This window comes from Paenibacillus xylanilyticus (assembly GCF_047246825.1).
GTDB lineage: Bacteria > Bacillota > Bacilli > Paenibacillales > Paenibacillaceae > Paenibacillus > Paenibacillus xylanilyticus_B.
This window is the reverse complement of sequence record NZ_JBFOLB010000002.1, coordinates 620697-851382: the sequence shown is the minus strand read 5'-3', so window position 1 is coordinate 851382 and position 230686 is coordinate 620697. Positions and strand designations below refer to the sequence as shown.

Below are 230686 nucleotides of genomic sequence, written 5' to 3'. Positions count from 1 at the left end.
GAGCCTGCTCCAACGATAATGACGTCATAGTATTGTGTGATAAGAGCTCCTCCTCTCGCGGATATTTTTAGGCTTAAATAGCTTACATGATAATGTAGACTTGAAAACCGGTTAGGTCAAGAGGCAACTTATAGAGGATGGCATTGCAATAAGAGAAACTTTGGTATAAGAATATAACTTACCGTGCGTTTCATAACAAAAGCCGGTCACTCCACACTGGAGCACCGGCTTTTGCATATGTGATTAAGCGTAGTAAAATAAATCAGCGGACGAACCAGCTGAGCGGCTCTGGTGAAGCGTTTGCCGTATCCCGAAGATCATGGACCTTGACATTGCTGCCGTAGATCATGGAATCACTGCTCAGACGATAGGAAGGGAAGCTGTTTTCCGATTGCAGACGCAGGTTGGACTCGAAGTAGATCTGCTGCTGTTTGTTGATGAGAAAAGGAAGCGTACCGGACTCAATCGGAATGTCGTCGCTATCCGGTTCGTTAACGATCAGGAGGACCGCAGTGCCGTCGCATCCGCATCCATCGGTGTCATAAAACAGCTTTAAATAGCCTGGCCGATCTCCCAGCATCGCGTTAAGTCTTGATTCTGCCAGCGGGCTGACCTGAATGATCATAACGTCGTTCACACTCCTCTAATCACCTTATGAATTCGCTTACAATCTAATATATGGGCGAGTGTTGTAAAATAGAAGGGGAATCGACGACAAAATAAAGGAAATTAACGAGAAATTGTGTCATGTATAAGCTAACAAGCTTGTGAGCCATACATAAACGCTAATGACATCTTACAGTGTGATTTAACGAGAACACGAACATGTTTTGTCAGCGAAGGAGGCAGATTTGCATGAAAATCACCAAGCTGAATGAAGAACCCATCGAACGATTCAATTATCTGAATGCCATACCCGGGGGAGACGTGGCCGAAGCACAGCTGCCCATTTACCATGGCACGGTTTCCGGTCTGCCGGAGGGCGTGGATGCGCTTATTGTGGCGTCGGATTTGCAGGGCATCATACCTGTCCCCCGGGAGAATGGACATCAGAAAACCACCGATATGACGACTGGTACTGAACCAGGCATGGATCGTTTGCTTGGTGAAATGTTGCCTGCCCATGTCCGGTTGCTGCTGGAGGTGGAATGGCCGGAGATTGATCCAGGACGTGTGGGTGTGTTATTGTGTGGCGACCTGTATGCCCGGCGCGGCAAAAGAGGAGCAAGCGGCAATCCGGTTCCCGTCTGGCTTGCCTTCCGGGAAGCCTTCGGCTGGGTTGCCGGGATAGACGGCAACCATGACCTTACCGATGTAGCAGGCGCTCATCGGTTGCAAAGCGGCGAGGGCATCCACTACATGGATGTCCCAGCCGTGATTGGCGCAGGCCCACCGGGTGGTCCTGTGCCACGGGGCGCCGTCCAGTCACAGCTACTGCGCATCGCTGGCCTGGGCGGCATCATCGGCAGGCCGGACAAGCCCAACCGGCTGCCGGAGAAGCACTACCTGCAATCCGTGAACAAGCTGCTGAAGCAGCAGCCGGATTGCTTGCTGTTGCACCAGAGCCCGGGCATTCCCGAGCATGGGCTCATGGGTGAACCGCTGATCCGGCAGGCCCTCGAGGCAGGGCCGGAGACGGTTGTTTTTTGCGGGCATACCCACTGGGATACGCCCCTTGTGCAGCTGAAGAACGGCACACAGATCGTAAATGCCGACAGCAAGCTGTTTATTTTGACACGCTATATAAGTTGAACTAAACAATTACACAATAACGGAGAGGACAGAACCAATCTGTAGAAGCGGAGCGTTCGCCTTTATCCCCGGATTTTCCCCTTATATATAGGGAATCAGAAAAATCTGGGGATAACAGCGATCGGAAGATGGTTCTGACCGCACAGTGATCCAGTGTAAAATGATTCGCTCACCTGAATGAAACCCATTTCATCCCCCATCCTTATCTGGTATGATAAGCAGGAAAATTAGAGACAAAGGAAGGTTCCTTTTATGACACCGATCACCATTTATGACATCGCCAAAGAAGCGAATGTATCTGTAGCGACCGTCTCCCGGGTGCTCAATGATACGGCACCCGTACGTGCAAGCACGAGAGAGAAGATCATGTCGATTATTGAAAAGCACCAGTTTCAGCCCAATGCGCAGGCGCGCAGTCTAATCAAGAAAGAGACGGGCACGATTGCCATCATCCTTCCCGACATTACCAATCCGTTCTTCCCGGAAGTGTTCTGGGGCGCCGAGAATGAGGCACGCGGATTGGGGTACACGTTCTTTCTGTGCAATACGGCGGGAGACTACAACCGGGAGTCCGAGTACCTGTCCATTTTGCGGGAGAAACGGGTTGACGGCATTATTTTTCTCGGCGGAAGGATCAACATGCAGCACTGTCCGGATGACATGGCACAGGAATTGATCGATATGGGCAAACGCATGCCAATTGTACTGGTCAATGGCAATATTCCCAAAGGAGGTTTCCACCGGGTCTACACGGATGAAGCGGCAGGTGCTGTACTGGCTGTTGAACATCTGCTGGAACTGGGGCATCGGGATATCGCTTTTGTGGGCGGATTGAGAGAATTGTCCACGACCATGGTCAAGGTGAAGGCCGTGCAGAAAAAACTGCGGGAGCATGGGCTTGAAATTCCGAAGGACCGCCAGCTGCTCGGCAGTTTCTCCATCGATGACGGCAAACGGGAGATGACCAAGCTGCTGGAGCAGGACAACCCTCCGACAGGAGTGATCTGCGTGAACGATTACACGGCCATTGGTGCCATTAAGGCGACGATTGAGCATGGCTTGTCGATTCCGGAGGATATTTCCATCGTTGGATTCGATGATACGCCGCTGGCCAGTGCAGTTATTCCGGAACTGACGACCGTGTCCCAGAACACGTATCAGCTCGGCAAGCTGGCGGTGGACAAGCTGCATGAGCTGATTAATCAGGGACAGGCGAAGAAGCAGACCGTATTGCAACCGGAGCTGATCATCCGTCAGAGCACAGGGCAAGCGAAGCGATAAAGGGACGGACATCTGGAAAAGAAAGCGTTGACATTCCCTCGGAAGGTGAAATATAATGAGTCCGTAAATGAAACCCCTTTCATGAAGTGGAACGGGTTTTAGTTTTAAGCTTTATGAAACCCATTTCATGAAATGGGTTTCAGTGTGGTCATCCATTCATTTATCGAGGGGGCGTACCGTATGAGAAGAAGTTTAAAGGTCATTTCGTTAGTAATGTTGGTTATGGTCATGGTTCTGACAGCTTGCAGCAGCGGAGACAGCGGCGATTCGGCCGGTGGAGCCGGCGGCAAGGTTGATCTGAGCATGACGATCTGGGGCTCGGAGGATGAGAAGAAGATTTACCAGGAGAGACTCGACATTGTGAAACAAACCTATCCCGATATTAATGTGAAGCTCAACGTGGTTGCCGGAGATTATGACCAGAAGGTACAAACCATGATCGCGGGCGGAACTGCACCCGACATCATGATGATTGCCGAGAACTATCAGGCGTACGCCTCCAAAAATCAGATTATCCCGCTGGATGAGATGATCCAGGCAAACAATGTCAACATGTCGGAGCGTTATTCCGATGACATCGCGAACCTCATGAAGTACGACGGCAAACAGTTCGGTATGCCGGACCGCGCAGGTGCGATGGTGCTCTTTTATAACAAGGATCTGTTCGACAAGGCTGGTGTGGAATACCCAACCAAGGATTGGACTCAGGAAGACCTGCTCGAAGCAGCCAAGAAGCTGACGGTGAAGGAGAATGGCAAGACGGTTCAATGGGGGTACTACCCGGGAAGCTGGTGGCCGCAATGGATGCAGCTGATCTACCAGAATGGCGGCTCGCTGTTTGACGAGAGCGGCAAGCCAACCTTCAATACTGAGCCGGTACGCAATGCGCTACAATTCATGAATGACCTGATCTTCACGCACGGTGCAGGACCGACGCCTACGGAGATTGCCGACATGGGCAATATCGGCGCAGACCCGCTGTTCGCTCAAGGCAAAATCGCGATGGAGACCACAGGATTCTGGAATATCGGCTCACTTGCCAAGGTGGAAGGCATCAACTGGGATATCTCCCCGGTATGGGGTGAGACGAACGCGTTCTTCAACGGCTTCACCATTACGAATGCGTCCAAACACAAGGAGGAAGCGTTCAAGATCATTGAAGCACTGACGACGCCTGAGGCACAGATGCCGATGATCAAGGCAGGACAGGATGCACCGGCCACGAAGGCGGGACTGTCCAGCGATGAATTCCTGAATGCCGAATACGGCGGCAAGAAGATCAACATGGCTGCTTTCAGCGAATCGACCATTTATGCCGAACCGTTTAACCCGCAATGGAACGAAATGATGAAACTGATCAACGACAAGCTGGGTGTGTACTTCAACAACAAGGCCTCACTGGATGATACGGTAACCGAAATTCAGAGTGGACTGGAACGACTCTACAAATAGCATGGACAGGGGGACAGATGGAGCGCAGCACATGAACTTGTGCGAATCTCCATCTGCTCTCTACGTCATGGGGAGGGCTTAACGTGAGAAAAAAAGACGGGAAATGGTTTTATCTCTTCATCTCGCCTTGGCTGATCGGTTTCCTGGGGCTTACCCTGGGTCCGATCCTGTTTTCCATCTATATGAGCTTCACCAATTGGGATCTGTTCCAGACCCCGGAATTTATCGGTATCGACAACTACAAAACGCTGCTCACCGATGATCCACTGTTCTGGAAGTCCGTGGGCAATACGTTCTTCTATGCCTTGATTTCCATTCCGCTGGGCATGTCGATATCCCTCTGGATTGCCTATTATTTGAACAAAAAAATCAAGGGCATTACCTTTTTTCGCATATTGTTCTATCTGCCCTCGGTCGTTCCGGTCGTAGCAAGCTCGCTGCTTTTTATTCATTTGCTGGCACCGACCGAAGGGTTGATCAACAAGGCTCTGTCGATCTTCGGCATTCCAGGTCCTGCCTGGCTGCTCGATCCCAACTGGGTCAAACCTGCATTGATTCTCATGTCCCTCTGGGGAGTTGGGGGTGGCGTGGTACTGCTGCTGGCGGGTATGAAAGGCATTCCCCAGGAGCTGTACGAGGCTGCTGCCATTGACGGGGCGAAGAGCACGCAGTCCTTCTTCCATATTACTTTCCCGATGCTCACACCCGTCATTTTCTTCAACCTGGTCACCGGGATGATCGGGGCGCTGCAGACGTTTGCGCAGGTGTTCATTGTTACAGCAGGCGGACCTGACAATGCGAGCCAGATGGTCGTTCCCTACCTGTTCCAGAATGCTTTCCAGTTCTACAAAATGGGCTACGCCTCAGCCATAGCCTGGGTGCTGTTCATTATCATCATGGCGCTCACCCTGGTCGTGTTTCGTTCATCGGCACTATGGGTGCACTACGAGGAGGGAAAAGCCAATGAGTAATCCATCCACTGCGGAAAAAACGATATCCTACATTTTTCTGATTCTGGTCGGGGTGCTGCTTGCTTCGCCCTTCCTGTACATGATCTCGATCGCGCTGGCGAGTGACGCTACCACGGTAAAATCGGCCTTTACATTCGTGCCCATGGAGTTTCAATGGTCGAACTTCTACACGATCTTCACCAACAACAATCTGGGTACCTATCTCAAAAATTCAATCATCATTACCGTATTCACCATCGTGGGATCGGTATTGTCGGCTTCAGTAGTTTCTTACGGCTTCGCCCGTATTAAGGCCAAAGGCAGCCGGTTTCTGTTTATCGTCCTGCTGAGCACGATGATGATTCCAGGTGAGGTCACGATGGTGCCGCAGTTCATCATTTTCCGTCATCTGGACTGGATCAATACATTCTATCCGCTCATCGTACCGAGCTTCTTTGCGGGAGCGTTCAACGTATTCCTGATCCGCCAGTTCGTGATGAGCATTCCGAAGTCGCTGGATGAAGCAGCGATGATCGATGGCATGGGACATCCGGGAATTTACTGGAAGATCATCATGCCGCTGACGTATCCCATTTTGGCGGCCATCGCCATATTCTCGTTTTCCTATAACTGGGGGAACTTCATGGGACCACTCATTTACATCAATGATCCGGAGAAAATGCCGCTTGCGCTCGGTGTTCAGCTCCTGACCACGGTAGGTGGCGGACAGATGCCGCCATGGAACTTGGTCATGATTGCCTCCCTGTTCCTGACCATCCCGATGGTTCTGGTCTATCTGTTTGGACAGCGTTATGTCTATGAAGCCAACATTAGCGGAGGCAGCAGCGGAATCAAGTAACGGGAGGTGCGTACAGTGATTGAACCGATCGTGAATCAAGGTGAATGTCATCAACGTGCATGGAGAAAGGGCTGTATCAACCATGGCGGATAACAAACGACGCAGCAGCCGCAAACGGAGCTATATCCTGATGGGTGTAGCCCTGATCGCGCTTCTGGCGGGAGGAGGAATGATCATGAATCATTTTACTAATGAACAGTCCAGGCCGCTTGCATTTGAGGGTGAACCGGTACGCTTGCAGCTCGAGCAGTCCTATGACCATTTTGAAGGCTGGGGAACCTCGCTTGCTTGGTGGGCCAACGATCTGGGGGGGTGGAAGGATCAGGCTAAGGTCGATGAAGTCATGGATCTCGTGTTTGATGCGGAAAAGGGGCTGGGACTGAATATCGTTCGCTACAATATCGGCGGAGAGGAAAACCCGGAGATGAAGGCACTTCGCCCCGGCGGAGATGTTCCCGGCTTCCAGCCTGAACCCGGCGAGTGGGACTGGGAGGCGGACGCAGGGCAGCGGGCTGTACTGCAGGGATCGCTGGAACGCGGAGTGAACATTGCTGAAGCGTTCTCCAACTCGCCACCCTATTGGATGACGATCAGCGGATCGGTCACGGGTGCCGTAGATGGCGGGAACAATCTGCGTGAGGATCAGTACGATGCCTTTGCCGATTATTTGACCGAAGTGGTGAAGCATTACCGGGATGAATGGGGCATTACGTTCCGGACGCTTGATCCGCTGAATGAACCTTCCTCGGATTGGTGGAAGAAAGGCAACATGCAGGAGGGCAGCCATTTTACCAACGACAAGCAGGCCGAGATCATTAAGAAGGTGGCTGCATCGCTGAAGAGCAAGGGATTGGATGGTACGGTTATCAGTGCTGCGGACGACAACAGCATTGACGAGACGGTGCACAATTTCAGCATCTATGATCAGGACACGCTGGATGTGATCGCCCAGATCAATACGCACTCTTATAATGGAAGCAAAATGGAGGAGCTGCGCACGCTGGCTGAGCGCCATGGCAAGAAACTGTGGATGTCCGAGTATGGTACAGGAGGCAGTGAACCGCACAATCATGAGGACATGACGTCGGTACAGGAGCTGGCCGAGCGGATCATGTTTGATCTGAAAATCATGCAGCCTTCGGCCTGGGTCTATTGGCAGGCGGTTGAAGATGAAGGCGCGAATAACAACTGGGGCTTCATTCACGCCAATTTTAACGGGGAAGAGAAGTATGAGATGACCAAACAGTATTACGGCATGGCCCAGTTCACCAAGTTCATTCGTCCGGGCGCGAAGATGATTCCGACCGATGATGGCCGCACGCTGGCCGCCTATGACGCAGAGCGTCAGAGACTGGTGCTTGTCATCCGCAATGAGCTGTCTGCCGGGAAAAAGGCGTTTGAGCTGCAGTCTTTTGATTACGCGAATTCATCCAAGGCACAGGTCTACCAAACCTCACCGGACCGAAATATGGAACAGCTTGATGACGTTCCGGTGTATGCCAATGGATTGGAAGTGTCTGTGGCAGACAATTCCGTAACAACGGTTGTTCTGGAAGACGTAACGTTGAAAGCCGGTAAATAGATGGAACAGGCGCATATGGACTCACTTGGCTAAGAATAAACGAATGACATATGAACTCAAACACAAAAGAAGGAGGGGAAAACGCTTTGACAGAGAAACCATCCCTTTTGCTTCATGAGCAGGAGAAGAGTGTAGAACCTGGGGCTGAAAACAAGATTTATTCAGAGCTTACTTACGATCAGTACAGCTTCATGTGGAATGGACAACGTGTATTTCTGAACAGTGCAACGATTCATTACTTCCGGATGCCGAGGGAAGAGTGGCGGAAGGTGCTGGTTAAGGCCAAGCTGGCCGGCATGAACTGTATTGATACCTATTTTGCCTGGAACGTACATGAGCCTGAGGAAGGTCAATGGGCATTTGATGGGGATCGCGATTGCGGAGCCTTCCTGGATCTGTGTGCAGAACTGGGCATGTGGGTCATCGCACGTCCAGGCCCGTTTATCTGTGCGGAATGGGATTTTGGCGGATTCCCTTACTGGCTGGAAACAAAGCCGAATGTAAAATTCCGTGAAAACAACGAAACCTATCTGCACTATGTGGATCTGTATTTTGACCGGATCGTACCGATCATTCGCGAGCGCCAGGTTTCCGACGGAGGCAGCGTTATTCTCGTCCAGGTCGAGAACGAATACGGGTATCTGATGGATGACGCCGCAGCAAGCGATCATATGAATGTGCTTAGGGATGGGCTTCTGCGCCGCGGGATCGACGTTCCGCTTATCACCTGTGTAGGTGGGGCAGAGGGCACGATTGAAGGGGCTAACTTCTGGTCGGGCGCTGACGGGCATTATGCGAAGCTTCGTGCGAAACAGCCGGATACCCCGAAGATGGTTACGGAATTCTGGACAGGATGGTTTGAGAACTGGGGCGGGCCATCTGCCATTCAGAAAACAGCGCCATTGCTGGAAAAACGATTGATGGAGATTCTCCGTGCCGGGTATACCGGAATCAGCCATTACATGTTTTATGGCGGGACCAATTTCGGTGGATATGGCGGAAGAACCGTGGGCAGCAGCGATATATTTATGGTCACTTCCTATGACTATGATGCGCCGCTGAACGAATACGGGCGTGTAACACCTAAGTATGCCGTAACCAAGAAGTGGTCTTATTTCGTGAATACTTTCGGATCATTTCTGATGGAGAGCGAAGAGGTTCCAAAAGCAGAGATTAACGTACGCCTTCCGGCGGGCGTTTCCTTAAGAGGCAGGCGTGCTGGTAACCAGAATGTTTGGTTTTTGGAGAGTCTTCGAGATGAACGGGAGACGCTGTCCATTACGCTTGAAGAAGGACGGACGCTTCCTGTTGTCCTGAACCCGGGTCAGATTGTTCCCGTTTTCGACCGGATCCGAATCGCGGACGATGTCTTTCTGACCAGTGGCGCACTGATTACGGGCAATGAGATCGTGAATGGAGAACGGACATTGTTCGTTGTAGGAGACACGGGACAGCGTTCGGTTGTTGAACTGGAGGCACCCTCACTTCGAGTTATAAGCAGCAGCATGCAGCTGCTTCTTGATCATGATCCGGTAAGCGATGTTCGGCGTCTCGATCTGTTCCATTTCCGGGAACCAGGAACGGTTCGTCTGGAGGCGGGCGGCGTTCCTCTCCGCATCATGGTGCTGGACAGTAAAGCGATGGATCGCACCTGGAGAATCGAAGGTACGAAACAGGAGCAGCTGCGTTATGCCATTGGGTTTGATGAGGTTGACCTGTTACCATCCGGTCAGGTAAAGGGCATGATCTCCGATCCGGATCGCACGATTCTGCTGCTCGGTGGCTGGACCGATGGTGAACAGTCGCTGACTGGACGCGACCTTATTGATCGGGATGCAGTGGCTGAGTACAGCCGCGCGGAGGAAACAGGTGCTCACAAGTCGGTGACAGGAACTCACCAGCTTCAGCTGACCATGCCGCCAATGCCTCCGAAGTTGTCCGATTCCCCGGACGTATCGCGTGTAACGTTGGAAGCGGAAGGGCGATCGTCAAGCGGACAGCCGGAGCACTTTGCGCAATATGGACAGGATTACGGATATCTGCTCTATGAATGCGACTTCCACAGTGATACGAGCGGTTCGAGCCATCTCATTCTGCCGGCTCTTCAGGATACGGCAAGAATATATGTAAATGGTGTGGAACAGGCACTGGTGAGGCAGGTTGGTGCAGCGGGTGTGAGAGTGAGGACTTCCGAAGGAACGAACAGACTGCAGATCCTGGTCCAGCATATGGGCCGACTGAATTTCTCGCCGTTTCTGGGAGAGAGCAAAGGATTAGCTGGGTCTGTGTATCTTGGCGGTTCGGTTCAGGATATCCGGCGAGACTGGCAAGCAGCAGCTGGGATGGTTCATCTGGATGAGGGGAATTATCTGGAGGGAAACCCGTTGCTGAGCAGGAGCTTTACACTGGATGACATGGACCGTGCCATTCTGGTTGGAGCAGTAAGCAAGGGACTGCGAATCAATGGCATCGATGTACCCATGGAAGGATACCAGGATTGGTTTTCATTCCATACGGTGGATTTATCACCTTATGTGAAACCGGGCGAGGTCAATACACTGGAGATGCCTTATAGCAAAGCCCCATTGAATCGTCTTGAGCTTATCTTGTATCGAAATGAAGATGAACTGACCAATTGGCGCATGGCAGGCAGCGAAGCTATACTTCCACAGCAGTGGGGAACACAGACACCCGATCCATCGAACAAATCAGGTAATCACGAGGCCAATGCGCTTATTGCCCATCATGGTGGCAATGGTACTGCCAATCCTGTGGTTGATCGTTCATACGGTCAGCCCGTGTGGTACCGCTGGCGTTTCTCCCGTCCCATTGTTTCGGAATTTTACGAAGTGAATCTGATGCTTCGCCTTACCGGAATGAGCAAGGGAGCCCTTCATCTGAATGGGCATCATCTGGGACGCTATTGGCAGATTGGCCCGCAGGAGGATTACAAAATCCCCGTATCCTGGCTGCAGGAGGAAAATGAACTGCTCGTATTTGATGAGGAAGGTTGCGCACCTGATCGAATCCGGCTTCTGTATGATGATCCGTCCCGTTATCCATGGTTTGTGATCGATTAGAATGGCCAGCACGTATGGATAGGAACAGTTAAACGTGTTCAGCAAGGCTCCTTTCTGATTAGTACGGTGATTGCTCTTTATCATCTGCTAGGCAAGAAAGGAGTCTTTTTTTAGAATATTTTGGTACAATGGCATGGAAGACACCTGCCCATATACTTGAAGACAAGGTTCATGACAGTCCATCATAAAGGAGACGATCCATGAGTACCCCGTTTGCATTTGACGAATTCCCTATACTTAAGACCGAGCGTTTTAACCTGCGAGAAGCGGAAGAACAGGATGCCCCCGATATTTTGGCATTATACTCCGATGAAACGGTTGTTGAGTTTATGCCGTTTACGCCTTTTGAGACTGTAGATGATGCGATGGATGAGATGCGTTGGTATGCGAAGATTTTCAGGGAGCAGTCCGGTTTGCGCTGGATGATTGAAGATGTGGGGTCCGGTAAGGTCGTTGGTACCTGTGGGTTCCTCAATAGAGAAGATATACATAACCGAGCAGAGATCGGATACGACCTGCATCCCGATTACTGGGGTAAGGGGGTCATGACCGAGGTCGCCCATGCCGTGCTGTATTTTGGCTTCGTGAACATGCAATTGAACAAAATCGAAGCGAAAGTGGAACCGCAGAATGAGGCTTCGATCCGTTTGCTGCACAAGCTGGGCTTTCAACAGGAAGGGCTGCTGCGGCAGCATGAGTTTGAAAAAGGAAGATACATCGATCTTGCTCTGTTCTCCAAGTTAAAAAGCGACCTATAGGCATGCTGACACCGTAAGGAATCCCAAAGGCAAAAGGCCGCGGTTCCTGCGGCCGAATGAAGACCGGACCATGTTCCGGTCTTTTTCATTCTTATTTTCCTCTCATAGAAGCGGTGTATTATCCATATCTGACCCGGCAGATCGTCCATGGCAGGAATGGAGTGCCTTGGATATAATCGGAGATTACAGCAGCATCCACAAGGAGGAATCACATTGAAACAAGTTATGAATCAGGATGGGATGAGCCCCGGGGTGATTTTGCCAGGAACATCTGAATATAAAGTACGTGCTGAGCAGAGCGGACGCGAATATCGGATCAAAGTTTTTGTTCCGGATAGTGCGCCGCCCGCCAGCGGATATCCCGTGATCTATTTGCTCGATGCCAACGCGGTGTTTGGCACCATGGTGGAGGCCATGCGGGTACAATCCGCCCGTTCGGACAAATCGGGAGTGGTCCCGGCAGTGATTGTCGGGATCGGTTACGCAGCCCGTCAGCCTTTTCCGCCAGAAAGACATTACGATCTCATGATGCCCGTTTCGGAAGCGGATCTGCCTAGAAGACCAGATGGTGCAAGCTGGCCGGAGCATGGCGGAGCAGAAGCGTTCATGCATTTTATCGAGGAACAGTTGAAGCCGGAGGTGGAGGGGATGTACTCCATTGACCGCAGCAGACAATCCATCGTAGGGCACTCCCTCGGCGGGTTGTTTGTATTGCAGATGCTGCTGGGCAATCCGGGAACGTTTCGTCATTACATTGCAGGCAGCCCGTCCATCCACTGGAATTCTTCATGGATTGCACAGCAGAGAGAATCATGGGTCTCCCGAGTGGAGAATTGCGGGGCAGAAATGCACGTGTTGCTCGCGGCAGGGGAACAGGAAGGAAGCCACCCGAGCGGTGTAGTGGAACGATCCAGGGAGTTTGCGCACTGGTTGAACGCTACAGGACTCGAAGGCCTGAGCGCTGAGTTTAGTTGTTTTGAAGATGAAGGTCATATTTCGGTGCTGCCGATATTGATGAGCAGGGCAATAAGGTTTGCCTCAAGGGGATAAATCGTGCGACATCCTGGGGAAATTTGATATACTAGACAGAGTGAATGAGAATGGTTATCAAATGGAGGCAGGAAAATAGATGATTTCCCAAAACTTTAACAAGGAGCGCCTGGTTGGTTCCGAACATCCGCTCGATCGTCTGACCTTAAAATTACGGGATATTGAGAAGATCAAATCCACTACCGGATGGGTTCTTCCCCAGCAGCATACTTCCTCTTATATATTGGTCATGGTTACAGGTGGCGAAGCTTTATTAACACTGGATCACAGTTCCGTGAATATCAGGGCACAAGGCGTGTATTCGTGTGTGCCTGAATCGACGTTTGGCTTGGCCTCTTTTGGGGAGGAAGGTGCTGAAGTAACATTAGTACGCTTCGATCTGTATGAGGAGGTCCAGGGTGACTCAGGTACATTGAGGCTCATTAAGGATACTCCTTTGTTTCAATCAGGCAGGGAACTGGCCGCGGCTTCCACTCTTCAGCTGGCATTTCATTGTGAAGAATTGAATAACCTGTGGCACAGCGGCAAAGCCATGGGCCGTTTTCATGCTCATCTTGAATTCCTGCAATTTCTGGTTCACGTTACAGAGGCTCACGCACCACTTAAGGAAGATTCTCAAATGTTAATTCAGCGAACCAAAGAATATATTGATGAACATTCCAATGAAAATCTGACGGTGGAATTTCTCGCAGGCATGGCAGGGCTGAGCCCCAAATATTATGTGGACTTGTTCAAGCGAAGATATGGAATGAGTACCACGGATTACATATCAGGACTTCGGATCAACCGGGCGAAGCAATTTATGGCCGGCACCGATCTTCGTCTGAGGGATATCGCCCATCAGGTCGGGTATCAGGATGAGTTCTACTTCAGTCGCAAATTCAAAAAACTAGTAGGCGTATCCCCGTCGGTATACATGAACAGCCGCCGCCGCAAAATCGCAGCCTATCATATTGGCGTGACCGGACATTTGCTGGCGCTGAACATGATTCCGTATGCGGCCCCGCTGCATCCGAAGTGGACAGCCTATTATTATCGCATGTACAGCAAGGACATTCCGGTGCACCTTAGCGCCTATCGGCTTGATCTGGAATGGGAATCCAAAATTCAGGCTCTGCGGGAGCATCAACCCGAACTGATCATCAGCTATGATCAACTGCGGCCTGAGGAGAGAAAGCAGCTTGAAGAGATTGCACCTGTGCAATATATAGCATCTTCGGAACACTCCTGGCGGTCACAGCTGCAGACGCTGGCTGCGCATGTTGGAGCAGAACAGGATGCCCGGAGCTGGCTGAAAAGCTATGACCTCAAAGTCCAGCAGGCCAAGGCGAAGGTTCAGCAGGCAATCGGAAACGGAACAGCCGTCGTTGTACGTTTGCTGAAACAGCAGTTTACAAGGTATAGTTCACATTCCATGTCAGACGTATTCTATGGTGATCTGGAGGTCAGACCTGCCTATTCCAGTCCGCACGGAACCGTATACAACGAACCCATTAGCATGGAACAGCTCAGCGAAATGAAGACCGATTGTATTTTCCTGATGGTGTGTCAGGAGAGTGAAACGTTATCTGTATGGGAGGATGTGCAAAAAACAGCTCTATGGCAAAATATCAAGGCGGTGCAGAATAATCGTCTGTATATCATAACGGCGGACCCCTGGCTCGAAAATTCCCCTGTAGCCAATGAACGGATTCTGGATGACATGATAAATAGGTTTCGGTAAATAATCCATAGGGATTCAGGACAGAGTCCATGGCTCTGTTTGTCATTCTTGTTTATCATTCAATAATGATTATTATTCTCAATTAGAGAATTGGACTATTGAAGGGGGAGCACTAGAGATGAAGAAAAAGTTGGGGTTATTGCTGGCGTTGATCTGTATGCTGACGGTTCTGGCAGCATGCGGTAATAAAGAGGAAGCGGCGGGAGGAACGGAAACTTCGGCGCAGACTGAAAGTACGGCAACCACTGGTGAAACGGATGCAACCCAGGCAGCAGAAGGAACACGAACCATTCAATATCTGGATCAGGAATATACCGTTCCAACCGATGTGAAACGGATCGTAATTACCGGCTCCATGGAAGCCATGGAAGATGCACTGGTACTGGATGTACATCCTGTAGGTGCAATCACCTTCGGCGGGGAATTCCCGGAGATGTATAGCTCCATTACGGATCAAGCTGAGTCCATCGGACAGAAGATTGAGCCAAACTTCGAAACCATTTTGTCGTTGAAACCGGATATTATCCTGGGGTCCACCAAATTCAAGCCTGAAGTGGCCGAGCAATTGAGCAAAATTGCCCCATTCATTCAGGTATCTCACATTGCGACGAACTGGGAAGCGAACCTGAATTTGCTGGCAGAGCTGACAGGCAAGCAGGATCTCGCGAAGAAGGAGATTGAACAATACAGAGCGGCCCTGACAACGGCACAGGCAGAACTTGGCGATACACTGAAAAACAAAAAGGTTGTGGCCGTTCGAATCCGTAACGGACAGATGTATGTATATCCCGAGTCGGTCTTTGTGAATCCGATTCTGTACAATGACCTTGGATTCCAGGTCCCTGCCGAGATTCAGGCAGCAAAAGCACAGGAAGCGATCTCCGTGGAGAAATTTGCTGAGATGAATCCGGATGTAGTGTTTATCCAATTTGAAGCTACGGAGAATGCGGACACGCCAAATGCACTGGAAGATCTGAAGAATAACCCAATTCTGCAGAAAACGACAGCTCTGCAAAATAATCATGCGTTTGTGAATGTGATTGATCCGCTTGCCGAAGGAGGCCCGGCGTGGAGCCGAATTCATTTCCTGGAGGCCGCTGTTGAGCAGCTCACCAAATAATTAGAGCAAGGCGTGTATAATCCATGCAAAAAAGAAGAATGAATCCGGCGGTGCTGTTTGCATCAGCACCCCTGATTATAGCAGCCACCATTCTGGCCTCCATTCTGTATGGAGCCAAAAATATTGATGTTTCCACGGTCACAGCAGCGATCTTTCAATTTGACACGAACAGCATCGATCATCAGATCATTGTGTCTTCACGACTTCCACGCGTGATCGGAGCTCTGCTGATCGGAGCTTTTCTGGCGGTATCCGGTGCTCTCATGCAGGGGATGACAAGAAATTATCTTGCATCCCCTTCCATTATGGGGGTATCGGACGGATCGGTCGTCGTCATCACACTATGCATGGTATTTATGCCGGATACGTCTGCCCTAGGGCTTATTTTTTATTCCCTGGCGGGATCCGCTTTGGGGGCAGGACTCGTATTTTTCATTGCCTGGCTGCTGCCCGGCGGGATGTCGCCTGTGCGGCTTGCCATTTTGGGTACCATTATTGGCACGTTTCTTGGCGGTTTGTCCCAGGCAGTGGCAACGTATTATCAGGTATCCCAGACCATCAGTTTCTGGTATAACGCCAGACTGCATCAGATGGACCCAACCATGATGAAGCTGGTTATTCCCTTTGCCGTGGTGGGATTGGCACTTGCGCTGATCCTCTCGAAGTCCGTTACCATTCTGTCCATGGGGGATGATGTGGCGACAAGCCTGGGGCAGCGGACCGCATGGGTCAAAGCATTATCCATTCTGAGTGTTGTTATCTTAACGGGGATTTCCGTGGCTTTGGCCGGGAAAATTGCATTTGTCGGATTGTTGATTCCGCACATCACGCGTTTTTTCTTCGGCGTGGATTATCGCTGGGTTGTTCCTTGTTCCGCCATTCTGGGCGGCATCTTTCTTGCCTGGTGCGATATTCTGAGCCGATTTATCAATTCCCCATTTGAAACACCGATCGGAGTCGTTACCGCATTGTTTGGCGTTCCTTTTTTTCTCTACCTGATCAAGACCAAAGGAGGGGGAAAACATGCCTGAACGGAAGCGGGGAAGATTATGGACCGTCATATTCGTATGTGCGGCAATCATCGCAGCCGCAGTGTATATCAGTCTGACGAACGGTACGTTCGACATATCGGTCATGGATGTGATCAAAACCTTATTGCGACTGGACCCTGTTCATGAACATGACCTGGTTATCTTTGACTTCAGGCTGCCGCGGATCGTGATCGCTCTGCTTCTTGGGTTGGGACTCGGGATTGCCGGGGCCGTCATTCAGGGTATTGCACGCAATCCGCTGGCTGACCCAGGCATGCTCGGGATCAATGCGGGTGCGGGAACGGCCATGGTGCTGTTTATGCTCCTGTTCCAAGGAACCATAACAGGTACTGGATGGTTGTCCATCATGGCTATGCCGCTGTTTGGGCTGGTTGGAGGACTAGTGGCAGTTACTCTTATTCTGTGGTTTGCGCAAGAGAGGGGACAGCTGGATTCACAGCGTCTAATCCTGGTGGGGATCGCCATTGGTTCAGGCTTCAGTGCGATTACGCTCTATCTTTCCCTGAAAATGAACCCGAATGATTTTGAGATGGCCACCGTCTGGTTGACCGGAAGTATCTATAATGCCAACTGGCGTTTCATTGTGGCCATGATTCCGTGGCTGGTCCTGCTTATTCCACTACTTTGGCTGAAATCCCGTGTGCTCGACGTGATGCAGTTGGAGGAAGCCAGCAGTCAGGGGCTCGGCGTGGATGTTCATAGGGAGAGAAAGGTACTCCTCCTGGGCAGTGTCGGATTGGTCAGTGCCTGTGTCGCAGTATCCGGCAGTATCGGTTTTGTTGGACTCATTGCTCCCCACATTGCCAGACGACTGGTAGGCCTTCATTATAAGCGGGTCATTCCGGTATCTGGTTTGGTGGGAATGGCCATGGTGGTTGTGGGTGATCTGATTGGGAAAACCATCTTTGCCCCGGCAGAGCTGCCTGTAGGAATTGTGATCTCCATTATTGGTGTCCCTTATTTTATATTTTTGCTGCTCAAAAAACGGATGTGATCAACCGGATTCTGTATTGGAGGAGAGGAACCGAGCATGAGTAAATGGATACATGAGTCAATAGACGGTTGGACGCTCCACATTCTTCTTCCACCCTCCTACGCAGAAGGAGGTCGTTATCCTGTTGTATATATCCAGGATGGGGGAGCAGTAGCCAAGGCCTGCAGCAATCTCCTGGACCATTATTTTCGATCAGGGTGGCTGCCGGAGATGATTCTGGTTGGCATTGAACCCCACAATCGGAACGATGATTATACACCTTGGCCTGCGCCTGCGCTTACGGCTTCATTCTCGTCTTTTGGCGGGCATGGCAGAGCGTATCTGGATACGGTCACAACGTATCTGAAACCTTATGTGGATTCCACATATCGTACACTTGCAGATCAAGCGAGCACAGGGATCGTGGGGTGTTCACTTGGGGGCTTGATCTCTCTGTATGCAGCCATCGAGTTCCCGCACGTATTTGGCAAAGTCGGCGCGTTGTCCGCTTCCATGTGGTACGAAGGCTTCCTGGACTACCTGACAGAACAAACCTGGTCTGAACGGAGTGACCTGAAGCTGTATATGTATGTAGGCAGCCTGGAAGGTGTATACAAACAGAACGTTCAGGCTCATATGCTTGACCATACGCGTGCAGCGTGCAGGATGATCCTGGCGAAGGGATACCCTGCCGATTGTTTGAACTACGTGGAAGAAGAGGGCGGAACACATGACATGCTGTTCTTTGCCAAACATTTTCCCGAAGCGTTACAGTGGCTGTTTACCTAGTTGGCGACTTGATCTGAACGTACTTAATCATCATTTTCAGGCCATCCACCTTGTCCTCCTGAATTGGCCCATGCTATATTGGTGAGATGTGAGGAGATGAGGATATGAAGCTGGTGTCCTGGAATGTGAATGGGTTAAGGGCATGTGTGACCAAAGGATTCATGGATTATTATCAGGAAAGTCAGGCAGATATTTTTTGTGTGCAGGAGACCAAACTGCAGGCAGGCCAGATTGAGATGGATCTCGGGGAAGATGTGTATCAATACTGGAACTATGCCATCAAAAAAGGATATTCCGGTACAGCCGTATTTACCCGGATCAAGCCGTTATCCGTCCGTTACGGGATGGAGGAAGACAGCGAACCGGAAGGCCGGATGATTACGCTCGAATTTGATCGCTTTTATCTGGTGAATGTATATACGCCCAATGCGAAGCGGGATCTGACTCGTCTTCCGTATCGATTGGAGTGGGAAGACCGCTTCCTGAAGTATGTTTTGCAGCTTGAGCAGACCAAGCCGGTCATCGTCTGTGGTGACCTGAACGTGGCACATCAGGAGATTGATCTGAAGAATCCGAAGCCTAATATGGGCAACTCGGGATTTACACTGGAAGAGCGCGGGAAGATGACCGAGCTGCTGGCTGCAGGATATGTGGACAGTTTCCGGCATCTGTACCCGGATCGCACAGACATATACAGCTGGTGGTCTTATATGCCCAAGGTACGAGAGCGGAATGTGGGCTGGCGCATTGATTATTTTCTCGTGTCCAACCAACTGGCACCGCAAGTCGAAGATGCGCATATCGACTGCCATGTGATGGGCAGTGATCACTGCCCAGTCGGCCTGACGCTGCAACTGTAACTGGCGCAGAACAGGCTGAATCTAGATTAAGTGTAGAACCGCAAGTTTCCGGGTATCGGAAATTGGCGGTTTTTTTTGTATGCTTGGGCTGTCTGTCTCCTCTAAAAGGTGCAGACAGCCCCTTCTCCGTCGCGGGGTAGGGGGACTGAACTGGACTTTGGTTGGGGGAAGAACTGGACTCTGGATTGTTCCGGTTACTACAGAACTTGGGTAGGATTGAAGAATACATATAGGATCGTTTAGCGCGACATAGAAGATGAGATTAGGTGTAAGGGGTAGAGAAACGATGAATAAGGGTTTACGGAGAGGACTGAAAGTATTGGGCGGGCTAATGCTGGCGACGGGCCTGCTGCTGCTTACAGGTACGGCTTATGAGGCATATCAGTCTACACAGGATATGAAGTCATATACGCCGCCTGGCAAGCTGTATGAAGTGAGTGGGCGCAATATGCATCTCTACACCGCAGGAAAGGGAACATCGACGGTTGTAATGGCATCAGGTTGGGGAACGCCGAATCCCTATGTGGATTTCAGTCCACTGTATGACAGACTGAAATCCCACGTAAAGATTGCAGTGTATGACCGATTCGGTTATGGATACAGCGACTATACGGAGCGGCCGCGTGATATCGATACGATTGTGGAGGAAGTTCATGAACTGCTGCGCAAATCCGGTCAGCGCCCGCCTTACATTATGGTGGGTCACTCTCTGGGATCGCTGGAGACGGTTCGGTTTGCACAAATGTATCCGGATGAAGTGGCAGGCATGGTCATGATCGATGGAGGCAGTCCTGAATATTACAGTACGGTGGAGATGGATACGCCGGAATGGTATTTTGATTCAGCAAGGTTCCTGGTGAAAACAGGTATTGCGCGTACATTGCTGCATTCGGATCGAATGATGGCAACGCTGGTCATAGACCCGGAGCTGGTTGCTGAACGGATGAAAAAAGCTGCCACCATCTCCACGCTGAAGCATGCGTACAATGACAACGTGATGGATGAGATTCGGCGTTCCAAGATCAACGCAGCCCGTGTGCTGGGGAACAAAGAGGAGTTCTCTTTTCCTCTGACGATCCTGACGGTCGGTTCAGATCAACCCAGTGAGGGAAGCCGGGCATGGGAGGCAGATCAAGCAAATTTTGCCTCATGGTCCAAACAGGGTAACCAGCAAATTGTCCCTCACGCCCAGCATTATATTCATAACAGTCAACCGGATGTCGTAGCCGGTGCCATTCTGAAGATGGCTATGGCACCCGGCAGCCAATGAAAAACATGACACCGGAAACATACGGCGAACAGGAGGCAGGATGGATGAGTAAATTGGGAATCATAACGAAGTTCGCTTCCTTGCTCCTGGCGAGCTGTCTACTCTCTTTCTTGATTTTAACCCTATCCTTCCTGTGCTTCACGTCCAGGGTGGATGCAGCACCTGTTACGCTTTTTGCTGAACAGTCGGATTATATAAAACATGCGCTCCATTCATTTTTCTAAATCCGAAATAGGGATGAACGGCTCTTGCCTTGCATGAAAGCAGCTGGTTGCTGCTATTCTTGTGAGGTATTTTTAGTTTCGACTGGAAACCTGACAAGTTACATGGTATGTTATAAGTTTATACTAGAGTAGTATGCAACTATAGAAGAAGACAGGAGAGGATCGAACATGATTAAAGTTGGTATCGTAGGTTACGGAAATCTAGGTAAAGGCGTGGAGAAAGCCATTGTGCAAAACCCGGATTTGGAGCTCGTTGCTGTATTTACACGGCGTAATCCGGAGCAGATGGTTGCAGAAGGTACAGAAGTTCGTTTCGAGCACATCTCTGCTGCTGAGCAATACATAGGCAAGATTGATGTCATGATTCTGTGCGGCGGTTCGGCAACGGATCTTCCGGAGCAGACACCGGCCATTGCCAAGTTGTTCAATACGGTGGACAGCTTCGATACACATGCCAAAATCCCTGAATTCTACGCGGAAGTTAACGCTGCGGCAGAGCAAGGTGGTCACGTAAGTGTCATCTCCACGGGCTGGGACCCAGGTTTGTTCTCCATGAACCGACTGCTCGCCCAATCGATCCTGCCAGAGGGTAAAGAGTACACATTCTGGGGTAAAGGGGTCAGCCAAGGTCACTCTGACGCGATCCGCCGCGTTCCGGGCGTGAAAGCAGGGGTTCAATATACCGTACCTGTGGAAGAAGTCATCAACCGAATTCGTGCAGGAGAGACACCGGAATTGTCCACACGCGAGAAGCATCTGCGTCAATGTTTTGTGGTGGCTGAAGAAGGTGCCAATCAGGATGAAATTCGTGAAACGATTGTATCCATGCCGAACTATTTTGCAGATTACGATACAACAGTAACATTCATTACCGAAGAGCAGCTCAAGTCGGAACATGAAGGTATGCCGCACGGTGGATTTGTTATTCGCAGTGGTGTTACGGGTACAGGGCAAAAGCAAATCGTGGAGTTTGGTTTGAAGCTCGACAGTAACCCTGAATTTACAGCAAGCGTACTGGTGGCTTATGCTCGAGCTGCACAGCGTTTGAGCTTGGAAGGACATAAGGGTGCCAAGACGGTATTTGATATCCCACTCGGTCACCTGTCCCCGAAATCCGCTGAGGAACTTCGCCGCGATCTTCTGTAATATTCAAACGACAATCATTCATATATCGTAATAAAAATAAGCAGCCCGTCCTTCGTTAAACGAGGGACGGGCTGCTTGCTGTGCACCCCTGCATGGAGGCAGCTTGATTTTTCTTACGACCAGTGCTCAGGTACGTTAAGATGGGCAGGCAGTTTCGTACGAGCATTGCCCTTGGCTGCATTAAGCTGGGATTGGGTCAGAAAAATACTTCCGGTCAGATTTGCTCCGCCCAGATCCGCATCACGCAAATCGGCCCCAATCAGATCGGCATATCTTAAGTCGGCATTGCGCAGGTCACAAGCAATCATTAACGCGCCTCGAAAGCTGGCTCCCCGAAGGTCGGCTCCTCTCAGATTGGCTCCCAGGAAGTCTCTTCCTTTCAGTTTCTTGCTCTTGGACTTTCCTTGTTCATGATTCTTGGATGGCGCATGCGCACGAACTATTTCACTGGCCTGTAACAGCAGTTCGTTCACGACCGCCCGATGAGCGGGAATATCCAGACGCAAGATGGCGGAAGGCTCCAGATCAGTAAGGCGCTCCGTCTCCTGATATAAGCCACGAAGAGCTTCGTGAAGAGAAGTAGCCTCCGGCCGCATGAGCATTTCATTCATATAACTGAGCAGCTCATGAAGTTGTCTCATGACAGGCAGACAATCGAACATTTCAGATGCGCTTTCCGGATGATCCCGCCAATCTCTGCCTGCATAGGTCACTTGGGACAGCTTCTGCCCTGCACCAAAGCAATCATAAACGGTGCAGCCTTTGAAGCCCTTTTGCCGGAGCTGTGTATGAATGCCGCAGCGATTGTCTGTACGCAGGTTGGGACAGGGGGTGCCGCTGGATTTGTCAAAAGCGAAGTCAGATGATTTGCCATAGGGCAAGGCAACACAGCACAGGCCAAAACATTGCTCACAGTCTGTGTTTAGATGTGGGCTCATTGTGCTGCCGAAGGGATGATTAGACAATGTATACACTTCCTTTAATAAATGAAAAAACTGGCTATAGAATGTCAGTATCACTTTACCATTACACTGGAATTTGATCAATTCCTATAAAGAGTCATAAGGAAGGCTGAATAGGCAGCATAAATAGGAACCGGCATTGATATGATACATAGAGATAAAAAATAATTTGCAAACTTTATGTAAGTTACTTGACTAAATAAATTAAATCACTTATCATCAATACTAAGCTAATCAACTAAACGGATGCAGGATGGTGTAAAAATGGGATTTATGGATAAGTTATTTGGAAAAACTAGCAACAACACACAAGAGGAGGAAATAATCATGTCGAAATTGAACATTGGGATTATTCTTGGGAGCACACGTGAAGGGCGGTTAAGTCCGCAGGTCGGAGAATGGGTGAAACAGATTGCAGATGCTCGTGGAGATGCCAACTACGAAATCGTGGATATTGCTGATTACAAGCTGCCGTTATTGGGCGAAGCCGATGCAGCAGAACAGGCTACTGCTTGGAACACGAAGCTTGCAAGCCTGGACGGATTCGTGTTTATCGTGCAGGAATATAATCACAGCATCTCGGCATCGCTCAAGAATGCATTGGACTATGCCCGGGAGGCATGGAACGATAAAGCTGCAGGGATTGTCAGCTATGGTTCGGTAGGCGGTGCACGTGCTGCAGAACATCTGCGCGGCATTCTCGGAGAACTGTCGGTTGCGGACGTGCGTGTCCATCCGGCATTGTCACTGTTTACCGATTTTGATAACGGAACGTTCAAACCGGCTGATCTGCATTTGACCAACCTGAACGGCATGTTGAATCAAGTGTTGTCTTGGAGCGGAGCGTTGAAAACCGTTCGTTCATAAGCCATAATGTCTTTTGAGTAGCCGCCATTTAGGCGGCTTTTTTGCGTTAGTAAGGACAAAGACCACATTGTATCTACATGTTCTGTTGAACTTTAATACGTCTCGCTTCAGTTAAAAGAAAAAGAAGAAAAGGGCAGCTCTCCTCATGGAGAACTGCCCTTCATCAATATAGTTAAGATTAATTGTGATGTACACACTCTTCGAGTGGAACGGCCCGATTTCTTGAAGTTAAACTACGCCTTGAGCGAGCATGGCATCGGCGACTTTCAAGAACCCTGCAATGTTGGCTCCCGCCACGAGATTGCCTGTGCAGCCATATTGATCCGCTGCTTCTACACAGCTTGTGTAGATGTTCCGCATGATCTCGTGCAGCTTCGCGTCCACTTCTTCAAATGACCAGGACAGCCGCATGCTGTTCTGGGACATTTCAAGGGCGGACACCGCTACTCCACCTGCATTGGCCGCTTTAGCCGGACCGAACAGAACGCCTTCTTTTAAGAAAAGTTCGATTGCAGCCAGTGTGGAAGGCATGTTGGCTCCTTCACCGATGGCTTTGACTCCGTTTTGCACGAGCAGCGCTGCAGACTGTTCATCAATCTCATTTTGCGTTGCACAAGGCAGCGCGATATCACATGGGATGGACCAGATGCCGGCACAGCCCTCCGTATACACCGCATGTGGGTGTTCTTTGACATACTCGCTGATCCGCAGACGATCCACTTCTTTTAATCTTTTTACGGTTTCCAGGTTGATTCCTTCCGCGTCATATATGTATCCTCCCGAGTCACTGCAAGCAACGACCCTGGCACCAAGCTCCTGAGCTTTTTGAATGGCATAGATTGATACATTGCCTGAACCGGAGACAACAACCGTGCTGTCCTGGAAGCTCAAGCCTTTGGATTTCAGCATCTCGTTCACGAAGTACACACAGCCGAATCCGGTGGCTTCCTTGCGTGCAAGACTTCCGCCGTACAGCAGGCCTTTACCGGTCAATACAGCTGCATCATGTCCGCTACTAATGCGTTTGTATTGTCCGAACATGTAACCGATTTCCCGTGCCCCTACACCAATATCGCCTGCAGGTACATCGGTATCTGAACCGATGTATTTATACAGCTCAGTCATGAAGCTTTGCGTGAAACGCATCACTTCCAGATCGGATTTCCCTTTGGGATCGAAGTCGGAACCGCCTTTACCGCCGCCGATCGGCAGTCCGGTCAACGCATTTTTAAAAATTTGCTCGAAGCCCAGGAACTTGACGATCCCCGAATACACGGAAGGGTGGAAGCGAAGTCCGCCCTTGTAAGGGCCGATGGCGCTATTGAACTGTACACGGAATCCGCGGTTCACCTGAACCTTGCCCTGATCATCCACCCAAGGTACACGGAACGTAATGACACGTTCTGGCTCAACCAGCTGTTCGAGCAAGCTGTTGTTCATATATTTGGGATGAGCTTCAATGACAGGAATGAGTGAGTCCAGAATCTCTTTTACAGCCTGATGGAATTCATGTTCTTGCGGATTTCTGGCGATAACCGATTCATAAACGGAATGAACATATTCTGCAGCAGTAACTTGAGTTGATTCTTGAGTTATAGTGGACACTTTTTCGATGCACTCCTTTATTGTGTTAAAGTCTGTCGATGGGTATTTGCATAAATTGCATAAAAGTTTGTAGTTAAATATACAGGAAAGAAAATAAAAATACGAGATGAAAACCCATAAAATGTTTTTTATGACGTTATTAAAATGTTCTATAGATCTATCATACAGTGTAAAGATTTGATTTTAATAATTGGATAATATAACTAATTTGGAATTTAAAACGGGAAGTTAGCTGAATACACTGGATTAAAAAATTAGTTTTGGTAAGATGGTATGAAGGCCCCGTTTTTCGGGGTTTTTATCTAAATGAAGGAGGAAAATAGAATGATGAACAGAAACATGCGAATCAACGTGGAGAACAAAGCATGTATTGGAGGTGAGATCTATTATGAACCATAGGTCATCCCTTCACAATTGCAGAGAAATGCTGGTGAAACAGCTGATTACATTGGGTGAAGAGAAAAGGACATTTCTCGACGCCTATTTCGACGTGCGTGAACCCGAACGAATGCAGATGGACAAATTATTGTCCGTATACACCGAGTATCTTCAAAAGCTGCTGCTTGGACCCGATGAACTTCTTCATTCGGTCGTCCTGATCGGGAGCGAGATTCGCTTCGATTATATTGATTTTCATACGTCGGATACATTTATGATTGTCATGCCTGACGACGCAGATCCGGATACTGGGCGAATCTCCTTTCTCTCACCTGTAGGACGCCAATTATTACTTGCCAGCAAGGGGGAAATGAGGTCGGTTACGATACCGGCGGGTTCCATGAGAGTACGCATAACGGAGATTGTATGGAAAAGTACGTCCTTAAACGGGATGTCTTCAGGGGGTGTGGATCATGCACTTTAAAGAGACGGATTTACCGGGAATTGGACGCAAGTATTGGCTGCATACCCGCAGCGGCGAGCATTTGGTCATTGTGATTCATAATGATGAGCGGCGTGATCTGTTTCATATGGAATCCGGAGATGTGCCCGGAGAACTGGGAGATATGGTGTCTCTTGTGACCCTGGATGATGAAGAGGCTCGAGCGGTAGCTGCCATCGTGGGTGGCATAACATACAAACCCAAGTTCCAGGATGAACGGGAAGTCATGCTGGAAGGCCTGCTTATCGAATGGCTGCGAATAGAACCTCATTCCAAGAGTGTTGGAATGACAATTGGAGAATTGGATATTCGTCAAGCGACAGGGGCTGTCATTCTGGCAGTGGTGGAGAAGAACAGGGAAAAGCAGTTTAATCCTGGCCCGAATTATGCTTTTGCCTCAGGGTCTACCATTGTTGTTGCAGGTGAGCGGGACCAGATTAGACAATTAAAACGGTTGTTGTCCGATGGACGGCTCTAGCCTATGGATATGCTCATATTCGAAGTGGGAATTGCTGTTGCGCTGATTACACTTACGGGGCTAATATCTGCACGATTACGATTTTCGGTCATTCCCTTCTATATTCTGATTGGGATGGCTGTTGGACCGCATGCACCACAGATCGGCATTGTGGATTTGCGTTTTATCGAAAGCTCGGCATTTATTGAATTTATGGGCAGGCTCGGCATTTTATTTCTTCTATTCTATCTTGGACTTGAATTCTCGGTCTCCCGGTTGCTGAAATCCGGCAAAGCCATTCTGACCGGAGGCATGTTCTATGTTGGACTTAATTTTGCATCCGGTCTGCTGCTGGGCTGGTTTATGGAACTGCCGTTAAAAGAGACGCTGGTGGTGTGCGGCATCATGACCAGTTCTTCTACAGCGATTGTGGCGAAAGTACTCGTTGACCTGAAGCGCACGGCGAATCCCGAAACGGAGATTATTATGGGCATGATCATGTTTGACGACCTGTTTATTGCCATCCATATTTCGATCCTGACGGGACTCGTTCTTAGCGGGGCGACTTCATTCCTCAGCGTACTGCTGGTATCCTTGTCTGCCATGCTGTTTATTGTGCTGTTTCTGATCATAGGCCGGAAAAGCATCAAGTATATTGACAAGGCGCTAAACATCAAATCATCGGAACTGTTCCTGCTTACGGTGATGACGCTGCTCTTTTTGGTGGCTGGTTTCTCAGAAACACTGCATGTTGCCGAGGCCATCGGTGCGTTAATGATGGGACTGGTACTGGGTGAATCGAGACACGCGAGCCGAATTGAGCATCAGGTGATGCCGTTCAAGGATTTTTTTGGTGCCATCTTCTTTTTCAGCTTTGGGCTGACCATTGAACCCTCCTCCCTTGGGGGTGCAGTGGGTATGACGATCATAGCGGTCATCCTGACCATCGCCAGCAATTATGGGGCGGGGATGATTGCAGGCAGAATGTCCGGAATGACGCCCAAAGCTTCACTCAAGGTGGGATTCACCCTGGTTTCCCGAGGGGAGTTCTCGATCATCATGGCGAACATTGGTAAGGCAGGGGGACTAATGGTTTCAATCCAGTCTTTTGCCGTGCTCTACGTGTTGATTCTGGCGGTGCTGGGTCCCATTCTGACAAAGGAAGCGCCGTGGATATATGGGCAATATGAGCGACTGAGGAACCGATTACGAAGGAAAGAGACAGGGTAGGATGGATTCTGGAAGCAGCGTCACACCACAGAGAGAACTTCATCTCACGGGTGTGGCGCTTTTTTTGTTTCTTTTGCTCTAGGGAAGATGAATTTGAATATTCTCTATATGCACGGCGACACCGCCGATCTGAACCTGGGTGATTTCGTTGGAACTGCAAAGCGATATTCTGCCCTGGATTTTAGAAGGTCGGTTCATCGTGTACCCTTGTTTGATCATAAACGTCTGATCATGTGGAGCTGGAAGCTGTTGATACTTATGCAGGTAACACAGCAATGCCCCATTGGATGTACCCGTTGCGCTCTCTTCCGGGATGTCGTATAGAGGGGCAAAGTTCCGACATTCTGCCAAAGCTGCATTGTCCTGCGCTCCAATCGCAAACACGTGGTAGCCTACCACTTGATGAGCTTTGCTGATGTCGGCAATATGCCGAAGGTCAGGGTTAATGGCTGCCAAAACATCAGGATGCCTAACCGGAATTAATATATCGCGCAGCCCGGTAGACACGATCTGAACAGGCAGTTCGGGGTGTAGATCCTGCAATGGAATCTGCAGGGAGTCTGCGATGTCCTGCCGGTTAACCAACTCTCCGAACTGGGGAAGCGTCTGGGACAGATAGACCTCACCGCTTTTCTCAACGGTTACTTCAAGAATTCCTGCCAGTGTATCAAGCGTATATATACCCACGTCGACCATCTGCTCGGCCTTCATCAGATAGAATAGCGCCACCGTCGCATGTCCACATAAGTCAACTTCATGGTTTGGGGTAAAGAAACGTACTTTGTAATCGGCAAAATCCGAGGGCATAACGAATGCCGTTTCGGAAAATCCGACTTGTCTGGCAATCTCCTGCATCTGCGCTGCGGACAAATACTCTGCTTGTAGAACGACCCCAGCGGGGTTACCTCCCTCTGCTATATCAGAAAATGCGTGTAAGGTGATGACCTCAATTTCCATTTTGTTTTCCCTCGCTTGTCAGTTAGTTCATGAAGAATGAGAATGATTCATTATACCATGCTTGATGGCCAAATTAATGAAACGAAGCCGATCAACAATTGTTGATCTAAGGTCAAGTGAAGGGCCGCACAGGGTAATGAAGAGGGAGAGCACAGCGCGATAATCCAATGGGAAGGCGGGATTTCTAATGAAAGCTATTGTTATTGATCAGTTTGGTGGAGCGGAACAATTGAAGGAACAGGAGGTGCCCAAGCCGACTTGTGGGATCAACCAGGTCGTTATCCGGATTCATGCAACATCGGTGAACCCGGTCGACTTCAAAGTCAGACAAGGGCATATGGAAGAAGCGGCTGACTCATTCCCGTTGATCTTAGGAGGAGATGCTGCAGGTATTGTGTCGGAGGTCGGTTCCAATGTCACGCAGTTCAGGGAGGGAGACCGGGTATTTGCCCGTCCCCGCAGCTTCGGAACGTATGCAGAATATGTGGCAGTAGATGCTGACATTGTATCCCGCATTCCGGACAACCTGAGCTATGAGGAGGCGGCAGCCATTCCACTTGCGGGCATGACAGCCTGGCAGGCACTTATTGATCATGGGCATCTCGCAAAGGGACAAAAGGTATTGATTCACGCCGGAGCCGGCGGTGTAGGGACTTACGCGATACAGATTGCCAAATATATTGGCGCTGAAGTGGCGGCCACGGCGAGTGAGTCGAATGAGGAGCTGCTTGGCTCCCTGGGCGTGGATCATTTTATCAATTATAAAAAGGAAGACTTCTCGGAAGTGCTCTCCGGGTATGATGTGGTGCTGGACACGATGGGCGGCGATATTCAGCGCAGCAGCTTCAAGGTATTGAAGCCTGGCGGGCATCTGGTATCCCTGGTGGAACAGCCGGATGAGAATCTCGCGAAGGAAGCAGGAGTAACCGCCAATGTATTCATGATGGAACCCAAAGGGGACCAGTTGGATCAATTGGCTAAGCTAGCTTCAGAGGGCAAACTCAAACCTATTATTGACGAGACGTATATCTTAAGTGAACAGGGACTTCGGGAAGCGCATGAAAAGAGCGAAACGCATCATACACGCGGGAAGCTTGTCATCCGTGCGCAATAATGTCAACTCGCAAATAACAGTTCTATTATACTAAAACTCGGAGTCTGAAATGTTGGCCATCTTCCGTTCGGGAAGGTGGCTTTTTCATTGTTGGTGGCCAGGACAGTACTGCATTCCCATATGTAGGGGATTAAGATATAATAGTAGAAATTTATTCCATTCTGCGTATGAGGTGATCCAATTGTCCAATGAACTCATTCAAGCCATTCAACTGTTAAAAGAGAAAAAATGGGTTGACCTGACCCATACCTTTGGGCCGGAGTCTCCGCACTTCTCTGCTTTTGATGCAGCCCAGTTTGATACGTTGTTTAATCATGATCAAGGTTTCTTTGCTCAGAGCTTCAAATTCCCCGGTCAATATGGCACGCATCTGGATGCACCGATTCACTTTGTCCGTGACACGCGTTATTTGGATGAACTGGGGCTGAAGGAACTAGTGCTGCCGCTTGTGGTTATTGACCAGTCTGCCGCCGTGGCGAGCAATCCGGATTTTACGCTGGATGTCGAACATATTCTGGCATTTGAGAAGGAACATGGGGTTATTGAAGAAGGCAGTTTCGTGGCACTTCGTACAGATTGGAGCAAACGCTGGCCCAGTCATGAAAAGTTTGACAACAAGGATGCGGAAGGCAACAGCCATGCACCCGGTTGGTCGGTTAGTGCACTGATGTTTTTGTTTGAGGAGCGCAAAATCAAGGCGATTGGCCATGAAACCTTCGATACCGATTCGGCTGTGGACTATCAAAAAAATGGCGCACTTCTGGCAGAATATTATGTTCTTGCTCAGGATACATATCAGGTAGAACTGTTGACCAATCTGGACCAGGTGCCAGCAAAAGGGGCGGTCATTTTCAATATTGTACCCAAGGCTGAGAAGGCTTCCGGGTTTCCGGTTAGATCCTTTGCCATTTTGCCCTGAATCGGTAGATTCCAGGTGAGTCGAGTTCTATTAAAGTAAATGACTATTAAACTTCAGACACTATTGATCTAAATTAGTTTTCGTATGTAAACGTATGGGAGGCATGTTCTGCCTCCTTTTTTATGTCTTACTTTTGATCCCGGTGGGGATCCTGATTGAATCTTTGTGAGATTTTCTTCTCCGCTTTCTTCCGCCGAATCCAGCGCTTAAGTATGTTCTGTTGTTTTCTTTCTTCAAGTGTTTCTTTCATGCCTTGAATCATGAATTCGGATCTTCGTCTATCATCCCGACTAATCTCGCGTAATTCCTTGATAAATTTGTCGTCCATATCTGCCTCTCGCTCATTCAGGATAACTTTATTATACCGAACGTACGTTCTTTTATCAAGTTTTACCATTAGCCATTTATCCGGGGGCAGATTTTGTGAAGAATAGCACAGGATGAGGTTCCTTCCATATGTGAAAATGGAATAGAAAATTCAACGACATCTGTATACTTGTCTGGAGGGTGAGGTATGGAAGCAGGTGAAGAGCGAATCAGGCGTGAACAGAGTCTGGGCATATTATTATGGATGCTCATTATATTGCAAGGGTTTTTGGGCATTGGTGCGATCGTTGGAGGGGGAGTCCTTATTATCGATCCATCAGGAAATCTCATCAATTTACCAAATTCGTTGTTGGAGCATTCCCCATTTGGCAATTTTTTGATCCCGGGAATCATACTATTGTTAGTTCTTGGTATAATGCCGATCGTGGTTGCTATTTCGCTTATTGCTCACTCTCATTGGGGAGTAGGGGAAAAACTTAACCTCTATCCGGATCGATATTGGGCATGGACGTTCTCCTTGTACACAGGATTCGCACTACATATCTGGATTATGGTTCAGGTGTACTGGATACAGATTGTGTCAGTCATTCATCTGCTCTATTTTTCATGGGCGCTTGCGATTCAGGTCGTTACTCTACTGCCTGGCGTGCAGCGAAGATATTCCAGATAGACGACTCGATTAAAATAAACCTTCAACGTATGAAACGGCTGCCATCAAGATCATTAAAAGATCTTAGTGGCAGCCGTTCATGTTTACTTTTACTTGGATGCGTTGTAATTGCTTAAGAACTCTTTTACTTTCGCAGGATCAGACTTCAATTCATTGCCGGTCTGAACGATCGGACTTACCGTTGAGTAGGCTTTGAGTTTGTTGTTCTTATAGAACTGCAAAATTTCATCCTGATTGATGGAGTACAGCACAGCTTTTCTCAGATCACTGCTCTTCGCCACATCCCTATTCTTGGTGTTAAATAGCAGATAGGAAACGGCGTTGCTCGGAATACTTTGCAGCTTCAGCTTGCTGTCACTTTCAATGATGTCATACTTCGTTTCAGGTACCCCGTAATACAAATGAATTTCACTGCTGCGAAGGGCAGACAGCGCACTGTCGGCATCCGCGATAAAGCGCACGTTTACCTGTGAAATTTTCGGTGCATATTCGGATCCTTTGCGGTATCCGGGATTTTGATAGAATACGCCCTCATAGTCATTTTTGTAAGCCAGAATGTACGGACCGCTTGCGTACAGTGTGTTGTTGTACGAAGCACCTTCTGTCACCGTGTTCTGGTCACCGTAAGGAATATCTTTGTTTACGTCAAAAGAAGCCACGTCATAGGTGTTGATGCTCTCTACCTGTTTTTTGGATACAATCCCGGCAGACTGGTGAGCCAAATAGTTCAGAACTTGAGGGAAAGGCTCCGTTGTGGTCAGTTTTACGACCTGATATTTTCCTGCACTGTTATCCGCTTTTGTTTTGTCGGAGACCAGTTCGGTGATTTTGGAATCGAGTCCTTGCTCCAGTGCGTCTTTGATGGTTCCGTTGCCGCCGGATGTCTGGATGGATTCCAGAGCACTGAGGTCGGTTACCAGCTCTGCTTCTTTGATATGCTCGTGAAGGCTGTATGTCCGGTGATCCGGAACGGAGTCTTTATTTTTGGCCCGATCGAGAGAGAAGATGACATCGTCAGCACCAACGCGCTCCCCGGTATCTACTGCCTTTTTGTTTTCAATTTTGGCAAAGTTGATGTCGTCTCTGAGGATGAAATAATATTCCGAATTTCCTTCAGCAATGCTGAAATTGTGGGAAAGTGACCCATCAGCTGTCAGCTGATCATCATCCGTCAGGTTCACGAGACGCACATACATGTTGGTGTTCAACTGGTTGATGGAACCGTCGTTTCCTTTGATCGGGTCAAGGGAAGTCAGTACAGACGCGCTTTGAGTCAAAATCAGCGGATCTTTTTTATTTTTGGAACTATCCTTGAATTCAATCGGTTCCCAAGCCATGGCGCGGGATTTGGACAGGCGTACCGTATCCGGGTTCAGGATGTCCTGATTCACCGCCTGACTCTTCAGGGAAATGTACAATGGAGCGATATAGGCTTGATCCGTTACCAGGCGATCCTCCAATTGTTTGTATGTATCCTTGTATTCTTCGGGTGTTTGGGTAGCAGCCTGGTCAATCAGTTTGTCGATTTCCTCATCCGCCAGAATGCTGTAGTCACCACCCGTTTTGAAAAGGGAACGAACCGCATAGTCCGGGTTACCGGTTACGGTTGTCCAGCTGGAGAGAGCAATATCATAGTTGCCGGCATCCTGTTGGGATTTGTAGCTGCCGTAATCCGGCTGCAGATTCAGCTTCACATTGAAGCCGTTTTTGGTCAGCTGGTCGCGGATAATGTTAACGTCATTTTCGGAAGAGCTCTGGGCGAGCAGTTCAATGTCAACTGGAGCCTGATTCTGAGCGTTCTCTGCTGGCGAAGTCGGGGCCGTTTCCGATTGGGATTCGGACTTGGTCTTCACGCTGCAACCGGAGATCACGATGACGAGAATGAGCAGCAATGAGATCAATGAACGTTTTTTCATGGTATTACCTCCTGATAAGTTTTGATTCAAAATCAAATGAATTAGTCGAATCAATACGATTAAGCCTTTTCCAGTTTCGGATCGAGTGCGTCGCGCAGACCGTCACCGAGAAAGTTGAATGACAGAACAAGCAAGATAATTGCCAGACCTGGATAAATGGCCAGATAAGAGTGCGTTTCCAGATACGTGCTGCCCAGCTTGAGAATGTTGCCCCATTCCGGGATATGTGGTTCAACACCGAGTCCCAGGTAGCTCAGGCTGCTGGTAGCAATGACCGCTCCGCCGATGGTAAGCGTGGATTTGATGATCATTGGAGCAAGCGAATTTGGAATGATGTGTTTGAAGATGATGGAACGATTGTTATAACCGAGAGCGCGCGCAGCCTCCACGAATTCAAAAGTAGAAACATACAGGACACTGGCTCTCATGGTACGTGCATAGGTCGGAATGGATCCCAGACTGAGTGCCAGAATCAGATTGACCGTATTGGCACCAAACGCAGCAATGATGGCAATGGCCAGCAGGATGCCGGGAATGGCATAGAGGACATCGAGCAGCCGCATGATGATATTATCCGTGTGTCTTCCATAGAATCCGGAAAAGGCCCCAAGAACTCCACCGATGATCACGGGAATAATGGTCGACAGACAGCCTACGATCAGCGAGATGCGGGCCCCAAATACGATTCTGGAGAACAGGCATCGCCCGAAATCATCCGTCCCCAAGGGATAAGCCAGAGATGGCGGCTGAAGCAAGGCGGAATAGTTGTTTTCAACCGCCATGCTGTAATCAAAGGTGAAGAAGCTGCAGATCGAGATGGAAAACAGGAAGATGATAAAAAACATACCGGACATCGCTGTTACGTTGGGAGCCAGTCGGTCCCACAGGTCGTTCCAGAAGTTTGATTTTTGCTTCCCTTGTCTCCGGTAGCGTCCGATGATGGAAATGCCGAGCAGCAGTGCAAATACGTTTCCTGTGACCGAAGTCAGAATCAGTAGAATGCTTACTGCAATCATCCAGCGTGGAATGATCGAAGCTGTAGTATATTGAGCAACAATGATCAATACAACCAGGTCAATGACCAGAATCAGTAGCAGTGCTGCCATGGCTGGAAAAAAAGTATCGGAAACGTAAGGTTTAAACATATTGAGTGCCGAAACGCCAATAACGAACAGCTGCGTCAGCAGCATATACACCGCAAAGGTATACTCCACTTGTTTTGTTTTCTTGATCAGGTGAAACGCCGCTGTGACGATAAATATGTTACCCGAGCAAATGGCCAGCAGCTGAATCCAGGCCAGTCTGCGGGTTGATGTTGAAATATGTCCGTGCCGGATCAAGTCCTTTCGGATGAGCAGCATCAGGACACTCTGAATGATGGTGAAAAACAGGTAGATGAACAGTGCAGTCAGCAGAAAAGATCTGAACTCCTGACGGCCCAGGTCATAACTGTTGAACAGCAGCAATACCGTCAATAAGAGAGAAGTGACCCATGCGAAACTGGCTTGGCTGTATTCTGGTGAAGATTTAAGCCGGAAACGCGCTTCTTGTGTTAAGGAACCCGATTTTGTCATAGTGCACCTGCTTTAATATTGTTTCATCTTGGAACGTACTCTCGGATCGATAAAGGCATACAACAGATCAACAATTACGTTAATGATGGAAATGGTAATCGCTGTATACACTACTCCGCCCATGATACTCGGAATATCAGGAATAAACTGTTTATCTACAATGTAACTGCCGAGTCCGCTAATATTGAACACTTTCTCCGTTACGGCAGCTCCGCCGAGCATACCTCCAAATTGCAATCCAACTACGGTTACGATGGGAATCAAGGCATTGCGTACCGCGTGTTTCAGCAGTACATTTCGTTCACTCAACCCTTTGGCGCGAGCCGTCATCACGTAATCCTCATGAATGACCTCCAGTGTGGAAGAACGGGTCATCCGGGCCACTGCTGCCGTTAATCCCGTTCCCAGAACAATGGTTGGCATAATGATGGACAGCCAGTTCTGAGGATTAAATGTCGCGGGAAGCCACTGCATTTTGATCGAAAAGTTCAGGATGAAAATCAGTCCCTGCCAGAAGTTCGGAATCGACAATCCGATCAGGGCGATAAACATGAATGTGTAATCAAACAGCGAATTGGGCTTGATCGCCGAAATGATCCCGATCGGAAGTGCGATGACAAGGGCGAGCAGCAGGGAGATCACTGCCAGCGTCAGTGTAATCGGAAACTTTCTGGCAATGGTCGCTGTCACATCTTCATTTCCCGAAAAAGACTTGCCCAGGTCAAACAGTGCAATTCCCTTAATATTATTCCATAGCTGAACGAGATAGGGCTGATCCAGGCCGTATACATGATTAAAGGCTGCAATCTGCTCCTGTGTTGCCGTCTCTCCGAGAATGTTCGCTGCCGGGTTGAACGGGGACAGGTATAAGATGGTGAATACCAGTGTAGCTACACCAAGAATGACGAAAATCGTCATCAGTATTCTTTCGAATATGTACTTTAAATAAGGATTGCCATAGACCAACAGAATGAAATACATCAGACAGCCCGGAATAATAGACAGGGCGAAAAACCAAGGTTTGTCTAATAGTGAATGGAACGTATCGGCCATGGTCAGGCGCTGTTCTCCTCGTTCCTGCAGTCTGCGTGACGTCCGTTCATTCAATTCTTTCCGATAGGTCTCTTCCAGCCATTCCTCTGCCTTACGCTTGAATTCAATTTCACTGACCTGCTGCTGGAAGAAGCGATGTTTGCGCCTCAGCTGTTCTTCTACTATTGTTCGAAGCTTATCCCGGTAAGAAGAGGCAAGCATCTCCTGTTCTACCACTCGCTCGGCAGATTGCCAGCCATCCTTTTGGCGTCTGGATTGCCACACGAGGAGCACGACCAGATTGATTGGCAGCCCCAGAATAAACAGAACATATCGATAGGAGGGATGAAGCAGCATTTTGCCATAAATATAACTTACATTCTGTACAAGCCGTGACATTTTGCTGCCTGCTGCAAGATTCAAACCAAGCAAACCTCCCTTCATTCAGGTTTAAATTGCATTATTCCGATTGATATAGTATATATTATTTAGGGTCTAGTTAATTGTCAAGGTATTAATTGTATACATATGAAAGACGCGTGAAATTATGGGAGAAAGCAGGTGTTTACATGCAACCTTTGCTGAAGGTAAGTGATTTGTCCGTCTCTTTTCATTCCGGAGAGAGTGAATTTCAGGCGGTACGTGAGGTCAGTTTTGAAGTTCGAAAAGGGGAGACGCTTGGAATTGTTGGAGAGTCAGGGAGCGGCAAAAGCGTAACTGCCCGTTCCATAATGAGGCTGCTTGCTTCCCCTCCATCTCAGATGAAGAAGGGCGAAATCCTGTTTCGCGGGGTCAATCTGGCGAATAAAACGCAAAAAGAGATGGAAAGCATCCGCGGACGTGACATCGGCATGATCTTTCAGGATCCCATGAGCTCTCTTAATCCGACCATTAAAGTTGGGAAACAAATCTCCGAGAGCCTGATCAAGCATCAGAAGCTGTCCCGCAGGGAAGCGAAGAAACAGGCAATCGCCATGCTTGAACTGGTCGGCATATCGCAGAGCGAGGCACGTTATAATCAGTATCCGCACGAGTTCTCGGGAGGCATGCGTCAGCGGGTCATGATTGCCATTGCGCTTGCTTGCCGTCCTGAGCTGCTTATTGCGGATGAACCAACGACTGCTCTGGACGTGACCATTCAGGCTCAAATTTTGAATCTGATGAAAGACATGCAGGCACGGCTGGGCACGTCCATCATCCTGATTACACATGATCTGGGGGTCGTGGCCGGAATGTGTGACCGCGTCGTTGTCATGAAAGAGGGACAGATTGTGGAATCCGGGACAACGGCCGAGATCTTCGCGAGTCCGAAACACGAATATACGTCCAGGCTCTTGAACGCCTTGCCGCGACTGGATGAGAAGAAGAAACCCAAACCGGTTTCATTGGTCCATAGGGACCTGAAGGAAGATCAGCCCTTGCTTGAGGTGAAATCCCTGAGGCAGTATTTTAATCTGGGGAAAGGCAATACATTGAAGGCTGTGAATGATATCAGCTTTTATATTCGGCAAGGCGAGACACTGGGAGTCGTAGGGGAGTCCGGCAGCGGCAAATCCACGACAGGGCGTGCCATTTTGAGACTGCATGAGCCTACAGGTGGGGATGTTTTATTTAAAGGTGTACCGCTGAATCGGCTGTCTGCCTCGGAAATGAAAACGATGAGACGGCATATGCAGATCATCTTCCAGGACCCCTATGCTTCGCTGAATCCGAAATTGAGAATTATGGACATTATCGGTGAAGCCCTTGATATTCACCAGCTGACCAAGAGTGCATCGGAAAGAGAGAAGCGTGTGGAAGAGCTGCTGGAGATGGTAGGTCTCGACCCTTCACATGCCTTACGCTACCCTCATGAGTTCTCCGGCGGTCAGAGACAAAGGATTGGCATTGCCCGGGCACTGGCTGTGGAACCCGAGTTCATTGTTTGCGATGAGCCGCTGTCTGCACTCGATGTGTCCATTCAGGCACAGATTGTACAACTGCTTGAGGAACTGCAGCAGCGCCTTGGTCTGACCTACCTCTTTATTGCACACGACCTGTCCATGGTCAAACATATCAGTGATCGTGTCGCTGTGATGTACAACGGCAAAATTGTGGAGCTTGCTGAAAGTGAAGAGCTGTATTCCAATCCGCAGCATGCCTATACGAAGTCACTGCTTTCTGCAATCCCGGTACCTGATCCGGCCGTGGAAGCGAAGAAAAAACGGAATGTAATAGAAGAGAGCAGCAGGGAATACCCTGCAGACCGGTACAATCTGGAGCATTCGAAGTGGGTCGAGGTTACGGAAGGGCACTGGGTTGCCGTTTCCGGATAGAACTAAAACGGCGGGTGTCGAAAAAAGAACCCCGGCAGTGATCTCTGTAAGATCAACTGCTCGGGGTTCAATCATGTGATGTGTTCTTTAGCTTAAACGAACTTCTTCTTATTTAAATTGTACGGATTTCTTAATGTTGTCAATTTCGGCTTTGCTTGCATCATCCAAATAAGTGAAGATGAAGTTGAATGCATAACCGTCAATAATGGTGCTGTAGTAATCTTGCGTGATGGTCGTACCGTCACCAGCATCCATCGTGATTTGCATGACATCCATCTCTTTTCCGCCGATGGTTTCGGTTGAGATTTCTTTATAATCATAAGGGAACTGGCTGTCGACCATGAATTTCTTGGTTGCTTCCAGATAGTCTTTGCCTGTACGAATACCCTGCAGCAGGCTGACTTTTTCGGCAATCGCCATAGCGGAAGGACCAACTTCCTGACCACCCAGTGGCAATTCGGAAGCCATCAACAGGTTTAATGTTTTGGCTTGGGACAGTTCAAGCTGTTTTTTCTTCGTATCGTCATCGCCGGCAATGGCATCAGAAGAAGCACTTGTCAGCTCGTTCATTCCTGCTGCATCCTGGAACTCCCATTCTTCAGGGAATTTCAAGGATACGCCGAAATAGTCATTGGTGTAAGAACCTTTTTCGGTTGTACCCAGTTCAACATTTTGGGAATTATCTTCTTCATCCGTTGCTGGTTCTGTAGACGCTTCCGTGTTTTCTGTATCTTCAGTCTTCGTTGCATCCGTGTCCGCAGCGGCTGCAGTTTCTGTCTTGGTGGTATCTTCCGTTTGAGCGGTGTTATCTGCCTTGTCACCGCAAGCGGCTGCAACCAGCATAACCATGATTAACATTGCAAATAGTGATGTTCTTTTTGTGATAGACATAAAACCCTCCTGAAATAAATGTGTGTGTTCTCTCTCTGTAATGTTGCGTACAATAAAATTGTAGCACAAACGTTCTTCTTTACCACCTATAGGAAACTATAGGGGTACCTCTATAAATAAGACAATCGGCTCGCAATTGAAACAGCTTCTGTGCTTGACTGCACACCTAGTTTGTTGAAAATGACTTTCTTGTGATGATTCACGGTACATTCTTTGATTTTCAGTTTCAAAGCAATGGCCTTTACGGTTAATCCACTCGAGATCATCTCGAGGATGGTTAACTGGCGCTCGGTGAACTCCACGGATGGTTTCTGAGAAGGAGCTGCGCACATCAGGCTCTGGTAGCTGTTCTGCATATGGGCAGGAATAAGCTTGGCAATGGCAATCAATTCGCTCTGCATGTCCGCGTTAATGGTGGATACGTCAAGATACCCGGAATGATTGAGTCCGACAGATAGGGGAGTGGCGTAACAATGCCATTGTTGAAAAAGCGGGCTCTCATGCTGCTCCGGTGGCAGCAATACCGGTTCATTCTTCTCCATCGTTGCCGATATGGCATTGATCCCGCAGCTCTGTGCAGTGAAGACCATGCCAGGACGTATCGGGGATTGCTTCACTTCATCTTCCAGATCACAGCTGTAATCCATGGCGAGCAGCACGCCATCTGCATCCGTAAGCAGAAACAGATAGGTGCTGGACAGATTCTCCCGGATGTCTGAGAGACTCCGCTGGAAGGCGCTGATTAGAAAATGATTGATTTTGCGCAATCTTTCCAGGCTGGTTCTGGATATGTATTTAATATGTGCGATGCCGGGTTTAGGTGTCCTGATATCGGACCAATGTTCCAGCAAGGCAGATGTACTGACAGACATGGTGTTACCTCCTTACGATTAACCAATCGTTTCTACGACTTGACCTTCCTGGTCGGTAATTTCGGTTCGGACAATTCGGAAAAGCATGCCGGGAAGTGATGGAATTTCAAACGTCATTTCCGAAGGTTTCAGATTTGCTGCAAGTTCGTTGACCGCCTGCGGATTGACTGTTACGGTAACTTGAGTTTCTTCCTCATGAAAAGAAGCGTTTTCCCCGGCCTCGAAGGTGATGTTTACACCTGAACCGATGAGTGATAAAGGAGCACCTTTTGCAATACGGCTGCGCAGTATTTTCCCGATCAGAACAGCCTGTTTGGCTCCAAACTGAAGCTCGGCGGGCACATTTTTTTGCAGCAGTCTTTTGCGGGAGGGTGTCCAAGCCAGTTGTTGTATGAATAAAAATGCCGTGCTGGAGCCTTCAACCTCAATTCCACGCTGTACCGCCTGTGCCACCGAAGGAATATCCACATAGGAGTTACGCATGAGATCCGTAACATATTTGGGCATAAATGCTTCGCATGCACGAAGGAATCCACGTGTGTTCCACGTCTGCATCATTTCCATTTCCCGACCGGTAATACCAACCATTTGAATGAAATCCACTGTACCATTAGGGGTGGACAGCTGTTCCAGGTCTGGATCTTCCATGAAGGAAAGGGCAGTTAGCAGCGTATCTGAGCCCAGACAGATCGGTCCATTGGCATCCAGGTAGTCACCTGCGCGAAATACGTTTCCACTATTAAAGACATAACGCCCCATATTCTGTAACAAGTTAAGGGCCCATGCGGGCGGTTCGGTTTCATCTTCTGTTCGGGTCAGACGAAATGTCAGTTCGAATCCATATCCGCTGTGCGCCGGATCATTGGTTTCTTTGTCATACAGCTCGGAAAAACCGTACGTAACAAAGTGCCAGTGAGGCGTTGGGTGTTCCACTTTATAGGCACTGATTCCATCCAGAGGGTCAGGTCCTCCGAGTGCATAAGGGATGGCCGTACCATAATGTTTGGGTTCCTGCTCCCCGTAAAGTTCACTAAATGCTGTATCAATTGCATCCCAGCCGGCTGTGCTTGCTTCATCAGTCATAATGGGTTCCTCCTTCACTATCCAATCTCCCAAAAAACATTTAAAATTAAGTTTACCTTTCTCTGGTATCGTTTCAAGCGGCTTTAGGCTGAATTATGTCAGATAGGACTTCGGGGTATTAAACCGCATTTCAGGGAGGTAATTTACATGAGTATGAAAGATATCTTTCTTGCCGAATTCAGGCAGGAGAGTTGGGACTCATTTGTTGTTAGCTTTGCAGATCGCTTGTTGCAGGTTGATCCGAAACTGGTGGAAAGTGCGAGGCAGCAGGGAATTCCGGCAGATATAAGCCACGTACTTCTATGCGAAATGGGGGAGTATGCACTGGACTGGATGAGCAAAAAGGTACCAGCTTTAGGCGACCAAAGTCCTGCAAGCTTTCTGGGTCTCGCAGATGGCGGAAATGCATTAAGGGCAGCCATTATGCGCATGCCGCGTTGAAGTTCTTCTATTATAATAAGCCTGTTGCGTACTAAAGTTGATTTTGAAAAACAGATATGTTACGCTTACATCACTAGAGGAAAACAATAGAATAATCAATACATCGTTTGATGGATTGTTACTGCGAAGACAGGCAAAACCTAAACTGATGGTGAAATGAAGGCTCCTTTTTTGGGCGCTATTTTACCTTGAGTTTAGGTTTTTCTTGTTTTCTGGCCTGTTTTGGGTCCATGGATCAGGAACAACCTCAACGAGATTTACTGATTATCGTGTGGGTTTGCTCGAAATAGGACATTCTATCTTTCTGACTTGTCATTACCAAATAAATTGTTGAAAAGAGGTTGTTGTTCATGACTACGGCAAAAAAAGGATTCCCCGAAAACTTCCTGTGGGGTGGGGCTACAGCTGCCAACCAATTGGAAGGTGCATTCGATGAGGATGGCAAAGGACTCTCCACGGCAGATATGATTGCCCATGTTCCAAAAGAGAAGCGTACTGGTGGACATGCCATGGAAATCTCCTCTTCCCGGATCGAAGAAATTCTGTCAGGCAAAATCGAAGAGCGTTTCCCGAAACGTTTTGGTATCGATTTCTATCATCGTTTCAAGGAAGACATCGCTCTGTTTGCCGAAATGGGCTTCAAAGTATTCCGCCTGTCCATTCACTGGGCACGCATTTTCCCGAACGGTTACGATCAGGAGCCGAACGAAGCAGGTCTGAAATTCTATGACGAAGTCTTCGACGAACTGTTGAAATACGGCATTGAGCCGCTGGTTACCTTGTCTCACTACGAGACTCCGCTCGGTCTGACACAGAAATACAATGGCTGGGCTGGCCGTGAAGTCATTCAGCACTATGTGAGATATGCAGAGACGGTATTCAACCGTTATAAAAACAAAGTGAAATACTGGCTGACTTTTAATGAAATCAACGTAATGCTGTTCAGCCCGTACACTGGCGGCGGCATTCTGATCGATAAAGTGGACAACCAACTGCAAACGACCTATCAAGCATTGCATCACCAATTTGTAGCAAGTGCCATGGTAACGAAGCTTGCGCATGAGATTATTCCTGGTTCCCAAGTGGGCTGTATGCTCGCCCGCATGGAGACGTATCCGGCGACTTGTAACCCGGTAGATGTTCGTCTGGCTCAACACGAGAATCAGATTAACCTGTTCTTCACAGACATGCATGCTCGTGGTAAATACCCGAACTACATGGCCCGTTATTTCGAAGAGAATAACGTTGTAATTCACAAGGAGCCGGGTGATGACGAAATCCTGCTCAACAACACCGTGGATTTCATCTCCTTCAGTTACTACATGTCTGTGACCAAATCTGCTTCTGCTGACTTGGAAGAAACAACAGGGAACCTGACTGGCGGCGTGAAAAACCCTTATCTCGAAGCCTCCGACTGGGGTTGGGAGATCGACCCAATCGGATTGCGCGTAACGCTGAACAACTTCTGGGATCGTTATCAAAAACCACTTTTCATCGTTGAAAATGGACTTGGAGCTTATGACAAGGTAGAGGAAGATGGTTCTATCCATGACTCTTACCGTGTGGATTACCTGAAAAAACACATTGAGCAAATGAAGGAAGCGATCAAGGACGGTGTGGATCTGATCGGATTCACGGCTTGGGGCCCAATTGACCTCGTGAGCATGTCCACTTCCGAAATGTCCAAACGTTATGGCTTCATCTATGTGGATCTGGATGACGAAGGTAATGGAACGCTTGAACGTTCGAAAAAAGATTCATTTGACTGGTACAAAAACGTAATCGCAAGCAATGGTGAGCAGCTGTAATACGGCCTGGTTCGGATAGCGTGAACGCTTTTGACAAAGAATGAAAAGATGACGATAAGAGAGGAATGATTGATATGACAACACCATTTCCGAAGGACTTCCTATGGGGCGGCGCAGTAGCCGCCAACCAGCTTGAAGGAGCTTATAATACGGACGGCAAGGGCTTGTCTGTTCAAGATGTAATGCCGCACGGGATTACAACACCACGAACAGAAGGACCTACGGAAGATAACTTGAAACTGATCGGGATCGATTTCTACAACCGTTACAAAGAAGATGTAAAACTGTTTGCCGAAATGGGCTTCAAAGTTTTCCGTACATCGATTGCCTGGTCCCGGATTTTCCCTAAAGGGGATGAGCTTGAGCCGAACGAGAAAGGTCTGCAATTCTACGATGACCTGTTCGATGAATGTCACAAATACGGGATTGAACCGCTCGTGACGATCTCTCATTATGAGACGCCGCTGCATCTGTCCAAAACGTATGACGGCTGGGTTAACCGTAAAATGATCGAGTTTTACGAGCGTTATGTAACGGTCCTGTTTAATCGCTTCAAAGGTAAAGTGAAATACTGGTTGACCTTTAATGAAATCAACTCCATTTTGGAGGAGCCATTCATGAGCGGCGGGATCTACACGCCGAAAGACCAGTTGTCCAAGCAGGATCTGTATCAGGCAATTCACCATGAGTTGGTAGCAAGTGCACTCGCTGTCAAACTGGGGCATGAAATTATGCCGGAAGCCAAAATCGGCTGTATGGTGCTGAGCATGCCTACGTATCCGCTGACTCCTAATCCGGATGATGTGGTTGCAGCGATGCATGCAGAACAGCGCAATGATATTTTTGCCGATATCCACGCACGTGGTTATTATCCAAAATACATTAATCGTTATTTCAAAGCGAACAATATCAATATCAAGTTTGAAGACGGCGATGCAGAAATTCTGAAGCATACGGTAGACTTTATCTCGTTCAGTTACTATGTAAGTCTCTGTGAGACAGCTGATCCGGAGAAACGCGTCGAAGGCAAAGGGAACCTGTTTGCAGGTGTACAAAACCCTTACCTGAAAGCGAGCGAATGGGGCTGGCAGATTGACCCGCAAGGTCTGCGTGTAACGCTAAATAAATACTGGGATCGATATCAAAAACCTTTGTTTATCGTCGAGAACGGACTGGGTGCTGTGGATGAGTTGATCACAGACGAGAACGGCAACAAAACGGTGAACGACGATTACCGTATTCAATATCTGAATGATCACCTGGTGCAGGTTGGTGAAGCGCTTAAAGATGGTGTGGAAGTTATGGGATACACTTCATGGGGCTGTATCGATCTGGTCAGCGCATCAACTGCAGAGATGAAGAAACGCTACGGGTTTATCTACGTGGATCGCAACAACGACGGAACTGGTTCTCTGGATCGATACAAGAAAAAATCATTCCATTGGTACAAAGAAGTCATTAGTACAAATGGTGCAAGTTTGAAAGGCATTAACGAATAATAGTGGTTCTAAAGGCATGGTTGACAAGCATCTTCTTATGTCATAATTTGTCACATTAACCGCTTTCACAAAAACATTGTCATATGGATGATTATATGGTAAGATGGGCCTAAGGCTAATGAATAACTGGATTGTTACTGTTCAATCAGGCAAAACCAGAAGCAGGGCATATTTCGTGACCTGCTTTGGTTTTGCCTTTTACTACTTTGACGGTGCAAGGTGATGTGAAGAAATGAAAATTGAGAAGGTGCTGAACAACAACGTAGTTACCGTGATTGATCCGGGTGGGAACGAACTGGTCGTCATGGGACGAGGAATTGCCTTCAAAAAGCATGCTGGTGAATCGATAGACGAAAGTCTCATCGAAAAAATATTCTCATTGGAAAGTAAGGAAGTATCGCAGAAACTGAAAACGCTTCTGTCCGATATTCCAGTTGAATATGTTGAATGCTCGGATGAGATTATTCGTTATGCTGAGACGGTGTTAGGTGAGAAGTTGCATGAGAGCATCTATATTTCACTAACGGATCATATTCATTTTGCCATTGATCGACATCGTCAAGGATTGCAGATCCGTAACGCACTGTTTTGGGAGATCAAGCGCATGTACCGCAAGGAATATGCGATTGGGCTGAAGGCACTTCAGATTATTGAAGAAACACTGGGAGTACTGCTCCCCGAAGACGAATGCGCATTCATTGCCATGCACCTGGTCAACGCTCAGATGAACGGTGAAATGCGAGAAACCATCAGCATTACCAATATTGTCAAGGATATACTCAACATCGTACGACGCAGTTTCGTTATTGAGCTGGATGAGGATTCGCTGAGCTATTATCGATTCTTAACCCATCTGAAGTTCTTTGCTCAACGTGTGCTGCAAGGTACAGCCATTGAAGACAAGGAAGAAGATAATCCGCTTCATGACCTGGTGAGTAAGCAATACCCTGAAGCATATGCTTGTGCAGTCAAGATTAATGATTACACGCGGAAGATCTATAATCGGGTCTTGTCCAAGGAAGAAATACTGTATCTCACGATTCACATTGAACGTGTCGTCAGAAATGAACAACCAATCGAATAAATTTGGGATTGTTACTTCGAAAAAGGCAAAACCTAAACGTTGAATAATGATAAGCTTAAACTGCTTTGTCATTATTCAGTGTTTAGGTTTTTTTTTAATCTTCATTACACATTAAAGGAGCAAAACACAATGGATAAACAACAATTGTCCAAAGATATTTTGAAGCTGGTCGGTGGGGAAGAGAACATTGATCAAGTCACACACTGTATGACCAGACTCCGATTTAACCTAAATGACAATGCAAAAGCAGATAAAGCAACATTGAAAAATATACCGGGCGTTATGGGTGTCATGGAGAATGGTGGTCAATTCCAGGTCATTATCGGAAACGATGTGCCTGTTGTGTATAACGCGCTTGTGGGCAACATGTCCAAAGCTCCAACATCAGAATCGGCAGGAGCTTCTACTGGAGAGAAGAAAAAGAGAAATCCGATAAGTGCTCTGTTTGACTTTATCTCGGGTATATTTACCCCAATTCTGCCTGCGATTACTGGCGCGGGGATGATTAAAGGAATTATCGCTATTCTGGTTGCTGTGGGATGGATGTCTGATACCAGCTCCACGTATACTATTTTGTCCGCTATTGGTGACGGTGCATTTTACTTCCTGCCAATCATTTTGGCGATTAGTGCTTCCCGCAAACTGGGCAGCAACATGTATATTGGCGCAGCATTAGCTGCTGGTATCATGCATCCAACGATTACAGCACTGCTGGAACCAGGCAACAGCTCGTTTGCTGGTATTCCAGTCGTAGCAGCAACATATTCTTCTACGGTTATCCCAATCGTAATTGCAATATGGATTTCATCGTATGTAGAGAAAGCAGTTGACCGTGTAACACATGCTTCTTTGAAGCTTTTGGTGGTACCAACCGTAACATTGTTGATTATGGTTCCGTTGACGCTGATTGCAATCGGACCTCTGGGCTCCATTATTGGTAACGGATTGTCAGGTGGTATTTCATGGTTGTTTGACAATGTATCAATTCTGGCAAGTATCTTGATTGGTGGTACAATGTCACTGTTGATCATTACAGGTATGCACTATGCATTGCTCCCAATTATTGTTGCATCGATGACATCGCTTGGATATGACTTTATTATCCCATTAATGTTTGCGGCTAACTGGGCACAAGCGGGTAGCGCATTCGGTGTAGCTTTGAGAGCAAAAAACGGACAAACGAAGTCCCTTGGATACTCTACCGGTTTAACAGCAGTTATGGGTATTACTGAACCTGCAATGTACGGGATCAACATGAAATTCAAAAAGCCGTTTATCGCAGCCCTCCTAGGGGGAGCTATCGGCGGTGCGTTTATGGGAATCTTCCAGGTTAAAGCTTTTGTAATGACAGGTCTGGTGGGTTTGCCAAGCATTGCAGCCTATATCAGTCCATCTATCAGTACATTGATCTATGCGATTGTCGGTGGTGCGCTTGCGCTCGTGGCAGCAGCAGTGATTACGTATATTCTTGGATTCCAGGAAGAAGCATCACCAAAAGCAGCTGAAGCTCCGGCTCAACCGGCTGCTGAAGTAAATAACACTGCACCTGCAGCAATTGAAACAGAAGAAGCAAAAGCACAAGATCAAGAAGTATTCAGCCCGATTACAGGTGAAGTAAAACCACTGAGCGAAGTACCGGACCCTGCGTTTGCAGAAGAAATTATGGGAAAAGGATTTGCGATTCAGCCGACCGAGGGGCGTGTCGTTTCTCCGATCAACGGAACCGTATTCTCCTTATCCAAGAGTGGACATGCCATTGGTCTGGTTAGTGACAACGGCGCAGAGATGCTGATTCATATCGGTATTGATACCGTGAAGCTGAAAGGCCAATTCTTCTCACCTAAAGTTCAGGCAGGCACGAAAGTTGCTGTTGGTGATGTGCTGATGGAATTCGACCGCTTGGAAATTGAAAAAGCCGGTTACACAACCATTACGCCAGTCATTATCACAAACATGCATCAATATGAGTCAATCGTACCTGCAGGTCGTACTTCGATTAAAGAGCAAGAGCTGCTCTACACGGCAAAAGCTTAAACGATATGAAAAGCAGCAGCGTTTCCGGAAGCACCGGAAACGCTGCTGCTTTTTTTGTTATACACCACTGCAATGTCTATCAGTTACTTTTCTGTAGTCCAAGTCGGTTTGTTGGTGCTTCTATGGGAGCATCTCCCTTACCAATTGCACGAATTGCTGGGCCGGCTTGGACAGGTACCTATGATGAAGCCAGACGAGCGCCGAACCTACGGTGGAGTGTGGGTCCAGAATCCGATAGACATAAAGTGATTGTTCGTGATGAAGCTGCAGCACCGTACCCGGCACGATGGAATTCGCGAACCCGAGCCGGACCAGCTCTAGCAGCATGGCAACATCCGAGCATTCACCCATAATTGAAGGTTTCACCTGATGTTCACGGAACTTCTCGAGAATCAGTTCAAACATGCCGAGTCCTTCCGTGCTCGGGAGCAAGAGTGGGACTTGTGCCAACTGACCAAAGTAAGTTCCACCTTCGCTTGCGGTCTTCAGCGGTTCTGAAGATATGTAGTAGAGCGGCTCCTGCGGCAGATGAAGCACTTCATAGTGTTCCGTTTTTACCGGCATGCGCACGCAGGCTAGTTCAATGAATCCATCATCGAGCAGATGACATAGCTGTGATGATTCATTCTGTTGAATTTTGTAGGTCACTTGGGGATGGCTTGTGCGAAACTGCTGGAGTGCCTTCGGGATCAGACTATCGGAAATGGTGTTCATGCCCAGGGATAGTTTGCCCCGAATTCCGTAACGGAAACTCTGCATCTCCATAACGGCTTCCTCCATATACTTGGTCAACGTGACGGCATAGTCATAGAAGCTGCGGCCCGCTTGAGTCAGTTCCATCGTGCGTCCTTTGCGTTCGAATAGTGCTATGCCTAGCTCCTCTTCCATCAGTTTTAACTGCTGACTGAGTGGAGGTTGGGCCATGTGCAGCCTTCGGGCAGCAGCTGTAATTTGTTTTTCCTCGGCAATGGCAATAAAGTAGCGGCATTGTTTGATATCCACGTGTTTTCACCCTCGCTGCAAAAGTATATGTATTTCGTATGGCAAGCCAACAAAACATGTATTTTTAATATACTATCATCCTATGTTACCATACATTAGATTTGCACACCTAGTTAACAAAACTCGATCTCTAAATGAACTGTGCTCATGAGAAAGACGATGAATTGGAGGATGAGGCACGTTGGCGTTGGCTAAAACGATACATGCCGCTGCTGAAGCTGGGCATACAGATGAAGTTATACGGTTTATTACACAAGGCGCCGGATTGAATGAACGGGATGCGCTTGGGCGGACACCGCTGATGGCTGCGGTGCATGGCAATAAGGTGCAGACTGTGAGCATGTTAATCGATGCCGGAGCCGATATTAACCTTCAGGATGGGCGATTGGATAATCCGTTGTTATATGCCAGTGCCGAGGGCCTCGGAGAGATTGTTAAGTTGGCCATTGCAGCGGGGGCAGATACAAAATTAACAAACCGTTTTGGCGGAACAGCACTTATTCCTGCTGCGGATCTGGGTCATGTAGACATTGTGGAGCTCCTGCTGACAAGTACCGATGTGGACGTGAATCATATCAACAATCTGGGCTGGACAGCTCTGCTGGAGGCCGTCATTTTGGGGGACGGTGGTGCCAGGCATCAGCAGATCGTAGCATTGCTGTTGCAGTATGGTGCTGATGCCGAGATTCCCGATCGGGATGGAATTACACCGCTTATGCATGCCAAACGAAATCGATATATCGAAATGGAACGGCTACTATCGAAGGATTGAATGAAGGTGGTTCATTCCATATGAAAGCGCGAAAGGAAATAAACTATTCATGAACAGACATCAAGAGCATTTTATATCAAAATATATGAGTCAAACATCCTCGCTTGTTTTGGCAGGTATTCAGTGGTTCTTCTTCTTGTTTACCAATACTGTAGTAGTACCCTTATCCATCGGACATAATTTTCAGCTGTCTCCGGATGCTATCGCTGCATCGATGCAGCACGCATTTCTGCTTACTGGAGCCGTGTGCATTCTGCAGGCTTTCTTTGGACACCGCTATGTGGTAATGGACGGCCCTTCCGGTCTGTGGTGGGGTTTAACCCTCAGTCTTACTGTTTCAGCATCTTCCGCCGGCATGAGTCTGGAGCGAATTGGGGGAGGGCTTGCTGCTGGTTTTCTGTTAGCCGGTTTGACCATGATGGTCCTTGGCAGATTGGGTGCAGCCCATGTGCTGCAGAAGCTGTTTACACCCATGGTCAAGAGTGCAATGCTATTTCTCATGACGATCCAGCTGACCATGAATTTCTTCAAGGGTATGGTGGGCTATACTGAATTTGGTACATTTAACCTGCCGGTAGCCGCATTATCGGTTGCTATAGCGTTTCTGGTCGCCTTGATCCAGCTGAAGGGCAGGGGCAAACTGGGCAATTACTCCATTCTCATTGGCATTGTGTCAGGATGGATTGCCTACAGTTTTGTGTTTCCAGGTCAACACGCAGGGATATCGAGTGATTCTGGCGGGAGTTTGTTTTCGCTGTTTCCATGGGGGGCACCGACGTGGGAGCCGGGGATTGTCATTACGGCGTTCTTTGTCGGATTGGTCAATATGACGAATTCAATCACAACATTAAGCACGGTGGAAAAAATATACGGAACACAGACGACAGACCAACAATATAAACGCTCCTATATGCTTACAGGATTGTTTAGCATGCTATCCGCATGTGTGGGTGTACTGCCATTTGGTCTATTCGCTTCGTCAATCGGTTTTCTGGAAAGTACACGTATTTTGAAACGTACTGCCTTTATTATTGGGGCAGGCATGTTATGTATTTTGGGGCTAACCTCTTCAGTCACTGCCTTTTTTGCGCAAATACCACCAAGTGTAGGCAGTGCCGTATTGTTTGTAGCCTACTTGCAAATGTTCGGTACAGCACTCAGAACCATTGAAGGGACAACGTTTAATTCCAAAACGATATACCGCGTAGCTCTGCCTGTTCTAACCGGGGTTGCCGTAATGAACATCCCTGCCGAAGCGTTTCAGGCATTGCCCATTTACCTCATTCCCATTATTAGCAATGGACTCGTTATCGGTGTTCTTGTCTCACTGATTCTGGAAAAAAGCGTGAACTGGTCCAAAATGGAGAATGCCTCCACCGCGAATAAAGCCGCTACTTCACCATGATCTTTCCCTGTCCGGCAAGCATGCGCATCTCTCTGGACAGGCGATCATGATTGCCATCCGGAATTTCAAGCTGCACGCCGTAATGCCATGTTTCGTTCTCCTCTTTGCCCCAGCGCAGCGTTCCTTCCAGATATAAGGGATCTTCAAAAAGAAGCAGATTCATTCCGATCCGGATTTCATTGGACTCGACATGCAGGCTTAGCGGAAACGAAAGCTGGCATCCGGATCGGCTGATATCGATCAATTCGGCCTGAATGGGTTTGTGTGGTGCAGATACGCCGTTAATGCTGATGATGTAAATTTCAAACGTAATGGGTTCCTTCAATGTATAACGAAATGGTTCTCTTCTAAGGTTGATTGACATAGTTTCCTCCACAAAGTTCAAAAAATTCATGTTATGGTTATATCGTCAATTTGCACCCGAAAATGAAGAGATACAGCCTGTTTACGTGGAGGGAACCGTCATAATCTCAGATAAACGTGAACCCTATGCTTGCACTGGCAGACCGGGGATCATAGCTGGAATAGATCGCTCCCCATGGAAAGCTGTATTCTATGTATGGATAGGGTTTGGAGCGTACAATTTGAGGTGTACCAGAAATCTGCTGCTTCAGCCATTCATCATGGGCCGCCTTGCGCTTCATCTCACCTGCCTCGGTCCATTCATCCCACGAAGAGGGAAATTCGCTGCCGTCCATTGCCAGACTGGCATGAACTAGTCGGGACTGATAGAAACACAAGGCGAGGTAATATGTTTTGCCACCCGAAGAAGCGACTGATTTGAATCTGTACCACGTATATCCCGTAGTGAGCGTTTGAACTTCTGTGCTTTTCTCCTTATAAAAAAGACTTGCCTTCAATTCCTCCTCCGTGAGACCGGAATACAATTTTAGACTATCGTCAACCTGAATGACGCCGCTTTCCCATCCATCCATATTACAATCCCTCATTCATTGCATTTTTCATAAGTATAGCATAAACAGAAATAGCCCATGGGTTCCTTTAACCCCGCTTCCCGGCTTGATATAATGGTTGGATATGGTTCTGATTCCTTACCTGGATCAGATGGGAAGGAGCGGGTGAACGTGCGTCAATTGTCTTCTGAGTTAAAGAAAGAACTTAATCAGCTGGGAACAGGAACTGTTCAGGAAACGGTGCAGCAACTTCGTCAGATTGGCCAGTCTGGAGTTTATGCCGCGATTCCGGTCATGTTACGAATGATGGATCATGAGTGTGCCGACATTCGTCGGGCAGCAGAGCAGGCGGTTACCCGTTTGCTTGCGGTATGTCCCGTATCCGAATTGGTTTGGCTGAATGAACATGTGCGGGAATGGCGTCCATCTCCTGTTGATCGGAAGCGAGTAGTGGAACGTGAGATGCATACGATGGATCAGGCCAGTACAATCCGTTTATCCATGTTGACGATGCACTGGAGCGGATACATAAGAGAGGCTGCAGTTAAAAGGATGATTCGGGAAGGCGAGTCCTATAGCTTTGCTTATTTGCTGCTTCGGTTGAATGATTGGGTGCCCGAAATTCGCAATCTGGCCAGAGCTGCACTCGAACGAAAACAGACGCCAGAATATGCCAAGCTGTGGATGGAACATATCATGCTTGTGGAGCGACTTCGGATCTGTTGCCGGGATTCATTCGAGTCTTTCATTGAATCCGTGCATCACCTGCTGCGACAGAAGGAATGCCGATATGTCCTTCATACGGCACGGGTATCCCTGGAGCCCGGCATCCGCCGATTGGCTTTTCATATCTCGATGGAAGCAGAAGGAACGGATACGGAGATGCTTATGGAGCAGGCGCTGCGTGATGAGGATCCTTCCATACGGCGCTGGGCAGCACAGCGAGTGGATCGCATGTTGTCCGGTCAGAAGCTGAGAGAGGTCCTTCTTCGCATGCAGATGGACAGCGTGCCTTCGATCCGCCGGGAAAGTCTGGATGTGCTTGCCACGATGTATCCCGCTGATGCGAGGGAGATTATAATGGACCGGCTTCTGGATTCGAACCTGTCTGTACGAGATACAGCACGGAGGCATGCCAAACCTTGGATGAAGGTGAATTATGCGGAGTGGTATCTTGACGCGATATGGAGCGAAGGGCAAGACCATCTTGCTGCTGCCCTTGCCGGTCTTGGCGAGACGGGGGAAAAGGCAGACGCTGAGGTCCTGTTTGAATATGCTCAGCATCCATCCGTTGCAGTACGGAAAGCAGTTATACGCGGGTTGATGCGGCTGGACGCTATATCTTATGGAAACCATTTTGTATGTTCGCTAAGGAGCCCTCAACCAGGCATCTCCCGGGAAGCCTGCAGGGCACTCATGCGCCATCCATATCTCATTAAGCCTGATGAAGCCGCTGTTCTATTGTCAGGAGCAGATGACCTGCCTCATGTCATTCGTAATGTGCTGCGCATCATCTCTGCCATGGGCAGATGGACTCAACTCGGATTGCTGCTGCAACAGCTCCCAACAGCCAGGCAGGAATGGGTGAAACGCACAATCCAGCGACAATTGCACAACTGGGCCCAATTCCCGAATCGCAGCTACGGGGGCAGAATGTCCACGGCTGAACGGGAACGTCTTCATACGCAGCTGTCGTTATGCAGCCAGGAATTAAACAGCGATCTGGTGCAGCGCTTGGAGTGGCTGATACAATAAATGATTACGATCAGAGAGGAAGATGAAGGATGCGTGGGACATTTCAATTTGTTACGGATACGGCAACGCTGTGTCTGTATGATCTGGCTTCGTTAAAACACCGTGTGGAAGAACCGTCGGACTGGTGGTCCCTTCCGGAAGATGAACTGGCTGAGGTGAACGCAGGTCATTGTCTCTTTTTCAATCTGGGAGCGGATGGATTGTATGAGGTAACGTGGAGTGTGGATATCTCGGACACAGCTAACGAAGTGCAAGAAACACAAGGAGTGCAGGTGTTTTATCTGCAAGTTCCCTCCGGCAATGTATTTCTGGGAGCGGCCGAGGACGTCAGTGGCGGAGATCTGGAGCCGGATGAGTCATGCGATGGGATAACCTTGCCGCTGCAGCCCGGAAACTATGCGTGCTTGGTCTCTAGAGAAGGCAATCACATTTCGATGTCTATAAAACCAAGTGCCCAGGGCCATAACATACTGGATAGTCTGATCCGTGTTTAGAATTTTTTATGAATGGTACAGGAATGGGTAAGTCCTAAAAGAACAGTAGACAGTATATCAGGAGGGTTTCACATGCTGAATTGGAATTTCACGTCGATAACGAATTCAGATACACTGCATCAACACATGCGCGTGCTTGCTGCATTGGATATCATCATGTCAGAGGGAGAGTGGCTTCGCGTACACCGTTATGAAGCTGAGCTGCAGCCTGGTGTGGCATGGGGGAGCATCGATAATGGGGCAGGTGATCACCTGCATGTGTTGTTTAGTGAGTCGGGTACGTTAATCAAGGGATTTGACCATGAATCTCCTTTAAGCCCCCACGCTCGTGAGGATGGAGAAGTCTACCCAGGCATGTATGACGAAGTACCGGAAGCATTGTTGACTATTTTGCGGGATCATGAGGAAGCGTTGGAACTGGAGGATGTTACCTTTTGTGTTTGGCAGGAAGGAAATGACCCACAATGGAAAGCGGGAAGCTGGATTCAGCAAGCGTTAGTGGAGGAAGGCGAAGACGATGCCACAGGCGGTGCAGATTTTTTGCTGGGCTATATTGAGGAGACGCCAGAAGCATTCGCCGAATGGGCAGAAGGATATTATGACACACAGGAATTGTCCTTGTCTGCTTTAACTGAAGTATATGAGGGGAAACCAGTGACAGCCAGTCTGATCAGGGAGCTATGTCCCGAGCGTGATACAGAAGCAGCGCTGAATGAGTTGCATCAACGTGGATACGTTGTGGAACGAAGTTAACAGAGTAGGGAAGGAGCGATCGGTCATGTAAAGCAGCAGCTGGAACGCATACGCGAGAAGTTGAAAAGCCTTCAAAGCCTGGACCCGGATATGAACTTATTTGGCGCAGGCCTGCTGCGTATTAGTGATTTTGGCTGCGGTATTTCCATGAATCTGGTTTTGAATGGACCATGCAGTGAGAAATTTGGACTGATGATCGGGCGAATCGAAACGGTATTTATCCGGATCACTACTGGGGGACTACGGAACGTCTGCTTTTTTGGATTGGTATGAGTTATGGCTGGATCGCTCAATTAATGAATAGCGTGAACAAGAGACATTAGATGACGTATGAATTGAATTGTGACGAAGGCATTTTGAAAGCTCCTTCTGGTTTAAACAATACCCTATTTATGGACAGTGCTAAAGAATAGTTATATTGCTTGAAGAAGAGGAGATTCAAGATGGTGAAAAAAATGAGCTGGATTGCGTTGTTCTCCGTGCTAATTTTATACTTCTTATCGTTTTACTCATTATATTCCAATATGAATAATCAATGGTTAATCGTTCCGCCTGCCTATGTGATGCTCGTTTTTTCTATGTTCGCTCTTGCTCTAGCCATCCTTGGTTTTAAAGATCGATCGAACAACTTTGCGAAGCTAAGAAGCTGGATATCGGTGATTCTCTCTTCGGTCCTCATTTTCTTACTTCTAGTTGTTGTGTCATTTACTGCGATATTCTCCGGATCAAAAGTATTACTCGAGACGACACATTCGCCAGATCAGCACTATACACTAAAATTCTATAAAACGGATGCGGGTGCAATGGGGACATTCGGCATTGTCGGGGAATTACAGGGACCGCTTTGGTTTCGAAAAGTTGTGTATTCGGAGCGGAGGGTAGATCAAGTCGACTTGGAATGGAGCGATAACCACACCGTTGTCATTAATGACCACCAAGTGAATTTATTGCTAGAGGAAACTTGGATTCCACAATAATACGCATTGACAATAACTAACTTTCTCGGAACCCCTTTGTAACTCAATGTAGAACAGTGATAACCATCTAGGGTGTGTGAAAATTACCGATTCGACATTACATAAAAAAATAGGGTTTATAAAAACTACGATGATCTGAAAATGACATTGTAATAAAGAACAATATGGTTTGATGAATGATCTCTGTTTTGAACAGGGGTCATTCTTTTTATCGTTTAACTCAAAATATCTCCTGGCAACCTTGAGCATTATTCAGCGTGTTTTAATTTGTTTATCAATCGAGCTCTTTAGATGCAAGAAAATAATAAAAACCGTTTGGTGCATTCACCCGTCTTAAACCACAGAAAGAGAGAGAAGGAGGGATGCGGGGTGGAGACCAAAGCCGAGATGAAGAAGATCATGTTCGTACAAACCGAAGACGAGACGTTGTTTGTGCAGTCCATTATGGAGCATCAGGATACGCTGATTTCCATTGCCTACAGTTATCTGCGTAACCGTCATGATGCTCTGGAAGCTGTGCAGGAGATGACATGCCGGGCCTGGACGAAGCGTCGGACTTTGAAAAATGAGAAGGCGTTCAAGTCATGGATCATTCGGATTCTGATCTATGTCTGTATTGACGAACAGAGACGCCGCAAGCGAACCACACCGCTGTCTAATGATGGTTTGAAGGAAGTGTTTGCAGAGGTCGCAGTTGCAGGCCTGGATGATAACCGGATTGCCATGTGGGGATTCTTGCAGAAAATAAAACCAAAATATCGCCATGTATTACTGCTGAAATATTATAACGACATGACACTGAGCGACATAGCCTCGATTCTCGGGAAACCCGAAGGAACCATTAAAACCTGGCAGCACAAGGGGCTGGAGCAGTTACGCAAGCTGATGAAAAACAGGGGGGATTGGCATGAAAACTAGTCCGGAGGAAAAGGCACTTCTTGCAGACGCATACCAAGTTGAAATGGAGAAACAGTATTTGAATCCGGCGGATACGGCATTTGCCATCCAGCGAGGGCTTGCAAAAGCAAGAGCGAGGCGAACGACAAGTGGTGTCCAGATCAAATGGCTTACTGCTGTGCTCATAACGGTAATTGCTGCAGGATGGTTCATGTTCGGGCCATACCGGGGGATCGTTCCCCCACAGACAACAGCTGTTGAACCCATTCAGGATTGGGGAGTTCTGGAGCCTTTCCGGAAACTAGCTGAGACGGATATAGATAAAAAGACAATAGAATCCGCAATAAATAACGGTTATTTTCAGCTTGTAAACCGTACCGTTAGAACGGGAGTATATCAATTGAACATTGATGCAGTTATGGCAGATGAGAATCGGATCATCGTGTTATATACAGCGAGAACAGATGATTCCCAAGAGATTTATAATGTTAACAGTGCTCGAATTACGGATGGAGTAACCCATCGTAAGTTGGATAATGGCAATGCCGGGGGAATGCAAGTGGATAACGGAAAGCACGCCCTGCATGGCCGTGAAACGATAGATCTCGACCGATCCAACCCACTACCGGAGAAACTATTGCTGGATTTCCAGATCGCCTCGGTTGACCCTGGTAAATTGGAAGATCCCGAGATCGGGACCAAAATTTCCGAAATGCGTTATTCGGATCGTCTAAAAATGACCCTTGACCTGGACCCAAAATTCTCGGTTCCCAAAACGGAAGTCTTAGAACTGAATAAGCTATTCACAGTTGGTGGATATGAAGTGATGTTATCTGAAGTAGAAATATCACCTCTTGTGACTCGTGTCAGATTCATTTATGAACCTAGCGAAAAGATTGATTATGAAACCAAACTTTCCATCTACGATGCAGTTAGCCCTATTAAAATTGTATCTACAACCAAGGATGGAAGGCAGACAGAGCTATCCTCGGTAGGAGGAATTGGCACCGAAGACGGCATGATTCATTCGTTCAGCAGCAACCTGCTGGATGATCCGCAATCGTTGGTATTAAAGCTGCGTGCACCAGGCAAAGTGTACAATGATCTTCAAGAAGCAGAGCGCAATATGATCGAGTTGAAAATTAAATAGGGTTGTGAACACCGTGATTCACTTGAATTAACCTGATGAGCCTGTATGTACGTCAAAGCGTATAAGCAGGCTTTTTCTCGTTTGTCAATATAATATGGAAGCGTATTATTTTGCTGCTCCGTATAAATTTTAAATTTAGAATACCGATATACATAATGTAGCGCTTATTTCATGTTTATGAAGTTAATTTGTACTATGCTAAGACACGGGGGATTTGCGGATTGCATATAAGCAGGACCATAGACCAATGGAATGTAGTACAGAGTTGCCCTACAAAACCACATTTAACCTAGATAAAGGACGGGGAACGGATGAATCGGTATGATGAAATTATTTGGAAAAGGAACAAGCTGATCAATATCATTTTGTGGATTATAGTTGCTGTTGGTCTGGGCATGATCTTTCTGCTTCCTAAGCTGCTTGTTTCCAGTGGCATAGCCATTTTGTTTGCGGGTTGGGTTACATATGCTAATGTGAAACGAAAACACATTCACTTAATTCCTTGGCTGATCACACTGATCATTACAATATGTGGGGTCTACATTGGTTGGGGTGCTGTCAATTTCTCACTAAGTTTGGTCTTAACTGCAATACTGCTGCTGTATCCGAACAAAAAGTTTTTTATGATTGGATTTTTTATATCACTCGCAAATAGTGTCCTCCAGTTATTTGTTATAAATACAGAAAATACGATTGATTTCATTGGGAACATTGTTAATGTGGGCATGTTTGCCCTTACCGGAGCGATCCTGATGATGGTCTCCCATTTGAATCAAAGACTCTTCCGGGAAAGCGAAGTACGCTGGCAAGAAGTGGAGAGCTCCAAAGAGAGAGTGGAAACCATGCTGGAACGGGTCAAAGAAGCTGTGGAGGGCTTGTCCCGATACACGGATCAACTGAAGCAAAAAGTAGAGGCAACTGGTTCCATTACTAATGAGGTGACGCTCGGATTCAGTGAAGTGGCCAAAGGCGTTGAGTTCCAGGCAACCAGTGTAGCCGAAATCTCGGAGTCCCTCTCCTTGTCAGATCATCATATCCGCGATGTTGCTTCCTATTCGTCTCAAATGAAAGAACTGTCCGCCAGTATGGCAAGCAGCACGGAAACGGGAAGTGCCCAGATGGACCATCTGAATGTACAGATGCAGGAACTCTATGAGACGATCGATACAACAGCTGGTGACATGAGAAAATTCAACGAGGAAAGTGAGTCCATGTCTCTGATGCTGAACAGTATCTCGGATATCGCCAACCAGACCAATTTGCTTGCACTTAATGCTGCGATCGAGGCTGCTCGTGCAGGAGAACATGGACGTGGATTTGCAGTCGTGTCGGAGGAAGTTCGTAAGCTGGCGGAGCATTCAGGCCAATCGGCAAGTGACATAGCTGCCATTTTGACCCGGTTAAAAGGGCAAACACAAGGGCTGACGGATCGCTTCGAACGCATTCGCCTTGCCCTGCAAGAAGGAAGAGATAGCGTGCAGACGGCAGAAGTCGTTTTCCGTACCATTAATAGCAATTCTCAAGAAGTGCTGAACCAGGCAACGGATATTGAGAGCAGTTCAGCTACGATGAAGGAATCCTCCACAAAAGTGGTGAATGAGGTTTCCGAGATTTCAAGTGTGACTCAGCAATCCAGTGCCGCTACGGAAGAGATTCTTGCCAGTATGGAGGAGCAGCGCAATCTGACTCAGAAGATGGTAGACAGCTTTGGCGAGCTGGAGCAATTGATTTTGAACCTGAATGAGCTGGTGTCGGATCATCAGATGTCCTCTTCTACAAGCGAAGAGAAAGCAGCTAATCGTCCATCACCAGGTGTGGTGCCGATGGATACACTGTCGGCCTAGTGTCCAGAAGACCTTTATAAGAAATGCTTGCTAAAGCCCATCCGTACATGTTCATCGTGCTGGATGGGCTTTTTTTTAATCGCCTGCGCTGTAACTTGAACCCGAGGTATATCTCCTTTACAGTGTATTGTAGTGTATGAAGTACTTGGAGGAGGAGAATCAATGAACTGGTTGGAGATAAGCAAGTCCAAAGACATGGAACAGGCCTGTGCTGCAGTAAACAGCTTGGATATCAATGAGCGGGATGAACGCGGTCGTACACCGCTTATGCTTTTTTTGACGTATCGCATGCCTGCCAAAGCCATAAAATGTCTATTGGATAAGCATCCAGATCTGGAAGCGGAGGACAAGCTTGGGGATACCGGGCTAAAAAAGCCGTGAAATTCAAACAGCTGGAAGCGATCCAGCTCTTGATCGAATACGGCGTGAAGCTGGATTCTCCCCAAGGAATTCAGGCCAGTGCCTGGAATGCAGCGAGACGAGACCCTGCTATAGCGGATATGCTGCTCGGCACCAAAGGATCAGTTAGACTTCAGCTGACCGAGGAGGAGCAAGCAGTGGTGGATGAGATTTTATACGAGGAATCCTCTGCGAAGGCAGCTGCGAAGATCCGCGGGCTGGATTCGGCCGTGCTTCTGCATGCCGTCGTGAACGGATACAACTGGGATGACAGTCCCGAGCCCATGCTGGCTGCATGTGAGCATCCTGCTTGTGCAGAAATCACGCTGCTGGACATGGTGGATCTGCTGGATGCCGATTATTGGCTGGAGATGGAGGAAGATGAGGTCAACAGGAGCGAGGACGGACCGGGTTATCGAAGGCTTGCTGAGCTACTAAGAGTGCAGTGTCCTATTAGTTGAAGCAAGATAAAGATCAATGTCCCCTGGGAGGAAAAGCTTATTTTGGCTGTTTTGAGTGGAAGAAACGGAAAACAGTAATCCCCCCGAATGAATTGAAGAATGCAAAACAAAAGCATGTTCTGGACGCAACTAGAGATGCCTTTTTTGTATAGGCTAAAAAATGGTGTTTCTAGACATGCACCTAGTCTGTCTCAATATTTATCGGTCCATGTTGGGACTGGAAAAAATGCAAAGAGGACTGAATTGTCTCGTCTTCAATGGAGGAAACTTGAGTAAGGTTGAATTCCAGCAGCCTGAATAAATAACCATTGCTGTCTTCTGCGTAATAGCCGACACCTTCCTGATGAAATCCGTCCTTCGATGTCGTCACATACAATGCTGTTCGGTGGTCATCCCCCTCCGATCCGACATCATTCCATTCGTCAAAAGCCATAGGCTCATAGACTGTGAAACCTTGTTCATCTGCCCAGTTGGCCTGATCGGGGAAGTAGGTTCCAATGTTGTTTATAGCACAGCCCTGGCAGGCCCAAGCATTATCCGAATAATGCAGGGTCTCTTCTGTATTATCTGGATTCGTCAGCGTGAGCCCATATGAACCGTTCGCACCCACGGTTCCCGAAGCTTTCCAGCCAGCTGGTGCTAATAACAGGTAACCGCCTGGTATGTCTGGTCGATACACCAGCACTGCTTGCAGCTTGTCTTTCAGATCCGGGGAGAGTTCGTAACTTATCTCTGGGATTCGAGGAGGAGCAGATCTGATATAGCTTCTATCGCTGTCAATGCTGAGCTGTGCTTCCGACAATTGCAGAGGCAATTCAATCTTACTGCCATCCATTCCTGGGAAAACGATTGTTTCACCCGTCGATTGAACAGGTGCTGAATCCTGTGGAATACCTCCTTGCACAGGTGTCGGTGCATAACTATTTCCCAGGGTGCTAAACCCGACATAAATTCCACATGTAAGAAGGGACACGGCAGCGATTGCAGCGAACCATCCTATTCTGCGACGGGGCTTGGCTGATAGGCGATGTTCCACATTTTTTTTCATTTCTGGAGTGAGGTGATTATTCTTAAATGTCTTCTGCCTCATTTGTTCCTCCCATTCGGTATTGAGATACCATGTGTAATCGGCCAGTTCTTCCATGGAAAGGTAGGAATGAACGGCCAGAAACAGAATCTTACTTACTTTAGTGGTAACTGAAGTACCGTTCGCCTGACGTTAGTGGTGAGCAATTTTCATATCACCAAGAGTGGATTACTCCGACTTGGCGGCCACTTGATCGGTTGTTGAACATGTGGGCTTGCCACTGATGCACCGTGTCACTCTTGATCATCCATGCTCGGCGAGCTGTACCTCGAAGCCGTCCGGGTCGGCGATGTAAATGAAGCGCAGGTGAGGATTGGGCTGAACGGGGCCGCGTACAATAGGAATCTCCAGCGCTGCCAGCTGTTCCATGGTTTCCTCCAGCGAGCTTACCTCGTAGCCGATGGACACGCCAGCTTCTTTTTTTAGAACGGATTCGCTGCCCTCAATCAGTTCCAGCATGGTTTCATTTTCAGTGCCAAGCATGGCGATTTGCCGTCCACGGCTTTCGAATTGGCGCTGAATTGGAAGCCCGAGCATACCATGGTAGAACCCGAGTGAGGCTTCCAAATCGCGTACCCGAAGCGTGATCCAGTTTAGTTTGATCAACATGGGTGAATCTCTCCTTTTTTGTCTCCTATTATCAATGTCATGTTCATTATACGATAAGCAAGGAAGGGAACCTACTCCTGTAAGAAAACAACAAAATAGCCGCCGAAACAATCGGCAGCCAAATGGTTTAATCCTTGGTAAATTTTCTGTAAAAGCTCCTGTGCTCTCGTATTATGGCGCTTTGGTTACAGGCGGGATGCCGAATTACTGAATCAGATCCACTGCCCCTTGTGGTACAAAGGCTTCGACGCCGTTATATACGATCACGCCTTCCAGCTCAGTCTTTTTGCCGTTAACCAGTGCGATATTTTTATAGATTTGCAGTTCCAGCTTGGTGCTGCCTTTCGTTACCAGAATCTTCGGATTTTTGGTGTCCTTCAGATCCAGCTTGTAAGTTGCTCCTTTGGCTGTAAATGCTTTTTTAGCAGGAACAAACAATTGTTTGCTCACGCTGTCCAGATCCAGGTCCAGTACGCGTGCCATGTATTTAGCCACATCCGTGTTGTCGATCACGCCGAATGGACGGTCATTGTTCGGAGCATACGTATACAGCACCACATCTCCGCCTGTGTGACCACCTGTTGTCCAGCCGATGCCTGCACGTTTGCTGATCATTGGCCCGATCGCGTAGTTAAGGCTGCCTGGTTCGGCTGCTTTGATCGTTGCGATCTCTTCCGAAGTCAAGTCAGAAATGCCATAGTATTGTTTCATGACTGCTTTGATGTTGGTGCGTTTGGCATTCAGCTTCGCTTCCACGCCTTCACCTGTCAGCTTGGCCTTTTTCAAAGGTCCAATAAATGTGGACAATGGTTCTTTGTCATAGGTGCCAGTTGTTGCGTTGTTACCAATGGTAAGTCCGCCGTTACCATGGTCGGTTACAGCCACAACAGCGGTCTCTCCATCTGCTTTGGCAAAATCCATCGCTGCTTTTACAGCATCATCAAATGCCAGTACATCACTGATAATTCCAATCGGATCGTTGGCATGGGCCGCCCAGTCCACCTTACTGCCTTCTACCATCAGGAAGAAGCCGTCTTCGTCTTTGGACAGGACTTCAATGGCTTTGGATGTCATTTCAGCAAGGCTTGGCTGTTTCGCAGGATCGCGATCCATGTCATAGGACATGCTCGCAGGTGCGAACATTCCCCACAGCTTGCCGGAGTCCGAAGCTTTCATTGCGGCCGGAGTTGTTACGTAATCGTAACCGAGTGCCTTGATGGAAGAGACCAGATTCTCGCCATCCTTGCGGCCCGCTGGCTCCAGGTAGCGGCTTCCGCCGCCCAGAACAACATCCATACCGTTATATACTTGCTGTTTGCTGAGAGCATCGTAATTTTTGCGGTCCGGATAGTGAGCGGAGAAGTCAGCCGGTGTAGCGTGCATGATTTCGGAGGTAGCGATAATGCCGGTTGCCTTACCTGCCAGTTGGGATGCTTCCAGAACGGAAGCGATCGGTTTTTTTTCATCTCCAGGAGCGATAGCCTTTTGTCCAGGCATGGTTGCCTTGTCTGGCAGTACGCCAACATATCCTGTATGTGATTTATAACCAGTAGCGAAGGCCGTTCCCGCAGGAGCCGAGTCCGCAATCGGAGCATCCGCGGAGTGTGTGCGAACCATACCGCTAGCCATGGAATCCAAAGTCAGGGAAGACCCTTTGTACCAGCGAGCAAGTGCAGTCGCATCGTTAGCCATGCCGTCCGGGATCAGGATAATGACATTTTTGATTGGTGATGCTGATGCAGATGTAGCAGTGTCTTCCACAGCCCACGCGGCACTGCTTCCTCCCAGCGTAGCTGTAACAACTGTTGTAACCGCGAGCATCATTTTGGCGGCACGGGCATTAAACCGGTTTAACATGAATGCATCCTCCTAAAATATATGTATAGTTTCGCGTATCTAAATCCCAGTGTATACAACAATTGCTAAACGAAAGTAAGAAGTGGATTAACTAAATGTAAAATTTACGATTAAATTGTATAATCAAAAATGAGAGAATGTTAGCCCTTTTGGACGAAGGATTCTGAATTCCATAAGGACTCCCAGTGGCTGTGGGAAACTGAAAGAGTTGAGGGAGGAGTGAAGGATATGATCGACATTATTGCGCTTCGCAGAGAGCTGCATCAATATCCCGAACTGGGATTCACTGAATTTCGCACCGCTACCAAAGTCGTGCAGATGTTAACGACGTTAGGTTACCGTGTCACGTATGGAAAAGATGCCATTGATGACATGTCCCGGCGGGGACTGCCCAAACCGGAAGTGCTGGAGGATGCCTACCAGCGAGCGATCCGCGAGGGGGCAGATCCGGCCATAGTGGAGCACATGCGTGGCGGATATACGGCTGTTGTAGCAGAACTGGACGGTATGCGGGAGGGTCCAACGACCGCATTTCGCTTCGATATGGATGCCCTGCCGATTCGTGAAAGTGTGTTGGACAAGCATATGCCACAAGTCGGACAGTTCCGATCAACCCATGAAGGAATCATGCATGCGTGCGCACATGATGGGCATACCAGTATCGGTCTTGCGCTGGCAGAACGGTTAAGTGACCGACAGTTTGCGGGGAAAGTCCGGCTGCTGTTCCAGCCTGCCGAAGAGGGAGTGCGTGGTGCGTATGCCATGGTGGAAAAAGGCATGCTTGAACAGGTAGACCGCCTGTTCTGTATGCATCTGGGTACCGACGTGCCGTCCGGTCATGTCAAAGGGGCATCCGCCGGTTTCCTGGCAACGACCAAGCTGGAAGCACACTTTACAGGAGTATCCTCGCATGCGGGAGCTTCCCCTGAGGAAGGCCGAAATGCGCTGCTCGGTGCTGCAACAGCCATGCTCAATATTCATGCACTGCCGCGATTCAGTACAGCCGATACTCGGATTAATGTTGGAATCCTGGAAGGCGGGACCGGTGCGAACATCATCGCTGAAAACGCTCGCATGGTGATCGAGACGCGTTCCACCAATGAAGAAACGAATCTTGAACTGGAGCGGCGGGTACGTCAGATTCTGGAACACAGTGCAGCCATGCATGAATTAAGTGTTATGATTGAGATTGTAGGTGGAGCCATTCCCATCCGATGCGATATGGAACTGGCAGAGCTTGCCGTGAAGGAGGCAGAGGGCATTTCCGGAATTCGCCATGCTGAAGCGATCTCGGATGGCGCTGCCCTGGGAAGTGAGGATGCCAGCTATATGATCAAACGTGTACAGGAGCAGGGCGGTCTTGCTACGTACATGATTGTAGGCAGCGATCTGCCTGCACCCCATCACCATCCGGAATTCGATATTGATGAAGCAGTCCTCGTTCCGGCGGTGGAATGGCTGGAGCGATTGGCTCGTAACTTTAATGACGAAGAATATGTCGGTTAGCATGATTCCTTATATAAACGCAGATAGCAAGAAAAGGACAAGAGAGCACCAATGCTCTCCTGTCCTTTTTAAGTTCATGATCATGATGCCCAGTTCCATGTGCAGTTGCCTGCAGAGAACCTGAATTACTTTTTCTCAAAAAAGCTAAGCGTTCCCGTGCTCTCATCCGCACTTACAAATACGCTGCGTCCGTTAACCCGGTGAATGCCTTCCGGTGACTCACCAGCTGTCGGAATCAGGCCCAGATAGGCCGGATTTACCGGGTCGGCAAGATCGAAGAACAAAATGGCATCGGCCCGTTCGGAAGCCACGGCAGCGTAAGTTGTACCGTCCACGGTGGATACCGTCAGATTCTCGACTTCACTGCCTTTGTTGGGACTGCGATCATCCGGGTACAAACCTGCCTTGGCGGTCGCTTCGTCAATGAGGTTTTGGCTGTCATACACACGCTTGCCCTGCAGATCCCAGACTGCGATATTGCGTCCGCCTGCTTTGACGCCATCGTCGAATTCATCTTTGCCCAAGTCGCCTTCATTGGCAGTCAGCAGGTACTTGCCATCAGCAGAGAAAGCAATACCATCTGGTTCATAGCGAGCTTTCAGGCTTTCAGTGAACTGAACGATCCCATCATCTTTCAGATCCGCTTGATGTGAAGTCGTACCAAGGGAGAACATGGAGCTGATCTGCTTTGTTTCCAGATCAATGATGGCAATGACGTTGTTCTCCTGCAATGTAACAGCCGCTGTTTTGCTGTCCGGGCTTATAGCCACATACTCCGGCTGCGGATCATGCGGATAGCTTGCACCGTTCACATCTTCCAGGGATACAGGCAGGTTGGTTACCTCTCCTTCAAGTACGTTTCCGCCGGCAAAAGAAACAATCATGATGCTGCCTGGACGTTTTGCATTGGGGTAATCAATCTCATCCGCAGCTTTATTAAGCTCTTCATCCTCAATGGCAATCACAGCGTGTAATCCATCCGGGGATAATGCGATGGAGTCTGGTCCAATGCCAAGTTCGTAGGTCTTCACTGTTTTATAGGTTGTAAGGTCAACAATCGCCAGCAATCCCTTGTTCGCTTCAGTATCTGTATCACCTGTACGAATAACGGCAAGGCCGTATTTGCCATCCTTGGATACGGTTACGCTGGTAACCTCCGCTTTGGCAGAGAGGTCATGGAAGCTAATGATTTTCAGAACGTTAACGTTATTCAGATCAGCAATATCCAGAACGGAAATGCTGCCATTGTCGGCCTCGGTTACAAGCAAACGCTGACCATCCGGAGTGGAAGCAGCAATTTCAGCTTTGCCACTTGGCATCTGGAAAGCCGCTGTCTGTTCAAAACCGGTTTTATTTTGGGTCAGAATCACTTGATCCGTAATCAACTTCAATGTTTGTGGAGAAACATAAGTTGTTCCTTTGGTCACATAACTTTTGCTGTCCAGTGGAGTTTGCACACCGTTAATGGTAGCTGTGGCTTTTCCCACCGGAAGTTGCACCCGGATCTCTCCCAACTGGATGTCCGCACTTCGGGTGCTGCTATCCCATGTAATGGTTCCCTGCATATTTTGGATGGCTGTTCGCAGTACGATATGATCATTCGCAGATTCCGTAGTGCTGGCCGCATTGACCATCGATGTATAGCTGGTTGCCCCTGCGCCAAGTATGGCAGTCATGGACAAAACGGCGAGCCATTGATTTCTCTTTTTCACAGTTCCAGATCCCCTTTACCGTTTCATGGTTGATGTATGTATAATTGTTTCAGTATAGGGTCGAATTGTTAAGCTGAAGTAAGCGAAGCAGGGCGTTTGTGTAAAACATGTGGGCCATCCAAGCTCCAATGCAAAAAAAGCCTATGGCAGAGATATGCTCTGTCAATAGGCTATGCTGTGTAATGGTTCCGTAGCAATCGGAACGTTACTCTGGATTAGAACCAACGGCTCAGGTCCGGATAACCGGTGGTTGCCCAAGCCCCATCCACGATCAGGCTGGAACCGGACACATATCCTGCATCCTCACTTGCGAGGAACAGGGCAGGTCCCGTCATTTCTTTCGGCTGTGCCGCGCGCTTCATTGGAATCCGCTCCATATAGGCTTCTTTGATATCTGCATTGGAGAGCAGTTCCGCAGTTAGCGGGGTATCGATGAGGCCGGGAAGAATGGCATTCACGCGGATACCGTTACGAGCCATTTCAAGTGCTCCGTTCTTGGTGAGCATTTCGACGCCAGCTTTGGCAGAGGCATAGGCCGATCCGGCATACATGGGTACCTGAGAGTTGAGGGAAGCCACGTTTACAATGGCTCCGCCACCATGTTTAGCCATCTCAATGGCTTCATGTTTCATGCTCAGGAAGACACCTTTCATACACAAATCCACGGTAAAGTCCCAATCTTTCTCAGAGAGCTCAGTAATTACGCCTGCACGTGAGGCGCCTGCCACATTAAAGGCCAGATCGACTTTTCCGAATTGTTTGACTGCCGCACCGACCATTTCCTCCACATCATTTTCAACGGTCACATTGGCTTTAACGCCGATAAAACGTTCCCCGAGTTCACCCTGGATGGTTTCCAGACGCTCCATATTCAAATCAGCGGCAAGTACAGAAGCGCCTTCTTGGACAAGTCGTCTCGCAATGGCATAACCGATACCGGATGCCGCACCTGTAACAATCGCCACTTTACCTGCAAATCGATTTTCATATGTATTCATATGTAACACTCCTTCGTCTTATAAGAATAATGATTTCGCTTACATTCATCTTCAATTCAAAGTATACTTAATTTTATAGTTCATGTATATTTAACAAAAATACACTTGACTTAAAAAAAATTAATGCAAGAGGATAGAGGTTACTATGAATCTGGAACAAATGGTTTATGTGCTTGAAGTCGAAAAGACAAAATCCATTACGATCGCTGCATCGTCCTTGTCGGTTACACAATCCACCATCAGTCAGGCGATAACTCGTCTGGAGCATGAGCTGGGCATGCAGTTATTCAGCCGTTCCCGTAATGGTGCATATCTTCTGGAACACGCCAAGCCCATTTTGGACAAAATGAGATCTGTCGTGGATACGGTGCAAACCATCAAGGAGGATGCCCAGTATATCGGGGAATCGATCCATGGAGAGCTGCGATTGTCTGCCATACCTGGAGGAGTTCCGGGCATTATACCTACCATTGCGAGTATGAAAAAACGGTATCCGGACCTGAAATTTGAGCTATCCGAAAGTGCTGCGCGCAATATTATCAAAGATGTACGTCACAAACAGGTCGATCTCGGCCTAATCGCCTTGTACAGAGATGATATGGAGCAGCATCTGGAAGGACTTCGCTTTGTTCCGATTGATGAAGGGGTTATGCGTGCATGTGTAAATCATACCAATCGCTTGGCAGGCAGAAAATCGATCACGATGCGTGAGTTGAAAAATGAGACACTTGTGTTATTTAATGATGAACTTGTGGACCTGTTTGTGGGAGAACTCTCACAGGCGGTGGGAGAGGTGGATGTATTGTTTCGAACGAACAATTCCGAAGTTGTTAATGCGGCTCTGGCCCAATTAGATGCTGTGACGATTGGTCATGAATACTCGTTCACACACGACAGAAGTGTTCTGCACCATGACTTCTCCATCCTTGAGATTGAAGGTGTGCAGCGTGTCATTTCCATTGGCTGGGTTATGAGGGAGAGTAAATCTTCCAATCTCATTATCAGGCGTTTTTTAGATCGTTTTCAATATGAAGGGTAACATACACAACAATAGTCAGTAAAAGTCAGAAGGTCAAAAAAGGTCAAAATAAAAGAAAATAGGATCTATTTTCGAACAACAAGTTCTCGTGAGAAAAAATCGTCTGTTTTCAGCTTTTTCGCATTTTGAGCATTTTCCACAGGGGGAATATAATAATTCATGTAAGGCAGCAACAAGCCAATCACATATAAGGAGATGATGTTCATGTTTGATCTGATCCCGTTTCGTAAACGAAATGAAGACTTGTTCGGACACATGCTGAAATCCTTCAATGATATGGTTGACAGCCCATGGGTTTCTCCCTTTGGAACCGGCAGCCAGCCATTCCGGACGGATATCCGTGAGGAGGACGACAAGTACTTGATCGAGGCCGAGCTTCCAGGCATCGCCAAGCAAGATATTGATATTCAGGTTCAGGGCAATGAATTGATCATCCGCGCCAAACGCAATGAATTCCATGAACAGAAGGATGACTCCAATCGAATCATTCGGCAGGAGCGCCGATCAGGTACATTCCTTCGACGTTTCTATGTGGAACAGATTGATGAGGAGCACATCAAGGCCAGATTGGAAGACGGCGTGCTGAAGCTTGAAATTCCAAAACGCCCAGGGGATGATCATACCCGCAGACGTATTCAGATTGATTAATCATTGCATGTGCAGTCTTAAAAAGATTTCCCTCACGGCAGCGAGCATGGAGCAGACATCCGGCCGATGTTTCCTCCATGCCACCCCATGGGGGATCTATTACATAAAGGAGTTTTTTTATGATTTCTCTGCCGCAGCCTGCATGAGTTTATAGATCTGACGGGTCGTATTGACGTTTCTAACCGTCATATACTTGTAAATGGAGGAGCCCACAAGTTTGTTCATTCCGCTTTTGGTGGCATTTTCTCTGCTGACCGAATATAAAATGGCTCCGGTAACGTAAATCAATGTACCGACTTCGGGTTTGAGGGGTAGCTTGTCCAGAACCGAGACATCGTTCACCTCATCCCAGAGAAACATGACATCACTCTTTGCCTGCTCATCATTGGTCCATTCCTCTGGCAGGGCCTGAAGCACGGTCTGCATTTCATCCATATTGCGCACCACAACCCGGATCTGCAATCCGAAGTCTGCGGCAATGGCTTGTTCGAGCACCTGGGATATCTCAACATTGGCATCGAGTCGTTCCTGATGGTCGGCAAATATGATGTTGCCCGAATTAATGTAAGTCACGACATCCAGCATGCCTGCTTGTTCAAACGTCTCTTTTAGCTGCTTCATATTGATTTTATTATTCCCGCCTACATTAATGCCCCGAAGCAAAGCAACATAAATCATGATCGTCCCCCCGTTTACAAAAAGTTTTAGAATGCTACACATCGATCCAATTTCATACCGATCTTCCGATCATTATTATTCTATATTTCAGCGATTTAACGAAGGGATAAATACTCGAATAAATGTTCCGTATGCTCTTCGCCCAGCAGATCATTCAATAAAGGCTCTACATGCTCCAGATATTCGGGCTTGGTTTCATAGGTTTCCTCATCCTTTACTTCTCCGCCATAAGAGCGAGCAGCTTCAATCAGGATGGCGAGTGCAGTGAACAAGTTGGACAACGAATCCGCGATACGTTTGGGTTCTCCACCTTCAAAGGCAGCATAGACAGGTGAGTTCGGTGCGCTCGTATCCACAATCAATGGATCATCATTGAAATTCGCAATAACGACATGACTTGTTGTCCAAGAGGGAGACTCCTCATATGGCTCATGCATGCCGATCCAGCGGAAGCCATGCTGCTGGCGGTGCAGATGTTCAGGTGCAACAAAGAATAACAGGGCAGCATCGCCAATTTCCACGGCTGCATTTTTCATTTTGAGTGTCCCTTCAGCATTCGCATCTCTCATCTCATAATGGGTGTACAGATGTAAAAGTTCAGGAGAGAGCGGTATACGTATATCCACTTCGGGCTGGTGAGGTTGTTCACGAGGGCGCAGATCATGATTTTTGAAAAGTCCGTAAGCTTCATTGTACAAGTCCTGCTGTTCAACAAACCGTTCTAAGGCGGCGTCCAGTTTATCCATGGGTTTATTTCCTCCAGATGGTGTGAATGTCATGCCTATGTATGTGATACAGTCTTCCTAAGGATTATAATATATCAAAATGGGAAAAGCTTACACTCCGTTGTTGACTTAATTCAGGCATGCCGAAAAAAATATAATTGAATGCGTTTACATCCGTTCGTGAACATGCTATACTTCTTTTCAAATAAGGATTGTTACTGCTCCGGCAGGCAAAACCTGAACATCTATATGCATGGATTCTGTCCATGGCGTATTCATGTTTGGGTTTTTTTGCATTCTGCGGTCCATATTAAGAAGCAAAGCGCGCGCTGGTCATTCCCACACACATCATGCTGAACAAAAGAAAGGGGAGCATTATGAACAAGAGAAAATGGTTGAATGTATTCGCTGCAGGCTTTATCAGCACTATTCTGGTGATTAGTGGATGCGCATCCAAAACACCTCAAGCAGCCAGTGATACACCGAATCAGGCAACGGAACAGGAAGAGACCAACAATCAGAACACAACAAACAATGAAACCGCCAAGGGAAGAACCGTCATTACAACCGATGGTGAAGTAGACGATATGAACTCAGTTATCCGTTTTTTGCTGTATTCCAATGAGATGGATCTGGCCGGCATTGTGTTAACCAGTTCGGTGTATCATTACGCAGGCGATAAAGAAGCGGGGATTGAACCTTTCCGCTGGACAGGTACACAGTGGGTATACGATATGATCGATGCCTACGGAGAGATCTACCCGAATCTGTCCAAACACGCGGACGGCTATCCGGAGCCGGAACAGCTTCGAGCAATGACCAAAATCGGAAATATCTCCGATAAAGGCGAGATGGAGAAGGAAACGGAAGGCTCCGAATTTCTCCAAACCCTTTTCCTCGACGATGATCCCCGTGATCTGATTGTTCAAACCTGGGGTGGCACCAATACAACGGCGAGAGCGTTAAAGTCCATTGAGGAGCAATACAAAGACACGGCGGAGTGGGAAACCATCCGCAAAAAAGTCAGTGATAAACTGGTGCTGTACATCATCCTAGACCAGGATGACAGTTATAACGAATATATTGCGAAGAACTGGCCGGACATCCGCATTTTGAATGATCAGTCGAACTTCTGGCACTTCGCTTATGCGTGGAAGATGCATGCCGAAGAAGTAAACAGCAAGCTGCATGGGGACTGGATGATCAAAAACATTCTGGATGGACATGGCAAGCTGATGGATATGTATGCTTCCATGGGCGACGGCAAAATGATTGAAGGCGAACTGGACGAAGAACAGCGCGGAAGTGATGAGTATCTCAAAAACAATCCGCAATATGATAAATACGACTTTATCTCCGAGGGGGATTCCCCGTCCTTTTTCTATCTGATTGATAACGGACTGCGGAGTATGGAAGACCCTTCCTACGGCGGCTGGGGTGGACGATTCGGTGCTGTGAATGACAAGTTATTTAGAAACAATGTGCTGGATTACGATCCTTATACGAAACGATATGAGGCCGAATATTCCTTGATGAGATGGTTTGACGATATTCAGGACGATTTTGCGGCTCGTGCAGATTGGGCTGTTGCTGACACTTATGAAGGGGCCAATCATAACCCGACGCTGACCATTAAGGAAGGACTCGATCTGTCCGTCAGTCCGGGTGAACGTGTGAGTCTGAATGCCGAAGGGAACGACCCCGATGGCGATCAATTGACTTACAAATGGTGGAGATACTTTGAGGCAGATACGTACGAGGATGCCAAAGTGGAGCAGGAAAAAGTACAGAAGGAAATGGCAGGCGATCTGATGCTTGGATTGCATCGGGAGCTGGCTCAGGATGAGCAGGTAGACACGATCAAACTGGAAGGCAGTGACACGAGCACGGTAACATTCACCATACCTGAGGATGCCCAATCCGGTGACACGATTCATATCGTTGCCGAGGTACAGGACGATGGTGAGCATCAGCTGAAGCATTATCAACGTGTTATTTTGACTGTGAAATAAGCTGCTCTTTTAATGAAAGAATAAAAACAGGGAGATCCCAAAAGCCATAAACTGGCGGGATGTCCCTGTTCTAGTTTTGTGCGTTAATACCTTGTTCATGCACGGGTCGGACGCTGAATGCCTGTCCAGAACACATTCCAGGCAATGGCGAGTGCGTGTTCATAGGATTGCCGGGTCTCATACACGAGCTGTACATCCAGTCCGTTCATCAGGGTGACAAAAGCCACCGTAGCTTCCTCCGGATTCAGGCGGATGTCCTCATGTTTGGCAAATACGGCTGCAAGCTCATTCTTGAGTGTTCCAAGGTACGTTCCGCTATTTAATCTAGAACAAGGTATTGCTCATAGAAAGTTAAAGAGCCTGTGCAGTTAAGCACAGGCTCTTATTTTCTAGGATTTAAGGTTGGTTGGCCCACATGGACTTTATAATGTTACCTCGGTGCAAGGTAGCCATATCCTTCTGCGGGTGATCCGGGCTGGAGATTGAAGTTATTACCGGGCTCATCCATAAAGGCCGGGTTTACATACCGTGAATGAGCGTCATTGCCGGAGTCCTTGATGTAGGCTGAGAAGCCGTAATATCCTTTGTTTTTCCAGACCCACAGGGCATCTTCCTCTGAGATCGGGGTGTAATACACATTTTGGTCAATTACATTCCCTGAATTGCTATTGTATTCATTGTAGATCAGGACGCCGGAGCTGCCGGATACAACAATGTTGTGTGTAAACGTATTATTCTTCGTCATGGCCTGCACGAATAGCTGACCATTGCCTGCACCCAACGTGTCATTCTGAAATAGTGTATTATACATAATCGTACTATGTTCAGTAGATCCTCGTTCCTCGTCATATCCTCCCATAGCAATGCCTGTCAGCCTGTTGTGATAGACCAGGTTATCCTGCAGCGTAATGCTGCTTGTCGAACGTCCCGCATGTTCTGATGCGATTTCTATCCCTATATCGTTGCGGTAGACCCGGTTCTGGTCAATGATATGAGCTGTACCTCCATCTACATAGATGCCCCCAGCCGAATTACTGCCGTTCGGGAGGCTGATTCCATAGGAAGGGTTAAGATTGGAAGAAATGTCGTAGACCTCGTTTCCCCGTACGATTCCATTGCGGGCCTGATCGTAAGTATCGTCTTTAGAGGTACCTTCATACCCAATCAGATCGATTCCGATGTTGTCCGTATCATGGATTGTATTATCCAGTATGGAAAAGGTATCGACATTACCGTTAACAGCGAGTGACTCGCTTGAACCCAGCACGAGATCATACAATTCATTATCCTGGATCAGGATATTCCGCAATGCAACGGGGTGTTCGGTGCCATAAACGGCAATGCCGTGCGCATCCCTGCCGGTTAAATCAGGTCCTTCCGGCTGTACATTGCTCGCGATAGCGTGTACGGTGTTACCCGCGATTTGAATGTGTTCTCCTGCCCCATGCACGTAAATTCCTGTGGGTACCTGGTCTCCAATGGTAGTGGTGAAGTTGCGGATTTCGAAATTTTGGATCGTGACATAACTGGCATTCTCAAGTTCGATCAATCCTTCAATTCCACTTACAGACAGACCTGTACCATCAATAATGGCTTTTTCTCCAGGGTAGCTGGAAAAGACGGTAGGCTCATCGGCGGAATGACCGTTCCGGGTGATTTTGAGTTTCTGGTGATACACACCCTCCCGCAAATAAACCGTACTTCCTGGCGTAACTTGATCCGCAGCATGCTGCATTGTTTTCCAGGGGGAGTGGATGGTCCCGCTGTTCGTATCGTCACCCTCGGGTGATATGTAATAGACTTCCTGATGATCGGATATCTCAGTCGGAACGGGATTTGAAATGGATGAAGCCTGATCCTGGCAACCCGCTGCCAGCAGCGTCAGAGCCAGAATACAAAATAAGACTGAACGAAGCAAAGTGTTTCCTCCTTATGAATAGCTGTGAAGTTTTGATTATAGCAGATTTGAATGGTGAAATAAGCCATGATATGCTCATAGAAAGGCAGAATTCGCACGTGTAATGGGGGGTTACGATACAATGTGGAAAGAAGTTTTTGAAAGGGAATGGGAGAAGCGCCCCGGGGCGAGCCAGGAAGAAATGAATGCATTTATGCAAACGTGGAATGACCCGTTATCCGCACAGGAGCTGCAAGAGATCCGGGAAAGGCAGAAGAATCCGTTTCCGAAGTCATCGCCGTTCCATGATAAGTATGTGCCTCTTGACCCGTCATCCTGGTCGTTTCCGACACATATCTTACCGGACAGTTATGTTCAGTTTCTTGCGTATTCCAACGGGGGAGAGTTCCAGAATGGAGATCGGACCTTTCAGTTTTTCGGTACGCACGACTTCAGAGAAATGAATCTGGCTTACGAATTCGCAGAGTATATGCCTGGCTCGGTTTCTTTTGCGATGGATGGTAACGGCAACCATTATATATTCGATATGAGAGAGGGACCCCGAGACGGGGAGTACCCGATTCTTGTCGCTCATTCCGGAAATCTGGGGTATGAGGATTGCATACATGTGGCAGATACGTTGCTTGAGTTATGCAGGGGAACGGATGAGATTGAGTTGTAGTTTGATGGGGGACGAAACAGATATCAGCACGGATCTGGACAGCTGGAATGGTGAAGTGGTGAAGGTTTATTGTGGTCTAAATGGACAAACAAAAGAGATGATAGGTATGGATAATGAATCCATATCCCGGAAGGAGAAGGACTGTGCATACACTGTCTGCAGATGAATTAGTTGATCGGGAGAATCACGCTTGGGAGGAATTAAAGGAGCTGTTGGACAGCGGACAAAATACATACGTGTATGTTCCTGCGCAGCGGAAGGATGCGGAAGATACGCTTTATCGTCTTCAAGTGAGCACCAGATCCTACCTGGGAGCCGTTGCTTATGAGACAGAAGGCATTGTGCTGGATCATGGATGGATCACGCTGCTGGGTGCGGGCGGTGACAGCTTGTTTGGGAGTCTACCCAGCTGGAATGGTGTGAGCGACAAGCCCTGCGTACAGGCCTTGGAGGGCATGATGGTGGTTGCCTACGATGTGGCAGGCGGATTTTTCGCACTGGATACAGGCAAGTTTGGTCGTACTGGAGAGGTATACTATTTTGCACCGGATACACTGGAATGGGAATCGACGGAGCTTGCTTATTCGGGGTTTATAAACTGGCTGGCGAATGGCAATCTGGAACAGTTTTATCAGACCTTTCGCTGGAACGGATGGCAGAATGATCTGACGCAGATTCAAAGAGGACAAGTATTTGCCTATTACCCACCTCTTTGGACGCAAGAAGGCGGAGGGGAGAGCAGCAGCAAGGCACCTATTGCGGTGGAGGAAGCCTGGAAGGCTGCACTGGATGGGAAATAGTATGGGATACGAATTCCAAGGCTTGAATTAAACGGGGAAATTGAACGTACCTAAGCGGAAAAATAGCCTGCACTGTGTGCAGGCTGTTTGGGTGTTCTTTTTAGTTTAATTCATGATTCGAAAGCGTTGCATTACTTAGCCGCACTACCCTGTACAGCCCCGGAATGGGAAGTTTTGCTATGCCAAACCACGATAACAAGCGAAACCAGACAAATCAGGAGCAGACATCCATATACAATATGATAGGCTTCTTCTACCAGGACGCCCGGAATACTGTGTAACAGCAGTCCGCAGACGGCTACGGACATCGAACCGCCGAAGAACTGAATCAACTGAAGCATGCCCATCCCCGATCCGATCTGCGCTTTGGGAAGGATGCGTGACGTTTCGTTATTCAGTGAAGCTATGGAGGCAGAAAGTGCAGGTGAGAAAAAGAGATAGCCAGCTGTAATGATCAGAGCAGACTGACTCAGTCCCAGCATAAACAGCGTGAGTACACCTGCAAGCAGCACATGTCCGATCATCAAAAAGCGAATGTTGCCGTAACGGTCAATCCAGCGTCCGACGAAACGGGTGCAAAAGGCCGAGACAATGGCTCCCGGAGCAATGAGCAAACCAATCGTGAGCGAAGAGCGTCCGAACAGATCGGCAAGGACAAGCGGCATCAGGAACAGATTGCCGAGATTGACCACCAGAACACAGAAGCCGATCACAATTAACCGGGTATACCCCGGCGTTCGGAACACATCCGGATTGACAAATGGAAGGCTTGCTTTGCGGATATACACGATATGCACCACAAGAGATAGGACACCGATGGCGAACCAGATCCAGGATTGCTGGGTAATCGCGACCAGAAGTGTGATTGCATTAATAACCGTCAACACTGCACCGATCATATCGAAGGTGTTGTCTGGATTGGCCGTTTCACGCGGGAGAAAATAGAGCAATACAGGCAGTGCAAACAGAACCAGCACCGTAATCGCAAAAAGTCCATTCCATCCCCAGTATTCGCTGATGACTCCGCCGACAATAGGGCCTAGACCAAAAGCCATGGCACTCCCTGAAGAAATCAGGGCAATGGCGGATCCGCGCCGTTCCAGCGGGATGTAACGGCTGGCGATGACAAGACCCAGTCCGGCCATAACCCCGGCACCTGCGGATTGCAAAATGCGTGTCAGCAGCAGGATGGCAAAGCTATGCGCAAATAATCCGAGTAACGAAGACAAGCCCAGAATCAGCAGTCCAATCGTCAGCAGTTTGCGCACCGGGACCCGATCGGATAGTCGGCTGAATATTACGGTCGACAAGGCGTACCCGATCGAATAACTTGAGATGACCCAGGAGCCCAGATCAGAAGTAATGTGGAGATCGTTAATAATGACGGGCAGGGATACATTAAACATGGTGGTGTTCATTACAACAATGAACAGACAGCATGTCCAGAGAGGCATTACAATTTTATCTTTCACGTTACCATTCCTGTCTATGGATTCAGTTGAGCTATAACGAAAATCAATAAACCATTTTACGCTCAATCTGTATATATGGCAATAATGTCATAAAATTTGATCGATCTCTGAATCGAAAAGAATGACGATTGTCCTGTTACAGACCAATACATATAGCAAAAGGCACCCGTGTTAAGGGCGCCTTGTTGAGCATTTTGCATAAATTCAAACAGTGATTTCCAATCACCAATATATAGATATCCTACCTACGATGCAGTGACCGTTTTGCCGCGGTTGCGAATCCATTTGATGACGTCCATCAGAATGACGGCGAGGAGAGCAAGTCCTCCTGCGATCAGGAATTCGTTCCAGCCAAACGTATCCGGAATGGCGAAGATACCACGCACACCCGGGATCAATGTGATTCCGTAGAGACAGAGACAAACCAGGATCGAGCCCAGAACCAATTTATTGGTGGTGAAGCCTACCTGGAAAATGGTCTGTGTGTTGGAACGCGCTGCAAAGGTTTGCAGACTCCGTGCCAGAATCAGGGTCGTAAAGGCCATCGCTACACTCATTTCCTCAGAGATGCCAAGCCCGATATATTGAGACACAATAACTGCCGCACCAATCAGTACACCACGTGTAATGACGGCTTGAAGGGTACCCCCGGCAAAGATCCCTTCATTGATATCACGCGGTTTGCGCCGCATAACATCCGGTTCAGCCTTTTCTGTTCCTAGTGCAATGGCAGGCAGGGAGTCATTGACCAGGTTGATGAAGAGCAGCTGTAATGCCGTAAACGGATTAACCCAACCGATGACGAGTGCAAACAAAATGGCGATAATCGCCCCGAGGTTACCGGCAAACAGGTATGCAATGGCTTTTTTGATATTATCAAATACCATACGGCCCACACTGACTGCGTTAACGATGGATACAAAGTTATCATCCGTCAGAATCATGGCTGCCGCATCTTTGGCGACGTCTGTTCCGCTGCCCATCGCTACACCGATGTCGGCCTGCTTCAGTGCAGGAGCGTCATTGACGCCGTCTCCGGTCATGGCTGCAATTTTACCCTTGCGCTGCCATGCGCGCACGATTCGAATTTTATTTTCAGGGGATACCCGGGCATATACCGAGATATGTTCGAGCTGTCGATCTAGCTCTTCATCCGACATTTTGTCCAGCTCGGCGCCGGTAATGGCCAGGTCATCAGGTCCGGCAAGTCCAATATCCCGTCCAATTGCCTGTGCTGTTGTTTTGTGATCCCCTGTGATCATGATCGTGCGAATGCCAGCCTTCATGGACTCTTCAATGGAGCCGTATACAGCTTCACGCGGAGGATCAATCATGGCCGTCAGCCCAACAAGGATCAAATCATATTCATCCTCGGGTGTGACCTGTTTTTTGTCATCAAACCTTTTGTAAGCATACGCCAGTACGCGGAAAGCCCGCTTGGAAAAGGCTTCGTTTTTCTCTTCAAATTGTGTACGAATTTCAGTTGTAAGCGGCTGAACCTCTCCGTTCATGAACACATGAGTACACCTGCTAAATAACACATCCGGGCCACCTTTGGTCAGCAAAGCTGTCTGTCCCTCAAACGTATGCACCGTACTCATCAGTTTTCGATCCGAGTCAAATGGAAGTTCGGCTTCCCGCGGGAACTGGTCCCGAATTTCGTTGTAATCCTTATTCACCCGGTTACTGAAGGCAATGAGAGCGACCTCGGTGGGATCACCCAGTTCCTTGCCTTCCTGATTAATATTCGAATCATTGCAGAGCACTGCAATATGTAACAAACGTCGTTCCTCTTCAGACCACTGATCGGGGTCGTCGGGGAATTCTTCTTTGGTCCCATGGGGGATGTAATAATCCACAACCGTCATCTTGTTTTGGGTAAGAGTCCCTGTTTTGTCAGTACAGATAATGCTGGCAGAACCGAGTGCCTCCACAGCAGGCAGACGGCGAATGATTGCATGCTGCTTGGCCATTTTATTGGTGCCCAGTGACAGCACAATCGTCACGATGGAGGAGAGGGCTTCAGGAATGGCGGCGACCGCGACAGCAACGGCAAACATCAGAGCATTGATGATCGAAGGACCCAAGTTGTCCGTGCCTTCCGTTAACCAGACGCGTCCTGCCTCAATGCCAAAAATAAGAATGGACAGACCCAGGATGAAGAAGCCCAGTTTTTTGCTGAAGGCTTCCAATTTGCGCTGCAGCGGAGTTTCTTTGGCTTCTGCATTTTCAATCAATTCGGCGATCTTGCCGATTTCGGTTTTTAACGCGGTGCCGGTAATCACCAGAGTGCCCCGGCCATATACAACCAGTGAGCCGCTGAAGGCCATATTGCGCCGGTCACCGATGGGAGCTTCCTCCGGAATGGCATCCGCATGTTTCTCTGCTGCTTCGGATTCCCCGGTGAGCATGCCTTCATTGATTCTCAGGCTTCCGGATTCCAAAATTCGGCCGTCTGCCGGCACGTAATCTCCCGCATCCAATAAAACGATATCGCCGGGAACGAGCTCCCTGGCCGGAATGGTCTTTTTCTCGCCATCACGGATCACTTTGGCTTCAGGCGCAGACATCTGCCTTAGGGCGTCGAGTGAGCTTTCCGCTTTTTTGGTTTGTACGACACTGATCACGGCATTCAACAGGATGACCAAAAAGATGATCAGTGATTCAATCAGATGTCCTAGTACAACCTGTACACCTGCTGCAATGAGCAGCACGATGACCATGGGATCTTTAAAGTTTTCGAGAAATAGCTTCCAAACAGGTGTTGCATTTTTACCTTTTAATTCGTTATATCCTTCTGTCTCAAGTCTTTTTGCAGCTTCGGAGGCAGTGAGTCCCTTCGCGGAACTATCCAACTCTTGAAGTGTCTCCTCTGCACTGTGTCTATAGTGTTGCAATTGACCAGCTCCTTGATTAAATGGATTTCTTCTGTGTATTACCCTTACGGGCAAAATATAGAATCGTTTCATTTCCATATTTTTTATGTTCACAGTATTTTTCATAAGGAGCTTAGATATGCTTCATTTTCAATTTTATTATTTTCAGTGATGCACACAAATCATATGCATCACTGAAATGTTTAATGGACTAGGCCAGTGAGTCTGATAAATAGTCTTGGAGTGAAGTGAGGATTAGAGGTTCATATGGTTGTGAATTATAAAATAAAGTATGAAATGATAGAACTGTGTCTGTCATCACACTTGGTCTCCCGAGGGTTTGTTACGCTATTACCAGCGAATCATTCAGAAACAGGTGTGGGAGGAATGGATATGTTTTGTTATCAGTGTGAGCAGACACCAAGTGGCGGGTGTACCGTTGTCGGGGTCTGTGGTAAAAATGAAACCGTGGCCAGTCTGCAGGATACCATGATTTTTGCGTTAAAAGGTATAGCCGCTTATGCGACACATGCAAGGCAGCTTGGATATCATGATCCGGAAGTGGATCGAATTACGCATGAGGCCCTGTACATGACATTGACCAATTCCAATTTTAATGTTCAGGAACATCTGGATATGGCCATGCAGGTGGGAAACGCTGCGATCCGAATCATGGATGTACTGGATCGTGCACACACGGAGAGATTTGGTATTCCAGAGCCCATCACCGTCACACAGAATCAGATTGAGGGACAATGCATTGTAGTAACCGGACACAACTTGTATGCACTGGAAGAGCTGCTTCGCCAGACAGAAGGGAAGGGCATCAATGTGTATACTCATTCCGAGATGCTGCCTGCTCATGGTTATCCGGTACTCAAGAAGTATGCTCATCTGAAAGGTAATATCGGTAAAGCCTGGTACGATCAGCGTCGATTGTTTGAACAATTCCCTGGCGCCATTCTTGCGACCACAAACTGTGTCATGCCCATCAAAGGTACATATGCCGACCGATTCTTCTCGTACGAAGTGGCCGGACTGGAGGGCGTAGCCAAAATTATGGACGATGATTTCTCGCCCCTCATTGAACGTGCATTGTCGTTGCCTGCGGCTGATGTACAATCGGAGCAGGTATTAACGACCGGATACCACCATGAGACTGTCATTGGACTGGCGCCAGAGATTATACAGGCTGTGAAAGACGGACATATCCGTCGTTTCTTCGTCATTGCAGGCTGTGATGCACCGGGCAAAGGCGGAAACTACTATCGCGAACTGGCGACATCCCTGCCTAACGATACAGTGATTTTAACTACATCCTGCGGCAAGTTCCGCTTCAATGATGTGGACTATGGTACGGTCGGAGACACCGGTATCCCACGTTATATCGATCTGGGCCAGTGCAACAATTCTGGTTCGACCGTAAAAATTGCACTGGCTCTCGCTGACGCTTTTGGATGTACGGTGAATGAGCTGCCTGTCAGCATTGTGTTGTCGTGGTTTGAGCAGAAAGCGGTAGCCATCCTGCTTGGGCTGTTCAGCCTGGGCATTCAGGACATTCGTATTGGACCCAAACCACCAGAGTTTATATCATCTGGTGTATTGGATGTATTAGTGGATTTGTTCGGACTGAAGTTGATTACAACTGCAGAGGAAGACATGAATGCCATGCTGGCATTGTCATAAGGGATTGTAAGGAGAATTAAATAAAAGGATATGGGAGCCGGCGAAAGCGGGCTCTTTGCTGTACCATGAGGAGTTTAGGTCCATATACCTTGCCTTATTCGTAATGAAATGAAAGGAAAATTAGTTTGAATATCCTATTGAAGTTTGTTCATGGAAATGGGTATATAGATAAGGGCACATTATAAAACTCGGGTTTACCGCAGCATAAGGAGAAGGTACATATGATGGACAGGAAATTGGAAGAGATCTTAAAACTCGCAGGTGGAAAGGAAAACATAAGGCAGGTCACGCAGGAAGATCAAGTGACGAGAATGAGCTTGGAAGATAGCAGAAAAGTGGATATGTCAGTCCCTGCTGCCAGTGATCTTGATGCAACAATTCGCATAACAGGTGGAGAATGTCTCTTGTCCCTTAGAGATGATTCCTCCGATTATTATCGTCTGTTAAGGGACATGGGCACAGGAGAGATATCACATGATCACCCACAACGGGAAACAAAGCGTACATACCAAAAGTCATTGTCAATCTTACATTTCATATCTGAGGTGTTCAAACCGTTAATGCCTGCCATTCTGGGAGCCGCAGTCTTGAAGATCGTGCTGGCCTTCATTGCTTTGATTAACATTTACAACTCTTCGGACCTCTCATCATTGCTGCAGAGTCAGACGTATATGATATTCAAATCCATTGGAGACAGTGCTTTTTATCTGCTGCCGATCCTGGTAGCTGTGAGTACGGCGTATCGGTTAAAGAGCAATATGTATGTTGCTGCCGTCATCGGCGGATTGATGTTTTACCCGCAAATAAGCTATATCCTGTCGGGTGAAGAGGAAGTTCAATTTATGGGTGTACCAATGGTTTCGCAGGCTGCCTTTTTCTCTGCGACCCTCTGGATAATTATGACGATCTTGGCGGCGTCCTATGTAGAAAGAGCCGTTGAACGAATCAGCCCTAAGTGGCTGAAGGAAATTTTTGCTCCAGCGTTAACGTTCGGAATCTTCGTTCCATTGGTTCTGATGGTGCTTGGTCCACTTGGTGCATGGATTGACAAGCGGATGCCGGTTGCCGTCAATTCCTTGCTTGGTGATGCGCCGGTTGTAGCTGTGATGCTGCTAGGAGCGGTATTTGCATTAATGCTGCTTGCCGGATTACATTATTGGCTCTTTCCCCTGATCCTTAATGAATTAATGGTTAACGGGTTCTCCGTTATTATTCCTGCTATGCTTGTTGCCTACATAGCTCAGGCAGGGGCGGCACTAGCTGCCGGGCTGCGCAGCAGAGAGCCCGAGTTCAGAAAACTGGCGTTTTGGGCAGCAGGAACTGCCCTTTTGGGTGTGCCGGAGCCAGCAATCTATGCCGTCAATATGAGAAGGAGGGCTTCTTTTTACGCAGCACTGATTGGTGGCGCTATAGGCGGCCTGTATTTCGGAATTTTGTCTGTAAAATCATTCGCCATAAGCGAATCGGCAAGTCTGCTGGAAATCCCGTCCTTCATGGAAGACGGCACACTGAATGTACTGCATACCTGTATAGGTTTGCTCCTGGCTTTCTGTGCTTCTGGGCTGCTTGCATATTGGATGGCAGGCAGGGCAACGAAAAGCAAACAAGTATAAAAAACGATAGCCCGTACCATATGGTGCGGGCTCTCTCGGCGTTCTTGATCCGGATTTTCAATCCAAAGTGGTATTTGAAGAATGATTAAAAAGCCGGGGAGTTGGACAAAGAACAGCGGACGGATGAGATGTCTAGCAAAAGTTTAATATGGATATCTTTCTCATAATGGGCACTATGATTTTCTGAAATATAGTTAGTTGTCTATGCCTCCAGTGATTGTTACACATAGTATGTGGAGAAATATCACGGAGGTGAGTTGATTGATAAATCGTCATGGGAAACAAATTTGTAGACGTAAATTTAAAAAACATTTGCATTGTGGTGTTAAGGTAAAAGTGGTAAAGGTTAAACCTAAAGTTATTGTTAATGCACCGCAAGGTGCTCCAGGGATTCCTGGCCCACTAGGACCGATAGGTCCCAAAGGGGCGACAGGAGCTCAAGGGATACCGGGGCCGATCGGACCGCAAGGAATTCCTGGTATACAAGGACCAGTTGGTCCTGCTGGTGCGATCGGTGCGGTAGGTCCAGCAGGCCCCGTAGGTGCGGTAGGCCCAGCTGGCCCCGCAGGTGCAGTAGGCCCTGCTGGCCCTGCAGGTGCAGTAGGCCCAGCCGGTCCAGCTGGAGCAACAGGGCCTGCCGGTCCAGCAGGGGCTGGAATATCCGACTTCCTTAGTGTTTTTCGGGCAGATCCCGGCACAGGTACTGACACAGTTCCAGGAAACGCACCAATAACTTTAACTGGTGTTTTGGCTAATGCGGGTGGTGCCTTTACCTTCGTGCCGCCATCTTCGACGATAACCATTAATGAGACAGGAAGTTACTTTATCTCTTTTTCCATTCATAATCAGGGCAATGCTGATTTCAACCTTACCGTGAATGGAACCCCCATTACACCAGTGCCATTCACGGGTAATGGAGGAGGACCCATATCTGCAGAAGTTATTATTACAGTGACAACAGTTCCAACAACGATCCAGCTGGTAAATGCGAATGCAACTCCTGTACAGTTGCATAACAATTTAAATACCACTGTGACAATTTTAAAACTGACTCCTTAATTCCGATTCTCAATATAGCTTATGTCCGTATAAAAATAAAAGTTTATGCCTTTTATCCAGTCAATAAGTCTATTTATTCAGAATGGTAGTCTGAATTATTGGGGGCTGGAGAGCAGCGGGACGATGAAACTAAAGGACTTCGCCGCTGCTCTCTCCCTTTCCGAAGCCAAGCTCCGAAAGTCTGGGTAAGAGAATCAAGTACTGGTAGCTACCCAAAGGTATCAGGTCACTAAGATTACGACCGTTATTATGTTCAAACTGGACAAGATACTTAAGCAAGAGGGAGCTCTGGTAAAAACATGAGCAGTATCGATTCAGTCGATGAAGAAGCATTGAAGCAACATGGGTAATTGAAACATGAGCCAAGAAGGACAAGCCTCGATAAACTTGGAGCAGATATGCCCGGAAGGGGTCAACTTGGACAATATTCTCAAGAACAGTTGAGTATCCCGAGATTACTTTTAAAGGTGAGAAAGATACCACAGGATATGGTGAAAAGTTTGAAAATGTGACCGTGAATATCGTCCGACGACTGCAAAGGAATAAGCAGATGCTTGGAAGCCTCGGCGGGACGATGAAGTGAACCGGGAGAGGGCATGAACCACACCAAAGCGATGCAGCCAAGTACCGTTCTCCCCTAAATCAAGCCATGGCTAATGGCTCATCTGAGCTCATGATCGATTGGATGAAATAGGAGTACTTACACTAAGCTTCTAATGCTCGTTGTTTGCGTTCTTGATAGTCAAGGATAGCTGCATACAACAGTTGCTCGTTAAAGTCTGGCCACATCACATCCGTAAACCACAACTCAGCGTAGGCAGCCTGCCATAACAAAAAGTTGCTTAAACGTTTCTCTCCACTTGTTCGGATCAGCAAATCGGGGGCAGGATTTTGACCTGTGTATAGAAACTTTTCAAATTCGGCTTCTGAGATTTCCGAGACATCATTGTATTCTTCGACACACAGTTTGATGGCTTGAACAATATCGCTTTTCCCGCCATAGTTCATGGCGAAGTAAACGGTCATTCCGCTATTGGCCTGGGTTAAATTAACCACTTTACGCATGGCTTCCTGTGTATCAAGGGGGAACTTGGATATATCGCCAATGAAATCGACCTTGATATTATTTTGATTCAATTCGAGAACGGTAGCATCCTCTACAAATTCAATGACCAGATTAATGATATAGTCAACTTCCTCTTTGGGTCTTTTCCAATTTTCCGTTGAAAATGCATAAAGGGTGAGAGAGGCGATTCCGTTTCGATGGCACATGCTGATCGTTTCACGCATCGTCTGCATGCCCGCATAATGCCCGGCACTTCGGGGGAGTCCTCGTCTCGTGGCCCAGCGCCCATTTCCATCCATCATAATTGCAACATGTTTAGGGAGGTAACCATTCCAGTCAATGGTTTTCCTGATATCATGATCTTCTTTATGTACACGGAGCCATTTCAATGTATATTCCTCCTACATGATCCGCTTGGTGAACAGGTTCAGTATGGCTGGATGTAATAAATCTGATGTTCCCCACGGTTTCCAGAATTTATAATGATTATATAGGAATGGATTGGAAGTTTAAACGAAAATCGTTAGAAAGGAATATGCCTGTATGCCCAAATGGACTTCGTCAAATTCGATGATGGGAAAATGACCGATCCCATTGCAGGTTATTGACAATACTCGTAGATTGGATGTCAAAACAACATATCTCGTCCATATTGTGGATTATCAATCAGGAAGTAAACAGATCCCTATCTATCTATTAGTTATCCCACAAAAGCCTGTCCATTTGCTGATTGAAAGAGCTTTCATTTCATCCGTATACTAAAGGTGTCAACGAGTTGGATGCCTTCATTAGGCGTTCATCTTCAAATAGGAAAGGATGATATGAAATGGGCAGATTAACTGGAAAAGTTGCAATTATAACAGGTGCAGCGAGCGGCATGGGATTGGCAGGGGCTCAATTGTTTGCCAGAGAAGGGGCTAAGGTTGTCGCTACTGATGTGGCTATTGAAGCTCTGGAAGAGCAGGTGCAGCACATCGTGGCAAGTGGCGGAGAAGCCATCGCGCTTAAGCTGGATGTGTCGAGTCCCGAGTCGTGGAACGCTGTTGTGAAAGAAACAGCAGCGAAATACGGAAAAATAGATATTTTGGTCAACAATGCCGGAATTCACATAGCCAAGGGGATTTTGGAGGCAGAGCTGGAAGATTGGGAGAAAGTCATGTCCATAAATGGCACAGGGGTATGGCTAGGTATGAAAGCAGTTATTCCATACATGCAACAGAATGGACAAGGCTCTATTGTTAATACATCATCCATCGCTGCAATTATTGGCGGAATTGCAGACGCGCAAGGCGCAGCCTATAGTGCTTCCAAAGGCTCCGTACGTTCACTGACCAAACATGGTGCACAGTGGTTTGCGAAAGACAACATACGGGTTAACTCTGTACATCCAGGTGCTGTATTTACCGGCATGGTAGAAAAAGCAGGCATCAAGTCACAAGTGGAGATGGGTGAGCATTACAAAAATCTCGCGCCTTTGCCTCCGCATGCCGGAGAATCCATGGATATCGCCTATGCCTATCTGTTCCTGGCTTCAGATGAATCGAAATTTATTACAGGCGTTGAGCTCCCTGTCGATGGCGGCTGGATTAGCAACTAGACAATATGATAATACGGCAGCTATTCGGAGGTACCACTCTCATGTTGAATGAGAGCTGGTACCTCTTTTATATGGGCAAGCCTGGTTTATGACCATGGGCCGGGGCCAGATTCGAGCGATAAACCTCATTCGAGCGATTCATACGAGTAAATTCCAATAGCTGCTCTGCCATGTAAGTGGAACTGTATTTGAAGTTGCTCTGTACCCAGCCCGTAATAAGACCCAGAACGGCATTAGCCTGATAGCAGGCAAGGAGTTCCTTGTCGATCCTGGGATCCGGAGATATATCCGTTACATCCTGCAGGTACAGGGTAATGAGCGTTTCATAGAGAGTGTCCCGAAATCCCATAGGCATATGGGAATGAACAAGCAAGGTATAAAAGCTGGAATTGACAAGAACATGGTCGAAGATTTTGATGGCCGAAGCGTTCAAATCCTTGATCTCAAAATCATGGTAATGCTCATAAGGAGCTCGGTAGGCGGCTATCAGGTCATTGATCACATCGGTCAAAATCTCACGCAGCAAGTCTTCTTTGTATATATAATGTTTGTAAAATGTACTGCGATTCAAATCGGCCGATTTGACAATATCGGTGATGGTAATGCTCTCCAGCGGTTTGCGTGACATCCATTCCAGCAAGGAACCCTTCAGCGCCTGTTTGGATTTGTAAATTCTTCGATCTGTGTCGGATTCGGAAGCTAATTTATGCATATACACACCCTCCTTTGCTTATCAATAATACTTTTAATATGATGCTGATTTTTTTATGCCACAATACAAATATGTGAATATCTGGTGACTTTGATGGTGTATATAGCCCATGGCGTGGCATTCTCCATTATAATAAACCAAAATGGACGAGGAGATGAACTCCAGTTGAGAAAAGGAATGCTTATTGTTGCCTTATTTATTATAGTGGTTGGCTTAGGAATATATCTGATTGCTGACAATGTGCTAACCAAAGAAGCAGGTCCTCCTGGATCAACCAATGTCAAGGAGTTGGTATACGATATCAGTACGGGCAAAGTCGAGACAAAATCGGCCTCGATTAATGCTACCCAGTTGGTTGTGACCGGGAAGGATAACCAAACAACAACTTATGATCTGCCTGAGGAGGAGTTCTTTCTGTCGATTGCACCCTACGTGGAGCAGACGCATCCCTGTGCCATTCATAGCCTGACCGGTTGTCAGGGTGAGATGAAGAACGAGGAGTTCCAAGTCACGCTCCATGATTCCGAAGGCAATACCTATATGAAGGATGAACCGATGAAGACCGGAAAGAACGGATTTATGGACCTGTGGGTACCGAGGAACCGGACATACCTGATTCGGGTCGTACATGATGGGAAGGTCGCAGAATCTCAGCTTTCGACATATGAACAGGATGATACGTGCATTACTACGATGGAACTGAAATAGCTGGTTTAAGAAGAGTCCAGGGAAGAACCTGGGCTCTTTTTTTTGGTTCACCATGATTGCTGCCCAAGGATAGAATGAAATGTCGACGCATTATCGCTTTTTCATTGACAAAATGTGATTTCTGTCGCATAATCCAAAAAGTATGATAATGATAATTATTATCAGATTAATACATACAAACAGGGGAGATTACAGTACATGAAAAAAAGCTTGAACGGACTTCTATTATTGTTGGTTTTTGCTCTTACATTAGCAGGATGCGGTTCTGCAAGCACTACTTCGAACGGATCAGCTTCGGATGCAGGTGAGGGTACTGCTTCTGACAACACGCAGACGGAAGCTGCTTCCGGCCCTGTGACCGTTAAGCACAAACGTGGAGAACTTACACTGGACAAGCCGGCTGAGCGCGTGGTGACACTGGAATGGACATATACCGAAGATGTGGTTGCACTGGGCGTTCAACCCGTAGGTAATGCAGACAATGCAAACTATAAAGTCTATGTAACATCTGAAGCAGCGCTGGATGACAGCGTGACAGATATTGGAACTCGCAGTGAGCCGAATCTGGAAGCTATTGCTGCATTGAAGCCAGATCTCATCATTGCCAATGCCGATAACAATAATGCGGTCTACGATCAGCTTAATGCAATTGCACCAACGATGGAATTCGATCCTTACGATGGCGACGGCTATAATTATGACAAGATGACTGAGATTTTTAATAACATCGCAATTGCCCTTGGCAAAGAGGAAAAAGCGAAGCAAGTACTGGATGAACTTGATCAGCATTATGTAGAAGCCAAAGAAAAACTGGCAGCTGCAGGTAAAGAAGATTTTCACTTTGCTCTGACACAAGCATTTACGTATCAAAATGCGGCTAGTCTGCGCATGTTCACCGATAATTCCGTCGTTATCGGCACACTGGACAAAATCGGTTTAGTTAACGATTGGCAGCCCGAAAAGCTGGAAGGATACGGTTTCTCCACAGTGGGGATTGAATCCTTATCCGATGTACAGGACAGCAACTTCATTTATATTACACAGCCGGACGATGACGTTTTTGGCACAGCAATGAAAGATAACTCGGTTTGGAACGGATTGAATTTTGTAAAGGAAAACCGCATATATCAACTGGATAGCACAACATGGACATTTGGTGGACCGATTTCCTCCAAAGTGTTGGTTGATGGGGTTGTAGAGGCGATTACCAAATGAGTTCGATTCAGGGAACTAGGCCAGCTATCAACTGGCGCACAATAAGCATATATGGGGGCGGTTTATCCGCTCTCATCGTGCTTTTTTTTGTAAGCCTTTGTTATGGAGAGGCAGCGATTCCATTACATACCGTCTGGGATGCACTAACGGGAAGACAGGATACATTAGAGCACAATATGATCTGGGATTTGCGAATGCCACGTACGGTTATCGGTATTATCGCAGGAGGCGCACTAGCTGTTGCAGGGGCACTGCTGCAAACGATTACCCGTAATCCACTGGCTGCGTCAGACACGCTGGGCATTAATGCAGGAGCCTACTTTATCGTAGTGCTGGGAACTATTCTCTTCCCGGGCTTGCTGAGTCAATCTCCTTTTTTATTTGCAGCTCTAGGTGGTTTGCTGGCGGCATTCGCAGCTTATTTTATGGGCGGCGGAAGGAGATCAAGTCCGGTTCGACTGGCGTTGTCGGGTATGATTATATCAATGGTGCTTGGTTCCTTTACAAGCGCACTGCATATTTTCTTCTCCATGGAGACGCAGGGACTGTTTCTATGGGGTTCCGGAACACTCGTCCAGAATGACTGGAGCGGTGTAGCTTATGCTTGGCCTTGGGTGGTCGGCATAACCATTCTGGCGCTAATTTTGTCCAGACAGTGGGATATGCTGGAGCTGGATGAATCAACGGCGTCTTCATTGGGGCAAAAGGTTGGACTCGCTCGTGCTGGCGGTTTGATCATCGCTGTTTTACTGGCTGCGGTGATCGTCAGCGTAATTGGACCCATCGGCTTCGTGGGATTGGTAGCACCCCATCTGGTCCGATTGAGTGGAGTACGTTCCAACCGGTTACTGTTACCTGGTGTTTTTATCTGGGGAGCGGCTCTCCTAGTTGGTGCTGACGTACTCGCCAAGATGGTACATAACTCCAGCATGGAGCTGCCGACAGGGGCCGTAATGGCGATCATCGGTGCGCCGTGGCTGATCTGGCTTGTTCTCACGCGAATGAAGGCATCAAACGGGTCAGGCATGTCATCTTCAATGAGCACAGGAGCGCCTTCACGTCGCTTTGCATTCGGCCCGATGGCCGTATTATTTTCGGTTATAACTGTAGCACTAATTTTGCTTAGTACAATGTTTGGTGGAATGCGAATTCCACTGGCTGATCTGCTGCCGAGTCTATTCCGATCGGATGGACTGTTCTCCGGGATCGTTCAGCTTCGGATTCCGCGTACGCTTGTTGCCGCAGGCGCCGGGGCAGCACTGGCGATCAGTGGTGTTCTTATTCAGATGGCAGTACGGAATCCGCTGGCCGATGCTTCAATCGTCGGAGTGTCCTCTGGCGCAGGGCTTGGAGCGATGATGGTCATCATTTTGTGGCCGGGTCTACCAATTTATCTGCTGCCGATAGCGGCAATCATCGGAGCAGCCGTTGCTGCAATAATTGTATTCTCCCTTTCATGGAAGAAAGGGCTAAACCCTTCTGCGGTTGTTTTGCTGGGGATCGCGATGTCCGCTATCGCTGGAGCAGGTATTCAGATCCTGATTGTACGTGGTGCGGTATACGGCAGCAGCGGATATATCTGGCTGACCGGAAGTACCTATGCCCGTACCTGGGAACAAGTGAAGACTATCGGTATATTCCTAGTTATTCTGGTTCCAGTGGCCTGGTGGCTGGCTCGCAGATTCGAACTGTTGGTATTCGACGACAATAGTGCCTCAGGACTTGGACTGGGTGTACGCCGTACACGATTACTGGCCATGACCACAGGTGTGCTGCTCGCAGCAGGTGCAGTCGCTTGTGTCGGTACAGTCGGGTTCATCGGTCTGATTGCACCACATATGGTGCGGCTGCTGACAGGACACAAGTTGAGAAGATCGATGTTTTTGTCCGCACTCGCCGGAGCAGTTATGCTGGTGCTGGCTGATACGATCGGCAGAACAGTCATGGCGCCGACAGAGATTCCATCAGGAATCCTGATTGCACTCATTGGAACGCCATACTTCCTCTATTTAATGTACCGTTCCAACTGGCGGAAGTCGATAAAGTAAAAGTGCGCTTCAAAAATATCACATATGATTTGGAATAAAAGAGCCCGCTTATGCAGCGGGCTTTTTAACGTATATTCTCATTTATTTATATGGTGGATGAATATCTGGATGAGGATAATGACCCGGGTTTTCGCATGAGAGCAAAAAGCACCACTTCCCGAATAAGGAAATGGTGCTTTTTGCTGTCGATTAATTCGGTACCAGTATGCCGCTGTCTTCCACGGATTGAAGTGCCTGTTCCAATTGGTCCCGATCCTGGACCAGCGCGAGCCGGACATATCCTTCACCCGAAGGGCCAAATGCACTTCCAGGCGTCACGATGACGCCCGTCCGGCTGACCAGATCCATGGCAAATTGCTCGGAACTGTCATAATGAGCGGGAATTCGTGTCCAGATAAACATCGTGGCATCAGGCTTCGTTATATCCCATCCGAGTCTGCTGAATCCTTCGCACAGAATGTCCCGCCGTTCCTCATAGATGGCCCGCACCCGTTCAACATCACTCTGATCACCTGTAATGGCAGCAATCGCTGCCTTCTGAATCGGGAGGAACATGCCGTAATCCATGTTGGATTTCAGCTTTTTCAACATGGATACTATCGCTGCGTTGCCCATGCAAAATCCGATTCGAGCCCCGGCGAGCCCATAGGTTTTGGACAGAGAGTTGAATTCAACACCGACGTCCATGGCACCAGGAAAGGCAAGAAAACTTCCGCATGATTTCCCGTCGAACACGAGCTCACTGTACGCATTGTCATGGAGGACGATGATATCATGTTTTTTGGCAAATGCGATCAGGTCCAGGTAGAACTGCTCCGGTGCCATTGCTGTTGTTGGGTTGTTGGGATAGGAGACCAGCATGAATTTGGCTCTCTGCGCTATATCCTCGGGTATCTCTTCCAGCTGAATGACATAATGATGTTCTTCCTTTTGAGGCATGTAATACAGCTCTGCTCCCGCCAGAAGCGGCCCATCCGCGAAAACCGGATAACAGGGATCCGGAACAAGAACAAGATCGCCTTCATCCACGATGGATAATGAGATATGTGCCAGACCCTCTTGTGAGCCAAGCAGGGAGCATACTTCGGTTTGGGGGTCCAGATCGACCTCGTACCTGCGCTGGTACCACTCACTGACAGCCTTCAGCAGCTCACTCTGGTCATTGATGGCATACGTATAATTTTGTACATCTGCTGCTGCCTCACATAAAGCCTGAATAATATGTTGCGCTGGCGGGGTGTTGGGTGCGCCTACGCTAAGATCGATGACGCCCAATCCCTGTTCCAGACGTTGTCTCTTAATTTCAGATAATCGAGTAAATATGCCTTCATTAAAATGGTTCATTCGTTTGGCAAATTGCATGCTGCGTATCCTCCAGTCTGTTCAAACGCTTATATCTATAATAGATGGACGAGGAGCAAATGAGAAGTGACGCTGACAAACTCTGTTTATACAGATTAAATCGCACTTCTCAAGTCAGTCTTCTTCATTTACAATTACAGGAAAACCGGATGGAGGGGATCTGAAATGAGTGAACCTTGGACTGCATCGATGAGCGGCGTTCCCTGGAACGCAGAGAAAATGGACAATGCGGTGAAGCAGCTGCGGAATCGGGCTACCGTTTCTTTTGTAGTCGGAGCAGATGGAATGGAAGATGTAGTGGACTTGGACGAGCGAGTGTTTTCCAAACGCCCTGACTTGATTCTGAAAATATCCAATGCAGAAGAAAAGGGGCATTACACGGAAGACTTTTTAAAGACACTTGCGGGACTGAAGCATGTTAAAGCTTTGCAGCTGGATTTAAAACAGAAACAGGATTTGAATGTGCTGGGCGCACTGCAGCGAATGGAATTTCTGAATATACGAGCACCCAAAACGCTAAACCTGGAGTTTATCCGAAATTACAAAGATCTTCAATACCTCGCTCTCAGCGGCAAATTTGATGATTTATCCCCCATTGAGGACTGCATTCGGCTGAATGCGCTGGTGCTAAATTGCAACATCGAAACGCTGAACTTTGTTGTGGAACTGCCGTTCATCGAATACCTGGCCATCGATAGTTGTGCATTAAATGGACCACTGGATGTGCTCGCTGACTCAAACATCCGCATGCTGAGATTGTCGTCTGTACGGAACCTGACCGATATTGATGAACTCAGAGCATTACATTATTTGGCCTTTCTGCACCTGTCACTGCCCAAAGTCGAGCGTCTGTGCGACTTTTCAAGTATGCAGAACCTGCGTCAGCTGGAATTGGATTTTATGAAATCATTACAGGAGATCGACAACCTGTGGACTGCGGAACAACTAGAGGTGCTGGAACTCAAGGAGATACATACAGGGATTAAGGCGGAAAACTTTTCGGGTTTATTAAAAATGGATTCTCTGAAGCAGATTGATTTTCGCTTCATCGATCACGGCAAAGGCCGTATTGCTGCCATGCGCAAACACATGATTGATGCGGGAAAAGAATATCTTCTCTATGAGAATATCCCTGAAGAACAACGGATCCCCTCCATGGCTCATGTGCATCTTTCCAAATTTCTGATGTAGGAAAATAATGAACAAGCCCGCTGTCTGAGCGGGCTTTTGTGTGTTGAGCACCATCCAGCTTCTCCTTCTAGCGCTTGATTAGCCATGACCGGAGGAGAGGAACGGGTCATCACCCGCATGACGCTTGCGGTATTCTCCGGGAGTCAGCCCGTATCTACGCTTGAACATGCGGATGAACGAGTTTGCATTTTGATAACCGACCTGTATGGCGATGTCCTGAATCCGCAGATCTACATTCACAAGCAGCTCCTTGGCCCGTTCAACCCGCAGATTATTCAGATACTCGCTGAAGTTGATGTTGGTCTTTTCCTTAAAAATACTGGAGAGGTATCCTGGGGTTAAATTCAACTTGTCGGCGACGATATTCAAATTAATATCTTCCCCATAGTGATGATCCAAATAGTCCATCACAAAGCTGATGACCGGATCGCGCGTTTCCGACTGACTGCGGACTGCCGCTAGTACTGGTTGAACGAGCCCACGAAGCCATTGCCTGTACTGCTGCACGGAGTGAAAACCCGCAAATGGCTCACCCAGTGGAGAAGGATGAAGGTCAGAGCCGATGGGACTCAAATTCAGCTTCATCACGGTTTTGCCGATTTGTTCCACTGCACCAAGAGCAAAGGTGCGGAAGTCCTCTGCGGCCGCATCCTTGTGCTGCAGCTGTTCCAGCTGGCGATCCACCCAAGCGAAAACGGCCTCCTCATTACCTGATTGCAGCAGATTGTGCAGCTCCTCCCCATAGGTTACCTTCACATGGAAGGCATTGGAGGAGGAAGCGCGCGGCTCTACAATAACCTGCGTTTCCCCATTCAGTCTCCGCTCTTTCAACAGGATGGACAGATTGCTGTACGCATCGGTAAACGGGATTTCTCCGGAATATACTGGACTCACTGCGATGGTCAGGTAGAGGGATTCTTCGGTAGCGAGCAATTCCTTCAGTGTATCCAGCGCCTGTAGTAAACCGCTCTGCGGACCGGGATCAAACATGAGCAGTAACAGCTGATCCTGCTCGGGCTGAAGGGCAACACTGTTGTTTTGGCTGCTGCTGAACAGGCTCTGAATTAGCTTCCATAATAACAGGGTATGCTGCCCGAATTCATCTGGCAGGGATTTGAAGCCAACCTTAAACAAAATGGAGACATAGGGCTGCTCGGGTTGCCGGACATCCTCAAGCTCTGCCAGGTAGGAGCTGAGCGGGATATTTTTCACTTTATGGGTATAAGCATACTGGCGTATAAGAGAGTTCTTCTGCGCAAGATCGCTTTGAATGTAGCGGTTATTCTCCAGAATAGAGCTTAAACGGTCACCGATCATGGCGAATTCCTTTACACTGCTCAACTTGTCTGGCCCGCTGCCGGAATCTCGGTCAAGAGCGGCAATGAGGCGCTGAAGCGGCTGATTTAATCGCAGGCTGAAAAACAGGGACGAGAGCACGCTGATCAGTACAGCGGCTCCGAGCAGGAGCGCCAGCAGCAGCTGCATGCCGCGTATTTCCGCGCCAATTACCGCGGCCTGGGTTACCTGAACATAGGTAAACCCGGTTTGCTTGCCTTTTTCATAGAAGTAATACTGATCTCCAATGCGTTCATATCTGCCTCCGTCTGCAGGAAGCCGTGGATTTTGCACGTTCCCTTCTACCGTGGTGAACAGCAGGCGCCCCTCGTTGTCCAGAATGTAGAACGGATTATTACCGGCATCGCCATAAGTGTCCTGCATACGCTGGGGATTCAGCATAACAATGCCGTACACGTCCTCGTAAGGAATAGCTTTCATCATGACCGGCATCAGTTGCCCGAGGGAGCGGGAAGAATGAACAGTGTTTTCCGTAAAAGCTGCGACAGGCATTACTTTGAGGAACTGATTGTTCATGGTTTGAGTTTTCCAGTAGTCCGGTGGATATTCCTTACTGTAATAATATTTGCCGAACATATCACTGGCACTGCTGAGACCTTCCTTCTCCAGTACATAGTCTTCTTGCTTGAAATAGAGGATGAAATTGTCGATATGCAAAAAAGGATTGGCATACAGGGTGGAGAGGTCCGATTTGACCTCTGTGGGAACATCGTAACGGCGATTCTCCTTAATGTGGCTCAAAATGCCCAAATTGGCTGTCCAGGTGTCCGATTGAGTGAGGGCCAGAATCATGTTCTGGGTCAGCCGAAAGTGATTCTCATACCCTTCGACGGTCTGTGCAAGGCCCAGTTCATTTTGTCTGACCATCTCCTGGTAAACTTTGTTGCTCAAGTACAGATGGGAGAACAAATTAAATGAAGCCAAAATCAGGATGACACTGAGAAAGCTCAGCATTAGCTTGGCAAACAGGCCATTCAGCGCGAATTTGCTTGTAAGCAGTCCCTTCATCATGACATTCCCCCTTGGATACAGCCGAAAATCGTTTGGTCTAATCCTATCATAGCGGCATAAAGCTGACACAAACAATATGCACTTTTACTGATTTATACGCGGATATCTGGAAAATAGGTATATAGGCGAAAAGTTATATAACATGTAGATAGCGCTTTCTTTAGATTAATCAGTATAATTCGGAGACAAACCCGGGAATTTCAGGGGAAGTTATCTAACATTCAAGTCGATTTTCAATCATCACTAATAAAGAGGGGGCATGCTGATGGCTGATGCTGGCTTAATGCAAGACAAACTGCGAAAGATAGTGAACCATCCACCTCGGCGGAAGGCGCGGATGGTCCGAATCTGGAACAAGAACAAGGCGCTATGGCTGCTCTTCCTGCCATGCCTCCTGTATTATTTGATCTTCCGCTATGCGCCGATGTTTGGGCTGGTCATCACCTTCAAGGATTACAATTTGTTCAAAGGAATTTGGGCCAGTGACTGGGTGGGGTTCAAATATTATCGGATGTTTCTGGAGAATCCCGATTTTTGGCCCCTGATGAAGAATACGTTTCTGCTGGGACTATATAAGCTGGTGTTCGGCTTCCCGGCCCCGATCCTGCTCGCGATTCTGCTGAATGAGGTGCGCAGGGCTGCATTCAAGCGTTTTGTGCAAACGGTTAGTTATCTGCCGCATTTCATCTCGAATGTGATTGTGGTAAGTATGGTGATTATGTTCCTGTCTCCGACCGGAGGACTGATTAACAATCTGCTGTCAGGGATCGGTATTGGACCCATCAATTTTATGAATGAGCCAGGATTGTTTCGTGGCATCTATGTTCTGTCGGAAATCTGGCAGCATATCGGCTGGGAGACCATTATTTATCTGGCCGCACTGACGACCATTGACCCGCAGCTGTATGAGGCCGCTGATATGGACGGAGCAAGCCGATTACGCAAAATCTGGCATGTCACGTTGCCCGGCATATCCCCTGCAATTGTCATAACGCTGATTTTGAATATCGGGAAGGTGCTTGAGATAGGTTTCGAGAAGGTCTTTCTGATGCAGAATCCGGCAATCTACGATACGGCGGATATTATTAGCACATATGTCTACAGGGTGGGCATGGTACAGGGGAACTTCAGCTATGGTGCATCCATTGATTTGTTCATGGGAGTCATCAGCCTGATTTTCATCTATACGGCCAACTGGCTCAGCCGCCGATTAAGCGAGACCAGTCTATGGTAGAAAGAGGTGTGGCGTGAGATCATTCCAATTTTCCTGGTTTAACGTTGTGGCATCCCTGATCCTGCTGCTGGTTGTGGTGGTCACACTCTATCCTTTCCTTCATATGCTGGCCGTCTCCCTCAGCAGCAACGTGAACGTCATTCAAAACAATATTTCCTTCTGGCCCAAGGGCTTCAATCTGAGCATGTATAAACTGGTGCTGGGAGATCCGCAGATCTGGACGGCTTACCGGAATACGATCCTTTACACTGTGCTTGGCACACTGATCTCGCTGGTGGTCACCTCGACGGGAGCCTACGCGTTGTCCAGAAAAGACATGGCACTGCGCAATAGCTTCACCGTGCTGATTGTCATTACGATGTTCTTCAGCGGGGGGATGATTCCAACCTTCCTGGTGGTCCGTTCCCTGAATCTGGTGGACACCATCTGGGGAATGGTTCTTCCAGGGGCAGTCAGCACCTGGAACCTGATTCTGATGCGCACGTTTTTCTCAGGCATCCCCAAAGAGCTGGAGGAATCGGGCCGTATGGACGGCCTGAATGATATCGGCATCTTCATTCGGATTGTCGTTCCGCTGTCCAAGGCGTCCTTCGCCACCATAGCCTTGTTCTATGCCGTGGGCATGTGGAATAACTTTATTTTCCCGCTGCTCTATCTAAGGTCTCCCGATTTGTTCCCGCTGCAGGTACTGCTGCGTAATCTGGTGCTTGCCGGCACGGCAAGCTCAGGCGACGTAACGTCCATTGGTGGAGATAACCTGGTGGTGGAGGAATCGCTCAAATATGCGACCATCATGGTCTCCACCCTGCCGATTCTGGTCATCTATCCGTTTGTACAGAAGTATTTCGTTAAGGGTGCCATGGTCGGAGCGGTCAAAGGCTAGATTTGGAAAACAAAGCAATTCAACGTAAATTCGGAATTAAGGGAGAGAAGCTTATGCGCAAATGGAAATCGGTAATACTTCCCCTGCTGGTTGCAGTAACAATGATAGCGGGGTGCAGTGGAGGTGGCAGCGGTTCCGGCTCGCAGACGGATGCGCAGGGGGAGGGCGGCGTAACGGATAACTCCAAGGGAACGGGAAAGACTTTTACGGCGCTGCTGGATAACAATGCCACGTTCCCTTATTCCAAGAGCTGGCCCATTTGGAACTGGCTGAAGGAAAAGACCGGCGTCACGCTTGAAGTACAGACGCCTTCCGGCAAGCTGGAAGAGAGCTTGAATCTGGCGATTGCCTCCAAAACGCTGCCTGATCTGATGTATATGCCCAACCGCAAGGAATCCAATAAGTTTGGACAGCAGGGTGCGCTGGTGGATTTAATGGAGCACATGAACAACATGCCGAATCTTCAAGCATGGATGAAACAATATCCAGAGGAAGCGAAGGCCGCACTCTCCGCCGATGGCAAGATGTATATGTTCCCCAATCAGGGGTTCGGCGAGACGAACCGCATGATCTGGATGTACCGCAAGGATGTGTTCGACAAGGAAGGCATTCAGGTTCCTACGACCTACGAAGAGCTGCATGCGGCCCTGAAGACGCTGAAAGAGAAATACCCGGACAGTTACCCTCTCTCCATCCGATACGGGCAGATCCCGGATGAGATGAATGCGAATATGACGGTGAACTACGGAACCGGTGAGGGTGCCTACTATGATTTTGACCAGAAAGAATGGCGTTATGGACCGACCGAAGACAACTATAAAACGATGGTGGGGATGTGGAAAAGTTTCTATGACGAAGGATTGGTTCCGCCCGACTTTTTATCTCTGCAAACCAAGCAGTGGCAGGATATGGTCTCTACAGGCAAATCATTCGTGACCATCGATTATATCAGCCGGATTGATTTCTTTAACAATGCTATGCAGCAGGAGAACCCTGAGTACGACATGCAGTTCATGGCACCTCCGGCCGGCATTTCCGGCGGCAAACAGCTGAATCCGTATTTTCATTATATGGAAGGCGGGTTGACGGTAGCTTCCACCTCCAAGAACATTGACGATGTCGTGAAGTACATGGACTTTTTCTATTCCGAGGAAGGGCGTACGCTCAGCAGTTGGGGCATAGAGGGCGAGACCTACGTAAAGGAAGGAGATGCGATCAAGTTCAAGCCGGAGTATAACGATGTCATTGAAATGCGCAAGCAGACGGGACTTCAGACCAGCGGCACCTATACCTGGATTGATTTTAATGCCCATTTGTCGCTGTTCTCGGATGATCTGAAGCATGCTTATGAAGAAGCAGTGAAGTATGATCCTTCTTCCATGCAGCCAAGACCTGCGTTTACAGAGGCGGAAAATGAAATTATATCCATTACCGGGCAGGCGATCAAAAAGCACCGCGATGAGAGCTTTGCCAAATTCGTGACTGGCTCTCGAAGTCTGGCGGATTGGGAGAAGTATGTAGAGGAAATTAACAATCTTGGCGTAGATCAGCTGCTGAGCACCTATAAGGAAGCGTATGACCGTGTTCTGAATATTCAGTTGAGCGCAAAATAGAGCGAATGTACGGCACAGCAATCCTAGACCATTAGTACAGAATGGCAAAAGGAGGCTTCGCTTATGAAAAAGCAGCATCTGCGTGTGTACTCCGGATTCAGGCTAGCCATGGTTCTGTTGATATGTATGGTATCGATTGGAATACCCTTTCCTGGTAAGGCAGGAGCAGCCGGTTCAATCTCGCTGGACGCACCTGGGGGTGGATATGTGTCGGACGGAGGGATGATAGAGATCGGAGGCAGTTACACCGACCTGTACGACATTCGGTTGTATGTGAACGGAACGGCTCAGTACGAAGTGCTGATGGATGATCCGGACGGGGATGACAGTGGCACTTGGTCTTATATGCTGGATACCTCGGGATATAACGGGACTGTCGAACTGGTGGTTCGTGGGCTTGATACGACCTCTCGCTACGGGGTATGGGGTGTGCCCGCCATCCTTACAGTGAATAACCCGGCAGGTGCTGTCCCTGATGTAACGATTATAAGTCCATCCGAAGGTGTGTCGCTTAGCGGTCAGGTGGAGGTTTCGGTCCAGGCCAGCTCCCCAATTCCAATCACGCTGGTCGAGATACGGGTGAACCGGGGACCTTGGGAGGAGGCTGTTCAGCAAGGTTCTGCGTATGTATACACCTGGGACACGACGGGACTTGGCGATCGGACGGTCAGCTTGGAGGCCAGAGCGACCAATGCACCGGAACGGTATGGTTATAGTTCAACGGTGTATGCACAGGTTGGAAACGGGACGCATGAACCAGCAGTGTCTTTGCCCGGCCAGGACCGGGCCATGTGGATCTGGGAACCGGAAAGCTACAAGCTGCTTCTTAACCCCGGCTCACGCCAGGTGCTGGAGTCTTTCATCACGGACACACAGACATTCGGCCAAGAGCCGATCCGGACGCTTTATCTCGCAGTGGGCAGTTATGCCGGATACAATGCGCTGGAAGAGCAGGAGGTGGAGCTGCGCTCGTTCATAAGCTGGGCTCACAGCAAAAATCTGCAGGTACATGCATTAATTGCTGGCGGCACTTCTCCGGCCTATATGGGTGCATACGAGAAATATCACAGCCATGCGGTGCAGGAAATGGAGAAGGTTATTAATTACAATCTTGCTGCGGCGGATACGGAGAAATTCGACGGCATCAATGTGGATATTGAGCCGTATATTTCCCCCGACTTTAGAGATCCAAGCCGATACCTGCAGAAGGAATACCTGGATGTTCTGCAAAAGATGATTGATCGCCGCGATGTTGCGGGGATCCGGCTGCCATTCGGCCCAGCTGTGCCCAAGTGGTATGACACTTCGGAGCAAGGGGCGAATATTGTGTGGAACGGCACCACCAAGTGGCTGTCCGAGCATGTTCAAGATATCTCCGACTATATCTCCATCATGGATTACCGGGATACAGCGGATGGCTCTCCCGGCATAATTGCCGGGGCTGCCGGAGAATTGGCTTACGCCGACCAGATCGGCAAGCCGAATTCCGTAGTGATTGGTGTGGAAACGCTGGATATCGCGAATAGCGGCGATCCGGAGACGATCACTTTTTGGGAGGAAGGCCGCACTCATATGGAATCCGAGCTGGATAAGGTATACACAGCTTACGGGCAGAGCAGCGCTTTCGGCGGCATTGCCGTCCATCACTATGATTCCTATCGGGCCCTGCCTTCTTACTGGGGACCGGGCGGTGTATTTTGGACAGCTCCGGATGATCAGGAGGCCCCTTCTGCCCTTGCAGGAGTGCCATTCGTTGAGGCGACTGATTATCAGACTGTACAACTGAAATATGGAATAGCTTCAGATAACATGGAAGTGGAGCGCTATGTGATTTATCGGAGTACCGTTCAGGGTTTCACACCTGCCGCTTCGGAAGTGGTCGGACTCGCCCGCGGCCTGAATTACCAAGACAAGGGACTGCTGCCGGATACAACGTACTATTATCGGATTGCGGCCCGCGATTTGCATGGCAACATCGGACCACTTACCGATGAAGTGTCGGCGACCACTGGAAGTACTATACTGAAACCCATGATTGTCTCGGACATGAATCTGGCTTATAGCGGTTCCGGAGTATCCGTCAACATGAAGGTTAGAGATTACGCTACGGGCGAGGTTCTGGAAGGGGCGAAAGTGGAGGGAAGATTCACTTATGCTGCGGGACGGTACACCAGCGGAATCACCGGAGCGGACGGAAGTGTAACGCTAGCTTCGGAGACGGTGATACCGGAAAGGCAGGTTGGTTTTGAACCACGAAGAATCCGTTATAACGGTTATTACCATGCGAGAGAGCATGATTCTCCGCATACGACACTGCTGATGCAAAATGCCGGAAATTGAAGCATCGGGCAACAAGCTGTTTGGAGGAGGATGAGGAGTATTAACGTAAATGGCATGATAAAACCGTTGGAGTCGCGAGTCGTAGAGCGCATGTCTGTACAGGTTTATGCCGACCGGGATCAGATGGGGGCAGCTGCAGCTGCTGCGGTTGGAGCTGAGTTAAGACAGCTGCTTCAGGATTCAGGGCGCCGGGTCCGCATGGTATTCGCTGCAGCACCTTCGCAGAATGAATTGTATGAGGGGCTTGTGATGGAGCAAGGCATCGACTGGTCGCGGGTGTGTGCCTTTCATATGGATGAATACATTGGTCTGCCGGATACGGCCCCCCAGCGGTTCGGACAATATTTGACAGAACGGCTGTTCAGCCGGGTCCAGCCTGGGCGGGTGGAGCTGATCGACGGATTGGGCGATGTGGAGCAGGAATGTCAGAGATATGGAGAGCTGTTACGTGTGGATCCTATAGATATCGTCTGTCTCGGGATCGGAGAAAATGGTCATATTGCCTTCAATGATCCGCCTGTAGCCGATTTCGAAGATCCGCTGCTTGTGAAAGCAGTGAAGCTGGATGATGCCTGCCGCCATCAGCAGGTAAACGATGGCTGCTTTGCCCGGCTGGATGACGTGCCTGAAGAGGCGTTGACCCTGACTGTACCGGCGTTGATGGCAGGCAGCAAACTGTTCGGGATCGTGCCAGGGATGTCCAAGCGGAGTGCGCTTGCAGCAGCATTATATGATCCGGTCAGTACAGCATGTCCAGCTACCATCCTCCGTACACATCCCAAAATTACGATGTTTACGGACCGGGAAGCCTTCGGCCTGTGAGCGCGCCGATTGTTGGGAGACACTACCGGACGGGACTGCCCATTGAGGTGAGATTCAGAGAAGAGCGCATTGCTACCGTTACCGAGCTTGACGTGACACCTTCCACGGAACATCTCCCCTGGCTTGCTCCCGGTCTGGTCGATTTGCAGGTGAACGGCGGCTGGGGGCTGGATCTGAATACAGCTCCGCTGAATCCCGATACGGTATTGAAGCTGACGCGGATGCTGCAAAAACAGGGAGTTACAAGCTATTGTCCGACGTTGATTACAAACAGTTCCGACCGGCTGGCTGAGGCAGCTTCCGCTATTGCGGAAGCTGTTCGGCTGAACCCGGATGCGAGCGGGGGGATTGCTGGTATTCATCTGGAAGGCCCATTTCTCTCACCGGAGGATGGCCCGCGCGGCGCGCATCCGCGGCAATACATTGTTCCCCCGGATTGGGAGGCCTTCAGCCGCTGGCAGGAAGCGGCAGGAGGATTGATTCGCATCATTACTCTCTCCCCGGAGTGGCCGAATGCGACTACATTTATCGCCCGGTGCTGCGAATCCGGCATCCTTGTCTCGATTGGTCATACGGCAGCAACGCCCGAGCAGATCAGGGAAGCGGTCGCTGCAGGAGCCGTCATGTCCACGCATCTGGGCAATGGCACGCACCTGACACTTCCGCGGCATCCCAACTACCTGTGGGAACAGCTCGCGGCAGATGAACTATATGGCTGTATGATCGCGGACGGCCATCATCTCCCGCCGTCCGTGCTGGCCGTGATTCTCCGAATGAAGAGGAACCGTGCTGTTCTGGTCAGCGATGCTGTCTCACTGAGCGGCATGCCACCAGGGTCCTATCGACTGCACATTGGCGGAGATGTAGTGCTAACCGCGGAAGGTCGGCTGCACCTTGCCGGACAGCCGCAGCTGCTGGCAGGCTCGGCGATGATGCTGCCGGAACAGGTAGGCTATCTCGTGGAAGCGAGACTGGTCGGCCTTGCCGATGCCTGGGATTGCGCTTCAGTGAATCCTGCCGGGCTGCTTGGGCTTGAACAGGCAGCAGGGCTTAAGGCGGGAGCACCTGCGGATCTGGTTAGTTTCACCATGAACGGTGGGAAGTTGAGTATGATGCAATGCTGGAAGAATGGCCGGTTGAGTCCACGGAGCAACGAATAGGAGGAGAGCGATGCAGAGCTTGATACCACAACCGAAGCAGATTGCAGCGATTGAGGGAGGTCCCTTGCGATTGGATGGCGAGACAAGACTGAGTCTTTACATGGAGCAGGATGAATCGAGACTGGAAATCCATTGCCGCCGCGCATTTCCGGGGATGGAGTATACATGCTCAAGGATAGATAAAGGTTATTTGCTTATTGTAGAACGTCTTTCAGGGCAGGAAATTCAGCAGGGAGACCATGAGGTCCATGGCGCCCATGCAGTACATGAAGTCTTGGGAGCGCAAAAGAAGAGCCTGGACATCTCTGATTTCAGTTCATTTACCGAAGAGGGCCAGACAGACCTGAGCCTTACCGGACACCCACAAGGGTACAGGTTGAAGGTATCAGCCATAAGAGCTGAGGTCTGCGCCCAGGATGCGGAGGGTTTGTTTTACGGATTGCAGACTTTGGTACAACTGCGTGGATCGGATGGAGACATCCCGGCGGTGTCCATAACAGATTGGCCGGATACGGCTGTGCGGGCAATGAATTTGGATTTGCGCCAGACGTTCTCGAAGCCGGAACTGCTGACAGCATATTTGGCGGAATTTGCCCGTTATAAGACAAACGCGGTTCTGATTGAATATGAGGATAAATTTCCGTTCCAGGCGTACCCCGAGTTCGCGCATTCGAAGCATGCGTTAAGTCGTTCGCAGCTGGAAGAACTGAAGCGTAATGCCCATGAGCATTTTATGGAGATTATTCCGCTTCAGCAGAGCTTCGGACATCTGGAATATGTATTACGCCACGAAGCTTGGCGGCACCTCCGTGAGACAGAACATTCCACCGGGGAGATCTGCCCGTCCCACCCGGAATCGTTTGGACTGATTACCACGCTGCTCGGAGAGATGATCGATGCGCATCCGGACTCGCGCTATATCCATCTTGGCTGTGACGAGGTCTACAGCTTATGCGAATGCGAACGCTGCAAAATCGAGTTTGGAGGTGTGCGGGAACGAGCCTTTATCGCCTTTTTGAACCGTCTGATTGCATTTACGGCAGAGCGGGGGAAACAGCCGATTTTCTGGCATGACATGCTGGATAAATGTTCGCCAGAGGAACTGGCCAAACTGGATCGGCGGAGTGCGGCCATGATCTGGATCTACAACGGGCGTAATATCGAAGTGGAGGTTACTTCCCATGCGGATAAATTCAGGTCGCTGGGCATTGATGTCATGGGAGCTCCGGCCGTCCGCAGCTTTGACTGGGCGGAGCATCAGAATTATCCGGTGCTGCCCAACCGGACGGACAACTTGATTCAGTGGGCAGAGACGGCAGGCAAGCTGGATCTTGACTGCATTGTTGCCACCAACTGGACGGGGCCTTTCAGCCTCGGAGTGCCTTATGGTATTTTCGAAACCACTTGGTACCCCATGCTGCTGCATGCGGATCTGGCTTGGAACCGCAAGGCGGATGCCTCAACCTTCATCGACCGATTCCTGGAACGCTTCCATGGCATTGATCCGGTTACCGGACATAATCGGCTCGGCAATTATCGACTGGAGGATTATTACGAGGTGATCTGGAAGCTCCTGGACGAGGTGCGCGAGCATAAGGAAGAAGCGGAACTGATTGCGATTATGCATGATTATGAGGTGGCGACAGATCGTTCGCGAGCGATCCACAAGTATGCCTACCGCTGGGAGCTGTATCCTGGAGATGATGCAGAGTGGCGCTCGCTTCAGAATAACTACACGAGAAACCGCCGTGGACGCGAGAAGGTTCTTCCCCGCATGAAGGCTGCGTTGGAGCGTTATCAGCCGTCAGATATGGCAGAGCATTTTTTGAAATCGCGGTTCTATCTGCATGATTATCTGGAGCGTACACTCTATCATGAGTTGGGGCTGGATGCGACCTATGCGGAATCTGAACCGAAGACGATGAGTCTGGAAGATAAAATAGCCATGATGTGTGTGATTGGTACGCCATCTATCTGCGCCGAGCCGGAATTTCGGGGGAGAATGGCGCAGCAGCGGTTTGGCGGAATAGGCATCTTTCCCCACAATGTCGAGAGTGAGCAGCAGACGCTTGCGCTACTCACAGAGGTACAGAACATAGCCGGAGATCATGGAGGCCCGCTACCTTATTACGTTTCGGTAGATGAAGAGGGAGGCACCCTTTCCAAATTCAAAACCTTCTTCCCCTATATCCCGGGAAACCGGGCAGTTGGATTAAGTGAAGAGTCGGAAACCGCCTATTTACTCGGTAAATTCATCGGCAGTCAGCTGCATTCTCTCGGTATTCCGATGAACTGGGCACCTGTACTGGATGTGAACACGAATATAGATAATCCGGTCGTGGGTGTTCGCTCCTTCGGAGAGGACCCGCAGCTAGTAGCCCAATTCGGTCGCTCCTACATTCAGGGGATGCATGAAGCAGGTGTGGCCGTGACGGCAAAGCACTTTCCAGGTCACGGGCAAGTGAGCGGAGATTCTCATATCGTTCTGCCAGAATGTGATCTAACGCTTGAGCAGTTAATGGAAGGTCCTTTGCTCCCCTTTGTGGAAGCAATTGAAGCTGGAGCGGATTCAATCATGATGGGGCATCTGGTGTTTCCAAACATCCCGGAATCCGGTGGACTTCCAGCTTCACTCAGTCCGTATTTTGCCTCGGAACTGCTGCGGAACAAGCTGGGATTTGAAGGCGTAATCTGCACCGATGATATTGAAATGGGGGCTATCCGCAATCATTTCAGTCCGGATGAAGTAGGCGTACTGGCTGTTCAGGCGGGGAACGATATGATCCTGATGTGTCATACGCCGGAGTATCAAAGCAGGGTAATCGCGGGTATTCTGGCCGCCGTACAGGATGGGCGCATCAACGAGGCACGGATCGACGAGTCTGTTCTGCGTATCAAGCAACTATACGGTAAATTCCAACAGTATCAAGCGGCAGCAAAGCCCATTCTCAGGGAGCAGTGGGAGGAGCAGGCACTGAAGTTGGCACGTAAAACCGTGAAAGTTAGTCGGGACCCGCAAGGCCTGCTTCCGCTGAACTCTTCACTGAAATATTTGCTGATACTGCCGCAGCAGGAGCAGCTAACCCGGGCAGATAACAGCGGTGCAGCCGAGATCAAGCTGGCATCCTTGTTGAAGGATGCAGGCTTGGCTGTGGAGACGCGCTGCTGCGCAATGAAGCCTGATGCGGAGGAGATCGCATTATTGGTGCAGCAGGCTGCTGCTTCGGATGTCGTGATCCAGGGCACCCTCAATGCCCATCTGTTCACAGGTCAACTGGCTCTGGCTGAAGCACTGACTGCGGTTAAGCCATTGTTGAATCTGGTGCTGCGCAATCCCTATGATGACAAAGCACTGCCACAGACAGCCGGAAGCATACTGCTGTGTTCGACCTCTGATTATTCATTGCGGGCGCTGGTGGAACGGGTGACAGCTTCGAAGTGATTTGTCAGCACCGGACTCGGACTGTATACAGGGGCGGTGAAACGCAGCTAAGAGATTAAATGTCGTATAGACTTGCCGATCTTCATCCTTGGAAGCAAATTAGCACTTTAATCCATAGTGAAAAGGTAAAAGCCCGCGTTAATAGCGGGCTTTTAGTGATATTAAAGTAATCTCCTTTTTCCTTGAGTATATGAGGGTTCTTCATAATTGGAGCGGAACTGCAATTATGCGTTTAAATCTGTTATTGCCGGAATATTAATTTCTTTTACGCAGGCTGCTTTGGACAGGCTGACAATGCATTTTACGATGGAAACCATATCCTGAAGGGGGATACGTGTGCCATTATATTCAGCAAGTGCACGTTCACTTCCCTCTTCATAAGGGATTGCAGCTGCTAGCTCCCCGGGGTTGATGCATGTAACGGCAATGCCATCGTGTCGCGTATGCTCCCTCAAGGCCTCCGTAATTCCTCGAATGGCAAATTTGGAAGCTACAAATGAAACCTGAGTGTTATTCGAATTATTCAGACCCGCAGTCGAGCCGATCAGAATGATTTTGCCGGCTGTTGATTGCCGGAGGTGGGGCAGAAGGGCCTGAATGCATACAATAGCCGACGTTATATTTACATGAATCAGATTAGAGATATCAGCAGGAGTGTCCTGATCAAACGTGTAATGATCCTCAAACCCTTCCTTTTCCCAAATGCCTACATTGTAAATGAGAACATCCAGTGTTTCGTTCTGAAGCGCGTCACTGACCACTTGGGCCGCATGGAGATCAGACAGATCTGCCTGTATCCATATGCGTTCTACGCCATCGCTTAGGTTCAAACTGTCAGGTCGGCTGCGAGACACTACCCAGACTTTATCGCCCTGCTCAGGCAGCCCCCTGACAAACGCATCTCCTAATCCTTTACTGGCACCAAATACGAGATAGTTTTTCAATTTAACTGCTCCTTCTTTTCAAAGTGTCAAGTCCATGGGTATATCAGCTCAAAAAGCGGGTTCTTTATTTTCCAATAGGACAATTTCTTCTCCCTGCTGCTGTCTTAATGCTATATTTTCCCGTCCCCATGCACACATCACATCCACAATCTTGTTGGCAGTAACTCCATATTCCGTAAGGCTGTATTCGACTTTTGGCGGCATCTGTTGATACACATGTCTTCTGACAAGGCCGTCTCTCTCAAGCTCGCGTAATTGCTGGATCAGGACCTTTTGCGAAATGCCGTTAATACTGCGTTGTAACTCGCCTGTCCTTTTCACGCCTGACATTAATAGACATATGATTAACGCCTTCCATTTGCCGCCAATGATTTCGAGTGTTGCTTCAATCCCCAGATTATATTGTTTCATGACAGTTCACCTCGTTCATGTTACATCCTGAAGATGTGGTATAAATAGTTATTTTCTCACAACATTGCTGATCAAGTCCATACACACTTTGAGGTAACCATCTTACTTTATGGTGTGTATTTTCTTTTATTCAGGCTTATATGATAATGACCATATTCGAAAAAGAAGTCTGACCCTGAACCACGAAAGGAATGTTAATAATGAAAACACTCGTCATTCTGGCACATCCAAATATTGAGGTTTCAAGAGTAAATCAGCGCTGGAGAGAGGAACTGCTGCAACACTCGAACGGTATTACAATCCATGAGATTTATAAAGCGTATCCTGATTGGAACATTGATGTTTCCAGAGAACAGAAGCTTTTGGAAGCATATGATCATATCATCCTGCAGTTTCCGTTATATTGGTACAGCTATCCGCCTTTGCTCAAAAAGTGGTTTGATGATGTTTTTACTTACGGATGGGCGTATGGGTCAAAAGGCAATAAACTGCATGGTAAAAAGCTGGGCATAGCCATGTCCATCGGGGATAAAAAAGAAAATTACAAGAGGGAAGGTTCAGTGTCCTTTACTGTAGATGAAGTAATTGCTCCTTTCAAAGCCAGCATTAATCATGTAGGTGCAGTAGCATTACCGCATTTTGCAGTCTTCGGTGCATCATTCCAGGTCACCGATGAAGAAATTAACCAAAGCGCGAAAGAATATATCAGGTATATCTGTAAGTATCAGAATGCAGCCGGAAACCTGTCGGTTTGAAACAGAAAATGACCTGGATCACGTTTGCTCTTATTCGGGAGCTGTGCCCGATGCAGCCTCCAGGGCGGGTCAGGACTCGTAAGCCGGATTTTTCCATAACTGATGCAGTCGCTCCAGCTTCCGGCATACACTTCGAATTCGTCGTGGGGATCTGCTAGAACTGAATGCAAAGCCAAGATGAGCCATTGTCCTCAGAGTAGTGGTATTTACTGACCATTGATTTTGGAAAGTGAAGTGGTCACAATAGTAATATTGCCATAAATGACGGAATTGTTATTTTTGAAAAAGCTCAACTTTCAATGCTAGATCGTCGATCCTTCGAGGTCCGTCTAATGCGAAGTAACAGGGAGGAGCATCCATGCAGCAGGATGACCGGAGTGTCATAAAGGGACGTAGTTCAGCAAGGGCATTGGCCACGCAACTTATTGAATGGTCTGGAGGAACGGACAATATTATCGAAAGCACCCATTGCACGACACGACTCCGACTCCGATTGCAGAACAGCGATCTGGTGGAACAAGAACGACTTGAAGGTATGCAGGAAATTCAAGGGGTGTACGTTCGTGCTGGACAATTGCAGATTATCCTTGGTCCTGCTCTTGTGTCGAAGGTTAATCGCCAGGTGAATGGCATGCTTCAGTCAGCTGCTTCGTCCATACCAAAAGAAGACGGCCCGAAAGGACCTGTCACACCACGGCTACACGAAGAAGATCATACGGATTCCTATCCGCTGCCGTCCGTGTCTACGGCTAGCGGGTCTTCCTATGATAAGGGGCTTCATTCACGAGGGCTGTTACACAGGTTGGTGGACGCATTCCAATTTTTTTCTGATATCGTTGTGCCCATTATTCCGCTCTTCGTCGGGGCTGGGCTGCTGTTGGGTCTCTTGGGACTTGCGGGAGCATTCGGCTGGGATGATCCAGGCCAAATGTGGTTCCGGATTCTGTCACTGCTGACGGGCTCAGCGTTCCAGCTGATGGCGGTTCTTTTCGGATACAACACGGCCAAGCGGTTTGGGGGAACCCCGGCGCTTGGTGCCGCTGTTGGGATTGTCATGACTCATCCGGGGATTCTTCCGTTCACCGACATCGGTGGAGATCCAGCCTTTGCTCAAGTTTTGCCGGTATCACCGCAATTCGGGTATCAGGGAGCCATAATCCCAACCGTTCTTGCGGCGTTTATGCTTACGATAATTGAGAAAGGACTACGGCGATGGATACCGTCATCCGGAGCTGTTCTTCTCGTACCCTTTTTAAGCTTTAGCATCGCGGGCAGCCTTGCGGTACTGGTGATTGAACCCCTTGCTCTGAGTCTGGGCCGCTCGCTGGGAAGTATTCTGGAATACGTCTTCAACTACGGGAGCTTGCTATTTGGCCTTCTGCTTGGAGGGATGTACAGCTCCATAGTGATCACCGGTCTTCATCACGGGATTCAGGCTGTCGAAGTTGGACTGATTTCCAATCCGGATATCGGCTTCAATTTCTTGCTTCCGATCTGGTCCATGGCGAATATCGCGCAAGCAGGTGCCGGGCTTGCAGTATATGCCAGAACCCGGGACGAAGCATTGAGGAAAATAGCTTTGCCTGCCTCGATCACGGCGCTGTTCGGTATCACCGAGCCAGTCACCTATGGTGTTAATCTTAAACTTGGGCGCCCCTTTCTGGGTGCTGCTGCAGGAGGAGCCGCCGGAGGGGCATATGTCGCTTTTCATCAGGTTGTGGCCAATTCATTTGGGCTAACCGGAATACCGATGATCGCTTTTATCGTACAGCCCGGGTTGATGAATCTTGTTCATTATCTGATCGGTTTTGTGCTTGCTCTGGCTACGGCTTTTAGCGTTACCTTGCTGCTCGGTGTGGATCGCGTTGTTCGACCAGAAGCTGATAAACTTAACGAACAGGCATAGGAGACTAACATGAAGATCAAAAAAATACTCAACAATAACGCCGCTGTGGTTAACGATCATGGAGAAGAGAAAATTGTCATGGGGCCGGGGGTTGTTTTCCAAAAAGGAAAAAATGATATTGTAGACCCGAGCCTTGTTGAAAAAGTGTTTGTAATGACTGATCCGAAACAGTACAACCACCTTCAGGAAATGCTTGGGACCCTACCCGAAGAAGAAATTGCGGTCACCCAGCAGATCATCACTTTCGCCGAGAAAGCATTGGGTGTCACGTTTCATGAGCATATCCATATCGCGCTTACAGACCATCTCTCGTTTGCCTTGGAGCGGATTGGCAAGGGAATCGAAATTCGGAATACGCTTCTTGAGGAGATTCGTATTCTCTATCCAAGAGAGTTCCAGCTTGGGCTTCATGCCAAGCGTTTGATCTACGAGAAATTGCAGGTGGTCATCCCGGAAGATGAGGTTGGTTATATCGCCATGCATATCCATACTGCCTGGAAGAATGCGGGCATGCGCCATAAGGCTCCGGAAAAGACGGCCATGATCAGGGATATCGCGGAAGGTGTAGGACAAGTTGCCGGTGTACTGGATCGACGGTCTGCGAACTATGAGCGACTTTTGACCCAGCTTGAGAATATGCTGCAAACGGATGAATCAGGAAGACTCCGCAATGAACTGAATCCCGAGCTTGTAGCGATTGCAAAAATGAATTTTACCGAAGCATATACACAGGCACGCGAGATCGGTGAAATGGTTGAAGAGGATTATGGATATGCCTTTACCGAAAGCCAACTGGTTGTGATCGCCATGGAGATCAACCGGATAGATCATCGACTTCATCCATCCTCGGAATGATTCTGATGTTTGGCAGGACTGAGTCCCTGGTCCTTGATTCGAATCGGGAGTTTCGATCTATAGCCAAGTTTTGATCCGACCATATAGAATAGTTAGCGACAGTTGAATATGTCGGGATTGTTACTGGTAAGCAGGCAAGACCTAAAAGTCCGTTGGGATCGGTGTACCCACCATACCCTAACGATTTTTAGGTCTTTTTCTGTTTTCCGGAAAAAAATGACAAGAGAGAGGGATTAATCTAATGAATTTCCAGAAGATGATGAGAAGAGTGACAGCAGTAACGTTTGCAACAACATTATTGGCAAGTGGGGGAGTTTCGGCTTTTGCAAAAGAAAGTTCAGACTACAAAGAGAGTTATGGTATCTCGCATATTACACGCACAGACGCATTGAAAATCCCTGAGGAACAAATCAAAGAACGATTCAAGGTTCCTCAGTTTGACGCATCTACTATCCAAAATCTACCTTCCGCAAAAGGATATGATGAAAATGGTAACGTCATCGACATGGATGTGTGGGATACCTGGCCGCTGCAGAATGCGGATGGTACCGTAGCTAACTATCATGGTTATCAAGTCGTTTTTGGTCTGGCGGGTGACCCGGATCGGGGATGGGACACATTCATCTATATGTTCTACAAAAAAGCTGGAGACACATCCATTGATGCCTGGAAAAATGCAGGCAGAGTGTTCAAGAACACCGACAAGAACGTTCCGAATGACCCCATTTTGAATCAACAGGCAGAGGAATGGTCCGGCTCTTCTACGCTGACTGCGGATGGCCATATTCGTCTGTTCTACACCAATCGTCAAGGCTGGGACCCGGCCAACGGGTTTTATGGCAAGCAAACCCTGACGACTGCTCAGATCAATGTCTCCGAACTTACAGAGGACACGCTCAAGGTGGATGGTGTTGAAGATTTCAAGTCGATCTTTGATGGTGACGGCAAAATGTATCAAACCGTGGATCAGGCTTTCAGCGGTGGGGATTATTCCGACAATCATACATTGAGAGATCCTCACTACGTGGAAGATAATGGTCACAAATACCTTGTTTTCGAAGCCAATACGGGAACAGAAACGGGCTACCAGGGCGAGGATGCATTCAATAACAGGGCCTTCTACGAAGGAAGCAAGAAGTTCTTCCAGGCCGAGAGGGAGAAATTGCTGCAAAGCCCCAATAAAAAGGTTGCTTCCTTAGCCAATGGCGCTTTGGGGATCATTGAACTGAATGACGACTATAGCTTAAAACAAGTGATGAAGCCGCTGATTGCATCCAATACGGTAACCGATGAAATTGAACGCGCAAATATCTTTAAGTTGAATGGAAAATGGTATTTGTTCACGGATACAAGAGGGGCCAAAATGGTTGTGGATGGTGTCGATGCTGAAGATATCTACATGTTGGGATATGTATCTGATTCTCTGACAGGACCTTACAAGCCATTGAATGGTACTGGACTTGTATTGCATCAAGATCTAGATCCTAAGGATGTTACCTGGACTTACGCACATTTTGCTATTCCGCAGGTGCAAGGCAACAACGTAGTGATCACGAGTTATATGACCAACCGGGGAATGTTTGAAGATCATCATTCTACCTTCGCACCAAGTTTCTTGGTGAATATCAAAGGATCCAAAACATCTGTGGTGAAAGACAGCATTCTGGCACAAGGACAATTAACAGTGGAATAAACAAATTTCACAGAGAGTCTAAAAGAAAGAAAATGTCGATATCTATTGGCATTTTCTTTTTTTTTACAAACGAGGTATCTGTTATGAATAACAAAATCAGAAAGAAAATGGTCATAGGGTCTGCTGTCTGTGGTGTGATCACGCTCGTCTTGACTGTTATTCCGATCCTGACCAACAGTCCATGGCCAACAGTGGATAGGGGAGTAGCCTCTCCTAGCGCGAGCCTGCGAGCTAGCTTTCATTTTACAACGCCAGACAAATGGAAGAATGATCCCCAAAGGCCGATATATCTGGACGGGAAGTACCACTATTATTATCTGTATAACGGTGATTACCCCAAGGGCAATGGTACGGAATGGCGGCATGCAACATCGGTCGATCTGGTTCATTGGAAGGATGAAGGAGTGGCCATCCCCAAATACACGAACCGGAACGGTGATCCATGGTCTGGCTCATTGGTTGTGGATGAGACAGGTACAGCCGGCTTCGGCAAGGGAGCCATTGTGGCGATCATGACGCAGCCCTCTGCCAGCAACGGACAGCAGGAACAATATTTATGGTACAGCACCAATCAAGGGAAAACGTTTAAGTCTTATGGAGATCGACCGGTGTTAAAGAATCCGGGACAAAAGGATTTCAGAGACCCTAAGATCATCTGGGATGACCGATCCCGAAAATGGGTTATGGCTTTGGCTGAAGGCACGAAGATTGGATTCTACGAATCGGCTGATTTGAAAAATTGGCGATATACCGGCGGCTTCTTCACGGAAAACGTGGGATTGGTGGAATGTCCTGATCTATTTGTGATGCGGGCAGATAACGGAACCTATAAATGGGTGCTCGGCGTAAGTGCCAACGGCAGATCATCAGGACAACCCAACACCTACGCTTACTGGACCGGAAGCTTTAATGGCAAAGAATTTGTTCCCGATCTTCATGAACCACAATGGCTGGACTATGGCTTCGACTGGTATGGAGGAGTTACATTTGAAGATGGGGCTAGCAGTGACAAAACTGATCATCGCTTCGCATTCGCCTGGATGAATAACTGGAGTTATGCCAACAATACGCCGACACTGCAGGAAGGTTACAACGGCATGGATTCGATTGTTCGTGAAATTAAACTTATTACATCAAAAACGGGTCAATATCGACTGATCTCAAGACCGATTGAGTCTCTGGAACAGGCGGTGGTCTCGGAGACTGCCTTTAAACCGATTACAGTGAAGGGATCTCATGCACTTCATGTGACAGGAGGTTCGTATCAGCTTGAGGCCGATATATCGTGGACCAAGATCAATAATGTTGGATTAAGGCTTCGTGAATCCAGTGACCAGAGCCAGCATGTGGATACAGGCGTGAATGTTGAAGGCGGCTATGTCTATGTGAACCGGACCTATACCGGGAATCCTGACAGGAGTGGCCGAGACTTGGAGAGTCAAGCGGAGTTTGCTCCCGAGAAGAACAAGGTTCATCTCAAGATCCTGGTAGACAAGACCAGTATCGAGGTCTTCGTTGACGATGGTCTATTGGTGTTATCCAATATCATTTTTCCAAAATGGGATGACCGCGGAATTACGCTATATGCTGAAGGGGGGACAGCAGTATTCAGCAACCTGAAGATTAAACATTTCGATTAATCGACGGCATGACGAAAAGCCCGCATCGTTGGATGTGGGCTTCTTTGCATTTATTCTTCCCCGGTGACCAGATAAAGCTTAACTTACTTTTGTCTTATCTTGATTGTTGTCCCAAGAGTAAATCTTGAGGACTTGCAATCCAAAATAATCATCCCAGTTCGCTTGCAGATTTGGCTCCTTGACCGGCAAGCCACTGAATCAGTTCAGCAGCGGAACTACGTTTTGCTGCGTCCAGTGGTGTTAATCCATCCCAGACGGATATCCAGTTCAGTTCGGCACCTTGTTCAAGGAGGTATGCTGCAGACTGCAGTTGTCCTCCGTGGCAAGCGCACCAGAAGGCAACGGTAACCTTGTCCGGAGGAGAAGATCTGCTTGCTCCCCAAGGATATCGCTCGGAAAGCGTGTTCCCGGTGAAATGGGCCTTTATTGCGTCCATCTGTCCAAGCGCAGCCGCGTGCCAGAGTGCAATCATCGCTCCACGTTCAACCAATCTACGCGCTGCACACCATTGTGCGAATGCTACCGCATCGTCCAATGGCGTACCACCGGCGATCACTGCACCAGGCGCTTCGATGTCGGCGCCAGCATCAAGAAGCGCGTCAAGCACTTGAATGTCATCGGAGCTCGCAGCCCAATGAAGCGGTGTCTCAGTGTTCGAACCCGTAAAACGAGCGTTCACCTCTGCACCGAACTCGATTAACACTCCCACGGTATCCGATCCGTTTGGGTAGTGTCCTGGCCAGTCGGTCACCACATGCAACAGTGTTCGAGACATCCTGCAACTTTCGCCTTCGTTGTTATTGTCTTTTCCGATAATTCTTACCTTTGCCAACCCGGGATTCTCGACAAGCAGTCGCTTCAACGATGGAATATCGCCAGTGTGAATCGCTTTAACAACGGTTACTGCCAGCGTTTCATCTTCGCAAATAAATTCCATATCCAGATCTCCTTCCAAACATATAATCAAACCCAAATCTAATCTTCATGGCTCATGTAACAGTTTGAATGATATAACGACTTAAATTTGAGCTTTGTAAATTCGCTGTACTGGAAGTATTCGTGGAATGATTATAATGTCCTGTTCGGTAGTAGATGGAAAAAGTTTTGGTTCGTCAACGCTATCTGAATGGCATCTGGACTCTTGCACTGCACGTAAGAACTCGCCGTTCTCCGTGGTTCCTGCGACAGCCTTCTCCGACTTCATGTTGCAAGCTGTTGAATGAAGAAAGCCCAAAGAGGGCTGCAACAGACTACCTTTTCGGCAACCTGTCACAACCCCCAAACCCACGTCCGACGAGGCTTCTTGGCGCTACTCTTCCCCTGTCGCCACCGGATTCTCCTCGTAACTAATCCAGTCGCTCCAACTTCCGGCATACAGCTTAACACTACGATATCCCGCTTCTTCCAGCGCAATCACATTCGGGCAGGCGGAGACACCAGAACCGCAGTACACGATAATTGCTTCATCCTTGTCCAGCTTACTGAAACGATTCTCCATATCCGAAACACTCGTCCAGCGCCCCTCTGAATCCAGTACATCTTTCCAAAAATAGTTCACGGCCCCCGGAATATGTCCGGCCTTAGCATCAATCGGCTCTTCCAGACCTGCGAAGCGGCGGGCATCCCGAGAGTCGATCAGGACAGTTGATCCGTCCGTCGATGCTTGCTGTACATCCTTTACACTTGCAAGCATATGCGGCTGCACATTCGCTTCGAACGTGGAAGGAATCCGCACAGGCACATCCGTGGTTACCGGGAACTTGGCGTTTTGCCAAGCGGAGAAGCCCTCGTCCATCACATACACCTGTTCATGACCCAGATAACGAAGCAGCCACCATAACCGAGAAGCATTCATGCCCCCTTGGTCATCGTAGGCAACAACGCGTACATTCGAACCAATACCTGCTTTTGAAAGGCGGCTTGCGAGCTCCGCTGGATCAGGAAGCGGGTGACGTCCGCCATGAGCAGACACGGGACCGGACAGATCCTGTTCCAGATCGAGATAAACGGCACCTGGAATATGTCCGGCCTCGTAAGCTTGTCTTCCTGCATCCGGTTGACCGAGCAGGAATCTGCAGTCGGCTATGACCACATCCGGTTCGTACATTCTGGCGAGCAGCCAGCGCATGGATACAATGTTTTTCATGAAAATACACCGCCCTATGAAGAGTATTGGGTTCCGATTGAAGTCTGTAGTATCAGACTCCAATCGTTCTTTTGCCATGCTTATTTGTTGATGATACAAGTTACACCGCCGTAGGTTCGGCAGGTCCTGTTCCACCTACAGGAGCGTCAGCGGGAATGGGCCCAGGTTTGGTTTTGCCATAACGAATGAAGATCCATACGCCGAAAATAATGACAACGCCGGCAATCATCTGCATCGCACTGAGTGATTCACCAAGCAGCATCCAGGCCAGAAGTGAGGAGAATACAGGTTCACCGAGCACGCCCATGGATACCGTTGTGGCATTCATATACTGAAGCAGCCAGTTAAAGAGATAGTGTCCAAAGATCGTGGGAACGATGGCGAGCAGCAGGAAAATCCCCCACTCCGACGCTGCATAACCCCCGAACGGATGCCCCATGGCCAAATTATATACCGCCAGCGTACAGGCAGCGACGAAAAATACCCAGAAGTTATAAGAGAAGGCACTTAGTCCGGAGCGCAGAAATTGTCCAAGCAGCATATGGACCGCTACCGCAATCGTTCCAAGCAAAGACAGTAGATCACCTTGCAATGCCGTTCCGGCCAACTGGAAGTCTCCTGCCCCGATGGCAATGGAACCAAGCAGGGCGATGCCCATGCCGATAATCATCATGCGGTTAATCTTGGCTTTGAACAGCCAGACGGAACCGGCAAGAATCAATATGGGCTCAAGTGCGAGAATGACCGTGGAACTGGCTACGCTCGTAAGCCTGAGCGATCCCATCCACAGCAGGAAATGTAGTGCCAGCATCACACCGGATGCGAGCAGTAATCCCCATTGACTGAAGTTCAAGCGCATCATCTCATGCCGGTATTTCCAGACAAATGGAAGCATCAGCAGATTGGTAAGAAACAGGCGGTACATGGCGATGACAGCCACATCTGCACTGGACCAACGCACGAAAATGGAAGAAAACGAAATGGCAATGATGCCGACAACGAACAGAAGTTCAATGGATCTGCCGGCACGAAACAAGCTTGTCATGAATGTAGCTCCTTCTTGAAGTCAAATAGCATAAATCAATTCATTATACAGGAGAATGCAGCCGCAGGAAAAGTGAGAAAGGAAAATAGATAAGCAGATTGTAACCGGGCTTGTAACTATTCTGTCATTCACCAAGGCCGCTTTTCTATTAATCTTCTATATAGAGACATGAAACGATATAATATACCAATAATCGGGAAATTAAGGAAGTGGCACTGGAAGTGAGAGTACAACAACAGACAGCAGGAGAGAATGGCAGCATTGCGAGCAGAACTAGCCGAACGAAGACGCACAGACGAAGACGGATCCGGTATGGAAGATTGAGTGCAGCCTTAATGCTGCTTGCACTGGTCATTACCGGTTTAACATATGCATTCATTGGAATGACCCACTGGATTAAGGGCTATGTAGCACCGCCCCCGGTAGCTGCCATTGAGCAGCCAACCAAGCTGGGCATGATCGAAATGACCCCGGATGTGAAGGAAGAGCCTGCACGGTTTCAGGGACAGGTTCGCAAGCTGGCATACATAACGTTTGATGATGGACCAAGTGAATATACGGAACAACTGCTGGATATTTTGAAAGAACATGAGGCCAAGGCAACCTTTTTCATGATTGGTCGTCAGTTGAATCAGCATAAGTCAGCGGTAGAGCGACTGGTCCAAGAGGGAAGCTATCCCGGATTGCACAGCATGACACATAACTATAACAAGCTGTACAAAAGCGGAAGCTCGGTGAATTTTGTGAAGGAGTTCAAAAAGGAACAGAAGATGGTTCAGGATCTGATTGGCTTTACGCCGCATCTGATTCGTGCTCCATACGGCAGCAGTCCACAGATCGGAGAATCCTTCAGAGGCGATATTGCCGCAGCGGGTTTCAAAATGTGGGATTGGACAACCGATTCTCTCGATTGGAATCTTCCAGGTCAGCCGGACAAGATTGTGGCGCGTGTCAGCAAAAGTGTCCACCGTGACAAGGAAGTGATCCTGATGCATGAACGGGAACAGACCGTACAGGCCTTGCCGCGCATTTTGAAACTGCTTGAAGATCGGGGTTATGAATTCGAGGTCTACGATCCGAGAGCGCATTGGATAGCCAATTTTAGCGGAGATACCCGCTTGTAATTAGAGAAGATAATCAGATGCAAGAGAGGAGACGGCCCAGTGCGTACGTGGAAAAGGTCAGCTCTGGTGGCCGTCAGCCTGGTGCTGACGGTGCTCGCCAGTGCGTGTGGCCAGCCGCAGGAACCAGCGGCGAATCAGGTAAATCAATTGATTCTTAGTGACCAGAAGATGGCTCAGAGCTTAAAGGAACTTGCCCGTCATGAACAGGAGGACATGGAGCTGTACACATCGATTTTGAGTAAGGCGAAAAACAAAAACAGTGACATTGAGTCACTGCTGGATGAGGCTGAAAATCATATAGCCGAGCGGAGAAAACTGCTGACGCAGGCGGAAACCTTAATGAAACAGACGCAAGAGCAAACGCCTGCTGTGCGGGACTCGCTGGAGCGATTGTCTTTTGAAAAAGAAGAGACGCTGGCTCAGGCTCAAACCGTCCTGGACCAGTATGAGGCAAGAGCCCAGACATTTGAGGATTTTGTATCTTCCTATCAGCAAAGTCTGGATGCGGATGAGCAGCTCTATTCATTAATGAGAGGCAGTGTGGAACCGAATCTGGTCAAAATCAAGCGCGCAATCCGGGAACGTAATACTCAATATGCGCATCTCGCCGAGTTAAGGAAGCAATTCAATAAACAGACACAAGCGTTCAACGGAGCCAATGCCAAGCTCGTTCAAATGGAACAAGCAAGTTAATGGATCTGCTAGATTTGAAGTAGGTATTTATCTATCTGATTGAGCTGACGGTCAGCCGTGTAAGTACTAGTAAGCAATCTGAAGCAACATGGACAAGCATCATTGCGTATAAGCTAACGGAGGTGTTCATATGCGAAATACAATGAATATTAGTGCATCATTACTGGTCCTACTGATGGGATTCTCGCTCGTGGCCTGTGGTAACAGCAGTCCTGCAGCGCAACCGCCCACCAATAATACAGGTAAACAGACGCCTGCTGCACCGGAACAGAAGCCGGAGGACAGTGCGGTCATCGAAGCAGAAGGCATTTTGACTGGATGGGCGGACCCGCACACGGTAGAGATCCGTGTCGAAGAGGTTCCAATGGCTTTCCAGGTTGAAGAGGATGTACAGAAGTCCTTCGACGACATTGATGATGAAGATTCGGTACAATTCAAATATGTAGAGAGAACCATTGAAGGCGACAGCACAACCAAGCAGCTGGTGCTTACGGAAATCACCAAGATCGAAGCGGATGATACGAACGGTTCGAATGCAGGCGATAACGTGACATCAGATCGTCCCAAAACAACAGAGCTGGAAGTAACAGTGGAAGGCATGACGGAGAATCGTGCTGCCACCCTTGCCCAAGGTGAGGGCTACTCCCTTTATGTGTTCGAACCCATGGCCTTTGATGCAGATGACGATGAATTGACAATGAAGATCGATCCAGACTACAAAGTTGAGATCGAGAAGCTTCCTTCAGATTTCAATCTCGATATGCTGAAGATGGATGCCAAGGAAGAGCTGACCGAAACGGGAGAGGTCAAGGAACTGAGCAAGGAAGAGCTCAGCAATGGCCCGATGAAGGATGCAAGACTATATATGATGGCTCAAAACGATAAAAAGACGGAGTATTTCATTGTAAAAGAACTGGACGGCAATGGCTTCATTTTCCACATTGATGCACCTGTCGGTGAACCGTCCGAGGGATTCCTGCCCATGGCGTATGTATCCCTTAATTCCATCATGAATGAAGAGAATACCGCAAAATAATATGAAAGAGCCGGAAGGAACGATGCTTGGGCATAGGTTCCTCCCGGCTTTTTTGCCGTGTGTCTATTCAGTTTGCAGGATCTGCCGTTTACCTGAGATGGTTCAGGTTAAAATGGTCGATTCCTTGTGCCCTTTGAGTTCCTCGTATCGGGCGACAACATGCTGATGGACCAGTTGTTCGTCGGGAATTCCCATGCGTTCACGAATGAAGGCGGAGGCGCCATCTTCACGAATCATGTGTTGGAGCTTCATGGCTTCCTCGTCCTGCTCATGATCGAAGAGCATCGCGGCCGCCATAGCGGAAGTAAGGTGGGGAATTTCAATTCCGAATTCGCTGGCCTGCATCGCTGGGCGAACAAGCCGGTCATAAGGCGATAGCTTGCGAAGGGGAGAGCGTCCGACCCGGGTGACCTGATCCGTCAGGTTGGGGTTGGCAAAGCGTTCGAGAATGGTGTCCATATATTTGCTGTGTTTTTGAGGGTTAAAACCATGTTTCTTCATGAGCATGGCTCCTGTTTCCTCCATGACATGCTTGACCTTGGTACGAAGTGTTGAGTTACTCATCACCTGCCTTATCGTCTTGAATCCATGAAGATATCCGAAGTAAGCAGCCACACAATGGCCGGTATTTACGGTGAACATCTTGCGTTCAATGTAAGGCTCAAGGGAGTCCACGTAGTGTACACCCTCAATCTCCTTGAAGCCATCCAGCAGTGCCGGGCGATGCACAACCCATTCGTAAAAAGGTTCAACGGTGACCTGCAGCGGGTCCTTGTGGTCTTGAACCGGTACAATCCGGTCTACTGCTGCATTGGGGAACGAGACATAACGTTCTGCTTTGGTGCGGGTCTGTTCATCGAGAAACGGATATACCCGTTTCTTCAGGCGAGTGCTGCCTCCAATGGCATTCTCGCAAGCGATGATATGAAGAGGGGTGTGATTGTTATTTTTCATGCGTAGATAAATGCCCTTGGCAATGGGTTCGGCAATATCTTCGAGTGCAGATACTCCAACCGCCGTAGTAATCAGATCAGCCGCTGCAATCTGCTCAGCCACAAGTTCCTGTTCGCCGACATGAATGGCGGTGACGTTACTGACAATGGTTGTATCCTGAGCTGCATTAGCGAGCGTAATGGGATACTCTTGCCTCTTTTGCAGCATGGAAATTTTATTCGGGTTACGTGCGACAAAGCAGACTTCATAATCGGAAGCGGACAACATATGACCGATAAAACCGCGGCCTATATTGCCCGCCCCAAAATGTACAGCTTTCATGTGTGAACTCCCCCTTTAAAGTTTGAAATGCGAAATTCGTTCAGACCTAGACGGTGGTGACGAGTGGTTTCGAAATCAAATCGTTAAATTCGAGGTCGGTCAGGCATGACAGCCGTTGGTGAGGCATATCGAAATCCAGTGTGCCGGTAATGGTATTCGAGATGACCACACAGTGAATACCAGCCGCAGCAGCTGCACGCGCGCCGTTAGGTGAATCCTCAATCGCTACGGCTTCGTCTGCAGTTACTCCAAGGGCTTCCAGTGCTTGATTGTATAATTCCGGGTCAGGCTTCACATTGGCCACATCGTCAGCTGTGCGAATCACTTCGAAGTAATCCTTCAGTTTCAGTTGTTCCAGATGTTGTTCGACCCAGTCCCGTTTGGAGCTTGAGGCAACGGCCAATTTTAAACCGGCTTGACGTGCCGCATCAAGGTAGTTCTTGATACCCGGTCTTACCTGCTCCTTGTTCATGAGTGCTGCATGCTGCAGCTGAACCGATTCCCTGAACACTTCCCGATCGATCGGAAGATTCAAATCTGTGATGAGGTACTCATAGGGATTAAATGTTTTCAGACTGGTACCGATGCACTGCGAATACATCTCCAGGGTTAAGTCTACACCGTGTTCCTTGTAGGCATCACGAAAAGCAACATACCATGCTGTCTCCGTATCAATAATCGTTCCGTCGAAATCAAAAACCAGTGCCTTAATCATAAATTTGTTCCTCCTGTTTCAGAATTTGTTTTGGGATAAAAATGAAAATTTCGCATATTTCCCTTTGCTTCATTCGACTCGAGGCAGTTTAGTTTACACAAGTGCTCGATATAAATGATTTAATTGGAAAAAAATATGCGTTAAAGCTAATAAAACCGTAACATAGGACAAACTTAAGGGTCAAGCGCGTCATGATTGTTTACATTGAAAATTTGCATGTGGATGACGTGTTTTCAGAAAAATGAGAACAGTGTAAACCGTTATGACTTATACATGTAAGCGGTGTACTGAAAAAACAGTTTTCCCCGTATCGAAAAAATAAACTTTTTTTTGCGATATAGGGAAACTCTGACCAATCAACAGTTTTCGACACTTTTATAATAGAAGAAAGACAATCGAAAATTCGGAAGCGATGAAGAAATAAATTGTTCATGTTTAAAATTCTTTACGACAGAACAGGCCATGTGGGAGAATGGAAGGAGGCTATTGAAAGTTTGGAAGCAGAGGAGGGACCGAGATGCTGCAAAAGGATCGCTTCGATGGATGTTTAATCGGGCTTGCGGCAGGAGATGCACTGGGAACGACTGTGGAGTTCAGCAGCCCGGGCACCTTTGAGCCTGTAACCGATATTGTGGGAGGCGGAGTGTTCGGCCTGGCTCCCGGACAGTGGACGGATGATACGTCAATGGCTCTATGTCTGGCCGAAAGTCTGGTCAGAAAAGATACCTTTGATCCAGCGGATCAGATGCGCAGGTACACGAACTGGTATCAGGTCGGCTATATGAGCAGTACCGGAACATGCTTTGATATCGGCGGGGCCACACGAAATGCACTGGAACGGTTCAGGGTGACCGGAGAGCCTTACAGCGGATCAACCGATCCGATGACGGCAGGCAACGGCTCGATTATGAGGCTTGCACCTGTCGCCATGGTTTATGCGAATCATCCGCAGGATGCAGTGCATTATGCAAAGTTGAGCTCCTGCACAACACATGCAGCGACGGAAAGTGTAGAGGCTTGTGAGGTGCTGGCTGCCATTCTGGTTGCAGGACTGCGCGGAGCGGACAAGCATACCATGCTGCTGCCGGAGACTAGTCGTCAGTGGAGGAACGAGCCTTCGTTTTCTCCAGCGATTGAAGAAGTTGTACGTGGATCCTATCGGCATAAGGAACCGCCTGAAATTCAGGGAAGCGGTTATGTCGTCCGTTCTCTTGAAGCGGCATTATGGGCGTTCCATAACTCTTCCACGTTTGAAGAAGGTGCGCTGCTGGCTGTTAACCTCGGGGATGATGCGGATACAACCGGAGCCGTGTACGGGCAGATAGCAGGTGCTTTTTACGGACGGAGTGGTATTCCCGCTCATTGGCACAAGAAGCTTGCGATGCTAGAAACGTTTGAGGCGTTAAACGAGGCAATGTGGCTGAAAGCAGCAGAAATGACGTCCTAGAGAATGAAGTAAGAGCAAAGCAATTACAGAGAGACAGAAGATGGAGACAGGAGAAGAGAACATCATATGAACATGACAGAAAGACGTGCTTCGACGTCAGGTAAACGAGGGGCTTTTCCAATATCCCTGTTATGCCTGACGTTAGGCGCATTTGCCATTGGTATGACTGAATTTATTATCATGGGACTGCTCCCGAATGTGGCTGCTGATCTACATGTGAGCATCCCGCAGGCAGGACAACTGATTACGGGCTATGCACTGGGTGTCGCCGTTGGCGCGCCTGTGCTGACTGTCTTTACCCATAAGATACCGCAAAAAAAACTGTTGGTACTGCTGATGTGCATTTTTATCATAGGTAACGCACTGTCCGTCATTTCACCAACGTATGGTTTGCTGATTTCGGCGCGCATCTTGACGGCATTTGCACATGGTACGTTTCTCGGTGTAGGGTCACTCATGGCCACTCGTCTGGTTGCACCCGAGAGAAGGGCAGGCGCGGTATCCGTTGTACTTGCAGGGCTTACGATTGCAAACATTATTGGGGTCCCTTTTGGTACATTTATCGGTCAACAGCTCGGATGGAGATCTTCGTTTGGGGCCATTACCATTCTGGGCATCATCTCATTGATCGGCATCATCCGTTTCATTCCGGTTATTTCGCAAGGTGAGCCGGCGAACCTCGGACAGCAATTCCGTAATCTGGTTCGTCCACAGGTATTATTAATACTGCTCATTGGTGCCATGGGCTGTGGAAGCTTGTTCGCGGTCTTTACTTATATTACACCGATGCTGGTGGATATCAGCGGCTTTGCGGAGCAGAGTGTAACATGGATTCTGGTGCTGTTTGGCGTTGGTGTCACGCTGGGTAATATGCTTGGCGGCCGTCTCGCCGATTGGAAGCTGATGCCTTCCCTGATGGTCAACTTCGGCGTACTGGCTGTACTTTTGGCGGTACTCACTTTGACACTGGAGAATCCATATCTGGCGGTCATTACGATCTTTTGCTGGGGTGTCGCGGCGTTTGGGATCATGCCTGGGCTGCAGATTCGGATCATGAATATGACTCGAGAAGCACCGCTGCTCGCCACAACATCGAGCCACTCCGCGTTTAACCTGGGGAATGCAGGCGGGGCCTATCTAGGCGGACTTGCCATTACCCATACTGGACTTATTTCAGTACCGCTGTACGCAGCAGCTATTGCCGCATTGGGCTTGCTCGGACTCTTTATAAGTCTGGCGATGGAACGCAGACAGCGTCTACCAGAGATCCCGGACGTTGTGGAGCCTGCACCGCTCAGCTGAATATGGTAGGTTGATGCAGCCTCCACTCCGCATGAAGTTGTGGTGTGGAGGCTTTAGATTTTAATGTGGGGTTATAATAATTGGATTGATAAGGGGATCTATAGTTTGGGAGTACATGTATACATAATGAAGGGAGTTTTCAAGTCAAGAAAGCTGGTTATCCCAAAGAAATTACATAACCCTTCCACGAATCGTAGTGAAAGATTATACTGTGTATTTTAATGAAGAGATACTTGAACGAATGGCAGTAATTATAGTAAGGGCGACGGTAAGTTATAAGGATGGAAAGATGTAGCGTATACATCCGACTGTTTCCACTCGATATTGAAAGGATAGTAATTGTGAGAAAAATAATTAATTTTATTCTTGTCTTGCTGATCATTTGGGTAGCGCTACTTTATCCTTTTCGTTTGGCTTGGTTTGAAGGTGTACTTCAAATTCCTGAAGATCTTCATGATGTTTTTTTACTTTTCTTGTTCTTTGGATATCTTATTTGTTCATCTGGTATGGGGCTGCTTCTTGGCAAGATGTGTTTTAAACGAAAAGAAGAATAGTTACAGGCAAGCAAGGACTAATATTAGTGTGTTCTGGAGTCATATGCGGCTCTAGCAATCTAAACGACCACGATAAGTACTTAAAAGAACAGATCTTTGTTTTCAAGGAGGAGGCAAAGCATGGATTATGGTTCACCGAAAGAAGCGATGTTAAAGGTGAAACAGTGGCCTAAAGAAACGATAGCAGCGGGGCGTCGTCATACCGTTGGGCTTACATCTGACGGCGTGGTGATGGCTGTGGGTGATAATAAATTGGGCCAATGTGATGTAAGCTGCTGGCGGGATATGATAGCGGTCGCGGCTGGTAATGTTCATATGGCGACGAACACGGGTAATGCTCATACTATCGGACTTAAATCTGACGGCACGGTGGCGGCTATAGGTTGGAATAAGGACAACCAATGCGAGGTAAACGACTGGCGCGAAATTGTAGCGGTTGTGGCGGGTTGGCGTCGTACGATTGGTCTCCAATCGGACGGTGCAGTGGTAGCAGTGGGCAGAAATAATGAAGATCAATGCAATGTTAGCAGCTGGAAAGATATTGTGGCGGTTGCTGCAGGTGACTGGCATACGATTGGTCTTCAATTGGACGGCACGGTGGTGGCTGTGGGGAATAATCGGTATCGCCAACGCGAAGTAAGCGATTGGTGCAATATTGTAGCAGTCGCTGCGGGTTATCTCCATACCATCGGTCTTAAATCAGACGGTACGGTGATGTCTGTGGGTGGTAATAAACATGACCAATGCGAAGTAAGCGGTTGGGGTGGTATTGTGTCTATAGCCGCAGGTAGTAATCATACCGTCGGCCTTAAATTGGACGGCACAGTGGAGGCTGTAGGCTGGAACAAGTATGGCCAGTGTAATGTAAGTGACTGGCGCGATATTGTGGCGATAGCGGCAGGTTGTGCCCATACCGTAGGGCTTCAATCAGACGGCACACTGGTTGCTGTGGGGGATAATGAATATGGACAATGCGATGTAACCAGCTGGCGCAGCATCCAACTGCCCGGAAATTAGTTTTCTAAAATGTACAGCATTTAGGTTATGGAAGCACAATAAATAGAGAAGAAAATCAACTAGAAACACCTTCTACTGACAAGGAAATAAATAATGAATTCTTCATATACTTCTTTCGTTCTTGTAATTTTTCTATTCTTCTTGCTAATCTAATACTTAATTTTTATACACAATGCAAAGTTGCTTAAATATGTAGAGGAATGATTTAGAAGTTTGGTGCAATATATAACTTCAATTACTCTTTAGAAGTCGCCATTATGGCGGCTCTTTTTTGTTTCTATGGATGTAAAGTTCTGACCTGCGTCTAAAACTAGGACCGAGGTTACTACAATCCTTTCTCACGATCAAATTTGTCTGAATTGTCCTTTTCTGAAAAGTGGGTATTATTTAATTCTTGTTATCTGAATTTTAAAAGGAAAATAGTCCCTAAAAGTAAGGACTATCCTACTATATCCTAAAATAAGGAAAATGCCGATAATCATTTATTAGACTCCATTTATATCACTCTTGAGGTATCAAATGGATAAAACCCTTAAAGGAGGAAGACAACTTTCATGAGTTTAAGAAAAAGTTTTATCGTTTTTCTGGTCGTTTGGTTCGTGATGGGAACTATGCTTCCGACAAGCGGATATGCGCTAGCGGATCAAGCGGATTCCATAATATCGACCGAAAGTAGCGCGGAGAATGTCGATGTTTTGATGGAGGATTCAGCTTTAACAGACGCTGAGAATCTGGATGTTTTTGATCCGGACATCCACGAAGAACCAGAGGGTGTAGATGAAGATATAGAGGATATAGAAGATGCACAGACCGTAACAGAAGATACGTATGGTGAGGATTTCTTTACGACTCACGCCATGGCATTAGCCGAAGAGCAAGTTATTGTGATGTATCCTGGTGATTCCTATAGCTTCACGAATACTGGAACTCGCTCTCGATCCTTGAGTACAGATGCTGCCACATCGAGAAGCAGCTCTTATGATTATGCGGTTTATAAAGCAGATGGAAGCATTTCAACAGATAATATGAACTCAACAAGCAGCTTATCCGTAGGAGCAGGATATACCGCTGTCGTAACCTCAAGTGGGAGCAATGCATTTACAGTAACCATTCCTGTTGAGTTTACCTATAGTGTATCTGCGAATCCGGCCTTACATAAAGCGACCTTGTCCAAAGGTGAGAGCTATCGATTCGTCAACGAGGGAACACAAACGAGAGCGGTGAGTGCGGATACCTCTACAGCACAAGACCGTAAATATGATTATGCCAATTACAATGAAGATGGAAGCCTTTCTAGTTCAAATTTTGAATCAACGGGAAAACCCTACTTAGGGGGAGGAAACGAGATCATCTTTACAGGCGCCGGATCTCAGCCTGTAACCATTGGACTCCCGTACGAAGTCTATACGGGTGAATGGAGCGATGAACCTGCGTATACTCGAGTGACGCTGAGTCAGGGTGAAAGTTACCAGTTCACCAATATCAGCGCTAAATCTGATGCGCTCCAAAGTGATGGGTCCACCAAAGACAAGCATGACTATGTCGTTTATCTTCCGGATGGTACGGAAAGTTCCACCGGAACCAATACATCGACTAAGCCTACGGTTGCTGCGGGGAGAACCGCTGTATTGACCTTGGTAACAGCAACACCAGTAACGTATGGTGTACCGTATCGGACATTTGATGTTCAGAAAGCCGGTGGCGATGCCATTACTCGAGTTACCGTGTATCCTGGAGAATCCGTAATTTTTCGGAATAATGGTTCCTTAGCCAATCCGATTAAAAACAATGCAAGCAGCACCAACGGAGCCGTTTTTGATTATGTCCTGTATACAGCAGAAGACGTCGTTCATTCGGATGGTTTCAACAAAAATACGGATCCGATCATTCGATCTCAGGGTTATGCGGTCGTGACCGTAGCCGGGCAAGTCCCAATTGAATTTAGTTATACGGATGATTTCTCCGTCGAAGACAGCATGGAACCCGCATACCATCGGGTAACACTGAATCAGGGAGAAAGCGTGACACTTTGGAATAACAGTACCGACCGGGAGTATCTCGACAGTGATGCGTCCACCAGCCAAGGGCGGATATTTGATTACGTTACCTATTACCCGGACGGCACTGAACGAAGTACAAGAAAAGCGACGGCGGTTGAACCTGTTGTTTTTTACGGGAACAAAGCTGTAGTTACGAATGTATCCGCTCAACCGGTAACCATAGGTGCGATTTACACCATTTTTGATGTGGAGGATCGACCGAATGAAGCGCTAAGTAAGATTACCGTGTCACCGGGCCAATCGGTCAAATTCCATAATGGGGGTTCACTTAGCAACCCGATCCGGAGTAACGCCAAGTCGGTAGGTTCTCTATATGATGTCGTGGTGTATAAAGCAGACGGCAGAGCACATAGTGACAAATTCAATAACAATGGTAGTCTTGCTACAATTCCAGCCGGTGGTGAAGCCATCGTTACAGTAGTGGGAAGTACACCTGTACTATTCGAATACACGGATGATTTCTCGGTAGTGGATAGCCAGGAACCGGCTTATTTGCGTGTGACTTTGAATAAAGGGGAGAGTTACGCTTTCACCAATACGAGCTCGGATTCGGAAAGGCTCCGAAACGATGCTTCCAGCAGCGCAGGGCGAGTGTATGATTACACGATTTACAACGCAGATGGTACAGAGTCCAGTAGTAGAACAGCAACAGCGATCGAACCACTTGTCTTGGGTGGTAAAAAAGTTGTCGTTACCAATGTCTCCGATCAACCCATAACATATGGGGGGATTTACCGCGTTTTCCGCGGACAAGACGATCAAGTGCCTTCACCAGAATCGGAAATCACCATCAACCAAGGGCAGAGCGCAGTGTTTACGAATCCGGGTTCGGAACCTGCTGAGCTTCAACGTATCGCAGGAGACACTTCCGTTGTGGATTATACGGTCTACGATAGAACCAATACAGCATTGTCTTTTGTGGAAGGTAGAAGTCATGCAACATGGGATATTCCAGCGGGTGCAACGCTTGTCGTCACCGTAGTATCTTCGGAGCCGGTAACAATTCAATATGCCGCTCCTGTGACGGCCAGTTCCAGTCAAGAACCTGCACTCATCAAGCGGGATTTGGCACCCAATAATATGGTGTTATTCTCGAACACATCATCCTATACATCCGTGCTCCTTGCATCTCAAGCAGAAGGAGTGGCCTATGATTACATTATCCGTGATCAGAACCAAGTGGTTATTAGGGAAGGTAAGAATGCGGCAGGGGGACAACCCATACCTGGACATGCTGACATTCAGGTGCATAATGTAGCAGTCCAAACGCTGCATCTTGTAGGTGCTTATCGCCAGTTTACGATTAAGGAAGTGAATGTGGAGTTTCTGACCTTGTATGAGGGTGTAGAAACGGAGCTTCCAACTCTTCAGCAAGGCAATGTGTACTATCGTTTTACCCCTTATGGTACTGGCAAGTACCGGATTGCGATTAAAGAGTCAGAGGACTTTTCAATCGAGCCTCGGCTGGAGTTATATGCAGATAAGGAACTGAGTAATCCAATAGCGGCTTCAGTGGAACAGGAGCAGGTGTACGGTGAACAGTATACCGTGCTGGAGTGGGAACTTCAGGGCGGACAGACCTATTATCTGAAGCTAAGCGAAAAGGATGGAAAACCAGTTCAAGGTGTCATCAAGGCAGCTCAAATGTATATTCGCAATGATAGTTCTTATGAATACGGCTATGGTAATCAATTGCTCAAAGTGGTGCTATTTACGGGAGATCAAATTGTATTTGAGTATGACCGTAACGGAAATTTGACCAAACGAACGAAAAAGATTTTCCCATTTAATTAACGATTGTCTAAATCTAGGTTGAGGTGATGGAGTGTTTAAGAAAATAACGATCATTTGGCTTTGCGCCATTTTGGTACTTAGTGGACTCGGTTCTTTTGGGTATGGGGGACAAGCAGCTGCGGCAGAAGGAAAAGATTCCATTCCTTCCGCCACCTACATTACAATTCATAGTTTAAAAGAGCAATTTGGTATTGGAGAAGATTGGATTGAAAAGAAGCTAGATCAGGGGTACTCACTGTATCAACTGTACAAGGCTTTGCAAACAGACCGCACAGGCGGCGAGGCAGCAGAGAAATGGTTAGAAACGCAAGAGACTAGTGAACCGATTCAAATGGAGGGGCTAAGCCCTTCCGGATCGCCACAGGAAAATACGTTTTCAATTAACGCACTTGAAGAGGATATTTCAGGTACAGGAACGACCGTGGATGAAACTGGGATAAACCACGTCGATATCCGGGACAATGCATCCCTGTACATGACGTCTTATGGAGCGGAATCGATCTCTACCGCTACAGGGGAGATGATGGTTAGTAACACGGATCTTTCTCTACCAGGCCTGATTCCGTTTGATCTGACACGTGTCTATGACAGTGCTAGAGCAAGTGGACAGCTCGGTGTTCAATACGACGAAACGACACAAACATATTCCAACGTGGTTACGCCACGTAAGGAAGAACTCAATACGGGATTGGGACAAGGCTGGCGCTGGGATATACCTTACATGGAGACTCGCGGGAATGAACGGTTTGTCCTTATTCCAGGCGTAGGTTATTATCGCTTAAACGCTAATCTTGAACTTGAAGGTTACGTATGGAATGATGTAATCGTGAAGCAAGATACGACCGTGACCGTGGATGGCCAGTCCAGTAATTACCGTTTGTCGCTCCGGAATGGCTACGATTATTTGTTTAACGGAACCGGAGAGTTACTGCAAATTACAGATGGTTACCGTAATACGGTGAATTTTCAATATACAACATTGGATGGAAACCAAGTCATCTCCCGGATTCAAAACAGTGAAGGTCAGGCACTGACTTTTGCTTATGACGACTTGAAGGTTACCGTACAGCTTGCCGGAACGGACCGGAAAGTAACGTATACACAGCGGGAAGATGAAGGAATTCGCACTTTGCGAGAATTCACGGATGCACTGGATCGAACCACGACGTATACGTATTACTATCCAGAATCCAAATTCAATTTCCTGCCTGAGCTGCAAAGCAATCAGAATGCGCATGGTGTAATGCATACTGCTTTATTGTCACGAATTACAAGTCCATCTTCTGCCATTACGGATTATGCATACATTCCAGCGATTAAGCAAATGGGAGAAGCTTCTTCCTATTTCGTCTTTAAAGTCAGAGAGCGCAAGAGCCATTTCAGTACGACCGATGGCGAAGGCACGTTGGACAAAATCAACTTTGAATACTCCGGAGAAGATCTGGATTCTTACGGCCAATCGGCTACTTGGACAACGAAAATTAAGGCTGCACATACCGTGGATACGTGGACGTTCTCCAAAACGTTTAGTGCCGCCACTGAACCTGATCTAGTTTATGCAGACCAGCATACACTAACTGGAGATGATGTAACCTATTCTACAGAGCTTCAGTACGATAGCCAAACCAAACGGAATCTCCCGACTCAGACGACTGAGTGGGTGAGCGAGAGTGGTCGTTCTGGCGAGAAGTTGACTACGTCTATCACATACGATACAAACGGCATGGTGACGTCCGAGAAACAAAGAACAGGACAAGAATCAACTTATTCTTACGAAGTGGGCAAAGCGCCTTACCATTGGATCAAACCGGTGCGGATCACCACTAAGGTGAATAGCACTTTGGAGCAGTACACGGAACTATCATATAACAATCAAGGGGACATGTTACGGACCACCACTAAAAACGGATATGGTGGACAATTGCTCTCTGATTCAGAAGTGAAGCTGGATGATAAAGGCCGCGTCGTCAGTACAACCGACAAAGGCGGTACATTAGCTAAAGATCGTACAGCAACATTCAGCTATCAGCCGAATGCAGGGCATTTGTTGGAATCGACATCGATGACCGTGCATGATGCTGCTGGTAAAGCAGAATCTCTTGTGGAGACGTATAGCTATACGTCTGCAGGTGAACTGGAGACAATGACGAATGCTGCCGGAGAACAGGAAACAAATCAATACGACAAGTCAGGGCGTTTGGTTCAAATTGCGCATGCAGATGGTACGCAATCGACAACCGCATATGATGACACGAACAACATCATTACTAGCACATCACCAGACGGCATTGTGACTTCACAGCGTTACAATCCATTAGGATTACTTGTGGAAGAGCAAACGGCGGATGCAGCATATAAATATGCCTATGATGGCGAAGGAAACGTGACAGCTTCGGAAGATGCTGAGGGGAATGTGACGAGGTATTTGGTCAACGCGTTTGGACAAACGACAGAGACTCAATATCCGGATGGAACCAGAAACACAACAACAATTGATCCTGTTGGACAAACCGTAACGGTTCAGGATGCTTCCGGGTACCAGACTCGTGAGAAAATGGATTTGCTGGGACGCACGACAGCAGTAGAAGAATATCGGGACGGTACATTTGCTCCGTTGCAACAAAGAGAATATGACTTGAGTGGCAACGTGACTGCATCCATTGATGGTAATGGGGAGCGGACGACATATACGTACGATGCGCTCGGACAAATTGCAACAGCAACCACGCCAAAGCAAGAAACCAGCCGCTATTTTTACAGCTACCAGGGCCAGGTGACCCAAGTTGTTTCTGCCAACGGCCAAACGGTGACCAAACAGTATGATGAATTGGGTCGGATCATCAAGCAGACCCCACCGAAGCTGGATGGTTCTGCGACTACCTTCTACTATGATAAAAAGAGTAATTTGATCAAAAAGCAGGATCGGCTCGGAAAGATCACCGAGTATACGTATAACAGCGACAACATGCTTACAGGGTTCAAAGGACCGGATACCTCCGTATCGTATACGTACGACGAGATGGGTCGTAGAACGTCGATGACGGATGATCACGGCAAAACGACCTATTCATACCGTGAAACGGATGGTATGCTCAGTGGGCTGGCCTTCCCGGATGGAACCCAGCTGGAATATGAAAACAATACCCAGCAGCGGTTGGGATATACCTTGTCCGATGCCAAAGGGCAATCCTTGCGGGTACACGGTGAGCTGGACACGATGAACCGGGTCACTTCCATGGATATCACCTCCGGAACAGGGGGCGCTTCAGCGCTCGCAGCATCGGCCCAGACGCCTGTGGATCGAATGACCTTTAGTTATGCGTCGAACAGTTTGCTGGAAAACGTATCGTTTGGGAATGGGCTGAGCACAAGCTATCAGTTCGATGGTTATGATCTATTAGGAGTCACCGTTTCCCAAGGAACGAGCGCCATTCATCAGTTCGACTATGAATATGATGGAGATAAAAACATCACGTCCCGTACTCAAAATGGGACAAGCGATCAGTTTACGTATGATGAACTTAGTCGCATCCAAACGGAATCGGGTTCGCAACAAGAAACATACACCTATGATTCGAATGGTAACCGGTACAGTACTGGTAGTGGTAAGGTATACGGACTGAAAGATGCAGAATATACCTATGACAGTCAAAATCGATTGGTCAAAGCCACTGGTGAAGGCAAAACAGTAACCTATAGCTATAATGGGGATGGTTTACTGTATGAACGAACTGAAGGCGATCAAACCACCCGATATTACTACGATGAGGAAGCCAAGCTTATAGCGGAAGCCCAAGTGACGTCCGGGAAAGCTGAACTGACCTATGCTTATATCTATGACCTGTATGGTCAACTGTGGGCACGTCAGGACAAGCAAACTGGAAAATTGGAATACTACCAATTCAATGGTCATGGCGATGTAGTCGGACTTGTGGATGATGCTGGCCAAGTGTTGAACGAGTATACGTATGACATCTGGGGTGGACCACTCACAACGGAAGAAACGGTTCCGAATGTTCTACGTTATGCTGGTGAATATTGGGATGAGACAACAGGGCTTCAGTATCTACGAGCTCGTTGGTACGATCCAGGTATGGCACGATTTATTGGCGAGGATACGTATGAAGGTGAACTGAATGATCCGTTGAGTTTGAACCTGTATTCGTATGTCAGTAATAACCCGTTGAAATATGTGGATCCGAGTGGACATATGCCGAAGAATCTCTTAAATGGTTTCTTAAAGGATTTCTTGAACGGCCGGAATGATGGGACACAATATACAAATTTAGAATTATCTGATGCCGTGTTAAATGCAAATGGAGATGATCGAATATATCTAGCTTTTCATGAAATTGCCCAAATCCATTCAGCGAAAGCCATACACTCAAAAACAGGGTTAAGTACAACTTTGGAATTTCATGTAGAACAAGAAATTGCATGGTGGCCAAATAAGCATTATTGGGTAGATATAGTAACATCAGACGGTCAAATGTGGGAATTGAAGGCCAGAAGAGATGTTCCATATGGCAGCACCGACGGATACTATGAAGATGCAGAAGAGCAACTGACAAAGTATCAAGCTGCAAATAAAAAGCTTGTAAGGGGAGGGCAGTATGGAGCGATAAAAGGAATTATCATTGAGGGTGATTTATATATGGATATTGAATTCTTTGGTAAGGGGAAGGTATTATACGAATTCTATCTGGATTACGGTAATGGTAAAACTGTATCGATGACAACAAGACAGGCAGAGAATTATGTTGATGCAAACCATTTATATCCACCTGAATTTGGATTTAAATCTAAAAAAAGGAGAAGGTAGTTTGACAACAAAACTTATCATTTCCTTGCTTCTTATTCTGTTCCAAGTGGGGTGTAGTATGAGTAATGAAAGTGATTTTGTAAATGAAGCAATGTATGTAGTAGAAGTGTTGGAGGCTTCTATAGAACACAAAGCGTTTCCTAAATCAGAGAGAGCAAGGATTGAAGAGTTCTTCGAGAGAGAACTTTCACAAGAAGAAGCGGGAATTCAAGAAAAATTGATAAGTGTTTATATGGCCTTTCTGGGGAAAACCGATTTTAAAAATACTAATTCTGAAGAAAATAAAACGTTGTTTGAACAACTAAATATTGAGTTAAATGCAATCGATGAAGAATTAGAAGCAATGTGATTGAAGAAAATGATATAGCTCTGAAGCAGCTAAGTGTCTGGATTTACAAAAATATATCACAAGTAGAAGTATGGGTAGTGAAAACTAAGAGCCGTAAAAAAAGTTCACGTTTCGTAAAATCTACCCTATAAGATGGACACTTTGAAAAAAAGTCCATCTTATAGGTTGTTTGTTTATTACGAAAAAAAGTAGTCTTTAATGACTTAGTTATAATTGATGCTTTAAGAGATGATTTAGAGGCAGCAATAAAACTGTACAAGTAGAGGAGTCGGTGATTATGAATCAAAAATCGAAAGAATTCCTAAAAAAAATGCTAGAGTTCTTACCGTCAACTGAGGCTGCTTATAGAGAATCAATCATGTTTAACGGTAAAGTTCTAGAAACGGTAATAATTGAAGACATCTTCATGCCCGAAATAATTAGACTATTAAGAGAGGAAAAAAACATCAATCTGTTAGAGCAAATTTTTAAATACTTTGAAGAAGTTTCCAATGATGAAGATGCTCACTTAATGAACGTTTTCTCAGTTACCGTTTTGGAGATACTTGGGAATGACAGATCTATTCTAAGGACTGCACAGAAATACATGGGAACTAAAACAATAGAACTTCAAATAGAAGCTGATAGAGATTTAGGCAGGAGAATCTAGTCAGCATAGACTCATAAGATTTTGACGACAATGTCCAAAATTTGATAGATTATTTTTTGAGTCAGGAGTTTTAATCAAAGTCTACGCCGTTGAATCATAATTTTAGAAACCACATGTGGACGATAAATAAGTTCCATGTGGTTTCTTTGGTTTTTTTTCATTTTTATCAATTTAGATGAGTCACTTGAAATGCGGTGAATAGTATACCTAAATAGCTGGATTAAAAAAAGAGTTAGGAGTAAAGTACCAGATTAATGCGGAGTATACCTATGACAGCCAGAATCGGTTGATCAAAGCCACTGGTGAAGGAAAAACAGTAACCTATAGCTGTAACGGAGATGGTTTGCTGTATGAACGCACTGAAGGCGACAAAACTACTCGTCATCATGGGACTTTAAATGATTTTCTTAAAAAGAATGGTTATACAACTGGATATCCAAGAGATACATTTGATATGAAGAAACAACTTGTTTACAAAGATGGGAGACTCATTGGCGAAATCCACATAGGACAACCTCAGTAAGTAAATAACATTACAAGGGGTACACCGACTGGGTACTATTTACCAACACATTTTCAACGTAATGATATAGTAACTGGAAAGTTATCGGACTGGCATCATATTTCGCGGCGTAAATTAGGAGGGAGAAACTTTGAGCTATACTTATCTGAAAAAATTTCACAAAGTTACTAGTATTGATGCTGCAACTGCGATCTTTAATTGTTGTACTGAGAACGAGGAGATTTTATTTGCATATATTGAGAGTAATCTGAGCCATGAATCAGAAGAAGATAAAGAGTTCATTCATTCAAATCAAGTGGTTGTGAGTGATGAATGGATTTTTCCTGGAGAAAACATGGGTTATGTTAATAAGATCATTTGGTATAAAACAAAATCGACAACGGATATTGAACGAGCAATGTTGATTGACAATTTCTTTAGATGTATCATTCTGCCTAAAGACGCAGAACTTTCTCAGTTTAACTATCTGTTCTATATGATAGAAGATGAAGATTCACCAGTTTTAATTGTTGTTGATCAGAAATCAGACTTTAAGAAAGTAGTTTTGCCTAAGATAAAGCATTACTTAAGGGCATCCAACATTGAACAGTAGAACTTGGACGCGTACTATGGCTCAATAACAGTATGTCAGCAACAACAAAAAAGCCCGCATTCTTCGCGGGCTTTTTTGTTGTCTACGGCACTTTTTCTTTCCCAGTCGCTACCAAATTCTCCTCATAACTGATTTGATGGCTTCAGCTCCCGTCATACTGCTTCGTACGTGCAGGCGGATACGGTGGAACCGCAATACACGATGATCGACTTTCCTTGTTCAGCTAGTAAAAAGACCCAACAGTGGAAAGGTATATCGACCAAAGATACGGAGTATACGTATGACAGTCAGAATCAATTGGTCAAAGCAAGCTGTGACCGGATTAGACATATATCCAAAAGCTTAATAATGATTAATATCATTTTTTCCAAAGAGAAGGTGACAACGTGTACTACTATAAAGGCGCATTCAGAGGCGCGGATAATTTTATCTATTTCAAAAGCGATGTTCCATTAGCCGAGAGTGATGTCGTTATATTGGGAGAGAAAAAATATTTTATCGAGAGCATACAGAAAGAATTCCTGCTCCTTCAGAAGGTTGGCTCCATTGTTGAAGTGAGTACGTGATACTTATGGCAAAAAATAGGCTGCACAATCGCAGCTAAAGCAGCGGTATTCCCTAAAATAAAGATCCATTAAATCATCGCAGTAACATTCCCTTTTTCAAGTGTACGTGCACTTCTGGGCCTCCGCCTACATACAATAGATCGACCCTGTTCCTTCACGTGCTCAGGCCAGATCGTTGTAAAACTGCAGGAGGTGTCATCTGTGCCCGGATTGTTTACCGCAATTGCCCTGTTCATCAAAGAGTTAACGCTGCTCGTCTCGTATGTCAAAAATAATGCGTTTCCCCAGCCGCTGGCTGAGGACGAAGAAGCCAAACACCTGCGCCTCATGGCTGAAGGCAACGCCCACTCCCGCAATTTGCTCATTGAACACAATCTGCGCCTCGTTGCGCATATCGTCAAGAAGTTCGACAATACGGGGGAAGACCTGGAAGATCTGATTTCGATCGGAACCATTGGTTTAATCAAGGCCATCGAAAGTTTTCAGCAAGGCAAAGGAACCAAACTCGCCACATTTGCGGCCCGCTGTATAGAGAATGAAATTCTGATGCATCTCCGTTCCCTGAAGAAAACACGCAAAGACGTCTCCCTTCATGATCCCATCGGAACGGACAAAGAGGGCAATGAAATTACATTGATCGATATCCTTGGAACCGAAGCGGATGATGTCGTAGACAAGGTGCAGCTTAAGATTGAAAAAAGCAAAATTTACCGCAATCTCGACATCCTCGATGATCGGGAGAAGGAAGTTGTCATTGGACGATTCGGCCTGGAGGCAGGCGGGGAAGAGCGGACTCAGCGCGAAATTGCCAAGGAACTCGGCATCTCCCGTTCGTATGTATCACGGATTGAGAAACGGGCGTTAATGAAGCTGTATCATGAGTTCTATAAGCAAAAATAGTTGACCAGAACAGAGGGCGCCTTGTTAGAAGAGGTGGCCTCTTTGGCATAAAAAAAACATAAATGAAGGATAGGTATTCTGGTCACTTTATTATATGATGGGTTGTATACAAGTTTCAGCAACGTAGAGAGCATGTGCAGAAAGAGAGTGGTGGTTTACCATGCAGGAAGAGACATTAACACGAGGATTAAAAAACAGGCATGTCCAGCTCATGGCGATTGGGGGTGCAATTGGGACAGGCCTCTTTCTGGGTGCGGGCAAGACGATTCAATTGACAGGACCGTCCATACTGCTGGCCTATATCATAACAGGTGTGGTTTTGTTTTTGATCATGCGTGCATTGGGGGAGCTATTGTTAAGCAACCTGAAGTATCATTCCTTTGTGGATTTTGTGCGTGATTACCTGGGAAATATGGCAGCATTCATTACCGGCTGGACCTACTGGTTTTGCTGGATCTCCATCGCCATGGCGGACATTACCGCAGTAGGCATGTATACGCAGTTTTGGTTTCCTAATGTACCGCAATGGATGCCCGGTTTAATTGCGTTGGTGATATTGCTGGTCATGAATCTGGCAACGGTGAAGCTATTTGGTGAAATGGAGTTTTGGTTCGCTCTAATTAAAGTAATCGCCATTCTGGCACTTATTGTTGTCGGTTTATATATGATATTTAAAGGTTTTACTACAGATCAGGGGACCGCAAGCTTTACCAATCTGTGGAGTCATGGGGGATGGTTCCCGAATGGCATGCATGGGTTCATCATTTCGTTCCAGATGGTGGTGTTCGCTTTTGTAGGTATGGAACTGGTCGGACTGACAGCGGGGGAAACGGAGAACCCGGAGAAGGTTATTCCCAAAGCCATTAACCAGATTCCCATCCGTGTGCTGCTCTTTTATGTTGGTGCACTGCTGATTATTATGAGCATCTACCCATGGAACGCGATAGTACCGAGTGAAAGTCCCTTTGTGCAGGTGTTTGCAGCCGTAGGTATTGCGACAGCCGCCGGCATTGTGAATTTCGTGGTGCTGACATCCGCAGCTTCGGCGTGCAATAGTGCCATTTTCAGTACAAGCCGTATGGTATTCTCAATGGCAAAGGATCGTAATGCGCCGGAGTCGCTTGCCCGCCTGAATGGCCGAAAGGTGCCTTCCAATGCGCTGTTTTTCTCCACACTGGTCATCCTGGTTGCGATTATTCTGAATTATGTGATGCCTGAGGGCGTATTTACACTGATTACAAGTGTTTCGACCGTGTGTTTTATCTTTGTCTGGGGGATCATGGTGATCTGTCACCTGAAATACCGCCGTACCCAGCCGGAACTCGCTAGTCGGAGTCGGTTTAAACTGCCGCTCTATCCATTTTCGAACTATCTGATTTTGGCTTTTCTGGCGTTTGTGCTCGTAGTTCTAGCATTGGCAGAAGATACACGGGTAGCGCTGTTTGTTACTCCGGTTTGGTTTGTGCTCATGGCGGGGATCTATCTCTTCAAAAATAGAAGTGCAACCACAACGCAAGGTTAAAGCGCAAATGGTTTTAATACGGATGAGGTACCTTGTACTAAGAAAGAAGTAAAAAAAGGAACCGTCCATCATTGATGGGCGGTTTTGATGTTTTAAAGTGACCATTTCTCATCTGAATGAAGTTATAACGTATTTCTAAATTGAATCGGATGCAGAAGCACTTCCGGCTGCCCTGTAAAAATGATTACGTTTTGCACCAAGAGGAGTCTATACTGGCAGCTTATTTATCTATATTATGTTTTATATAAAACCAGACGGAGGTGGACAGTTATCATGCAAGACAAAGATGTTGTTCTGGAAGGGAAAAAGGTAACTCTTATTCCGATGGAAAACAGCCACAAGGCGGAATTAATTCGTGTCTTATTTACTCCAGAAGTATGGGAATACACCTGGCGAACGATCCATACACCTGAAGAACTCGATCAAGTACTGACGCTTGCACTGGAGAATAAAAAGAACGGATCACAAATTCCCTTCACCATTGTGGATCAAGCGACAGGAGCGATCATCGGAACTACCCGAATTGGCGATCTTGACATGGGTAACCGAAATGCAGAGATTGGATGGACCTGGCTTACACCTGACTATTGGCGGACGGGAGTAAACACGGAGTGCAAATATCTTTTGCTGCAATATTGCTTTGAAGAACTGAATTTAATGCGGGTGCAGTTCTCCGTAAGCGGACAAAATGTTCGATCGCAACGAGCCATTGAACGAATCGGAGCCAAGAAGGAAGGCGTATTCCGTAAGCACAGAATAAAGGCAGACGGCTCGATTCATGATAATATTTTTTACAGCATCATAAACAATGAATGGACGGATGTAAAAGAGAAACTTTTGATTTTATTATCCAAATCATATACATAATCACTAGTGTGGGATTTCCAGATGATGCACATCCGTAATGAGGCTGCCCCCAGGATGACGTAAAGACCCGAAGTACGTTCCTGGGCGTGGTTCTCAAAACAGCCTGCTATTATAATCAACCATTAATCGATTCTAGCCAAGGTTAACTGGAGAGCTCGCTCTTTCTCCGCTGCAGCCACTCCAGAATAATCTCAACAGTTTCCATATATCGCTGACCCACAAGCAGTCCGGTATGGGTTGTATGCCACAGTCCGGCGTATTCCGCGTGAAGCTGCTTAGCGGTCAGCCTGCCTCGCAGCTCCTCTTCGTCACTGGATACGGCTTTGATGACCAAACTGGGGCATGTAATGGACTCACCGTTAATGGATACAACGTCTGCATCGCCGAAGAACGCGGAGAATGTGCTGAATGCATGCGACGATTCCATGGCCAAGTACTTGCGTTGAAAAGCAATGTCCTCTGCCGACTCATCTATGCTGGTCAGTTCATCGCGAACGGGTGCAGGAACGATGAGGCCAGGCGTTATTCGGTCCGCTTCATATGGCACGGAGTGAAGAACTTCCTGGCTTAGACTTGAATCGATCACGATCAACCCTCGAAGGGTAGACGTTTCTGCAAGCTTTTGACTGAGAATGCCACCCATGCTGAATCCAATAAGAACAGGCGGCTCCCCGCACTCGGCGATGACTTCCTGAATATCCTCCAGATAATCTTCGAAGGTCACCCGGGTCATGTCCTGCACTCTGCTCTTGTAGTGGCTTCTCAGATTCATGACATAACAGGTCCAGCCTTCATGGATGAAATGAGGGATGTATTTGCTCCACATCCAGCTGCCTGTATAGGCACCGTGAACGAATAAGAGTGGGGGTCTATGGCCACTTATCCCTGGAACTACATCTCCCTCAAATATCTCCAGATACAAGTCCTGTTCCCCAATGTACTTTACGGTATGATCAGGCAGCAATTTGGTATAGTCTGTCATGTGTAAATCCTCCAAACATTTAGTTTTATATCAAACTATTCATCCAAAAAAATTTAGAAGTTGCTGTGAATTTTCATCAGTATCCGCAGCAGTTCCTCTTTCTCTGTTTCTGTGATATCCGCGTAAAAGGCATTCAGAAGGCTCTGGGAAATCTCCTCAAAAATGGGCTTTAGATCCTCGCCTTTAGGCGTTAGGGCAACATGAACTACACGGGTATCATCGTGGCTCCTCTCCTTGATGACGTATCCCATACGGACCAGCTTGTCGACAAGCGCTGTGACGGTAGATTTGTCTTTGCCAATTTTTTTGGCGATCTCGGCCATGGTCATTTTAGGTCTGTGATACAGAGCATAGATAATATCGCCATGCGAAGTGGCAATATCCTGAACTCCATGCTTGGTCATCTCGGATACGATAAAACGGTTGGAACTCTCTTTAATTTTGGATATGAGTGATATGGCGTCTCTTGTTTTCATAACTCCAATATAGTTTGTCATCAAACTAAAGTCAAGGAGATTTCGAAACAAGGGAGGACTCGATGACCAGCATAAGACCTAGACAAGCAAATAATATGGCTGTCATTATTCAAGTAAGTTGCGTACCCAATCAAGCTGGGGAAAATAGTCCCAAAAACAAAAGGACCATTATACTACGTTCCAAATGAGGAAAATGACCGATGTTATTAAGGTAGTTCCTTTCTGCTAACAAACGAGGAGTGATACAACTTACGATGCATACGAATATAAAACAAGAATTTCTTTCTCAAGAAGATACGGAAGAAGCTTTACAACGAATAATGCATATTGGTGAGAACAAGGATACCTCTAAAATTCATTTTCTGATAAAGCTTCTGGAAACTACAGAAAACAATGTACTACGAAACCAAACGGCCATCGCATTATCCGATCTTGGAGATGAGCGAGCGGTCGAGCCATTAATTCAAGCTATAATGGACCCCAGAACATTGGGAAGCAGGGGGACGCTGTTATACGCTCTTGAAGACCTGGATTACATACAACATATAGAGCACATCATTCCATTTATTGGGGATACCAGTCTGGAAGTGTGTGCACAGTCATTCATGCTGTTAGAGCAATTAAAGGATAAGCTGTCCGACGAACAGATACTTAGATGTCAACAAGTGATTGAGCACGAAATCAAACATAATGAAAGAATGCTTTTGGTCGTAGCATTAGACATGTTGAATGGATGGAGGTAGGGCGCGTCCATGAACTAGGCAATTCCTTATCCGGTGCTTTCATTCCCTCCTTCCTTTCGTTTACAATAGGGTATTGAATGCAGCAAACGAAGGAGCGGGTATTGATGGCAAAACAAAAATACTATGTCGTGTGGGCTGGCAAGCAGCCAGGCGTATACAGCACGTGGGCGGAATGCAAAGCGCAGACAGATCATTTTACCGGGGCAAAATATAAATCGTATGAATCCAAAGCCGCAGCCGAAGAGGCTTACCGTTCCGGATGGAAGGGAAACTGGGGAACTGGTGCAAGCGGATCGGGTAGTTCTTCCAAAACCAAGTCCGTCAGCAGCCGCAGAAGCGCAGGTATGGAAACTTCGGAAGAAGTGGACTACGACAGCATCTCCGTTGACGTAGGTACGCGCGGAAATCCAGGACCCGTGGAATATAAAGGGGTGGACACTCGCACAGGGGAGATTATTTTCTCCGTCGGACCGATCTCCAAAGGCACGAACAACCTGGGTGAATTTCTGGCTATTGTACATGCCTTGGCGCATCTCAAAAAAGAAGGCAGCAACAAGACCGTGTATACCGACTCCGTAAACGCCATGAAATGGCTGAAGCAAAAAAAGGTATCCACCACACTGGCTCGGGATACCTCGACAGAAGAGATCTGGCTGATGATTGACCGTGCGGAGCAATGGCTGCGTACGAATACGTACAGCAACAAAGTGCTGAAATGGCAGACGAAACAGTGGGGCGAAATCAAGGCGGATTATGGGCGCAAATAAGCAAAGATCCTAAACGTGTGTTACATTATATGAAGTCTATTAGAAACGATATTTACAATTTCCAGTTTCCATTCTATAATCATCTGAATATGAGAAGTTACACATATGGAGGAGCCTGTCATCTGCAGGCCCTCTTTATCTTTTTGGTCCACCCATTTTTCGTGAAGGTATTGGGAAGAGTACACATTGCAGGAGGCAGACATGAGTTCCATTTATAGAAGTGAAGAAGGCAAGAGCAGTATTCTTGAGGATTATGAAGCCTATCTTGAGAATCTGGGCGAAGGCATTACACGGGAATACGTGGAGACAAGGTTTGGGCAAACGCATGTATTATTGACGGGTCCTGAAAACGGTAAACCTTTATTTATTCTCCAGGGCGGAAACTGTGTGAATCCGATGACGTTGTCATGGTTCTCTTCCTTATTCAAGGATTACCGGATTATTGCTCCCGATACGATCGGTCACCCCGGTTACAGTGAAGAGACACGAATCTCGGCGAGGTTTGATAGTATGGCCTTGTGGGTTTCCGACTTGATGGACCATTACAAGATTGAAAAAAGTGCGTTTATCGGGCCTTCTTTTGGCGGTGGAATTATCCTTAGACTGGCTACGTACATTCCGGAGCGTATTGCATGTTCTGTATTGGTATCTCCTGCTGGACTGGCTGTCGGTTCGAAATTTAAAACAGCTCAGGATATCGTTCTACCACTTGTGAAATATCGAATGACTTCTTCTCCATCTTCTTTGCAAAAAATTACAGGCACCATGTCATGCAACTGCATGAAGGAAATGGATAAAAACATTATGGGCAAAATCTTCAAATACGTCAGCATGGAGCAGGATAATCCGAAGCTTACGGAGCGGGAAGAGCTGGTGAATTATACGTCGCCAACGCTGCTGCTGGTCGGAGAGAAAGATGTCTTTTTCCCTGGGGACAAGGTCATTGAACGAGCTCAGAAAATTATTCCGAATGTACAAGCCGTCAAATACGACACGGGTCATTTTCCGTCTCAAGACGTGCTCATTCAGATGAACGAGGAAATTCGCCAGTTTCTACAGAAGAACTACGAATAGGCTGCAGGGACGGGGCGGAGTGAAGTGTTTTTCCAGTTTAATAAAATAAACCGCCCCATCTGTCGATAACATATAATTAGAGGATTGTTTTAATGAATATTCCCGCATGACTATGTTTCGAATTGCATCATTTGGTTTAAATATATGGTTGGCGATGAAACGCCTGCTGATTGGAACGGAATGGTGCAACATGCGGCAAGTCTTCCGATCAACAAGGTTGAAAAGAGGGTCTGTTATGAGAAAAGACAATTACAAAATGGCACTGCAGCGCAATGCCATTCTAAACGATACATATCAGGTAAGACAGGTACTCGCCAGCAGCGAGCTGGCTATTGTGTATGCAGGAAGAGACAAAAATACAGGGGCGAAGGTAGCGATTAAGGAATTTTTCCCGCAACGGCTGGCTTCGCGTCAATCCGATAAGCGGGGAGTGTACTGCTCTTCGCGCGGCTTTGGCGGGCAATATCAGGAGCTGCTTGCTGCCTTTTTGGTGGAAGGTGAATTGTTGTCTGACCTCAGCCATCCCCATATCATTACATACATCGATCATTTTGAAGAAAATGATACTGGGTACCTGATTACGGAATACTGCAGCGGGATGACCTTGAATGAGTATTTGAACGAAAATGACCATGCACTGGACCCTGCATTTATTCAGGGGACGCTGCTTCCTCTGGTGGACACCCTCGACTACATTCATAAACAGGGGATTCTTCACCGGGATGTGAAACCTTCCAACATTATGATTATGGAGGACGGGACGCCTATGCTGCTGGATTTCGGTTCGGCTGCTCGCTGGCCCACACAATCTGGAGGCAAGCAGTCAATCTTTACGTCTGCGGGATATTCGCCGCTTGAATTTTATTCCGAGAAATCCAGTCAGGGACCGATGTCAGACATCTATAGCCTGTCAGCTCTCCTCCATTATTGGACATGCGGACAGCCCCCGATGGACGTGAAACAACGTCTGTTCCAGGATGAGTTACCCTCTGTTCGCAGCCACAACACGTATGTGAATCCATGGCTTGCTCGTGTCATTCATTGGGGGCTGACTGTCCGTGCCGAAAAGCGCTGCGCTTCGCTGGCTTGGGTCAGAAGGTCTCTGCGAGTTCAAGCCTTGATGTGGAAAATACGCAAACCAGGCACGTTGGAATGGACATTGGCAGAGAATGAACATACTCAGGTCTATGATCTGGATCCGGGCAAAAAGCATGAGACGGCGTGAACGATAACCTTTTCATACCGAATAGGTACGCCTAATGAGATATAACACAATAAACAAGCCAGTTCGCCTCCCTTACGGGCCGAACTGGCTTATTTTCTGTGATCTGAAAGAAAAATTATTTCTTTTTTAAATTTATTTATGGAAAAATACTTCATTCTAATTCCAGAGGCTGCATATACTCCATTTGAAAGATGGAGTGATAAGTCAGGACATCGGACGCAAGCGCTGGCTCCCGTCTTACACCAAACTGAGGGGGAATGTTGTGTGACCACCAACAGAAAGGGTTTTACAGTATCTTTGCTGTTAGTCGTTATGATGGCGATGTTGCTTGCCGCCTGCGGAGGGAATGGCAATACGGCGGGTAAGCCGAGTCCGGGAAGCACTGGGGAAACAGGCACAGAAGCCGAGACTGGCACTTCCACTGGAGAGCCTGTCACCCTGGAGTTTTGGACGATTGCACTGCAACCCACCTTCAATGATTACTTTAATGATTTGATTGCCAAGTATGAGAGTAGTCATCCTGGTGTGACAGTGCAGTGGAAGGACTACCCTTATGATGCGATTTCACAGCGTTTGTTGACCAGTACGGCCAGCGGCAACAGCCCTGATGTTGTGAATCTGAACACCGAATTTGCCAGTCAATTGGGAAGCAAGGGAGCCTTGTTGAATCTGAGCGAATATCTGACAGATGAGGAAGCGAAGAGTTACTTTGAAGGCATTTATAATTCTACTATCTTGAATGGCAAGGCTTACGCGCTTCCTTGGTACACAGGTACGGAAGTGCTTTTCATGAATACTAAGCTGGTGCAGCAAGCGGGCCTTGACCCGGCGAATCCTCCTCAGACTCGGGAGGAGTTGGTTGAGTGGGGCCGCCAGGTCTATGAGAAGACTGGAGTTGCGGGATATGCGCAGCAGCTTGTCTCCAAGTTGTTCCCAATCGATGGCATCCCGATCCTGAATGAGGATAAAACCGCCGCGGCCTTCAATACGCCGGCAGCTGAGGAGATGATCGCCCAAATGCGCGATCTGATGGCCGAAGGTGTGGTACTGAAGGAGGATGCGGAATTCAGCAAGCAGATCCAGTATTTCTCTGGAGAGCAGGTGGCTTTCCAGTTGTCGGGACCAACCTTTATCAACTTCATCAAGAAGTCTGCGCCGGATGTTTACAAGAATACGATTGCCGTACCTCTGCCAACGGGCAAAGCAAACCTGCGACTCTCCAACTCCATGAACCTCGTCGTGCCGCAGAAGTCCAAGAATCCCGAGCAGGCTGTAGAATTTGCCGCCTTTATTACCAATTCCGAGAATCAGACTGCCTTCTCCAAGATAGCCAACACGTTGCCGTCGAGCAAAGCCTCCATTCAAGATCCGTTTTTTACGGAATCCGACGGCTCACTGGAAGCCGAAGCGAAGGTCGCTTCTTCCCAGAGTCTCGACAAAGCGACGGACTATATGGTCGGCGTCCCGAGTGCTGCGGACATCAACTCAGCGCTGACGCGTGGCTTGCAGGAAATTCTGATGAATGAAGCGGACATTAAAGAGACACTGAACTCTGTGGAGAAGGAAGTTAACAATATTCTGAGCCAGGGTTCTTAAACGATATCGGTAAAGCTTGTTGAGGGGGAGATCTCCCCCTCGATCCTTGAGGAGAGGGAGGCATGAGAGGTGTATAAGGCGATTCGATCCGAATCTTTTACCGCATGGGTGTTTATGGCACCAGGCTTGCTGTTTTTGGCGGTGTTTACCTTTTGGCCGATTATTTACGGGATACCGCTCTCATTCACCGATTATTCTGTTATTACGGAGACACATTACGTAGGACTGGATAACTTCACTCGTGCCTTCAAAGATCACAATTTTCTGGTTTCGCTGTGGAACTCGCTGGTGTATGTGCTGATTGTGCCAGTGATTCAACTCTTCTCAATCTTAATGGCGATTTTGGTCAACAGCCGGATTCCGGGTGTCAAAATGTTTCGGGCAGCCTACTATATTCCTGTCGTAACCTCAATGGTTGCAGTGGCACTGATCTGGAGTTGGTTGCTGGGCAATAATGGCGTGGTCAATTATCTTCTGCTGAAGGTAGGGATTCTTAGCGAGCAGGTCTCCTGGCTCTCCACGAGCAATACAGCTTTGTATGTTCTGATGTTCATCACCATGTGGAAAGGTCTTGGCTATTACATGATGCTGTATCTGGCAGGACTTCAGGGCATTCCGGCAGATCTCTATGAAGCAGCCCGGGTGGACGGGGCAGGGCCTCTGAGAATGATTATTCACGTGACCATTCCCTTGCTGCGGCCGCATATTCTTTTTTGTACCTTAATCTCAGTAATGGGGGCGATCCGCGTGTTCGACGAGGTCTATATTTTGACCAAAGGCGGGCCAGGAACATCGACGTTGACCTCAAGTGTTTATATTTTTCAAAAAGGGCTGGAGCAGTTCAACTTCGGTTATGCCTCGGCACTTGGACTGATCGTCAGTGTATTGGTAGGAGCGCTTAGCGTGCTGGTGTTCCGTCTGAACCGGAAAGGCGGGGTGAATTCCTATTGATACCTAAAGGGTTACGTTATCTAATTACCTACATTCTGCTGATTTTGCTTGCCCTGTTCATGATGGGTCCTTTCCTGTGGCTACTTAGCGTATCGCTAATGCCAGGCCGCAATGTGTTCGCCAATCCGCCAGCGATCCTGCCCACGTTCGTCGCTTTCGACAACTATGTGCAGGTGTGGGAGTTTATGGAGTTTCCGCGCTACATTATGAATACCGTGGTCATAACCCTGCTTGGTGTGGTGTTCAACATTATTTTGTCATGTTTGACGGCATATCCGCTGGCGGTTTTCCGTTTTAAGGGAAGGAATCTGGTATTTACGCTAATGATCTCGACCATGATTATTCCGTCCGCAACGGCCATGATTGTGCATTATCTGACCATACAGGCCTTGCATCTGGGCAATACGTTTCTTGGTGTGGTGCTCCCGGCTGCGGTGTCGGTGTTCAACATCTTTCTAATGCGGCAGACCTTTATGGGCATCCCGGTGGATATCAGGGATTCTGGCAAAATGGATGGAGCCTCCGAGTTTCGTATCTTCGTACAACTCGTCATGCCTCTGGTCAAACCGGGGATTGCCGTCATTGGGTTGCTGGAGGTCATGGCGTTCTGGAACAATTTCCTGTGGCCGATTGTAGTGCTGGATGATCCACAGAAGTATCCGCTGGCAGCAGCTCTTACGTATTTAAATGGCCAGTTTTCCTACAATTTTGGCTGGATTGCCGCCGGAACGATGATTTCGGTGCTGCCGATTATCATCGTGTTTCTCTTCACGCAGAAATACTATATGGAAGGTATTGCGGGTGCGATTAAAGGATAAAACGAACGAGGTACGAAGACGGCCGGACCAAAGCAAAGAAAGGATGATCGCATTCATGCCAAAGCAGTATAAGCTAGCACTTGTCCCGCTAGATGAGCGGCCTTGCAATTATGAGTTCCCTTATTTATTGGCGCATGGGACAGAATTCACAGTGGAACGTCCTCCGTTGGAAATGATGGGACTCAAGAAACGCCCAGGCGACGTGGAGCAGCTCTGGTCCTGGTTGGAGAAAAGCTGTGCAGGGGCAGACGGTGCTGTTGTTGCGCTGGATACGCTGCTCTATGGCGGTATTATTCCATCGCGACTACATGAGTTGAAGCTGGAAGAACTGACCGAACGTCTGGAGCGACTTAGGGGAATCAAGGAACGTCACCCTCAGCTGACCTTATATGCGTTCCAACTGATTATGCGCTGTCCACAATATTCTCTGTCAGATGAGGAGCCGGATTATTACGCCGACTGGGGACGAGAGATTTTTCGCAAAGGTTTCATCAGCCATCGGCTGGAGCTCGGAATTGCGACTGACGAGGAGATCCGCGAACTGGATGATATCGACACCCGGCTGCCAGCCGAGGTGCTGGAAGATTACATTGGGCGAAGGGCGATAAATATTGCAGCGAACCAACTGGTGATGGCTCTGGTAAAGGAAGGAATTATCGAGTTCATGATCGTACCGCAGGATGACTCGGCGCCTTATGGTCATACGGCGAAGGATCAAGAGAAGGTCCGGGCAAGCATTACTGCTCTTGATCTGGAGCTTAAGGTCTATATGTATCCAGGAGCAGACGAAGTGGGCTGCGTACTGCTTACCCGGATGATGAACAAGGCCCGTGGCCGAATGCCGCTCGTATATCCCCGCCTTTCGTCTGTGCAAGGCGCATTTGTTACGCCGCTGTTCGAGGATCGATTTTTCTATGAGACACTGAAGTATCAGATTCTGGCCGCAGGCGGACTTATCGCATCGAGCGCGGCTGAGGCGGACCTGGTCCTGTTGATCAGTACGCCAGGAGAGACGATGGCAGAGGCAGTATCACAGCAGCATGCATTTTACAGTTATGATGTATACCGGAATCTGATGGAATTAATAGAATACGGGGAATATCTGCTCCGGTGCAAGGGGAAACCGATTGCTGTTGCGGATGTCGGGTACGCCAATGGCGGTGATCAGAAGCTGGTCAAGATGCTGCGGAATAAAGACATGTTATTCGAACTTGCCGGATATGCGGCCTGGAATACCAATTCCAACTCGCTCGGGACCGTCATCTCGCAGGCCATGATCTATCTGATCTATGGGCGTACACAAGAGCATCTTGATTTTCTGGCGCTGCGGTATGCCGAGGATGTCTGCTATTGTTCAGTTGTGCGGGGAGAACTTAGCAATGGCCCGGTGCAGGAGATGGGATATGGCAAATATCTGCTGGATGGACCGCGAGGCCGCATTGCTGCCCGAGTAGAGGAACGGCTGCGTCAGGAGCTTGTTGTGCGAATAGACAGTTCTTCTGGAAGTGTAAAAATTACTGATTGTTACATGCCGTGGAACCGGATGTTCGAAGTGGGGCTTTCTGTACGGTTCGTTCCTGCTGCCCTCGCGATGAAGAATTAGAATATGAGAGAGAGGGTGGGGAGCCTGAGAAAAATGATCCTGGAGAAACTGCATCAGGGGCTGATTGTTTCCTGTCAGGCGCTGCCGGATGAGCCGTTGCACGGCGCGGCGTACATGGCGCGGATGGCTGCGGCTGCTGAAGAAGGCGGAGCAGCCGGGATTCGGGCGAACGGTGCCGCAGATGTGCGGGCGATCAAACAAGCCGTATCGCTGCCAGTCATCGGTATTGTTAAGCGCAATTACCCGGATTCTTCGGTATACATCACCCCCACAATGAGAGAAATCGACGAGCTGCTGGAGGCTGGTGCAGACATCATTGCCTTTGATGCGACCCGGCAGAAGCGGCCGGAGAACAATACGCTTGAGCAAATTACAGTCTTTCTGAACGAAAGCGGAACGGCTTCTATGGCGGATATCTCCATTCTAGAGGAAGCGGTATACGCTGAGTCGCTTGGAGTTAGCTGTGTTTCGACTACACTCTCTGGTTACACACCTTACTCCCGGCAGCAGGATGGACCGAATCTGGAGCTGCTGAATCTAGCTGCTCAGCGGCTGAAGATTCCGGTAATTGCCGAAGGGCGAATCGGCGAGCCTTCCCAGATGGAAAAGGCGCTGGAACTGGGGGCTTACGCTGTTGTGATAGGCTCTGCAATAACACGGCCGCAGCTGATCACCCGGCGGTTTGCGGAAGTGACGACAAAGATGAGGATGAGAAACGATGGAAATGACGGATCGAATTAATACGTATTACCCATCAATGACCAAATCAGAGCAGAAGGTAGCGCGGTGCGTAGTGGAGCATCCGGATAACCTGATCTATCTATCCGTGACGGAGCTGGCTGATTTTGCGGGGACGGGAGAAACCACGGTGATGCGCTTCTGTCGTAAAATCGGCTTCAAAGGTTATCAGGATTTCAAGCTGATGCTGGCCCAAGGGCTGCCAAAACGGCAGAACCAGCCGGAAAGCGAGAGAGGGGGGAGTGATATTGCGGACCTATTATATGCTTCCATGGCGGGTGTGCTTCAGTCGACTCTGGGGATGCTGGATCGAGAACAACTGAAGCTGGCTGTACAGTGCCTAGATCAAGCACGACATGTACAGTTCTTTGGTGTAGGCTCTTCGGGGATTACGGCTCTGGATGCCAAGAATCGTTTCTTGCGCATCGGGCGGCGTGTGGAAGCCAATTCCGACAGCCATATTCAGTCCATGATGGCGGTGACAATGCGGGAAGGCGATGTTGCTTTTGGCATCAGCGTGTCGGGGAGTACGCTGGATACGAATGATATGCTGATGAAGGCCAAGCAAAACGGAGCACAGGTTATTGCCATGACGAATTATGCCAAATCCCCTATTGCTTCCATTGCTGATATCGTACTTTTGACTGCCGGTAAGGAATCTCCACTCGAAGGTGGCTCCGTCGGGGCCAAGATATCCCAGTTATTCATTATCGATCTCCTCTGCCAGGGGCTGGAGGAACTGCATGTGGAAGAGAGCAAGAAGATGAAGGAATGGACAGCAAGGGCTGTTATTGACCGTATTTATTGAAGCATGTGTCTGAATGGGGGAGGAGCAGATGCGGCAGGTCATTGGCGTGGATATCGGAGGCACGGGAATCAAGGGACTAGTGGTGAATGAAGCCGGAATGATTGTTGTGGAAATTGCACGGGCAACAGAGGCGTGTCAGGGCCGGAAAGGCATACTTGGTCAGTTGAATGAGCTGTTGAGTGAACTGCTGGCAAGATGTGCCGGGGTGAAGGCTATGGGCATTGCTTCAGCGGGCAGGGTGAACGTAACTACGGGGGAAGTGGTCTACGCCACCGACAATTTACCCGGTTGGCAGGGCATGCCGCTTACGCAATGGGCGGAGGAAACGTTCGGATTGCCTGCAGTTGCCGATAACGATGCCAATGCCGCTTTGATCGGAGAGGCGTGGCTTGGGGTAGGACGCGGCAGGCAAAATCTGGTGATGCTTACTCTTGGCACTGGTGTCGGAGGTGCCAATATGTTCGAAGGTCGGCTGCAGCGCGGAGCTGGCTGGCGTGGCGGTGATTGGGGGCACAGTGTACTTGTGCCTGGAGGACGACCTTGCAATTGTGGCAAACAGGGTTGTGTGGAGCAATATGTCTCCGGCAGTGCGCTGCAGCGGCTTGCGCTGGAACAGACGGAGAGTACTTATACTCATGGCCGTGAAATCATGGCAGCTGCAATTAAAGGTGAAGCAGCTGCACTGGTCATCCTGGAGCAATACACTGCCGACTTGGCGCTGGTTATTGCTAATGTCAGCGCATCAATTGATCCCGAATTGATTATTCTCGGAGGCGGAGTGATTCATGACCATGCCATATGGTGGCATGAGCTTACCAACAAGCTGCACAGTGAAGGGTTGGCAGGCCGGATTGTGGCTGCTGAACTCGGCAACCGGGCTGGCTGCTTCGGGGCGGCACGACTTGCTCTGGAGCGGTTGTACCAAGACGGATCAGCCTGGCCAGGAGGCAGCGACAAGGAGGAGAAAGCACTTGGCTATTGAGCAGGAGAAATGCACTGATGTTGTCATTATCGGCGGCGGACTTGGAGGGACGGCGGCGGCACTAGCCGCAGCCAAAGCGGGTCAGCGGGTACTTCTGACGGAAGAGACGGACTGGCTTGGTGGCCAATTGACCTCGCAGGCAGTGCCCCCGGATGAGCACCGCTGGATTGAACAATCCGGTTGCACCGCATCCTACCGTGAGTTTCGTAGCAGGGTCAGGGATTATTACAGAAGGAATTACCCACTTATAGAATCCGCCAGGCGTAATCCCATCCTTAATCCTGGAAATGGCTGGGTAAGCCGCTTGACACATGAGCCCAAGGTAGCACTTGCGGTTTTGCATGAGATGCTTGCGCCTTACGTGAATACTGGACGGATCGAAGTGCTCTATCATACCGTACCCATTCATGCAGATACAGCAGGTGATCGGGTGACTGGCGTGACTGTGCGTGAAGGGCGAACTGGAGGTTTAATTAAGCTCCGGGGTGCCTATTATCTGGATGCCACAGAGTGCGGCGATCTGCTTCCCCTTGCCGGAGTGGAGCATGTAAGCGGAGCAGAATCTCGGCGGGAGACGGGTGAACCACATGCCCTGGAAGAAGCAGACCCGCTAGACATGCAGTCGATTACCCATGTGGCTGCGGTGGATTATGTACACGATGGAAACTTCACGATTCCCCGTCCACGGGAATATGACTACTGGCGACAATATGTTCCCTCGTTCTCACCATATCCGATCCTGAGCTGGTACGCTTCGGATGCCAATGATACCTCCAAGCTGAAAGAGTTCACGATGTTCCCGAATGAACAGGGCGTTGTTTCCCTATGGGATTATCGGCGGATCGTTGATCCCGGCCTATGGTCAGAACCATTGAACGACGGGGAAGTTACACTGCTTAACTGGGCACTGAACGATTATTACGATGGTCCGCTGATCGGCGTATCCCCAGAGGAAAGGCAACAGCATCTGGATAGTGCAAGACAGCTAACTCTCTCATTGGTGTATTGGCTTCAAACAGAGGCTCCCCGCCTTGATGGCGGAAAGGGATATCCCGGCCTACGGCTGCGCGGAGATGTGCTAGGCACGGAAGACGGCCTGGCGAAAGCTCCCTATATTCGGGAATCACGTCGAATCCGCGGCCTGTATACCGTTACCGAGCAGGATGTCAGCAAGGAATTACGTGGAGCAAAGGGTGCAAAACGTTACGAGGACAGCGTAGGGTTAGGCAGCTATCATCTGGATCTCCATCCCACAACCGTGAGCCAGCGTACCTTTTATATTCCGAACCATCCCTATGAGATTCCTTTAGGCTCGCTGATCCCGGTGCGGATGAAAAACCTGCTTCCAGCTTGCAAAAATATATCCATGACCCAGATCGCGAACGGTTGTTACCGTCTGCATCCCACCGAATGGAATATTGGTGAGGCATCCGGTACCCTTGCGGCATATGCGATTGCTAATCAGGTAGAACCGGCGGCAGTAAGAGACACAGAAGAGCATCTTCAGTCCTATCAGGAGCAGCTGATTCGGCAGGGTGTTCAGCTTCATTGGACAGATGCGGAGCTGGAAGGGGAGTGTTAGGCAGACGATTAAGAGAAATTTCTCTAGAACTCTACTCATGTATGCCCTTATTAATGAATGCTATGATGTTGAGGGTGTGGTTACAAATCAGTGGTGGATTAACGGGATGAAGTTTTAGTGGGGATGAGTGTAGTTCCTATTGCAGCGCTTTTTTTAGGGAAGTTAAAAAAGCTCACATCAGTATGGTCTATGGAACAATGATGTGAGCTTTTTTACGCTTTTTTTTCAGAAGTTTTGTATTGAACGCAATGAGAAATTAGCATAAAAAGTCATTTTCTTTTGAAAAAACGCTTCATTTTCGAAAGTGTTTTTAGGTCTAGAGATACTTGTTTGTTAAAGTCGATTGTAAATAAAAGGGTAGAGTCCTGGTTATGTAAAATAAAGTCTCTAAATTAGATAATTCGGTCTATATATATGTAAATTTTTTAGAAGGATATCAGATCGATTCAATCTATTAACATACTCAATTACCCCAATTTACATTCCATACGCTGCGGAATACGATAATCCTAATCTAATAGGAAACCGCAGGAGGTATGAAATGAAACGAAAATCAGCCCGATTGTTATCCGGTTTTATAGCAGCAGGAGTCTTGTTATCTTCTATGTTTTCCATGCCTGCTTATGCAGCGCCTGCCTTTGGTGCTCTCGAGAACAGTGAAAGTGCTAAGTCCATTCTGCAATCTCTGACGAAGGAAGAAAGACAAGCCCTAAACCAGCTTCAGGTTATGGATGGAGAAGTGATTGACGCCAGGGTGAATACCAAAAGTAGCGATTTGGTAAACGTGATTGTCCAATTCAAAAGCGAACCCGCTGCAGTTGCCTTAAAACGGGCTGCACTAAACAATGAGAAGATGTCAGAGCTTACGGCTACGAGCAAAGTGAAACAAAATCATCAGCAATTCAAGCAGCACATTAAGTCTTTGCAGCAGAAGAGAGGCCTATCTTATGATGCTGCCTCGATCCGGATTACCCAGGAGTACGAGACAGCGCTAAATGGCGTTGCGTTAACAGTCCCTGGCGTAGCCGTAGAAGATTTGATGAAATCCGGGGTAGTGAAAAAAGTATGGGCTGACCAGGAAGTGACACTTGATCTGCCAGAGACAGACACGCAAAGTGAATTTGCCGTGGGAGGTGGAATGCAGCCTCGAATGGCTGATAGTGTACCTTATCTAGGCATCGATAAACTTGCACTTGGGCTCGCCAAAAATCGTTTTAAATCGCAAGCCACTTTACTTATATAAGGGTAATATTAGAGTAAAAGAAGAGTCGATATGTAGGTGATTTGAAACGAGCACTGTATCTCCGATACAATGTGGTCAGAGAGTCTGAGAGATTGCATTCAAATACGGCTGAGAAATGGAGAACTACAATATGACTGATTTTATTAACGCGGATGATATTAATGATGTAATTCTGGCAGCGGCTGCCACAGAACTGGAGCAGATGGTGAGCAGAATTTGCGAACTGATTGGCACACCTTTGGAACAGACAACGGAGCTGGAGCGTCAGGTGATAGCGGCATTTGGATTCGGCGCTGTATATGGTATTACCCATCGGGATCAGTTCGGAGAGTCGCAGGCTCATGCACTTAGTATCCGTATGCTGATCAAGCCGTTTAACTACAGTGAGCAGCAAGCGGTGGATTTTGCCGATGACCTGATTCGGGTGGCTTCGGACCGGGAGGCTCATCCTGTCATGAACACGATTATTCATCGCGGCATTGATGGTCACCGCCAATTCAACCAGGAAGACGATGAAGGACTTGCCCGTAACATTCAGGAGATATTGACTGCGGTACAACCGGAGAAATAGATGCGCGTTAGTAGATTGGGGAGATGATCGCAATGGATCTGATGAAGTTAAGTAAAGAGCTCTCATACGCTCTGCGACATGCCCCATGGGAGTATGAACTGGAGCTGGACGAAGAGGGCTGGGTAGAGATTCAGCAATTGCTCGTGGCGTTACATGAAAGTCCACAGTGGAAGGAAGTAACGGAGGAGGATCTGGAGCATATGATTCAAGCCTCCGAGAAGAAGAGACACGAGATCCATTCTGGTCGCATCCGGGCATTATATGGTCACTCAACTCCGCAAAAGATATCCAAAATACCTGCCGATCCACCGGAAATACTCTATCATGGCACGCCAGCACGCGCGGTGGCTTCGATTATGGAGCAGGGGCTGCAGCCGCGGCAGCGACAATATGTACATCTGTCCGCAGATAGGGATACCGCCACCCAAGTGGGACGCAGACGTGATGATCAGCCGGTAATCCTGAAAATTAATGCCTCTCAGGCAGCCAAAGACGGTATCCTTTTTTACCATGGAAACGATAATATCTGGCTGGCCGATCACATTCCTGCACGTTATATCAAGCAATGATCAATGTAACGGTTATGGAGACTATCGGTACATACATCGAATTGAAGTCGTAATCGGACTGGTTTAGTATATGGTGATCCGATCAACTTCTATATCGTTGTATAGATCGTCGCTGCACCAAAAGGGACACATCCAACATTCGTTGGTGTGTCCCTTTTTGATTTCCATTGTAGCCTCTTCTAATTTATACACGGAGAACTCAGATCTGAAAAGCTCCCGTACTCAAAACTTATTTGCCCAAAATTGCTTTAACACCTTCACTCAATGGTTGAGCTGGACGGCCGAGCAATTTTTCCAATGTATCACTTTCTACAGCGAGTGCGCCTTCACGAATAGCACTCTGCATATCGACCAGCATGGAGACGACAAAGTCAGGCAGACCTGCGCCCTTCATGATGTCGGCGTAAGCAGCATCGTCCACGTTTTGCACGTTGATGTCCTGTCCGAGCACTTCGCCAACGATGGCCGCAAGCTCAGCTTGGGTACGAAGTTTACCAGACAACTCGTATACGGAATTCTCATGTCCCTCACCTATAAGCACTGCAGCAGCAGCATGTGCATAATCACTGCGAGTAGCCCAGCCTACTTGACTGGCGTTGGTTGCATGTACCCATGGAGCACCTTGGCTTGCTGCTTGCACGCTGCCTGCTTCATTCTCCAGGTACCAGTTGTTGCGCAGGAAGGAATAAGGAATACCATACTCGCGAATCGCCTTTTCTGTGGCGCGGTGTACTTCAGCCAAGGAAAGGGTGTTCTTATCTGCATTCACCACGCTGGTGTAAGCGATAAAACCAACACCTGCGGACTTGGCAGCATCCACGGCAGCTTGATGTTGGCGAATACGTGTTTCATTGTCACCATCTGTGGAGATGAGCAGCAAACGATCCACGCCGGCAAAAGCTTTGGCAAGGGTATCCGGTTGATCAAAATCACCCTGACGGACGTTAACGCCTTGTGAACGCAACGCTTCCGCTTTCTCCGGGTTGCGTACGCTTACAGCCAGATCCGCGGCAGATACTTTTTTTAATAAAGCTTCTACGACCAGTGAACCCAAGTGTCCTGTTGCGCCAGTAACCAAAATTTTCATGAGATGTTCCTCCAATAGATTAAGTATTTTTAAATAAATTATAGGATGTAATCTAGTTCGTTATAACAGGTGTGATTACAACCAAAGGGTTAAAAAAAGCTCGCAATGAGCTTCTTTTATTCAGGGACATGAACCTGATCCATCATCTGCTGTATCGTAACGCGATTCAAGCGCTGCTCCATGGCTGTCTGAGCCTCAAGAAGTTCGGCGCGCAAGGTACGTTCGATCATGCTGCCCACCGGACAATTTGGGTTCGGATGTTTATGGAAATTAAATAACTCCCCGTCCTGGGCCACTTCAAGTGCCCGATATACATCAAGTAGGGTAATGTCTGCCGGATCCTTCAACAAGGAAGCGCCACCGACGCCAGGTCTGACCTCGATCAAACGAGCCTGTTTCAGCTTGGACATGATCCTCCGGATGATGACGGGGTTCGTATTCACGCTAGAAGCAATGAAATCCCCAGTGCATTCATTGGGTGCAACGGCGATCAAGGAGAGTGTATGAACCGCAATGGAAAAGCGACTGCTGATTTGTTTCATGGATAATCACCACCATTGTAACTATAATAGTTACAAAACGTTTCTTTGTCAATTATGAGTTTTTAATAACATTTTATAACGAAAAAAGCCATGTCCCCCGGAACAGGTGAACCAAGATGGTCCAGAACTGATTACTGGGACAAAGCTTCTTCGGTTATTTTGCGGATATCGAACGGGGAGCGAATGCCTTCCTCTATAATGTCAGGCAGAATGTTGTTCAGGAAATAGCGCACACAGTGGAGGTCAATATTTTTGATCTTGACCAGTGCATAGCGGTACATGACGATGAATTCTTTCTCTGTATTGCCACGCTGCAGCTCCGCGAAGGCTTCATATACCTGGTCCATTTTATCTGCGACCTCAAGGATTAGTCCTTCTACAGTGTCGTCTTTGCCTTCTCGCAGCTGCCTGCGGAAAATGTCCTTGAATTCTTCAGGGATATTTTCGTTGATAAAATGTTCTACCATGGCTTCTTCAACATGCAGCAGCATGGAACGCAGCTCCAATGAGTAATGTTTGACTGGCGTCTTGATGTCACCAATGAAGATTTCGCCATAATCATGGCTGCTGGTGATTTCATATAACTTTTTCCAATCAATACTTACTCCGTGCTGCTCTTCAATATCTGCCAGTGTCTTGGCGTACTGGACCACTTTCCAGGAATGAGCAGACACGCAGTGTTCTTCGAACTTGAACTTGCCCGGCGTCCGAATAATGCGTTCAAGATCGTTCAGCGACCTGAAGTACGTATGAATTCCCATCTAAGCAATCATCCTTTGTTGGTTTGGGTATGAACTGACTATACTTTAGTTATGTTAACCATGGATTAACGATGTATGCGGAAAAGGTAAAAAATAAAGCTTTATAAGGGGCAGGACATTCGGATTCGAGTGGGAGAGGGAGGGTGATACTCGCGAACAATCCAAAAACCACCATGTCTGCTGAACTTATATTCAGCATAATCCAGGGTGGCCTTTGGTTTATTAATATTTTAGTCAATTCAAGATAAATGGAAATTCACGATATGAAATCAAGCTTTCTTTCTTACTGGTGAAATAAACCAATACGCCATGCCAACAAACAAGGCACCACCGATGATATTACCCAGTGTGACTGGAATCATATTGTGCAGCCAACCTGCCAGTGTGATCGTATCGGGGTGATTGGGCAGCAGCCAGGACAGCGATAAGAGCGTCATATTGGCAACACTGTGCTCATATCCGCTGGCGATAAACGCATACAGACACCACCAGATCAGGACCAGTTTGGCAATATCCTCTTTCGAACGGGCCGCCATCCAGATGGCCAGACAGACAAGCCAGTTACAGAGGATGCCGCGGAAAAACAGTTCGGTAACGGGTGCAGCCATCTTTTTGGCCGACACGGCAAACAGGATGTGCTCGGGTCCAGCCGTTTTGAACAGACCACTGCCCACAATCAGCAGACAGAGCAGAATGGCGCCGATCAGGTTACCGAGGAAAACAAGCCCCCAGTTTTTGAGCGTATCCCGAACCGTAGTCCGGCCCGCCAGCGTGCTCATGGTGAAAAACATGTTGTTGCCTGTGAACAATTCCGATCCTGCAAAAATGACGAGGGTGAGGGCGAGTCCAAAGGACATGCCCATCAGCATCATTTGCAATGGCGACTTGGCTGCAAGCAGCGGTGCGCCGATACTAAAGATCAGAATAATCCCCAGGCCCACGTAGGCACCTGCCATTAAGGCAGCCACCATGTAACGCGGCAAGCTGGCATTCATCTGATCCCGTTTTTTAACGGCAGCTTCAATAATTCCTTCCACACCTGGTGTAAACATCACGGTCTCCTCCATTATTGTGCATCAATCTAGGTTTTACTTATGGAGCTGGCTACACAGCGATCCAGACATGCCCGTTTTCGATCTTCACCGGAAACATCTGAACCTGCCCCTGATCGGGTGCCTGTACCTGACCTGTACATAAGTCAATTTTCCAGTCGTACAGCGGATCGTATAGATAGTGACCGGATACAATTCCTTCGGCGAGCGGCCCGCCCTTGGGATGGGGGTTATGGTTGTCGGCAGCGAATACGGTACCATCCGATGCGCGAAAGACGGCCAGCTGCCGGCCTTCAATTTCTACCACCCGCCCAATCCGGGGAAGAAATTCTTCAATCTCTCCCGCCGGAAAATAGGTGCCTGATTGTTTGGTTGTCATATGGACTGCTCCTTTTCTATGGCAGGTTCACCCTGCAGATTTTAATGATATTGATCCAGTGAAGAAGTTCGCTTCCTTATGGACGAGCCGACACTTCAATTCCTTGGAACAGTTTAGTTTGGCCTTCTTCATTTCGAAGTGCTTTTTTCCATGGATCTTCTACATGGCCCAGGGCAAATTCAATGCGGTCCATCAATGCTTTGCGTTCATCCAGATTATCAACTACAACTGAACGAATCTGCTCAAGACCGATACGTTCTACCCATTCCGAGGTACGCTCCAGATAGTTGCCAGTCTCGCGGTAGTATTGGATTATTGCACCGCACAGTTCGATGAGCTCTTCATCTGTTTTCACTTTACACAAAGAGTCTGCAAGTCTGGCCTTGATCCCACCGTTACCGCCAACAAACAACTCCCAGCCTCCATCATTACCGACGATACCGATATCTTTGGTACACGATTCAGCACAGTTCCGCGGGCAGCCATTGACCGCCATTTTGAATTTGGCAGGCAGATCGAGGCGTTCGAACTTGCGTTCAAGCAGGGCGCCCATCGCCATGGAGTCCTGGGTCCCGAAGCGGCAGAACTGGGAACCGACACATGTTTTGACTGTACGAAGCGATTTGGCGTATGCGTAACCTGAAGGCATATCCAGTTCGGCCCATACCTGCGGCAGATCCTCTTTTTTGACCCCGATCAGATCGAGACGTTGTCCCCCGGTAACCTTGACTGCTTTTACATCGTATTTGACCGAAATGTCCGCAATGCGCTTCAGTTCTTCCGGCGTGGTTACGCCACCATACATGCGCGGTACCACCGTATAGGTGCCGTCTTTCTGGATATTGGCATTCATGCGTTCATTGACAAAGCGGGATTCCTTCTCGTCTTCATGCGTATCCGGTGCAATCATGCCGAGGTAGTAGTTAATCGCCGGGCGACATTTGGAACAGCCCTCAGGCTGGCTCCAACCCAGGACATTCATGACTTCCTTGGTTGTCTGCAATCCTTTTTGTTTGATTTCGGCCACAATTTCATCCCGGCTGAGCGAGGTGCATCCACAAATGCCCTGTTTGGCACCGCTTGTGAAGTTGTCTCCCAGTACGTATTGCAAAATTTGCTCTACCACCGGTTTACAGCCGCCGCATGAACGGGTTGCGCCTGTGCAGGCTTTGATCTCATCGACGCTGCTCAGTCCCTGATTCGTAATGGCATCGACAATGGTTCCTTTGGTCACACCATTACATCCACATACGATTTCGTCCTCGGCCATCGTTTCGACGGAAGCAGCTTTTTTGTGACCGCCACAGCCCGTACCCATCAGTGAAGAATACAGTTCATCTGTCATTTCTGTTTTTTGTTTGATCAACTTCTGCAATTCGGCAGAATCGGTCACGTCACCAAAGAGCACAGCGCCGACCATGATGTTGTCCCGCAGCAAAATTTTTTTGTAAGTCCGTTTCCAGTCATCCTTATGGCTAATCACCGTATGATCCGGGCTATCGAGAAATTCACCTGTGGAGAACACGTCCACACCCGAAATTTTTAATTTGGTGGATACAACCGAGCCTTCATACGGAGCGGTCTCCACGCCGCAGATGTGCTTGGCGAGAATCATGCCTTGTTCGAACAACGGAGCGACAAGGCCGTAACATACTCCCCGGTGTTCGGTACATTCCCCGACGGAATAGACGCCCTCCAGCGAGGTCTGCATGTAGTCATCAACAACAATGCCACGGTTGACTTCCAGACCGCTCTCACGTCCTACGACCGTATTGGGTTTAATCCCAACGGCCATGACCACAAAGTCTGCATCCAGCACGGTATCATCGGCAAATCGAAGACCTTCTACACGTTCTCCTCCAATCAGTTCAGCGGTCTGTGCACCCATTTTGAATCGAATACCCTGACGTTCCAGTTCTGCTTTTAACATGGCAGAAGCCTGAGGGTCAAGTTGGCGTTCCATCAAGTCCTGCATCAGATGCACAACTGTGACATCCATGCCGAGCTGCACCAGTCCTTTGGCTGCTTCCAGTCCGAGAAGTCCTCCGCCGATCACAGCCGCTTTTTTGTATTGCTTCGCGGCCTCAAGCATCATGTTGCAATCGGCAATATCCCGGAACCCGACAACACCCTCTTTATCATGACCGGGGACGGGAAGGATGAAGGAGCTGGAACCCGTGGCAATAATGATTTTGTCGTACGGCACCCGCGTACCTTCGTTCGTGACGACTTCCCGGTTGTCTGCATCAATACGGGACACGGTTGTCCCGGTATGAAGCGTAATACCATTGTCTTCATACCAGTGCAGATCATTAAGCACGATATCATCGATGGTTTTGCTGCCCTCCAGAACATAGGACAACATGATCCGGTTATAATTGGGATAGGGCTCTGTGCCGAAGACCGTAATGTCAAAGCGTGAAGTCAATTTCAAAATTTGTTCAACTGTACTAATGCCGGCCATACCGTTACCGATCACGACAAGTTTTTCTCTTTTTCCGTTCATGTGTGTAAGCCTCCTTGGTTAGTCACTGGACAATACCAACAATTGTAGTGGTTTATATTTGAATCATACCCTGGATTGCTGACACTTAATGTGATTTATTTCACTAAGAACGATATATGTGTCACAAATAAAAAAGTGTGAGCCCCGTCACGGCAACCGTTTTTTATTTGAGTATGAGAATAGGGGATTGTTAGAGTGGGGATTGAATTTAAAATAAGAAATACGAACTATTGTTCTCTTTTTCTTTTCGTTGTAACATCGTGAATGGGATATGACGTTCCCTATTTCTTTGAAAGGAAGTTTTTGCATCATGATGGGAAGATCCCACCTGATTATTGGAACAGGCGTTTCGCTATCTGTGCTGCAATTAATGGGTATGCAAGTGACTGCTCCGGCAGTTACTGTTGCTCTGATTGGTTCGCTGCTGCCGGACATCGACGAACCGAATTCCTTATTGGTATCCAAGGCATTGCCGAATAGTTTGATCAGGCTGCTGCAAACCATTTTGCTGCCCACCGCTGTATTTGTGTACTTTTATGTGCAGGCCAAGCCTTGGAATCTGCTGCTCGCTATTTTGGTTGGACTGGTCTCTTTCCTGCCGTCCCGTTCACTCCGCAAAGTGTTGATGTTTGTTATTGGACTGGGGCTTGTATTCTATGGTCATGCATTCGCACCATGGAACCTGATCGCGGGAAGTCTGCTCATGTTATGTACAACGCTAACCCATAGAGGGTTAACCCATACTGTGTATGGAACGGCAGTGTGGGGAGGACTTCTATACAGTACAACGCATCAGCAGAGTCCGGAGATCTGGGTAGCTGGAGGAATAGCTTATGCCATGCACCTGCTAGCAGATTCCTTGACAAATCGCGGGATTCGTCCGCTTCCGCCACTCAAGTGGCGAATACGAGCAAATTTGATGAGTACGGGTACCAAGCACGGGGCTGTTGTAGAGAATGTATGTATCGTACTGACCTTAATTTTGGCCTGGATTGCATTTTCACCGTTATTCTTGTAACGAAGCATGTGCTGCATATCAAAAACGCCAGTCCAGATTGAATGGACTGGCGTTTTGATATATCCCTCTAAAACCTAACACCAAAAATTTTATAATGATGCTTGCCGCATGTTGCATGTCCGGAACAATGGTTCAGCGGCTGAACTGCACGCAAAGATCCTTAGGACGATGGTGATGATGGTGAGTCGGTGAGTCCTTCAATATCCGACGAGCCAAATACAAATAAAACAACAAGAATGACTACGATTAATAGCTCGGCAAATCCATTTCCATCAAAGTCAGCCATCACGTCAACCTCACTTCACTCCATTTAGGAATTCATTCTTTTTTGAAAAGCCCGCATAACATCATCGAGAGTTACGTCGCCGATTTCGTCAAGGAATTGGACGAGTTTGTCTGCGTTCGACGGCGTAATATTTTTAAGTGTTTTATATTGTCCAACCAATTCAACGACAAGCGTAGCTTCTCGAAATAATGTGACAGCATCTACTCTTAATTTACCGCTTACCAGCAATGCTGCAACAATGATTTCCAGATTTTTACCTTTTAGACTGCCATTGAGAAGGGTATTTGCGGCATTTGTTTTTTTGGAACCTTTATTTGATTTTCCGTTCCTTCCCACTGCCATAACAGGTCCCCCACTGCTTGGTGTTTAGTTCTTCTTGTTGTTGTATCTTATGAGTTATTTCCAATAAGGTTCGGATGATTAATCGATTTGTACACAAAAAGAGACACTCTAACCAAAGTCAGAATGTCTCATAGAGTAGAAGGAGGTTCAGAGTAGAAGCTATTCAACCTTGAACCTCGTTCCAACGTTTACGCGTTCTCAATAATGGTATTAATTGTCGTGCGATCCATGCCCTTCACCAGTTTGATAAGCAGCGCTTTGGCTGCATCATAGTCGTCCGTGTGAATAATGGAAGAAGAGGTGTGAATGTAACGTGCACAAATGCCAATGACCGTTGATGGTACACCTATTCCGCTCAGGTGCACTTGTCCGGCATCGGTACCACCAGGGGAGATGAAGTATTGCATCTTGATCTGGTTCGAAGAAGCCGTGTCCTGAACGTATTCCACCATGCCGCGATGGGTGAACATTCCAGGGTCAAAAATACGGAGCAAAGCGCCTTGTCCGATATGTCCAAAGGACTGTTTGTCACCTGTCATGTCATTTGCTGCGCTGCAGTCCAGTGCGAAGAAGATGTCAGGTTCAATAAGATTGGCAGCGGTGCGTGCACCGCGAAGCCCCAGTTCCTCTTGAACCGTTGCACCGCAATACAAGGTATTGGGAAGCTTTTCCTTGTGGAGCGCTTCAACCAATTCAAGAGCAAGTCCAACTCCGTAACGGTTATCCCAGGCTTTTGCCATGATTTTCTTCGGATTAGCCATTGGCGTGAATTCGCAGATCGGCACGATTTGCATGCCAGGATGAATGCCCCATGATTCCGCTTCAGCACGGTTATCTGCACCAATATCCAGGTACATGTGGTTGAGGTCTACCGGTTTGCTTCGTTGCGATTCATCCAGCAAGTGAGTAGGCGTTGAACCTACAACTCCCGTAATGCGGCGATCTGGAGTGATGATCTGCAGGCGCTGTGACAGAACAGCCTGGCTCCACCATCCGCCGAGCGGACGGAATTTAATCATTCCTGTTTCCGTGATGCCTGTTGTCATGAAACCGACTTCGTCAAAGTGTCCGGCAACCATCACTTTGGGACCCGATTCTTCACCGCGCAGTACACCAAATAGACTCCCCAGACGATCCTGGACAAATTCCTCTGTATAATTGGACAGCTGTTCCTTCATCCAACCGCGAAGCTCGCGCTCGAATCCGGAAGCGGATGGGAACTCTGTTAAGGTGCGAAACATCTCCATTGTTTTTTCATTCATGTGTCGACAACTCCTCTGCTCGTATGTATGACAGTCTCGACAGAACGGCTGGCGGACTGCTGCCCCTAAAATGCAGGACGAATTATTAACCACTGGTCACATTATAGTATGAACCTTGCGCACGTAATTGTCCATGTCTGTGTCACGTATCTAAGGCATTCTTGGGACCATAAAATGGAGGCAGGCGATAGATGGGCGATAATCTCACGCTTTTAGCAGCGGTATTGAATACTCATACATTGAGGCTCTTTGTAATTCCCATCTACCCCGGGTTTCTCATTCATTTGCCTGACGACAGGAAGGAGTTGGAACACCAGATGAAGCCACCTCATGAAGGCAATGAAGATATCCTTTTTATCGTCCTTTTTATTTTACTCGTGATCGTGCTTCTTTATTTATAAGAAAATGATGAACCTGGATATATCATTTTTGTATAGCCCTCTGATCCGGCGTGCTTGATTCTGCTGCAAAAATGCTGCTCTCCCCAACTGGAAACAAATGCTGCAATTCGCCGGATACATAACCTTCCCATCATTAACAAACAATGAACATAGGATTTAACTCGCTCCGGGCAGTATTAAGCTGCTCGACTGATTTTGATTTTAAAGGAGGTTCTGTATCTTGCCAGCTCAAACCAAAGGATCCGGTAATGGAAAAAAAGCATCATCCCTGTCCATCAGTGAACAGGATTACAAGAAGGTTGCCAAAAAACATGAGCCAGCCCGTCCGATCCTGGCAAACTGCATTAAGGCTTTCTTTGTTGGGGGATTCATTTGCATCATTGGACAAGCTATCCAGGAGGCATTCAAAGCAGGGTTTGATATGACTTCCAAGGAAGCAGCCAGTCCTACAGTTGCGGTCATGATCCTGATTTCGGTCATCCTTACATGTCTTGGGGTCTACGATAAAATCGCTCAATGGGCCGGAGCCGGTACGGCAGTTCCGGTTACCGGGTTTGCCAACTCCATGTGCTCTGCAGCATTGGAGCACCGAGCGGAGGGACTTGTCCTGGGTGTCGGAGCCAACATGTTTAAACTTGCCGGTTCAGTTATTGTTTTTGGTGTCGTTGCTGCCTTTATTATAGGGATCATTTACGCCTTCCTGGGAGTCGGAGGTGGGCATCTATGAAGCTGATCGGACGTCAAACCTGGCAATTTGAAAACCGTCCACGAATTATCGGCAGAGCAGCGGTTGTGGGACCAGAGGAGGGAGAGGGGCCGCTGTCAGCCGATTTTGACTACGTGTACGACAATCTGGAGATTGGTGAGAAAACCTGGGAGAAAGGGGAACGCAAGCTGCTTGAACAGGCTACGCAGCTGGCACTCGTTAATGCGAACATTACAAAGGAAGAGCTCCAGTTTTTTATCGGTGGTGACCTTCTGAACCAGATCATCAGCAGTTCATTTTCGGCTCGAAAACTGGGAGCACCCTACCTTGGTGTTTTTGGAGCCTGCTCCACATCCATGGAGAGCCTGGCATTAGCTTCCTTAATCGTTGACTCGGGTGCAGGTAATTATGTCCTCGCAGGCACGGTCAGTCATAACTGTACAGTGGAGAAGCAATTTCGCTATCCGACAGAGTATGGTTCCCAGAAACCTCCATATGCCCAATACACGGTAACAGGATCAGGATGCAGCGTGGTTTCCCGTACAGGGGACGGTCCTGTGGTAACCCGGGCAACGATTGGCCGAGTGATGGATCTCGGAATCAAGGACCCGTTCAATATGGGGGCAGCCATGGCTCCTGCCGCGGCAGATACCATCGTGTCTCATTTCCGGGATACCGGACTTGAACCAGGGTATTACGATCTCATCGTAACCGGAGATTTGGCCTCTGTTGGACTCCCGATTACGAAGGAACTGCTGCAAAAGGAAGGTATACCCATGGAACAAACGACGTTTAATGATTGCGGGCTCATGATTTACGACCGGGAGAAGCAGCCATACGTTGTAGCGGGCGGCAGCGGATGCGGTTGCTCTGCCACCGTAACTTACGGACATATTTTGAACCGGATGCAGAAAGGTGATCTGAAACGGGTCTTGATTGTTGCCACGGGCGCGCTGTTGTCACCCATATCCTACCAGCAGGGCGAGAGCATCCCATGTATTGCGCATGCGGTAGCCATTGAAAAGGAGGGATAAAAGATGCAATTTTTGTGGGCTTTTATTGTAGGCGGCTTGATTTGTGTGGTGGGACAGCTGCTGATGGATGGCGTCAAGCTGACCCCGGCTCATACCATGAGTACACTGGTTGTGGCTGGTGCGGTTGCGGACGCATTGGGTTGGTATGATCCACTTGTCAAATTTGCGGGAGCAGGGGCTTCCATTCCCATTACCAGTTTCGGTAATTCACTGGTGCACGGGGCGTTGACCGAGCTTGAAAAAGACGGATGGATCGGGGTGATTACCGGTATCTTCGACTTGACGGCAGCGGGGATATCATCTGCGATTATCTTCTCCTTTCTCGCGGCACTGGTGGTTCGGCCGAAAGGCTGACAAAGCTTGGCAGAATCTTAAAGCTATATCGACATAAATGGAGAGGCTCCGGATATTTAATATCCGGGGCTTTTTGTCGCACTCATGCGAGAATAGCGGCCAATCTGACGGCTGGAAACAAATTGTGATTCTCTTCGAGTGTACTCGCGCCCGTTGTTCATGTACAATAAAAGGAAATCTGTATGCTTTTTTAGGAGGTTAGACCACATGCCTGTGCGCAAAGAGTCGATCCAAATCATTTCAGCAGTTCGTTCTAATCTGGAATCTTGCATAATGGGGAAATCCTTTGAAATTCAACTTTTGCTCACAGCTTTGCTTGCAGGCGGACACGTTCTGATCGAAGACGTACCCGGAACAGGCAAAACGCAGTTGATCAAAGCATTATCGAAATCCATGCGCGGGGAATACCGCCGCATTCAATGTAATCCCGATATTCTGCCAAGTGATATCACCGGTGTATCCGTATTCCATCCGCGTGATGAGCGCTTTTATTTCCGTCCGGGTCCAGTCATGACCAACATACTTCTAGCGGATGAGATCAACAGGGCAACAACGAAGACCCAATCAGCCCTGCTGGAGGTCATGGAGGAGCGCAGTGTGACGGTAGATGGCGATACTTATGATCTGCCGCATCCGTTTATGCTCTGTGCTACCCAGAATCCAATCGATTTTGAAGGTACCTATACATTGCCGGAAGCACAACTTGACCGGTTTATGCTGAAAATAAGTCTGGGTTATCCGGACAAGGATATTGAGAAAACGCTGCTGAAGCAGCATCAATCGGGTCAGCCTGTGGACCGGCTGGAATCCGTAACCCACATGGATCAGATTTCCGCGATTCAGCAGGAGATCAAGGAAGTATTTATCGGCGATCCGGTGATGGATTATCTGCTTGATGTCGTTCGCATGACGCGTTCGCATCCTTCCGTGCTGCTGGGGGCCAGCCCACGTGCAGCCATCTCATTCATGATGGCGGTGAAGGCGTTTGCCTTCTTGCAGGAACGTGATTACGTGCTCCCGGATGACGTGAAGACGATGGCGCCATATGTCATCTCCCACCGGATTGTGCTGCGTCCTGAAGCGAGACTGGACAGCATGAGCTCTGAAGCTGTACTGAATTCTGTACTTCAGCAAGTTCGTGTCCCCGTCTCCATGGGGCAATAATTCATGAAGCCGCTTTTGAGTAATGTCAGAAGAGGAATGCGCCACCCTCGCGTATGGAGCATCGCGGCGGTGTGGATTTGTTGTTTGGCTTATGTTCTGTTCCAGGGCGGGAAAACGTCCATCATGCTGTTGTCGATGGTGACCCTGCTCTGTCTGTATCTTGCAATCGCCGGGTTCAGTGGGGTAAAACGTGCACGCGGTGTGCGTATTCTATCCTCAGGACAGGATCATGAAGAACTTTTGCATGCCGGTGACCAGGTTCAAGTGAAGCTTCAACTGACCATTCCGGGTTTTTTGCCGCTGCCTTATGTGGTTGTGCGTGAAATATTGCACCGTCATAACGGGGAGTCATGGTCTTTTAGGGAGAGCCTGATTCCCAACATGCGGGGAAATGGAGAGTTGTCTTTTCAGACTCCGCCGCTTGAACGAGGCAAATATGTGTTTTCGGAAACGGAATGTGCAAGCGAGGATATCTTTGGACTGATCGAGCACCGCGGCACATTCAAGGCCAAAGGTGAGTTTCGGGTGCTGCCACGCACTGTGTTTATACCGTACTGGCAGTTATATGATCGTAAATCGCGACTAGCTGGACCACAAACCGCGCAGACGCGTTCCCGCAGGGAAACAACCCAAATCAACGGAGTGCGTGATTATGTATATGGAGACCGGCTGTCCCGAATTCACTGGAATGCTACAGCCAAGACGGGAACATGGAAATCCAAGGAGTTTGAACATGAATCGGTACCCAAGACCATTCTGGTGCTTGATGCATTGGCGGGCAGCTACGAGCAAGGGGAAGCGTTTGAACTGGCTGTTTCCACTACGGCATCGCTTTTGGAGTATGGAACGAGGGAACGGATGGGCATGGGGCTGTTGACGTTATCTGACCAAACGAAGCTGCTCCCTCCCAGCGAAAGCCTGCTTGAACGACAGAAGATGATGCACCACCTGGTGGACGTGCAGCACAATGGCCAGGATAAACGACTGCTTCCCGGCATTGAGAAGCTTGCCCGTCAGCTGCCTCAGGGTGCTTATTTTGTAGTCATTTCTCCCCAAAAAGACGAAAAAGTACTGGAATTACTGCGGTGGGCTGACACTCGAGGAATGACTCCGTGCCACATTATTATTGATACCAAGGAGTCCCGTCAGAGTGCTGAATGGTCAGCCATGCTGCGAGGAAAAGGCACGAGATCCTTTGTTGTTTCCCATCTGCAGGAACTTCCAACGGTTATGGGGGGAGGTTCTGCATGAGTACAAATGGAAAAGAACTACTAACGGGAAAAAGATCCTGGTATCACGCAGCGTCACTGCTCTGGATCTTCCTGATTGCAATGCAGTGGATCTCATTTACACAGGAATCATGGTATACGGAGACCACATCATTGGTATTATGGACGCTGGCAGCGGTCAGTGTACTGGAAATCATTTTACCTTTTAAGCCTATATACCGAACGGTAATCAAGGCTATTGTACTTATATATATTTTGCATAAAACGCTCATTGATTACTCTGTTTATATGCCTTACGGGACATTCACCGATCGTGCAGAGCAGTTCCTGCTGCATTTGACGCCATACATCTGGTTCTCGCTGTGTGCATGGGTCATGCTTGAAGCTGCTCTTCGACTGGTGACCACAACCCGCCGTATCCTTGTATTTCTGGGTGTTAACATTATATCGATGGGGATTCTGGATTCCTTTACCCAGATTCCGTTATGGATTGAAGTGGCCTGGGTCATGTTTGCAGGGATGGGCTGGCTGGTTTGCCAGCATTTCCGCAATTTTCAACTGCACTATCCGCAGGGCTGGAAACGTCTGCTTCGTTATCCGTACAAAATATTGGCCAACATCGCCATCATCTTTTCTCTGATTATCGTAGCGAGTGTGAACATGCCGGAAGTTCCGCCTACATTGACTGATCCGTATACGGCATGGCGTAACTATACCGGAAGCTCCACGAACCAGGCTGGCAACGGAACACTGGATATTCCAAGTTCCACAGAGTCCGGATACAGCCGTGAAGATAACCAGTTGGGCGGTGGATTCAATTTTGACTACACGCCTGTTATGTCGGTGGCGACCAATGAGCGCAGTTACTGGCGCGGTGAAACCCGGGAAGAGTACACCGGGACAGGGTGGGATGACCGCAGACGGGTGTCCACAGAGTATGTAGAACTTGGACAAACCCTGGAGAATGAGGATGCGGGCAACGTGAATACCAAGCAAGTTACTCAAAAAGTAACCATGCTGAACGATAATGTGTATCCAATCCTCTTTGGTGCGTACTCGATATCCGAAGTGAGTTCAGTCAATGGCGAGAACGTATCAGGCCGGATGCTTTGGAATGCGAATCAGGCAGAAATGCATATCGTAACGGATCGGCAGCAGCCGCAATTTCCCAAAACGTACACAGTTGTATCTGAAGCGCCCGTAATTGTTGAAGATGAGCTTCGTACAAAGACGTTTGATGATCTGTACGCGAGCAATCCCGCAGACGATATGTACCTGCAGATGCCATCCCGCTTCCCGGACCGGGTGACGGAGTTGGCAGCTGAAATTACAGCTGCGGCAAATACGCCGTATGAAAAAGTGGCATTACTGCAAAACTATTTACAACAAAACTTTAATTACACCAACAATCCCGATTTATCCCGAAAAGTAAGCAGTGATTTTGTTGAAGGATTTTTGTTTGACATCCGTGAGGGGTACTGTGATTACTTTTCGACGGCACTGGTCATGATGGCACGTTCGGAGGGAATACCGGCTCGCTGGGTAAAAGGTTATGCGCCTGGCCAAATGTCTCTAAATTCGGACATGCAGGCACCGCGTCAACCTGGTGCCGAGATTGAGACCACCTATACAGTGACCAATGCAGATGCGCATTCCTGGGCAGAGGTCTACTTTGGCGAATATGGATGGATTCCGGTTGAAGCGACACCTGGTTTTGATATGCCGCTGCTGACGGAACAGCCTGATGTACAGCCGGTAGATGAACCTGAAGAGCAACCTGAAGAGGAACCAGTCGTTGAAGAAGAGCAAACACCGGCACCTGAAGAAGCTGCATCCGGCGTACCTGCTTTTGTAATTTGGGCCGCTGTGGCTGTTCTTGGGTTATGGGTTGCTTATATGTTCTGGCGGAATCGTTTCTCGTTCCGTTTTTGGATCCTGCGCCTGCGAACGGGTGGACCACTTACGCCTGAGCAGAAAGTGGTTGCAGAGACAGAGCGCTGGATTCGGTATGTGAAACGAAAAGGATTGAACCGAAGCGGAGATGAGACGCTGCGTGAGTCCGTTAACCGCTGGAGTCAGGCGAAACCGGCTGCTGCAGCAACGCTGCATGAGCTGCTTGCAATGTTTGAACAGACGCGTTATAGCCCGGCCTCCGTTACTTCGGATGATTGGAAGGCAGTCTATGAGACAGCCTTGAAGCTGCGCAAGGAACTCAAAGCGGAACGGGCATAGAAGATGTCCGTCCCGTTTTTCCTTTTTCCCATACCATCAGGCACTGTATGCATTTTCAGGAAAGACAGATTTGTGATATAGTGTGTCGTATGAAACTGAGGTGACTTCTTTGTTTAAAATGTTAATGCCCAAGCTGCGAGTAGATACGGTTTTTGACATTAATCTGGAAGAGCTGTACGCTCAAGGCTACCGTGGAATAATAACTGATCTGGATAATACGCTTGTTGGTGCGAAAGCTCCTGATGCCACGCCAGAACTGATTGAATGGTTCGCGCGTGTGAAGCAGGCTGGTTTCAAGCTGATGATCGTGTCCAATAACAATTTGAATCGTGTATCTTTGTTTGCGACGCCGCTGGATATCCAGTTTGTGCATAGTGCACGCAAACCATCGAATGCACCGTTTCGTAGAGCAATGAAAATGATGGAGTTAACTCCGGAAAAAACGATTGTGGTAGGCGACCAGATGCTTACAGATGTATATGGAGGTAATCGGCTCGGGCTTTATACCGTGCTGGTACTGCCTATTTCCATTGGTGATGAAGGGTTCATGACCCGCTTCAATCGACGCGTGGAACGGATTGCTCTAACCAGTTTGCGCAAGAAAGGCTTATGGCTCGAGGAGGAAAATAAGAAATGACAGAAACGCATAACGGCAGCCTTGCCGTAAGATGCAGTGGATGCGGTGTGCATCTGCAAACGGAAAATCCGGATAAACCGGGGTTTATCCCAGAGAAAGCGCTGGGTCGTGAACCAGTTATATGTCAGCGCTGCTTCCGGATCAAGAATTACAATGAGTCATCATCCGTCACGGTGGATCAGGACGAATTTTTGGCTCTGCTCAGCAAAATCGGGGATAAGGATGCACTTGTCATCCATATCGTTGATCTGTTTGACTTTGATGGCAGCATCATCTCTGGTCTGCAGCGTTTTGTAGGCAACAATCCGGTACTGCTCGCTGTCAACAAAACCGATTTGCTTCCCAAAGTAACCAACTGGAATAAGGTTCGTAACTGGGTACAGAAGCAGGCTAAAGAGCAGGGGCTGCGTACAGTGGATATCGTGCTCTGCAGTGCCAAGCAAAATCAGGGCTTCGACCGACTGCTGGAGCTTGTCGGTACGTACCGTGAGGATCGTGATGTGTACGTGGTCGGTGGTACCAATGTGGGCAAATCCACACTAATCAACCGTCTCATCCGTGACTATAGTGATCTGGAGCAGGAACTGACAACGTCCCGTTATCCGGGAACGACACTCGACATGGTCAACATCCCTTTGGATGACGGAAAATACATTATTGATACGCCCGGAATTGTATACCCATGGCGTTTCAGTGAGATCGTATCACGCAAAGATCTGGCAGCAATCATGCCGGACAAGCCGCTGAAGCCGGCAGTGTATCAATTGAATGCAGGTCAGACGCTGTTCTTTGGCGCGATGGCTCGTTTTGACTTTATTGAAGGGGATCGCCAGTCCTTCACTTGTTATACAAGCAATGCAATTGATATTCATCGGACGAAGCTGGAACGCGCAGATGATCTGTACCGTGACCATGCTGGAGAACTGCTATCCCCCCCAACTCGTGAGGATGCAGCGGATATGCCAGAATGGACAAGGCACGAGTTCCGCATTAAACGCGGCAGCCAGTCGGATGTGTTTATATCTGGTCTGGGTTGGATTAAGGTCAATGGTGAAAATGGGGCGCTTGTTGCTGTGCATGCACCGAAAGGCATTCGGGTACTGGTTCGTCCATCTTTGATCTAACTTTGACGGCAAAATGATTCTCAACTGATCGGAGGCGGACCTATGTCAGAACAGAAGAATGCCTATGCCTCACTACCGATCCTGCTCGGGGTTATGGGTGATCCCATTGGACATTCCAAATCCCCTGCCATGCATAATGCGGCTCTTGAAGCAGCAGGCGTGAACGGATTGTATATGCCGCTCCATGTTCGCCCGCAGCAGCTGGAAGCAGCCGTTAAAGGCATTGTGGCTCTGGGTTATCGCGGTGTTAATGTAACGATACCGCACAAAGAAGAGGTTATGCAGTACCTCGATGTCATTGATGAGAGTGCACGGTTGATTGGTGCTGTGAATACGATCGTCAATGAGGGTGGTAAACTGACAGGGTACAACACGGATGGCATTGGTTATGTACGTTCATTGAAGGAAGAAGCGGTTCCCGATCTCACAGGGAAAAAGATCGCAGTTCTCGGGGCAGGAGGCGCTGCGAGAGGCGTCATTTATGCACTGGCGCTGGAGAAGCCGGAACGAATTAGCATCCTGAATCGTACAGCGGAACGAGCGAGCATGCTTGCCTCCGATTTGAGAGGGCTTGGGATGGGTGACATCACAGGCAGCGGCATGGAAGAAGCTGCAGCCGTGTTAGCCTCAGCCGATATCGTGATCAACACAACGGCAGCAGGCATGCATCCCCATGTGGACGATGTTCCTGTGAATCCCGAGCTGATTCGGGAAGGTGCGGCTGTAAGTGATCTGATCTATAATCCGCTGGAGACACGCTTGCTTCGTGAAGCACGTATGCGTGGATGTGTTGTACATGGCGGTCTCGGCATGTTTGTGTATCAGGGCGCGGTCGCATTTGAGCACTGGCTTGGCATTCCTGCGCCAGTAGAGACCATGAGACGTGCTGTATTGGATAGTTTTATGAAGTGAAAAATATAATTGAACGGTCAGGTCCGGCCAGACGTTAAGTTCTGTTGACGAGACCTGCCGAGCATAAGGAGTTATGGAGTATTCATGTTAAACGGTAAACAAAAGCGCTTCTTGCGCTCACAAGCACATCATCTGACCCCTGTATTTCAGATCGGTAAAGGGGGCACCAACGAGCATCTGTTCCGTCACATCGAAGATGCGATCGAGAAGCGTGAATTGATGAAAGTGCAAGTGCTGAACAATTGTCTGGATGACAAAAATGAGATCGCTGAAGAAGTCGCTCGGGAAACCGGAAGCGAACTGGTGCAGGTTATCGGCAGCACCATCATCCTGTACAAGGAATCACGCGATAACAAACAAATCGAACTTCCTTAGGCGGTGACACGGGTGAAGATTGGCATCATGGGCGGGACGTTTGATCCGATTCATATGGGGCATCTGCTCGCAGCCGAAGCCGCAAGAGATTCTCATGCACTTGACGAGATCTGGTTCATGCCGTCTCATGTTCCGCCCCATAAACGCGGAGCCGGAGCTTCGGGACAGCAGCGTCTTGATATGACAGAGGCCGCAGTGAAGGGTGTTGAGCAGTATGAAGTGCTGGGCATCGAAATGGAGCTTGGCGGGGTATCCTATACGATTGATACGATGAAGGAATTGTGGCGCCGTTATCCGGAGCATGAATTTTACTTCATCATCGGAGCGGACATGGTGAACTATCTTCCGAAGTGGGAACAGATTGAAGAACTGGCAGCAAAATTAACCTTTATCGGTGTGGGTCGGCCAGGGTTTCAGTTACATCTGGATGATCTCCCGGAGGAGCTGCAGGACAATGTTTTACTGGCTGAGATGCCCTTGGTGGACATATCATCCACAGCTGTTCGCAGAAGACTCGCGAAGGGACATTCGGTGCGGTTCATGATTCCTGATGCAGTTCATCAATATATTGTAAGGAGCGGTTTATATGGGACTAAGCCGTGAAGAATTGATTCAAGCCGTTTCAGGTCAGATGCCGGAGAAGCGCTGGAAGCACACGCTTGGCGTGATGGAAAAGGCAGTTCAGTTGGCGGATAAGTATGGTGCAGACCCGGTGAAAGCCGACCTGGCAGCCATTTTGCATGATGTCGCCAAATACTGGCCTGTATCGGAGATGGAAGCGGTCATCCGTGAGAACGGATTGAACGAAGAACTCCTGCAGCATGACAAGCAGCTCTGGCACTCTGAAGTAGGTGCCTTTATTGCACAACGCGATTATGGTGTTGATGATCCGGAGATTATTAATGCGATCCGCTGGCATACTTCAGGCCGTGTAGGGATGAGTCTGCTGGATAAGGTGGTTTGTCTTGCTGACTACATCGAACCAGGAAGAGATTTCCCTGGGGTTGAACACATTCGAGAACAGGCGGAGCGTAGTTTGGAGGAGGGGCTTATTGCCGGTTTTGACTCCACGATCAGCTTGCTGATCTCGCAGCGCCGGGTTATATACCCCCTGACCATGTTATCGCGGAACGATCTGATAGCACATTTATAAAATATGGAGGTTGGTTCATGACATTATCATCGAAAGAACTTATGAATATGGCGGTAACTGCCGCTGACGATAAAAAAGCATCCAACATTGTAGCACTGGATCTGGTTGGTATCTCGCTGGTAGCAGACTATTTTGTGATCTGTCACGGGAATTCCGATACACAGGTACAATCCATTGCAACGGAGATTCGCAAACAGGCGCATGCGGCTGGTGTGAACATCAAAGGTATCGAGGGCATGGATTCTGCACGTTGGGTCCTGATGGATATGGGCGACGTGGTTGTGCATATTTTCCATCGTGACGAGCGTGAATATTACAACATCGAGCGCCTGTGGTCTGACGCCAAAGTGGTGGAAACGGTATGAGTTTGATTGCAGGAACGGTCGTCTCCTTGCCGGTTGACCGTGAAGTATCTCCGTTTGGCTATTTTTTGACGACAGGATCGGAAGATGTACTGCTCCATTATACGGAACTTACACGGGACGTTAAAATTGGAGAAACGCTGGAGGTCTTTTTGTTCTTTGATACAGAGGACCGTTTGGCAGCGACAATGAAAAAACCATATCTCACACTCGGTGAAATGGAACGGCTGGTCGTAGCCGATATTCATCCACGCCTCGGCTGTTTCCTCGAGATGGGACTTGGGCGGCAATTGCTGCTCCCGATACGTGAATTGCCCGAACTGGAAGAACTGCGTCCTCAAGTCGGCGATGAAGTTTTTGTGATTATGGAACATGACAAGCAAGGACGTCTTCGCGCCAAATTGGCCGGAGAACGCGAACTTGCTCCGCTGTCGTTCCATGCTCCAACATCGTGGTTAAACGAATGGGTTGAGGCTACAGTGTACAAGCCGCTGCAGATGGGTACATTTGTGCTCGTTGAAGGTGGAGTGCTTGGCTTTGGTGCCATCGGTATGATCCATTCCTCCGAACGTAACCGCATGCTGCGCCTTGGCGAGAAAGTGAAATGTCGGGTAACGCTGGTTCGTGAAGACGGACGTGTCAATTTGGCAATGTCCCCTCGCAAAGAGGTTGGCCGTAACGAAGATGCAGACAAGCTGCTCGCGTTCATGAAAGAGCGGCCTACGGGCGGGATGCCTTATTCGGATGCAACTCCACCGGATATTATCAAGCAGCGCTTTGGGATCAGCAAATCTGCTTTCAAGCGTGCCCTGGGCAAGCTGATGAAAGACGGACTGGTGACGCAGAAGGAAAACTGGACGTATTTGTCGGACTCGGCTCCCAAAGATTCGAATGAAGGCAAATAGTCGTTAACGTCATATTGAATTGAGGAAGGGCAGGGCAAGGCTGGGTGAACTCCGGACGCCCCTGCTTTTTCTTTTGGAATCGGAAAATGAAATTGAAAGTGCGGTGCCTGACATGTCTTACCGTAAATTTGCTTATGTGTACGATGAATTAATGGAAGATATGCCTTATCCGGACTGGATAAGGTTTGCAAGAACAGCGTGGGAGCAGCATGGCATGCCAAAGAGTGTCGCCGAACTTGGGTGTGGAACAGGCTCAATTACGATTCCGCTGGTAAACTCAGGTTTTGAAGTGACGGGCATTGACCTGTCTGCAGATATGTTATCTGTTGCACGAAGCAAGATGGAAGGGACACCTCAGGGTCATCGATTGTATCGTGAAGGCAGTGTTCGCTGGGTTCAACAGGATATGCGGGACTGGAGGGTGCCAGAGCCGGTGGATTCGGTCATTTCCTTTTGTGACTGTATTAATTATCTGCTTGAAAAGGAAGATGTCGTACGTACGTTCCAGCGAACCTATGAGATGCTGAAGCCAGAGGGAACATTTCTGTTTGACGTGCATCATCCCGATACCCTGATTCGCTATGAAGAAGAGCAGCCTTTTGTGCTGGACGAACGCTCGGTATCGTATATTTGGACCTGTGACATGGATCGTGATCGGTGTGAAATTGAACATCATTTGAGTATCTTTTCCCGAGTGGATGATGGCAGCAAGGACATGTATCAGCGATTTGAAGAGGTTCATGTTCAGCGTGCGTATGATCCGGATTGGATGAAGCTGGAGCTGACGAAGGCTGGCTTCAGAGATGTTCGCGTATATGCTGATTTTGAGTGGAAAGAAGCTGGAAAAGGCGCGCAGCGGCTGTTTTATGTTGCGGTGAAATAGGATGGATATGGACTGCCCTTATAATGATAAGGGCGGTTTTTTCTTGAATTTCGTGAAAAAAGGCATTGTCAGCAGGGCGGAAGGGAGCCATAATGGATAGATGGAAAACGCTTTCCAATAGCATATGAGTAGGAATTGTAATCTAATTTAGGTGGTGCACAATGGAAAGTACATATAAAACAAGACTGACTTCTGAACAACTAAACGGAATTGCCAAACAGCATTTTAACACAGACATCAAAGATTATAAGGAAATGATTGATGGCTGGGCCAACCATGCCTATTTTATGACGCTAAGCAATGGTAAGGTGGTCGTGCTCAAAATTGCCCCTTCTGCGATAAATAAACCCATGCGCTGTGAACAGGATCTGATGATTGCCGAAGTGCAGGCACTTCGGCTCGTAGAGGAACTTAGAGATGTGCCCGTTCCCCGTGTCTTGGCGCATGATACCACACGCAGTCTTGCTCCGGCGGAGTATTTTATTATGGATTATATGCCAGGCACACCCTACAACAAGGTCAAAGATCAGTATAATGCGGCAGAACAGGAAAGGATTGAACAGCAGCTTGGTGCATTGAATCGCCGAATGAATGAGATCAAAGGTGAGAAATTTGGTTACTTTTCAGAGAAGAAACCGAAGTACACCACCTGGAAGGAAGCATTTCTGAGTTTGATGGATGACTTGCTTGCTGACGGTAAAGAGGCTGGGGTGGACCTCCCTATCCACTATGAAGAGCTTGAGCGAATGATTAAGGAAAAATCCGATGTACTGGATGATGTCAAGGAAGCTGTGCTCGTCCACTGGGATCTGTGGGATGGCAATGTTTTTGTGGAACAAGGAAGGATTACGGCCATTATTGATTTTGAGCGGTCACTCTGGGCAGATCCACTTATGGAGCACTACTTCAGTCATTTTAATTATACACCGGGATTTGTGAAGGGTTACGGGAGAGCCATAACAACCGATAGTGAACGAAAACGAAGAAGTTTATACGATCTGTATTTTGACCTAGTGCTGCGGATTGAATGCTCATACCGGCAGTATGATGATCAGGAACACATTCAGTGGGCGATTAATAACCTGGAAGAAGGAATCGATCGATTTCGTTTGTCCTGAGCGAATGCTGTTAAACAGTACCATTTATAGTCAACGCAGCGCGTAATATTGACTTTGGTCTTGCTTTTTTATATAATGTTCCCGATATTGTATACATATTTCGATGATAAGGAACAGTAGTGGGTCCTGTACATGACAGAGAGTCGGCGGTTGGTGCAAGCCGATTGACAGTATTTCACGAACTCGCCTTGGAGAAATGCGGTGATTACACCATCCTGTGTTTGAATGGAGCATTCGTTCAGGAATGGAAATCCGCATCGGTTAACCGCCGTTACAGGTCCAAAGGGAGTGGATGACGAAGCACGTTCGTCCGCTAACTAGGGTGGTACCACGGGAATTCAACCTCTCGTCCCTAGCGCTGCAAACGCTACGGGATGCTGAGGTTTTTTTGTTGCAATAAATGTGAATAACCAAGAGGAGGAACAATAGATGAGTGAGAATCACCAGCCGAAGCACGGCTACCAGCCGCAGGTTATGGAGAAAAATTGGCAGCAGTACTGGGACGAGAACAAAACGTTTAAAACGGGTGAGGATCCGGGTAAACCGAAGTTTTATGCACTGGATATGTTTCCTTATCCATCCGGTTCAGGTTTGCACGTAGGTCACCCGGAAGGTTATACGGCAACGGACATCGTTTCACGTTTCAAACGTATGCGCGGTTACAACGTGCTTCATCCAATGGGTTGGGATGCATTTGGTCTGCCTGCAGAACAGCACGCATTGGACACGGGTGAACATCCACGGGAGATCACTTTCCGAAACATCGACAACTTCCGTCGTCAAATCAAGTCTCTCGGTTTTTCGTATGACTGGGATCGTGAAATTAGCACAACTGACCCGGAATACTATAAATGGACGCAGTGGATCTTCATTCAGCTCTACAAAAAAGGCTTGGCATACGTGGATGAAGTGCCAGTTAACTGGTGTGAAGCCCTGGGTACGGTACTGGCTAACGAAGAGGTTATCGACGGCAAGAGTGAGCGTGGTGGACATCCGGTTGTTCGCAAACCGATGCGCCAATGGGTTCTGAAAATTACAGAATATGCTGAACGCTTGCTGGAAGATCTGGAAGAGCTGGACTGGTCCGAAAGCATCAAGGATATGCAGCGTAACTGGATTGGTAAATCGACTGGTGCTGAAGTTGTATTCGCCATTGAGGGCAGTGAAGAAGTCATCAAGGTGTTTACAACACGTGCAGATACCCTGTTCGGTGCCAGCTTTGCTGTTCTTGCTCCTGAGCATGAATTGGTAGAGGCAATTACAACAGCGGAACAACGTGAAACCATTAAGGCATACCAGGAGCAGGCTTCCCGCAAGAGTGATCTGGAGCGCACAGATTTGGCCAAGGACAAAACGGGGGTATTCACTGGTGCCTATGCGATCAATCCGGTCAATGGTGCCAAACTGCCTATCTGGATTGCGGATTATGTTTTGGCAGGATACGGTACAGGAGCTGTTATGGCTGTTCCGGGCCATGATGGGCGTGACTGGGAATTTGCGAAGCAGTTTGGTCTGGACATCATTGAAGTTATTCAGGGTGGAGACGTGACACAAGAGGCATATGCCGGAGACGGACCGCATGTGAATTCCGACTTCCTGAACGGACTGAATAATGAAGAGGCCATTGCAAAAATGATTGCCTGGCTGGAAGAGAACGGCAAGGGACAAGGGAAAACAACATACCGCCTGCGCGATTGGTTGTTCAGTCGTCAGCGTTACTGGGGAGAGCCGATTCCGATTCTGCACCTGGAAGACGGAACGATGAAAACCGTGCCAGAAGATCAACTTCCATTGCTGCTGCCGGATATCGACCAAATTAAACCTTCGGGTACTGGAGAATCACCACTGGCGAATGTAACCGATTGGGTAAATACGGTAGATCCTGAAACGGGAATGAAGGCACGCCGCGAGACCAATACGATGCCGCAATGGGCGGGCAGCTGCTGGTATTACCTGCGCTTTATCGACCCACGCAACGATAAGGAATTGATCTCCCAGGAGAAACAGCAGCAATGGCTGCCGGTTGACCTCTACATCGGAGGAGCCGAGCATGCCGTGCTTCACCTGCTGTATGCTCGTTTCTGGCACAAAGTGCTGTATGATCTGGGCGTGGTTAGTACCAAGGAGCCGTTCCACAAACTGGTGAACCAAGGTATGATTTTGGGAACCAACAATGAGAAAATGAGTAAGTCCCGCGGCAATGTCATTAACCCGGATGAAATTGTGAATGAATTCGGAGCGGATACATTGCGTCTGTATGAAATGTTCATGGGACCTTTGGAAGCTACGAAACCGTGGAATGCAAATGGGGTTGAGGGCATGTACCGCTTCCTGTCACGTGTATGGCGTCTCTTCATCAACGAGGATACTGGGGAGATCAACGACAAGATCACTGTGGATGGTGGAACGGAAGAATTCAAACGCACCGCTCACAAAACGATCAAAAAGGTTACGGATGACCTGGAACATCTGCGTTTCAACACAGCGATCAGCCAACTGATGATCTTCATCAACGATGCTTACAAAGCAGATACACTGCCGCGTGAAGCAATGGAAAACTTTGTACAGCTGCTGTCACCACTGGCACCACATATGGCGGAAGAGCTGTGGAGCCGTCTTGGACACGAGGGAGGAATATCCTACGTGGCTTGGCCAGAATATGACGAGTCCATGACGGTGGATGCCGAAGTGGAGATCGTAGTTCAAGTAAACGGTAAAATCGTAACCCGTGCCACGATTGCGAAGGATCTGGATGCGCAGGGCATGCAGGACTTTACGATGGAACTGGCGCCGGTTAAACAGGCTCTGGAAGGCAAGACCATTCGCAAGGTCATTGCCGTTCCAGGCAAACTGGTTAATATTGTTGCCGGTTAATCTCACCGGCTCTGAATAATTCATCCAGCTTTAACAAGTCTTCTTCATACTTGTCATGGGTCGTATGAATGAGGCTGTCGAATACACCGTCCAGGCTGACCTTCATTAAGGCAAGTGCCTGTGCGGTAATGCCTCCGGGTACTGCAACGCGAGCCTGAAGTTCTTGGGGTGTATATCCTCCTTCCGTGAGCAGCTTGCCTGTTCCAAGGAGCATTTCACCCGCGAGAGCGCAGGCATCTGCGCGTTTGATCCCTGTAAGTTTGACGGCACTCTCGATCCATTGTTCCAAAAAGAAGGATATGAATGCAGGTCCGCAGCTGGAAAAGTCGGATGTGATCCGGGTGCAGGCTTCCTCCACCTGATAGGGTTTGCTGAAATGACTGAGAAGCCCTTCCAGAACGGAGCGGTCTTCCGTGGTCATGCGCTCGCCGTGAATGCATAGGGATGCTCCGCTGCCGACCTGGTGCGTAACACTGGGAATAACCTTGGAGACTTTGCAAGGAAGTGAAGATTCCAGATGGCGCAGCTGCACGGGACTCGTAATCGAGACGATCATGTGATTGGAATTCACAACAGGCAGGATGTCGTCAATAACATGTTTGAACTCGAGCGGCTTCACGCACAAAAATATGATATTGCTTCGGATGACAGTTTCCCGATTGCTCTGCGATTCATGCAGGCCAGGGTAACGGAGGGATAACTGACGTACTTTGGAAGGGGTCCGATTGCTTGCGGCGATCTGCCGGGGCTCCAATGCTCCGGATTGGATCAAGGCATAGATCAGCAGGCTTCCCATGCTGCCGGTTCCGATAAATCCAACCTTCATTGTTTCAGGCCTCCTTTCATGCTTTACGGTACTGGCGCAGTTCGTTCCCTCTAGTCTATGCATCAGGACTTGTATGACATGACATGAAAAAAGAAAAGCTGAATTTTTCACCAGCAACATTCAACGGTTCGGAAGCACCGCCCGTTTTCAGAATGAACTATTTTGAAGACAGGGAAGGTGTGGAAGCATGAAATGGAAACAGGCAATAACCATTGCTGCTGCGGTGATTGGAAGTGCATTGATATTATGGTCGGGCAAAAGTGAACAGCCTCCTTCTGGCTGGAAACCCATGCAGCTCGGCACCGAGACGCCGACGATAGAGCAGGAACCTTCTGCTGTGCAGTCGGCTGTTTTGGGTGGTGGGGAAGCAAAAGCGGCGGCAGATACGGATGCAAAGAAGGCAACGGATGAAGCTGTTTCTCAGGAGCCCGAACAGGTGGATAAAGGGGTAGTTAAAGAGGCCGATTCGAGCAGTACCGTGGGTGGATCGGACACTTCATCAGCAACGACTTCTGCAGCGGAAGTTGTCCCGGAAAATAATCAAACGGCTCAGCCTGTACAGGATATGGATAACTGCAAGATTGATGTTAATACGGCACCTGCTTCCAAGCTTACAGAGCTTCCGGGCATTGGAGAGAAAAAGGCACAGGCCATCATCGATTATCGGAATGCCCATGGTCCGTTTACCAAAGTCAGTGATCTGACGAAGGTCAAGGGAATCGGGATGAAGATGTTGGAGAAGATGGCTCCATATGTCCAGATCCGTTAATTAATTTAATACTGTGATGAGTACGTTAGAGTAAACAAAGGTTTTCTTACGTTAAGTAGCTGGATGAGTATTTTGCTAAAGATAAACTTAAAACGAACGGGAGAGGAAACGATCATGAGTACAGCAGACGTACGCAAAGACTGGGATACTTATTTTATGGATATCGCATATATGGTCTCAACCCGTTCCCGCTGTTCACGCCGTCATGTCGGAGCTGTGCTTGTTCAGGGCAAAAAATTGCTTGGAACAGCGTATAACGGAGCACCCATGGGCGTCCCCGACTGCTCGGAAGCCGGATGCATGATTTCAGAAGAATATGAGCTTGTTGTAACCGATGGTCAGGAGGAAATGGTCAAAAAGCAGCGCTGTATTCGTACGATTCATGCGGAGCAGAACCTGCTCTTGTTCACCGATCGGATTGATCGTGAAGGTTCATCCGTGTACGTGACGGATGAACCTTGCTGGACTTGCTCCAATATGCTCGCCAACAGCGGCATTACGGAGATTGTTTTTCATCGCCCGTATCCCAAGGATACAGGCAAAGTAACACGCATGATGGCCCAGAAGGGAATTACGTTTCGCAAGCTGGAGAATTACCAGCCGCCCCGTGAGACCATGATGACCATTAGTGATTAACGGATGATTATGCAGGATAAACGAATAAACGTTAAAAAGTAGGTAGGTTACTACGTTTTAAAGTTTAATAGCAAGTGGATGCGGTGGGAAGAACCCCCGGTTTAGCTGTTTCAGCTGCCGGGGGTTCTTTGCGTTGGTTGCACTGGAGGCTTAGAGGGGGATGGAGAATGAAAGGCAGACCTTTGTTAGTGTTCACCGTCTGTTGGTTGTGCGGCAGCGGAATGGCATGTGCTATGACAGGATGGACTCTCCTTTGGGGAATGGTCGGCGCACTCGCCTGTTTGCCGTTCTTGCTTCGGTGGATCGGCATGCGGGGCTGGGCCATCGGGGTATTTATTGTGGCACTAATCGGTGGTGCTGTGCACTGGGAGTGGAATGAAGCCCGGAATGTGAGCAATCTGCCCGAGATTACCAAAATAGCGGCTGAAGATCTGGATGGGTACTCAGCTACGCTTCATGGAACACTGGATTCGGATGTTCGAGTTGATGGTGATCGGGCAGACTTTCAAATACAGATGAACTCAATAGAGCCATTGTCAGGTGCTCAATCCGGAACTGCGTCAGAGGTCCTGCGGGTGGCCCAAACGAACGAACGTCTGATGGTACAAGTACGTTTGGCTGAAGAAGAAGAACAGCAAGTTGTGGCGGGATGGCGGCGGGGGGACGCTATCACGTTAACCGGAGTACTGACACTTCCGGGAGAAGCGAGGAATTTTGGTGGCTTTGACTATCGGAATTACTTGAAAACACAGTATATTCACTGGCTATTCAAAGTAAAAGGAGCCAGTTCGGTATCAACGGTTTCTCCTGAAGGGATGGGCAAGTTCAATATACTGCGGTGGAATGACCTGATCAGAAGTAAATTGGGTTCTGCTGTAGACAGACTGTTTCCAGAACCTCACGCGGGTTACTTGAAAGGTCTTATTATAGGTATGGCAAGCGATATCGACCCCGATACCTATGGCCAATTCTCACAATTGGGACTTACGCATATATTGGCCATCTCGGGCACTCATGTGGCGGTATATGTGGCATCGCTGTTACTCCTTTTGTCGTGGCTAAGGTTAACCCGAGAGACGTCACTCACCATTGTCTTATTACTGATTCCTGCATATGTGCTGTTATCTGGTGGTTCACCTTCAGTCATTCGAGCGGGGATTATGTCCATGATCGGTTTATATATGGCACGGCGAGGGCTGGCCAGAGACGGACTGCAGATGATCAGCGCAGCAGCCTTGATGATGATGTGGTGGAATCCGTATTTCCTGTTAAGTGTTAGCTTTCAGCTATCTTTTCTCGTCACTGCCGGGCTGATGATCTACATGCCTCTCATAAACCGGTTATTTAATGGTTGGCCCAAAGCCCTTGCAGCAACAGCTTCAGTAACGGTAACCGCGCAGCTTATTTCTTTTCCGGTAACGATATTGTATTTCAACCAGTTTTCACTGCTTTCTTTTGTCGCCAATTTTCTGCTTGTATCCTTGATTAGCGCTGTCGTATTACCGCTTGGCACGGTCGCTCTCTTATTGTCATTTCTATGGCTGCCTCTTGCCAAACCTCTTGCCTGGGTTGCGATTATGCTAAACAAAGTAACATTTGTGAGTGTGGAATGGATGAATAGTTTACCGGGATTTGTCCTGATCTGGGCCACGCCTTCCTTGCTGTGGATTGCAGCGTATTATGCCATACTGTATGCACTCTTGTTTCTTCTTCATCGAGGAAAGGGAGAGATTCCGCAAGCTTCGAATATGGAAGAAGACACCGCGCCTCTGGTTCGTACACATCGTGGTCAAGGTTTGCCAGGAGCAGCACAGTCCGGGGGATTGAGCGAACGAATGGATCGGGATCGGCAAGGTGAAGGCCAACAGGTTCGAAGTAATGGTTCTGGGTCTATGACGACACTAAGTGCAAGCATTGCCTGGCCGGAGTATACAAGTGCGTTTACTGCGCGAGGTGCCGGCTACTATATGGGTGAACGGATGAATTTGTTCCATAAAGGGATGTGTGGTTTACTGGCACTGCTTCTTGTAGTGGGATTGGGTTGGGCCTACCGGACACCGCAGATTGCTGGTACTGGTGTTGTTCAATTTTTGGATATTGGCCAGGGGGACAGCACACTGATAACTACACCTGGAGGGAAACATATTTTGGTGGATGGCGGGGGAACGGTTAGCTTCGGCAATCAGGAATCCTGGAGAATCCGGCGAGATCCCTATGAAGTGGGTGCCAAGGTAGTTGTACCTTTATTGAAAAAACGTGGTATTCATCGATTGGATGCGGTCATTCTGACTCATGCCGATCAGGATCATGCCGGAGGGCTGCAGGCAGTGCTTGAGCAGATTCCGGTTGAACGTTTCATGTTTAACGGTACAACGAGTGGCAAAGACAATTTTGAGAAGTTGCTGGATACCGCAGTGGAACGCAGTATTCCGTTATATGCCATCCAACAAGGGATGTCATACGCAGCAGACGAAGAAACCGTGCTTTATTTTATATCGCCTGATTTGGATCATTCACTGAAAACGGGAGGCAGGCTCCCTGTGTCTGAACATCAGAATCATGATTCGGTTGTTTTCCTGCTGGACATGGCTGGAGCATCACTGTTATTTACAGGCGATATGGATGCGGCAGCAGAACAAAATCTGTTATACATGATTCAAGACGGGTCTCTTGCAGCTTCTTTCAAACAGGAGTCAGATTCGTTCTCATTGCCAGCTGTTGAGAATTCGGTCGATGTGTTGAAGGTGGCGCATCATGGCAGCAAGACATCGTCGACAGAAGCCTGGCTGCAGTACTGGCATGCCAAATCAGCAGTCATTTCAGCAGGAGCTAACAATACATATGGACATCCCAACCCCGGAGTGCTTGAGCGACTGGAGGCTGTGGGTTCACAGATTTATCGAACGGACCAGATGGGCGAAGTCCAGATGAGAATAAAAGACGGGCAGATTGATGTGCGTTACAAATTGAGCATGGATGAATGATGAATTTTTGTGTAGTGCAGGAGCAATGGGGATGCTCGGTGACTTTATTATGGGAGTGTTTAATAATGTATCTCACCTTGAAGCAAAACTACTTATATTTAGGACAATTATTGATTGTAGAGATGGATTTGGAGAGTTGAGGAGACATTTGAAGGAACTTATGTCGAAGGAATACGATGTTGAGAATTTATCACATTATTTCATGCTTATTTTAGAAAAAAAGCGACATTACTGGAATATCGTGATGATTATGAAAATTCAATAAGACACTATGATTTTATGGAAGCTCTTGCAATATTGTACTAACAGAGTCTTGATTTTAAGTGTATCATCTCAAGTAAAAGATCTATTTTTATTAAAGAGTTAAAAATGCCGATAAAGAACGAAATCCAATCAATCATGAATGCGGGTATTACATTTTTACTCGTCAGACTATGAGGGGATTAATCAATATGAAAAAAATTAAAGTAACACATGCAGTAATTGTGCTGATTTTAGCCATTGCCGTCGGATTCGGCATTTCTGCAAATAAAGTTGAGATATCTTCCCATGTATCAAGCAAGTCCACAGTAACGCCTTTTAAATTTACGGCCAGTGCCCTGAAGAAATCATTGGAAGAGGGTGGTTATAAAGTTCGTAATGAGTGTTTACAAACGCTTGATGCGTATGTCGGGATCTACCAGCAAGGTAATCTTGAAGTTCGATTTGATATATACCATACTCGTGATGATGATCAGATTGATTGGGTCGAGATTCTTGTGGATGCGTCAGGGTATATCGATCTAAACAATCTTGACGCACCAACGAACCCAAAGTTAATTGACGCAACAACAAAAGCGGCTGCGCAAGTTTATAAGTCCCCTTTCTTTAGTAAGGATTCAGAAGAGTTTAAAACCTTGGCTACGTGGGTGGATTCAAATGCTTCAAAAGCAACAAAGAAAGGCAAACTTATTGAAACGAAGATAGGAGACTTATACTTCACAATGTACGGACAACCGTATATGCGTTTTTTAGAAATTACAACAAAACCGAAAGAATAAAATATGATGAGAACTTAAGTTGGAAATAACCCAGATTTAGGAAGTGATAGTATTTCTTATCATAAATTCAAGTAATTCAGATGGTGAGCCATTTAATAAGCTCTTAGAAAAGGTTATTGTTACTTACAAACTCTCAACGCAAACTTTAATGTCTAATTGTAGTGAGGATATGATTTTAGGTTTATTAAATGACACTTTAGATATAACGAATTATTCCCAAAGTGTCATTTCAGAATTTCAACAATTTATAGTGTTGCTATCCTTAGGTTTTGAAAGCATAGGGTCTAATGAAAGAGTCAGGGGAGTAGTGGATCATTTAATTCAAAATTTGAATTTTTCTGCGGATTCCCTGGCTCTTTTTTCAAAATTAGAAACACAAGATGTTCACCATTTCCTCGAGAATCCAGAAACTCTGTCATTTGAGAAACGTTATAATTTAGCAACCAGCACGTTATTTCTTCATTATATATGTAAACCCTAAATACAAATAAGCGATAGTGGAACATACTCCACTATCGCTTACTTTAGTTCATTCATGTTTAACCGTCTAATAGGTGGCATACACTCTTGTTGGTCAAACTGTGCTAATCGAAACGTAGGTCTTGAGAAGAAAAATTAACGCAATTCAATGCTCGAGTACTGCTTATGGAGTAATAACCTTATTTTGATTACGGGTTCGAAAATTTAAAGTTTATATAGATCCCCCTCATAGAGGGGGATTAATTTTGTTCTTTGTGAATACGTTTAAAAGTTAGATTTAGTTTTTAACAATTATTTCCTTGAAATAACTATCTCCTTTAAACGGGTTAATGATTGTCCAATTTTAACCATATACTCTATCGCTTTATCTTTGCTGATAACACTGATTGGATTAACATTATTGATTGATTTTGCATTCTTCTTTTCAATAAGAATCATGTAATTTCTACCTTCCTTATCAAAATTCAATGAATAAAGGAAATTGTTTTCCTTATACTCAGCTTTTGTTTTATCATTTATGGTGATCGTCCTACGCTTGCTTAAATCTGACCGTTCTATTTTTGGATTAACATGAATTCGAACTTTCAGATCTTCACCTACGTATTCCGTTGTCAGAACATTGCCACCACCAAGAATGCGTATACTTTCCAAATATGATTCCTTGGGTAACCATTTTGGTATTAATACAGGATTTGTAGATGTTAAATTTTGATAATCTTTAACTGCTCCATTTAGTGAATCAAAATACGTAATCGGATAGTGACCATCTTTATCAACTTTAGGTAATACAGCTTCAGAATACGCACTAATGGAAGGGATTATCCCTGTTATCCCAAGCCCAATAAGTACTATTAAGCACTTCATCATTATACTTTTCATAAATACTCTCCTTGAAACTATTGAGTTATTTATCTGCTTTTCTCGATATTTTTATTCATAGCGCTAAAAAGAATTAAGTATATGGAATATTCAGAAACTGAGGAGCGCTTATTATGAAACAAATACGCAATCAATCCGGGTTGATTTTTGATGGAGGGACTTCCTTTTACAGGCAAATCAACGAATGCAAGAATAGTATTCCAAGAGTTTGAACGAAATTCGATATTGAATTTCTTGACAACCATCATGTTCTTTCCTGTAGTGTTACAATGCCATATGGTACTTACGCGTGTACGGAATTAAACCAGTAGCTTCAATTGGTTGAGGAGCAGCTTGTTACCGATGGTCGAAAAGGAAGTAGTGCCCAAATCGAACTCGGAATTCCGGACTTGCCCGTAATCATTCATTGTAAACATCATTTCAATAAACGAAGAAGCAGCTAGCAAAGGTATGGAGAGGCTGATGATCGCTAAATCATCTATACTGGATGAAAGAAATTACATTTGAAAGGAGTTTGTACTTGGACACAATCATGATAAATCCGCTTGTTGGCATCGGTCCTTTTCGGCTGGGGATGTGCAGGGAAGAAGTCGAGCAAACTTTTCGGAATCTGGACCGTTTGAGAGCTAATGATGACAATCCAGTTAATCCCAGATATGTCGAAATGTTATTTATGCGCGAACATTTCGAATATGATTCCAGTGGCAGGGTGAAGTTTATTCAGCTGATAAACCCGAATTATTCGGGACAATTCCACATTCCCTGCTTGTTTCAAACCGTCGACGTTTTCACGACCAAAGCAGAGGATTTGATTCACAGACTTAGTAAAGAGTATCCAATGGTAGGAGATGCCGATCCAAGAACTGGATGTTCTTTTGTAATTCCTGAACTTGAACTGAGCTTCTGGCGGGAAGGCATAATGAATGATGAAATCATAAATGATCCAGCTTTTCTGGAGATGAGCGAGGAAAATCAGGAGCTGGAGAAGCGGTATTTCTATTTTACGACCGTCTCGATTGGAGCACCGGGATATTTTGATATCATGAAAGTCTACCCAGCAGAATCACTAGACTAGGTTCTTGGGAGAAATCTTTCAATATATTAATGTACAAGAATGATAATTGAAGTGTTCTTTGGAGGATGGAGCAAATGAAACATGTTAAACTTGCCCTGTTTGGAGTTCTTGTCATTAGCTTTGTTTTATTATTGGGGATTCGGTTCATAGGCTTCCCTGTACCCATAGTTATTGAGCATTCAAATATCCCCATAGAGAACGAAACAAGGTATCATGAGGAAGGAAACTCGAAGGCTCAAATAATCTGGTGGGGGGAATAGCCGATATATCCAGGGCAAGTGGGAGCTATACATTATGGCTGTTGTTTCAACTTATGTAATATTTTTAGTATTTTAATAGGAGAATTTACATATGAAAGAAGCTTTCTCAAAAAAATGGCTGGTTGTACTACTGACATTGGGAATTTGCAATTTCGGCTTGTGGTTCTAAAGAAAAGCAACCAGCGGAACCTAAAGAAGAAGTGAAAGCAGAAGAGCCTAAAAAAGCAGATGGTTATAAGGCGGACGACGTTTTTACTTGGTTAAAAGACTCAGGGTTGGTTGTAAGTGAAGCTGAAGATGTAACAGCAAAATATGAAGGTTCTGAAGGCTTAGTGAAGGCATTAAAAACAGATGAAGTCGATATCATGGAATTCGAGAAAGATGATAATGCAGCAAAATATCATAACCCTGATATGAATTCGTACGCAGTAAAAAATATCTATATTCTTATCAAAAAAGGACAAGATAACGGTGAGAACTTCCTGAAAGTTTTAGAATCAGGTAAAGCATTAACACTACAAACATCTTACGCTTCAAAAGAACAAAAGAAAGTGGCTGATTTGATGGAAAGCGCTGCCGATTTCTTGCCAGTAGTCGAAGGGTACTCTGCTTTACCAAAAGACCAAAAATCTTCAACTTGGGATACCTATATGGTGAAAAAATCGTAAACTGGTCCGGAATTATTGCTGATTTAGAAGCTATCGGAGACACTATAGTTGTATACGGCGGCGATAATTATAACGGTGAAGATTGGGCAACTATCAGTACTGAAAAAGTGGATATGATGTCTTATACATTTATTGTTGAACTTAAGGGTGGTGAGACCATGAAAGATGGTTTGAAAGAAGGAGACAAAGTGAAATTGAAAGCATCTCTTGATTCGCGTGGTGACAAAGAACTGAAGTATAACTGGAAACTGTATGAAGGAGAGATAGTGAACTGAGAGTACACAAAAAAGCAATGTTGCTATGTCAGCATTGCTTTTTTTGTGTCCCCAGTATGAGCGCTATCTTTAGGATTAAATTTCCGATAGGTGAAGGCAGTTGAAGCTATTAGCTTTAGGTAGACAGGGGCGTCTATTGTATATTACGAGCTATATATGTGCTGAGTTGTACACAATTTTGATGTTAATTTAATAAATGATATGTATCAAGAACAAAAAACCACGATTCAAGTCCATCAGTAGAGGAATTGGATCGTGGTTTTATTTCAAAAATTTTTATAGTGATAATTAGGAATCAGATTTTGGTGTGTATCTTATTCATCAATTTTTTCAATACTGATAACTGTCCTAATAGGCGGCAAGGACTCTAGTTGGTTAAAGTCGGCAGTGATTTTGACTCGTTGTCCTATATCTATTGATTCATAATCCTTTTTGTCAACAAAATAATACGAAGCCTCCGGCTGGTCTTGTGCTAGTTCGATAAAATCATCAAGATCACCATTCTCCAAATCTTCCTTACTTATATTTTGAAGAACAAGAAATTTGTACTCGTCATTTTCAACTGTTTTAAATACTAAAGTACCCTCGTAAATTGGATAGTTCTCTTTTTCGTCCTCGTTAGAACAGCCAGAAAGTACAATCATACTAATTAACATAAAAAGTATTATTTTCTTCATAGTGAACCTCCTAATGATATGAAATGAAGTTGTTCCCTTGTTTTCTAAATATAAACTATGTTAACCTGATTATTGGAAAAACACAAATTATTACTAGGAGGTAAATTCATATGAATAAAGTATTTTATGTTTTTCTATCTGTTTTTAGTTTTACAATTCTGATACTCTTTACTAACCAGCAAGCGCATGCAGAAGTAGATTCGAAAGAACTAGAGAAAGAAATATCACAAGAACAAATATCAGCAGAGATGGACGACATTATGATCATGCAAAATGAAGTAGCTAATATATTAGGTAATTATGAAGAAATTCAGAAATATGGAACCGTTCACATCGATCGGACTAACGGGTTTAAAATTGTTATCGGTTTTAAAAATGAGGACAGTACTACAAGTGAAATTAAAAATATTTTGTCCGAAAAACTCAAAGATAAGATTAAATTTGTTGTTACGGACACTACTTATAATGAATTGATGCAGATTAAGGATAATATTTTTGACAATCGTGCAAATTTAGAATCAAATGGTCTTCACATTTCTTCGGTTGGGGTCGATGAAGAAAACAACAAGGTCAATGTAATCCTTGATGAAGTGGATAATTTAGCGATTTCATCTCAATTGTTTGTTGATAATTTTGCAAAATCTGCTCAATTATTCGTAGAAGATTACGAAGGTAGCGAGAAATTTCTAAACATTATTTTTGACCCGGAAGCCAAAAACTATAATGAATTCTCGCGAGAAGATAATCATCCTATTTTAGGAGGCGGCATTGGAATACAGAGGACAGGGATTGGCTCGTGTTCTACAGCGTTTACTGCTACAAAAGGAAGTACAAAATTTTTAGTTACGGCTGGTCACTGTCTTGAGGGTGATGGATCAATAGTAAGACAATGGAGTAGCAATGTGGGCACAGATCATATAAGTTATCATAAATCCCGAGGTTTCGACATCGGATTAATTAATGTAACTAATTCGGGTAGAAAAATATCGAACTTTATATTTGCCAATGCCAATACTAACTATGATGCAAAGTACACGAACTCAGGTTCCTTCTTAATGAATCAATATGTGTGTAAATCAGGGATTAAGACTGAGTATACTTGCGGTCAAGTACAGGAAACGAGCACAAGTTATACAGATAAAGATACAAAGATTATAACGAAAGACGTTGTGAAAATTTATGCAACGGGCAATACTAAGGATTATTCTCAAGGTGGTGACAGTGGATCAACTACCTGGGCTGGAGAAGTATTATTAGGTGTGCACAGTGGTGGTGGAGATTCAAGTACACTTTCTTGGGGATTTGCTGCAAAAACAAGTAAAGTAGCTGAACATTTTGGTTCAGATTTTACTATCTATAAGTCATCCAACCCACTTTGATTAAAATTAAGAAGTACAAAATAAACAAAAGTGATGCTGTGATGTCAGCATCACTTTTTTATTTGTTAGTCTACTCAATCATCTATTTCATAGTAGTTATAGAAGCCTTCATAGAAGCAAGCGTTGCTTAGGAACGTTGTCTTGATATCAGTTTAATATAAAGGTTGATCTTCTATAATTGAAGAGATGCAATCAATTCATCGAATCAAGGAACTCATTTTGAATCCACGGCTCGATCTCCCTTGGATTCTTAAATAGCTTTTTGGGCATATCGTTCACGAGTAAATAAAATTCATAATCCAAATCATTGATTTTTATATCTATGATTGTTTCACCAATCGACAATCTTATCTGGAACCGGTGTAGTCTTTGATAATCAAAATCATGTTTTCTTGCCCAGGTATTTAAGTGTAAGAAATACGATTCTGCTACTTCCATTGACTCTGACCCAAGTTCGGCTAGGTGAGTGCAGAATGCTCCATATATAGCAGGATCACCATAGTTTTTCCACCAGGAAAGATTAAGACGAGCAAGCTCTTTGATAAGTTTGTGGGTATTCTTTTTCTTTATATTAGTTGGTTCTAATTCAAAATCCATTTAACTTGCTCCTTCTAAGTGTCAGATGATGTCATGCTTATATATAATGTTAGTATGTACCATTTCAGCAACATATATTTCAACTTACATTTTTATCCTACAAAATGGTGTAGTACACTTATAAAAAACGAGGGGGATTATTATGCGTGGAACTTCTATATGAAGCTTCACATTTTGAAAAAGCCATCCAAAATCAATGGCATATTATCGTCTATCAGCAAGATGAGATTTTGGATGAAGGGGGAATCATTGAACGTCAGACATTAGAAACTGTTGTTATTGGGGGAAATCACTATATTAAAAAGAGTTGTCAGTTTATTGCTAGTAACAATTAATACATATTAGAATATGAATAAAATCATAATTAACATTGTCGTGCAGATCTCAGAGTAATTAACTCTGAGATTTTTTGTGTATGGATTAAAATAGTGATGAGCTTATATTTGCTTAGCGTTCTCTACCGTATGGTAATTATTTTCTCGTGACTGGCTATTCTTATTTTCTAGATATTATTTTAGTTCTTTTAACAACTATTAATCCAACGTAGTGTTTAAATAAAATATGTTTTGTGGATTTGATTCTTTTTATGAATTCAATTTTCGTACAAATGTATTTTAAAACTGACAAAAACTACATAGAATTTTGTTAAATCTTCTAGTATTATCAAATTTCTGAAATTACATCTAAGATAAACATCAGGAGGAAAAAATGAAAAAGAACTCAGTGAAATTCAAAGTAGCATTAATAACAGCTACTTTGATGCTATGCTTACTACATTAGCTTTAGCCGACACAGGACCTGCTCACATTATGAAGGGGTCCATAGTAGGAGGAGCAAGTGAAATCACCTACTGGTACGATTCTTCAGTTACAAATTATGGTTTTCAAGGATCGTTAGACAATGGGATTGCGGAATGGGACGCAGCATCCAGTAAAGTAGGATTCAAAAAGTCTAGTACTGCCTCAGCAGCAATGAAAGTATACGTGGGTTACAATGCTCTACCTGACGGGACTTATGGTGAAACTACGTACTGGAACTATAACTGGCTGGGACAAGTGGAGCAGGTTTCTGCGCCTTACATTCAGCAGTTAGGAGATTCTTTTGAGCAAGCAAGAATAGTCTTGGATCACGGAAATCAAGACGAAATGGGTTTTGACTATACACATAGATATAAGACCTCTGGACATGAGATTGGGCACGTTCTTAGTTTAGCGCACTTCGAAGATAGTCCAGCTCATCTGGATAAGAATTGGATGACTTCGGGCAAAATCAGTTTGACAAAACCAACGAGTACAGATTTAGCACATCTTAGAACAAAGTGGGGATGGTAAATATGCGTAAAAAATTATTTATATCAGTTGGAATTGTAGCAGCCTTGTGTATTGGTGGATACATCTATGCCGACAATACCTTAGAAAATGAGATCATTATCTCTGCAGATCATATGATCTATGATAATTATGACATGATCTCTGATGATTCAGAACTGATACTTGAGGTGAAAGCTACTTCAAACAAGGAAAATGTGATTAAAGATTTTGGAGATTACTATACAGGTCACACCGTTACTGAGGTGAACATAAATCAAGTTTTTAAGAGCAATGGAGTTGATTTAAAACCTGGTGATAGTATTAAAATTTTAGAACCAACATATACTCACGATCAGCCAGGAATAAGTCTAGGAACGATTATATATAATTATGAGGATTATACACCTTTGCAAGAGGGCTTGGACTATGCTGTATTTTTAAAATGGGATGAGCAGGATCAAGGTTATTGGATTAGAAGTTTGGAACAAGGAAAATTCAATATCCCTGCCGCAGACACGACTAAAGTGAGTTCTAAAGCTTCATTATCTGCAGATGTAACCGAACAGCAAGGTATTGATGTAGCGGAAATCAAAGCTACTGAGGATAATGTTCAGTATCAAAGTTTAAAAGAAGATGTATTAAACAATCTCTATAAATAACGCTTCCTGAGGTAGTGTCCAATAGTTGATGATATATCTAGCCGCTCTTTTATAAGAGCGGCTCTTTTCATCGACAAATTCCAAACAGGCAAGTGTTATCATTACTATGGCAATGATAACAGTCGTAGAATCACAATTATTCTCACATGTAATGATAAAATTTGCAGAGAAAAAGATATCGAACAAATGTGAAAAAGCTTATGTTCCAGGAATTTTTTTCTATTTGATGATATACAGCGAATGGGATTTCCCTAATTATTGAAAACAGCGTTTTTGATAAAAAGTGCACTATTTTCATATAATAGCTCTCATTAAATTAAAAAGAGAGGTAAATATGGAAATGAACACTGTATTGGATATTGAGAAGGATGAAAGTTTGGTAAGTTACGTATTGCGTTTAATCTACGCGAATGGTTATACAAACATCAGAGGTTTTGCCGAAGATTGGGTTGCGAGCAGTTCGGATATCCGAAACAATATTTTTAACCGAACGGCATCGGAAGCTATAAAATCTTGGTCAGACATCCCCCTTTATAAATTAGAAAGTCACTGCCACAACAAATGGGGAAGGGTACCTAAACTTATAATGCGAAATGCGGTTAAATACTGCGGTTCTTGTGTTAAGCAACATGGACTATATCATCAAAGTTTGTGGAATGTTGAACCGGTAACAGTTTGTCTTGAACATAATGAGCTACTGCTTGATTATTGTTATCGTTGTAAAAAGAAGATTATGATGGATCATTTTATTATGGGTGTCTGTCCTCACTGTGAAGGGATATTTTCATATGCTAGCGGACCAACGATTTCAGATCCGCTAAGCTTGCAGGCGCAGGAATGGTTTCAATCCATGATAATCTCTGGAAATGCGGGATCCGATAAATTGCCACTTTTAAAAGGAATCAAGTTGAATGACTATCTTACTTTATCTAATCGACTGAGTCATTTATTACAAGGAAGTCCCAGTGTCGTTGACCAAAGCTATGTTTTAAATGCATTTAAAAATACAAAAAATATCAGTCTAACAATGAGAGTTCTTATCATCTTCACACGAATGTCTACCAATTGCCCGATGCTTTCCCGGTTAATTTTAAAGATGCAATGAAAAGCATAAGTAATTTATAACCTAGAAAAAGAAACCCAAAAATTAAGGTATGCCTTCAGTACGATCCGGGACTAAACCAAGTTTTTAAGCATATAACTCCTCTGTTATACATCCCTTCTCAGAGTATTCATAAACCCTCCAATTCACGGAGGATGCCGAAAAATTTACAGAAGATTTCCCGTAAAACATCCAAAGTAGCCTGTGCAGCTAATGATTATATCATCATGGATCAAGAAGTTCCTGCAGAAGGGTTTATACGCCGGACAGAGGCAGCGAATAGATTAGGGATAAGTGACAAGGTTCATCTCAATGATTTTATCAACAACAAGTTATTAACCCTTTACCAGTTCAAGAAAAGCCAATATTATATCAGTGAAAGTGAGTTTGAAACTTTTCTTAGAAGAGTTCGAGGGGCGTATCAAGCGGAGGTTCAGGGGAGGACGTTGTATGAATTTTTAAAGCAGTTTAAGTCATATAAACTAAAACTTGTGGAGCTCGTGGAGATGATTCTACAAGGAAAAATTAAGCCAATGTGCTCGGTAAAGGATGGAAAGTTAGCGGACGCAACCTTCACTCATGAAGAATTACTGGCTTGCCGCGAGCTTCTGATCCGTCGGAGACGGGAACAAAAAGGATATACAAAAGAACAAGTGGAGCAATTGTTAAAAGTCGATTATGCTACCCTGCTAGGTCTGGAACGCTTAGGGATACTTCAGCCGAAAGAGGAATTATTATTATTTTACACATCTGGAAAGCGAAGAATATCGTGTATGGTATATCCAAAACGGTCAATCAAAAGTGGTTCAAAGAGGGAAAACTACATGATGGTTTTTTGGGATTGACCAGCAATATATTGTAGATCGACAAGAAATTGAACATCATCTTTAAATAAAGGATCTCTGTTAAGGGGTCTTTTTTTGTTTTATAATTCTAAGTGATTTGAGTTGTTTGTGTTTTAATACCCTATAATAGGAGTGAGATCTGATGATACAAAAAGGCGAAGGCGTAATTCTTTCATCCACTGAATTTAGAGCGTTGCTCGAAAAAGTAAATGGTCAGTTGTGTATCTCCTTACCCCTATACATCAAGAATAATTTGGATGAAGAGGAGGATGACTGGGAATTAAGAGTATTACATATTGAGGGAATGACTTCATCAGATGGAGATTTTTCTGACTACATTAAAGATGAGACAGTAGATTTCTCCCCCGTTTTTTCTTTTGGATCGTATCCCGAATTACAGCGGAGTGTCGGAAGAAATTTAAATAGCAGCTTGCTGACAAGGGAATAACGCAGAAAGAAGCGGCAGAAAGACTTGGGATCTCAGATTCAGCAATGTCTCAAATTATAAATGGGCAAGTATCTCTTAATATAGAGATTTTATTGATGATTCAAGCAAAATTGAATATTACACTTGAGGATATCACCGAAAACATCAAATGGGATATGGATGGCTTTGCGGCTTCCAATCCATTATCAGTGCCAGCGGCGCAATCCAAATTGATGGATTGGGTACCGTTTAGAAAAATTATGAATGACCTCATGAAACAATATTCGGAAACAGAACTCAAAAGTTTACTTCGTAAGCTAGCTAAGTTATCAGATAAAATCGACAAAGATTATATTTCAAAACCAATCAAAGAATTAGACACTCTTGTAAAACACGTTGGGATGTGGATAACAGTCAAAAGCCTGAGGTAAGTCAGTACAACGGAGTAGTAAAAGTGTATGGGCATGGCTTGATACTTCTCCAGGACGGGACACTCCATCAAAATGGAAAGCAAATTAAAGGTTTGGAATCCATTATTGATGTGGGTCCTTATCCAGCGGATGGTAATTATTCATATGGCACATTATCCGCGTCGGGAGATGTCTATTACGCAGACTATCGAAACATTGTGCGCAAAGTAGGTAGTGTTGAGAACGGTAAAGCCATTGCCACGAATAGTGCGTATGCAGCTGTCCTGAAAAACGATGGATCAGTGGTCATTGTGAACATGATGTATGAAGAGGACCAGGTGGAAGTCGCAAGTGACGTTCAATCTATGATCTGGCTGGGGAATACGCATAAGCTGCTGACGGTGAAGAATGATGGTACTGTATGGAGTTATGATCGAACCGCTAAATACAAGTCTGAACAACTGTCAGGGCTAACAAATGTCAAACGGCTTGAATATTCGTTTGAGCTAGGTGAATTATATGCACTTTTACAGGATGGGAAGGTACAAACTATTGGAGGGCAGACGGTATTTCCAGCACATCTGTTAAGTCAGACTGCAGGGATCAAAGTTCGATGGGATGCGGAGTTGAAACAGGCTGAGGTTCTGGTTGGTAAGTCAGCTATTCTTATTGAATCAAAGGATACTGCAGCTTTAATCAAGAAAAAAGAACTTGGAAGCCTTAGTCGATTGATAGGTAAATCGTATTGGATTAATGAGTACACCGAGTTGGGACAACGTTTCAGCAAAGTAACGATTACCGATATCGAAATCGATAAGTATGATTCCGGTGATAAGAGCTACTCGGTGGTGTTTCGTAACGCAAAGGGTAAAACGATTGTTGCTTATGCAGGAGGTACTGCCTCCAGGGTCACAGAGATGTTATCGGATTCGGATCAATTCTTCCCGTATGACCCCTACCAAAAATACAAATGGTCTCAGTCCACATGGAAGAAGATTATTGCTGGAGAAGTAGCTTTGGGCATGACAACGAAACAAGCTGGTCTAGCGTGGGGAGATCCGACAAGCATTACCCAAGAGATGAGCTCAAAAGGGAAAATAGAAGTGTGGGTCTACGCTGGCCCCAATTTATTGCGTGTTTTGAGTTTTGTCGGTGGGAAACTGATCAGCATTTATTAATTCCTTTATACGACACATGAATTTGACCGCCTTGATGAAAGGATGCAAAAAGCCCGTTTCCGCTATTCTCCAACAAGGAGCATAATGGAAACGGGCCCTTCATGGTTTTTGAAAAAAATTATTCAACGCCATCCTTAAAATGTTTGTTCCAATGTTTGTCGCCTTTGTGCAAGAGATCTTCCACGGTTTTTTCCAGTGTGAGAAGGAGCTGTTCTCTGACATCAAGCACGGTTTCTCTGTACAGACGTTCTTCCGATCCGACGATTTTATCGCCGTATAACGCCTGTGCAGCAGTGTACTTCCGATGTTCTTCAACCAGAGTATCAATGGATTGCAGTGCGTGTTCTACAAAATGAGAAATGCTCTGATATTCCTTCGGCATTTGTTCTTTTAACAACTGAATTTTCGCAAGAGCTGGCATGCTCATCACCTCGTATTATGAATGTAAATTTACAATACACTATTTTCATGAAAATTGCATTAAAAACAGCTTAATTTAGGACAAATTTCGGCTTTTTTTATTTTTGAAGCATCATAAGTGCTCATCTATAATATATGCCATTGCAATTCAATTGAGTCGTGCAAGTAATGGAATGGCTTGTTGAAGCCACGTGGTGACTCAGTATGCAATTTCTGTTATTCTAAGATAAGATTTCAGCGGCCCTTCATACATAAGCCGTTATTTTGTTGTGGTAATATACAACATCTATTAACGTATTCTAGGAGCAGACCGTGCTTAGTAAGCGATAACAAGTGTGAATGCTTCAACGTTTTACCTGTTACTATCAAAAAAATACTTAACTTTGCAACAATTTTATTGATGAACACGTCTGTAAGGTTGCAGGGAGAGGGGGATCCTTTGTGGTAGAGCCGGAACTCATCAGAGCCGCTCAATCGGGCGATCGCGACGCTCTAATTACCCTATTGCGGGACATAGAACAGCATGTATATCGAACCGCATATTACATTTTAAATAATGAACAAGATGCTTTGGATGCTGCTCAGGAAGCTTTAATCCGAATTTATACCAAAATTAATTCCTATGAGGAAAAGGCCCAATTTAAAACATGGGTACAGCGCATTGTAACCAATATCTGTATCGATAAATTCAGAAGAACCAAGCCCTCGGTCTCCATTGACGAACACGAAATGGTTTTTCAGGATAATCAGGATGTGGAATTTGAAGTGATGTCCACGTATGTTGCAAAGGACATTCAGGATGCGATCAACAAACTTCCAGAGCATCATCGAACCGTTATTGTACTAAGGTATTTGCAGGACTTATCGTATAACGAAATTGCGGATTGTCTTGATCTTCCGCTGAATACAGTCAAATCTTATCTATTCAGAGCCAGACAGCAATTGCAAAATCTACTACAGGAATATCAGAAAGGTGGTGTGACAGGATGAAATGCGAAGAGGTGGTGGAATGGATGCACCGGTATCTGGATCATGATCTGGGCGAAGCGGAAACTGCGCAGATGCTGCAGCATGTGGCCCAATGCCCGGAGTGCGCCGAGAATTTTAGTTTGCTTAGAGCTCTTTCCAGGGAATTGGAAGATTTGCCGCAGGTGACCCCGAAGTTCAGTTTGGTTGATGCCATTATGCCTCAATTGGATGCGATTGATGATGCACGGAGGGAACAAAGCAGTACAATACAGGAAATGAGTCCTGTCCCTGCTGCATTCGAGAATCTACAACGATCAAGCGAACGGAAACCGAAGCAAAGATGGCTTAATTCCATGGTGGGCCGGATGTCCATGGGTGCTGCGGCAGCAGCCGTGGTGCTTGGGTTTGCAATCTGGGGTTATGAACCGGAGAAACTTGAAAATGCCGAGTCCGTGATGATGAGTTCGGGCAGCGCCCAAGAGACGGATGGTACCGATCCGAATTCGTTAAGCCGGGGAGTTGAGAATGACGAAGCTTCATCGTCTGAGAATAAAAGCAGCCCATTGTTAGACGACTCGGAGAATCCGACGTCCATGACAGAAGGAACAGATCCAGAGACTGTACCTGAAGAAAATGGATCGGACCAGATACAGGAGCCTGAGGTATCGGACAACCAAACGCCAAAACAGCCAGATCCAGGGTCTGAGACGGACAACAGTACGGAAGCTCAAAATAGTCCTTCCAGCCCGAATGCTTCCGATAGTCAGAAGAGCCAGGATCAAGGCCAGGATGTGCAGCCAAAAACTCAGGATTCGTCTTCAACTGCTGAACCTCCTGCAGTTGCGGATGAAAAAGAAGGAAGCGAATCGGACAACAGAGAGGCTGAATCATTTAACTCTCAAGCTGTAACCCCTGATGTCAATTCCGAAGAGCCGACTGAGGATACGGCATCTCCCGATTCCGAGACAGGAACCGAATCAAATGGTAACAAAGGGATTGCCGCACCGAATCAAGGCATAGCGTCTACCATGACTTCGAAGGAATGGAAGTCACCGGACGGAACCTATGTAGTGATGCTGATTGACAATCAACTAAGTATTTATTCGAAATCAGCAACGGATCCAGATGTTCTTAATCTAGTTGAACAGCGTAACTTGGAAGGAACCTTAAAGACTGCCAGCTGGTCCAGCGACAGCACCTTGTTTAACTATGAGACAGACAAGGACGGATCCACGGTAAAAAATTCATTTACTGTACCTTCAGCAGCAGGTGAAACTACCACAAAATAATCCGGAAATGCGAGCCTGCTTTCTCGAATCAGCAGAACATTTCAAGGGTGGCAAGAATATACTGAATGTATCAATAACGTCCTATCTCAGTTGGCACAACTGACGTCGTATGACCGGGAACCAGCCTTTTCTAGAATTGCTGGTGTTCTCGTTTATATAGATGTAGGACCAGGGGGCCTTCATTCGTTTAACGGATGCAGGGCCCCTTTGTTGTCTGTCGTGTTTTCTGGTAGGATAGTAGGGATAGGGGGCACCGTGATGGATGTAAAAAGTGCAACAAAGGCAATTCGCAATGGGGAGACGGCTCCGATATACGTGCTGTACGGAACGGAGAAATACCAGATACAGCAATTTACGGAGATGTTAAAAGAACAGGTTATCGAGGAAGAGCATCGGGATTTCGCCATTATTCCGTACGATCTGTCTGAAACACCTGTTGAAGTGGTGATTGAGGAAGCGGAAACGGTTCCCTTTTTGGTCCCGCGAAAATTAATCATTGTAAGGGATGCGAATCTGTTTACTGCAGGTAAGGACTCCAAGATCGAACACCAGGTGGATCGGCTGCTTACCTATATGGATAATCCGGCAGATTACAGTACGATCGTTTTCCTCGCGCAAGGGGACAAGCTGGATGAACGTAAAAAGCTGGTGAAAGCGGTCAAGAAACAGGCGGTCGTTCTCGCCTTTGCACCACTGAGCGGGGAAGAACTGCTGAATTGGATCATAAAGCTTGCGAAGCAGCGTGATGTGACTTTTGAAGCGGGAGCCGCAGAGACACTTGTGAGCTATGCAGGAACAGGATTGCAAACACTGTCTGCTGAAGTAGACAAGCTGTGTCTATTCGCTGGTAATGGCGGTACGATCCATCATGCTGATATTGAATCATTGGTGGCGCGCAGCACAGAGCAGAATGTATTTGCTTTGGTGGAGGAATTAGCCAATTTACGTTTGGAAAAAGCGCTGGGGCTATTTTATGAACTACTGAAACAGCGTGAGGAGCCTATTAAAATTGCAGCATTGATTGCTCGACAGTTCAGAATTATGATTCAGGTAAAAGAGCTTGGCCAGCAAAGCTACTCACAGCAGCAAATTGCCAGCCAGCTTGGTTTGCATCCGTACGCTGTTAAAATTGCCGGAGAACAGGCGCGCAAATTCCAGCCAGAACGGCTGAGAAACATTCTGAGTCATCTTAGTGAACTGGATTACCAAATGAAAACAGGTGCAGTTGATAAAGTGCTTGGTTTGGAGTTGTTTCTGCTCAGGCTTGGAGCATAAACGACACATAGTAAGTCCAAAAAAATGGATAACAAAAGAGCCCTTATTTCGATCGACAAAAGATCAATTGAGATAAGGGCTCTTTGTTTGGTACTTATCAGATCAGATACTAAAAAATCCTGAAAGCTCGGTGCTGTTCAGGATTTTTCCATTGGATCGTATAAGTAACGCTTCTTACGCTTGTGCGGAAAGAGCGTTCAGTTTTTTCGCCAAGCGAGACTTTTTGCGTGCTGCAGCATTTTTATGAACCAGACCTTTAGTTACAGCCTTGTCCAGCTTTTTGGAAGCAGCTTGAATCGCAGCTTTTGCAGTATCAACTTCGTTGCTTACCAGAGCAGCATCAGCAGCTTTAACAGCTGTACGGAGTGCGGATTTCTGGGAAGCGTTGAGTGCGCGGCGCTTGTCGCTCGTTTTTACGCGTTTAACAGCGGATTTGATGTTTGGCATTACATTCACCTCCTGTAAGGCATTCGCATGAATACAAACGTTTCACAACTTAAAATATTCTAGCACGCTAGCATGTAAAATGCAACAAATATTCCTATAGTGTTCTCGGCATTGCATAAAGAACCCCTTTTCCCCACACAATATGCTCAAATGCGGTAAGGGAGGCAGGAACAGATGACGCTTGATTTACAGAACTATACCGTTCGTACTGACTTGGCAATCGACTCAAAGGAGATGGCTCAGGGTTCAAAGAAACAAACGATTCCCGGGCTGCGGGAAGACGTAGAAGAAAAAGACGGCATTACCATCACACGGATTGATGTGCTGAACGATGCTGCCGCAAAAACAATCGGACGCGTTAAGGGACACTACGTCACGTTGGAAGTCCCGTCACTTCGTAACGGTGATACAGACCTTCAGGAGCGTGTGGCGGCAGAATTCACGAGGGAGATGGAGGATTTCTTGACCAAAGCGGGTGTTAACAAGACATCCAAAGTGCTGATTGTCGGTCTGGGCAATTTGCACGTAACGCCTGACTCACTTGGCCCGCTGGTGGTTGAGAACTTAATGGTAACCCGTCAGTACTTCGAATTGGTACCGGATCAGGTAGCCCCAGGTTACCGGGAAGTTAGTGCAATTGCCCCTGGTGTGCTTGGTACTACAGGCATTGAGTCCAGCGACATCGTTCAAGGGATAGTGGACCGCACCAAACCGGATGCCATCATTGCTATCGATGCGCTGGCTTCCCGCTCTCTCGAACGTGTCAACACAACGATTCAGGTTGCCGATATCGGCATACATCCTGGTTCAGGCATTGGTAACAAGCGGCGTGGTCTTACCAAAGAAATTTTGGGAGTACCATGTATCGCCATCGGTGTACCGACCGTATGTTATGCCTCCACTATAGTAAATAATGTCATTGAAATGATGAGTGCACACTTCCGCCAAGAGACAGACCAGACCAAACAAATTATGGGTATGCTGGACGATATCGGTGAGCAAGATCGGTTAAGTCTGGTGAAAGAGGTTCTGGAGCCACTTGGTCACGACTTGATTGTTACGCCAAAGGAAATTGATGAATTCATCGAGGGAATCGCCAACGTGATTGCTAGCGGTCTGAATGCCGCACTGCATGATGCGGTGAATCCGGATAACGTTGCAGCTTATACTCACTAACTTTAAAAAAGCCCGGCCAGGAAGTCCGAATCTATCGGACTTTCTTTTTTGTGTCTTTCTTCTAATTCCTGTTCTATCAAATCTGGCAGGCTCATAGAGTTGAAGTATAAGAGTTGTCCAGCAGGAAGGAGACAGATGAATGAACAAAATATTGGCCTGGAATATTGGGAAGTGGAAAAAAAGATGTCTGCACGTGCTGGCCATGGGCCGTACGTTGCTGCTGCTTATGATTATATCTGCTCTGTTTTTTGTAGTACTCGGCCTCGGAGGTATGGCAGAAAAACGGTTGAACAATTCTCCGGTATCTTCCATGAAAGGGTTCGCGAGTAGCGTCTCCAGCCGCTTTTTTGTGGACATGCTCGGCATGGAGATGCCTCACCTGACCCAGAAGGAGCAGACTTCTGCATTCTCCGGCGAAAATTTGACTACATTTGTATTCCAACTTCTTACCAATGTGAATCCACAGGACCCCAAAAGCCTGATCGCAAGAGAAATGCCTGGCATGGGTTCCAATCAACCGGTTTTGCTTAGGCCAGGCTCAGGGAATGAAAAGGCCGAAGCACCTGAAGATTATCAACCTGGTCCAGGACTGACCGATACCGCTTCTGCTGGCGGAGGCAAGTCAGATGGTGACCTGCATATTCCACCGGGTCAGGATAACACGGATCCCCCCGAAACGGACGAGCCAGGGGATGGAGAAGTGAAGGAAGATCCGCCGCCAAAGAACGGTGGTCAAGAAGGTACAGCCTCAACCGGCAAGAAAACCGTGCTTATCTACCATTCCCATCCGCGCGAAGGATACAATCCATTGCTTGGCACCAAGAGTGACAACCCTTCCTCAGGAAAATCAACCGGCAATGTTTTTCAAGTTGGATCTTATCTGTCAGACAGTTTGGAAAAACTTGGCGTTGGGGTGGAACATGCCAAAGATGATTACCCGACCAAAGTGAAGGATTATAACTGGAACTACTCTTATAAATATTCACGTCAGACCGTGAAAGCTGCTCTCGCTCAAAATGATGATCTTACCTACCTTATTGATATTCATCGGGATTCCCAACGTCACAATAAAACAACCACAACCATAGATGGCAAGGGATACGCCAAAGTGTATTTCATCATTGGTCATGAGAATCCGAACTGGCAAGAAAATGAAGCGTTTGCTGCGAAAATCCACAAAAAGCTTGAGGAAAAATACCCCGGTGTCTCAAGAGGGGTTTGGGGCAAGGATGGCGGCGGAGCAAATAATGGGGAATACAATCAGACTCTTTCACCCAACAGCATTTTGATAGAAATCGGGGGAATAGACAATACGGGGGCTGAGCTCAAGCGGACTTCAAAAGTACTTGCAGACATGATTGCCGAGGTATATTGGGAAGATCAGAACGTGGATAAGGCCAGCACAGGTACTCAGTCACAAGGTAGTTGATTATTTTTATGATATAACCTGACAGGAGGCGAGCGATGTGTCCAGATTCGGCAAAAGAATGGTAACCGTTATTGTATTTATGTTATTAGGAGTTCTGCTAGGAATGCAGCTGGCAGGAGGCGATTTTCAAATAGATGATGTTCCTGAGGTAAGCCCAGCCGTTGTCAAAACAGAACCCGCTGCCGAATCTGAGCCTGCTGTTTCCGTACAACAAGAAGAAAAGGAAACGCCGATTGTTCCCGTACAAACCCCAAGTCAGGTGCTTGGGGCGGAACAAAACAAAGCTCCGGTTGATGTGCTTGCGGACAAAACAGCGGGGCTTCTTCAAAATCTGTCTCATAACGGAATTAAGTGGGTGGTTTCGCTGTTTAGCGGGGTCGCTGAATAAAAAGCTGCTCGATGTAGGTAAAATAAACCCCTGGAGATTTGTATTCGGGACGATTATTATAAAGTTGAGACAACGCGGGATTGATGCACCCTGCATCAACTGTTATAATGAAGTGATTGACACTAGGCTGTTTCTGGGGGTAAGGAATGACTGACATTCGGGCAAGACAACGTAAAATTCGTAACTTTTCAATTATTGCACATATAGATCACGGCAAATCAACACTTGCGGACCGGATCTTGGAGTACACAGGTGCGCTCACCACTCGGGAAATGCAGGAGCAGGTTCTGGACCAGATGGAGCTTGAACGCGAACGTGGAATTACAATCAAGCTGCAAGCTGTTGCCCTGAACTATAAAGCCGATGACGGTGAAGAATATTTACTCAATCTGATTGATACGCCGGGACACGTAGACTTCACTTATGAAGTATCACGCAGTCTTGCTGCATGCGAAGGTGCTCTGCTTGTAGTGGATGCGGCTCAGGGAATCGAAGCCCAGACGCTGGCAAACGTATATTTGGCATTGGACAATGATCTGGAAATCTTGCCGGTCATCAACAAAATTGACCTTCCAAGTGCCGATCCGGATCGGGTTAAGCAGGAAGTGGAAGATGTCATCGGTTTGGACACAAGCAATGCGGTACTGGCTTCGGCCAAAGCAGGCATCGGGATCAAAGAGATTCTGGAGCAAGTCGTACAGAGTGTCCCTGCACCACAGGGCGATCCTGACCAGCCTTTGAAAGCGCTGATTTTTGACTCGCACTATGACCCGTACAAAGGTGTAATTGTATATATCCGTGTCATTGACGGCAAAATCAAGTCAGGTTCCAAAATCAAAATGATGGCAACAGGTAAATCATTTGATGTTATCGAAGTGGGTGCATTCAAACCGCGTATGACCATTGTGGACGAGTTGAACGTCGGTGATGTTGGTTTTGTCGTTGCAGGTATCCGGCATGTCGGTGATACCCAAGTCGGGGATACAGTAACAGATGCCAAAAATCCAACACCGGAACCTTTACCGGGTTACCGTAAAATCAATCCAATGGTTTACTGTGGTCTCTACCCAATTGAGACATCCGATTATGTGGATCTGCGCGAAGCCTTGGAGAAATTGCAGCTGAACGATGCCTCCCTCAGCTTCGAACCGGAGACATCGAGTGCACTCGGCTTTGGATTCCGCTGTGGATTCCTGGGACTGCTTCATATGGATGTTATTCAGGAACGGATTGAACGCGAGTTCAACATACCGCTGATCACAACAGCACCAAGCGTAATCTATCATGTGACTTTAACGAATGGTGAAGTCATGCAAATTGATAACCCATCCAATTATCCTGAGGTGGGAAGAATCGATTATGTAGAGGAACCATATGTCAAAGCATCGATTATCGTTCCGAATGATTATGTAGGTACCATTATGGAGCTTTGTCAAAACAAACGCGGCGAATATGTAAATATGGAATATCTCGATACAACTCGGGTAACCCTTACGTATGAAATCCCGTTGTCCGAAATTGTATATGATTTCTTCGATCAATTGAAATCAAGTACAAAAGGATATGCATCCTTTGACTACGAACTGTCCGGGTACCGTCAGTCCAATCTGGTGAAAATGGACATCTTGCTTAATAGTGAACAGGTCGATGCGCTGTCCTTTATCGTTCACCGTGATCGGGCGTATAACCGCGGCCGCATTATCTGTGAGAAGCTGCGTGAGCTGATTCCACGGCAAATGTTCGAGGTGCCGATCCAGGCATCCGTAGGTACGAAGGTCGTCGCTCGTGAAACGGTAAAAGCCATGCGTAAAAACGTACTTGCCAAGTGTTATGGTGGTGACATCTCGCGGAAACGGAAACTGCTCGAGAAGCAGAAGGAAGGTAAGAAGCGGATGAAACAGGTTGGTAACGTTGAGGTGCCGCAAGAGGCGTTCATGGCGGTTCTGAAAATTGATGACTAAACAATTTAATTTGAGGTGCACCACGAAACGTGTGTATTCAAATTAAATTACAGAATATTAAATAAACCAAGCTGAAAGGGAAGCCGGATGGCTTTCCTTTTTTCAAATAGAGGGGGACTTGCCATGACATTGGCAGCACACAGCCGGAAAACAGGTGCACCCCAAGCGGTGTACCTTCACATTCCCTTTTGCACAAATAAATGTTTCTATTGTGATTTCAACTCCTATGTACTGAAGGACCAGCCTGTAATGCAGTACCTTGAGGCGTTGGAGCGGGAGATGGAACACACGGTCAAAGCGAATCCGCCGGGAGAAATCAAAACCATTTTTGTTGGCGGGGGTACACCAACGGCATTGAAGCCGGATGAGATGGCCGTGTTCTTGCGGTCTGTCAAAACGTATTTCCCGAATTGGGCGGACAATATTGAATTTTCGATGGAAGCGAACCCGGGAACGACGGATGCCGAGAAGCTCGCTGTAATGAAAGAAGGCGGCGTGAACCGCGTCAGCTTTGGCGTGCAGGCTTTTCAAAATGACCTGTTGACAGGCATTGGCCGCATTCATAATACGGACGATGTATATCGCAGTCTGGAGAATGCCCGTAAGGCAGGGTTGAATAACCTGTCCATTGACTTGATGTTTGGTTTACCAAATCAGACAGTAGAGATGCTGAACGAGAGTATTGATAAGGCGCTTGAGCTTGATCTGCCCCACTACTCCATTTACAGTTTGAAGGTTGAAGAGAATACGCTTTTCCATACATTGTATCAAAAGAATCAGCTGCCGCTTCCTCATGAGGATGATGAGCTGCAGATGTATCTTCTATTAATGAAGCGAATGAAAGAAGCGGGATATGGCCAGTACGAGATCAGTAACTTTGCCAAACCCGGGTTCGAGAGCCGGCACAATATTACGTACTGGCGCAATGAGGACTATTATGGTCTTGGAGCCGGTGCGCATGGATATGTGGGCCGCGAGCGTCATATGAATATTAAAGGTATAAATCCTTATGTCGAAGCATCTCGGGCCGGATTGCCACGCCTGGATCATTTTGAGATCAACCGTGCAGAAGCCATGGAAGATTATATGATGGTCGGATTAAGAATGCTGGAGGGTGCATCCGCCTCACGCTTTAGTGAACAGTTTGGAGAATCCATCGAAGACGTATTTGCCAAGCCGCTGGGCAAAATGCTGAACGCAGGGTTGCTTGAACGGACGTCAGATGGCTTCCGGCTTAGTGAACAGGGGATCCTGTTCGGGAATGACGTTTTTGCCGAGTTTATCGGCTCCATATCGCTGAATTCGTAGCTTGAAATTCCATACACTCTGTTGTATATTTATTCATATTGATTTTACAGAGCGTGTTTGGTTAACAACTACGAAGTCAGCTTTCCTCTGGAAAGCTTGTATAGGAGGAGAGCGGGATGTCGGCGATTTGCAGAAAAGCCGTGCCGGAAGATGTTGAGCCATTGTTTGAAATGATTAAGGGATACGCCGAACGTGGGATTATGCTTCCGCGCTCAAGGGAAGTACTGCATCGCCAGCTGGAACACTTTGTTGTAGCCGAAGTGAACGGTGAGGTGGTGGGCTGCGGCTCACTGTGCCGTCTGGGGAATGATCTGGTGGAAGTCAGGTCGCTCGGCATCTCCGAAGGCCACAAAGGGATGGGTATTGGTTCCTTGCTGCTGGACCGACTGGTAGAGGAAGCGGAGAAGCTGCAAATTCCAAAGGTTATGGCGCTGACATATGAGGTCTCCTTTTTCCTCAAAAATGGGTTTGCCGTTGTAAACAAGGAGATCTTCCCGGAAAAGGTTTGGACGGACTGTGTCCATTGCAGCAAGCAGGACTGCTGCGATGAGATTGCGGTACTGAAGGAATTGAACGTATCCGCATAACAAAACAAGGACCACATGCTTCAGAAGAATAACATTCGTCTGAGCATGGGTCCTTTTCTCTGTCGTAATTGGCCACTAGTGCTGTTATGACCTGCTAAGATTGGTCTATACTATAAATAGATGAGTGTACTCATCAAACTGACTTGACAATCTTCACGTCAGTTTGGTATTTTTGTATTACCGCTTAGCACTCATCTAACCGGAGTGCTAACGACATGGGACAGTACAGTCAGAAGGAGGGAATACTCACCATGTTAACAGAGCGTCAACGCATGATTCTGAACGCTATAGTGGATGACTATATCCGTTCAGCTGAGCCCGTAGGGTCCCGGAGCATTTCCAAAAGGGGAGATGTTGGATACAGTCCGGCTACGATCCGTAATGAAATGGCGGATCTCGAAGATATGGGCTTTCTGGAACAGCCTCATACATCTGCAGGCCGTATTCCTTCGCATAAAGGCTATCGATATTATGTCGATCATTTGGTTCCTTGGAATCAGGTGGAGCCACAGGAACTGGATGATCTGAAATCATTCTTTGCCGAAAAACTGAACGTCATGGAACAAGTGATTCAACATGCATCCGTCATTTTGTCACACATGACGAATTATACTTCAATCCTGCTCGGACCGGAAGTGTTTCACACGTCACTGCGCCATTTTCAACTGCTTCCGCTGAATGAAAATACGGCTGTGGCCATTATTGTGACCAACACAGGTCAGGTGGAGAACAAGACGGTTCAAATTCCACCGGAGATTTCGGTAGCCGATATGGAGAACGTGGTGAATTTGCTTAACGCCAAATTGGTGGGTGTGCCTATCTACAAATTAAAGTCCCGCTTGTACACCGAGCTGGGGCAAGAGATGGAACGGCATATTTCACGCTATGAGGAAGTTATGCAGGTGCTAAATAGTGCTTTTGACAACGAGCATGACAATCGTCTTTTCCTTAGTGGTGCAACCAATATGTTAACTCAACCGGAATTTAAAGATGTCGAAAAGGTAAAAGATATCCTTGACCTGCTGGATGAGACACCAACTCTCATGAAATTAATGATGCCCGTGCCGGGTGGATCAGGTATTCAGGTGCGGATCGGCACCGAGAATGATCATGAAGCCTTCGCCAACTGCAGTTTAATTACAGCGTCCTATTCCTTGGATGGAGAAGCTTTGGGATCTATCGGTATACTGGGACCCACACGGATGGATTATGCACGTGTCATTCATATTTTAAATACATTATCTCGTGATTTAACGGCTATGCTAACGCATCGCTTCAAATAAGTTGCATGCTGATAAAGATACGGGTGTGAACGACTTCATTATTATAAGGAGGTGAACATCTTGAAAGAGGAGCAATCATTCGCAGCAGAAGAACAGGAACAGCAGGACACAACAGCGGCAGAGAGCCAGGAACCTGTTAACGAAGCAGGAGCTGCAGAAGCACTGGCTGAGGAGATGGCAGATCAGGGGCAAGATGAGCTCGCACGTTTGAAGACAGAGGTTGAGGAACATCAACAGCGCTTTGTCCGTGCTCAAGCTGATTTTGACAACTTCCGTCGTCGTACACAAAAGGAAAAAGAGGAGCTGGCGAAGTATGCTTCAATGAAGCTGGTCACCGAACTGGTACCGGTTATTGACAACTTCGAACGTGCCATGGCTACTGTACCGGAAGGTACGGAATCTGAATCCTTCTCCAAAGGCATTCAAATGATCTTCCGCCAGTTGGAAACCGTGCTGAACAATGAAGGTCTGACTGCAATGGATACGGTTGGACAGCCGTTTAATCCTGAATTCCACCAAGCGATCATGCAAGTGGAGAGCGACGAGTATGAAGAAGGTACCGTTGTGGAGGAAGTCCAAAAAGGCTATATGCTGAAGGATAAAGTACTTCGTCCGGCTATGGTTAAAGTCAGCTCATAATTTTGGTTTCAGAATAATGGGCTGACTCCACTGTTTGTTAGATGTGGCGAAGTTTAATATAAAGGTTTACACACATAGAGCACGATAAGGAAGAACTGCAAATAAGGATCAATCTGATCCATTTTAAATAGTTGAGGGAGGAAATTTTCCGATGAGTAAAGTAATCGGTATTGACTTAGGAACAACCAACTCTTGCGTAGCGGTAATGGAAGGCGGCGAAGCTGTCGTTATTCCAAACCCGGAAGGCGCACGTACAACCCCATCCGTAGTTGGTTTCAAAAAAGACGGAGAGCGCGTTGTTGGTGAAACAGCTAAACGCCAAGCGATCACGAATCCGGATCGTACGATCATCTCGATCAAACGTCATATGGGTACTTCCCACAAAGAAACAATCGACAGCAAAGACTACTCTCCACAAGAGATCTCTGCGATCATCTTGCAAAAACTGAAATCCGATGCTGAAGCGTACCTTGGTCAAACGGTAACTCAAGCGGTTATCACCGTACCGGCTTACTTCAATGACAGCCAGCGTCAAGCAACCAAAGATGCAGGTAAAATCGCAGGTTTGGAAGTTCTGCGTATCGTCAACGAGCCAACTGCAGCAGCTTTGGCATACGGTATGGAAAAATCCGAAGACCAAACGATTCTCGTTTATGACTTGGGTGGCGGTACTTTCGACGTATCTATCCTTGAACTGGGTGACGGCTTCTTCGAAGTTAAAGCAACTAGCGGCGACAACCAACTGGGTGGCGATGACTTCGACCAAGTAATCATTGATTACCTCGTGAGCGAATTCAAAAAAGACCAAGGCATTGACCTGAGTAAAGATAAAGCAGCGGTTCAACGTTTGAAAGATGCGGCGGAAAAAGCGAAAAAAGAACTTTCCGGCGTATTGACGACAACGATCTCCCTGCCGTTCATCACTGTAGCTGACGGCGTTCCTCAGCACTTGGAGTTGAACCTGAGCCGTGCGAAATTCGAAGAGATCTCTGCAGGTCTGGTAGAGCGTACGCTTGAACCAACTCGCCGTGCACTGAGCGATGCTGGCATGACAGCTAACGACATCGACAAAATCGTTCTGGTTGGTGGTTCCACACGTATTCCTGCAGTACAGGAAGCAATCAAAAAACTGACAGGTAAAGAGCCTCACAAAGGCGTTAACCCGGATGAAGTTGTAGCGTTGGGTGCTGCTGTACAAGCGGGCGTACTGACAGGTGACGTGAAAGACGTTGTATTGCTTGACGTAACTCCACTGTCCCTGGGTATTGAAACTGCAGGTGGCGTATTCACCAAAATGATCGAGCGCAACACAACGATCCCTACTTCCAAATCCCAAGTATTCTCCACATATGCAGACAATCAACCAAGCGTTGAGATCCATGTTCTGCAAGGGGAACGCGAAATGGCAGCTGGCAACAAAACGCTGGGACGCTTCATGCTCGGAGATATTCCACCGGCTCCACGTGGTGTTCCGCAAATCGAAGTTAGCTTCGATATTGATGCGAACGGTATCGTTAACGTATCTGCAACAGACAAAGGCACGAACAAAACTCAAAAAATCACCATCACTTCTTCCAGCGGTCTGAGCGATGCTGAAGTTGAGCAAATGATGAAAGATGCTGAGCTGCACGCAGAAGAAGATAAAAAACGCAAAGAGCTTGTTGAAGCGAAAAACAGCGCAGATCAACTGATCTACTCTGTGGACAAAACGATCAAAGATCTTGGCGAAAAAGCAGATGCTGGTGAAGTTGAAAAAGCCAATGCTGCAAAAGAAAAACTGCAAGGCGTACTGGCTTCCGACAACCTGGAAGACATCAAAGCCGCTACAGAAGAACTGACAGAGATCGTTCAACAACTGTCCGTTAAACTGTATGAGCAAGCACAGGCACAAGAACAAGCAGCTCAAGGTGCTGAAGAGCAACAAGGTTCCGCTAAACGTGACAACGTCGTAGACGCTGATTACGAAGTCGTGGATGAAGATAAAAAATAAAACTAATTCACGGTTTTTCGTGAATTAATCATCGGTGACGTTCGGATCAAGGGGAAAGTCATAGCCGGGTCTTCCGTGCTTTGACTTTCCTTTTGTCACGATGTGCGATAAGGTGAATGTTATGGGGGTGGAAGAGTGGCTGAAAAACGTGATTATTATGAGGTACTCGGCGTCGGCAAAAATGCAAGCGACGAGGAAATCAAAAAGGCATACCGTAAGCTTGCCCGTCAGTATCACCCTGACGTGAACAAGGCAGCAGATGCGGAAGCCAAGTTTAAGGAAGTAAAAGAAGCTTATGATGTAGTCAGCGACAGCCAGAAGCGGGCTCAGTATGATCAATATGGTCATATCGATCCAAATCAGGGTGGATTCGGCGGTGGCGGTGATTTCGGCGGCGGCGGATTTGGCGACATCTTCGATATGTTCTTTGGCGGTGGCGGCGGACGACGTGATCCAAATGCTCCGCAACGGGGAAATGATCTGCAGTACACCATGACGATTGAGTTCAAGGAAGCGGTGTTCGGCAAAGAAACCGACATTACCATTCCGCGTACCGAAAGCTGTGATACCTGTCATGGTTCAGGTGCCAAACCGGGTACGAAGCCGAAAACTTGTTCCGTCTGCCAAGGTAGCGGTCAACAGGAAGTCGTGCAAAACACACCATTTGGGCGCATGGTTAATCGTCGTGCTTGTTCGAACTGTAATGGTTCTGGTCAAATCATTGAAGAAAAATGCACAACATGCAGCGGCAGCGGTAAAGTCCGCAAGCAGCGCAAAATCCATGTTCGCATTCCAGCGGGTGTGGACGATGGTGCTCAACTGCGAATGACAGGTGAAGGCGAAGGTGGTCTGCGAGGTGGACCAGCAGGGGATCTTTATATCGTCATTCGTGTGAAATCCCATGATTTCTTTGAGCGTGAAGGCGATGATATTTACTGCGAAATTCCACTTACATTTGCTCAGGCAGCATTGGGAGATGAAATTGAGATTCCAACGTTGACTGAAAAGGTGAAGTTGAAAATACCAGCCGGTACGCAAACCGGAACGTATTTCCGTCTTAAGGGCAAAGGGGTTCCACGCCTGCGCGGTATGGGCCAAGGGGATCAACATGTGAAAGTGGTTGTGGTTACACCAAGCAAGCTGAATGACGAGCAGAAAGATCTGCTCCGTCAAATTGCTGCATTGGATGGGGAGCAGACACATGAACATGAACAATCCTTCTTCGACCGGGTGAAACGAGCTTTCCGCGGAGATTGAGTATTAAATATTAGTATCTGAAAGGACACCACAGCGGGTTTTTCGCGGGGTGTCCTTTTTTCATATATACAGGCTATAGGGTTTGACCTATTCTTCCACTTCCACAGTGCATGTAAGCTGCTCCTAAGGATGTGCACTTTATGTGGGAGATTTCTGCATAATATGAGCAATACTGCGGAAAGATAGCAGGGCGAGAATGATCATGCATAACTGTATGCGCCAATATTCGGAAGCAGGTGAACCTAATGACCGAGAAAAATATTTTGGCCTATTTTAACAGCCCGGAGCAGGCCGAAGGGGCAGCCAAAAAATTGGAAGCCTTGCGAGTGGAAGACTTGTCCATCAATCGTTTTAGCCGCTATGCGGGTGTAGGTCCGAGTGGGGCTTCTTACACACCAGGGGTTTCCGGCAGCTATTCATCGTGGGTGCCTGGTGCGCTCGGTACGAATGCAACCGCTGGAATTATGGCTGCAGCAGATCCCTCAGCGAGTGGCATGAGTGATGGTGGACAAGGAGGTCCTACCGGAAAGGATGTTTTGTTAACCGTCGTTGTGGACGAAGCAGTACATCACCGTGCGTTATCCATTATTGAACAAGCTGGTGGAATGATCTAACAGGTAAACAGTGATCGACTTAATTTGAAGGAGGAGTTAACGATGGCAGAGCACGAACGCCCGGGCAAGATTTTGACGAAAACGGAAAAGATGAAACGGATGCAATCCGCAAAAAACGAAGATGTCGAATTCAGCGCTGAAGTTGCGGATCATGATGACGTAGAGGCTTTGCGTCGCAGCGAAGCGGCGGATCGTCGTCAGGGACGGGAGCTTCATGAATGAAGAACGTTCTGCTGTAATCATTGAGGCAGTCTTCACAAGCTGGTCTGAAGCTGAATCTGCCCGAAGAGCTTTGTCATTGCTGCATCCGAATCAGTTGAGTATCCAAAGCCTTACGAATGAATCCCTTTCAAGAAATGAAGATACACAGGGTGATATGGATGAAGCGCCTACTACTTTGACAGGGGGATTCAGCGGCGAACTAAATGTGCTTGCACTTATCAGCGATGAGACCGAGATGTTATCTAACGGCCAGGTTATGGATATTTCGGAAGATCGCGCTTCAGGTCCATCCCGACAAGAGATATTGCTCACCGTTTCTGTGCCGAGTGATTATCTTCCGCAGGCTGCTGAAATGATTACACAGAATGGCGGGCGCTTTTGCTGAATGATCAAAACTCTTTTGGCCACAATTCAGACAGGATATCCAAGCAGTTAGACTGCGGGTATCCTGTTTTTTGCTTGAATTCACAGGCGCGGTTTTGTACTCCTGCTCCCTTGTGTAGTACAATGATTGGGATGTTTGAAAAATGAGGAGGAAAAATCAAGTATGTTATGGCATGAACTAACAATACATACCACAGAAGAAGCTGTGGAAATGATCTCGAATTTTTTACATGAAGCAGGTGCTGGAGGCGTCTCGATCGAAGAGTCCGGTACATTAAATAAAGAACGTGATACGTCTTACGGTCAGTGGTATGAACTGCCTTTGAATGACATTCCTGAAGGTCTGGCTGTCATTAAAGGTTATTTCTCGGAAGGTACGGATATGGAAGCATTAAAAACCGAGATTAACCCGAGAATTGAGCAGCTTTCTGAATTTGATATTGATGCGGGTGAGATTCGATATGAGATTCGTACCGTGGATGAGGATGACTGGGCAAATTCCTGGAAACAGTATTTCAAGCCGGTACGCGTCTCTGATCGTTTGACGATCAAACCGACATGGGAAGACTACACACCGGAAAGTCCGGAGGAAAAAATTATCGAACTGGATCCGGGTATGGCTTTTGGTACCGGTACACATCCGACAACATCTCTTTGCCTGCGGACACTGGAAACGGTAATCCAGGGCGGTGAGGAAGTCATTGATGTGGGTACTGGCTCGGGTATTCTGGCGATTGGCGCCATTCGGCTTGGGGCAAAACATGTACTGGCGCTGGATCTTGATCCGGTAGCGGTATCGAGTGCCAAGGAAAATGTTCATCTGAACGGGTTGGAGCAACAAATTACGGTGAAAGAGAGTGATTTGCTATCAGTTCTCGGAAACCAGGATCCTGCATTAGGCGTTCAGTTGCCTGTGAAAGTCATCGTAGCCAATATTTTGGCCGAGATTATTATGCTGTTTATTGATGATGTATATAATGCACTGGAACCAGGCGGTGTCTATATTGCTTCAGGTATCTGGAAAAATAAAGAGCAGGTCGTGCACGATGCACTCGTTGCGTCCGGATTTGAAATTAGTGCGGTCCATCGTGATGAGGACTGGCTGGCTTATGTTGCCAGAAAGAGGTAACGCATGGACTTTCTGAATTCGCTCTTTCGTTATCCCATTGATCAGCTCCCGTTTTTCCTGCTGACCATTCTGATTGCTTTTACCGTTCATGAGTTTTCACATGCGTACTTTGCCAATAAATTCGGTGATCCGACCGCCAAGCTGCTGGGTCGGGTCACCCTTAATCCGGTAGTACACTTTGATCTGTTTGGTGTGCTGCTGCTTGTCATTGCCGGGTTCGGTTGGGCACGCCCTGTTCCGGTAAACCGAGCGAACTTTGATAAACCCAGATTAATGGGTGTCATTGTATCCTTTGCTGGACCGCTCAGTAATTTGCTGCTTGCAGTTGTCGGAACGATTATATACGCTTCGCTGGTTGGTTCTGGCGTAATGGGCGGTATTGAGAATGAACGCTTGTTTACAGCGATTTCGACTTTCTTTTATATGTTTAACCTGACGAACTTTTTCTTGTTTTTGTTTAACATGATTCCACTCCCACCTCTGGACGGTTATCGAATTCTTGAAGACATATTACCACCATCGATCAGTCGCAAGCTTCAAGGAGTGGAACAATGGTCCATTTTTATCTTTCTCTTGATTCTGATCATTCCCCCTCTGCAAAGAGTAACGATCCAGCCTTTATATCAGTTGGCTTATAACATGTATGTTGATTTCTCGTATTTGATTTTGGGCCTCTTTTCATAAGGGAAGATTCAAGATATTTTGGACTGAAATGCTGGTCAGAAGGACATAAAAGTTGTATGATCATCTGTGGCGATTGGATTCACGCCTGCCAATTGGCGGGGTGAATGCCAGTCATAACAGGAAAGAATAGGTGGATTGACCCATGCAGCGTTATTTTGTATCTGCAGAACAGCTTACGGAGCATTCTGTTGTCATTCTGGGAGATGATGCGCGCCATATCGGTAAAGTGATGCGTGGCAAACCTGGAGATAAACTGATTGTCAGCGACGGACAGAGTCGTGAGGCTTTAGTGGAGATTGAAAGTATTGAAGCCGGACAGGTAACGGCAGCGATCGTGGAGTCTCTGGAAATGGACCATGAAGCTCGCATTCGTGTAACGGTGGCCCAGAGTTTGCCAAAAGGCGACAAGATGGAGACGGTCATTCAGAGATGTACCGAAATTGGAGCGGTATCGTTTGTACCTTTCCTCTCGGAACGTACGATTGTACAATATGATGCCAAGAAAGAAGGCAAACGGTTGGAGCGGTGGCGCAAAATTGCCAAGGAAGCCGCTGAACAAAGTCATCGGAATCGCATTCCATCCGTCGAGCAGCCACTTTCCTGGAAAGGGCTGCTGTCTTCTTTTGAGGGCTATAGTTTGGTATGTTATTGTTATGAAAAGGAGAACGGCAAACAGCTGCGCGATGCGCTGAAGCCGTTTATTGAACAGCTGGCACCTGGTACGGCTGCAGACGTGTTGATCGTGGTCGGGCCTGAAGGCGGGTTCTCCGAAAAGGAAACGCTGGAAGCCGATCAGGCAGGCGCGGTATCCGTTGGGCTGGGCAAACGCATTTTGCGTGCCGAGACAGCAGGGATGGCGGCGCTGACTTGTGTTTTATACGAATCCGGAGAAATGGGGGGAATGTAATTATGCCATCCGTGGCGTTTTACACCTTGGGCTGCAAAGTTAACTTTTATGATACAGAGGCCATCTGGCAGCTGTTCAAAAATGAAGGATACGATCAGGTGGACTTCGATGAACAGACAGCAGATGTATATTTGATTAACACATGTACGGTAACGAATACCGGTGACAAAAAGAGCCGTCAAATTATCCGCCGTGCCATCCGGCGCAACCCGGATGCCATTGTGGCTGTAACGGGCTGTTACGCCCAAACTTCACCTGCAGAGATTCTTGACATTCCTGGTGTTGATCTCGTCATCGGAACTCAGGACCGGGATAAAATTCTGCCTTACGTTCGGGAAATTCAGGAGTCCCGCCAACCGGTGAACGCGGTACGAAACATTATGAAGACTCGGGTGTTTGAGGAAATGGACGTGCCGGACTTTGCGGATCGTACGCGTGCCTTCCTCAAAATTCAGGACGGATGCAACAACTTCTGTACGTTCTGCATTATTCCATGGTCCCGCGGGCTCTCCCGCAGCCGTGAAGCAAACAGCATTGTTCAACAGGCTCACCAACTCGTGAACGCCGGATATAAGGAAATTGTACTGACAGGCATTCACACGGGTGGATATGGTGACGATATGGAGAACTATGATCTGACAGACCTGCTGTGGGATCTGGATAAAGTGGAAGGGCTGGAGCGAATCCGCATCAGTTCCATTGAAGCGAGCCAGATCGATGATCGTATGCTGGACGTCATCAAACGTTCGGACAAGCTTGTACGGCACTTCCATATTCCGTTGCAGGCAGGTGACGATACCGTATTGAAACGCATGCGCCGCAAATACACAACCGAAGAATTCTACAACAAAATGCTTCGGATTCGCGAAGCAATGCCGGATGTGGCTATTACCACAGACGTTATTGTTGGGTTCCCGGGTGAGACGGATGAAATGTTCCGTAACGGATATGAATTGATGAAGAAAATTGGTTTCTCGGAAATGCACGTGTTCCCATACTCCAAACGTACAGGAACGCCGGCAGCCCGGATGGAAGACCAGGTGGATGAAGAAGTGAAGAATGCACGTGTGCATGAGCTGATCGACCTGTCTGAGCAAATGCAGCTGGCATATGCACAGAAATTTGTAGGCCAGGTGCTGGATGTCATTCCGGAAGGTGAAGCCAAAGGCCGTGAAGGCAGCGGAAAACTGCATGGTTATAGCGATAACTATATTCAGCTTGTATTCGATGGCTCCACGGACATGATTGGCAAAGTGTGCCGCGTCAAATTGACTGAAGCTGGTGTAAATGAAAGCCAGGCCACACTGGTTCGAGTGTTGGAAGATAATTTGAAGTCCGCAGCGATGTAATCGAGGCGTCAAAAGCAAGGATTTCATTTCCTTGGGGAGCGTACCCGAGGGAGTGAAATCCTTCTTTTTCAACTATAGGCAAGACATTTTCGTGAACGGGGGAGAGCATCATGAACAAAAAAGAAATTTCGGCTGGCGGAGTTGTCTATCGCACTGGTGAAGACGGGGGTCTTCAAATTCAGCTCATCGTTGATCGATATGGCAAAACTACACTTGCCAAGGGCAAGATGGAAGCAGGAGAAACGGTTGAGCAAACGGCATTACGCGAAATATTGGAGGAAACAGGCATGGTAGGTCGAATTGTCGAGCCTGTCGATATCATCGCTTACACGTATCAGCATGTAGAGTTTGGTCCGGTAGATAAGGAAGTTCACTACTATCTCGTTGAAGCAGAGAGTGGAGACCTGCAGCCCCAGATTGAGGAGATCAAGGGAGTCGACTGGTATACACCACAAGAGGCCTGGTCCAGACAGCAGCAAAACGGCTACGACAACAACGATAACATCTTGCGTGTGGCACTAAACAAGCTGGGCATTAACGTATAGTATTTTCCCGTACAGCGAAGCTTGGTAATGTTCAGACTTAAGGAGCCGAGCATTAAGCTGCGGGTGACTTCGCTGATGGGTTGGAGGCCGGTGGTTTGTTGTGCCAGATTGGCAGATAGCAGAACGGTAGAGCAATCAGTGAACTGATGATGTTAAAAAGGGTCTGGGCATGGGCAATCTGTGCCCCGTTGTCCGCTGACAGCCAGGCCGAAACTGCATGAAGCTGGCCGATCAGCGGCATAAATAGCAGGGCTCCCGCAATGTTTAATACAACATGGGAGGCTGCGACGAATTTGCCCGCGGATGCTCCGCCAGCGGCTGCAATTACGGCGGTGATACAGGTCCCGACATTGGACCCGATCACAATGGCGATACCGATCTCCACAGGCAGTACACCTGTGGCTGCTAATGTTATCGCCATGCTGATGACAGCGGCACTGCTATGAATGAGTGCCGTAAGGCAGGCGCCTGCCAGGAACCCCCACCATAAGCTGTCAGCCGAGCGATCCAGAAACCACTGAAATACGCCCATACTGCGCAGAGGAACGGCGATGGACTGCATGACTTGAATTCCGGTCATGACCAAAGCGAATCCTGCAGCTGCAAGAAAGCTGCATTGTATGTTAAACAGGGATTTTCGCGTGCGTTCAGGAGCTGCCTGATTGCGTTCAGTAAGAACGACAAAGATCGCCCATCCCGTAAGGGAAATGACAAGCAGAGGCAGGGAAGCACGTCCAATCTGTAATCCAACCAACTCGGTTGTCAGGCATGTACCGATGTTTGTACCCAGGATTATGCCAAGAGTTCGACCATAGGTAATTAACCTTGCATTCGCGAGGCCGATGGTGAGCACCGTAACAGCGGTACTGCTCTGCAATAACGCTGTAGCCCCTGCACTGAAAGCCATGCCTTTCCATGGAGCTGAGGTGGCCCGATTAAGCCATCCGGCCAGCATCGGCCCAGCCATTCGCTGCAAGGCCGTTTCCATTAGCTTCATTCCGCCAAAAAAAATGATCAGCCCATATAGTAGCGGCAGCACAACATCTCTGAACATCTTGTTCCATCATTCCTTCCGTGCCTATCGTTATCTCATCTTATGATTAAGTGAGGACAACCATGACAGCTGGAGGAAATCGGTGCGGAGGGGCCGGAATTGGATCTGAAGAAGCGAAGCGTTCGCCTTTATCCCCGGATTTTCCCTTAGAGAAAAGGGAATCGAAAAAATCTGGGGATAACAGCGATCGGAGGACCAAGCTGTCCCCGTAATGGTAGCATTACTTTGGATTTGGATCTGTCTTAACATACCTACCCCACAATTCAAACGATACGGTGA

Annotated in this window: 214 protein-coding genes, 1 pseudogene and 1 other annotated feature (1 of these 216 running past the window's edge); of the genes and pseudogenes, 161 read left to right on the top strand and 54 right to left on the bottom strand. The window is 47.4% G+C overall.

Translation table 11 applies throughout. The features are described 5' to 3' along the window. On the bottom strand, positions 1–41 hold the start of the coding sequence (solA, locus tag AB3N00_RS18545) for an N-methyl-L-tryptophan oxidase (protein ID WP_413036076.1). It extends 1117 nt beyond the left edge of the window; only the first 41 of its 1158 coding nucleotides appear in the window; it begins with the start codon at positions 39–41; the stop codon falls past the left edge of the window. Positions 42–262: 221 nt separating this feature from the next. Next, a complete protein-coding gene (locus tag AB3N00_RS18540) occupies positions 263–637 on the bottom strand; it encodes an iron-sulfur cluster biosynthesis family protein (RefSeq protein WP_312884322.1) in 375 nt (124 codons plus the stop codon). A gap of 218 nt (positions 638–855) precedes the next feature. Here AB3N00_RS18540 and AB3N00_RS18535 point away from each other — a divergent pair, with 218 nt between their 5' ends. From AB3N00_RS18535 to AB3N00_RS18450, 18 genes are all read left to right on the top strand, one after another. Further along, the gene (locus AB3N00_RS18535; protein ID WP_413035887.1) at positions 856–1752 is read left to right on the top strand and encodes a metallophosphoesterase family protein; all 897 of its coding nucleotides are present in this window, start codon (positions 856–858) and stop codon (positions 1750–1752) included. A 252-nt stretch (positions 1753–2004) separates the two neighbouring features. Then, positions 2005–3033: a LacI family DNA-binding transcriptional regulator gene (locus tag AB3N00_RS18530; protein ID WP_413035886.1), complete on the top strand. Its 1029-nt coding sequence runs from the start codon at positions 2005–2007 to the stop codon at positions 3031–3033. 180 nt (positions 3034–3213) lie between these two features. Further along, positions 3214–4485: an ABC transporter substrate-binding protein gene (locus AB3N00_RS18525; protein ID WP_413035885.1), complete on the top strand. Its 1272-nt coding sequence runs from the start codon at positions 3214–3216 to the stop codon at positions 4483–4485. A gap of 83 nt (positions 4486–4568) precedes the next feature. Further along, positions 4569–5456, top strand: coding sequence for a carbohydrate ABC transporter permease (locus AB3N00_RS18520; RefSeq protein WP_095289650.1), 888 nt, complete (start codon positions 4569–4571; stop codon positions 5454–5456). Then, positions 5449–6294 carry a carbohydrate ABC transporter permease gene (locus AB3N00_RS18515; protein WP_413035884.1) on the top strand — a complete coding sequence of 282 codons (846 nt, stop codon included), beginning with the start codon at positions 5449–5451 and terminating at the stop codon, positions 6292–6294. The genes AB3N00_RS18520 and AB3N00_RS18515 overlap by 8 nt, the downstream gene beginning before the upstream one ends. An 82-nt stretch (positions 6295–6376) precedes the next feature. Further along, positions 6377–7876, top strand: a complete 1500-nt coding sequence (locus AB3N00_RS18510; protein ID WP_413035883.1) for a glycoside hydrolase family 30 protein — start codon at positions 6377–6379, stop codon at positions 7874–7876. A gap of 86 nt (positions 7877–7962) precedes the next feature. Beyond that, entirely contained in the window at positions 7963–10956 is a 2994-nt protein-coding gene (locus AB3N00_RS18505; RefSeq protein WP_413035882.1) for a beta-galactosidase, read from the top strand. A 200-nt stretch (positions 10957–11156) separates the two neighbouring features. Next, complete coding sequence (locus AB3N00_RS18500) at positions 11157–11714, top strand: GNAT family N-acetyltransferase (RefSeq protein ID WP_413035881.1); 558 nt, start codon at positions 11157–11159, stop codon at positions 11712–11714. A 225-nt stretch (positions 11715–11939) separates the two neighbouring features. Next, on the top strand, positions 11940–12764 hold the full coding sequence (locus AB3N00_RS18495) for an alpha/beta hydrolase (RefSeq protein WP_413036075.1): 825 nt from the start codon (positions 11940–11942) through the stop codon (positions 12762–12764). 79 nt (positions 12765–12843) lie between these two features. Further along, a complete protein-coding gene (locus AB3N00_RS18490; RefSeq protein ID WP_413035880.1) occupies positions 12844–14487 on the top strand; it encodes an AraC family transcriptional regulator in 1644 nt (547 codons plus the stop codon). A gap of 118 nt (positions 14488–14605) precedes the next feature. Beyond that, positions 14606–15607, top strand: coding sequence for an ABC transporter substrate-binding protein (locus tag AB3N00_RS18485; protein WP_413035879.1), 1002 nt, complete (start codon positions 14606–14608; stop codon positions 15605–15607). A 38-nt stretch (positions 15608–15645) separates the two neighbouring features. Then, positions 15646–16638, top strand: a complete 993-nt coding sequence (locus AB3N00_RS18480) for a FecCD family ABC transporter permease (protein ID WP_413036074.1) — start codon at positions 15646–15648, stop codon at positions 16636–16638. Beyond that, positions 16631–17653 (top strand): FecCD family ABC transporter permease, encoded by a 1023-nt coding sequence (locus AB3N00_RS18475; protein WP_413035878.1) that lies wholly within the window; start codon positions 16631–16633, stop codon positions 17651–17653. The genes AB3N00_RS18480 and AB3N00_RS18475 overlap by 8 nt, the downstream gene beginning before the upstream one ends. A gap of 36 nt (positions 17654–17689) precedes the next feature. Further along, positions 17690–18421: an alpha/beta hydrolase gene (locus tag AB3N00_RS18470; RefSeq protein ID WP_413035877.1), complete on the top strand. Its 732-nt coding sequence runs from the start codon at positions 17690–17692 to the stop codon at positions 18419–18421. Positions 18422–18525: 104 nt separating this feature from the next. Beyond that, positions 18526–19281 carry an exodeoxyribonuclease III gene (locus AB3N00_RS18465; RefSeq protein WP_413035876.1) on the top strand — a complete coding sequence of 252 codons (756 nt, stop codon included), beginning with the start codon at positions 18526–18528 and terminating at the stop codon, positions 19279–19281. 286 nt (positions 19282–19567) lie between these two features. Further along, on the top strand, positions 19568–20551 hold the full coding sequence (locus tag AB3N00_RS18460; protein ID WP_413035875.1) for an alpha/beta fold hydrolase: 984 nt from the start codon (positions 19568–19570) through the stop codon (positions 20549–20551). A 5-nt stretch (positions 20552–20556) separates the two neighbouring features. Further along, positions 20557–20775: a hypothetical protein gene (locus AB3N00_RS18455; RefSeq protein ID WP_413035874.1), complete on the top strand. Its 219-nt coding sequence runs from the start codon at positions 20557–20559 to the stop codon at positions 20773–20775. Between the two features lie 168 nt (positions 20776–20943). Beyond that, positions 20944–21921, top strand: coding sequence for a diaminopimelate dehydrogenase (locus AB3N00_RS18450; RefSeq protein WP_413035873.1), 978 nt, complete (start codon positions 20944–20946; stop codon positions 21919–21921). A 113-nt stretch (positions 21922–22034) separates the two neighbouring features. Here AB3N00_RS18450 and AB3N00_RS18445 read toward each other — a convergent pair whose 3' ends face one another. Continuing rightward, the gene (locus AB3N00_RS18445) at positions 22035–22859 is read right to left on the bottom strand and encodes a pentapeptide repeat-containing protein (RefSeq protein WP_413036073.1); all 825 of its coding nucleotides are present in this window, start codon (positions 22857–22859) and stop codon (positions 22035–22037) included. Positions 22860–23210: 351 nt separating this feature from the next. Here AB3N00_RS18445 and AB3N00_RS18440 point away from each other — a divergent pair, with 351 nt between their 5' ends. Beyond that, positions 23211–23750, top strand: a complete 540-nt coding sequence (locus AB3N00_RS18440) for an NADPH-dependent FMN reductase (protein WP_413035872.1) — start codon at positions 23211–23213, stop codon at positions 23748–23750. A gap of 228 nt (positions 23751–23978) precedes the next feature. Here the strand turns inward: AB3N00_RS18440 and gdhA are convergent, their stop codons facing one another. After that, positions 23979–25355: an NADP-specific glutamate dehydrogenase gene (gene gdhA / locus AB3N00_RS18435; protein WP_413035871.1), complete on the bottom strand. Its 1377-nt coding sequence runs from the start codon at positions 25353–25355 to the stop codon at positions 23979–23981. Between the two features lie 388 nt (positions 25356–25743). Between gdhA and AB3N00_RS18430 the strand changes: the two genes are divergently transcribed. The 3 genes from AB3N00_RS18430 to AB3N00_RS18420 are packed head-to-tail and all read left to right on the top strand — an operon-like array spanning position 25744 to position 27922. Continuing rightward, positions 25744–26217, top strand: a complete 474-nt coding sequence (locus AB3N00_RS18430) for a GreA/GreB family elongation factor (protein WP_413035870.1) — start codon at positions 25744–25746, stop codon at positions 26215–26217. After that, entirely contained in the window at positions 26207–26713 is a 507-nt protein-coding gene (locus AB3N00_RS18425; RefSeq protein ID WP_413035869.1) for a cation:proton antiporter regulatory subunit, read from the top strand. Before AB3N00_RS18430 ends, AB3N00_RS18425 begins: the two co-directional genes overlap by 11 nt. Before the next feature lie 3 nt (positions 26714–26716). Further along, the gene (locus AB3N00_RS18420) at positions 26717–27922 is read left to right on the top strand and encodes a cation:proton antiporter (RefSeq protein WP_413035868.1); all 1206 of its coding nucleotides are present in this window, start codon (positions 26717–26719) and stop codon (positions 27920–27922) included. Between the two features lie 78 nt (positions 27923–28000). Here the strand turns inward: AB3N00_RS18420 and AB3N00_RS18415 are convergent, their stop codons facing one another. Next, positions 28001–28879, bottom strand: a complete 879-nt coding sequence (locus AB3N00_RS18415; protein WP_413035867.1) for a PhzF family phenazine biosynthesis protein — start codon at positions 28877–28879, stop codon at positions 28001–28003. A gap of 187 nt (positions 28880–29066) precedes the next feature. Here AB3N00_RS18415 and AB3N00_RS18410 point away from each other — a divergent pair, with 187 nt between their 5' ends. Together AB3N00_RS18410 and AB3N00_RS18405 are read left to right on the top strand one after the other, a co-directional pair. Next, complete coding sequence (locus AB3N00_RS18410; RefSeq protein WP_413035866.1) at positions 29067–29993, top strand: NADP-dependent oxidoreductase; 927 nt, start codon at positions 29067–29069, stop codon at positions 29991–29993. 181 nt (positions 29994–30174) lie between these two features. After that, positions 30175–30912: a cyclase family protein gene (locus AB3N00_RS18405; RefSeq protein WP_413035865.1), complete on the top strand. Its 738-nt coding sequence runs from the start codon at positions 30175–30177 to the stop codon at positions 30910–30912. Between the two features lie 127 nt (positions 30913–31039). Here AB3N00_RS18405 and AB3N00_RS18400 read toward each other — a convergent pair whose 3' ends face one another. Beyond that, the gene (locus tag AB3N00_RS18400; RefSeq protein ID WP_413035864.1) at positions 31040–31309 is read right to left on the bottom strand and encodes a hypothetical protein; all 270 of its coding nucleotides are present in this window, start codon (positions 31307–31309) and stop codon (positions 31040–31042) included. Positions 31310–31426: 117 nt separating this feature from the next. Between AB3N00_RS18400 and AB3N00_RS18395 the strand changes: the two genes are divergently transcribed. Beyond that, positions 31427–31909 carry a hypothetical protein gene (locus AB3N00_RS18395; protein WP_413035863.1) on the top strand — a complete coding sequence of 161 codons (483 nt, stop codon included), beginning with the start codon at positions 31427–31429 and terminating at the stop codon, positions 31907–31909. 89 nt (positions 31910–31998) lie between these two features. Here AB3N00_RS18395 and AB3N00_RS18390 read toward each other — a convergent pair whose 3' ends face one another. The 3 genes from AB3N00_RS18390 to AB3N00_RS18380 are packed head-to-tail and all read right to left on the bottom strand — an operon-like array spanning position 31999 to position 36830. Further along, on the bottom strand, positions 31999–33825 hold the full coding sequence (locus AB3N00_RS18390; RefSeq protein WP_413035862.1) for an ABC transporter substrate-binding protein: 1827 nt from the start codon (positions 33823–33825) through the stop codon (positions 31999–32001). Positions 33826–33884: 59 nt separating this feature from the next. After that, on the bottom strand, positions 33885–35399 hold the full coding sequence (locus AB3N00_RS18385; protein WP_413035861.1) for an ABC transporter permease: 1515 nt from the start codon (positions 35397–35399) through the stop codon (positions 33885–33887). Positions 35400–35411: 12 nt separating this feature from the next. After that, positions 35412–36830, bottom strand: a complete 1419-nt coding sequence (locus tag AB3N00_RS18380; RefSeq protein WP_413036072.1) for an ABC transporter permease — start codon at positions 36828–36830, stop codon at positions 35412–35414. A gap of 170 nt (positions 36831–37000) precedes the next feature. Between AB3N00_RS18380 and AB3N00_RS18375 the strand changes: the two genes are divergently transcribed. Beyond that, the gene (locus AB3N00_RS18375) at positions 37001–38746 is read left to right on the top strand and encodes a dipeptide ABC transporter ATP-binding protein (protein WP_413035860.1); all 1746 of its coding nucleotides are present in this window, start codon (positions 37001–37003) and stop codon (positions 38744–38746) included. Positions 38747–38854: 108 nt separating this feature from the next. On the opposite strand, the gene AB3N00_RS18370 is transcribed toward AB3N00_RS18375, so the two are convergent. The 3 genes from AB3N00_RS18370 to AB3N00_RS18360 form a co-directional block, all read right to left on the bottom strand. Continuing rightward, positions 38855–39637, bottom strand: coding sequence for a hypothetical protein (locus AB3N00_RS18370; protein ID WP_413035859.1), 783 nt, complete (start codon positions 39635–39637; stop codon positions 38855–38857). A 110-nt stretch (positions 39638–39747) separates the two neighbouring features. Continuing rightward, positions 39748–40509 carry a LuxR C-terminal-related transcriptional regulator gene (locus tag AB3N00_RS18365; RefSeq protein ID WP_413035858.1) on the bottom strand — a complete coding sequence of 254 codons (762 nt, stop codon included), beginning with the start codon at positions 40507–40509 and terminating at the stop codon, positions 39748–39750. 18 nt (positions 40510–40527) lie between these two features. After that, positions 40528–41592: a suppressor of fused domain protein gene (locus AB3N00_RS18360; protein ID WP_413035857.1), complete on the bottom strand. Its 1065-nt coding sequence runs from the start codon at positions 41590–41592 to the stop codon at positions 40528–40530. Between the two features lie 147 nt (positions 41593–41739). Between AB3N00_RS18360 and AB3N00_RS18355 the strand changes: the two genes are divergently transcribed. The 5 genes from AB3N00_RS18355 to AB3N00_RS18335 all read left to right on the top strand — a co-directional run bounded on the left by AB3N00_RS18355 (position 41740) and on the right by AB3N00_RS18335 (position 48458). Beyond that, entirely contained in the window at positions 41740–42033 is a 294-nt protein-coding gene (locus AB3N00_RS18355; RefSeq protein WP_413035856.1) for a hypothetical protein, read from the top strand. Between the two features lie 350 nt (positions 42034–42383). Then, complete coding sequence (locus tag AB3N00_RS18350; protein ID WP_413035855.1) at positions 42384–43841, top strand: glycoside hydrolase family 1 protein; 1458 nt, start codon at positions 42384–42386, stop codon at positions 43839–43841. A gap of 74 nt (positions 43842–43915) precedes the next feature. Next, positions 43916–45340 (top strand): glycoside hydrolase family 1 protein, encoded by a 1425-nt coding sequence (locus AB3N00_RS18345; protein WP_413035854.1) that lies wholly within the window; start codon positions 43916–43918, stop codon positions 45338–45340. A 232-nt stretch (positions 45341–45572) separates the two neighbouring features. Continuing rightward, a complete protein-coding gene (gene licT / locus AB3N00_RS18340) occupies positions 45573–46424 on the top strand; it encodes a BglG family transcription antiterminator LicT (protein ID WP_175397353.1) in 852 nt (283 codons plus the stop codon). Positions 46425–46553: 129 nt separating this feature from the next. Continuing rightward, positions 46554–48458: a beta-glucoside-specific PTS transporter subunit IIABC gene (locus AB3N00_RS18335; RefSeq protein WP_413035853.1), complete on the top strand. Its 1905-nt coding sequence runs from the start codon at positions 46554–46556 to the stop codon at positions 48456–48458. A gap of 120 nt (positions 48459–48578) precedes the next feature. Here AB3N00_RS18335 and AB3N00_RS18330 read toward each other — a convergent pair whose 3' ends face one another. Next, positions 48579–49460 carry a LysR family transcriptional regulator gene (locus AB3N00_RS18330; protein ID WP_413035852.1) on the bottom strand — a complete coding sequence of 294 codons (882 nt, stop codon included), beginning with the start codon at positions 49458–49460 and terminating at the stop codon, positions 48579–48581. Positions 49461–49641: 181 nt separating this feature from the next. On the opposite strand from AB3N00_RS18330, the gene AB3N00_RS18325 reads away from it, so the two are divergent. Then, positions 49642–50232, top strand: a complete 591-nt coding sequence (locus AB3N00_RS18325) for an ankyrin repeat domain-containing protein (protein WP_413035851.1) — start codon at positions 49642–49644, stop codon at positions 50230–50232. A 49-nt stretch (positions 50233–50281) separates the two neighbouring features. Then, on the top strand, positions 50282–51637 hold the full coding sequence (locus AB3N00_RS18320; protein WP_413035850.1) for a uracil/xanthine transporter: 1356 nt from the start codon (positions 50282–50284) through the stop codon (positions 51635–51637). Here the strand turns inward: AB3N00_RS18320 and AB3N00_RS18315 are convergent. Together AB3N00_RS18315 and AB3N00_RS18310 are read right to left on the bottom strand one after the other, a co-directional pair. Beyond that, on the bottom strand, positions 51624–52001 hold the full coding sequence (locus tag AB3N00_RS18315; RefSeq protein ID WP_413035849.1) for a PilZ domain-containing protein: 378 nt from the start codon (positions 51999–52001) through the stop codon (positions 51624–51626). The genes AB3N00_RS18320 and AB3N00_RS18315 overlap by 14 nt on opposite strands. A gap of 106 nt (positions 52002–52107) precedes the next feature. After that, a complete protein-coding gene (locus tag AB3N00_RS18310) occupies positions 52108–52572 on the bottom strand; it encodes a hypothetical protein (protein WP_413035848.1) in 465 nt (154 codons plus the stop codon). Between the two features lie 150 nt (positions 52573–52722). Between AB3N00_RS18310 and AB3N00_RS18305 the strand changes: the two genes are divergently transcribed. From AB3N00_RS18305 to AB3N00_RS18260, 10 genes and pseudogenes are all read left to right on the top strand, one after another. Next, complete coding sequence (locus AB3N00_RS18305; RefSeq protein ID WP_413035847.1) at positions 52723–54306, top strand: HEAT repeat domain-containing protein; 1584 nt, start codon at positions 52723–52725, stop codon at positions 54304–54306. A 29-nt stretch (positions 54307–54335) separates the two neighbouring features. Continuing rightward, positions 54336–54800: a DUF6386 family protein gene (locus tag AB3N00_RS18300; RefSeq protein ID WP_413035846.1), complete on the top strand. Its 465-nt coding sequence runs from the start codon at positions 54336–54338 to the stop codon at positions 54798–54800. 72 nt (positions 54801–54872) lie between these two features. Then, positions 54873–55553: a hypothetical protein gene (locus AB3N00_RS18295; protein ID WP_413035845.1), complete on the top strand. Its 681-nt coding sequence runs from the start codon at positions 54873–54875 to the stop codon at positions 55551–55553. Positions 55554–55661: 108 nt separating this feature from the next. Then, positions 55662–55857 (top strand): annotated as a pseudogene (locus AB3N00_RS18290) (SMI1/KNR4 family protein); the annotation flags it as partial. 139 nt (positions 55858–55996) lie between these two features. Further along, positions 55997–56530, top strand: coding sequence for a DUF5412 family protein (locus AB3N00_RS18285; protein ID WP_413035844.1), 534 nt, complete (start codon positions 55997–55999; stop codon positions 56528–56530). 369 nt (positions 56531–56899) lie between these two features. After that, positions 56900–57448, top strand: coding sequence for an RNA polymerase sigma factor (locus AB3N00_RS18280; RefSeq protein WP_413035843.1), 549 nt, complete (start codon positions 56900–56902; stop codon positions 57446–57448). Beyond that, positions 57438–58577 (top strand): hypothetical protein, encoded by a 1140-nt coding sequence (locus tag AB3N00_RS18275; protein WP_413035842.1) that lies wholly within the window; start codon positions 57438–57440, stop codon positions 58575–58577. Before AB3N00_RS18280 ends, AB3N00_RS18275 begins: the two co-directional genes overlap by 11 nt. A 311-nt stretch (positions 58578–58888) precedes the next feature. Beyond that, positions 58889–60421, top strand: coding sequence for a methyl-accepting chemotaxis protein (locus AB3N00_RS18270; RefSeq protein WP_413035841.1), 1533 nt, complete (start codon positions 58889–58891; stop codon positions 60419–60421). Positions 60422–60583: 162 nt separating this feature from the next. Then, positions 60584–60802 carry a hypothetical protein gene (locus tag AB3N00_RS18265; protein WP_413035840.1) on the top strand — a complete coding sequence of 73 codons (219 nt, stop codon included), beginning with the start codon at positions 60584–60586 and terminating at the stop codon, positions 60800–60802. Next, positions 60799–61281 carry a DUF4274 domain-containing protein gene (locus AB3N00_RS18260; protein WP_413035839.1) on the top strand — a complete coding sequence of 161 codons (483 nt, stop codon included), beginning with the start codon at positions 60799–60801 and terminating at the stop codon, positions 61279–61281. Before AB3N00_RS18265 ends, AB3N00_RS18260 begins: the two co-directional genes overlap by 4 nt. Before the next feature lie 181 nt (positions 61282–61462). Here AB3N00_RS18260 and AB3N00_RS18255 read toward each other — a convergent pair whose 3' ends face one another. From AB3N00_RS18255 to AB3N00_RS18245, 3 genes are all read right to left on the bottom strand, one after another. Beyond that, positions 61463–62329 carry a DUF4850 domain-containing protein gene (locus tag AB3N00_RS18255; RefSeq protein WP_413035838.1) on the bottom strand — a complete coding sequence of 289 codons (867 nt, stop codon included), beginning with the start codon at positions 62327–62329 and terminating at the stop codon, positions 61463–61465. A gap of 282 nt (positions 62330–62611) precedes the next feature. Next, complete coding sequence (locus AB3N00_RS18250) at positions 62612–62977, bottom strand: VOC family protein (protein ID WP_413035837.1); 366 nt, start codon at positions 62975–62977, stop codon at positions 62612–62614. A 204-nt stretch (positions 62978–63181) separates the two neighbouring features. Continuing rightward, a complete protein-coding gene (locus tag AB3N00_RS18245) occupies positions 63182–64834 on the bottom strand; it encodes an alkaline phosphatase (protein WP_413035836.1) in 1653 nt (550 codons plus the stop codon). 228 nt (positions 64835–65062) lie between these two features. On the opposite strand from AB3N00_RS18245, the gene AB3N00_RS18240 reads away from it, so the two are divergent. Then, on the top strand, positions 65063–66340 hold the full coding sequence (locus AB3N00_RS18240) for an amidohydrolase (protein WP_413035835.1): 1278 nt from the start codon (positions 65063–65065) through the stop codon (positions 66338–66340). 125 nt (positions 66341–66465) lie between these two features. Here the strand turns inward: AB3N00_RS18240 and AB3N00_RS18235 are convergent, their stop codons facing one another. Together AB3N00_RS18235 and AB3N00_RS18230 are read right to left on the bottom strand one after the other, a co-directional pair. Further along, positions 66466–68052, bottom strand: a complete 1587-nt coding sequence (locus tag AB3N00_RS18235; RefSeq protein WP_413035834.1) for a choice-of-anchor I domain-containing protein — start codon at positions 68050–68052, stop codon at positions 66466–66468. Between the two features lie 215 nt (positions 68053–68267). Next, the gene (locus tag AB3N00_RS18230; protein WP_413035833.1) at positions 68268–69050 is read right to left on the bottom strand and encodes an SDR family NAD(P)-dependent oxidoreductase; all 783 of its coding nucleotides are present in this window, start codon (positions 69048–69050) and stop codon (positions 68268–68270) included. A 145-nt stretch (positions 69051–69195) separates the two neighbouring features. Here AB3N00_RS18230 and AB3N00_RS18225 point away from each other — a divergent pair, with 145 nt between their 5' ends. Together AB3N00_RS18225 and AB3N00_RS18220 are read left to right on the top strand one after the other, a co-directional pair. Next, on the top strand, positions 69196–70089 hold the full coding sequence (locus tag AB3N00_RS18225) for a LysR substrate-binding domain-containing protein (RefSeq protein ID WP_413035832.1): 894 nt from the start codon (positions 69196–69198) through the stop codon (positions 70087–70089). 204 nt (positions 70090–70293) lie between these two features. Beyond that, entirely contained in the window at positions 70294–70737 is a 444-nt protein-coding gene (locus AB3N00_RS18220) for an Hsp20/alpha crystallin family protein (RefSeq protein ID WP_413035831.1), read from the top strand. A gap of 117 nt (positions 70738–70854) precedes the next feature. Here the strand turns inward: AB3N00_RS18220 and AB3N00_RS18215 are convergent, their stop codons facing one another. Together AB3N00_RS18215 and AB3N00_RS18210 are read right to left on the bottom strand one after the other, a co-directional pair. Further along, positions 70855–71415 (bottom strand): DUF1697 domain-containing protein, encoded by a 561-nt coding sequence (locus AB3N00_RS18215; protein ID WP_413035830.1) that lies wholly within the window; start codon positions 71413–71415, stop codon positions 70855–70857. A gap of 95 nt (positions 71416–71510) precedes the next feature. After that, positions 71511–72161, bottom strand: a complete 651-nt coding sequence (locus AB3N00_RS18210; protein WP_413035829.1) for a hypothetical protein — start codon at positions 72159–72161, stop codon at positions 71511–71513. A gap of 356 nt (positions 72162–72517) precedes the next feature. On the opposite strand from AB3N00_RS18210, the gene AB3N00_RS18205 reads away from it, so the two are divergent. After that, positions 72518–74152, top strand: a complete 1635-nt coding sequence (locus AB3N00_RS18205) for a nucleoside hydrolase-like domain-containing protein (protein ID WP_413035828.1) — start codon at positions 72518–72520, stop codon at positions 74150–74152. 95 nt (positions 74153–74247) lie between these two features. Here the strand turns inward: AB3N00_RS18205 and AB3N00_RS18200 are convergent, their stop codons facing one another. After that, entirely contained in the window at positions 74248–74379 is a 132-nt protein-coding gene (locus tag AB3N00_RS18200; protein ID WP_413035827.1) for a hypothetical protein, read from the bottom strand. Between the two features lie 203 nt (positions 74380–74582). After that, positions 74583–76070, bottom strand: coding sequence for a DUF5123 domain-containing protein (locus AB3N00_RS18195; RefSeq protein ID WP_413035826.1), 1488 nt, complete (start codon positions 76068–76070; stop codon positions 74583–74585). Positions 76071–76191: 121 nt separating this feature from the next. On the opposite strand from AB3N00_RS18195, the gene AB3N00_RS18190 reads away from it, so the two are divergent. Genes AB3N00_RS18190 through AB3N00_RS18180 form a run of 3 tightly spaced genes read left to right on the top strand, consistent with a single transcriptional unit; the run spans position 76192 to position 77531 of the window. Further along, entirely contained in the window at positions 76192–76731 is a 540-nt protein-coding gene (locus tag AB3N00_RS18190) for an SMI1/KNR4 family protein (RefSeq protein ID WP_413035825.1), read from the top strand. Positions 76732–76735: 4 nt separating this feature from the next. After that, complete coding sequence (locus tag AB3N00_RS18185; RefSeq protein ID WP_413035824.1) at positions 76736–76897, top strand: hypothetical protein; 162 nt, start codon at positions 76736–76738, stop codon at positions 76895–76897. Continuing rightward, a complete protein-coding gene (locus AB3N00_RS18180) occupies positions 76875–77531 on the top strand; it encodes a DUF2625 family protein (RefSeq protein WP_413035823.1) in 657 nt (218 codons plus the stop codon). The genes AB3N00_RS18185 and AB3N00_RS18180 overlap by 23 nt, the downstream gene beginning before the upstream one ends. A gap of 131 nt (positions 77532–77662) precedes the next feature. Here AB3N00_RS18180 and AB3N00_RS18175 read toward each other — a convergent pair whose 3' ends face one another. Together AB3N00_RS18175 and AB3N00_RS18170 are read right to left on the bottom strand one after the other, a co-directional pair. After that, positions 77663–79003: an MFS transporter gene (locus AB3N00_RS18175; RefSeq protein ID WP_413035822.1), complete on the bottom strand. Its 1341-nt coding sequence runs from the start codon at positions 79001–79003 to the stop codon at positions 77663–77665. Positions 79004–79248: 245 nt separating this feature from the next. Next, positions 79249–81900 (bottom strand): cation-translocating P-type ATPase, encoded by a 2652-nt coding sequence (locus AB3N00_RS18170; protein ID WP_413035821.1) that lies wholly within the window; start codon positions 81898–81900, stop codon positions 79249–79251. 372 nt (positions 81901–82272) lie between these two features. On the opposite strand from AB3N00_RS18170, the gene hcp reads away from it, so the two are divergent. From hcp to AB3N00_RS18155, 3 genes are all read left to right on the top strand, one after another. Beyond that, positions 82273–83565 carry a hydroxylamine reductase gene (gene hcp, locus AB3N00_RS18165; RefSeq protein ID WP_413035820.1) on the top strand — a complete coding sequence of 431 codons (1293 nt, stop codon included), beginning with the start codon at positions 82273–82275 and terminating at the stop codon, positions 83563–83565. Between the two features lie 221 nt (positions 83566–83786). Further along, positions 83787–85178, top strand: coding sequence for a PTS transporter subunit EIIC (locus AB3N00_RS18160; protein WP_413035819.1), 1392 nt, complete (start codon positions 83787–83789; stop codon positions 85176–85178). Positions 85179–85514: 336 nt separating this feature from the next. Next, positions 85515–86237: a collagen-like protein gene (locus tag AB3N00_RS18155; RefSeq protein WP_413035818.1), complete on the top strand. Its 723-nt coding sequence runs from the start codon at positions 85515–85517 to the stop codon at positions 86235–86237. Between the two features lie 705 nt (positions 86238–86942). Here AB3N00_RS18155 and AB3N00_RS18150 read toward each other — a convergent pair. Continuing rightward, on the bottom strand, positions 86943–87692 hold the full coding sequence (locus tag AB3N00_RS18150; protein ID WP_413035817.1) for an isoprenyl transferase: 750 nt from the start codon (positions 87690–87692) through the stop codon (positions 86943–86945). A gap of 437 nt (positions 87693–88129) precedes the next feature. On the opposite strand from AB3N00_RS18150, the gene AB3N00_RS18145 reads away from it, so the two are divergent. Next, positions 88130–88900 (top strand): SDR family NAD(P)-dependent oxidoreductase, encoded by a 771-nt coding sequence (locus AB3N00_RS18145; protein WP_413035816.1) that lies wholly within the window; start codon positions 88130–88132, stop codon positions 88898–88900. A 67-nt stretch (positions 88901–88967) separates the two neighbouring features. On the opposite strand, the gene AB3N00_RS18140 is transcribed toward AB3N00_RS18145, so the two are convergent. Further along, positions 88968–89612: a TetR/AcrR family transcriptional regulator C-terminal domain-containing protein gene (locus tag AB3N00_RS18140; protein ID WP_413035815.1), complete on the bottom strand. Its 645-nt coding sequence runs from the start codon at positions 89610–89612 to the stop codon at positions 88968–88970. 165 nt (positions 89613–89777) lie between these two features. Here AB3N00_RS18140 and AB3N00_RS18135 point away from each other — a divergent pair, with 165 nt between their 5' ends. The 3 genes from AB3N00_RS18135 (at position 89778) to AB3N00_RS18125 (ending at position 93583) form a co-directional block, all read left to right on the top strand. Continuing rightward, positions 89778–90320, top strand: a complete 543-nt coding sequence (locus AB3N00_RS18135; protein ID WP_413035814.1) for a CueP family metal-binding protein — start codon at positions 89778–89780, stop codon at positions 90318–90320. Positions 90321–90518: 198 nt separating this feature from the next. Further along, complete coding sequence (locus AB3N00_RS18130) at positions 90519–91535, top strand: ABC transporter substrate-binding protein (RefSeq protein ID WP_413035813.1); 1017 nt, start codon at positions 90519–90521, stop codon at positions 91533–91535. After that, positions 91532–93583 carry an iron ABC transporter permease gene (locus tag AB3N00_RS18125; protein ID WP_413035812.1) on the top strand — a complete coding sequence of 684 codons (2052 nt, stop codon included), beginning with the start codon at positions 91532–91534 and terminating at the stop codon, positions 93581–93583. The genes AB3N00_RS18130 and AB3N00_RS18125 overlap by 4 nt, the downstream gene beginning before the upstream one ends. A 189-nt stretch (positions 93584–93772) precedes the next feature. On the opposite strand, the gene AB3N00_RS18120 is transcribed toward AB3N00_RS18125, so the two are convergent. After that, positions 93773–94945, bottom strand: a complete 1173-nt coding sequence (locus AB3N00_RS18120; RefSeq protein WP_413035811.1) for an aminotransferase class I/II-fold pyridoxal phosphate-dependent enzyme — start codon at positions 94943–94945, stop codon at positions 93773–93775. Between the two features lie 165 nt (positions 94946–95110). On the opposite strand from AB3N00_RS18120, the gene AB3N00_RS18115 reads away from it, so the two are divergent. Further along, on the top strand, positions 95111–96136 hold the full coding sequence (locus tag AB3N00_RS18115; protein ID WP_413035810.1) for a hypothetical protein: 1026 nt from the start codon (positions 95111–95113) through the stop codon (positions 96134–96136). A gap of 78 nt (positions 96137–96214) precedes the next feature. On the opposite strand, the gene AB3N00_RS18110 is transcribed toward AB3N00_RS18115, so the two are convergent. Next, a complete protein-coding gene (locus tag AB3N00_RS18110; RefSeq protein ID WP_413035809.1) occupies positions 96215–98500 on the bottom strand; it encodes a helix-turn-helix domain-containing protein in 2286 nt (761 codons plus the stop codon). Positions 98501–98840: 340 nt separating this feature from the next. On the opposite strand from AB3N00_RS18110, the gene AB3N00_RS18105 reads away from it, so the two are divergent. The 7 genes from AB3N00_RS18105 to AB3N00_RS18075 all read left to right on the top strand — a co-directional run bounded on the left by AB3N00_RS18105 (position 98841) and on the right by AB3N00_RS18075 (position 109997). After that, positions 98841–99737, top strand: coding sequence for an ABC transporter permease (locus AB3N00_RS18105; RefSeq protein WP_336762262.1), 897 nt, complete (start codon positions 98841–98843; stop codon positions 99735–99737). A gap of 13 nt (positions 99738–99750) precedes the next feature. After that, positions 99751–100620 (top strand): carbohydrate ABC transporter permease, encoded by an 870-nt coding sequence (locus tag AB3N00_RS18100; protein WP_336762211.1) that lies wholly within the window; start codon positions 99751–99753, stop codon positions 100618–100620. 53 nt (positions 100621–100673) lie between these two features. After that, a complete protein-coding gene (locus AB3N00_RS18095; protein WP_413035808.1) occupies positions 100674–102233 on the top strand; it encodes an extracellular solute-binding protein in 1560 nt (519 codons plus the stop codon). Positions 102234–102296: 63 nt separating this feature from the next. Next, positions 102297–104573, top strand: a complete 2277-nt coding sequence (locus tag AB3N00_RS18090; RefSeq protein ID WP_413035807.1) for an Ig-like domain-containing protein — start codon at positions 102297–102299, stop codon at positions 104571–104573. 54 nt (positions 104574–104627) lie between these two features. Next, the gene (locus AB3N00_RS18085; protein WP_413035806.1) at positions 104628–105395 is read left to right on the top strand and encodes a glucosamine-6-phosphate deaminase; all 768 of its coding nucleotides are present in this window, start codon (positions 104628–104630) and stop codon (positions 105393–105395) included. Next, the gene (locus tag AB3N00_RS18080; RefSeq protein WP_413035805.1) at positions 105392–106555 is read left to right on the top strand and encodes an N-acetylglucosamine-6-phosphate deacetylase; all 1164 of its coding nucleotides are present in this window, start codon (positions 105392–105394) and stop codon (positions 106553–106555) included. Before AB3N00_RS18085 ends, AB3N00_RS18080 begins: the two co-directional genes overlap by 4 nt. A gap of 10 nt (positions 106556–106565) precedes the next feature. Then, positions 106566–109997 carry a glycoside hydrolase family 3 N-terminal domain-containing protein gene (locus AB3N00_RS18075; RefSeq protein WP_413035804.1) on the top strand — a complete coding sequence of 1144 codons (3432 nt, stop codon included), beginning with the start codon at positions 106566–106568 and terminating at the stop codon, positions 109995–109997. Between the two features lie 224 nt (positions 109998–110221). On the opposite strand, the gene AB3N00_RS18070 is transcribed toward AB3N00_RS18075, so the two are convergent. Together AB3N00_RS18070 and AB3N00_RS18065 are read right to left on the bottom strand one after the other, a co-directional pair. Beyond that, complete coding sequence (locus AB3N00_RS18070; RefSeq protein ID WP_413035803.1) at positions 110222–110941, bottom strand: SDR family NAD(P)-dependent oxidoreductase; 720 nt, start codon at positions 110939–110941, stop codon at positions 110222–110224. A 48-nt stretch (positions 110942–110989) separates the two neighbouring features. After that, positions 110990–111352 carry a winged helix-turn-helix transcriptional regulator gene (locus tag AB3N00_RS18065; protein ID WP_413035802.1) on the bottom strand — a complete coding sequence of 121 codons (363 nt, stop codon included), beginning with the start codon at positions 111350–111352 and terminating at the stop codon, positions 110990–110992. A gap of 200 nt (positions 111353–111552) precedes the next feature. On the opposite strand from AB3N00_RS18065, the gene AB3N00_RS18060 reads away from it, so the two are divergent. The 5 genes from AB3N00_RS18060 (at position 111553) to AB3N00_RS18040 (ending at position 118201) form a co-directional block, all read left to right on the top strand. Beyond that, on the top strand, positions 111553–112107 hold the full coding sequence (locus AB3N00_RS18060; RefSeq protein WP_413035801.1) for an NAD(P)H-dependent oxidoreductase: 555 nt from the start codon (positions 111553–111555) through the stop codon (positions 112105–112107). Positions 112108–112465: 358 nt separating this feature from the next. Further along, complete coding sequence (locus tag AB3N00_RS18055) at positions 112466–114013, top strand: PTS transporter subunit EIIC (RefSeq protein ID WP_413035800.1); 1548 nt, start codon at positions 112466–112468, stop codon at positions 114011–114013. Positions 114014–114022: 9 nt separating this feature from the next. Continuing rightward, the gene (locus tag AB3N00_RS18050; protein WP_413035799.1) at positions 114023–114868 is read left to right on the top strand and encodes a PRD domain-containing protein; all 846 of its coding nucleotides are present in this window, start codon (positions 114023–114025) and stop codon (positions 114866–114868) included. A 241-nt stretch (positions 114869–115109) separates the two neighbouring features. Further along, a complete protein-coding gene (locus AB3N00_RS18045; protein WP_413035798.1) occupies positions 115110–116561 on the top strand; it encodes a glycoside hydrolase family 68 protein in 1452 nt (483 codons plus the stop codon). 107 nt (positions 116562–116668) lie between these two features. Further along, positions 116669–118201 carry a glycoside hydrolase family 32 protein gene (locus tag AB3N00_RS18040; RefSeq protein ID WP_413036071.1) on the top strand — a complete coding sequence of 511 codons (1533 nt, stop codon included), beginning with the start codon at positions 116669–116671 and terminating at the stop codon, positions 118199–118201. Between the two features lie 148 nt (positions 118202–118349). Here the strand turns inward: AB3N00_RS18040 and AB3N00_RS18035 are convergent, their stop codons facing one another. The 3 genes from AB3N00_RS18035 to AB3N00_RS18025 form a co-directional block, all read right to left on the bottom strand. After that, positions 118350–119138: an ankyrin repeat domain-containing protein gene (locus tag AB3N00_RS18035; protein WP_413035797.1), complete on the bottom strand. Its 789-nt coding sequence runs from the start codon at positions 119136–119138 to the stop codon at positions 118350–118352. A 372-nt stretch (positions 119139–119510) separates the two neighbouring features. Next, positions 119511–120347, bottom strand: coding sequence for a sulfurtransferase (locus AB3N00_RS18030; protein ID WP_413035796.1), 837 nt, complete (start codon positions 120345–120347; stop codon positions 119511–119513). Positions 120348–120447: 100 nt separating this feature from the next. Continuing rightward, positions 120448–121392: a DMT family transporter gene (locus tag AB3N00_RS18025; RefSeq protein WP_413035795.1), complete on the bottom strand. Its 945-nt coding sequence runs from the start codon at positions 121390–121392 to the stop codon at positions 120448–120450. A 221-nt stretch (positions 121393–121613) separates the two neighbouring features. Between AB3N00_RS18025 and AB3N00_RS18020 the strand changes: the two genes are divergently transcribed. From AB3N00_RS18020 to AB3N00_RS18010, 3 genes are all read left to right on the top strand, one after another. Further along, positions 121614–122516 carry a polysaccharide deacetylase family protein gene (locus AB3N00_RS18020; RefSeq protein ID WP_413035794.1) on the top strand — a complete coding sequence of 301 codons (903 nt, stop codon included), beginning with the start codon at positions 121614–121616 and terminating at the stop codon, positions 122514–122516. Between the two features lie 39 nt (positions 122517–122555). Then, positions 122556–123209 carry a YkyA family protein gene (locus tag AB3N00_RS18015; RefSeq protein WP_413035793.1) on the top strand — a complete coding sequence of 218 codons (654 nt, stop codon included), beginning with the start codon at positions 122556–122558 and terminating at the stop codon, positions 123207–123209. 130 nt (positions 123210–123339) lie between these two features. After that, positions 123340–124245: a hypothetical protein gene (locus AB3N00_RS18010; protein ID WP_413035792.1), complete on the top strand. Its 906-nt coding sequence runs from the start codon at positions 123340–123342 to the stop codon at positions 124243–124245. Positions 124246–124347: 102 nt separating this feature from the next. Here AB3N00_RS18010 and AB3N00_RS18005 read toward each other — a convergent pair whose 3' ends face one another. Together AB3N00_RS18005 and AB3N00_RS18000 are read right to left on the bottom strand one after the other, a co-directional pair. Continuing rightward, on the bottom strand, positions 124348–125520 hold the full coding sequence (locus AB3N00_RS18005) for a mannitol-1-phosphate 5-dehydrogenase (RefSeq protein WP_413035791.1): 1173 nt from the start codon (positions 125518–125520) through the stop codon (positions 124348–124350). A gap of 46 nt (positions 125521–125566) precedes the next feature. Continuing rightward, entirely contained in the window at positions 125567–126235 is a 669-nt protein-coding gene (locus tag AB3N00_RS18000) for an HAD family hydrolase (RefSeq protein ID WP_413035790.1), read from the bottom strand. Between the two features lie 517 nt (positions 126236–126752). Here AB3N00_RS18000 and AB3N00_RS17995 point away from each other — a divergent pair. The 14 genes from AB3N00_RS17995 to AB3N00_RS17930 all read left to right on the top strand — a co-directional run bounded on the left by AB3N00_RS17995 (position 126753) and on the right by AB3N00_RS17930 (position 145199). Then, positions 126753–127682: an ADP-ribosylglycohydrolase family protein gene (locus tag AB3N00_RS17995; protein ID WP_413035789.1), complete on the top strand. Its 930-nt coding sequence runs from the start codon at positions 126753–126755 to the stop codon at positions 127680–127682. A 66-nt stretch (positions 127683–127748) separates the two neighbouring features. Further along, positions 127749–128984 (top strand): MFS transporter, encoded by a 1236-nt coding sequence (locus AB3N00_RS17990; RefSeq protein WP_413035788.1) that lies wholly within the window; start codon positions 127749–127751, stop codon positions 128982–128984. Positions 128985–129325: 341 nt separating this feature from the next. Next, positions 129326–129538 (top strand): hypothetical protein, encoded by a 213-nt coding sequence (locus AB3N00_RS17985; RefSeq protein WP_175397409.1) that lies wholly within the window; start codon positions 129326–129328, stop codon positions 129536–129538. A 120-nt stretch (positions 129539–129658) separates the two neighbouring features. After that, positions 129659–130555 carry an RCC1 domain-containing protein gene (locus tag AB3N00_RS17980; protein ID WP_413035787.1) on the top strand — a complete coding sequence of 299 codons (897 nt, stop codon included), beginning with the start codon at positions 129659–129661 and terminating at the stop codon, positions 130553–130555. A 554-nt stretch (positions 130556–131109) separates the two neighbouring features. Beyond that, positions 131110–134409 (top strand): hypothetical protein, encoded by a 3300-nt coding sequence (locus AB3N00_RS17975; RefSeq protein ID WP_413035786.1) that lies wholly within the window; start codon positions 131110–131112, stop codon positions 134407–134409. Between the two features lie 31 nt (positions 134410–134440). Continuing rightward, the gene (locus tag AB3N00_RS17970; RefSeq protein ID WP_413035785.1) at positions 134441–139231 is read left to right on the top strand and encodes an RHS repeat-associated core domain-containing protein; all 4791 of its coding nucleotides are present in this window, start codon (positions 134441–134443) and stop codon (positions 139229–139231) included. Between the two features lies 1 nt (position 139232). Continuing rightward, positions 139233–139580, top strand: a complete 348-nt coding sequence (locus AB3N00_RS17965; RefSeq protein ID WP_413035784.1) for a hypothetical protein — start codon at positions 139233–139235, stop codon at positions 139578–139580. Between the two features lie 277 nt (positions 139581–139857). Continuing rightward, the gene (locus AB3N00_RS17960; RefSeq protein ID WP_413035783.1) at positions 139858–140229 is read left to right on the top strand and encodes a resolvase; all 372 of its coding nucleotides are present in this window, start codon (positions 139858–139860) and stop codon (positions 140227–140229) included. A 286-nt stretch (positions 140230–140515) separates the two neighbouring features. After that, the gene (locus tag AB3N00_RS17955) at positions 140516–140752 is read left to right on the top strand and encodes a hypothetical protein (protein ID WP_413035782.1); all 237 of its coding nucleotides are present in this window, start codon (positions 140516–140518) and stop codon (positions 140750–140752) included. A gap of 130 nt (positions 140753–140882) precedes the next feature. After that, entirely contained in the window at positions 140883–141344 is a 462-nt protein-coding gene (locus tag AB3N00_RS17950) for a hypothetical protein (protein ID WP_413035781.1), read from the top strand. A gap of 386 nt (positions 141345–141730) precedes the next feature. Next, on the top strand, positions 141731–141910 hold the full coding sequence (locus tag AB3N00_RS17945) for a hypothetical protein (RefSeq protein WP_413035780.1): 180 nt from the start codon (positions 141731–141733) through the stop codon (positions 141908–141910). Between the two features lie 201 nt (positions 141911–142111). Continuing rightward, positions 142112–142810 carry an RNA polymerase sporulation sigma factor SigK gene (sigK, locus tag AB3N00_RS17940; protein ID WP_095289757.1) on the top strand — a complete coding sequence of 233 codons (699 nt, stop codon included), beginning with the start codon at positions 142112–142114 and terminating at the stop codon, positions 142808–142810. A 160-nt stretch (positions 142811–142970) separates the two neighbouring features. Continuing rightward, entirely contained in the window at positions 142971–144332 is a 1362-nt protein-coding gene (locus AB3N00_RS17935) for an amino acid permease (protein WP_413035779.1), read from the top strand. A 273-nt stretch (positions 144333–144605) separates the two neighbouring features. Further along, on the top strand, positions 144606–145199 hold the full coding sequence (locus tag AB3N00_RS17930) for a GNAT family N-acetyltransferase (RefSeq protein ID WP_413035778.1): 594 nt from the start codon (positions 144606–144608) through the stop codon (positions 145197–145199). Between the two features lie 142 nt (positions 145200–145341). Here the strand turns inward: AB3N00_RS17930 and AB3N00_RS17925 are convergent, their stop codons facing one another. Continuing rightward, the gene (locus AB3N00_RS17925) at positions 145342–146181 is read right to left on the bottom strand and encodes an alpha/beta hydrolase (RefSeq protein ID WP_413035777.1); all 840 of its coding nucleotides are present in this window, start codon (positions 146179–146181) and stop codon (positions 145342–145344) included. 53 nt (positions 146182–146234) lie between these two features. Further along, positions 146235–146657, bottom strand: coding sequence for a MarR family winged helix-turn-helix transcriptional regulator (locus AB3N00_RS17920; RefSeq protein WP_413035776.1), 423 nt, complete (start codon positions 146655–146657; stop codon positions 146235–146237). Positions 146658–146911: 254 nt separating this feature from the next. Here AB3N00_RS17920 and AB3N00_RS17915 point away from each other — a divergent pair, with 254 nt between their 5' ends. The 15 genes from AB3N00_RS17915 (at position 146912) to AB3N00_RS17845 (ending at position 161927) form a co-directional block, all read left to right on the top strand. Then, on the top strand, positions 146912–147400 hold the full coding sequence (locus AB3N00_RS17915; protein ID WP_413035775.1) for a HEAT repeat domain-containing protein: 489 nt from the start codon (positions 146912–146914) through the stop codon (positions 147398–147400). 104 nt (positions 147401–147504) lie between these two features. After that, positions 147505–148167 carry a ribonuclease H gene (rnhA, locus tag AB3N00_RS17910; RefSeq protein ID WP_413035774.1) on the top strand — a complete coding sequence of 221 codons (663 nt, stop codon included), beginning with the start codon at positions 147505–147507 and terminating at the stop codon, positions 148165–148167. Positions 148168–148368: 201 nt separating this feature from the next. Next, on the top strand, positions 148369–149241 hold the full coding sequence (locus AB3N00_RS17905) for an alpha/beta fold hydrolase (RefSeq protein WP_413035773.1): 873 nt from the start codon (positions 148369–148371) through the stop codon (positions 149239–149241). A gap of 235 nt (positions 149242–149476) precedes the next feature. Then, a complete protein-coding gene (locus AB3N00_RS17900; RefSeq protein ID WP_413035772.1) occupies positions 149477–150466 on the top strand; it encodes a serine/threonine protein kinase in 990 nt (329 codons plus the stop codon). Between the two features lie 264 nt (positions 150467–150730). After that, entirely contained in the window at positions 150731–152062 is a 1332-nt protein-coding gene (locus tag AB3N00_RS17895) for an ABC transporter substrate-binding protein (RefSeq protein ID WP_413035771.1), read from the top strand. Between the two features lie 69 nt (positions 152063–152131). After that, positions 152132–153013 (top strand): carbohydrate ABC transporter permease, encoded by an 882-nt coding sequence (locus AB3N00_RS17890; RefSeq protein ID WP_413035770.1) that lies wholly within the window; start codon positions 152132–152134, stop codon positions 153011–153013. Continuing rightward, a complete protein-coding gene (locus tag AB3N00_RS17885) occupies positions 153010–153831 on the top strand; it encodes a carbohydrate ABC transporter permease (RefSeq protein WP_413035769.1) in 822 nt (273 codons plus the stop codon). Before AB3N00_RS17890 ends, AB3N00_RS17885 begins: the two co-directional genes overlap by 4 nt. 55 nt (positions 153832–153886) lie before the next feature. Next, positions 153887–155434 carry a DUF4127 family protein gene (locus AB3N00_RS17880; RefSeq protein ID WP_413035768.1) on the top strand — a complete coding sequence of 516 codons (1548 nt, stop codon included), beginning with the start codon at positions 153887–153889 and terminating at the stop codon, positions 155432–155434. A gap of 33 nt (positions 155435–155467) precedes the next feature. Continuing rightward, positions 155468–156175 carry an N-acetylmannosamine-6-phosphate 2-epimerase gene (locus tag AB3N00_RS17875; RefSeq protein WP_413035767.1) on the top strand — a complete coding sequence of 236 codons (708 nt, stop codon included), beginning with the start codon at positions 155468–155470 and terminating at the stop codon, positions 156173–156175. Further along, on the top strand, positions 156153–156980 hold the full coding sequence (locus tag AB3N00_RS17870; RefSeq protein ID WP_413035766.1) for a MurR/RpiR family transcriptional regulator: 828 nt from the start codon (positions 156153–156155) through the stop codon (positions 156978–156980). The genes AB3N00_RS17875 and AB3N00_RS17870 overlap by 23 nt, the downstream gene beginning before the upstream one ends. A gap of 13 nt (positions 156981–156993) precedes the next feature. After that, a complete protein-coding gene (locus AB3N00_RS17865) occupies positions 156994–157962 on the top strand; it encodes an ROK family protein (protein WP_413035765.1) in 969 nt (322 codons plus the stop codon). Further along, positions 157958–159544: an FAD-dependent oxidoreductase gene (locus tag AB3N00_RS17860; RefSeq protein WP_413036070.1), complete on the top strand. Its 1587-nt coding sequence runs from the start codon at positions 157958–157960 to the stop codon at positions 159542–159544. The genes AB3N00_RS17865 and AB3N00_RS17860 overlap by 5 nt, the downstream gene beginning before the upstream one ends. A gap of 541 nt (positions 159545–160085) precedes the next feature. Then, positions 160086–160787 (top strand): protease inhibitor I9 family protein, encoded by a 702-nt coding sequence (locus AB3N00_RS17855; protein WP_413035764.1) that lies wholly within the window; start codon positions 160086–160088, stop codon positions 160785–160787. A 130-nt stretch (positions 160788–160917) separates the two neighbouring features. Next, positions 160918–161358 carry an Imm48 family immunity protein gene (gene imm48 / locus AB3N00_RS17850; RefSeq protein WP_413035763.1) on the top strand — a complete coding sequence of 147 codons (441 nt, stop codon included), beginning with the start codon at positions 160918–160920 and terminating at the stop codon, positions 161356–161358. Between the two features lie 32 nt (positions 161359–161390). Beyond that, positions 161391–161927, top strand: a complete 537-nt coding sequence (locus AB3N00_RS17845; protein WP_413035762.1) for an RNA 2'-phosphotransferase — start codon at positions 161391–161393, stop codon at positions 161925–161927. A gap of 229 nt (positions 161928–162156) precedes the next feature. Here the strand turns inward: AB3N00_RS17845 and AB3N00_RS17840 are convergent, their stop codons facing one another. The 6 genes from AB3N00_RS17840 to nirB form a co-directional block, all read right to left on the bottom strand. Next, positions 162157–163014, bottom strand: a complete 858-nt coding sequence (locus tag AB3N00_RS17840) for an SDR family oxidoreductase (protein ID WP_413035761.1) — start codon at positions 163012–163014, stop codon at positions 162157–162159. Positions 163015–163130: 116 nt separating this feature from the next. Then, positions 163131–163556, bottom strand: a complete 426-nt coding sequence (locus AB3N00_RS17835) for an Rrf2 family transcriptional regulator (RefSeq protein ID WP_413035760.1) — start codon at positions 163554–163556, stop codon at positions 163131–163133. 131 nt (positions 163557–163687) lie between these two features. Further along, positions 163688–164317: a YfbR-like 5'-deoxynucleotidase gene (locus AB3N00_RS17830; RefSeq protein ID WP_175397434.1), complete on the bottom strand. Its 630-nt coding sequence runs from the start codon at positions 164315–164317 to the stop codon at positions 163688–163690. 269 nt (positions 164318–164586) lie between these two features. Further along, positions 164587–165369, bottom strand: coding sequence for a formate/nitrite transporter family protein (locus AB3N00_RS17825; protein ID WP_175397435.1), 783 nt, complete (start codon positions 165367–165369; stop codon positions 164587–164589). A 52-nt stretch (positions 165370–165421) separates the two neighbouring features. Beyond that, positions 165422–165748 (bottom strand): nitrite reductase small subunit NirD, encoded by a 327-nt coding sequence (gene nirD / locus AB3N00_RS17820; RefSeq protein ID WP_413035759.1) that lies wholly within the window; start codon positions 165746–165748, stop codon positions 165422–165424. A gap of 76 nt (positions 165749–165824) precedes the next feature. Continuing rightward, positions 165825–168254: a nitrite reductase large subunit NirB gene (gene nirB, locus AB3N00_RS17815; protein WP_413035758.1), complete on the bottom strand. Its 2430-nt coding sequence runs from the start codon at positions 168252–168254 to the stop codon at positions 165825–165827. Positions 168255–168564: 310 nt separating this feature from the next. Here nirB and AB3N00_RS17810 point away from each other — a divergent pair, with 310 nt between their 5' ends. After that, on the top strand, positions 168565–169272 hold the full coding sequence (locus AB3N00_RS17810; RefSeq protein ID WP_413035757.1) for a metal-dependent hydrolase: 708 nt from the start codon (positions 168565–168567) through the stop codon (positions 169270–169272). Between the two features lie 310 nt (positions 169273–169582). On the opposite strand, the gene AB3N00_RS17805 is transcribed toward AB3N00_RS17810, so the two are convergent. Next, the gene (locus AB3N00_RS17805) at positions 169583–169900 is read right to left on the bottom strand and encodes a hypothetical protein (protein ID WP_413035756.1); all 318 of its coding nucleotides are present in this window, start codon (positions 169898–169900) and stop codon (positions 169583–169585) included. 188 nt (positions 169901–170088) lie between these two features. Beyond that, complete coding sequence (locus tag AB3N00_RS17800; protein WP_413035755.1) at positions 170089–171162, bottom strand: M42 family metallopeptidase; 1074 nt, start codon at positions 171160–171162, stop codon at positions 170089–170091. A gap of 191 nt (positions 171163–171353) precedes the next feature. Between AB3N00_RS17800 and AB3N00_RS17795 the strand changes: the two genes are divergently transcribed. The 18 genes from AB3N00_RS17795 (at position 171354) to leuS (ending at position 188625) form a co-directional block, all read left to right on the top strand. Next, positions 171354–171563: a hypothetical protein gene (locus AB3N00_RS17795; RefSeq protein WP_413035754.1), complete on the top strand. Its 210-nt coding sequence runs from the start codon at positions 171354–171356 to the stop codon at positions 171561–171563. A 268-nt stretch (positions 171564–171831) separates the two neighbouring features. Next, positions 171832–172290: a stage V sporulation protein AC gene (gene spoVAC / locus AB3N00_RS17790; RefSeq protein ID WP_413036069.1), complete on the top strand. Its 459-nt coding sequence runs from the start codon at positions 171832–171834 to the stop codon at positions 172288–172290. Then, positions 172287–173303 carry a stage V sporulation protein AD gene (gene spoVAD, locus AB3N00_RS17785; RefSeq protein WP_413035753.1) on the top strand — a complete coding sequence of 339 codons (1017 nt, stop codon included), beginning with the start codon at positions 172287–172289 and terminating at the stop codon, positions 173301–173303. The genes spoVAC and spoVAD overlap by 4 nt, the downstream gene beginning before the upstream one ends. Positions 173304–173306: 3 nt before the next feature. Next, positions 173307–173657 carry a stage V sporulation protein AE gene (gene spoVAE / locus AB3N00_RS17780; protein WP_175397442.1) on the top strand — a complete coding sequence of 117 codons (351 nt, stop codon included), beginning with the start codon at positions 173307–173309 and terminating at the stop codon, positions 173655–173657. 207 nt (positions 173658–173864) lie between these two features. Then, entirely contained in the window at positions 173865–174821 is a 957-nt protein-coding gene (locus AB3N00_RS17775; RefSeq protein ID WP_175397443.1) for an AAA family ATPase, read from the top strand. Between the two features lie 3 nt (positions 174822–174824). Further along, positions 174825–176072, top strand: a complete 1248-nt coding sequence (locus AB3N00_RS17770; RefSeq protein WP_413035752.1) for a DUF58 domain-containing protein — start codon at positions 174825–174827, stop codon at positions 176070–176072. Then, a complete protein-coding gene (locus AB3N00_RS17765) occupies positions 176069–178282 on the top strand; it encodes a DUF3488 and DUF4129 domain-containing transglutaminase family protein (RefSeq protein WP_413035751.1) in 2214 nt (737 codons plus the stop codon). The genes AB3N00_RS17770 and AB3N00_RS17765 overlap by 4 nt, the downstream gene beginning before the upstream one ends. A gap of 109 nt (positions 178283–178391) precedes the next feature. After that, complete coding sequence (locus AB3N00_RS17760; RefSeq protein ID WP_413035750.1) at positions 178392–178919, top strand: YqeG family HAD IIIA-type phosphatase; 528 nt, start codon at positions 178392–178394, stop codon at positions 178917–178919. Continuing rightward, positions 178916–180043, top strand: a complete 1128-nt coding sequence (gene yqeH, locus AB3N00_RS17755; RefSeq protein ID WP_413035749.1) for a ribosome biogenesis GTPase YqeH — start codon at positions 178916–178918, stop codon at positions 180041–180043. The genes AB3N00_RS17760 and yqeH overlap by 4 nt, the downstream gene beginning before the upstream one ends. A 42-nt stretch (positions 180044–180085) precedes the next feature. Further along, entirely contained in the window at positions 180086–180955 is an 870-nt protein-coding gene (gene aroE, locus AB3N00_RS17750) for a shikimate dehydrogenase (RefSeq protein ID WP_413035748.1), read from the top strand. Positions 180956–181039: 84 nt separating this feature from the next. Continuing rightward, entirely contained in the window at positions 181040–181330 is a 291-nt protein-coding gene (yhbY, locus tag AB3N00_RS17745) for a ribosome assembly RNA-binding protein YhbY (RefSeq protein WP_413035747.1), read from the top strand. Between the two features lie 12 nt (positions 181331–181342). Continuing rightward, complete coding sequence (locus tag AB3N00_RS17740; protein WP_413035746.1) at positions 181343–181933, top strand: nicotinate-nucleotide adenylyltransferase; 591 nt, start codon at positions 181343–181345, stop codon at positions 181931–181933. Further along, on the top strand, positions 181917–182483 hold the full coding sequence (gene yqeK, locus AB3N00_RS17735; RefSeq protein WP_413035745.1) for a bis(5'-nucleosyl)-tetraphosphatase (symmetrical) YqeK: 567 nt from the start codon (positions 181917–181919) through the stop codon (positions 182481–182483). Before AB3N00_RS17740 ends, yqeK begins: the two co-directional genes overlap by 17 nt. Before the next feature lie 17 nt (positions 182484–182500). Then, positions 182501–182848: a ribosome silencing factor gene (gene rsfS, locus AB3N00_RS17730; protein WP_175397452.1), complete on the top strand. Its 348-nt coding sequence runs from the start codon at positions 182501–182503 to the stop codon at positions 182846–182848. After that, positions 182845–183750 (top strand): S1 RNA-binding domain-containing protein, encoded by a 906-nt coding sequence (locus AB3N00_RS17725; RefSeq protein WP_413035744.1) that lies wholly within the window; start codon positions 182845–182847, stop codon positions 183748–183750. The genes rsfS and AB3N00_RS17725 overlap by 4 nt, the downstream gene beginning before the upstream one ends. A gap of 112 nt (positions 183751–183862) precedes the next feature. Then, positions 183863–184633 carry a class I SAM-dependent DNA methyltransferase gene (locus AB3N00_RS17720; RefSeq protein WP_413035743.1) on the top strand — a complete coding sequence of 257 codons (771 nt, stop codon included), beginning with the start codon at positions 183863–183865 and terminating at the stop codon, positions 184631–184633. 161 nt (positions 184634–184794) lie between these two features. Beyond that, positions 184795–185751, top strand: coding sequence for a phosphotransferase family protein (locus tag AB3N00_RS17715; protein ID WP_413035742.1), 957 nt, complete (start codon positions 184795–184797; stop codon positions 185749–185751). Between the two features lie 94 nt (positions 185752–185845). Then, positions 185846–186108: a binding site (T-box leader), on the top strand. 72 nt (positions 186109–186180) lie between these two features. Next, complete coding sequence (gene leuS, locus AB3N00_RS17710) at positions 186181–188625, top strand: leucine--tRNA ligase (protein WP_413035741.1); 2445 nt, start codon at positions 186181–186183, stop codon at positions 188623–188625. On the opposite strand, the gene comER is transcribed toward leuS, so the two are convergent. Further along, positions 188606–189451: a late competence protein ComER gene (gene comER / locus AB3N00_RS17705; protein ID WP_413035740.1), complete on the bottom strand. Its 846-nt coding sequence runs from the start codon at positions 189449–189451 to the stop codon at positions 188606–188608. The genes leuS and comER overlap by 20 nt on opposite strands. A gap of 187 nt (positions 189452–189638) precedes the next feature. Between comER and AB3N00_RS17700 the strand changes: the two genes are divergently transcribed. The 6 genes from AB3N00_RS17700 to AB3N00_RS17675 all read left to right on the top strand — a co-directional run bounded on the left by AB3N00_RS17700 (position 189639) and on the right by AB3N00_RS17675 (position 195361). Next, on the top strand, positions 189639–190220 hold the full coding sequence (locus tag AB3N00_RS17700) for a ComEA family DNA-binding protein (RefSeq protein ID WP_413035739.1): 582 nt from the start codon (positions 189639–189641) through the stop codon (positions 190218–190220). Between the two features lie 114 nt (positions 190221–190334). Further along, positions 190335–190856, top strand: a complete 522-nt coding sequence (locus AB3N00_RS17695; RefSeq protein ID WP_413035738.1) for a deoxycytidylate deaminase — start codon at positions 190335–190337, stop codon at positions 190854–190856. Positions 190857–191023: 167 nt separating this feature from the next. Further along, entirely contained in the window at positions 191024–193840 is a 2817-nt protein-coding gene (locus tag AB3N00_RS17690) for a ComEC/Rec2 family competence protein (RefSeq protein ID WP_413035737.1), read from the top strand. After that, entirely contained in the window at positions 193833–194105 is a 273-nt protein-coding gene (locus AB3N00_RS17685; RefSeq protein ID WP_413035736.1) for a hypothetical protein, read from the top strand. The genes AB3N00_RS17690 and AB3N00_RS17685 overlap by 8 nt, the downstream gene beginning before the upstream one ends. Positions 194106–194292: 187 nt before the next feature. Further along, entirely contained in the window at positions 194293–194880 is a 588-nt protein-coding gene (locus AB3N00_RS17680) for a hypothetical protein (RefSeq protein WP_413035735.1), read from the top strand. 43 nt (positions 194881–194923) lie between these two features. Beyond that, complete coding sequence (locus tag AB3N00_RS17675) at positions 194924–195361, top strand: HTH domain-containing protein (RefSeq protein WP_413035734.1); 438 nt, start codon at positions 194924–194926, stop codon at positions 195359–195361. Between the two features lie 290 nt (positions 195362–195651). Here AB3N00_RS17675 and AB3N00_RS17670 read toward each other — a convergent pair whose 3' ends face one another. After that, on the bottom strand, positions 195652–196239 hold the full coding sequence (locus tag AB3N00_RS17670; RefSeq protein WP_413035733.1) for a hypothetical protein: 588 nt from the start codon (positions 196237–196239) through the stop codon (positions 195652–195654). 520 nt (positions 196240–196759) lie between these two features. On the opposite strand from AB3N00_RS17670, the gene AB3N00_RS17665 reads away from it, so the two are divergent. The 4 genes from AB3N00_RS17665 (at position 196760) to AB3N00_RS17650 (ending at position 198517) form a co-directional block, all read left to right on the top strand. Further along, positions 196760–197314 (top strand): hypothetical protein, encoded by a 555-nt coding sequence (locus AB3N00_RS17665; RefSeq protein WP_413035732.1) that lies wholly within the window; start codon positions 196760–196762, stop codon positions 197312–197314. Between the two features lie 74 nt (positions 197315–197388). After that, a complete protein-coding gene (locus AB3N00_RS17660) occupies positions 197389–197574 on the top strand; it encodes a hypothetical protein (protein ID WP_413035731.1) in 186 nt (61 codons plus the stop codon). Positions 197575–197774: 200 nt separating this feature from the next. Next, positions 197775–198242 (top strand): hypothetical protein, encoded by a 468-nt coding sequence (locus AB3N00_RS17655; protein WP_413035730.1) that lies wholly within the window; start codon positions 197775–197777, stop codon positions 198240–198242. Continuing rightward, positions 198212–198517: a hypothetical protein gene (locus AB3N00_RS17650; RefSeq protein ID WP_413035729.1), complete on the top strand. Its 306-nt coding sequence runs from the start codon at positions 198212–198214 to the stop codon at positions 198515–198517. Before AB3N00_RS17655 ends, AB3N00_RS17650 begins: the two co-directional genes overlap by 31 nt. Before the next feature lie 314 nt (positions 198518–198831). Here the strand turns inward: AB3N00_RS17650 and AB3N00_RS17645 are convergent, their stop codons facing one another. Then, complete coding sequence (locus AB3N00_RS17645) at positions 198832–199194, bottom strand: DUF3221 domain-containing protein (protein WP_413035728.1); 363 nt, start codon at positions 199192–199194, stop codon at positions 198832–198834. A gap of 110 nt (positions 199195–199304) precedes the next feature. Here AB3N00_RS17645 and AB3N00_RS17640 point away from each other — a divergent pair, with 110 nt between their 5' ends. Beyond that, complete coding sequence (locus tag AB3N00_RS17640; protein WP_413035727.1) at positions 199305–200573, top strand: S1 family peptidase; 1269 nt, start codon at positions 199305–199307, stop codon at positions 200571–200573. A 192-nt stretch (positions 200574–200765) separates the two neighbouring features. On the opposite strand, the gene AB3N00_RS17635 is transcribed toward AB3N00_RS17640, so the two are convergent. Beyond that, a complete protein-coding gene (locus tag AB3N00_RS17635; RefSeq protein ID WP_413035726.1) occupies positions 200766–201170 on the bottom strand; it encodes a hypothetical protein in 405 nt (134 codons plus the stop codon). A 146-nt stretch (positions 201171–201316) separates the two neighbouring features. Here AB3N00_RS17635 and AB3N00_RS17630 point away from each other — a divergent pair, with 146 nt between their 5' ends. The 8 genes from AB3N00_RS17630 (at position 201317) to AB3N00_RS17595 (ending at position 207101) form a co-directional block, all read left to right on the top strand. Next, positions 201317–201505, top strand: coding sequence for a hypothetical protein (locus tag AB3N00_RS17630; protein WP_413035725.1), 189 nt, complete (start codon positions 201317–201319; stop codon positions 201503–201505). Positions 201506–201934: 429 nt separating this feature from the next. Continuing rightward, positions 201935–202501 (top strand): hypothetical protein, encoded by a 567-nt coding sequence (locus tag AB3N00_RS17625; protein WP_413035724.1) that lies wholly within the window; start codon positions 201935–201937, stop codon positions 202499–202501. A gap of 2 nt (positions 202502–202503) precedes the next feature. Further along, positions 202504–203139: a hypothetical protein gene (locus AB3N00_RS17620; RefSeq protein ID WP_413035723.1), complete on the top strand. Its 636-nt coding sequence runs from the start codon at positions 202504–202506 to the stop codon at positions 203137–203139. Positions 203140–203479: 340 nt separating this feature from the next. Next, on the top strand, positions 203480–204244 hold the full coding sequence (locus AB3N00_RS17615; protein ID WP_413035722.1) for a TniQ family protein: 765 nt from the start codon (positions 203480–203482) through the stop codon (positions 204242–204244). A gap of 152 nt (positions 204245–204396) precedes the next feature. Continuing rightward, positions 204397–205086, top strand: a complete 690-nt coding sequence (locus tag AB3N00_RS17610) for a hypothetical protein (protein WP_413035721.1) — start codon at positions 204397–204399, stop codon at positions 205084–205086. Between the two features lie 142 nt (positions 205087–205228). Then, on the top strand, positions 205229–205534 hold the full coding sequence (locus AB3N00_RS17605) for a hypothetical protein (protein WP_413035720.1): 306 nt from the start codon (positions 205229–205231) through the stop codon (positions 205532–205534). Next, entirely contained in the window at positions 205531–205944 is a 414-nt protein-coding gene (locus AB3N00_RS17600) for a helix-turn-helix domain-containing protein (RefSeq protein WP_413036068.1), read from the top strand. Before AB3N00_RS17605 ends, AB3N00_RS17600 begins: the two co-directional genes overlap by 4 nt. Beyond that, positions 205917–207101, top strand: a complete 1185-nt coding sequence (locus tag AB3N00_RS17595) for a hypothetical protein (protein ID WP_413035719.1) — start codon at positions 205917–205919, stop codon at positions 207099–207101. The genes AB3N00_RS17600 and AB3N00_RS17595 overlap by 28 nt, the downstream gene beginning before the upstream one ends. Positions 207102–207219: 118 nt before the next feature. On the opposite strand, the gene AB3N00_RS17590 is transcribed toward AB3N00_RS17595, so the two are convergent. Further along, on the bottom strand, positions 207220–207522 hold the full coding sequence (locus AB3N00_RS17590) for a hypothetical protein (protein ID WP_153979478.1): 303 nt from the start codon (positions 207520–207522) through the stop codon (positions 207220–207222). Positions 207523–207962: 440 nt separating this feature from the next. On the opposite strand from AB3N00_RS17590, the gene AB3N00_RS17585 reads away from it, so the two are divergent. From AB3N00_RS17585 to holA, 3 genes are all read left to right on the top strand, one after another. Further along, positions 207963–208511, top strand: a complete 549-nt coding sequence (locus AB3N00_RS17585; protein WP_095289827.1) for an RNA polymerase sigma factor — start codon at positions 207963–207965, stop codon at positions 208509–208511. Then, on the top strand, positions 208508–209779 hold the full coding sequence (locus tag AB3N00_RS17580; RefSeq protein WP_413035718.1) for a zf-HC2 domain-containing protein: 1272 nt from the start codon (positions 208508–208510) through the stop codon (positions 209777–209779). The genes AB3N00_RS17585 and AB3N00_RS17580 overlap by 4 nt, the downstream gene beginning before the upstream one ends. A gap of 258 nt (positions 209780–210037) precedes the next feature. Continuing rightward, positions 210038–211054, top strand: a complete 1017-nt coding sequence (holA, locus tag AB3N00_RS17575) for a DNA polymerase III subunit delta (RefSeq protein ID WP_413035717.1) — start codon at positions 210038–210040, stop codon at positions 211052–211054. 174 nt (positions 211055–211228) lie between these two features. Here holA and rpsT read toward each other — a convergent pair whose 3' ends face one another. Then, the gene (gene rpsT, locus AB3N00_RS17570) at positions 211229–211501 is read right to left on the bottom strand and encodes a 30S ribosomal protein S20 (RefSeq protein WP_024628504.1); all 273 of its coding nucleotides are present in this window, start codon (positions 211499–211501) and stop codon (positions 211229–211231) included. Positions 211502–211675: 174 nt separating this feature from the next. Here rpsT and gpr point away from each other — a divergent pair, with 174 nt between their 5' ends. The 18 genes from gpr (at position 211676) to AB3N00_RS17480 (ending at position 229353) form a co-directional block, all read left to right on the top strand. Beyond that, positions 211676–212677, top strand: coding sequence for a GPR endopeptidase (gene gpr, locus AB3N00_RS17565; RefSeq protein WP_413035716.1), 1002 nt, complete (start codon positions 211676–211678; stop codon positions 212675–212677). A gap of 139 nt (positions 212678–212816) precedes the next feature. Then, positions 212817–214106: a stage II sporulation protein P gene (locus AB3N00_RS17560; RefSeq protein ID WP_413035715.1), complete on the top strand. Its 1290-nt coding sequence runs from the start codon at positions 212817–212819 to the stop codon at positions 214104–214106. Positions 214107–214143: 37 nt separating this feature from the next. Next, positions 214144–214494 (top strand): hypothetical protein, encoded by a 351-nt coding sequence (locus tag AB3N00_RS17555; protein WP_413035714.1) that lies wholly within the window; start codon positions 214144–214146, stop codon positions 214492–214494. A 146-nt stretch (positions 214495–214640) separates the two neighbouring features. Continuing rightward, positions 214641–216455: a translation elongation factor 4 gene (lepA, locus tag AB3N00_RS17550; protein WP_175397466.1), complete on the top strand. Its 1815-nt coding sequence runs from the start codon at positions 214641–214643 to the stop codon at positions 216453–216455. A 123-nt stretch (positions 216456–216578) separates the two neighbouring features. Then, positions 216579–217763 (top strand): radical SAM family heme chaperone HemW, encoded by a 1185-nt coding sequence (gene hemW / locus AB3N00_RS17545; protein ID WP_413035713.1) that lies wholly within the window; start codon positions 216579–216581, stop codon positions 217761–217763. Positions 217764–217879: 116 nt separating this feature from the next. Further along, positions 217880–218350 (top strand): N-acetyltransferase, encoded by a 471-nt coding sequence (locus AB3N00_RS17540; RefSeq protein ID WP_175397468.1) that lies wholly within the window; start codon positions 217880–217882, stop codon positions 218348–218350. 251 nt (positions 218351–218601) lie between these two features. Continuing rightward, complete coding sequence (gene hrcA / locus AB3N00_RS17535) at positions 218602–219633, top strand: heat-inducible transcriptional repressor HrcA (RefSeq protein WP_175397469.1); 1032 nt, start codon at positions 218602–218604, stop codon at positions 219631–219633. A 60-nt stretch (positions 219634–219693) separates the two neighbouring features. Continuing rightward, positions 219694–220272 carry a nucleotide exchange factor GrpE gene (gene grpE / locus AB3N00_RS17530; protein ID WP_413035712.1) on the top strand — a complete coding sequence of 193 codons (579 nt, stop codon included), beginning with the start codon at positions 219694–219696 and terminating at the stop codon, positions 220270–220272. A 151-nt stretch (positions 220273–220423) separates the two neighbouring features. Beyond that, positions 220424–222262 carry a molecular chaperone DnaK gene (dnaK, locus tag AB3N00_RS17525; RefSeq protein WP_095289845.1) on the top strand — a complete coding sequence of 613 codons (1839 nt, stop codon included), beginning with the start codon at positions 220424–220426 and terminating at the stop codon, positions 222260–222262. 135 nt (positions 222263–222397) lie between these two features. Continuing rightward, positions 222398–223519 (top strand): molecular chaperone DnaJ, encoded by a 1122-nt coding sequence (gene dnaJ / locus AB3N00_RS17520; protein ID WP_095359516.1) that lies wholly within the window; start codon positions 222398–222400, stop codon positions 223517–223519. A gap of 245 nt (positions 223520–223764) precedes the next feature. Further along, entirely contained in the window at positions 223765–224133 is a 369-nt protein-coding gene (locus AB3N00_RS17515) for a hypothetical protein (protein ID WP_175397472.1), read from the top strand. Between the two features lie 42 nt (positions 224134–224175). Further along, positions 224176–224355: a YfhD family protein gene (locus tag AB3N00_RS17510; protein WP_095289850.1), complete on the top strand. Its 180-nt coding sequence runs from the start codon at positions 224176–224178 to the stop codon at positions 224353–224355. Next, entirely contained in the window at positions 224348–224740 is a 393-nt protein-coding gene (locus AB3N00_RS17505; RefSeq protein WP_413035711.1) for a hypothetical protein, read from the top strand. Before AB3N00_RS17510 ends, AB3N00_RS17505 begins: the two co-directional genes overlap by 8 nt. Before the next feature lie 162 nt (positions 224741–224902). After that, a complete protein-coding gene (gene prmA / locus AB3N00_RS17500; protein WP_413035710.1) occupies positions 224903–225868 on the top strand; it encodes a 50S ribosomal protein L11 methyltransferase in 966 nt (321 codons plus the stop codon). Positions 225869–225871: 3 nt separating this feature from the next. Continuing rightward, the gene (locus AB3N00_RS17495; RefSeq protein ID WP_175397475.1) at positions 225872–226552 is read left to right on the top strand and encodes a site-2 protease family protein; all 681 of its coding nucleotides are present in this window, start codon (positions 225872–225874) and stop codon (positions 226550–226552) included. Positions 226553–226694: 142 nt separating this feature from the next. Beyond that, positions 226695–227459: an RsmE family RNA methyltransferase gene (locus tag AB3N00_RS17490; RefSeq protein ID WP_413035709.1), complete on the top strand. Its 765-nt coding sequence runs from the start codon at positions 226695–226697 to the stop codon at positions 227457–227459. Positions 227460–227461: 2 nt separating this feature from the next. Further along, a complete protein-coding gene (mtaB, locus tag AB3N00_RS17485; RefSeq protein ID WP_175397477.1) occupies positions 227462–228808 on the top strand; it encodes a tRNA (N(6)-L-threonylcarbamoyladenosine(37)-C(2))-methylthiotransferase MtaB in 1347 nt (448 codons plus the stop codon). Positions 228809–228915: 107 nt separating this feature from the next. After that, on the top strand, positions 228916–229353 hold the full coding sequence (locus tag AB3N00_RS17480) for an NUDIX hydrolase (RefSeq protein WP_413036067.1): 438 nt from the start codon (positions 228916–228918) through the stop codon (positions 229351–229353). Positions 229354–229405: 52 nt separating this feature from the next. Here the strand turns inward: AB3N00_RS17480 and AB3N00_RS17475 are convergent, their stop codons facing one another. Then, positions 229406–230407 carry a Na/Pi cotransporter family protein gene (locus tag AB3N00_RS17475; RefSeq protein WP_413035708.1) on the bottom strand — a complete coding sequence of 334 codons (1002 nt, stop codon included), beginning with the start codon at positions 230405–230407 and terminating at the stop codon, positions 229406–229408. Positions 230408–230686: the final 279 nt, after the last annotated feature.

Excerpts from the sequence above, each read along its gene's own strand:
- AB3N00_RS18535 (WP_413035887.1), top strand. The coding sequence starts at position 856 with ATGAAAATCACCAAGCTGAATGAAGAACCCATCGAACGATTCAATTAT.
- AB3N00_RS18530 (WP_413035886.1), top strand. The coding sequence starts at position 2,005 with ATGACACCGATCACCATTTATGACATCGCCAAAGAAGCGAATGTATCT.
- AB3N00_RS18525 (WP_413035885.1), top strand. The coding sequence starts at position 3,214 with ATGAGAAGAAGTTTAAAGGTCATTTCGTTAGTAATGTTGGTTATGGTC.
- AB3N00_RS18515 (WP_413035884.1), top strand. The coding sequence starts at position 5,449 with ATGAGTAATCCATCCACTGCGGAAAAAACGATATCCTACATTTTTCTG.
- AB3N00_RS18510 (WP_413035883.1), top strand. The coding sequence starts at position 6,377 with ATGGCGGATAACAAACGACGCAGCAGCCGCAAACGGAGCTATATCCTG.
- AB3N00_RS18500 (WP_413035881.1), top strand. The coding sequence starts at position 11,157 with ATGAGTACCCCGTTTGCATTTGACGAATTCCCTATACTTAAGACCGAG.
- AB3N00_RS18495 (WP_413036075.1), top strand. The coding sequence starts at position 11,940 with ATGAATCAGGATGGGATGAGCCCCGGGGTGATTTTGCCAGGAACATCT.
- AB3N00_RS18490 (WP_413035880.1), top strand. The coding sequence starts at position 12,844 with ATGATTTCCCAAAACTTTAACAAGGAGCGCCTGGTTGGTTCCGAACAT.
- AB3N00_RS18485 (WP_413035879.1), top strand. The coding sequence starts at position 14,606 with ATGAAGAAAAAGTTGGGGTTATTGCTGGCGTTGATCTGTATGCTGACG.
- AB3N00_RS18480 (WP_413036074.1), top strand. The coding sequence starts at position 15,646 with ATGAATCCGGCGGTGCTGTTTGCATCAGCACCCCTGATTATAGCAGCC.
- AB3N00_RS18475 (WP_413035878.1), top strand. The coding sequence starts at position 16,631 with ATGCCTGAACGGAAGCGGGGAAGATTATGGACCGTCATATTCGTATGT.
- AB3N00_RS18470 (WP_413035877.1), top strand. The coding sequence starts at position 17,690 with ATGAGTAAATGGATACATGAGTCAATAGACGGTTGGACGCTCCACATT.
- AB3N00_RS18465 (WP_413035876.1), top strand. The coding sequence starts at position 18,526 with ATGAAGCTGGTGTCCTGGAATGTGAATGGGTTAAGGGCATGTGTGACC.
- AB3N00_RS18460 (WP_413035875.1), top strand. The coding sequence starts at position 19,568 with ATGAATAAGGGTTTACGGAGAGGACTGAAAGTATTGGGCGGGCTAATG.
- AB3N00_RS18455 (WP_413035874.1), top strand. The coding sequence starts at position 20,557 with ATGACACCGGAAACATACGGCGAACAGGAGGCAGGATGGATGAGTAAA.
- AB3N00_RS18450 (WP_413035873.1), top strand. The coding sequence starts at position 20,944 with ATGATTAAAGTTGGTATCGTAGGTTACGGAAATCTAGGTAAAGGCGTG.
- AB3N00_RS18445 (WP_413036073.1), bottom strand. The coding sequence starts at position 22,859 with ATGAGCCCACATCTAAACACAGACTGTGAGCAATGTTTTGGCCTGTGC.
- AB3N00_RS18440 (WP_413035872.1), top strand. The coding sequence starts at position 23,211 with ATGTCGAAATTGAACATTGGGATTATTCTTGGGAGCACACGTGAAGGG.
- AB3N00_RS18430 (WP_413035870.1), top strand. The coding sequence starts at position 25,744 with ATGAACCATAGGTCATCCCTTCACAATTGCAGAGAAATGCTGGTGAAA.
- AB3N00_RS18425 (WP_413035869.1), top strand. The coding sequence starts at position 26,207 with ATGCACTTTAAAGAGACGGATTTACCGGGAATTGGACGCAAGTATTGG.
- AB3N00_RS18420 (WP_413035868.1), top strand. The coding sequence starts at position 26,717 with ATGGATATGCTCATATTCGAAGTGGGAATTGCTGTTGCGCTGATTACA.
- AB3N00_RS18415 (WP_413035867.1), bottom strand. The coding sequence starts at position 28,879 with ATGGAAATTGAGGTCATCACCTTACACGCATTTTCTGATATAGCAGAG.
- AB3N00_RS18410 (WP_413035866.1), top strand. The coding sequence starts at position 29,067 with ATGAAAGCTATTGTTATTGATCAGTTTGGTGGAGCGGAACAATTGAAG.
- AB3N00_RS18400 (WP_413035864.1), bottom strand. The coding sequence starts at position 31,309 with ATGGTAAAACTTGATAAAAGAACGTACGTTCGGTATAATAAAGTTATC.
- AB3N00_RS18395 (WP_413035863.1), top strand. The coding sequence starts at position 31,427 with ATGGAAGCAGGTGAAGAGCGAATCAGGCGTGAACAGAGTCTGGGCATA.
- AB3N00_RS18390 (WP_413035862.1), bottom strand. The coding sequence starts at position 33,825 with ATGAAAAAACGTTCATTGATCTCATTGCTGCTCATTCTCGTCATCGTG.
- AB3N00_RS18385 (WP_413035861.1), bottom strand. The coding sequence starts at position 35,399 with ATGACAAAATCGGGTTCCTTAACACAAGAAGCGCGTTTCCGGCTTAAA.
- AB3N00_RS18380 (WP_413036072.1), bottom strand. The coding sequence starts at position 36,830 with ATGTCACGGCTTGTACAGAATGTAAGTTATATTTATGGCAAAATGCTG.
- AB3N00_RS18375 (WP_413035860.1), top strand. The coding sequence starts at position 37,001 with ATGCAACCTTTGCTGAAGGTAAGTGATTTGTCCGTCTCTTTTCATTCC.
- AB3N00_RS18370 (WP_413035859.1), bottom strand. The coding sequence starts at position 39,637 with ATGTCTATCACAAAAAGAACATCACTATTTGCAATGTTAATCATGGTT.
- AB3N00_RS18365 (WP_413035858.1), bottom strand. The coding sequence starts at position 40,509 with ATGTCTGTCAGTACATCTGCCTTGCTGGAACATTGGTCCGATATCAGG.
- AB3N00_RS18360 (WP_413035857.1), bottom strand. The coding sequence starts at position 41,592 with ATGACTGATGAAGCAAGCACAGCCGGCTGGGATGCAATTGATACAGCA.
- AB3N00_RS18355 (WP_413035856.1), top strand. The coding sequence starts at position 41,740 with ATGAGTATGAAAGATATCTTTCTTGCCGAATTCAGGCAGGAGAGTTGG.
- AB3N00_RS18350 (WP_413035855.1), top strand. The coding sequence starts at position 42,384 with ATGACTACGGCAAAAAAAGGATTCCCCGAAAACTTCCTGTGGGGTGGG.
- AB3N00_RS18345 (WP_413035854.1), top strand. The coding sequence starts at position 43,916 with ATGACAACACCATTTCCGAAGGACTTCCTATGGGGCGGCGCAGTAGCC.
- licT (WP_175397353.1), top strand. The coding sequence starts at position 45,573 with ATGAAAATTGAGAAGGTGCTGAACAACAACGTAGTTACCGTGATTGAT.
- AB3N00_RS18335 (WP_413035853.1), top strand. The coding sequence starts at position 46,554 with ATGGATAAACAACAATTGTCCAAAGATATTTTGAAGCTGGTCGGTGGG.
- AB3N00_RS18320 (WP_413035850.1), top strand. The coding sequence starts at position 50,282 with ATGAACAGACATCAAGAGCATTTTATATCAAAATATATGAGTCAAACA.
- AB3N00_RS18315 (WP_413035849.1), bottom strand. The coding sequence starts at position 52,001 with ATGTCAATCAACCTTAGAAGAGAACCATTTCGTTATACATTGAAGGAA.
- AB3N00_RS18310 (WP_413035848.1), bottom strand. The coding sequence starts at position 52,572 with ATGGATGGATGGGAAAGCGGCGTCATTCAGGTTGACGATAGTCTAAAA.
- AB3N00_RS18300 (WP_413035846.1), top strand. The coding sequence starts at position 54,336 with ATGCGTGGGACATTTCAATTTGTTACGGATACGGCAACGCTGTGTCTG.
- AB3N00_RS18295 (WP_413035845.1), top strand. The coding sequence starts at position 54,873 with ATGCTGAATTGGAATTTCACGTCGATAACGAATTCAGATACACTGCAT.
- AB3N00_RS18285 (WP_413035844.1), top strand. The coding sequence starts at position 55,997 with ATGGTGAAAAAAATGAGCTGGATTGCGTTGTTCTCCGTGCTAATTTTA.
- AB3N00_RS18275 (WP_413035842.1), top strand. The coding sequence starts at position 57,438 with ATGAAAACTAGTCCGGAGGAAAAGGCACTTCTTGCAGACGCATACCAA.
- AB3N00_RS18270 (WP_413035841.1), top strand. The coding sequence starts at position 58,889 with ATGAATCGGTATGATGAAATTATTTGGAAAAGGAACAAGCTGATCAAT.
- AB3N00_RS18265 (WP_413035840.1), top strand. The coding sequence starts at position 60,584 with ATGAACTGGTTGGAGATAAGCAAGTCCAAAGACATGGAACAGGCCTGT.
- AB3N00_RS18255 (WP_413035838.1), bottom strand. The coding sequence starts at position 62,329 with ATGAAAAAAAATGTGGAACATCGCCTATCAGCCAAGCCCCGTCGCAGA.
- AB3N00_RS18250 (WP_413035837.1), bottom strand. The coding sequence starts at position 62,977 with ATGTTGATCAAACTAAACTGGATCACGCTTCGGGTACGCGATTTGGAA.
- AB3N00_RS18245 (WP_413035836.1), bottom strand. The coding sequence starts at position 64,834 with ATGTTAAACCGGTTTAATGCCCGTGCCGCCAAAATGATGCTCGCGGTT.
- AB3N00_RS18240 (WP_413035835.1), top strand. The coding sequence starts at position 65,063 with ATGATCGACATTATTGCGCTTCGCAGAGAGCTGCATCAATATCCCGAA.
- AB3N00_RS18230 (WP_413035833.1), bottom strand. The coding sequence starts at position 69,050 with ATGAATACATATGAAAATCGATTTGCAGGTAAAGTGGCGATTGTTACA.
- AB3N00_RS18225 (WP_413035832.1), top strand. The coding sequence starts at position 69,196 with ATGAATCTGGAACAAATGGTTTATGTGCTTGAAGTCGAAAAGACAAAA.
- AB3N00_RS18220 (WP_413035831.1), top strand. The coding sequence starts at position 70,294 with ATGTTTGATCTGATCCCGTTTCGTAAACGAAATGAAGACTTGTTCGGA.
- AB3N00_RS18215 (WP_413035830.1), bottom strand. The coding sequence starts at position 71,415 with ATGATTTATGTTGCTTTGCTTCGGGGCATTAATGTAGGCGGGAATAAT.
- AB3N00_RS18210 (WP_413035829.1), bottom strand. The coding sequence starts at position 72,161 with ATGGATAAACTGGACGCCGCCTTAGAACGGTTTGTTGAACAGCAGGAC.
- AB3N00_RS18205 (WP_413035828.1), top strand. The coding sequence starts at position 72,518 with ATGAACAAGAGAAAATGGTTGAATGTATTCGCTGCAGGCTTTATCAGC.
- AB3N00_RS18190 (WP_413035825.1), top strand. The coding sequence starts at position 76,192 with ATGTGGAAAGAAGTTTTTGAAAGGGAATGGGAGAAGCGCCCCGGGGCG.
- AB3N00_RS18185 (WP_413035824.1), top strand. The coding sequence starts at position 76,736 with ATGGGGGACGAAACAGATATCAGCACGGATCTGGACAGCTGGAATGGT.
- hcp (WP_413035820.1), top strand. The coding sequence starts at position 82,273 with ATGTTTTGTTATCAGTGTGAGCAGACACCAAGTGGCGGGTGTACCGTT.
- AB3N00_RS18160 (WP_413035819.1), top strand. The coding sequence starts at position 83,787 with ATGATGGACAGGAAATTGGAAGAGATCTTAAAACTCGCAGGTGGAAAG.
- AB3N00_RS18145 (WP_413035816.1), top strand. The coding sequence starts at position 88,130 with ATGGGCAGATTAACTGGAAAAGTTGCAATTATAACAGGTGCAGCGAGC.
- AB3N00_RS18140 (WP_413035815.1), bottom strand. The coding sequence starts at position 89,612 with ATGCATAAATTAGCTTCCGAATCCGACACAGATCGAAGAATTTACAAA.
- AB3N00_RS18130 (WP_413035813.1), top strand. The coding sequence starts at position 90,519 with ATGAAAAAAAGCTTGAACGGACTTCTATTATTGTTGGTTTTTGCTCTT.
- AB3N00_RS18125 (WP_413035812.1), top strand. The coding sequence starts at position 91,532 with ATGAGTTCGATTCAGGGAACTAGGCCAGCTATCAACTGGCGCACAATA.
- AB3N00_RS18120 (WP_413035811.1), bottom strand. The coding sequence starts at position 94,945 with ATGCAATTTGCCAAACGAATGAACCATTTTAATGAAGGCATATTTACT.
- AB3N00_RS18115 (WP_413035810.1), top strand. The coding sequence starts at position 95,111 with ATGAGTGAACCTTGGACTGCATCGATGAGCGGCGTTCCCTGGAACGCA.
- AB3N00_RS18110 (WP_413035809.1), bottom strand. The coding sequence starts at position 98,500 with ATGAAGGGACTGCTTACAAGCAAATTCGCGCTGAATGGCCTGTTTGCC.
- AB3N00_RS18105 (WP_336762262.1), top strand. The coding sequence starts at position 98,841 with ATGGTCCGAATCTGGAACAAGAACAAGGCGCTATGGCTGCTCTTCCTG.
- AB3N00_RS18095 (WP_413035808.1), top strand. The coding sequence starts at position 100,674 with ATGCGCAAATGGAAATCGGTAATACTTCCCCTGCTGGTTGCAGTAACA.
- AB3N00_RS18090 (WP_413035807.1), top strand. The coding sequence starts at position 102,297 with ATGAAAAAGCAGCATCTGCGTGTGTACTCCGGATTCAGGCTAGCCATG.
- AB3N00_RS18085 (WP_413035806.1), top strand. The coding sequence starts at position 104,628 with ATGATAAAACCGTTGGAGTCGCGAGTCGTAGAGCGCATGTCTGTACAG.
- AB3N00_RS18075 (WP_413035804.1), top strand. The coding sequence starts at position 106,566 with ATGCAGAGCTTGATACCACAACCGAAGCAGATTGCAGCGATTGAGGGA.
- AB3N00_RS18065 (WP_413035802.1), bottom strand. The coding sequence starts at position 111,352 with ATGAAACAATATAATCTGGGGATTGAAGCAACACTCGAAATCATTGGC.
- AB3N00_RS18060 (WP_413035801.1), top strand. The coding sequence starts at position 111,553 with ATGAAAACACTCGTCATTCTGGCACATCCAAATATTGAGGTTTCAAGA.
- AB3N00_RS18055 (WP_413035800.1), top strand. The coding sequence starts at position 112,466 with ATGCAGCAGGATGACCGGAGTGTCATAAAGGGACGTAGTTCAGCAAGG.
- AB3N00_RS18050 (WP_413035799.1), top strand. The coding sequence starts at position 114,023 with ATGAAGATCAAAAAAATACTCAACAATAACGCCGCTGTGGTTAACGAT.
- AB3N00_RS18045 (WP_413035798.1), top strand. The coding sequence starts at position 115,110 with ATGAATTTCCAGAAGATGATGAGAAGAGTGACAGCAGTAACGTTTGCA.
- AB3N00_RS18040 (WP_413036071.1), top strand. The coding sequence starts at position 116,669 with ATGGTCATAGGGTCTGCTGTCTGTGGTGTGATCACGCTCGTCTTGACT.
- AB3N00_RS18035 (WP_413035797.1), bottom strand. The coding sequence starts at position 119,138 with ATGGAATTTATTTGCGAAGATGAAACGCTGGCAGTAACCGTTGTTAAA.
- AB3N00_RS18030 (WP_413035796.1), bottom strand. The coding sequence starts at position 120,347 with ATGAAAAACATTGTATCCATGCGCTGGCTGCTCGCCAGAATGTACGAA.
- AB3N00_RS18025 (WP_413035795.1), bottom strand. The coding sequence starts at position 121,392 with ATGACAAGCTTGTTTCGTGCCGGCAGATCCATTGAACTTCTGTTCGTT.
- AB3N00_RS18010 (WP_413035792.1), top strand. The coding sequence starts at position 123,340 with ATGCGAAATACAATGAATATTAGTGCATCATTACTGGTCCTACTGATG.
- AB3N00_RS18005 (WP_413035791.1), bottom strand. The coding sequence starts at position 125,520 with ATGAAAGCTGTACATTTTGGGGCGGGCAATATAGGCCGCGGTTTTATC.
- AB3N00_RS18000 (WP_413035790.1), bottom strand. The coding sequence starts at position 126,235 with ATGATTAAGGCACTGGTTTTTGATTTCGACGGAACGATTATTGATACG.
- AB3N00_RS17995 (WP_413035789.1), top strand. The coding sequence starts at position 126,753 with ATGCTGCAAAAGGATCGCTTCGATGGATGTTTAATCGGGCTTGCGGCA.
- AB3N00_RS17990 (WP_413035788.1), top strand. The coding sequence starts at position 127,749 with ATGAACATGACAGAAAGACGTGCTTCGACGTCAGGTAAACGAGGGGCT.
- AB3N00_RS17980 (WP_413035787.1), top strand. The coding sequence starts at position 129,659 with ATGGATTATGGTTCACCGAAAGAAGCGATGTTAAAGGTGAAACAGTGG.
- AB3N00_RS17975 (WP_413035786.1), top strand. The coding sequence starts at position 131,110 with ATGAGTTTAAGAAAAAGTTTTATCGTTTTTCTGGTCGTTTGGTTCGTG.
- AB3N00_RS17960 (WP_413035783.1), top strand. The coding sequence starts at position 139,858 with ATGAATCAAAAATCGAAAGAATTCCTAAAAAAAATGCTAGAGTTCTTA.
- AB3N00_RS17935 (WP_413035779.1), top strand. The coding sequence starts at position 142,971 with ATGCAGGAAGAGACATTAACACGAGGATTAAAAAACAGGCATGTCCAG.
- AB3N00_RS17930 (WP_413035778.1), top strand. The coding sequence starts at position 144,606 with ATGCAAGACAAAGATGTTGTTCTGGAAGGGAAAAAGGTAACTCTTATT.
- AB3N00_RS17925 (WP_413035777.1), bottom strand. The coding sequence starts at position 146,181 with ATGACAGACTATACCAAATTGCTGCCTGATCATACCGTAAAGTACATT.
- AB3N00_RS17920 (WP_413035776.1), bottom strand. The coding sequence starts at position 146,657 with ATGAAAACAAGAGACGCCATATCACTCATATCCAAAATTAAAGAGAGT.
- AB3N00_RS17915 (WP_413035775.1), top strand. The coding sequence starts at position 146,912 with ATGCATACGAATATAAAACAAGAATTTCTTTCTCAAGAAGATACGGAA.
- rnhA (WP_413035774.1), top strand. The coding sequence starts at position 147,505 with ATGGCAAAACAAAAATACTATGTCGTGTGGGCTGGCAAGCAGCCAGGC.
- AB3N00_RS17905 (WP_413035773.1), top strand. The coding sequence starts at position 148,369 with ATGAGTTCCATTTATAGAAGTGAAGAAGGCAAGAGCAGTATTCTTGAG.
- AB3N00_RS17900 (WP_413035772.1), top strand. The coding sequence starts at position 149,477 with ATGAGAAAAGACAATTACAAAATGGCACTGCAGCGCAATGCCATTCTA.
- AB3N00_RS17880 (WP_413035768.1), top strand. The coding sequence starts at position 153,887 with ATGCCAAAGCAGTATAAGCTAGCACTTGTCCCGCTAGATGAGCGGCCT.
- AB3N00_RS17875 (WP_413035767.1), top strand. The coding sequence starts at position 155,468 with ATGATCCTGGAGAAACTGCATCAGGGGCTGATTGTTTCCTGTCAGGCG.
- AB3N00_RS17870 (WP_413035766.1), top strand. The coding sequence starts at position 156,153 with ATGGAAATGACGGATCGAATTAATACGTATTACCCATCAATGACCAAA.
- AB3N00_RS17865 (WP_413035765.1), top strand. The coding sequence starts at position 156,994 with ATGGGGGAGGAGCAGATGCGGCAGGTCATTGGCGTGGATATCGGAGGC.
- AB3N00_RS17855 (WP_413035764.1), top strand. The coding sequence starts at position 160,086 with ATGAAACGAAAATCAGCCCGATTGTTATCCGGTTTTATAGCAGCAGGA.
- imm48 (WP_413035763.1), top strand. The coding sequence starts at position 160,918 with ATGACTGATTTTATTAACGCGGATGATATTAATGATGTAATTCTGGCA.
- AB3N00_RS17845 (WP_413035762.1), top strand. The coding sequence starts at position 161,391 with ATGGATCTGATGAAGTTAAGTAAAGAGCTCTCATACGCTCTGCGACAT.
- AB3N00_RS17840 (WP_413035761.1), bottom strand. The coding sequence starts at position 163,014 with ATGAAAATTTTGGTTACTGGCGCAACAGGACACTTGGGTTCACTGGTC.
- AB3N00_RS17835 (WP_413035760.1), bottom strand. The coding sequence starts at position 163,556 with ATGAAACAAATCAGCAGTCGCTTTTCCATTGCGGTTCATACACTCTCC.
- AB3N00_RS17830 (WP_175397434.1), bottom strand. The coding sequence starts at position 164,317 with ATGGGAATTCATACGTACTTCAGGTCGCTGAACGATCTTGAACGCATT.
- AB3N00_RS17825 (WP_175397435.1), bottom strand. The coding sequence starts at position 165,369 with ATGTTTACACCAGGTGTGGAAGGAATTATTGAAGCTGCCGTTAAAAAA.
- nirD (WP_413035759.1), bottom strand. The coding sequence starts at position 165,748 with ATGACAACCAAACAATCAGGCACCTATTTTCCGGCGGGAGAGATTGAA.
- nirB (WP_413035758.1), bottom strand. The coding sequence starts at position 168,254 with ATGAACGGAAAAAGAGAAAAACTTGTCGTGATCGGTAACGGTATGGCC.
- AB3N00_RS17810 (WP_413035757.1), top strand. The coding sequence starts at position 168,565 with ATGATGGGAAGATCCCACCTGATTATTGGAACAGGCGTTTCGCTATCT.
- AB3N00_RS17805 (WP_413035756.1), bottom strand. The coding sequence starts at position 169,900 with ATGGCAGTGGGAAGGAACGGAAAATCAAATAAAGGTTCCAAAAAAACA.
- AB3N00_RS17800 (WP_413035755.1), bottom strand. The coding sequence starts at position 171,162 with ATGAATGAAAAAACAATGGAGATGTTTCGCACCTTAACAGAGTTCCCA.
- AB3N00_RS17795 (WP_413035754.1), top strand. The coding sequence starts at position 171,354 with ATGGGCGATAATCTCACGCTTTTAGCAGCGGTATTGAATACTCATACA.
- spoVAD (WP_413035753.1), top strand. The coding sequence starts at position 172,287 with ATGAAGCTGATCGGACGTCAAACCTGGCAATTTGAAAACCGTCCACGA.
- spoVAE (WP_175397442.1), top strand. The coding sequence starts at position 173,307 with ATGCAATTTTTGTGGGCTTTTATTGTAGGCGGCTTGATTTGTGTGGTG.
- AB3N00_RS17775 (WP_175397443.1), top strand. The coding sequence starts at position 173,865 with ATGCCTGTGCGCAAAGAGTCGATCCAAATCATTTCAGCAGTTCGTTCT.
- AB3N00_RS17770 (WP_413035752.1), top strand. The coding sequence starts at position 174,825 with ATGAAGCCGCTTTTGAGTAATGTCAGAAGAGGAATGCGCCACCCTCGC.
- AB3N00_RS17765 (WP_413035751.1), top strand. The coding sequence starts at position 176,069 with ATGAGTACAAATGGAAAAGAACTACTAACGGGAAAAAGATCCTGGTAT.
- yqeH (WP_413035749.1), top strand. The coding sequence starts at position 178,916 with ATGACAGAAACGCATAACGGCAGCCTTGCCGTAAGATGCAGTGGATGC.
- aroE (WP_413035748.1), top strand. The coding sequence starts at position 180,086 with ATGTCAGAACAGAAGAATGCCTATGCCTCACTACCGATCCTGCTCGGG.
- yhbY (WP_413035747.1), top strand. The coding sequence starts at position 181,040 with ATGTTAAACGGTAAACAAAAGCGCTTCTTGCGCTCACAAGCACATCAT.
- yqeK (WP_413035745.1), top strand. The coding sequence starts at position 181,917 with ATGGGACTAAGCCGTGAAGAATTGATTCAAGCCGTTTCAGGTCAGATG.
- rsfS (WP_175397452.1), top strand. The coding sequence starts at position 182,501 with ATGACATTATCATCGAAAGAACTTATGAATATGGCGGTAACTGCCGCT.
- AB3N00_RS17725 (WP_413035744.1), top strand. The coding sequence starts at position 182,845 with ATGAGTTTGATTGCAGGAACGGTCGTCTCCTTGCCGGTTGACCGTGAA.
- AB3N00_RS17720 (WP_413035743.1), top strand. The coding sequence starts at position 183,863 with ATGTCTTACCGTAAATTTGCTTATGTGTACGATGAATTAATGGAAGAT.
- AB3N00_RS17715 (WP_413035742.1), top strand. The coding sequence starts at position 184,795 with ATGGAAAGTACATATAAAACAAGACTGACTTCTGAACAACTAAACGGA.
- leuS (WP_413035741.1), top strand. The coding sequence starts at position 186,181 with ATGAGTGAGAATCACCAGCCGAAGCACGGCTACCAGCCGCAGGTTATG.
- comER (WP_413035740.1), bottom strand. The coding sequence starts at position 189,451 with ATGAAGGTTGGATTTATCGGAACCGGCAGCATGGGAAGCCTGCTGATC.
- AB3N00_RS17700 (WP_413035739.1), top strand. The coding sequence starts at position 189,639 with ATGAAATGGAAACAGGCAATAACCATTGCTGCTGCGGTGATTGGAAGT.
- AB3N00_RS17695 (WP_413035738.1), top strand. The coding sequence starts at position 190,335 with ATGAGTACAGCAGACGTACGCAAAGACTGGGATACTTATTTTATGGAT.
- AB3N00_RS17690 (WP_413035737.1), top strand. The coding sequence starts at position 191,024 with ATGAAAGGCAGACCTTTGTTAGTGTTCACCGTCTGTTGGTTGTGCGGC.
- AB3N00_RS17685 (WP_413035736.1), top strand. The coding sequence starts at position 193,833 with ATGAATGATGAATTTTTGTGTAGTGCAGGAGCAATGGGGATGCTCGGT.
- AB3N00_RS17680 (WP_413035735.1), top strand. The coding sequence starts at position 194,293 with ATGAAAAAAATTAAAGTAACACATGCAGTAATTGTGCTGATTTTAGCC.
- AB3N00_RS17670 (WP_413035733.1), bottom strand. The coding sequence starts at position 196,239 with ATGAAAAGTATAATGATGAAGTGCTTAATAGTACTTATTGGGCTTGGG.
- AB3N00_RS17660 (WP_413035731.1), top strand. The coding sequence starts at position 197,389 with ATGAAACATGTTAAACTTGCCCTGTTTGGAGTTCTTGTCATTAGCTTT.
- AB3N00_RS17645 (WP_413035728.1), bottom strand. The coding sequence starts at position 199,194 with ATGAAGAAAATAATACTTTTTATGTTAATTAGTATGATTGTACTTTCT.
- AB3N00_RS17640 (WP_413035727.1), top strand. The coding sequence starts at position 199,305 with ATGAATAAAGTATTTTATGTTTTTCTATCTGTTTTTAGTTTTACAATT.
- AB3N00_RS17635 (WP_413035726.1), bottom strand. The coding sequence starts at position 201,170 with ATGGATTTTGAATTAGAACCAACTAATATAAAGAAAAAGAATACCCAC.
- AB3N00_RS17625 (WP_413035724.1), top strand. The coding sequence starts at position 201,935 with ATGCTTACTACATTAGCTTTAGCCGACACAGGACCTGCTCACATTATG.
- AB3N00_RS17620 (WP_413035723.1), top strand. The coding sequence starts at position 202,504 with ATGCGTAAAAAATTATTTATATCAGTTGGAATTGTAGCAGCCTTGTGT.
- AB3N00_RS17615 (WP_413035722.1), top strand. The coding sequence starts at position 203,480 with ATGAACACTGTATTGGATATTGAGAAGGATGAAAGTTTGGTAAGTTAC.
- AB3N00_RS17610 (WP_413035721.1), top strand. The coding sequence starts at position 204,397 with ATGCCGAAAAATTTACAGAAGATTTCCCGTAAAACATCCAAAGTAGCC.
- AB3N00_RS17605 (WP_413035720.1), top strand. The coding sequence starts at position 205,229 with ATGATACAAAAAGGCGAAGGCGTAATTCTTTCATCCACTGAATTTAGA.
- AB3N00_RS17590 (WP_153979478.1), bottom strand. The coding sequence starts at position 207,522 with ATGCCAGCTCTTGCGAAAATTCAGTTGTTAAAAGAACAAATGCCGAAG.
- AB3N00_RS17580 (WP_413035718.1), top strand. The coding sequence starts at position 208,508 with ATGAAATGCGAAGAGGTGGTGGAATGGATGCACCGGTATCTGGATCAT.
- holA (WP_413035717.1), top strand. The coding sequence starts at position 210,038 with ATGGATGTAAAAAGTGCAACAAAGGCAATTCGCAATGGGGAGACGGCT.
- rpsT (WP_024628504.1), bottom strand. The coding sequence starts at position 211,501 with ATGCCAAACATCAAATCCGCTGTTAAACGCGTAAAAACGAGCGACAAG.
- gpr (WP_413035716.1), top strand. The coding sequence starts at position 211,676 with ATGACGCTTGATTTACAGAACTATACCGTTCGTACTGACTTGGCAATC.
- AB3N00_RS17560 (WP_413035715.1), top strand. The coding sequence starts at position 212,817 with ATGAACAAAATATTGGCCTGGAATATTGGGAAGTGGAAAAAAAGATGT.
- lepA (WP_175397466.1), top strand. The coding sequence starts at position 214,641 with ATGACTGACATTCGGGCAAGACAACGTAAAATTCGTAACTTTTCAATT.
- hemW (WP_413035713.1), top strand. The coding sequence starts at position 216,579 with ATGACATTGGCAGCACACAGCCGGAAAACAGGTGCACCCCAAGCGGTG.
- AB3N00_RS17540 (WP_175397468.1), top strand. The coding sequence starts at position 217,880 with ATGTCGGCGATTTGCAGAAAAGCCGTGCCGGAAGATGTTGAGCCATTG.
- hrcA (WP_175397469.1), top strand. The coding sequence starts at position 218,602 with ATGTTAACAGAGCGTCAACGCATGATTCTGAACGCTATAGTGGATGAC.
- dnaK (WP_095289845.1), top strand. The coding sequence starts at position 220,424 with ATGAGTAAAGTAATCGGTATTGACTTAGGAACAACCAACTCTTGCGTA.
- AB3N00_RS17515 (WP_175397472.1), top strand. The coding sequence starts at position 223,765 with ATGACCGAGAAAAATATTTTGGCCTATTTTAACAGCCCGGAGCAGGCC.
- AB3N00_RS17510 (WP_095289850.1), top strand. The coding sequence starts at position 224,176 with ATGGCAGAGCACGAACGCCCGGGCAAGATTTTGACGAAAACGGAAAAG.
- AB3N00_RS17505 (WP_413035711.1), top strand. The coding sequence starts at position 224,348 with ATGAATGAAGAACGTTCTGCTGTAATCATTGAGGCAGTCTTCACAAGC.
- prmA (WP_413035710.1), top strand. The coding sequence starts at position 224,903 with ATGTTATGGCATGAACTAACAATACATACCACAGAAGAAGCTGTGGAA.
- AB3N00_RS17495 (WP_175397475.1), top strand. The coding sequence starts at position 225,872 with ATGGACTTTCTGAATTCGCTCTTTCGTTATCCCATTGATCAGCTCCCG.
- AB3N00_RS17490 (WP_413035709.1), top strand. The coding sequence starts at position 226,695 with ATGCAGCGTTATTTTGTATCTGCAGAACAGCTTACGGAGCATTCTGTT.
- mtaB (WP_175397477.1), top strand. The coding sequence starts at position 227,462 with ATGCCATCCGTGGCGTTTTACACCTTGGGCTGCAAAGTTAACTTTTAT.
- AB3N00_RS17475 (WP_413035708.1), bottom strand. The coding sequence starts at position 230,407 with ATGTTCAGAGATGTTGTGCTGCCGCTACTATATGGGCTGATCATTTTT.